Below are 230,686 nucleotides of genomic sequence, written 5' to 3' on the forward strand. Positions count from 1 at the left end.
GCGCGGCCTCGGCGAAGGCACCCCTCGCCTCGGCCAGCGCGTTCACGTCCCCCATCTGCTGGAATCTCGCCCGGAGGACGAGGCCGAGGTTGTTGAGGTACATGGGACGGTAAGGAGCGTCGGCGGGAGCGGTCCGCACGGCATCCCGGGCCGTCCCGACGGCCTCGGCCAGCACGGCCGGATCCGTGGTTTCCTCGAACAGTTCCCGCAGCCCGCGGCCGAGGTTGGAAAGGGTGAGGAAGCGGCGTGGGTGGCCGGGCGGAGCGGCCGCGACGGCCTCCCTGTATGTCTGCACGGCCTCGCCCAGCACGGCGAGCTCCCTCGTCCAGACGAACAGGACCTGCAGGACGATCCCAAGGTTGCTCAGGTAGAGCGCGCGGTTGGGGTGATCTCGTGGAGTCGCGGCCACGGCCCCCCTGGCGGCGTTCACCGCCTCGTCCAGCACCGCGGGATCCCCCGTCCGCTCGAACAGGAACCTCAGGATGATCCCCATGTTGTTCAGGGTGCCGGCGTGGCCGGGCTGGCCGGGCAGCGTCGCCGCCACGGCCTCCCTGGCGGCTCGCACCGCCTCACCCAGCGCCCCGGCGTCACCGGACTGCCTGATCAGCCGATGCAGGGTGGTCGCGAGGATGCCCAGTTGATTCGCTCGCCGAGGGTGACTCGGCGGGGTCGCCGCCACGGCCTGCCTGGCGACCCGCACCGCCTCACCCAGCGCCCCGACGTCACCGACCTCCTCGAACAGGATGCGCAGTCCGATCGCCAGGTTGCTCAGGAATACCGCATGGCGGGGAGCGGTGGGAGCGGTACCCGCGACGGCCTCCCGGGACGCCCGCACGGACTCGTCCAGCACGGCGGGATCCCCGGTCCACATGAACAGGGCCTGCAGGGCCGTCCCGAGGGCGTCCAGGTAGACGACGCGCTCGGGATGGCCCGCCGGGGCCGTGTCGACCGCCTCCCGGATCACCCGCACCGCCTCGGCCAGGATCTCCGCGTCCGCGGCCTGATCGAACGAGACCCGCAGGATGGCCCCCAGATTGCCGAGACACCTGACGCGGTCCGGATGGCCGGGCGACGCCGCCGTGACGGCGTCCCGGCCCACCTTCACCGCCTCGGACAGCGCGGCCGGGTCGCCGGTCGCCGTGAACACGGCCAGCAGGGCGTTGCCGAGGCTGGACGCGCACATGGCGTGGGAGGGGTGGGCTCGCGGGATGACGGCCAGGGCTTCACGGCCCGCCCTAACCGCCTCGGACAGCACCCCGGTGTCGCCGGTTCGCTCGAAGAGGGAACGCAGTGCGCCCCCTAGGTTGGACAGGTTCCGGGCGCGGTTGGGATGGTCTGGCGGAGCGCCCTCCACCGCCTCCCGGGCCGCCCGCACCGCGGCCTCCAGTACCTGTGTGTCTCCCGTTCGATCGAACAGCGTCTTCAGGACGGCCCCGAGGTTGTTCAGGACCGTCGCGCGTTGGGGATGGTCCGCGGGGAGAGCCGCGGCGACCCCCTGGAAGACAAGCACCCCCTCGTCCAGGGTGTCGCGATCTCCGGTTCGCTCGGAGAAGGCCAGAAGCGCGTTCCCCAGGCCGTTCGTGTATCCGGGGCTGTTGGGATCATCGGGCGACGCCGCGGCGACGGCGTCCCGGCTCACCTCGACGGCCTCGGCCAGTATGACGAGGTCCCCGGTCCGATCGGCCAGAGCCCGCAGAGCCGATCCGAGCCTGTACAGGCGCGTGGCGCGAGCCGGGTGGTCCGGCGGGGTGGCCTCCGCCACCTCCCTGCCCACCCGCGCCGCCTCGGTCAGCACCGCGAGGTCGTGGGTCCGCTCGGACAGGCCGTACAGGGCGAGCCCCAGACTGTCCGCGTACATGACCCGGTGGGAATGACCGGCCGGAACGGCTTCCAGAGCGTCTCGTCCAGCGCGTACCGCCTCGGCCAGCGTGTCCACGTTCTCGGTACGCGTGAACAGAACCCGCAGGGTCACCCCGAGATTGTGCAGATGATTCGCGTGGCGGGGGTCGCGGGGGTCACCGATCGCCACCGCCTCCCGGCCCACCCGCACCGCCTCCTCCGGCACCTCCTCGTCGTCGGTCCGCATGGACAGGGCCTGCAGGGCGATCCCGAGGTTGGACAGGCGCACGGCTCTGTCGGGATGGTCGGGCGGGGTGGCCGCGACGGCGTCACGGCCCGCCCGCACCGCCTCCGCCAGCGCTCCGGCGTCACCGGTCCGCTCGAACAGGATTCGCAGGGCGTTGCCGAGGTTGTTCAGGCGGCCGGCGCGGTCGGGGTCGCGAAGGTCGCCGGCCGCCACCGCCTCTCCGCCCACCCGAATCACCTCGGCCAGCGTCTCCACGTCGCCCGTCCGCTCGAACAGGGCGTCCAGCGCGGCTTCCAGCGAGGAGAGGTATCCGACGCGGTACGGGTCGTCAGGTGGAGCGGCCTCCAACGTCCGGCGTAACAGGCCTATCGCGTCGTGCAGCGAGTCGAGGTCCCCGGTGCGTTCGTACCGGCGGAACGCCATGAGAGCTCGCTGATACCACTGGCCGGGCCCTCCGGCGGCGGGAGGCGAAGGGCCGTCGCCTGCCCTCGGGCGAGAACTCATGCCACCTCCCACAGCACGCGTCCCCACACCTGCGAAGCCAGGCCTTTCCGGCTCAGGACGGTGCGTCCTGTGCGGCCTGGGCGGTTTCCCTGGCCCAGCGGTAGTCGGCCTTGCCCGCCGGGGAGCGGACCATCTCGTCGACGAAGGCGAACGTCCTGGGGACCTTATAGCCGGAGATCTTCTGCCGGCAATGGGCGTCGAGCTCCTCCGCCGACGACTCCGTGCCGGGACGGAGCTCGATCACGGCGGCGACCCGGTTGCCCCACAGCTCGTCGGGAATGCCGGTGACCACCGCGTCGAAGACCGCCGGGTGGCCCTTGAGCACCGCCTCGACCTCCTCGGGGAAGACCTTCTCCCCTCCGGTGTTGATGCAGGCCGAACCACGGCCGAAGATCGCGATCGTGCCGTCGTCCTCGACCTTGGCGATGTCACCGGTGAGCAGCCAGCGGACGCCGTCCTTGTCGGTCACGAAGGTGCTGCGGGTCTTGCCGTCGTCCTTGTAGTAGCCGAAGGCGATCCGGCCGCTCCTGGCGACCGTGCCGAGCTCGTCCGTGCCGGGTTTGACCGGCTCCAGGGACTCGTTGAGCACGGCCAGGTCGGCGTGCACGTTGGCCTGGTAGCGCAGACCCGACTCCGGCGAGGAGCCGGGGACGGCCGAGGCGGTGTAGCCGGACTCGGTGGACCCGAAGCTGTCCATGATCATCCGGCCGGGAAGCAGCTCCTCCAGACGGGCGCGCACGGAACCGGTCAGGATGGCGCCGGTGGAGCTGAGCACGAACAGCGAGGACAGGTCGTAGGCACCGGTGGCGATCTCGTCGGCCAGCGGGCGGGCCATCGCGTCCCCGGTGATGTTGATCGTGAGGACCTTCTCCCGCTCGATCGTCCGCAGCACCTCGGCCGCGTCGAACTTGCGGACGTAGGTCATCGTGCCGCCGATGCACCAGCTGATGAAGGTGGCCATCTGGGCCGCGCCGTGCATCAGCGGGGCGGCCGCCATCATGGTGACCGGACCGGCGGCCATGGCGGCCTCTATCACCTCGTCCGGCGTGGCGCGCGGCTCACCGGAGGGATTGCCGCCGCCGAAGGCGAAGAACATGTCCTCGACCCGCCACATCACGCCCTTGGGCATGCCGGTCGTGCCGCCGGTGTAGATGATGTAGAGGTCCTCGCCCGACCGCTCCGGGAATCCGCGCGTCTCCGGCTGCCCCGCCAGCGCCTCCTCGTACGGCACCGCCCCCTCGACCCCGGACCGGCCGCCCACCGCGATCAGGTGCTTCAGCTCGGGAGCCCGCGGGGCCACGGCCGCCACCCGGTCGTCGAACTCCACGTCGAACAGCAGCGCCACGATGTCGGAGTCCTGGTAGAGGTAGAGCAGTTCCGCCTCGACGTAGCGGTAGTTCACGTTGACCGGAACGGCCCGGATCTTGAGGGCGGCCAGCAGGCCCGCGACGTACTCGATGCCGTTGTACAGATGGATGCCGACGTGCTGCCCGGCCCGGACACCCCGGGCCGTCAGGTGGTGCGCGAGCCGGTTGGCGTGCGCGTCCAGCTCGGCGTAGGTCATGCGGCGGTCGCCGCAGATGACGGCGGTGCGGTCCCCGATCGCGTCCGCCAGTCCCTCGAACAGATCTGCGTGGTTGAACTCCATAGAGCCCCTCCTGGGGGGAGATCAGGGTTTGTCGCTGCCGACCATCCACATCGCGAAGAACTGCGCGCCGCCCCCGTAGGCGTGCCCGAGGGCCCGCCGGGCCCCGTCCACCTGGTGATCCCCCGCCATCCCCCTGACCTGGAGTGCCGCCTCGGCGAACCTGATCAGCCCGGACGCGCCGATCGGGTTGCTCGACAGCACCCCGCCCGAGGCGTTCCACGGGATGTCGCCGTCCAGGGCGGTGGCACCGGACTCGGTGAGCTTCCAGCCCTCCCCCTCGGCGGCGAAGCCCAGGTTCTCCAGCCACATCGGCTCATACCAGGAGAAGGGCACGTACACCTCGGCCACGTCGATCTCCCTGCGCGGGTCGGTGATCCCGGCCTGCCGGTACACATCGGCCACGCAGTCCTTGCCGGCCTGCGGGCTCACCGTGTCCCGGTCCGCCCGGGAGATCGGCTCGGAGCGCATCGCCGTACCGAGGACCCAGGCGGGGGTGCTGTCGGTGGTCTTGTTCTCGGCGGACAGGACCATCGCGCACGCGCCGTCCGAGGAGGGGCAGGTGTCCAGATAGCGGATCGGCTCCCAGAGCATCGGGGTCGCCTCGACCATCTTCAGGTCGATCCCGGGGATCTTCAGATGGGCGTAGGGGTTCTTCAGGGCGTTGCGCCGGTCCTTGACCGCCACCAGGTGGCCGATGTGCTCGGGGGCGCCGGAGCGGCGGATGTACTCGCGGATGTGCGGGGCGAAGTAGCCGCCCGCGCCGACCACCAGCGAGGCGCTGAACGGCAGGTGCGTGGAGAGCGCCCAGGTCGCGTTGGACTCCGACTGCTTCTCGAAGGCCACCACGAGCACCCGGTCGTGCACGCCGCCCTGGATCAGCGAGGCGCCGACTAGCGCGGTGGACCCGCCGACCGAACCCGCCGTGTGCACGCGCATCATCGGCTTGCCCGAGGCACCGAGCGCGTCGGCCAGGTAGGACTCGGGCATCATCACGCCCTCGAACAGGTCGGGCGCCTTGCCGATGACAACGGCGTCGATGTCCTTCCAGGTCAGCCCCGCGTCCTCCAGCGCCCGCAGCGCCGCCTCACGGACCAGTCCGGCCATGGAGACATCCAGCCGCTTGGTCGTGTAGTACGTCTGCCCGACACCGATGATCGCGCAACGGTTACCACTCATGGTCGCTCACCGCTCCTCGCTCGCTCCGCGGGCCGCTTGCTTCGCCGCGCGGACCACTCCGCTCACTGCGTCGGGTTCGCCCAGCCCCATGGTCGCTCACCGCTCCTCGCTCGCTCCGCGGGCCGCTTGCTTCGCCGCGCGGACCACTCCGCTCACTGCGTCGGGTTCGCTCCATGCTCAGGCCTCCATGACGGTGACGAGGTTGTGCTGGAGGCAGGGGCCGCTGGAGGCGTGTCCGACGGTACGGCTCGCGCCGCCGTCCAGGATGCGCTGGGCCGCCTCGCCGATCCTGATGAGGCCGGTGGCCATGACCGGGTTCGCCGCGAGGGGTCCGCCGCTCGGATTGACGACCGTGCCCTCGCCGAGCTCCAGCGCCTCGCGCAGGATGAGCTCCTCGTGGCTGAACTGCGCGTGCAGCTCGGCCACGTCGACCTGACCCTTGCCGACCCCCGCCGCTCGTGCGGCGTCGGCGGCGGAGGTCGACCGGGCGAGATCCCTCATGCCCAGATAATGAGGCTCTATCCGATGAGCGATCCCCGTTATCCAGGCCGGGTTCTCACACAGCTCCCTGGCGAGGTCCCCCGCCGCCAGCACCACCGCGGCGGCGCCGTCGGTGCTCGGGGCGATGTCGTACGGCCGCAGCGGATCGACCTCGAAGTCGCCCCCGGCGGGATCGGGCAGGTCGAGGGCGTAGGGGTTGGCCCTGCCGTCGGCACGGCTGCGCCGTACGATCTCGTCCAGCTCGGCGCGTCCCGCCCCGGCGGCCGAGGCCTGCAGCGCGGCGAAGGAGACCTGGTCGAGTCCGAGGGGAGCCAGGTAGTAGGGGTCGAGCTGAAGCGTCATGATCTCCCGCACATCGGTCTGGGACGACTTTCCGAAGCCGTAGACCAGGGCGGAGTCGACGTCGCCGTGCTGGAGTGCGACCCAGGCCTCGTACAGCGCCCAGGCGGCGTCCATCTCGACGTGGCTCTCCGCGATCGGCGGCCAGGCGCCGATCGCGTCGAGCGCGGAGACGAAGGAGAACGGCGCACCCGCCAGGTAGTCGCACGACCCCGAGCAGGTGAAGCCGAATCTGCGCAGCCCCGTCTTGGCCCTGACCTCGTCCAGTACCGGGACGATCAGTTCGGCCTCGCTCTGCCCCTCGTCGGTGGCGCTGTGCCGGGTCTGCGCGAACGCGACGACCGCTATCTCCCGCATCTACAGCTCCGCGTCCGGCTCGCCGGTGGGGGCGAACCACTTGATGTTCGACATGGACGGCGTCCGTTCCTCTTCGGGAACCCATACGGCCCGCACCCGCATGCCCTGCCGTACCTCGTGGGCGGCGATCCCGCCGACCAGGGCGATCATCGGGAGGTCGGAGCCGTCGAGCAGGATGTAGGCCGAGACGAACGGCACCTCGGGGGCGCGCGGGTCGGGCAGGTTGTTGATGGCGAAGGTCGTGATCGTGCCGGTGTCCGGGAGGACGACCTCCTCGGTGATCGCGACGCCGCACTCGGGACAGGTCGTCCGGTAGGGCACGTAGACCTTGTGGCAGGAGCCGCACCGGCCGCCGACGAAGACGCCCTCGGCGACGCCCTCCAGGAAGCGGGCGAGCGCCAGGCCCGGCCTCAAGAGGTACTCGCCGCGGACCGCGGACACGATCCTGGTGACCTCGGGGACGAAGCTCTCGATGTCGGTGATGTGCCCGGTGCGCTCGGCCCGCCAGCGGGGACGGACGCGCAGGCCGGGGCGCATGGCCTTGACGTCGCCCGCGTCGACCGCGTGGACGAGCGCGGTGTCGGCGCCGTCCAGCCTGATCAGAGCCCAGGCGAACGGCCGGTCCAGCGGATGGGCCTTTCTGGGGGCGCGCACCCACGACCAGCTCTCGACCGTCCCGGCGGGACCGACCTCGATGAACTCCCCGGTGACGGCGTCGCCGGTGTCCGGGTCGTACTCCAGCGGCGGCACCAGCGTCCGGCCCTCGGCCGTGCGGACCCCGACGATGCGCCCGTCCCTCAACTCGGTGAGGAAACGCCCGATCACCGGCCCCGTCGTGCGCGTGTAGCCTCCGGGGAACTCCAGAACGTACCGCGCTTCCAGATTTCGCGCCTCCACGGTCATCCGCGGGTCCCCTTCCCCGTGATGTGCCGGCGCTCGCGGCTCTCAGATCGCACGGTCTCGCCCTTCCCAGTACGGATCACGCAGCTTGCGTTTGAGGAGCTTGCCGTTGGGCTCGCGCGGCATCTCCTCGATGAAGTCGATGGACTTGGGCCATTTCATCTTCGACAGGCGGCCCTTGAGCGAGTCGATGAGCTCCGCCGCGAGTTCGGGCGAGGGGGTGACCCCGGGCACGAGCTCGACCACCGCCTTGATCTGCTCTCCCCACTCGTCGTCGGGGATGCCGAACACGGCCACGTCGCTGATCTTCGGGTGGACCGTCAGCTCGTTCTCGATCTCGGCGGGATAGATGTTGGTCCCGCCCGAGATGATCATGTCGGCCTTGCGGTCGCAGAGGAAGAGGAAACCCTCCTCGTCGAGGTAGCCGATGTCTCCGACGGTGAAATGGTCCCGGAGGCGATTGGCCTCGGTCTTCGCCTTGTCGCCCTTGTACTCGAACGCGACGCCCATCATCTTCATGTAGATCGTGCCGGGGGTCCCGGTCGGGACCGGCTCCAGGTTCTCGTCCACGATGAGCAGTTCGCTGATCGGCCAGGCGTTGCCGACGGTGCCGGGGTGCTTCTTCCAGCCCTCCGGGGTGGCGATCGTGCCGCCGCCCTCCGTCGCCGCGTAGTACTCGTAGACGCAGTCGCCCCACCACTCGAACATCGCCCACTTGACCGGGACCGGGCAGGGGGCCGCGGCGTGGATCATCCACCTGAGCGAGGAGAGGTCGTACCTGCTCCTCACGTCCTCCGGGAGCGCGAGCAGACGCTTGAAGTGGGTGGGGACCATGTGCGAATTGGTGACGCGGTACTTCTCGCAGAGCCGGAGCATGTCTTCGGCGTCCCACTTGTCCATGTAGACGAGCGTGTGGCCCATCTGCAGGGCCGTACCGCCGAACTGGGTGACCGCGGTGTGGTAGTTCGGCGAGGTCACCAGATGGACGTTCTCCTTGCCCGGGGTGATGCCGAACAGGCTGGGCAGGAACGTCATCATCTCGGCGGCGTCGTCCGGATCCAGGCCGCTGAGCGCCCGGCGCACCCCCTTGGGCTTGCCGGTGGTGCCGGAGGTGTAGTGCATGGTGGCGCCCGCCGTACGGTCGGCGGGGGCGGTGGCGGGCCGGCCCTCGGTCAGCCGCGAGGCGGGCGGCACCCCGTCCACCTGCCCGAACGCGAAGACACGACCCGAGGAGATGCCCGACTCGGTGACGCCGCGCAGTCCCTCCTCCGCGTAGCGTTCGTCGATGAAGAAGGCCTGGGCCTCGCTGTCGGCGACGATGTAGCCGATCTCGGGTCCGGTGAGATGCCAGTTGATCGGCGTGTAGTACCAGCCGGCCTGCAGCGCGGCCAGGTAGAGGACCAGCCCGTCGGAACCGTTCGGCACGAGTCCGCAGAGGCCGTCGCCCTCCTTGAGCCCCAGCTCCCGCAGGCCGTGTACGAGGCGGTTGGCTCGCGCGAGCAGGTCACCGGCACGATGTTCGGTGCCGTCCGGGTCCACGGCGGCGATCCACTCCGGATCCGCCTGCGCCAGCCTCCAGAAGCCGAGCGTGCCCATCGGAAATCCTCTCCGCCGAAAGGCTCCCTGCCACCAAAGTGAATCACGTTCTAGATATCGCGAAAGACCCAGGCGGTACGGGAGGGATAGAACAAGAATCTGTTCTCGTACGCAGGGGCAGACTAACCCGATGGAGAGGCACCGAGCAATCGCTTGATCCAAACTATGGGCCAGAGCGCGATCGTGGCCCTCCTCACCCGGATTCCGGGGAAACGCTCACCTCGGCCCTCATGCCCAGAAGATCGGCGCCGTAGTCGCGAGGGACCGTGATCATCTCTTCCGCACCCCGGTTCCGGGGCCCGTGGCGTCGGTGCGGGTCACGTCGAGCGGCACCGGGGCCTTTCGCGGAGGGAGAGCCCGGCTCCGCCTGACAGACGAGGCGCCGGCCGGGAACACCGTCGCCGTCCACCGCACGACGAAGGCCCGCATTTCTCATGTGAACGAAGCCCCCCGGGCCCGCTGGCGGCGAGGACCGGGTGGATCTACAATCCCCTAGCAATTGCTTGCTAGATCAATGGAGGTCGTACGTGGAACTTCTGCCGATCAGCACGCCGCACTGCCGCGTCGAGCGCGACGACCACATCGTCGTCGTCACCATGGACCGGCCCGAGGCGAAGAACGCGCTCTCCTCGGACATGCTCGTCGGCCTGGCCGACGCGTGGGCCTACGTCTCGGAGGAGCCCGAGGTCCGCGTCGCCGTGCTGACCGGTGCGAACGGGACCTTCTGCGCGGGCGCCGACCTGAAGGCCATGGGCACCCCGTCGAACGACCCCCGAGTCCGGCAGCGGGTGGCGGAGATCCCCGACTACCACTGGAAGGGCCTGCTCCGTGACTCCGGCGCCCTGCCCACGAAGCCGATCGTCTGCGCGATCGAGGGCTACGCCGTGGCCGGGGGCACCGAGTTGCTCGTCGGCACCGACCTGCGCGTGGTCTCCGAGTCCGCCACCCTCGGCCTGTTCGAGGCCCGCCGCGCGCTGTTCCCGATGGGCGGTTCGGCGATACGGCTCCCGCGCCAGATCCCCTACGCCTTCGCCATGGACATCCTGCTGACCGGCCGGGCCGTCACCGCCCAGGAGGCGCTGAGCATGGGCCTGGTCAACCGCGTCGTCCCCGACGGACAGGCGCTGACGGTGGCCCTGGAGATCGCCGGCCAGATCACCGAGTGCGGCCCGCTCGCCGTGCAGGCCATCCTCCGCGCCTACCGCGAGACCCTGGGCATGCCCGAGGACGAGGCGCTGAAGGTCTCCGACGGCATCGGCTGGCCGGTGATCGGCTCGGAGGACGCCAAGGAGGGCTCCCTCGCCTTCAGAGAGAAGCGCCCAGCCCTCTACCAGGGCAAATGACCACTCCCGAAGCCGCCCCGATCTTTTCGATACGCACATCTTTGGCAACCCAGGCTGCCTTGATGCTGGCAACCTCAGTAGCCTAAACTCGTGATGAAAAAGCGTGACCTTGAACGGCGGATGTCCCGCCTCGCCAAGGAATACGACATAGAGATCACCACTAAGCATGGCGGCAATCACGACAAGTGGTACATCGGTAGCGATGCGATACCGATCCCCCGCCATAGCGAGATCAAGGAGAACACCGCCAAGGGCATCCTGCGCATGTGGGAAGAAATGTTGGCCGAGGCCAAGGAGCAGGAAGGCGAAAACGAGTGAGTACCTACCACGTCACCGCGAGCAGAGACGAAGACTGGTGGGGCTTGGTCGTCGGCGGACCGGGACTGAAGCGCACCTACCACACTCAAGTGAAGCGACTAGACCACGCGGAAGCGATGGCTCGCGATTTGATCGCTCTCATGTTGGAGATCGACGAGTCCGAGGTGGGCGACATCGATGTGATCCTCGCCGATGCCGAATTGGCTGAGGAACTCGCCGCTACCCAGCAGGCTCGAGAAGCGGCCGAACGCCAGCGGGAGGAAGCTGGCAGGCGGACACGGCAGATCGCCCAGCGCATGCGGGCTCGCGGTTACAGCCAGCGCGATATAGGCGTCCTGCTCGGCATATCCCATCAGGCCGTCGGCAAGCTGCTTGACGAGAAGGCCGGACCCATACCGAGTGGCCAGAGGCTCAGGAAGAAGGCCACCCCGTCAACGAGCGGCAAGCCCCGCGTAGACGCTTGATCACAGCTGACCGGTCACCGGAGAACGGGTCGGGCCCGCACCTTTCCAGGTGCGGGCCCGACCGTGTTTCGTGCGCCTGTGTCAGGCAGGAACGATGTTCTCGGCCTGCGGGCCCTTCTGGCCCTGCGTGACGTCGAACGTCACCTTCTGACCTTCCTGCAGCTCGCGGAAGCCCTGGGTGGCGATGTTCGAGTGGTGGGCGAAGACGTCAGCGCCGCCGCCGTCCTGCTCGATGAAGCCGAAGCCCTTTTCCGCGTTGAACCACTTAACGGTTCCAGTAGCCATGTCGATCTCCTTTGATAGGGGGGCAGAACCGGAACCCGCGCTGTACGGATCCCGCGTCGCCGCGTCGAGCCCATCCGGAGATGACCGGCAAACCAAAAAATGCACCTGGGGGTCACATCCCGTCAGGTGCACACAAAGTTTCATGGGTACCACAACTGCAACTGTCTTCACGGTAGCACCTCCTCATCGGCGAGACCGCACTACCACTCCGTTCGGCGACGTCGTGGCTACCAAACGACGCCGTCACCGGAACTCCCCCCGGCCACGTCGCGTGCTTCCGCCGGAGCCCCGGACGTGGGGTCCGGCCGTTCACGAGCGGCCAGGATCGCGTCGATCAGCCCGGGGAAACGCGATTCCAGGTCGTCGCGGCGCAGCATGGTCAGCCTGCGGTTGGCCTCCTCGCGCTGGTGGATGAGGCCGGCGTCGCGCAGAACCCGGAAGTGGTGACTGAGGGTGGAGGGCGCCACCTCGACCGGAAAGGTTCCGCAGGCGCGCTCAAGGTCGGCCCGCAGGGTCTCGACGATCGTCATACGGGTGGGATCGGACAGCGCGTGCAGGATGTCGAGCAGTTCGATCTCGGCGGCCGGCGGGTGGGTCAACGGTGCGCGGCGCTGATGCGAGCGGGGCACGGGCAAACTCCTTTTTCGACAATCATCGTAGAACCATGATACTAGTTTCGTAGTACGTCGAACATCGAAACAAGAAACGGGAGTCGAGCATGCGCGCTTTGGTGATGACCTCGCCGGGAGGCTCGGAGAACTCGCACGTGCGGGAGACGGACGAGCCGCGCCCCGGTCCGGGAGAGGTCTCGATCGACGTCGCCTACGCGGGCCTGAACTTCATGGACGTGATGGCCCGTCGCGGTGACGCCGGTTACGCCACGAGCTGGCCGTACCGGCCCGGCCTCGAGGTCTCCGGTACGGTGCGCGAGGTCGGCGCCGGCGTCGCCGGTCTGGCCGCCGGGGACCGGGTGGCGGCGGTACCGGCCGGCGGGGGGCTGGCCGAGATCGCGCTGGCCCGCGCGGAGCTGGCCGTCCCGGTGCCGGCCGACGTGTCGCTGCGGATCGCCGCCGCGACCCCCCTGGGTCTGACGACCGCGCTGCTGCTGCTGGAAGCCGGCCACCTCGCCCCCGGCGACAGCGTCCTGGTGCACTCCGCGAGTGGCGGGATCGGCGGCGCGCTGGCGCAGCTCGTGCCGTTGCTGGGCGGCGGACGGCTGATCGGGACCGTGGGCCGCCAGGAGAAGGTGGCCGCCGCCGAACGGAGCGGCTACGACGTCGCGGTCGCCCGCGGCGACCGGATGGCCGAGGCGATTCGCGCCGCCAACGACGGGCGCGGCATCGACGTCGTCCTCGACCCGCTCGGCACCACCGCCCTGGAGCTCGATCTTGAGATCGCCGCGCCCGGCGCGCGCGTCGTCATGTTCGGCAACGCCACCGGCGAGCCGCTTGGGCCCCTGCCGTCGGCCGGACGCCTCATCGGCGGCAACATCACCCTTTCCGGCTTCAGCCACCGCGGGCTGCTGGCCGCCTCACCCCAGAAGGTCTCCACGGCCATCCGGCGTGTACTCGGCTTCCTGGCCGCGGGGCAGCTCTCGCTCCCCGTCGTCGAGCTGCCCTCACTGGACGACGTCCCCGCCGCCCACGACCTCCTCGCCGCGGGTCACGGCACCGGCAAGTACGTCGTCCGTACTCCTCGTTGAAACGCCCTAGTCCCGGGTCAGACGGCCCAGGCGCTCGGTGGCCTCGATGTACTCCTCGACCATCCCGAACACCACGTCCCTGGTCGACCTCACCTGGTTCATGGTCCCGATGATCTGCCCGGCGGGGAAGGTCGCCAGCTCGGCGGCGTCGGAGCGGCCGATCCTGCGCAGCGCCGGCGAGATCAGCATGTACTGCAGCGGCATCGGCAGGGTGCCGGGCGAGTCGGGAGCCTCCCAGGCCTCGGTCCACTCGCTCTTCAGCAGGCGCGCGGGCTTTCCCGTCCACGACCGGGAGCGCACGGTGTCGCGGGAGGTGGCCTGCAGGATGCGCTGCTTGACCACCTCGGAGGTGTCGGCCTCCTCGACGGTCAGCCAGATGGACCCGGTCCACACCCCCTCGGCGCCGAGGGCCATACCCGCCGCCATCTGACGCCCGTTGCCGATGCCACCGGCGGCCAGCACCGGCACGTCCACGGCGTCCACGACCTGCGGGAGGAGCACCATCGTGGAGATCTCCCCGGTGTGCCCGCCCGCCTCGGTGCCCTGGGCGACGACGATGTCCACGCCGACCTCGACCTGCTTGGTCGCGTGCCGGGGGGTGGAGGCCAGCGCCGCCACCTTCACGCCCTTGGCGTGCGCCAGCTCGACCACGTCGGCGGGAGGCGGGCCGAGGGCGTTGGCCAGCAGCGCGATCGGGTGCCTGAGCGCCACCTCGACCTGCGGCCGGGCGGTGGTGTCGGTCCAGCCGAGCAGGACCTTGCCCGCGTCCACGCCGGACAGCTCAGGGACGCCGTGCGCGGCCAGCAGGTCGTCGACGAACTTCCGGTGACCGTCGGGGATCATCCCCTGCAGCCGTCCCACCAGATCCTCGGCGGAGTCGACGCCCAGGTCGCCTCCCACGTAGGAGGCGGGCATGACCACGTCGACGCCGTACGGTTTGCCGTCGACGTGGTCATCGATCCACCTGAGCTCCGTTTCGAGCTCGTCCGGGCTGAAGCCGAGCGCGCCGAGCACTCCCATCCCGCCGGCGCGGCTGACCGCGGCGACGACATCCCGGCAGTGACTGAACGCGAAGATCGGAAGGTCGATTCCAAGCATGTCCGTGACACGTGTCCGCATGCGCCCACGGTACGACCCTCGACCAATAAACTGCAACGCGTTCTAGTCTAGAACCTTTCTTCTGTAGGAAAAATCAACAAGAACTTGTTTCAATAAGTGGCCCCAGCACCGACCCGGTCACTTGCCCGGCTCGGGGTCGCGGGGCAGGCCGAGAATGCGCTCGCCGATGATGTTGAGCTGGACCTCCGTGGTGCCCCCGTAGATCGTCATGGCACGGGTGGAGAGCACGGCGCGGTTCCAGTAACCGGCGTCGCCGAGCTTCATGTCGGCGGCGATGACGGCGGAGGTGCCGAGCAACTCGACCGCGCACTCCGCGACGTGCTGGGCGTGCGAGGTGGACAGGAGCTTGCGGACCGAGGCGTCGGCGCCCGGCTCCACTCCGGTCAGCTGCTTCAGCGTCACCCGGAGGCCGAGCGCGCTGATCGAATGCCCCTCACAGACCACGCGGGCCAGCTCCTGGCGCTCCGCCGGGGTGAGCTCGCGGCCGAGCCGTCCGGCCATCGCGACCAGGTCGGAGACCGACGAGCCGGTGCCGCCGGAGCCCGAGGAGAGCGAGACCCGCTCGTTGGACAGGGTGTTCCTGGCGACCTTCCAGCCCTGGCCGACCTCGCCGACGACCAGCTCGTCCGGGACGAACACGTCGTCGAGGAAGACCTCGTTGAACAGGTTCTCGCCGGTCATCTCGGTGAGCGGCCTGACCGTGACGCCCTGGCCCTTCATGTCGACCAGGAAGTAGGTGATGCCCTCGTGCTTGGAACCCTCGGAGGAGTTGCGGGCGATGCAGATGCCCCACTCCGCGAAGTGCGCCACCGAGGTCCAGACCTTCTGGCCGTTGAGCTTCCAGCCGCCCTCGACCTTCTCCGCCTTCATCTGCAGCGCGGCGAGGTCGGAACCGGCCCCGGGCTCGGAGAAGAGCTGGCACCAGATCATCTCGCCACTCAGCGTGGCCGGCAGGAACCGCTCCTGCTGCTCGGGCGTGCCGTACGCGACGATGGACGGCACCACCCAGGCACCGATGATCATCTGAGGCAGCTTGACCTGGGCGGCCCTCAGCTCCTGGATGATGAGCACCTGCTCCAGCGGCTTGGCGTCGCGGCCCCACGGCTTGGCCAGGTGCGGCATGACGTAGCCGCCCTTGGCCAGCGCCCGCTTCTGGTCCTTGCCCTCCAGCTTGGCGATCTCGGCGATCTCCGCCCGGATCCCCTCGCGCAGCGCGGCGGCGTCGTCGGGGAGGTCGATCTCCATTGCCCGGCTCACGCCGTTCAGCGCCAGCTCGGCCACCGACTCGGCCCACTCGCCGGAGGAGCCGAGCAGCGCGCGCAGGGTCAGGGCACGGCGGTAGTAGAGGTGAGCGTCGTGCTCGTAGGTGTAACCGATGCCGCCGAAGATCTGGACGGCGTCCTTGGCGCACAGCACGGCCGCGTCGGGAGCGACCACGCCCGCGATCGCCGCGGCATAGGCCAGCTCGTCGGCCGTGATCTCCTTCGACCCGGATCCGCCCTGCCCCTCCGCGGCGCGGGTCGCGTCCCACACGGTCGCGCGGGCCTGCTCCAGCGCGACGAGCATCCGGGCGGCCTTGTGCTTGACCCCCTGGAACTGCCCGATCGGCCTGCCGAACTGCACGCGCACCTTGGCGTAATCGGACGCGGCGCTCACGCACCACGACGCGACACCCGCGGCCTCCGCTCCGAACAGGATCGCGCCCAGGTTGAGGACGCCGGGACCCTCCAGCCCGTCCAGGATCCGTCCGGCCGGTACGGCCACCGCCTCCAGTTCGACCTTGGCCACGCCACGGGTGAGGTCCAGCGACTTGACGGGCGTCACGGTCGCGGCGGAGGCGTCCACCACGACCCACTCCTCTCCGCGATCGGTGCTCACCGGGAGCACCAGGATGTCGGCGAGAGCGCCGCCCAGGACCGGCTCGGCGACGCCGCCGATGGTCAGGGTGCCGTCCTCGCCCCGGGTGCCCGTGATCGAACCGGCCAGCGCGACCGCGCCGGTCAGCGTGCCGTCGGCGAGCCCGGGAAGAAGCTCCGCGTGAGCCTTGCCGTCCGAGGCGAGGATCGCGGCGCCGGCGAACACGGTGGGGACGTAGGGGCCGGGGGCCACCCGCTCGCCGAGAGCCTCGACGGCGACGGCGGTCTCCAGCAGGCCGTACCCGCTGCCGCCGTACTCCTCCGGGATGTGCAGGCCGAGCAGGCCCTGGTCGGCGAGTCCGGACCAGAAAGCGGGGCGCTCCTCGTTCTCGGCCGCGATGGCGGCACGCACGACCTGGGACGGGATGTTTCGTTCCGCCCAGCCGGTCACCGACTCCCGGAGCGCCTCGTGCTCTTCGCTCAACCCGATCGCCATAACAGCCTCCAGACACGATTTATTGGCAGAATCATATTCTAGAAGATGTTTCCACCACAATGCAGGGCATTTCACCATCACAACGCCCGTATACGCGGACGCCCCCGTCCCGACCAGAGCACCGCCGCACCCCGAACGCCGTCACCATCGGAGCACCGCACCCCGAACCCCGTCACCACCGGAGCGCCGTCACACCCCGAACCCCGTCACCACACCCCATCGCGCCCCCGGCCCCTCGCCTCCCGGGACGCGTCGTCACAACGCGCGGGCGCCCGCCATCAGGGGCGCGATGTCGGCCCAGAGCCGCTTACGCGTGTCGGGCACGGTCACGAAGAGCATGGCGGGCTCGCGACGGCCGATGTCGAGCAGCGCGAGCGCCGCCTGGGAGTTGTGCTTCCTGCCCCCCACCTCGTAGGTCACCCGGTAGCCGAGCACCCACCCCTTGCCGGTGGCCGGCTTCTGCGAGGCGGTCCAGGCGACCTCGCTGCTCGCGGGATGCTGGGTGCGGATCGTCCACCTCACCGCCGTCAGCGCCGCCCTGCGGTATTCGGCGTCGGTTTTCAGATCCGCGACCGGCTTGGCGCCGGGGAACAGGCTGGAGGCGATCATCGTATGGGGCGGCCCGGTCGCGCCCACCCGCTGGCCGGCGGAGAACAAGGGGATGGTCTTGATCGACCAGGGCTTGCCCAGCTTGGAGTAGACGATCGCGGTCTTGGCGTCGGTCACCGTGCCCAGCACCGGACTGGGCGTGCCGGACAGCGGCTTCAGGGCGGTCGCCCTGGGCAGGGCGGGCAGTTCGATCGGAGGCTCGGACGGCGTGGGCGCCGCGGTGGGGCTCTTCGCCCGGGAAACCCCCGCCTGCCCGGCGGGCTCGTCGCCGGAGAACAGGACGAAGACCAGGATGACCGCGGCGGCGGTGAGAAGGGCGGCCCCCATGCTGTAGATCGTCCGGATCGGGGTGTCACCGATCTTCCTCAGCAGTCTTCCGAGGACACCGGGCCTGCCGGAAGCGCCGCGTCCACCGGGCACGGCCGCCCTTCGGGCGTCGCCGTTCCCCCTGGTCGTCCCCGACGTCTCCGTGGCCCCGGCCCTGCCCTGCGGGGACCGTGAACCCGGTGAACCCGGTGAGCCCGAAGGCATGGAACCGGGTGAAAGGAACGATCCAATGGATTTCGGCCGGGGGACCAGAACGGTCTCCTCACCGTCTCCGATGGGAAACCGGCGAGGCACCCGAGGGCCGGCAGGCGAGCCGTCTTCGGTGGGAATGGCGGGAATGGGCGCTGTGGGCGCGTCATAGGACGGGAGGTATCTCTCATAAGAGCGCCCGGAGGCGTTGCCGCCGACATCCGCCATGGGCGCCAGATTATGTCACCTCGCGGGAATGGTGAACCTCATCGCATCACGCTTCGGCCACGAGCTGTGCACCAGCCCAGGCAATGGCGTCCCCCCTTCCACAAGCAGAATGTCGTTCTGTATGGTCGCGCCTATGAGGGGCTTCTATGAGATCGCAACGGCCGATCCCGGACGTGTCGCCGTCATCGCGGATGTCACCGTGAGCTACGGCGAGCTCCACGATCGGGTCAATCAGGTCTCCCACGGCCTCGTGGCCCGCGGCACCCGGCCCGGCGACACCGTGGTGACGGTCCTGCCCAACGGGGCGGACGCGATCACGATGATGCTCGCGACCTACCAGATCGGCGCCTATCACGTCCCGGTGAACTGGCACTACACCGCCGAGGAGATCGGCTACATCATCGCCGACTGCGCCGCGCGGGTGGTGGTCGGCTCCGAACGGTACGCGCAGGCCGTACCGGAGGGGTTCCTGGAGCTCGACGAGCTCGCCCAGGGACAACCCGTCACCCCGCCCGAGGAGCGCAGGGCCGGGTCGATGATGCTCTACACCTCGGGCACCACCGGCAAGCCCAAGGGCGTGCGGCGCAGACTGCTGGAGCTCAGCCCCGAGGATCTCTACCCGATCCTGATGCGCAAGAGCTGGCGCCACTTCGCGCTGCCCTTCGACGGCGTGCACCTGATCCTCTCCCAGCTCTACCACTCCGCCCCGTACGGCCAGGCGATGATGGCGCTGCAGTTCGGCCACACGCTCGTGGTGACCGAGCGGTTCGACGCGGAGGAGACGCTGGCGTTGATCGAGCGGCACCGGATCACCAACGCGTTCATGGTGCCGACCATGTTCCACCGGCTGCTGGCCCTGCCTCCCGCCATCAGGAAAGAGCACGATCTGTCGTCGTTGACGCATCTGTACCACGGTGCCGCGCCCTGCCCGCCGGCCACCAAGCAGGCGATGATCGAGTGGCTCGGCCCCGTGCTGTGGGAGTACTACGGCTCGACCGAGGCGGCCGTGGCGACCATGGTCTCCTCGGCCCAGTGGCTGAAGCGGCCCGGCACCGTCGGCCAGGCGGTCGACGGCATGAAGTTCACGATCATCGACGACGACGGCGCCGAACTCCCTCCCGGCGAACCGGGCATGGTCTACATCAGCGGCGTCAACCGGTTCGAGTATCACCAGGATCCGGCCAAAACCGCCTCCGCGATGCGCGGCCGCCTCTACACCCCGGGTGACATCGGCTATCTGGACGAGGCCGGATACCTGTTCCTCTGCGACCGGCGCACCGACCTGATCATTTCCGGCGGCGTGAACATCTATCCCGCCGAGATCGAGGCGGCCCTCCTCGAACACCCCGCAGTGGCGGACGTGGCCGTGATCGGCGTTCCCGACCCGGAGTGGGGGCACCGGGTCGTCGCCCTGGTCCAGCCCGCACCGGACGCCGAGCCCGGTCCCGGCCTCACCGCCGACCTGCTGGCTCACTGCGTGCCCCGGCTGGCCCGCCTCAAGCATCCCCGCGTGATCGAATATCGCGAGCAGCTCCCGCGCACGCCCACCGGCAAACTTAGCCGGAGCGGTCTGCGCGAGACGTATCTTCCTTCGTGAGCTGGGAAGATACCCCCGCATGGGGGAAAAAACATCACGTATCGCACTGTTCGCCGCCGTCGCCATAGCGCTCACCGGCTGTGGCCAGAGGGCGAATTCACCACCGGCCGACCTCGCCGCCGCCACCCCCACCGCCTCGTCCAGCGTCTCACTCAGCACCCCGCCCACCACTTCGCCCACCGCCTCGCTCAGCACCTCGCCCACCGCCCCGCCCAGCCCCTCGCCCAGTGCTCCCGCCGGGGCCCCGCCGGACGCGACCGCCCTGGAGGCGGCCTACGAACGGGTCATCACCAGGGTTCTGCCTTCCATCGTGCAGATCACCACGGACAACGGCCTCGGGTCGGGCATCGTCTACGACAGGGCGGGCCACATCGTCACCAACGCCCATGTGGTCGGCAACGCGAACCGGTTCCAGGTCACGCTCGCCACCGGCGGCGCTCCACGGACGGCCAAGCTGGTGGAGTCCTTCGGTCTCGGCGATCTGGCCGTGATCAAGGTGGACAAGCCCGAAGGGCTCACACCCGCCGTGTTCGGCGACTCGCGCAAGCTGCGCGTCGGCCAGATCGTCCTGGCCATGGGCAACCCTCTGGGCCTGTCCGGCAGCGTCACCAACGGGATCATCTCCGCGCTGGGCCGTACGGTCAGCGAATCCGACGACGAGGGATCACCCGGCGCGACGATCACCGGCGCCATCCAGACCTCCGCCGCGATCAATCCGGGCAACAGCGGCGGCGCCCTGGTCAACCTCGCGGGCGAGGTCATCGGCATCCCGACCCTGGCCGCCCTCAATCCCGAGCTCGGCGGCGGCCCGGCGCCGGGCATCGGTTTCGCGATCCCGTCCAACGTCGTCACCGACATCGCCGCGCAGATCATTCAGGACGGCAAGGTCACCAACACCCATCGCGCCGCCCTCGGCGTCACGGTGCAGACCGTGATCGGTGTCGACGGCCGGCCCGTGGGCGTCGGCGTCGTGCGGGTGAGCAAGGGAAGCGGTGCGGAAAAGGCCGGCATCAAATCCGGCGACGTGCTCATATCAATCAACAACGTCCGCATCTCGGACACTCAGTCACTGTCGGAGGTCCTCGCCACCCTCAACCCCGGTGACCAGGCCACGGTCCAGATCCTGCGGCCCGACGGCTCCACCTCGACCATCACGATCGTCCTCGGCGAGCTTCCCAGCAGTTGATCCTCCTCTTCCCGCGGGCCCCTGGCGGATCGGTTCCAGGGGCCCGCGGGAAGGGAACGAGACCGGGACGAGACGAATGCGGTCAGCGGGGAGGGAAACGGCCGGTGACGTCCGCGGGAGGGAACGACGCCCGGCCGGGACGAGCGCGGTCAGTAGGGAAGGGAACGGCCGGCGAAGCTCATGAGCATGAAGGGCGCCTTGAACTTGGGATAGGCGACCGTCTTCGCATCGCCGTCCGAGGTGTAGCGCTCGTCGGCGTTGGCCTTCAGCCAGTCGAGCCAGGCCACGGAGCAGAAGCGGGCGCAGTCGCCCTTCTTGTCCATCGACCGGATCCGCGGGATGCCGAGCGGGTCGAACTTCTTGTTGAAGGGCGACATGGCCGGGGTGTATCCGGCGAGGAACACGCCGCCGTAGTTGTAGGAGACGTCCCCCGAAGTGCCCTTGAGCGCCCACTCCTTGGTGTTGGGCTGGTTGCCGTACGGCAGGGCGATCGTGACGGGGACGGCGTTGATCAGGCTGGTGATGAGCCGGTGCCCCTTCGCCACCTCGGCGTTGACCGTCTTCTCCGGCTTCCCGCGCAGGCTCAGGTGGTCGTGCGTGTGGTTGCCGATGTCGTACCCCTTGCCGACGAGCCAGAGCAGCACCTGCGCCCGCTCCTCGGGCGTCGTTTTCCCGAACATGTCGCGCGTCACGTAGAACGTGCCCACCCCGCGGAACCCCGGGTGGCGCTGGGCCACGTCCTGGAGGATCGCGACGGCGGTGTTCGGTTTGGGGGCGCCCGTCCCGTCCAGCTCGAACTGCGAGGGGGACGAATCATCGAAGGTGAGGACGACGGGGTGCTTACCCGCCGGAATGTCCATGCGCCCGGTGACGTACTCGGCCGCCGTGACCGCGACGTAGTCCTCCGCCGCCAGCCGTTCCAGCTCCGTGCGGAACTGCTCGGGAGTGCGGTCGTCCTGGTTGCCCGGCTTGTCCACTATCCGGTGATACATGAGAACGGGGACCTGGCCCAGCTCGTTGGCCTTGACCTTGGCGGCGGCCGCGGTTTTGGTCTTGATGAGGTTCGCCTGAACGGCCGCGGCCGCCGATGCCTTGACCGCGGCGGCGACTTTGGGGTCTTTACCTTGTGAATCGTCGTTCCCCGACGTGCATCCGGACATGGTGGCACTCACCGCGACGACCACAGTACCGACCGTGACCACTTTAAGACGGCCCATCTCATCCTCCAAGCGCACCGGCGATACGCTTCTCATCCCCCTTTGACCTGCGGGCCGACCTCCAGCCGAAGCAAAGCTTCGTACCCCGGCAGGGGTCGGATCACCCATTGCCGGGACATCGAGGCAATCATGTCCTCACCGGTCCCGGTGGCCCTCCGGCCGCCACCCGACGCCGGAGGACACCCCGCGGCCAGGGCGCGACCGTCGGCAACGACCGCCTCGTCGACCGGGCCGGCTCCGGCGGGCGGCGCCGCGGACTCCGGGGTGCGCAAGAGGCATCGATCTCGGTGACAGACCTCTCGTTGGGGCCGTCTTTGCCCGGTGTGGGTCCGCCTTTGCCCGACGGCCGGTGCGCGTCGCACGTCTTCCCAGGTCAACCCGGCCTCTAGGCGTCCACCCCTCTAGGGTCAGGAAATGTTACTAATGACCAATATTTCTGACCAATATTTGACATAAATGTCACTCCACCGTTGACCGCGTCCCGTTTCGCGCCTAACGTCCCGGTCAGCCGAGAGGTTCGTCCTTCCATGACGGCTTCCCTCGACGGCTCGTCCGTCGGCACTCCGGGTCCGCCCGGGGGTAGGGCGAGGGCTGGTGAGGCGAATTCTTTACCGTGAGGAGAAGACATGGCGGGACGTGTGGAAGCCCACGGAGTGCCGGATCGGCGGAAAGCCCGCGGAGTGATCGGGCGGCTGAAGGAGCGTGGACTGCTCGGTGAGGTGGCGGCCGAGTTCGTGGGAACCCTGATCCTGATCCTGTTCGGGGTGGGCGTCGTGGCCCAGGTCGTGGGCGGCGGCATCGGCGACCACGACAGCATCGCCTGGGCCTGGGGCATCGGCGTCACGATGGGTGTCTACGTCGCGGGTCGCATCAGCGGCGCCCATCTCAACCCCGCCGTCACGATCGCCCTCGCCGCGTTCAAAGGGTTCCCGTGGTACAAGGTCGCGCCCTACGCGCTGGCGCAGACCGCCGGGGCGTTCGTGGCCGCGATCATCGTCCGCTTCAACTACGGCGAAGTGCTCGAAAAGGTCGACCCCGGGCTGACCACCAAGACGCAGAGCGTCTTCTCCACACTGCCCGGCAACGGATCCCTGCCCATCGGCACCTGGGGCGCGTTCCGCGACCAGGTGATCGGCACCGCGATCCTGCTCCTGCTCATCCTCGCCGTCTCCGACACGCGCAACTCGGCCCCGCTGGCGAACCTCGCCCCCTTCATCGTCGGCCTCATCGTCGTGGGCATCGGCATGGCCTGGGGAACCAACGCGGGCTACGCCATCAACCCGGCCCGTGACTTCGGGCCGCGGCTCGCCTCGTTCCTCACCGGCTATCAGAACGCCTGGCGAGATCAGTATGGCCAGCTCTACTTCTGGGTACCGATCGTTGCACCGGTGATCGGGGGACTGATCGGCGCGGGCCTCTACCAGACCCTGGTGGCCCGTTTCCTGCCGGAGGAGGAAATACCCGAGGCAGGCCGGGTGGCGCCTCCCACCGACTACAAGCCCACCTGAAAACCAGCGGCCCAAGCCTCTCCCCAAGCCGACCCTCATGAGGAGGCACCATCCATGCCTGACTTCGTCGGAGCAATCGATCAAGGGACGACGAGCACCCGCTTCATGATCTTCGATCACGGTGGCAACGAGATAGCCATCCACCAGCTCGAACACAAGCAGATCCTGCCGCAGGCCGGCTGGGTCGAGCACAATCCGACAGAGATCTGGGAGCGCACGAGGGCTGTCGTCGAGACGGGGCTGAACGGTGCCAACCTGGTCGCCTCGGACCTCGCCGCACTCGGCATCACCAACCAGCGCGAGACGACCGTGGTCTGGAACCGGGTCACCGGCCGGCCGTACTACAACGCCATCGTCTGGCAGGACACCCGCACCGACCGCATCGCCTCGGCGCTCGACCGTGACGGCAGGGGCGACGTCATCCGTCACAAGGCCGGTCTCCCCCCGGCGACGTACTTCTCCGGCGGAAAGATCCAGTGGATCCTGGAGAACGTCGACGGGGTGCGCCAGGCGGCCGAGGCCGGAGAGGCCATCTTCGGGAACACCGACTCGTGGCTGCTGTGGAACCTGACCGGCGGCACGGACGGCGGCGTGCACGTCACCGATCCCACCAACGCCAGCCGTACCATGCTCATGGATCTGGAGACCCTGGAGTGGGACGACGAACTGCTGTCGTTCTTCGGCATCCCCCGGCAGATGCTGCCGTCCATCCAGCCCTCATCCCACCCCGGCCTGTACGGCATGACCCGCAAGATCGGCCCGCTCAAGGGTGAGGTCGCGCTCTCCGGCGACCTCGGCGACCAGCAGGCGGCCACCGTCGGGCAGGTGTGCTTCGAGGTCGGCGAGGCCAAGAACACCTACGGCACCGGTAACTTCCTGCTGCTCAACACCGGCACCGAGCTGGTACGGTCGAAGCACGGCCTGCTCACCACCGTCTGCTACCGCTTCGGCGAGAGCGCTCCGGTGTACGCGCTCGAAGGCTCCATCGCCGTGACCGGCTCGGCCGTTCAGTGGCTCCGCGACCAGCTCGGCATCATCTCCGGGGCCGAGCAGAGCGAGACGCTCGCCCGGCACGCCGAGGACAACGGCGGCGTCTACTTCGTCCCCGCCTTCTCCGGGCTGTTCGCCCCGTACTGGCGGTCCGACGCCCGGGGCGCCATCGTCGGCCTGTCGCGCTTCAACAACAACGCGCACATCGCGCGCGCCACGCTGGAGGCGATCTGCTACCAGAGCCGCGACGTGGTCGAGGCCATGCGCCAGGACTCGGGCGTCAGCCTCGACGTCCTCAGGGTCGACGGCGGCGTCACCGCCAACGAGCTGTGCATGCAGATCCAGGCCGACGTCCTCGGGGTGCCCGTGTCCAAGCCCGTTGTGGCCGAGACGACGGCGCTGGGCGCCGCCTACGCGGCGGGGCTGGCCGTCGGCTTCTGGAAGTCGACCGACGAGCTCAAGCAGAACTGGCTGGAGGGCCGGCGCTGGCAGCCGGAGTGGTCCGACGAGCAGCGGGCCACCGGTTACGCCGGCTGGAAGAAGGCGGTCACCCGGACCCTCGACTGGGTCGACGTGTCCTGATCGGAGTCCGGCGGGGCCCGGTATCGGATCCGTGTGATCCGGTACCGGCCGACCCGGTGCCGGACGTTCACGGATGCGCGGGATGCCGATCCCTGCGCTCATCGTGACGATGAGGCGCCGCCGTCACGCTTCCCGGGAGGTCCGCGACGGAGATCGTCCATGCGGCGGCGGATGACCCGACCCGAAAGATGATCTTCAGGTGGAAGACGGGCAAAAGCCGAAGGGCGGTCGGTGGGCGATGTCGCCCACCGACCGCCCTTCGGCGATCTGTTCCGTACGGTTCGAATACGGAACGGGGGTGGAGGTGGCGGGAATCGAACCCGCGTCCTTCAACTCCAAGACAGGGCTTCTCCGGGTGGAGCCTGTTGTGCTTTTCTCAGCCCCGGCGATCACACAGGCAAGACGCCGACAGGCTCAGCCACTGTTTGATTTCCCGATCTTCCCCGTGGCCGGGTCGATCGGTTGAGCCTCCTAGCGATGCCAGATCCGGGCCGGAGGCGCTCCCGGGCTGGCAGAAGTCACTCGCTGCTTAGGCGGCGAGTGCCAGGTTGCCCTGGCTGACTTCGGAGTGCGTCTTATTGGCACTTGTTGGTCGCGGTCACAGTGTTAACGAGGTTATGTCCGCAGTCCTCGACCCGCTTCACCTGACTTGCAAAGCCAAAGTCGAAACCAGTCACCCCCCTGTTGAATTGTCAACCCGATCCCGAGGGACCGAGCTATCCGAAGATACCCGTTACAACGGTGATAACGCCAACTGAATTCCCGGAGGGCGCGCCGTACGAGGCGGTACGAGCCCTCAAAAGACGAAGCGAGGCGGCAGGAGACGAGGTGAGAGCACAGGAGAGCGGGTGAGACCCGGGAGACGACGGGGACCGCGGGACGCCGGTGAGGGACCGGGCGCGCATGGGAACGCACGAGATCTCAGAGGTGCCGAACCCCGGGGACGCGGCTTGATCGCACGCGTCCCCGGGGTGTGACCGGCAGGGTCGAGCCGGCCCGGACGGCAGGGCCTCCCCCGAGATTGAAGCCCTGACCTCATCACAGCGACTGAGTCCGCAACCCCCCAAGCGGTGCCCAGTCACTGAGAAAGACGCAAAAGAGGCGCCCGATGGTTGCTCAGGGTGAAAAGAATATTTCAGAGAGTCACAGGGTGGGGTGCGGGCCCCGGAAGAACCGCCCCGCGATGGCCGCCCCCGCCGTGGGGTCCGGGCTCGCCGCCAGCACCGCCACCGCCACGTCTCCCTGCCAGCCCACGAACCAGGACAGCGGCTTGCGGTCGCGGGTCGCGACGGCGGTGATTCCGTAGACGGAGCCGCCCGGAGCCGCGGCGGCACGGGCGGAACCCGCGACCACGCCGGAGCGCATGAAGATGCGGAGGGTCTCGACCGTCTTCGCGTCGAGCGGGACCGGGTTCAGCGGCTTGGGCGGCGCGGCCTCGACGGACGGGTCGAGCGTCTTCGGCTCGGTGACCAGGACGGGCGGCCGCCAGGTGCCCGAGGCGACCGCTCCCGCGACCAGCGCCATGGACAGCGGGCTGACCAGGACGTTCTGGCCGGCGATGGCTCTGGCCGTCGCCGCGTCCGTGCTCAGCGGCTTCATCGAGCCGCTGAAGGTCTTCAACGGAAGGGTCCACGGCGCCCCGATGCCGAACTGGGTGGCGCTGGCCTTCAGCTCGGAGCCTCCGATCCTGCGGGCGAGCGAGGCGAGCGCGGTCACGCACCCGCTGGCGAAGTTGGCCTGAAGGCTCGGCGTCTCCCCGACGGGCGGCGCCGCCTGATGGAACCGGGCGCCGCCGACACTGCGATCGGGGGGGCACGCGAGCTTCTGCTTGGGATCCATCTGGGCCTTGATCAGAGCCTCGACGGACATGATCGAGAAGGTGCTTCCGGCGGGGAACTTCCCGTCGAACGCGTCTGTCTCCTGGTTGTACTCCTTGGTGGTGGAGACGGCCAGCACCTCACCGGTCGAGGCCTGGACCGCGACCAGCATGCCGGGGGTTCCGCCGCTCAACGCGGCGTCGGCGGTCTTCTGCTCCGTACGGTCGAGCGTGGTCAGGACCGGCGAGGTGGCGCGATCGGGATTCCACTTCTTGAGCTCGGTCACCTTCGTCGGATCCTTGAGATCCACGGTCACCACGCGGGTCTCGGTCGAGCCGGTCAGGTGCTCCTGGTACGCCTTCTGCAGCCCGGTCCGGCCCACCGTGTCTCCGGCCCGCTGCGGTCCGCCGAGCTGCTGGACGAGCTCCGGGGTGACCGCGGTGACACTGCCGACGATCTGGGTGGGCGAGTCGGGTGCGAGCGACTGCGGCTGCCGGGCGATCTCGACGCCGGGAATGGCCGTGATCTGATCACCGAGCTGGGCGAACTTGGCGCGGCCGAAGGTGACGAGCGGCACCTCGATGTTGGGCCGGGCGGAGCGGATCCGGCTCAGCAGGCGATCCTGCGGGAATCCAGTGATCTTGGAGAGCCGCTCGCAGACCTCCTCCGCGTTCTTCAACGCGGCCGGGACCACACTCGCCACGTACAGGGTGGCCTGCTGCTGGAGCGGGTCACGGTGGCGGTCCAGGATCGGCTGGCGTTCCTGGGGGATGACGTCCACCGCGAAGCGCTGGCCCTCGTGGAGCTGAGGGTGGAGCACGCTGGGCGACCAGCGCACCTTCCAGCTGCCGTCCACCAGGTGGAGCGGGAGTTTGCCGTCGTACTCCCAGAGGGGGTTGTTCTCCCCCAGGTCGACCTCGGCCCTGAAATCGGCCTCCACCTGATCCCCGGTGCCCCGGATCCCGGTGAGGTCGAACCGGAACGAGGCGGCGTCGAGCTGGAGTTTGGCGTCCTCCAGAGCCTTGCGGACCACCTTCTCGTTCCCGTCGGTGCGACTGGCCGCCTCGGCGTAGTCACCCGTCTGCCAGCCGACCAGGAAGTCACGCACCGCCTCGTGGGCCGAAGGCTCCTCCAGACACCCGGACAGCATGGGAGTCATCGCCGCCAGCGCGAGCGCGGCGGCGACGGTACGCCGAGCCTTCCCCGTCACGATTACCTGTTCCTGTGCCTGAACTCGCGGGCCATCTCGCGCTTGGCCTGATTCTCCGCCAGCGTCTGCCGCTTGTCCCAGTCCTTCTTACCCTTGGCGAGGCCGATCTCGATTTTGGCCTTGCCGTCCTTGAAGTAGAGGGCGAGCGGCACCAGCGTGAGACCGCCTTCCTTGGTCTTGGCGACCAGCTTGGCGATCTCCTTACGGTGAAGCAGCAGCTTGCGGGTACGGCGCGCGGCGTGGTTGGTCCACGTCCCCATCGTGTAGGCGGGGATGTGGACGTTGATCAGCCAGGCCTCGCCGTCCTTGATGACGGCATAGCCGTCGAGGAGGGAGGCCCGGCCAAGACGTAGCGACTTGACCTCTGTGCCCTGCAGCACGAGACCAGCCTCGTAGGTGTCCTCGATGTGGTAATCGTGCCAGGCACGCTTGTTCTGGGCGATGACCTTCCGCCCGGTCTCACGTGGCATGCCTGGAGCCTACCGGGGACCGGGGGTGTGAGCCGCGCCCGAAAGCGGAAACGAGACAGGCGCGGAACACGGCACGCGAAACCGGCGGAAGCGCCCTGTGCGCACGGTGAGTACGGCGGGCACGATCACCGGCTCGTCAGACCCGTAGGTAACGACGGAGCGTGACGAACGACGCGAGCACACAGATGAGCACTCCGAAGACCATCGTGAGGCTGATCACCGACGCGACCGTCTCCCACGCCAGCTCGCTGTTGTTGTTGAGGGCGACCTGCACGGCGTCGAAGAGGAACACCTTGCTGACGATCAGCAGCATCGCGGCCACCACACCGCCGATCAGGCCGGAGATGACGCCCTCCATCACGAACGGAAGCTGGATGTAGAGGTTGGAGGCACCGACCAGGCGCATGATGCCGGTCTCACGTCTTCGGTTGTAGGCCGAGAGCCGGACCGTGTTACCGATCTGAAGCGTCGCGGCGAACACCAGGATGATCGCCACCACCAGTGCCGCCCAGCGGAGTTTCTCCAGCAATCCGAAGAACTTCTCCAGAAGCTCCTTCTGATTGATCACATTGGAGACTCCCGGGGCGCCGCTGAGCCGTTCGATCACCGCGCCGTAGGTCTCTGGATCCTTGAGCTTCACGCGGAACGACTCGGGCATGTCATCGACCTGGATCGCCGAGAGCAGCACGGTGTTGTTGGCGTTCTGGGTCCGGAAGTTCTTGTAGGCCTCGGCCGCGTTCTCGAAGGTGACCTGCTGGACCTCCGGCATGGCCTCGATGGTCGCCTTGAGGTCCGCCTGCTCCTGCGCGTTGACGCCGCCGCTGCCCTTGCACTGCGGGAAGGCGTCGTTCTTCTTGCACAGGAAGACCGAGACCTCGACCTTGTCCGTCCAGAAGTCTCTCATGCTGGAGATCTGAGAGTTGATCATCAGGCCAACGCCCAGCAACGCCATGCCGATCGCCACGGTCACGACGACGGCGATCGTCATCGTGAGGTTACGGCGGAGGCCGATCCAGACCTCGGAGAAGATGAAGTTTGCCCGCATGCTCTTCCTGTCGCTTTTGCCGGTCCCTGGTGTCAGTACGCCTGGCCGTACACGCCACGCGACTGGTCTCGGACGATCTTGCCGTCCTCCAGTTCCACTACGCGCTTGCGCATGGAGTCGACGATGGCCGCGTCGTGAGTGGCCATGACAACCGTGGTGCCGGTCCGGTTGATCCGGTCGAGCACCTTCATGATGCCGATACTCGTCGCGGGGTCGATGTTTCCGGTCGGTTCGTCGGCCAGCAGGATCATCGGCCGGTTGACGAACGCCCGGGCCATCGCGACCCGCTGCTGCTCACCACCGGAAAGCTCGTCGGGCATCCGGTGGGCCTTGCCTTCGAGGCCGACGAGCTCGACGACCTCGGGGACCACCTTACGGATGAATCGCCTGGGCTTGCCGATCACCTCCAGAGCGAACGCGACGTTTTCGTACACGTTCTTGTTCGGGAGCAGTCGGAAGTCCTGGAACACGCAACCAATCCGACGGCGCAGGTGCGGGATCTTGAAGTTGGACAGTCGGGCAAGATCCTTACCGGCCACGTGGATCGCACCGGAGTCGGGGCGCTCCTCCTTCAGGACCAGTCGAAGGAAGGTCGACTTCCCGGACCCCGAGGGGCCGACGAGGAATACGAACTCGCCCTTGTCGACATCGACGCTGACGTGGTCCAACGCGGGCCGGTTCTGGTTCACGTAGACCTTGGTGACATTATCAAAATGGATCACAGGCGCATCACGGCATGCCAGTCTAGGGGGTAGGACGGTCTCGGGAGTGGCAGAGGTCCACTTCCGCCTCGCGCCGGCCGGAGGGCGCCGGTCTTTACTCTGGATCGACGTTCCGGTTGGCCGCAGCCCAGTCTAGGGGGAAGACTGGCATGGAACGTCCATAACGGAAACAAAACGATTCGGCGCCCGGTAACAACCGCATAAAGTAGTTCTGACCTCGAAGAGGGAGGACCTCATGAGTTGTGAAGACCTGGTCTGCGCGGGGTGCGCTCATCCCGTCGCCGAAGGCCGCTGTCCCCTCTGCCGCGCCAACCGCGAGCGGATGCACCAGAACGGCATGGGAGGGATGACGCCGGCGCTCATCTCGCTGGCGCTGATCGCGCTCTTCTTCCTCACCCTCGCGCTGAGGCACCTCACGGGCGCCTGATCCTCCACGGGCGACCAAGGACCCTCACGAGCGCTTGGTCCCCCACGGACGGCCGAGAACCCCGAAGAGCGGCCGCGGGCACCCGTGGGGGCGCCTCACGACCGCTCACGGCGGTGTCAGTCCGCCTTCCGGCGGCCTCGCCTACTCGTCGGCGCCCGACTCCTGGCGGCGGGTCCACCGGATCTCCGCCTCGATGAACTCGTCGAGGTCGCCGTCCAGCACCGCGCTCGGGTTGCCCGCCTCGGCGCCCGTCCGCAGGTCCTTCACGATCTGGTAGGGGTGCAGCACGTAGTTGCGGATCTGGGTGCCCCACGAGGTGGTGGACTCACCCCGGATCTCGTTCAGCGCGGCGGCCTCCTCCTGCCGCTTGCGCTCCAGCAGCTTGGACTGCAGGACCGCCATCGCGGTCGCCTTGTTCTGCAGCTGCGATCGCTCGTTCTGGCAGGAGACCACGATGCCGGTGGGCAGGTGGGTCAGGCGGACCGCGGAGTCGGTGGTGTTGACGCCCTGACCGCCGGGCCCCGACGACCGGTAGACGTCGACGCGCAGGTCGTCCTCGTTGATGTCGATGTGGTCGGTCGTCTCGACGACCGGCACCACGTCCACGCCCGCGAAGGAGGTCTGGCGGCGGCCCTGGTTGTCGAACGGGCTGATCCGGACCAGGCGGTGGGTGCCGTGCTCGCCGCGGAGCGTGCCGTACGCGTAGGGGGCCTTGACGGTGAAGGTCGTCGACTTGATGCCGGCCTCCTCCGCGTAGGAGGTCTCGTAGACGTCCGTCGGGTAGCCCTTGCGCTCGGCCCACCGCAGATACATCCGCTGGAGCATCTGGGCCCAGTCGGCGGCGTCCACGCCGCCCGCCTGAGACTGAATCGTGACGACGGCCTCGCGGGCGTCGTACTCGCCCGAGAGCAGGGTGCGGACCTCAAGGGCTCCGACGTCGCTCTTCAGGGAGGCCAGCTCGCGCTCGGCCTCCTCGCGGGTCTCCTCGTCGTCTTCGGCGGCGGCCAGCTCGTAGAGGACGGTCAGGTCCTCCAGCCGCCGCCCCAGGGACTCGACCCTGTTGACCTCGCCCTGCAGGTAGGAGAGCCTGCTGGTGACCTTCTGGGCCCGTTCCTGGTCGTTCCACAGGTCCGGTGCGGCGGACTGATCCTCGAGCTCCTCGATCTGCTTGCGCATCGCGTCGAGGTCGAGCACGTCCTGAATACTGTTCAGCGTGCCTCTAAGCTCGTTTATCTCTTCTGCCGGGTCGATGAGTGCCACGTCTACAAAGGGTACGCGACCACCAAGCCCCATTGTGTACGGCAAGCACCCGTGCCATGGCTAGCATGGGCGCGCGGGGACCATCGGGAGGCGGACGTGCGGGGACATCGGCGAGGAGGCCTGCTCTCGCTCGCCTTGAGCGTCCTGACCGCCCTGACCGTCCTGATCGGCACGGCGGCGTGCGGGGGCGGCGACGCCTCTCCGAAGCCGACCCCCTCGGCCAGCAGCGCCGTGCCCACCGTCGCCCCCCCTCCCGCCGCCGCGCCCCAGGTCACGCTGGCCGACGCCGGCGAGGCACTGGCGGGGATCATCAGCGCCGACGTGGTGCTGGGAGCGGCGACGCCGCATCAGGACGCCGACCGCAAGAACCTCCTGGATCAGACTCGCGACGGGCAGAGGGCCCTCGCCGCGGCCGCCTACGGCGACACGATCCCGCGATACACCTGGGGAAAACCCGACCTGCTGGTCCCGAGGGTCCAGGGAGGCACTCCCTGGTTCGCCGCGATCGTCAGGCGCAAGGACGCGGCCGGCAAGACGCGCCTCGCCGTACTGACCGTGATGAGGCAGGGCCAGGACGACTGGCAGCTCAGCTCCACCTCGCTGCTCGACCCGGGGGTCCGGGCACCGGCGATCACCAAGGACGCCGACGGCTACGTGACCGCGCTGGGCGAGGAGGACCCGACCGTGGAGATCAGCCCGCGGCTCATGGCCCCGCTCCACGCCACCTCCGCCGAGGAGGGCGCCGAGGGCTTCGCCGCCGGGCTGATCGAGGACGGCCCCCACACCACCGGCTACGCCACCGAGATCGTGAAGAAGCGCGCGGCCGAGAAACAGCAGTGCCGGGGGTATGACTCGATCTTCGCCGCGAGCGACTATCCGGTGCACGCACTGCGCACCGCCGACGGCGGCGCGCTGATCCTCTACTCACTGATCAGGACGACGACCCAGACGGTCAAGATCGGACCGTGCGCGGCGGACTTCAAGGTCCCGCCGAACCTCGCGAAGCTGACCTCGGACAGCTTCGTCCTCAAGGAACTGCGCACCGTGGAGACCCAGCAGTACGTGAGCACGGTCCCGGCCAAGAACAGCGGCGGTCCGGCCAGGGTCATCGGCTATCTCGGCGGCGTCACCAAGGTGACCGTGAGCTGAGCCCGCAGGCCGGGCCCGGGTCGGGCCGGGTCCTCCTCCTCGGCCGGAACACCCCGGCCGGCCCGGAACTCCCGACCGGCCCGGAACAGAGCTCCCGATCGGGCCGGGCCCTCCGGTCTGGAGGGCCCGGCCGCCAGAGTCAGATGTCGCTGTGCGGGAGGTTGGTGGTGGCCACCAGCGTGCGGATCGCACGCAGCGCCACCGACAACGTCGCCAGGTCGAAGTGGTCGCTCTCCCAGATCTCCGACAGGGTCTGATTGGCCCTGGCCACCGCCGCCGAGTTCGCCTCGGTCCAGCGCGCCAGCCGCTCCTCGGGCGCGAGCCCCGGCGTGCTGTGCACCAGGACGTCGTGGGTGAGAGAGGCGTGCGAGGCGTAGAGATCGTCACGGAGCGCGGCCCGCGCCATGGAGTTCCAGCGGTTGTCCCTGGGCAGCGCGATGACGCGCTCGCGCAGCCTGGAGAGCTGGAGCCGGTCGGCCAGGTCGAAGTAGACCTCGGCCACCTCGTTCACCGGCCGGCCGGTACGCGAGGCCACCTCCACCAGGTCGAACGTGGAGTACGCGGGGACCATCGCGGCCACTCGCTCGGCCAGGTCCGCGGGGACGCCCCGGGCGACGAAGCTGTCACGCCGGTCCTCGAACGCGGCCAGGTCGGACCCGGTCAGCAGCTTGGGCAGGTGGGGCAGGAGCCCGTTCATGCCCTTGGCGAAGAAGCTCACCGTGGAGGCCAGGTCCAGCGGCGAGCGCCGGTTGCCCAGCAGCCAGCGGCTGCCTCGCTCGGCGAGCTTGCGGGCCTCCAGCTCCATCGCGATCTGGGTGGAGGTGTCCACCTTGTTGTCCAGCTCCTCGATCCGCCGCCAGAAACTCGGCAGGTCGAAGACCTCGCGGGTGACCAGGTAGGCGCGGACGATGTCCGGGGCCGACGCGCCGCTCTCCTCGCCGATGCGGAACATGAAGGTGGTGCCGCTGGAGTTGACCAGGTCGTTCACCACACCGGTCGTGATGATCTCCCGGCGGAGCGGATGGGTGTCCATGTAGGTGCGCAGGCGCTGGCGCAGCGCCGACGGGAAGTAGGACACCAGCCACGACGCCAGATAGGGGTCGTCGGGCAGGTCGGAGGCGAGGATCTCCGCGTCCGTCACCAGCTTGGTGTACGCCAGCAGCACCGAGAACTCCGGCGGGGTCAGCCCGAGCCCGGCCTGACGCCGTTCGGCGAGCGTCTTGTCCGACGGCAGGAACTCCAGCTCCCGGTTGACCAGTCCGGCCCGCTCCAGTTTGCGCAGCTGGCGGGAGTGGATGTGCAGCATCTCCGGCGCCTGCGCGCGGGCCGCGGCCAGCACCACGTTCTGGTCGTAGTTGTCCCGCAGGACCAGATCCGCCACCTCGTCGGTCATGTCGAGGAAGAGCTGGTTGCGCTGCTTGTCGGTGAGCTCTCCGTCGCGGACCGCCCGGTCCAGCAGGATCTTGATGTTGACCTCGTGGTCGGAGGTGTCCACCCCGGCGGAGTTGTCGATGAAGTCGGGGTTGACGAGCCCGCCGTTCAGCGCGAACTCGATCCGGGCGAGCTGGGTGAAGCCCAGGTTGCCGCCCTCGCCGATCACCTTGCAGCGCAGCTCGGAGGCGTCGACCCGCAGGCCGTCGTTCGCCTTGTCGCCGACCTCGGCGTTCGACTCGCTCGACGCCTTGGCGTAGGTGCCGATGCCGCCGTTCCAGAGCAGGTCCACCGGAGCCCGCAGGATGGCGCTGATCAGGTCGTTGGGGGCCAGCGACGTCACCCCGTCGGCGATGCCGAGCGCGACGCGCATCTGCTGGGAGACGGGGATCGCCTTGGCCGTACGGGACCAGACGCCGCCGCCCTTGGAGATGAGCGAGGCGTCGTAGTCGGCCCACGAGCTTCGCGGCAGCGCGAACATCCGGGCGCGCTCGGCGTAACTGCGCGCGGCGTCCGGGTCGGGGTCGATGAAGATGTGCCGGTGGTCGAAGGCGGCGATCAGCCGGATGTGCTGGGAGAGCAGCATGCCGTTGCCGAACACGTCGCCGGACATGTCTCCGACGCCGGCCACGGTGAAGTCGGTGGTCTGCACGTCCACGCCGATCGTGCGGAAGTGGTACTTGACCGACTCCCAGGCGCCCCGCGCCGTGATGCCCATGGCCTTGTGGTCGTAGCCGATCGAGCCGCCCGAGGCGAAGGCGTCGCCGAGCCAGAAGCCGTACTCCTTGGCCACGCCGTTGGCGATGTCGGAGAACGTCGCGGTGCCCTTGTCGGCGGCGACCACGAGGTAGGTGTCGTCCTCGTCGTGCCTGACCACGTCGGCGGGCGAGACCACCTGCCCGTCGACGAGGTTGTCGGTGATGTCCAGCAGTCCGGAGATGAACATCCGGTAGCAGGCGATGCCCTCGACCAGCGTGTCTTCCCGTGAGCCCGACTTAGGCGGATTTTTCACGACAAAGCCACCCTTGGAGCCGGTGGGAACGATGACGGTGTTCTTCACCATCTGCGCCTTCACCAACCCGAGAACCTCGGTGCGGAAGTCCTCCATGCGGTCCGACCAGCGCAGACCGCCTCGGGCGACCTTCCCGAAGCGCAGGTGCACGCCCTCGACCCGCGGGGAGTAGACGAAGACCTCGAACCTCGGCCGGGGCAGCGGCAGCACGCTGATCGACGGCGAGTCGAACTTCAGGCTGATGTACGGCTTACGCCGGCCGTCCACGGTCTGGTAGTAGTTCGTCCGCAGGGTGGCACTGATCATCTCCAGGTAGGCCCGCAGGATCCGGTCCTCGTCCAGGGAGGCCACGTCGTCCAGGGCGCCCAGGATCTCCTCGTGCAGCGCGTCGCACAGCTCGGAGCGGACCTCCTCCGAGCGCCGGGGGTCCAGCCTGACCTCGAACAGCCGCACCAGCAGCCGCGCGAGCCGTACGTTGCCCAGCAGCACCCGCTCGATGTAGGCCTGGCTGAACGTGGTCCCGGCCTGGCGCAGATACTTGGCGTAGACCCGCAGGATCTCGGCCTGCTCCCAGGTCAGCCCCGCCGCCAGGACGAGCCCGTTGAACCCGTCGCTCTCGACCTGCCCGTACCACAGCGCACCGAAGGCGTCCTGGAAGAGCCGCTTGAACTCGTCCCTGTCCACCTCCGACGAGGGGGTGTAACGCAGGCCGAAGTCGTAGATCCAGGCGTCCTTGGTCTCCGGGCGGTTGTCGCGGTCGATCTCGTACGGCCGCTCGTCGACCACCTCGACGCCCATCCGCTGGAGCAGCGGCAGCACGCGGGACAGGGAGATCGGCGCGCCGATCCGGTAGAGCTTGAACCGGCGCTCGCCCTCCGCCGAGTCGTACGGCTCGTAGAGGTTCATCCCGATCTCGTCGGAGGAGCTGGCCAGCGCCTCCAGGCGGCGCAGGTCGGCGACCGCCATCCGGGCGGGGAAGTCGGCCTTGTAGCCCTCCGGGAACGCCGTGGCGTACCGGCGGACGAGCCGGGGCGCCTCCTCCTCCGAGCTCAGCTCGGTGATGGCCGTGGCCAGGTCGTCCTCCCAGGAGCGGGTGGCCGCGGCCAGCTTCGTCTCAAGCTCCTCGACGTTCACCGCGCCGGCGGTCAGCGGCTTGCCCCGCTCGCCGCGCACGACCACGTGCAGCCGGGCGAGGGCCGACTCGCCGATCATCGCGCTGTAGTCGAAGGAGGTCCCGCCGACCGCCTTGAGCAGGACCTCCTGCATCTTGAGGCGGATCTTGGTGGTGTAGCGGTCGCGCGGAAGGTAGATCAGGCACGAGATGTAACGGCCGTAGTCGTCCGGGCGGAGGAAGACCTTGACCTGCTTGCGCTCGCGCAGCAGGAGCACGCCGAGCGCGATCGGCAGCAGCTGTTCCACCGAGGTCTGGAAGAGCTCGTCTCGGGGGAAGGTCTCCAGGATCTCGATGAGGTCCTTGCCGTCGTGGCTCTCGGCGTCCAGCCCCGCCAGTTCGAGGACCTCTGCCAGCTTGCGCCGGAGCACCGGGATACGGGAGATCGACTCGTTGTAGGCCACGTGGGTGAAGAGGCCGAGAAAGCGCCGCTCGCCGACGACCTCGCCCGAGGCGTCGAAGAGCTTCACGCCCACGTAGTCGAGATAGGCCGGGCGATGAACGGTGGCGCGGGTGTTGGCCTTGGTGATGATCAGCATCTGCTGCTTCTCACGGGCCTTGGCACGCAGTTCGGGAGGGAGCGCGGCGAAGCTGTCGGAACCCACCTTGTCGTGGCGGAGGATGCCGAGGCCCGTACCGGCTATCGGGTGCAGCCGGTCGCCCTCCTCGCCCTCCTCCAGGCGGTACTCGCGGTAGCCGAGGAAGGTGAAGTGCCCGTCGGCCAGCCAGCGCATCAGCTCCAGGCTGTCCGCCACCCCCGTGGGGTCGAGCGGCGGCGGGTTGGCCGAGACGTCCTCCGCGGTCCGCAGGGCGAGGGCGCGCATCTTGACGAAGTCCTCGACGGCGTTGCGCACGTCCTCCAGGACCCGCTGGAGGTCGGTCTCCAGCTGCTTGAGCACGGCCGGGTCGTTCTGCCGGTCGATCTCGAAGTGCATCCAGGACTCGGGGAGCACCTGCCCGGTGATGTCCTCCTCGCCGCGGCCCAGCAGCTTGCCCGTCATGTCCCTGCGGACGCGCATCTGCGGGTGGACGACGAGCTGGGTGCCGATCTGGTGGCGGTCGAACTCCATCGTGACCGAGTCGACCAGGAAGGGCATGTCGTCGGTGACCACCTCGACGACCGAGCCCCCCGGGTCCCAGCCGTGCTCCTCCAGGGTCGGCGTGTAGGCCCGCACCAGGGCACGGCCCTGGGGGCGCTTCTCGGCAAGCTGCCGCTGAGCCATCGCCGGGCCGTACACATCAACCGGGTTGCGGCTCAGCAGGTCCTCTGGGGCGACATGCCGGTAGTAGAGCCTGAGAAAGGCGAGTGCCTCCTCATCACTCACGTGGTCGCTGCCCGGTGTGTGCGCGCACATCTCGGCGGCACTCCTCAGCAGCTCGTCCTTCGCCTCGTCGAGCGGCATGTCGCTCTCACTCCTTTGTGAGGGGTTGTTGCACATTTGATAGGAATCCATGGCCAAGCCCATAAATTCCATGGTGAGGAAGGTGGCGTGGGGTGAGCCCCCTCCGAGATGCCGGCGCCTCTATCGAACGAATTACCCGTACTTGTACCCGTTCAGCCGCCCGGTTCTCCACTGCCCAGCCGTCGGAACACGGCAGACCCGCCACACGAGGGTTGTCTCGCCATGCGTGAACGGATGTCTGAATGGTTGCCGCGAGTCGGCATGTGACCCGCGTTCCCTCGCCATTGCCGGCGGAGAACCGGCGATCTCGTGGTCGGAGACGGCGAGTTCTTGCTGGGGGGAGGCGGTAGGACCAGCATCCCACAGGGTGGGGTCGGAAAGGTCGCGGCGCAACCGAACGAGTTCGGTCTCGCCGGTACCGAACCTCCGCCCACCGGGCATGGCCCGCGGCACGACACCTCCAGAGGCAACCTGTCTCGATCCCCATTGACCGAGACATGGCGCCGCTCCTGATACCACCTGAAAAGTGGCAAAACGTCAATGTGGCGTCCGGTCCTCGTTCAGATCGTTGGAGCGGTCCCGCCGCACAGCGTCGAGGAATCCGGGAACCTCACTCAGTTCCCGGAGCTCGAGCTGGCACTCCTCGCACGCCATGAGGTGGCGCTCGAACACCTCGTGATCCTCTTCGTCGAGCACCCCGAGGGCGTATGCGGCCACATCATGATGCGGGGAGGGGAACATCAGCTCGCAACACCTCTCTCCTTCAGGACCTTTCGGAGAGCCCGGATCCCGTAGTAGAGCCGGGACTTGACCGTGCCCGGCGGAATCCCAAGAATTTCCGCCGCTTCGTTAATCGTACGGTCCCGTAGGTAAGTGTGCTCGATGACTTCGCGGTGTTCTGGAGACAGTTCGCGCAACGCATCGGCGACGATCATCGTCTCGATCGTCCGATCCGATCCGTCGGGCACGGGAACGGCGTTCGCGTCGGGCGGCTCGACCTCCTGCGGTCTCGCCCCTCGCTTGCGGCGGCCGTCGATGACGATACGGCGGGCGACGGTGAGGAGCCAGGCCCACAACAGACCAGGCTCCCGATGCAACCTCCCTGCGTTGCGCCAGGCGCGGACGAGCGTCTCCTGGACGACGTCCTCGGCCCATTGCAGATCATTGCCTGTGGCCTTGCGTACATGCCGGAGCAGAGGAGCACCGAACTCCCGGTACAGACCTTCTACCAGGACGACATCGGTGTCCATGCTCTCGAACCGACTGTCGAGTTGACGACGCACGGGCACATCTTTACACCTTCGTTATCAGTCACGTCTGCAACTCTGGCAACTCCAGTTATTTCTAACTATCTCATCACTTCCTATGAACCTCCCTTGGTGACGCCGCGTACCTCCCACCAAGTGCGCCCGCACCGGCGGGTCCTCGGGGAAGGAAAGACCATGGCAGTGCGGCACATCCCATGGCCGGTCGGAACCGTCCTCGCCCTCCCCCTCCTCGCCGCACTCGGCGAGGGTTCCACCGTAGGAGACGCTTACGCGGTTCCCACCACCACTCAGGACACGGAGGAAGGCGCAGGCCGGAGCGTCTGCGGCACGTGGTTCACGGACGGCGGGCCGCGGGCTGGGAAGCCTCCGGCCACGGATGGCCACTAGGCGACCGGGCCGGACCGTGTTCGGCAAACTACGCCGCCGCTTCGGGACCGGAGAGGCGCTGCTGTTCGGAATCTTCATCGCGATCGCCGCCGTGGCGGTCGTGGTGCTGACCCCGCCCGGCGGCTCCTCCTCCACCTCCGCCACCCCTCAGGGCTGGACCCAGACGTCCCACGGGCCGCTGAGCCCAGCCGACCGCGACTTCCTCGCCAAGGTCCGCATGGCCGGTCTCTGGGAGATACCCACCGGCCAGCAGGCCCAGCAAAGAGCGGGGAACAAGCGGGTCAAGGAGGTCGGCATGCACCTGATGACCGACCACCTCAAGCTCGACGAGGAGGTCCGCGACGTCGCGGCCCGGCTGAACGTGGTGCTGCCCAGCCAGCCCAACGCCGACCAGCAGGGCTGGATGGCACAGCTGTCGAGCCTTTCCGGCTCCGAATACGACCGCACTTTCGCCCAACTGCTCAGGCAGGCCCACGGAAAGGTCTTCGGGGTGGTCGCCGGGATACGCGCCGGCACCCGTAACGACCTGATCCGACCCTTCGCCCAGCGGGCGGTGAACGTGGTCATGAAGCACATGGCCTTGCTGGAGAGCACCGGGCTGGTCGACTACTCGCTCCTGCCCGAGCCTCCGGCCCCGTCACCGCCGCCCGCCACGGCTGCTCTCGACACACCTGTGAGGAGAGAAATCTCTTGAAACGCGCGTTCGTCACCATGTCCGCGCTGGCACTGGCCGCCAGCACACTCACCGCCGTCACGATCACGGTGAGTACGGTCCCCGCCTTCGGTGATCACTGCGATCCCGCCGAGCAGGGCCAGAGCCAGGCCCAGAGGCAGCAGAACCAGGACCGGCAGGGCCAGGACCAACAGGAGCAGGGCCGGCCGGATCAACCCGCGCAGGACGCTCCCGCGCAGGACCCCGCCGCGCAGGACCTTCCCCCCGCGGGAGGAGCGGTCAACCAGGCCTCACCCACCCGGGCGCCTTCCCCCGAGACCGGCGAGGCCCCCGAGACCTCTCCCACCCAGGCGCCCGAGGACGAGCCCGCCGACGAGTCGCTCTCCCGCCGCCGGCCCACCCAGACGCCCGGCCGTACGCCCACCCAGGCCCCTCCCTCCGCGTCCCCCACCCCCGCGCCCTCCGAGTCCCCCGCGCCCACGCCCTCCGAGCCCGCGCCCTCCGAGCCCCCCGCGCCCGACGAGGACGAGGAAGCGGCGGAGTGCGCCGACCTCGGCCCGTTCCCCGAGGACTTCATCGACATCAGGCAGGTCCAGCGGAACTTCCAGGAGGTCCGGACCCAGCGCCGGGGTTCCTCGGGCACCTTCACCTCCCGGTGCGGCCGGAACGAGAACCGCCACCACAACTCCGACAACTTCATCGTGGCCCCGGGGGTGAGCAACGGCGCCCACCACGTGCACGACTACGTCGGCAACCTGTCCACCGACGGGTTCTCCACCGACCAGTCCCTGGCCGCGGCGGGAACCACGTGCGCGCTGGGCGACCGTTCGACCTACTTCTGGCCGGTCCTGCGCGACCGTACGAACGACACCAACGCCGACGACGCGGACGGCAACGTCGGCAGCATCATGACCCCCCGCCAGGTGAGCCTGCAGTTCCGGGGGAACCCGGTGTCCAAGGTCACCGCGATGCCCAGGTTCATCCGGATCATCACCGGTGACGCCAAGGCCGCCACGAACGGCGGCGCGAACGCCCTCGCCAAGTGGAGCTGCACGGGATTCGGCAACCGGGTGACCACCAAGTATCCGCTCTGCCCCCGCGGCAGCCGGCTCCTGCGGATCCTGGACTTCCCCAGTTGCTGGGACGGCCAGAACACCGACAGCGCCAACCACCGCACCCACGTGCTCTTCCCCGACGCGAACGGCGCCTGCCCCTCGGGCACCAGGGCGGTCCCGCAGCTCCGGATGACCCTGACCTACACCACTCCGCGTACGGCGTCCTTCGCGCTGGACGCCTTCCCCGAGCAGCTCCACAACCCCGTCACCGACCACGGCGACTTCGCGAACGTGATGTCGAACCAGCTGATGCGGTTCGCGGTGGACTGCATCAACCGGGGACGGCGCTGCTGATCCACCCTCAGGACGGCCGCTCCCCCGTCTCCGCCTCCTTCAACCCGAGTCCCGGCGGAGACGGGGGAGCGGCATTCCCCGGCCCACTGATCCGCTGGCCGGCAGCCCCGCGGCCCTGTGGAAACACGGCCCCCACCCGCAACACGCACACGTCATCGAGCCGATTCATGGAAATTTCCAGAAAGGAGGCGCTGGTGGGTAATCGACGGACTCCACGCCATACCCGATCAGAGGACGGAACGAGCCTTGATCGCAGGCCCGCTCGGATCGCCTTCGGCGCCGTGACCACGATTTCCGTGGTCGCCCTGCTCATGCTGGCGCGCACGCCGGCGGGCATGGACATGGCCGCGGCCGTCCGTGGAGTTCTCTCGTTCTTCGCGGGCGTGGCGGCCCTCGTCGCGCTGACCGTCACCGTGGCGCTCGGCCTGCTCTCCGCGGATCGTGTCGTCCTCCCCGCCCTGGGGAGGATCCGTACCCAGTTCGCCCACCGGGCCGCCGCGCTGGTGGGCATGGGCTTCCTGGCCACCCACGTGCTCATGAAGATCGTGGAGGGCAGGGTCTCCCCGGCCTCCGCCGTGGTCCCGACGGCGACCGCGGGACCGGGCCTCTACGTCGGCTTCGGCGCGATCGCCTCCGACCTGATGATCCTGGTCTTCGCGACCGGGATCGCCCGGGCGAGCTTCGCGGAGAACCGCAGGCCGTGGCTCTGGAGGTTCCTGCACGGCTCCGCCTACCTGGCGTGGCCGGCCGCGATCCTGCACGGGCTCACCGCGGGCCGCCAGCCCGCCGAATGGGTGACCTGGAGTTACGTGGTCTGCCTGACCGCCGTGGGCGCCGCCCTGCTGATCAGGATGATCTCCGCCCTCCAGCCCAGGCAGGTCGTCGTCCGCATCGAGGCGCCGGTGGAACAGCCCGTCGCCGCGGACGTGACCCCGCCCCTCAGCATCGTCGGCCGCGTCCCACGCCGGGAGCGCGAGGAACAGCCCGAGCTTCACCGGATCGGAGGTGTCGGATGATCCCCTATCGAGTCCCCCCTGTGCGGCAACTCGGCCCGGCCCGGCTGACCGCCGGGCTTGAGGACCGCCGCAGGATGGACCTCGCCGCCCACCGGGCCATGCACGGCACGGCGGCGAGCATGAGCGCGGAGGAACTCGCGGCGCTGGCCGACGAGGTCGACCTCCGCGGACGGGGAGGCGCCGCGTTCCCCTTCGCCCGCAAGCTCCGCGCCGTGATGGACAAGCGCTCGGAGAAGGTCGTCCTCGTCAACGCCGCCGAGGGCGAACCGGCGAGCAGCAAGGACACGATGCTGCTCACCCGGACCCCCCACCTGGTGATCGAGGGCGCGTTGCTCGCGGCGGGCGCGATCAACGCCAAGCGGATCGTGATCGCGGCCGTCAAGGGCGGGATGGGCGAGTCCTCGATCGCCGCCGCGGTCGAGGAGCGGGGCGTCGGCGACCGGGTCCGCGTCGTCGGCATCGTCGAACGGTTCATCTCCGGCGAGGGCGGCGCACTGGTCCGTTCGGTGAACGGCCTGGTGGGCGAGCCCCCGGGCCGCAAGGTCAGGGCCGTCGAGAGCGGGGTGAGCGGGCTGCCCACCCTGCTGTCCAACGCCGAGACCTTCGCCCAGCTCGCCGTCCTCGCCACCCTGGGCTCCGAGCGCTACGCCGACGTCGGCACGGCTCGCGAGCCCGGGACGGTCCTGCTCACCGTGGGAGGGTCCGCCAAGGCCCCGGCCGTGGTGGAGGTCGCGACCGGCACGCCGCTGTACGCCGTGCTGGACGCCTGCCAGGCCTCACTCGGCGAGGGCGTGCTGCTCGGCGGGTATCACGGTGGATGGCTCCACCCGGACGCCGCCGTCGTGGCGACCGTCTCCCGGCAGGGCATCACCGACGCGGGCGGGCAGCTCGGGGCCGGCATCATCGTGCCGCTCGGTGCGGAGACCTGCCCGCTGGGTGAGACGGCAAGGGTCGCGAAGTACCTGGCCGAGCAGTCGTCGGGACAGTGCGGGCCGTGCCGGCTCGGGCTCCCGGACGTCGCCCGGTCGATGGCCGAGATCGTGAACGGCTCGGCCGCGGCCCTGGACGAGCTGCGCCACAGGGCCGCGGGGGTCAAGGGAAGGGGTGCGTGCTTCCACCCCGACGGGACGTCCCGGTTCGTGCTGTCGGCGCTGGGCGCCTTCCCCGACGACATCGAGGAGCACATCCTCAACGGCACGTGCGGCCGCCCGGTCCAGGGCATGCTCCCCCTGCCTCCGCAGGAGAACGATCCCGAGGTCCGGCTGACCGTGGACTGGACCCGGTGCCAGGGCCACGGGCTGTGCGCCAAGCTCGCCCCCGACCTCATCCATCTCGACGAGCACGGTTACCCGGTGCTCAGCCGCGAGGCCGTCCCCAACCAGTTCCGCCGGATGGCTCGCAGGACCGTCGAGATGTGCCCCGCCCTGGCCCTGCGAGTCGCCACCGGGTGATCTCCGGCCACGATCGGTCGAGCCGGCCGGTGGGTCTCGACGGGTCGTCTCCACGAAGGGGTGATCTCCGCCCGGAGGCGCCATGGACCGTCGGCCGGGTTCCCGGCACGCGTGAGCCCGAAGGACCTCCACCCCGAAGGCACCGCGGACCGGCGGCCGGGTTCTCGGCGGGTGCGGGCTCGGAGATCCGTTCCCTGACGTGACGCGAATGTGACCAACCGAAGTGGCCTGCCGGCCGTCTCAACGGGCAGCGACACCTGACTCTCGGGGAGAAAAATATGCGGGCCGTTCCGGACAGGCGCACGTTCCTCAGAATCGGAGGCATGACCGCCATGAGCCTGGGTGCCACGGCCTCCCCCGGCGCGCCCGACTGGAACGCGCTGGGACGAGGGCTGGACGGCAAGCTCATCCGTCCTGGCGACGCCGCCTACGACAGCGCCCGCCGGCTGTTCAACCCCGCCTTCGACGGCGTGCGCCCCGCGGGCGTGGCCTACTGCGCCAACCCCTCCGACGTGGCCGAGTGCGTGAACTTCGCCCGCCGGATGAACGTGCCGCTGGCCGTACGCTCCGGCGGGCACTCCTACGCGGGCTGGTCCACCGGGACCGGCCTGGTCGTCGACGTCTCCCGGATGGCCGCGGTGAGCCACGCGTCCGGCCGGGCGACCGTCGGGGCCGGGGCCAAGCTCATCGACGTCTACGACAAGCTGGCTTCCAAAGGGGTCAGCATCCCCGCCGGGACCTGCGCCACGGTCGGGGTGAGCGGGCTGGCGCTGGGCGGCGGGATCGGCGTGGTGTCCAGGAAGTACGGTCTGACCTGTGACGTGCTGGAGTCGGTCCAGCTGGTCACGGCCGACGGCCGGCTGCTGACCTGCGACGCCGATCACAATCCCGATCTGTACTGGGCCTCGCGCGGCGGCGGCGGGGGCAACCTCGGGGTGGCGGTCTCCTTCGGCTTCCGGACCCACCCCACGCGGGAGGTCACCACCTTCTTCCTGCACTGGCCGTGGGCGAAGGCCGCCAAGGCCCTGCGAGCCTGGCAGGCATGGGCGCCCACCGCCCCGGACGCGATGTGGTCCGGCCTGCACCTGAGCCGTGAGAACGGGCTGGACGTGGAGGTCGTCGGGCTCTACCTCGGTGGCAAGGCCGCCTGCGAGCGACTGCTCGACCGGCTGACGGACAAGATCGGCGCGACCTCTTCCTCCTCCGTCCGGCAGACCTCCTACCGCCACGCGATGATGGTCATGGCGGGCTGCGCCACGCTCTCGGTCGCCCAGTGCCACCAGCCCGGATCCCTGCCGGGACAGGCCCGCGGCGGCAAACTGTCCAGGGACGACTCGCGGGCCACGTCGCACATGGCCTACCGCCCGCTGTCCGAGGCCGGCGCCAAGGCCCTCGTCGCCGAGGTCGCCCGGCCCGGCAGCCACACCGTGCTGCTGGACGCCCTGGGCGGCGCCGTCGGACGGGTCCGCCCGGAGGCCACGGCCTTCCCGCACCGGGCCGCCCTCTACAGCGTGCAGTACTACGCCCATCGCGCCGGAGCCGCCACCTGGGCCAGGAAAGCTCACGACGCGATGCGCCCCCACTTCGGCGACCACGCCTACGTGAACTACATCGACCCGGGGCTCAGCGGCTGGCGCACCGCCTACTACGGCGCGAACGCCGCCCGGCTCTCCCAGATCAAGGCCGCCCGCGACCCCGGCCGCCTCTTCCGCCTCCCCCAGGGAATCTGATTCCTGTGTTGCGGCCCCCCATAGGGGTGATCAGTACAGCAGCTGTAGCGAAGTGCCGGTCGAAACAGGGCACCGAACCGTTCGGGGCAGCCCTGCGACTGCGCGATCAAATCGGCGTCGGTGATCTCTGACGGCGCCGGGCCCAGAGTGGGAGCTACCTGGGGGAGCTGACATCGAGACTGGCCCTTCGGCGACTTGGCGTGGACGGGGGTAGTTCGCCGAAGCCCCGATCAGTATTCACGCCACCCGCCCAGTGCTCCTGAGCAACAGGACATCAGTCACCACATGGTTTCCGTTACAGCCTTCGATTAATATAAGGATTCGTTATACCGGCAGTATGAGCTGGGAGATCACGCTGCACACCGAAGTGAACGCCTGGTTTCTCGACATCTGCAAGAACGACCCGATCACTGCGGAGAAGATCGCAGAAGCCCTGGACGAGCTCGCGCTTCAGGGTCCGGAACTCGGCCGCCCGCTGGTCGATCGAATCCACCACTCCCGCGTCCTGCACGACCTCAAAGAGCTACGCCCCCGAGTGCCCGGCGAAGCGGAGATCCGCCTGTTGTTCGTCTTCGATCCCACTCGAGAGGCAATCGTGCTGGTCGCCGGCGACAAGGCCGGAGGATGGAACCGGTGGTACCGCACGGCGATTCCCCTGGCGGAGGAACGTTATGCCGCATACCGCGCCGAGAAGCAGAAGGAGGAACGCTGATGAGCGAGTTCGTGAAGTGGACCAGCACTAAGGCCAAAATCCGCGAGATCGACCCTGACTGGGACTCCCCCGAGCGGGTCGCTGTCCGTGAGGCCAGCCGTGAGCAACTTCGGGCAGAGCTGCGCGGCGCTCAGCTCGCCGAGGCACGCAAGCGCCTGGGCATCACCCAGAAGCTCCTCGCCGAACGCATGGGCGTCACCCAGGCACGCGTGTCTCAGATCGAACACGGCCAGATCGGCGGCCTGGACACCCTACGCTCCTACGTTGTCGCCTTGGGCGGGACACTGGACGTGGTGGCCGACTTCGGAGACCACTCCGTGAAAGTCGCCTGAGCGACTGAGCGATGGCCGGCGGCCATGTTTGTTCGGCGGTTGCCCGTTGCGGCACGCAACGGGCAACCGCACCAGGTCAGACGACCGGGACGAAGTGCGACAGGACCTCGGGGTTGGCCATGGCGTCGAGGTTGGCGGCCTTCTCCGGGGGGACGCCGAGGAGGATCTTGCGGATGGGGACCTCCAGCTTCTTGCCGCTGAGGGTCCGGGGGATGCCGGGAACCTCGATGATCTCGTTCGGCACGTGGCGGGGGGAGAGCGCCTCCCGCAGGTCCCCGCGCAGGCGCGTGATCAGCTCGTCGGTCAGGGCCGAGCCCGGGGCCATGGTGACGTAGAGCAGCAGGCGGCCCTCCTGCCCGAGCTGACCGGTGTCGATCACCAGGCTGTCGGCGATCTCCTCGAAGCGCTCGACCACGCGGTAGAACTCGCTGGTGCCCATCCGGACGCCGCCCCGGTTCAGGGTGGAGTCGGAGCGGCCGTAGATCACGCATCCCCCGTCAGGAAGGAACTTGATCCAGTCGCCGTGCCGCCACACGCCGGGGTAGTCGGCGTAGTAGCTCTCCCGGTAGCGCGAGCCGGCGGGGTCGTTCCAGAACATCACCGGCATCGACGGCATCGGCTGGGTCACCACCAGCTCGCCGACCTCACCGATCACCGGCGTGCCCGAGGGATCGAAGGACTCCACCTTCGCCCCCAGGCAGGCGCAGGGGATCACGCCCGCGCGGACCGGGAGCAGCGGGACGGCGCCGACGAAACCGGTGCACACGTCGGTGCCGCCGGAGAAGGAGCCCAACTGCACGTCCGGCAGCGTCTCGTGCACCCAGGCGAACCCCTCGGGCGGCAGCGGCGAGCCGGTGGAGCCGAGGCCCCGCAGCCTGTCCAGCCCCGAGGGCTTCAGGTCCGCCTTCATGGACGCGATCACGTACGGGGCGCCGGTGCCGAAGTAGGTGACCCCCTCCTCGGCGGCCAGCCGCCACAGCGCGCCGGTCTCCGGGTAGGTGGCCGAACCGTCGTAGAGCAGCACCGTCGAGCCGACGAGCAGACCGCCGATGAGGTAGTTCCACATCATCCAGCCGGTGGTGGTGTACCAGAAGAAGACGTCGTCCTCGCCCAGGTCCTGGTGGAAGGAGAGCGCCTTGAGATGCTCCAGCACGATGCCGCCGTGACCGTGCACGATCGGCTTGGGCAGCCCGGTGGTGCCGGAGGAGTAGACGATCCAGAGCGGATGGTCGAACGGCACCGGCTCGAAGGACAGCGGTCCGCCGGAGGCCCGGAGATCCGCCCAGTCCAGGGTACGGCTGCCGCCTCCGGAGGCCGGACCCTCTCCCCCCGGGTCCTCGCCGGACGTCTTCTCCGTGCCCGGCGCGGAGATCCGTACCCGCGCGACCAGGGTCGGCAGTTTGGCGGCGATCTCCGAGACGACCTGGGCGCGGTCGAACCGCCTGCCGTTGTAGTCGTAGCCGTCCACCGCGATGAGCACCTTCGGCTCGATCTGCGTGAAGCGGTCGATCACGCTCGGCGCGCCGAAGTCCGGGGAGCAGGAGGACCAGACGGCGCCCAGGGAGGCGGTGGCGAGGAAGGCCACCAGCGTCTCGGGGATGTTCGGCGCGTACGCCGCGACCCGGTCACCCTTGCCGACGCCCAGCGCGGCCAGGCCGGCGCGAACCCGCGCGACCTCTCCGGCCAGCTCGCCCAGGGTGAGCGTCCGCCGCCCGCCCGACTCGTCGCGGAACACCACGGCCGGCCGGTCGGGATCGGTGGCGGCCCTGCGCAGCGCGTTGGCCGCGTAGTTCAGCGTCGATCCGGCGAACCACTCGACGTCCGGCATCGTGCCGGAGACGACGGGCCCGTCACCACGCTCACCGACGATCTCGAAGTAGTCCCAGACCGACGTCCAGAACTCGGCCGGGGCATCCACCGACCACCGCCACAGGGACTCGTAGTCACCGGAACGTCCGAGCCACTCCATGTAACGGGTGACCTTGGCGTCCCTCACGACCTCCGGGGTGGGTTCCCAGAGCAGCGCACCTTCCTCAACCATGGCCCCATCCTCTCGGCGGTCAGGCGGAATGTCATCCCCGGGGGTGCACATACCCTCGGGGCGCGCGGTGTGGTTCAGCCACGTAACCGCTCCACGGCGGCCCGCGCGGCGGTGCCGATCACCGCGTCGGCGCGGGGCTGGTTCTGCGCGGTGCCGTACGAGCGGGTGAAGACGGCGACGGCGTAGCGCCCGCCGTCGGGGTACTCCACCACGCCGACCTCGTTCCGGATCGTGGGCAGCGTGCCGGTCTTGCCGCTGACCGCGACGTCGTCGTAGGGGAATCCGGCGGCGAGCCGGTGCGGCCAGACCTGGAGGCCGAGCAGCCTGCGCATCGAGGCGCACGACTCCGGGGAGGCCGCCTCGTCGCGCCAGATCATGCCGAGCAGCCGGGTCATGTCACGCGGGGTGCTCCGGTTCGTGCGTGCCGGGTCGAGCACCCGGAGCCGGGAGATCAGGACGGGGTCGGTGGACATCTCCTCCTCCCCCGCGTCCTCGACCATGCTGGAGAACAGCTCTCGGCAGTCGTGCTCGACCCACGTGCGGTCCAGTCCGAAGGCGGCCAGCATGGTGTTGACCGCCGGCAGGCCGATCCTGTCGAGCACGGCGTCGGCGGCGGTGTTGTCGCTCACCGCGATCATCAGGTAGGTCAGGTCGCGCAGGGACAGCGTCACGTCGTCGGTCATCACCGACACTCCGGTGGACCCGGCAGTGTGGCGATCCGCCATAATCGTGACCCGTTCGGCCGGATCCAGCAGTCTCCGGTCCACCTGCCGGAAGAACTCCACCAGCAGCGCCACCTTGAACACCGAGGCGACGACCACGGACTCGTCGGCGCCGTGGGCGACCTCGGCGCCGGTGTCGAGGTCCACCACATGCAGGAACCCGGTCACCCCGGCCGTGCGGAACAGGCCCTCGATGGCGGTCATGCGAGGAATCCGGAGGCCGGCCTGGCCCGCACCCTCCGTGCCGGCACCGCTTCGTCGTCGGTCATCCCGGCCTTCTCCCTCAGCACTCGTACGGCCACCGTCCCGAAGGCTACGGCAGCGTCCCCGGCCTCCCCCCGCCAGGCGGTCGACACCCGCCAGGCGAGCGGGTTTCCCAGCAACGGCCGCCAGGATAATCCCGGCAGGTCGACCCTGGGCCCGAAGGCGACGGCCGTGCCGGCCAGGACCAGCCCGAGGGTCTGCGCCTCGTGCACCTCGTCCGGGACGAACCCGTGGCGGCGGCACTCGGCGAGGGTCTCCTCGTGCAGTCCCGGTTCGCGGGGGAAGAGGACAAGCTGCTGACCGGCGAGGTCGGCGAGGTGCACCGACGACAGAGCCGCGAGCGGATCGGTCTCGGCCACCACCACGCCGGGGCGCTGGACGAGCACCGGGCCGAAGCTCAGCCCGGGGGCGGTCACCGGGTGGCGTACCACGCCCATGTCCAGGGTGCCGCCGGTGAGCGCGGCGACCTGGTCCGCGCTCCACATCTCGGACGGCGCCGGCCGTACCTCGGGCATGCGTTCCCTGAACCCGGCGATCAGCGCCGCGATCACCGAGGATCCCAGGTCGGGCGGGACTCCGACCCGCAGTACCGTGTTCTCCCCGCGCCCGGCCAGATCGCGCAGCCGGTCCACCCTCGCGACGATCTCGCGGGCCTCGGCCAGCAGCAGCCGCCCCGGTTCGGTGAGCCGGACGTGACGGCTGGAGCGGTCGAACAGCCGCACGCCGAGCTCCTCCTCCAGCCTCCGGATGCGCTGGCTGAGTGGCGGCTGAGCCATGCCGAGCCGGATCGCCGCGTTGCCGAAGTGGAGTTCCTCGGCGACGACGGTGAAGTAGCGCAGGTGCCGCACGAGGTCCATGAGCAGCGACTATACCAATCCGGATATCAACTGTATTTGGATATCAATATTGGACATATAGGTCACCCCTCTGTTCTTCTCGACCGGGAGAGACAAGGGGGACGCATGAAACGCAGACGTCTGGCAGGGGTGGCGGCGCTGATACTGGTTCCGGTCGCCGCGGCCGGCGCGGGGATGTGGGTGCTGCACAGTACGGGGTCGGCCGAGGAGACGGCCCGGGACTTCCTGGCCGCCTGGGGCAGGCAGGACTACCCGGCGATGCGGGCGCTCACGGTCGAGCCGCCGGGCGACTTCGACCGCTGGTACACGCGGTTCCGGACCGACCTGAAGGTGTCGGGGGCCGACTTCGAGGTCACGGGGAGCACGGATTCCAAGGTCGCCTTCCACGCGACGCTGAAGGGGCCGGTGAACTGGTCCTACGACGGCTCGCTGACCCTGGTCGAGCACGACCGGGCCTGGCGGGTGAAGTGGAGCCCCGCGGCCGTTTACCCCCGGCTCAAGCCGGGGCTGAGGATCAAAACCGTGCTGGTCAAGGCCGAGCAGGCGCCGATCCTGGCCGCCGACGGGACCCGGATCGACACCCCGGACGCGCCGGGTTCGGTGCAGCAGCTGGTCGAAGGGCTCAAGGAGCGGTACGGCTCCCGCCTCACCGGTACCTCCTCGGCCCGGGTGGACCTTCTCCAGGGGACTGAGCGGGTCGCCACGCTCGCCACCGCCGGCGCGAAGGCGGGCGAGGAACTGCGGACCACCGTCGACCTGCGAGTCCACCGTGCCGCGGCGAAGGCCCTGGACGCGGTGGACAAGCCCGCCTCCCTGGTCGCGCTCCGGCCCTCGACCGGCGAGATCCTGGCCGTGGTCAACAAACCCGGTGGGTTCAACCGGGCGCTGCTGGGCCAGTATCCGCCGGGTTCCACCTTCAAGGTGGTCACGGCGTCGGCCCTGATCGCCGACGGCATGACCGCCGACGAGAGCGTGCCCTGCCCGGCCGAGCGGAACATCGGCGGCTTCGCCTTCCACAACGCCGGGTTCGAGGACTACGGCACGATCCCGCTGCGCGAGGCGTTCGCGCACTCGTGCAACACCACGTTCGGGCAGCTGAGCGTGGACCGGCTCGGCGGTGAGCGATTGGCCTCCGTGGCCGCCGGCTTCGGGTTCGAGGGACCGGTGGACCCCGGCGTGCCCGCCGTACGGGCGCGGTTCCCCGTCCCGCGGGACGACACCGACCTCGCGTCGGCCTCGATCGGGCAGGGGCGTGTCCTGACGAGCCCGTTGAACATGGCCACCGTCGCCGCGGCGATCGCCGACGGCTCCTGGCGCCCGCCCCGGCTCGTGGACGCGGCCCTGCTGCCTGCGGCCAGGCCGAGGAAGCTGGAACCCGCGGTGGTGCGGGCGTTGCGCACGCTGATGCCCGCGGTGGTGGTGGAGGGCACCGCGAGCGAGGTCTCCTTCCCCTCCGGTACGGCGGGCAAGACCGGAACCGCCGAGTTCGGCTCGGGCAGGCAGCCTCCCTCGCACTCCTGGTTCATCGGCTACCGGGGTGACCTGGCGTTCTCGGTGATCGTGGAAGGCGGAGGCGCCGGCGCCGCGGTGGCCGCGCCCGTCGCCGGCCGCTTCCTCACCGCCCTCGCCGGCCCCTGACCACGGCGGGCGTCCCCGTGCGTCCGGCGTCGAGGAGATCCTCCGCACGAGGGCGGACGTCAGTCCGACCCGCGCGGGAACTCCGAGCACCGGAAGGACTCGATCCGGCTCTCGCCCGCCCATCGGATGGTGACCGTGACCGCGTCGGGGTCGATGTTCGTCCGCGCGGCCAGAGCGCTCGCGGCCGTACAGGTGAGCTGGCCCATCCACAGTGCCGGACGGGGCGAGACCGATGGCGGCACCGTACGGGGCGAGACCGAGGTCTGCGCCGGTGCGGGTGCGGGCGCCGAGACCTCCGACGGCCTGGGCGACGGCCTGGGCGCGGGCAGCGAGATGCGGACCTTCGCCTGGCCCGAGGTGACCTTGATCGGCGTCTCCACGTGGGGCCGAAGCTCACTGCGGAGCCCTCGTGCCCGTTCGGCGGCACTGGGCCCGTTCATCAGCAGGGTGAGCGTCTCCTCCAGCGGGGGCCACGGAACGGGACGGATCGCGGCCTGCAACCGCGCGCCCGACACAAAATAGAGCCGGGTGCTGGGACGGAACCCGGCGGCGGGATCGCCTCCGTCCCTGACGCCCGTCGGGGTGATGCCGCAACCGGCCGCCAGCGACGTGAGCGCCAGCGCGAACACCACCAGCGCCCGGCCCGCGCGAGCGATCGTCATCCGGCCTCCCCGTCCCCGTGCGGTCCGCCGGATTCCGGGTCCCGGGACGGCCCACCGGCCTCCACCTCCCGGGACGCTCCCCCGGCCCGTGCGCGGCGAGGCAGGAAGAGCGTGAACACCGCTCCCGCGCCCTCCCGGTTGGCCACCTCGATCGAGCCGCCGTGCAGGCGCGCGTTCTCGCGGGCGATGGCCAGGCCGAGACCGCTCCCCTCCGACCGCACCCGTGCCGCGTCGGCCTTGGAGAACCGGTCGAAGACGTACGGAAGGATCCGCGGATCCACCCCCTCGCCCTCGTCCTGGACCTCGATGACCACGACCTCCGCCTCCGCCCGCAGCCGTACGGTGACCGGGGGCGCGCCGTGGTCGAGCGCGTTGCCCACGAGATTGGCCATGATCACGTCGAAGCGGCGGGGGTCCAGCAGGATTCGGATGCCCGGGGGGAGGTCCAGGCCGGCACGGCCGGTCCAGCCCCGGGTGCGCAGGCAGGCGCGGATCGCGTCCGCCGCGTCGACCTCGTTCAGCATGAGCGTCGCCGCTCCGGCGTCGAACCGTGAGATCTCCATGAGGTCCTCGACGAGCCTCACCAGCCGGCCCACTTCGAGGTTCATCAGGCGGGCGGCCTTTCCCAGGTCGCTTTCGAGGCGACCGGCCTCCTCCTCGAACATGTCGGCCATCACCAGGATGGACGCCAGCGGAGTGCGCAGTTCGTGGGACACGTCGGCGACGAAGCGGCGGGCCTTGACCTCCATGTCGCGCAACTCGGACACGTTGCTCTCCAGGGCCGCGGCCGTGGCGTTGAAGGTCTTCACCAGCCTGGCCAGCTCGTCGCCGCCGCTCACCTTCAGGCGCGTGTCCAGCTCACCCGTGCCGAGCCTGCGTGCGGCCCGGTCGAGATCGCGCACCGGGCGCAGCACGCCCCCCGCCGCCACGAGGGCGAGGACCACGGCCAGCGCCACGACGGGGATCGCCCCGTTCTGGGCCGCCGTCACCAGCGCGGCCTCGTCTCCCTCCTCCTTGCTGAGGGAGGCCACCAGATAGACCTCCACCCCGGACGGAGCCGCCTGCTCGCCCAGCATCACCGGCGTGCCGACCACGAGGTACGGGGTGCCGGACCTGATGACGCGCTGGTAGAACAGGCGGTTCCGCTCGACGACCGTACGGCGCAGCGCGGGGGTGATCGGGCCGAGGTCGTCCCCCGAGGCGACCAGCCCCGAGTCGCGGTAGGCGGCGGCGCCGGTCGCCTCCAGGAACGAGGGCGCGACGCCGTTGGCGAGCTGTTGCAGGGCCGCGCGGTCCGGAGGATGCTGCATGTTCTCGGTGAGGGTGGCGACGCGCAGCCGGAACTCGTTGACGACCGACCCCTCCGTACGCGTCAGCATGAGGTCGCGCGCCTGGCGATAGATCAGCCCGGCGGCGGTCAGGGCGCTGAGCCCGGCCAGGAGCACGCAGACGATCACCAGCCGGGCCCTCAGCCCGCGCACCCAGATCGGAAGTCGCGGCCTCCATCTTCCGGGCCGCCCCCCGCCGTCGGCGTCGGGGACCGTCCGATCACCGCGCGTCATGTCGCCTCGCACCGCGAACGGTTCACAGGGGCCCGAACCGGTACCCGAACCCGCGCACGGTCTGGATGTACCGAGGTTTGGACGGGACGTCTTCGATCTTCGTCCGCAACCGCTGCACGCACGCGTCCACCAGCCGGGAGTCACCCAGGAAGTCGAGCTCCCAGACCGACTCCAGGAGCTGCTGGCGGCTGAACACCTGGCGGTGGGCCGCCGACAGCTCCAGCAGCAGCCGCAGCTCCATCGGCGGCAGCGTGATCGGGACCCCGGCCTTGGACACGGTGAGCGCGCCGCGGTCGATCGTCAGGTCGCCGTGGACCTCCGGCCCGCTCTCGGCCTCGGCCTCGGCCGCCGGTCCCCCGCGCCGCAGCACCGCGCGGATCCGCGCCTCCAGCACGCGTGGCCGGACCGGCTTGATCACGTAGTCGTCGGCCCCCGCCTCAAGACCGCTGACGACGTCGAGGTCGTCGCCGCGGGCGGTGAGCATGACGATGGGCGTGGGGCCCCCGGCCCGGATCCGGCGGCACACCTCGAATCCATCGATTCCGGGAAGCATCAGGTCGAGCACCACGATGTCCGCGGGGGCGGCGAGCAGTCGCCTCAGCCCGTCCTCACCGGTCCGCGCGACGTCGACCTCGTGCCCGTGCCTGCTGAGCGACAGGCGCAACCCCTCCCGTACGGACGGATCATCCTCGATCAGCATCACTCTGGCCACCATTCGAGTATCCGCTGCGGCCACACCATTTCCTGACGAGCGGGACATTCATTACATGCTCATGACATTCCGGTCATGGCCGGCGGACATTCCCCTGTCAGCGTCGGGGTCGTTCCCGACCGATGACTTCTGTGTCCGGCGCGCATCGCCGAACCGTTCCCGCGATGCCGTCACTGAGGAGAATGTATGCGGTTCATCCGTACCGCCCTGACCGCGACGGCGCTCGGCTTCGCCGTGCTCGCCATGGCCGGACCGGCCATGGCGGACGACACGAAGCCCGCCCCCGCGCAGGCCGTGAGCAAGCCCAGTCCGGTCCCCTCCCCCGCCGGGTCCAGCCGCCCCGCACCGGCGCCGGCTCCCACGGAGGCCGCCCCGGTACCGGCCGTGGACGTGCCCAGGGGCGCGCCGGAGACCGGCGGCGGTCCCGGCGACAGTGTTCTGGTGCCGCTGGGCGGCGTCCTTCTCGGCGCGGGGGCCGGGATGGGCGTTCTGGTGATGCGCCGCCGCGCGGGCGCCCGGGCCTGACATGCCCGGAGTACGACTCGGCAGCCGTCACGCCCTGGGCGTGGCGGCCGCCGCCGCTCTGACCGGCGCGGTGTTCGTGGGCTGCGGGCTCCTGCCTCGGGAGGGCCCGCCGGCCCCGCCGCCCGCGACCGCGCAGGGTGTGGCGGGGGCCGCCCGGACGGACCCTCCCCCGGCGACCCGTTCCGGTCCGGCTCGTTCCGGCGCCGACGACGGCGCCCGCTCCCGTTCCTCTTCCACCCGTTCCGGTTCGGCCGGTCCCGTTCTCGCGCGGTCGGAGCCGCGCCACCTGGACATATCGAAGATCGGCGTCCATGTTCCCCTCGGCCGGCTCGGTCTCAACGCCGACGGCACCGTTCAGGTCCCGCCGGTCGAGCGGCCCGAGGAGGCGGGCTGGTACTCGCGCGGGGTGACCCCCGGAGAGCGCGGGGCAGCGGTGATCCTCGGGCACGTCGACGGCGGGGGACGCAGAGGCGTCTTCTACGATCTCGGGCGCATGCGCGACGGGGACGTCATCTCCGTCGGCCGGGCGGACGGCTCGGCCGCCGTGTTCGTGGTCGAGTCGGTCGAGTCGGTGGCCAAGAGCGACTTCCCCTCCCAGCGCGTGTACGGCCCGCTCGACCACGCCGGCCTGCGCCTGGTGACCTGCGGCGGCACGTTCGACGAGCGGACCGGCCACTACACGGACAACGTCATCGTCTACGCCCGCCTTGTCCGGGAGGCTCCGCCCGGGAACCCGTGATCCCGCCCTCCGCCCCGCGACCTGCCCATCACCCCGGCACGCCGCTCCGGCCGCCTCTGACGCCTCCGCCCCGACGCGGCCGGAGCCGAACGACAACGGAGCGACGCCCTTCCGGGCGTCGCTCCGAATGTCCGAGGACGGTCTCCACCGCCGAGGCCCTCCGGAATATCCGTCGGGCCTCTTCGCTCGTACAGACTTCTCATATATCTCAAAGGCCTATCGCGAAACGGTGATCAAGCCGACCGCATGGGTCACAACGGTCATCTGACGTTGTCCCGGCTGATGAGACCCGCGCCGCCTCGGCTACGGCGATGGTTGCTTCCCGGGCCGTCACCGGCGACGATCACCGATTGCGCGGCGGCCACGGCGACGTGCGGGACGTTCCCCGCCTGCACGGCCGCCTCTGCGGTAACACTCGGAACCACGATGAGAGCGGCGGCCAGCGCCCCTGCTCCTGTCCATGTCCATATCCGTGCGATGAAACGCATGATGCTCTCTCCCTGTAGGACGCACACCCGGCTCCCGGCACCGTGGCGTCGTCGCGCGACGTCACGGACGAGGTCGGAGTGTTTGTCGAGGATCAAGTGGTCGAGCCCGACGGTCAACCGTGCCGCCGATGTCTTCTGCTCGGATCGGAGCCGGGCACGGGTTCCGCGGTCGCCGACTCGAAGGCGTACTCGCTCTCCTGCGACGTGGCCGCTCGTGGGCCTACCGGCGGATGGCTCGACTACGTCAAGCATCGCGTCCAAGGGACCCCGATGTCACCACCGCTAGCGCGAATCCGTGCCCCTGGCAGGCTGGAGGCCCGGCATACCTGCTAGCTGCAACGCCCGTTCCGGCCCCGGCCGGTTCCGGCGCCCTGGCGGCCAGGCGCCGGCGTCCTCGGATCCGGCTGCGGCTGCGGCGCCTCGCACGGCCGCACGCCCTACATGGCCTATACGGCCTTGCGGGCCGAGGAGGTGAGCCCGGCCACGGCGGCGACGACCTCCGACGCGTTGGACAGGTCGGGCAGGACCACGTCGGCGCCCGCCTCGTGGAGTTCGGCCGGAAGGGAACGCCCGGAGGCGACCCCGATCATCGCGGCCCCGGCGATCCTGGCGGCCTGGACGTCTCTGGCCGAGTCTCCGATCATGACGGTGTTGCCGCCGTCGAAGGTCCCGCCGTACTTCTGCCTGGCCCGGCCCTGCGCGACCTGGAGAAGGGTGGCCTTGGGGTAGACCTCCTCGCCGTAGCCGCCGATCTCGAAGTCCACGTGCTTGTCGAGGCCGAAGGCGGTCAGCTTGTGCACGGCGTTGCTCCTGATCGTGCCGGTGAGCACCGACTGGACCACACCGTCGAGTCTCGCCACGGCCTTCAGCGCGTCCCGGGCCCCGGCCATCATGCGCCCGTCCTTGGCCAGCCGCTTGCGGCGGGCGGCGAAGGCCTCGGCCAGCGCGTCCAGGAACCTCGGGAGGTGGTCGTCGTCGGCGACGACCCCGTTGATGGCGAGCATCTCGAAGACGATCTCGGAGTCCGGACGGCCGTTGTGCTGGCTCAGCTTGACCAGGGGGCGGCCGGTGACCTTGTGAAAGGCTTCCGCGTACGCGTCACGGGCGACGATGGACACGTCGACCAGCGTGAGATCGATGTTCCAGAGAACGAGGCGGTTAATCGTGGCCTCCCGGAATGGGTGCGGATGCCCAGATTAGAGCCACGATTGTCCCCATTGTTGTTGTATGCGGGATCGGTACGGAATCGGCGGGCCTCAGGCGTGATCGATCGCGTTCGCGAGGGTGTCGACGACCGGGACGCCGAACGCCTCCAGGTCGACCCGGCTGGTCATGCCGCCGGTGTAGAGCACCGCCCGCGCCCCGACATGCTGCGCGGCGAGCGCGTCGTCCACGCTGTCGCCGATCACGAGGACGTCGGACGGGTCCACGCCGAGCGCCGCGATATGGGCCACCATCGATTCGGCCTTGTGCCCGCCGGAGGGAACGGGCAGCCCGTCGGACGCGCTGCGCAGCCCGTCGATCCGGGTGAAGTGCCGGTCGATGCCGAGCTCGGCGATCTTGACCACCAGGCGATCGTGCATCCACATGGACAGCAGTGACTGCCTGCCGCCCGCTCTTTCCCAGCTCTGCAACGTGGAGAGCGCGTCCGCCGCGAGACCGCACTCCAGCATCAGCCGGTGGTAGTTCTCGTGGAAGCCCAGGTCGAGCCTCTCCCACTCGCCCTCGAAGAGCGAGCGGCCGAGCATGCGCTCGTAGGCCTTCCAGATCGGGCGCGTGTAGACCGCCCGGAAGCCGTCGGCGTCGTAGGAGCCCAGCCCGTAGGGCTCGAACACCGCGTTCGTCGCCCCGACAACTGCGTCAATGTCGTGAAAAAGTGTGCCGTTCCAGTCCCAAATAATGTGTCTCATATTGCCTCCAAGCGTAACCAAGCGCAGAGAATCACCGCAAAGGGGATAAAGCGACCGGCAATGCCGGTCGCGGAGGCTGCCGGGTCTTCCGGCGGGTCTCTCAGCCGACCAGGTCGGGAATCTCCTGCGTGGCGTACCACAGGAGATCGTTCGCCTCGGCGCCGTCCACGACGAAGCGGGCGTCGTCGTCACCGCGGTCGGCCGCGGGCAGCGCGGCGATGGCGGCCTCGGTGTCGGCGACCGCCGACAGGTCGTCCACGTGAACCGCGGCGACCTCCGTCAGCGGCACGGCCGCCGCGAGCCGTACCCGGGCGCGTTCTTCCAGGTCGGCGCCCACGCTCACGTCGCCGTCCGGCACGTCGACCGCGACGACCACCCGGCGCGCGGCCACGTCCAGCCCGTCGGCCCGATCGGCGGCGAGCATCCGCAGGGACGCCCTGGCCGCCTCGGTCAGGGCGACGTACTCCAACTCCTCGGTGTCACCCGAGGCGTACCACTCGGTCAACGCGGGGGTCACCGCGTAGCCGGTCAACGGGGCCGGGCCGAGCTCCCCCACGGTGACCACACGGGCCAGCGCCGGGAGCGTACACGGCAGGTAGACGCGCATCCATGCCCTCGATCTATTCCTTCGACCTCGGCGCCGGTTCGGCGCCGATCACGCATCGAGTGTGCCAGTCCCGGCGACCCGGTCGCGAGCTCAGGGCCGCGAAGCCACGCGAACTCGAGGCCGCGAAGACCACGCGAACCGGCCCGTGTGCGGCCACCGGCGGGGAGCCCCCGGCACGGGTCCCTCAGGACGCCCCCGGCCGGCGGGAACTCCCCCCACCTCTCAAGGGAGCGCCCTCGGCTCAAGGGAGCGCCCTCGGCGCGAGGGGAACCGCGAGGAGGCTCCAGGGAAGGTCAGCGCAGGGGGACGCCGAGGAGCGTCTCCAGCTCGGCGATGGTCGGCTCGGGGTCGCGGTGGTGCACGCCGACGATGCCGAGTCGCCGGGCGGCCACGATGTTGGCCTCGATGTCGTCGACGAACACGCACTCCTGCCCGGCCAGGCCGATCTTGCCGAGCGCGTGCTCGAAGATCCTCGGCTCCGGCTTACGCATGCCGATCTCACCGGAGATGACGATCTCGTCGAAGAAGTCCTCCCAGTCCTCCCGGGGATACTCGTTCGCCCAGGAGTTGGACAGCAGGCAGGTCCGCATCCCGGCGGCGCGTGCCTCGCGGAGCATGGCGTACATCGGCTCGACCCGCCGGAACCCGGCGAACATCCTGTTCAGCAGCCCCTCGGCGACCGGCTGCACGCCGTCCATCGTGATCAGCTGGGCGGCCAGCCTCCGCTCGAAGTCGAATCCGGAGATCTCTCCCCGCTCCAGCGCGTGGATCATGTTCTCGCCGTTGGCGGAGCCCTCGTAGGCGTGCGCGATGAGATCGCGCATCACATCGCGGTAGTGAGCGGCATCGAGCCGCTCGGCGACGATCCATTCCGCGATCGAATCGGACAGACCGGTGGTGAGCACGCCACCCCAGTCGATGAGCACACCCTTGAGCATCTCGTCTCCTCGCCTGAATCCGTTCCCGGCTTCGAATCGGCTCGGCTCCCCACTGGAACCCGTTCCGAGCCCTGGGGCATCTCACCTTCCCGTTCGAGCCCGTTCCGGGCCGTGGGCCGACCATTCCCACTGAAACCCGTTCCAGATTAGGCATAGCCGGTGAACAACCGGAAAAGGGGTGGTGCCAAACTGGCCGTCATGGACTTCGCGCTCAGCCACAAGGCGGAGGAATACCTCGCCAACCTGACCGATTTCATGGTTTCCCACGTTTATCCGGCGGAGCCGGTCTATCACGCCTGGCGGCTCGCCAAGGGCCACGACAACCACGACCTGCCACCGGTCGTGGAGGAACTCAAGGCGGAGGCGCGCTCGCGCGGCCTGTGGAACCTGTTCCTGCCCGCCGAGTCGGACCTGTCGGTGCTCGACTACGCCAGTCTGGCCGAGGTCACCGGCCGCTCCGTCGACCTCGCCCCCGAGGCGCTGAACTGCGCGGCCCCCGACACCGGGAACATGGAGGTCCTGCACATGTTCGGCTCGCCCGAACAGCGGGATCGCTGGCTGAAGCCCCTGCTCGCCGGGGAGATCCGCTCGGCGTTCGCGATGACGGAGCCCGCCGTGGCCTCCAGCGACGCCACCAACATCGCCACCTCCATCACCCGTGACGGCTCCGAATACGTGATCAACGGCCGCAAGTGGTTCATCACCGGCATGGCCGACCCACGCTGCGAGATCCTGATCGTGATGGGCAAGAGCAACCCGGACGCGCCTTCCCACCGCCAGCAGTCGATGATCCTGGTCCCGGTGGACACCCCGGGCGTGGAGGTCGTCCGGCATCTGCCGCTCTTCGGTTACCAGGAGCAGCACGGTCATTCCGAGATCGTCTTCACCGACGTCCGGGTGCCCGCCGCCAACCTGATCGCGGAGGAGGGCGACGGCTTCCGCGTCGCCCAGGCCCGCCTCGGACCCGGCCGGATCCATCACTGCATGCGTGCCATCGGCATGGCCGAACGCGCCCTGGAGCTGATGTGCGCCCGCGCCGCCAACCGGGTGGCCTTCGGCCAGACCCTCGCCCAGCAGGGCGTCGTCCAGCAGCAGATCGCCGAGTCGCGCCTGGCCATCGACCAGGCCCGGCTGCTCACCCTGAAGGCCGCCTGGATGATCGACACCGTGGGCGCCAAGGCCGCCGCCTCCGAGATCTCCGCCATCAAGGTCGTCGCACCCCGGATGGCCTGCGAGGTCATCGACCGGGCGATCCAGGTTCACGGCGGCATGGGGGTCTCCGACGACGTCCCGCTCGCCATGATGTACGCCCAGGCCCGCGCGATGCGCATCTTCGACGGCCCCGACGAGGTCCACATCCGTACGGTGGCCCGCCGCGAGCTCAAGCCCTACCTCTCCTAGCCGTCCGGGGCCCGGCCCGTCAGCACGCGGACGGGCCGGGCCGCCTTCGGGTGTCCGGCCCGTACGGCTGCCGGGGCGGCGGCCGTACGGGACTCAGCGCGCTCGTGTGGCGATGAGCTGGGCGACCTTGCGGTGCTCGGCGGAGCGCAGCACCCGCTCGGCCCTGGCCGGATCGGCGACCGGGGGCTTTCCCAGCAGGCCGCGGGCGGCCTTCAACGTCAGCAGCCGCCGGACGGACTGATCGAGTCGCTCATCGGAGATCTTCCCGGACTTCACCGCGGTCAGCACCGCCTGGTAGGCCTCGGGGTAGTCCGGCGGCATCAGCAGCAGGTCCACCCCAGCCTGGATGGCCCGCACGGCGATTTCCCCGTCGCTGTACTTCTTGCGCACGGCCGCCATGTCCAGCGCGTCGGTCGAGACGACCCCGTCGAACCCGAGCTTTTCACGGAGCAGCCCGGTCAGGATCGGCTTGGACAGCGTGGCCGGGTCACCCGACGGGTCGAGCTTGGGCATGACGACGTGTGCGCTCATGATCGCGTCTACGCCCTTGGCGATGGCCGCGGCGAACGGCGGGGCGTCCAGCTTGTTCCACTGGGAGCGGGAGTGCTGGATCACCGGCAGGCCGGTGTGGCTGTCCACGTTGGTGTCGCCGTGGCCGGGGAAGTGCTTGGCCGTGGCGGCGACCCCGGCGTCGTGGAAGCCGCTGACCGCGGCGCCGACCATCGACGCGACCTTCTGCGGGTTCGCGCCGTACGCCCGGGGGCCGATCACCGGGTTCTTCGGGTTGATGTTCACGTCGGCGACCGGGGCGAAGTCGAGGTTGATGCCGAGGGCGCGCAGTTCGGTGCCCGTCACCTTGGCCGCCTTGCGGGCCAGCGAGAGGTCGCCGGTGGCGCCGATGGTCGAGGCGCCGGGGATGTCGGTGACCAGCGGCGAGAGCCGGGAGACCTGACCGTTCTCCTGGTCGGCGCCGATCAGGAGCGGGAGCTCCGACGACGCCTTCTGCAGCCCGTTGGTCAGCGTGACGATCTGCTTGACGTTCTTGACGTTGTCCGCCCAGGGGAACAGGATCACCCCGCCCGGCCGGTACTTCGCGATCATCTTGGCCGGCGTGCCCACGCCGTACCGCGCCTGGTTCTCCCCCGAGACCGTGTCGGACGCCGGGCCGTACAGCACGGGCATGAAGAGCTGCCCGACCTTCTCCTCCATGCTCAGCCCCGCGAGCGCCTCCTCCACCGCGCCTTTGCCCCCGGGAGGCTTGGACGTCACGGGGGCCGCGGAACTCTCGGGGTCCGCGGAACTCTCGGGCGCCGCCGAACCGTCGCCTTCGGGGACGTCACCCACCTCGCCACCCGGCTCTCCGCCCGCGGCCGGGACGGGGGCCCGGGCCGCCGTCCCCTGTCCGGCGCAACCGGCCATCACCGCCACCGCCGCCACGATCACTGCAAGACCAGTCGTACGCATGCACCGAGCCATGCCCCACACGCTATCCGCGCGGCGGACCCGATGCCCCGGTCTTCACCGTGACGTTCGGCTCACATCAACCGGATCGGGCAGACGGGACACTCGGCTCAGAGCGCCAGACCCGCCAGACCGGGCAGGTGGGAACGGGCCGCGGCGCGCGCCTCCTGCGGGGAGACCGCGGCCCGCGCGGCCTGCGCGGCGAGCAGACACTGATCCAGGGCGTGGCGCGACAGCGCGGCCCGTACGGCGGGCAGCGCGGGAGCGGCCATCGACAGCGAGGTGACGCCGAGCCCGACCAGCACGCAGGCGAGGGCCGGGTCGCCCGCGGCCTCGCCGCACACCCCGCAGGGCTTGCCGCGCCCGGCGGCCCCCGCCGCGGCCAGCGCGATCAGGTCGAGCAGGGCCGGCTGCCAGGCGTCCTGCAGCATGGTCAGCGCTCCCAGCCGGCGGTCGGCGGCGAAGGTGTACTGGGCCAGGTCGTTGGTGCCGATGGAGAAGAAGTCCGCTTCGGCGGCCAGGTCGGAGGCGCGCAGGGCGGCCGACGGGATCTCGATCATCACGCCCGCCGACGGCAGCCCCGCGTCACCGCAGGCGGCCACGAACCAGGCGGCCTCCTCGGCGGTGGCCACCATCGGCGCCATCACCTGGAGCTTGGCCGACGACCGCGCCGCGGCCCTGGCCAGGGCACCGAGCTGCTCATTCATGATTTCAGGATTTGTCCTGAAAAGTCGTGATCCGCGTTCGCCCAGGGCGGGGTTCGCCTCCTCCCCCCGCGGCGGCAGGAAGGCGAGTGGCTTGTCCGCTCCCGCGTCGAGGGTCCGCACGACCACCCGGCCGCCGGGGAAGGCGTTCAGCACCTCCAGGTAGGCGCTCTCCTGCTCCTGTCCCGAGGGTGCCGTGGCCCGGTCGAGGAAGAGGAACTCGGTCCGGTAGAGCCCGATCCCCTCCGCGCCGTGTTCGAGCGCGGCGGCCACGTCGCGCGGCCCGCCGATGTTGGCCAGCAGCGGCACCGCGTGCCCGTCGGAGGTCGTCCCCGGGCCGGTGGCGGCGGCCAGCACGGCCTTCCTCGCCGCGGCGGCGTTCGTCGTCTCGGCCACCTCGTCATCGGACGGCGCGAGCCGTACGAGACCTGAGGACCCGTCCACCAGCACCGGCGCGCCCTGCTCGATCGAGAGGGCCCCCGGGCAGGCCACGACGGCCGGCACGCCCATCGCACGAGCGAGGATCGCGGTATGGCTGGTCGGCCCGCCCTGCTCGGTGACGAAGGCCGCCACCACGTCCGCCGACAGCGTCGCGGTGTCGGCGGGCGCCAGGTCGCGGGCGACGAGAACGTACGGCCGCTCGGCGTGGTCGGGCACGCCCGGCATCCGCAGGCCTTCGAGCACCGCGACGGCACGGTCCCTGACGTCGTCCAGGTCGGCGACGCGCGCGCCGAGGTACCCCCCGGCCCCGGCGAGCATCTCCCGATATCCACCGAACGCCTCGTAGACCGCGCGGGCGGCGGTGACGCCCGCGTCGTCGATCAGCACGGCCACCTCGACGGCCAGGCCTGGGTCGCGCGCCATCATGGCCTGGGCGTTCAGGATCTCCCGAGCCTCGCCGCCCGCCCGGATCCCCCGTTCCTCCAGGTCGGCGGCGACCTGCTCCAGCGCCCGCGTCGCCCTGTCCCGTTCCGCCCCGGCGTCCCCGCCGTGGCGGGCGCCGGGCGCGGGCACGGGATCGGCGTGGACGGCGAGGACGTAAGCGGGGCCGAACCCGATCCCCGGGCTCACGCCTACCCCCGTAAGCGTGTTCACGGCGCGGACGCTATGTCGGCGAGTTGATCCAAGAGGTCGTCGGCCCCCTCACCCTCGGCCCTGATCACCACGCTGTCGCCCTCCCTGACGTCGAGCGCCAGGACCGCGAGAATGCTCTTGGCGTTCACCGGCTGACCGCTGCCCTTCGCGATGGTGACGTCCAGCGCCGCCTTGGCCGCGGCCTGCACGAATGTCGCGGCGGGACGGGCGTGCAGACCGACCTCGGCCTTGACGATGACTTGGCGCTCGGCCACGTGCTCCTCCTGCGAAGATCTGCCGGGCGGTCTAGACCGCCGGGCTCATTGGGTGTTCGGCAGGGGCCACTCGACCCCTGTCAGGTCCGCGACCACGAGATCGGCCTCGGTCAGTTCGGTGCCCGCGTGTGTTGTCGCCACGCCCACGCACGCCATACCTGCCGCCTTGGCCGCCGTGATACCGGCGATTGAGTCCTCAAAAACTACACAATGTGCCGGCTCAATCAGGAAACGGGCCGCGGCCAGCAGGAAGCCCTCCGGGTCCGGCTTCCCCACGACCACGTCCTCGGCGGACACGATCGTCCTGATCAGATCCCGGATCCCGACCTGGGTGAGCCGTTCCTCCGCCCAGTCCCGGGAGGCGGAGGTGACGACCGCGATCGGCGAGCCGTACGCGGAGACCTTGCGGACCAGATCCGCGGCGCCCGGCACCGGCACGACGTCGGGCAGGCCGGGACGGTCATGGAAGGAGAAGACCTCGGCGATCAGATCGGCGACCCGCTTTCCGGGGAAGAGGTGCGCCCTCTCGGTCAGGACGTCCCGCCCGCGCCGTCCCATGAAACCGCGCAGCACGATGTCGTCGTGCTCGACCCCGTGACTGTCGAGCAGCATCGCCCACATCGCCAGACTCCGCCGCTCACTGTTGATGAGCGTTCCGTCGAGATCGAAGAGCGCCGCCTTCATGGTCGCACCAGCTTCCAGTCCTCGCCGCTCTCGGCGGTACGTCCGGTTTCACCGTGTCTCGGAGCCCTCACCGGGCCACGGCGCCGGGTCCGGCGCCCACCCACCGTACCCACCTCGGAAGTCCCGCCGAGCAGGAGGGCCGTCCTTTGGCCCGGTCCCTTCCCGCCTCCCCGCCGCCTCGAAACGCCCGCCCCGAAAGGCCTTCCGGTTCACGCCCACTCGAAGAGTTCGTCCCCCGCCTTCACCACGCCCTCGGCCACCCCGACCACCGTTCCCGCGACCGCGTCCAGCGCCACGACCGGGCAGACCGGCGAACGCCCGCCCGCCTCGATCACGGCGGGATCCCAGGCCACCACGGGCTGGCCCGCGCGCACCCGGTCCCCCTCGGCCGCGAGCAGTTCGAAGCCCTCGCCCTTGAGCTGCACCGTGTCGATACCCAGATGGACGAGGACCCCCCGGCCGTCATCGCCGACGACGACGAACGCGTGCGGATGCAGCTTGACGATCGTGCCCGTGATGGGGGAGATCGCCCGGCCCGGCCCCCTGTCCGGTTCGATCGCCATCCCGGGCCCGACCAGACCTTCCGAGAACACCGGGTCGGGCACCGACCTGAGCTCCATGGCCGCCCCCGCCACCGGAGCCAGAACTGTGGTCATCGCACCCCCTTGGCATGTCCCCGCCCCCCCGGCCGTCCCCGTCCCCGGCCGTCCCCGCCCGTGCGGGCGGGGCGCCCGTCCCGCTCAGCGGATGCCGATGATGTCCTCGATGTCGCTGGCGATCGTGTCCGCCTCGGGGCCGACCACCACCTGGACGACGTTGCCCGCGGCCATCACACCGTGCGCCCCGGCCGCCTTGAGGGCCGTCTGATCGACCTTGGAGGCGTCGCGAACCTCGGTGCGGAGCCGGGTGATGCACGGTTCGATCTCGATGATGTTCTTCGCACCACCGAGTCCAGCGATGAGCGCGTCAGCGTCAGCCGCCATGTCGGCCTCCAGTCGTAATCGGTCATGGTCGCAGGGCCACGACCAGGCTAAACGACGCCGTGCGATCAGTCGGTCTGCGTCACCTTGTTGAGACCTCGGGGCGCGTCGGGGTCGATGCCCAGCCTGCGCGCGAGGGCCTCGGTCAGCAGTTGCCCCGGGACGATGAGGCCCAGCGGGGCGACCCACTCGGGGAGGTCCGGACCGTTCAGCGCGGCGGTGGAGACCCCGGAGAGAGCCGGGCCGCCGCCGATGGTGAAGGCGGAGGCGCCCGCGCCGGTGACCCGCTCGGCGAGCGCCACGGTGCCGGCCAGGGTCGGGCCCTCACCGGCCGCGACCAGGATGGCCGGGGTGTCCTCGTCGACCACGGCGATCGGGCCGTGCAGCAGGTCGGCGTACGACAGGCCCATGGCGTGCAGGTAACACGCCTCCTTGAGCTTGAGCGCGACTTCGAGCGCGGTGGAGAAGGCCAGGCCACGACCGGAGACCACGACGCCCGGCTTGTCCGCCAGTCCCTCGACGATCGCGTCCAGGTCGCCGGGGTTCGCGATCAGCTTCTCGACGGCGTCCGGCACGCGCTGCAGGTCGTCGGCGTCGACGTCCGCGCCCAGGCCGAGGCCGAGCACGGCCAGGGCGGCGAGCTGGGTCGTGTAGGTCTTGGTGGCCGGAACGGCCTTCTCCTCCCCCGCGAGCGTGCACAGGGCGAGGTCCGCGACCTGGGCCAGAGGACTCTGCTCCCCGCCGTTCGTGATCGCCACGGTCCTGGCTCCGCAGTCCTTGGCCCAGGCGAGGGTCTCGACGATCTCCTCGGTCTTGCCCGACTGGGAGAGCGCGACGGCCAGCACTCCGTCGAGGTCCAGCCTGCGCCGGTACGTCGTGGCGATGGACGGGGCGGCGAGTGTGGACAGGCGGCCTGTGTGGGCCTCGGCCAGGTAACGGCCGTAGACTGCGGCGTTGTCGGAGGTGCCACGGGCGATGAACAACAACTGGCGAGTCTGTCCCGCGAGCCGCTCCACCTCCCCGACCCTGGGAAGAAGGGCGTCCAGCGTGGCTCGCAACGCAGCAGGCTGCTCGGCGATCTCGCTGCGCATCTTGGTCGTCATCTGGGCTCATCCTTTGGTTGGAACAGACGAGACCGGGCCGTTATCGATCTGTCGTCGGTCCGTACATTGACACTCTTTTCCGGCCTGTGGTCTAGTCCGGACTAGACCAGTACGAACCATAACTCATCAGTACATCTCAGATCGAGAGGAGAGGATCCCGTGGCTCAGATCGACCCGGACAGTCCGGTGCCGAAGTATTTCCAGCTTCGGGAGATCCTGCTCGACCTCATCGAGAGCAACGAGCTGACGATCGGCGCGGCGATCCCGTCCGAGCGCGAACTCTGCCAGCGCTTCGGCCTCTCCCGCATGACGGTACGGCAGGCGGTCGACCACCTGGTCTCCGAGGGAAGGCTGCAACGCGTCGCGGGCAAGGGCACCTTCGTGGCCCGCCCCAAGATAGAGATGGCCCTGCGGCTGACCTCCTTCAGCGACGAGATGCGCGCCCGGGGCATGGAGCCCGGCTCCCGCGACCTGGACCGCCGGGTGGTCAGGGCCAGCGCGCACCTCGCCAGGGAACTCGGGATCCAGCCCGGAGACGAGGTGCACTTCATCGAACGGCTGCGGACCGCGGCCGACGAGCCCATGTGCATCGAACGGGCCCACATCCCCGTGTCCCTCGCGCCCGACCTCGACACCCACGATCTGACGGGCCGTTCCCTCTACGCCCTGCTGGAGACCCGCTACGGCCTGGTCCTCGACGCGGGCGAGCTCACCATCGACGGCGGCGTCGCCGATCCCGGCGACGCCGACCTGCTGAAGCTGGCCCGCGGCGGAGCCGTGCTGCTGCTCCAGCGACGTTCCTTCGCCGGAGGCGTCTGCGCGGAACTCGGGGTCTCCACCTACCGCGCCGACCGCTACCAGCTCCGTACGATTCTGGAGATACCGGCCCGCCGCACCTGACCTCGCCCCACCCCTCTCCTCCTTCGAAGGCACCGGACCTCCTTCGAAAGCACCGGACCCTCCCCGCCCACCGAAGGCACCTGACCTCCTCCCTCCCCCACCCACTGGAGGAAAGTCCGATGAGTCCCCTCTCAGCGGACGCGGGTCTTCCCGCCGCGTCCCCGTCCGGATCCGCCCTGATGGGCGTGCTCCAGCGTCTGGGACGCTCCCTCATGCTGCCGATCGCGGTCCTGCCCGCCGCGGGCCTGCTGCTCCGGCTCGGCCAGGACGATCTCGTGGGCCGGACCGACAACGCCCTGCTCGACAATGTGGCCCACGTTCTCGGCACGGCGGGAGGCACGCTCTTCGACAACCTTCCCATCCTGTTCGCGATCGGGGTGGCCATCGGGTTCGCCCGCAAGGCCGACGGCTCCACGGCGCTCGCCGCGCTCGCCGGCTACCTGGTCTTCCACGCCGTCAGCATGACCATGTTCTTCAACCTGTTCGACGACAGACTGAAGAAGTCGATCACCACGGAGGTGTTCGACAGGGCCCACCCGGGTGTCCCCGACGTGGTGCTCAACCTCGGGGCGCAGAATCCGACGCGGGTGCTCGGCGGCATCGTCATGGGTCTCGTCTCCGCGATGCTCTGGCAGCGGTTCTACCGCACCAAACTGCCGACCTGGCTGGCCTTCTTCAGCGGCCGCCGCCTCGTGCCGATCCTCACCGCCTTCGCCGGGCTGGTCCTCGGCGTGTTCTTCGGCTTCGTCTGGCCGATCCTCGGTGGCTGGCTCCGCGCCTTCGGCACCTGGCTCGCCGAGAACAGCGTCGCCGGCGCCGGAATCTACGGCATGGTCAACCGCGCGCTGCTCCCGCTGGGCCTGCACCACATCGTCAACAACGTGATCTGGACCCAGGTGCCCGAGTGCGTGGTCGACGGCAAGCAGCTCGCCGGCGACCTGGTCTGCTTCAACCACGGCGCCGTGGGCTACGGCGGTTTCGAGGCGGGCCTGTACCCGGTCCTCATGTTCGGCCTGCCCGCCGCGGCGATCGCCATCTGGCGGGCCGCGCCTCCGCACCGCCGTACCGCGGTCGGCTCGATCATGATCTCCGCCGCGCTCACCGCCTTCCTCACCGGGATCACCGAGCCGATCGAGTTCGCCTTCATCTTCGTCGCCCCGGTCCTGTTCGTGGTCCACATCGTCCTGACCGGCGTCTCTCTCGCGATCGCCTCCGCCCTGGGCGCCAAGCTCGCCTTCAGCTTCTCCTCGGGGCTGATCGACCTCGTCCTGTACGGCACCGCCCCCAACGCCCGGGGCGTTCCGATCATCATCGTGATGGGCCTGATCTACGCGGTGATCTACTACGCCGGGTTCAGCTTCCTGATCCGGAAGCTGAACATCATGACCCCCGGCCGGGAGCCCGAGCCCGACGCCGAGTCCGGCGAGCCCGCCCCCACGACACCCGTCAAGCCCCCGGCCTGAGCCACCCGCCGTCGCCCTCGTGACGGCCGTGACCCGAATGTCTCGTACGGTTCGCACCCGCCCGCCGCCCCGCCGCCCCGTGTCCTTGTGCGGCCGTCACGCCGGGTGATAGACACCATCCACCCCCCGCGTCTGGCGGCTACGTGGGGGTCCCGAGATGAGCACGACAGCGGCAGGACGCGGCCCGTCCGCGTGGTCGCGGGTCTTCGGGGTGCTCCAGCGCGTCGGGCGCTCCCTGATGATGCCGATCGCGGTGCTGCCCGCCGCCGGGCTCCTGCTCAGACTGGGCCAGGAGGACCTGCTCGGCCGGACGGGCGACCCCTTCCTCGACCAGGTGGCGAGCGTCTTCGCCGCCGCGGGCGGCGCCCTGTTCGACAACCTGCCGCTGCTGTTCGCGATCGGCGTCGCGATCGGGTTCGCCCGCAGGTCCGACGGCTCCACCGCGCTCGCCGCGCTGGTCGGCTACCTGGTCTTCGACCGGGTGGCCAGGACCCTGTTCTTCACCGCCCCGGCCGGATCGGCGGTCTACCGGAAGGTCGCGCTGACCGTCGTCGGCCCCGGCGGGCACCCCGTTCCCCACCTCGACCTCGGCACGCAGAACCCCACGGGGGTCCTGGGGGGCATCGTCATCGGCCTCGTCGCCGCCCTGCTATGGGAGCGCTACCACCGGATCAGGCTTCCCTCCTGGCTCGCCTTCTTCGGCGGCCGCAGGTTCGTCCCGATCGTCACCGCCGTCGTCGCGCTGCTCCTCGGCGTGGTCCTCGGGCTGGTCTGGCGGCCGATCGGAGACTGGCTGGTCACGGTGGGCGACTGGCTCTCCCTCCACGGCACCGTGGGCGCCGGCGTCTACGGCATGGCCAACCGCCTGCTCATCCCGATCGGCCTGCACCACTTTTTGAACACCATCGTCTGGTTCACCCTCCCGGGGTGCAGGGCCGGTGCCGACGGTGCCATCAGGGACGCCGCGGGCGACCTGAACTGCTACTTCGCGGGCCAGGACGGCGCCGGCGTCTTCATGACCGGCTTCTTCCCCGTGATGATGTTCGGCCTGCTCGGCGCCGCCGTCGCGATATGGCGGGCCGCCCCGCCGCACAGGCGCGCGGCCGTCGGCGGCCTCATGCTCTCGGCCGGTCTCACCTCCTTCGTCACCGGCATCACCGAGCCGATCGAGTTCGCCTTCATCTTCGTGGCGCCCGTGCTGCTGGCGGTGCACGCCCTGCTCACCGGGCTGTCGATGGCGCTGATGGCGGAGTTGGGGGCCCGGCTGGGGTTCACCTTCTCCGGGGGTGCCGTCGACCTGCTGCTCAACGCGGGCAAGTCCAACACCCACGGACTCGGTCTGATCATCGGCTTCGGGCTGGTCTACCTCGTCGTCTACTACCTGGTGTTCGCGATCCTGATCAGGAAGCTGAACCTGGCCACCCCCGGCCGCGAGCCCGAGGAGACCGACGCCCCCGCACCGCCCACCGGCCCGCGGGAGCGAGCCGGGCAGGCGGGGAAAGCCGGGCAGGCGGGGAAACCGTCCGGGGCCCGGCCGGAGAACGACCCGGACTCCGGGCCGCCCGGCTCCTGAGCGACGTTTCGGCCGTCCGCCGGAGATCACATCTCAGACCGGAACCCGTTTCCCTCCGGACGCGAACCGCTCCAACCCGAGGTCACCTTCTCCACCCAACCGGGCGAAACGACCGGGAATCCGAGGAAGTTGGCGGGCGACGTATCTGGACAGGGGACCGGAAACTCCTAGAAGTGTCAATTTCGCCGACCACAACAGGAGTTGCCATGCCATCCTCTCCACGGCCGGTACCGCTCCCCCGGATCGCGCCGTTCCCCTCCGCCGAGCCGCCCTACGACGACGAGCGACCGGCCAGAGACATTCCGGCCGCCCCGCCCTATATCCAGGGGACCCTCGCGCTCGCCCTCGAACCCGAGCCGAGCGAGCCGCAGGGCCGGCGGCCGTTGATCTGGGGGCCGCCGGGCTCCGTCCCCGACGAGCGGCGGCTACGGGCCCTCGCGCAGGCCGTCGCCGAAGTTCTGTCCGGCAGGCGCCCGCCTTCGAGCGTCTCCTGCCATCTGACCACCCGAGCCCACGCCGAGCTGGTCCGGAGCGGGAAGATCATCAACTCCGTACGACCGCTGCGGGCCGGCAGGCTCCACATCTCCCAGCCCGAGGACGGAGTGGTGGAGATGTGCGTCCTGGTGCACTCCGACGACCGCTCGCGGGTGCTGGCGCTGAGGTTGGAGCGCCGGGGGGTGCAGTGGCTGTGCACCGACGTCGAGACGACACCCGACCGCACACCGCACCGGGCCTGACCCGGCCGCGCGCCGTACCGGGTCTGACCCGACCGTGCGCCACCCCGGGCCTGATCCGGCCACGTGCCGCACCGGGATCGCACCGCGCCGGCCCTCGGGCCGAGTCGCCCCGGCCAGGTGCCGTACCGGACAGGCCGCCGGATGCAAGGCCCCGGGAAAGGCCGAAAGGCCCGCACGTCGTGCGGGCCCTTCGGTCGGTGATCAGACCTCGACGTGCTTGGGGTCGCCGTGGCAGCGCTTGTACTTCTTGCCCGAGCCGCAGGGGCACGGGGCGTTGCGCTCGACGTTGCCGTACGCGTCGCGCTCGGCCTTGGTGCTCACCCGGGTGTGCTCCACCTCGCCGCTCTCACCGGGCGCGGTGTACTGCAGCTCGGAGGGACGCTCCGGGCCGCGCAGACCGCGAGCGATGATCGAACGGGCCTCCCTGATCGACGCGTCCTCATTGGCGTGATCGTGGTCGTGGTCGTGATCGTGGTCGTGCTCCTCGACGATCGGGTTGCTCTGCACCTCGACCTCGAGGTTGAACAGATAGCCGACCGACTCCTCCTTGATGCCCTCAAGCATCTGGGAGAACATGTCGAAGCCCTCACGCTGGTATTCGATCAGCGGGTCGCGCTGCGCCATCGCCCGCAGGCCGATGCCCTCCTGGAGATAGTCCATCTCGTAGAGGTGCTCGCGCCACTTGCGGTCCAGGACCGACAGGATGACCCTGCGCTCCAGCTCGCGCATGGCCTCCGCGCCGAGCTCCTCCTCGCGATGGTCGTAGGCGGCCATCGCGTCGGCCTTCACCCGCTCGGAGAGCAGCTCGGCGGTGAGCTCCTCACGGCTGCCGGCCTCCTCGACGAGCCCGTCGGCGGTGAGGGTGATCGGGTAGAGGAGGCCGAGTGCCTTCCACAGCTTGTCGAGGTCCCACTCCTCGGCGAAGCCCTCGGCGGTGGCGCCCGCGACGTACTCGTCGATCACGTCGTTGATGAAGCCGCGGATCTGCTCGTGCAGGTCCGCGCCCTCCAGCACCCGGCGACGCTCGGCGTAGATCACCTTGCGCTGGCGGTTCATGACCTCGTCGTACTTCAGAACGTTCTTGCGGATCTCGAAGTTCTGCTGCTCGACCTGGTGCTGGGCGGAGGCGATGGCCTTGGAGACGATGCCCGACTCGATCGGGACGTCGTCCGGGATGTTCAGGCGCGTCATGATCATCTCGACCCTGGCCGAGTTGAACAGGCGCATGAGGTCGTCTTCGAGCGAGAGGTAGAAACGCGACTCGCCCGGGTCACCCTGACGGCCGGACCGGCCGCGGAGCTGGTTGTCGATGCGCCGCGACTCGTGCCGCTCGGTGCCCAGGACGTAGAGGCCGCCGAGCTCGGTGACCTCGTCGTGCTCGGCCTGCACCGCGTCCCGGGCCTTCTCCAGCGCCTCGCCCCACGCCTTGTCGTACTCGTCCGGGGTCTCGACCGGGTCAAGGCCCCGGCTGCGCAGCTCCAGGTCGGCACGGAAGTCGGAGTTGCCGCCGAGCATGATGTCGGTGCCTCGACCGGCCATGTTGGTGGCCACGGTGACCGCGTGCTTGCGGCCCGCCTCGGCGATGATCGCCGCCTCACGCGCGTGGTTCTTGGCGTTGAGGACCTCGTGCTTGATGCCCCGGCGCTTGAGCTCCTTGGACAGGCGCTCGGACTTCGCCACGCTCGTGGTGCCGATCAGGACCGGCTGACCCCTGTCGTAGCGCTCCTTGATGTCCTCGGCGACCGCCTGGAACTTGGCGTCCTCGCTCTTGTAGACCACGTCGGCCTGGTCCTTGCGGATCATCGGCATGTTGGTCGGGATCGGGACGACGCCCAGCTTGTAGGTCTGGTGGAACTCGTTGGCCTCGGTGGCCGCCGTACCGGTCATGCCGGAGAGCGTCTCGTAGAGGCGGAAGTAGTTCTGGAGCGTGATCGTGGCGAGGGTCTGGTTCTCGTCCTTGATCTTGACGGTTTCCTTCGCCTCGATGGCCTGGTGCATGCCCTCGTTGTAGCGGCGCCCGTGCAGGACTCGACCGGTGAACTCGTCGACGATCAGGACCTCGCCCTCGACGACGATGTAGTCCTTGTCCTTCTTGTAGAGCTCCTTGGCCTTCAACGCGTTGTTGAGGTAGCCGACCAGGTGCGTGTGCTCGGGCTTGTAGAGGTTGTCGATGCCGAGCCAGTCTTCGACCTTCTCCACACCCGACTCGAAGATGCCGACGGTGCGCTTCTTCTCGTCGACGACGTAGTCGCCGGTGTTCTCCTCGCCGTCCTTGCCCTCGGTGCCCCTGCGGAGCCGGGGAACGATCTTGGCGAACTCGGAGTACCACTTGCCGGACTGCTCGCCGGGGCCGGAGATGATCAGCGGCGTCCTGGCCTCGTCGATGAGGATCGAGTCGACCTCGTCGACGACGGCGAAGTGGTGGCCGCGCTGGACGCACTCCTCCAGCGACCAGGCCATGTTGTCGCGCAGGTAGTCGAAGCCGAACTCGTTGTTCGTGCCGTAGGTGATGTCCGCGTTGTACTGCTTGCGGCGCTCGTCGGGCGGCATGTTCGCCAGGATCACGCCGACTTCGAGACCGAGGAAGCGGTGGATGCGGCCCATCTCGTCGCCGTCACGCTTGGCCAGGTAGTCGTTGGTCGTGATGACGTGGACGCCGTTGCCGGCGAGGGCGTTGAGGTAGGTGGGCAACGTACAGGTGAGGGTCTTGCCCTCACCGGTGCGCATCTCGGAGATGTTGCCCATGTGCAGGTTGGCCCCACCCATGATCTGCACGTCGTAGGGGCGCTTGCTCAGCACGCGCCGGGAGGCCTCGCGAACGGTGGCGAAGGCTTCGGGAAGCAGGTCGTCGAGAGACTCGCCATCGGCGTACCGCTGCTTGTATTCGGCGGTGAGCGCGCGGAGTTCGGCGTCGGTCAGGCTCGTGAAGTCGTCTTCAATGGAGTTGACCTGGTCGGCGATCCGCTTGAGCTTACGCAGAAGCTTGCCTTCGCCTGCGCGAAGAATCTTATCGAGAAAGGCTGGCACTTTAGGTAAAGCTCCTCGCAGGTCTTCCACGGCCGGACGGGCCCGGTTGAGGACGAGACATGGTTCTCCGCTGCCATCGTAGGCGGTTCCGCCACCAGACACAGCCACCCTGAAAGACGCTCATGCCGTCCATAGAGTTCCTTGCCCTCTTCTTTGAGAGAGTACGGGCAGATTCATAGGGTATGTCTGCCTTATCACACCCGCGATGAAATCGACACGCGGGCGCGTCGCGGTGCCGAGGAGGAGACGCCGTCGTGGCGGACGACACGCGTGACGACACACACCGGAACGGTCATGGAGGCAGCGCCTCGTCCTGGTTGGCGGTGACCGTGATCCTCCTGGGCTTCACCATCGGAGGGGTCGCCCTCTGCCTGGGCCCCAACTGGTTCCTGCTCTGGATGGGCGTGATCGTCTCCGCCCTGGGCGGAATCCTCCTCGTGGCCTTCCGGGTCTTCCACGACGTCGTCCTCGAAGCCCCCCGGGCGCCGCATGGCTCCCGGGAAAAAGGCATACTCCGCTAACCCTCATCCGGACAGCCGGAACCCGCTCCGGCACACCGGCATAGCGCTTTCGTCGGTGTGCCGCGTTAGCCTCGGCGTCATGCAGATGTTCTGTTTCCCCCTGAGGCTGCCATGACGCTCGCCCTCTCCGCCGACGAGGCCCGCCGCATCGTCCTGCGCGCCCAGGGGTTCCTGGGCGCCGAGGCCCGCCGAGGCGGCTCGCCCGGGATCCTGCGCCGCCTGGGCGCCGTCCAGCTCGACACGATCTCCGTCCTGGCCCGCTCCCACGAGCTCGTCGCGTACGCCCGCCTCGGCGCCGTCGGCAGGGAGAAAGTCGAGCGAACATACTGGGACGACCCGGCCAACGCCTTCGAATACTGGTGTCACGCCGCCTGCATCCTGCCGATCGACGACTGGCCCCTGTACGCCTTCAGACGCAGGAGTTTCCGCGCCAGGAAATATCGCTGGCACGAACTGCCCGACAGCGTCGACAAGGTGCTGAACCAGGTCCGCGAGAGCGGCCCCATCACCACCGCCGACCTCGGCGGCGCCAAGAAGGGCGGCCTCTGGTGGGACTGGTCCGACGCGAAGATCGCCATCGAGTGGCTGCTGGACACCGGCGACGTCGTCTGCACCCGCCGCGTCGGCTGGCGCCGTGTCTACGATCTGGCCGAGCGCGCGGTCCCCGGGCACCTCCTGGCCGAAGAACTCTCCGACGCCGAGTGCGTCGTCCGCCTCGCCCGGATCGCCGGACGTGCCCTCGGCGTGGCCACCCGCGCCGACCTCGTCGACTTCCTCCGGCTGAGGGCCCCCCACGCTCTCCTGCTCGACCGGTGCCTGCTGGAGGGCGCGGCCGGGCTCGTCCCCGTCCAGGTCGCCGGGTGGCCCGACCGCGGGGCCACCGCCTGGGCCGACCCCTCCGCGCTGGAAACCGAGCCCCGGGGCCGTCATCGCACGACCCTGCTCTCCCCGTTCGACTCCCTGGTCTGGGACCGCGCCCGCACCGCCCGCGTGTTCGGGTTCAACCACCGCCTTGAGGCGTACGTCCCCAAGGCGAAACGCGTCCACGGCTACTTCACCATGCCGGTCCTGGCCGGAGGCCGGCTGATCGGCAGGGTCGATCCGGCTCGCGAGGGCTCCACCCTGGTCGCCCGCCAGGTCAGCCTTGAGGCCGGCGTCAACCGGCGCAAGGGTGCCGAGTCACTGGCCGACGCCCTCTGGGAGGCCGCCGGGTGGGTCGGCTGTGACGCCGTCCGCGTCGAGCGGGTGGACCCCGACCTGTCGGTGCCGCTGCACGACGCTCTGGCCCGCTGATCCCGGGCCCCGGGTGCGGTGGCCGGGAGGGCCACCGCACCGGGCCGGTCAGGTGATCTCGAGCATTCGCTCGCGGACCGCGTAGACGACCGCTTCCATCCGGGAGTGGAGCTGAAGCTTGTCCAGGATGTTGCGGACGTGGTTCTTCACGGTGTTCTCGGAGATGAACAACTGCTTGGCGATCTCGCGGTTGTTCATTCCCTTGGCAACCAGGCGGAGCACCTCCATCTCCCGCTCGGTCAAGCGGGGGACGGGAAGTTGCGGAGGCCTCTCGGCCTCCTTGCGACTCATGTTCGCGAACTCGGTGATGAGTTTGGCGGCCATCGCCGGGTTGATCAGCGACTGTCCTTCGTGAACACCGCGCACCGCCTGGGGGACCTCGTCGAGCTGAACGTTCTTCAGCAGGTAGCCGGTGGCACCCGCCTTGATCGCCTCGAAGAGGTCTTCCTCCTCGTCGCTCACCGTCAGCATTATGATCCGCGTGCTCGGCACCGAGGCCTTGATCTCGCGTGTGGCCTCGATACCGCTCCTGCGGGGCATCCGGACGTCCATGAGCATGACATCGGGGGTGAGGCGGTCGGCGAGCTCGACCGCTTCCTGACCGTCGCTCGCCTCGCCGACCACCTCGATGTCCGCCTCCGCCGCCAGCGCCATTTCCAGACTGCGGCGGATCAACGCATGATCGTCAACGATCAGTACGCGAATGGGGTCACCGCGTCCGGTGGAGCCGGTTGCATCGTCGGGTTCCGTCACGCCTCCTCCTCGGGGGGCCAGAGCCGGTGGACCGCCATGATTACACGGGTTTCATGGTCCGCGGGTTGGTCGGAGAGGATCTACGAACGTTTCCGTCAAGGTTCGACGAGTCGCAATACGCCGTAGTTATAGCCTTGTCGTAGATATACGACACTTGGCTGTCCGCTCTCCTTGTCACGGAACAAGTAGAAGTCGTGCCCGACGAGTTCCATCTCAAGGAGCGCCTGATCGATCGTGATCGGATCGGCTTCGTGGAACTTCTCCCTGATCATCAACGGCCCGTCGCCGTCCATCTGGATCGGGATGATCGTCTTGTCGACCGGGAGGTCCGTGTCGACCTCCGAATCCGCCTGGGACGCGGTGCGGGGCAGAGGGGCAGAGGCCTCGAAGGACTCCGCCAGCGCGGTGGCCGTCAGTTCGGCGACCGACGGGGGGCAGTGGTTGCCGTGATGGACCTTCCGCCGGTCGGCGAGGCGGCGGAGCCGGCCCTCCAGCTTTCCGAGCGCTATGTCAAGGGCCGCGAAACGATCGTCGGCCGAGGCTTCCGCCCGCACGGCGGGCCCTCGTGAGTGGATGGTGAGTTCGACCCGTTCGCGCTGGTCGACGATGCGCGGATTGCTTTCCTTGGATACCTCCACGTCAACGCGAATGAGCTTATGGTCCAAACGCTCGATCCTGGCCAGCTTGGTGTTCACGTGGTCTCGGAATCGGTCACTCACTCCGGTGTGCCGACCCTTGACGATGATCTCCATGCACAGCCCCCCTTCGAATCTCGACGGTGGTACTAACGACACCCGCTCGGCCGACCTGGTCTTCGTCCCCACATCCGCCTGCTGAGGGTTTCGCAGCTCTTTGCCACTACATGCCCTTCTCTTCTGGCAAGGAACATCTGGCTCCCTGGGAAGGCAGGACTTACCTCTAAGCCGCACCGTGATCGAGCGACAAAAAGTCGTCTTACGTGGACCGTTTGGCCTGCGGCTGGCATCGGCTAGCCAGGCCGGCTCCCTTACGGGAGTCGGTCCGGCGCAACCACGGACCCGAGCGGGTGCCATGGCTCAGACGCTATCCGTATCCAGGCCGAATGTCAGCCTGGAGGGCGGCCAAAGGATCACTTTGTGTAATTCTTCGCGGAGCCGCCGGGAGCCGAAGGTAGATACTTCGCCAGCCTCGCGCCCATACCCGAGGGTCTCTCGCGTCCGCTGAACAGCCGCGAGTCCGTGATCGAGACAGGAAGTTGTGTCTCCGCGGTGAGGTCGGTCACGTACGTGACGGTCACTCTCCGTCACGATCTCTTATTTGATCTCTCCGGCGTGTCGCGGCGACGGTGGCGGCGAGGGCGACCGGCACCCCCGCCTCGCGGAGCGCCCTGGCGGCCTCGGCGAGCGTCGCGCCGGTGGTGACGATGTCGTCGACCAGCACGATCGGCCCTGAGACGCTTCTGTGATCCAATACAGGCCCGTTACGACCGGACGCCACCGTGAACGCCCAGGACAGGTTCGCGGCCCTCTGGGGCGAGCTCAGCCCCGCCTGGTCGGCGACCCGGCGGCGTTGGACGAGCGGCCTCTCCACGGTCGCCGGCCAACCGGCCGCGCGAAGACATCCGGCCGCCAGGTCCGCGAGCCGGGTCACCGGATCGTGCCCTCGGCGGCGCAGGGCCGAGCGGGCGCTGGGCACCGGCACGAGCGTGACCGGCCGCTCGCCCGCCGCGGCGGCGACCGCCAGGGCCAGCGCCCCGGCCAGCGGACGGACGAGAGCCGTACGGCCGCGCTCCTTGTAGGCGATGATCGCCCGGCGCGTGGCCCCCACGTACTCGGCCGCCGACCAGCACTCGGGGAGGCCGGGCGGGGAGGGCACGGGCGTCCGGCGCGCGGGCTCTCCGTGCAGCTCCGCCGTACAGCGGGGGCAGACGAGGGCGCCGGGTGCGTCGCATCCGGCGCAGCGAGGCGGCAGGACCAGGTCGAGCAGAGCGGTCGGCACGCGTCCCAAGCTGTCAGACCCCACCGACAGAAAGCCCGGTCCAGGAGCGTGCCGGCGGCGCGGGAGAGACGTCCGGCCCGTCGGAGGTCCCGGAGGGGAGACTCAGCCCAGGGGGTAGGCCGGGTCGGTCGGGCCGTTCTCCACGAAGTCCGACTTTCCGGCCTCGTCCTTGACCAGGGCCTCCCATTTGGCGGAGGTCCAGTTCCAGTAGAGGATCTGCGACTTGCCGTTGTCCTCCTTCGCGCCGGCCAGCAGCGTGCCGTCCAGTGCGGTGATGCTCCCGATCCGGGGGTCGGAGGGCAGTTGCTTGGCCGCCGAGACGACCGAGGCCTCCAGCAGCACGGACTTGTCGGTGAGCATGTAGAGGCTCTTGCCGTCCTTCCAGGCGATGTCCTCGATCGTCTGGTTGCCCTGTATCTGGTTGCCCAGCACCACGGGCTGGAGGTTGTCGATGCGCGTCGCGCTCCCCTGGCCGATGACCGTGCCGATCAGGACCCGCTCCTCCGTCCCGTCCCTCACGACCACCGCGACGTGCACGCCGTCCCGCGCGACCTTGAGCAACTCGACGTAGAGCGTGTCCAGATCGGGGGCCGTGACCCGGTACTGCTGCCTGTTGTCGCTGTCGTGCCGGATCACCCTGGAGGTGTGGTCGTTGGGCCGGTCCACCGTCCACAGGGTGTTGTAACGGTCCCAGGACGGCGGCGTGAGGGACACGCCCGTGGTCCACTCCTTCCACTCGCCGCCCGGGGCGATCGGCGCGACGGAGATGCTCTTGCCGTCCTTCGAGAGCGCCGCCACCTGCCTCAACGCCTGACCGCTGATCGCGGGACGCGTGCGGGTTTCGTCCTTCTCCCCCGCCCTGCCCGGCACCGCCTGCCCGATCTTCTCCTTGGGCAGCAGCAGCCGCAGGCCGCCGTCGACCAGGTAGTACGGGGCGGCGTCGCGAGGGGTCATCCAGGGATCGAAGACCGACTGCTCCTGCGCGTCGATCCGGAGCGGGGCGTCGGAGTAGTAGGACTCGCCGTTCACCTCGACCTCGAAGCCCCACCCGCCCTTGGTGAGCCCGGAGAGCGTCCCGGCGAGCTGGGCGGCCATCGGGTCGACGAGATCGGGGGCCACCCGCTTGTTCAGGTTGATGATGACGCGGTTGTTCTCGGTGGTGACGTCGATGAGCCTGGTGCCCGGCTCGAAGGCGGTCTTCACCGCGCCCCGGAGCAGGCTGCTCGGCCCCTTGAGCAGTCGCTCGACCGCCGTCTTGGCGAAGTTCGAGGCGGGGTCGATCGGCACCCGGACCTGGTCGATCACCAGGCCCTTCCACTGGGAGTCCAGGAAGTACAGGTCCACGGAGAGGTAGCCGTGGTCGACGTCGGACTCCGACAGCAGCAGCTCTTTGGGCGCCTCGCTGATCCGCCACCCGTTCGGCTGCTTGACGAGGCTGAAGGGTTCGCTCAGGGTGCCGCCACTCGGCTGGTACCGGCCGTCCTGATCGATGTACGCCGTGATGGAGCCCTTGAACGTGACCCTGGTCTTGCCTTCCCGGGCGGGCGGGATCTTCTCGTACTCGCCCGTCCCGTAGACCATCACACGGTCCTGCGGATTCCACTGCTTGGCGAAGTCGTCGGTGAGGTACTGACGCGCGACCTCACGTCCGAGGTCGTCCGGGCTCGCCATCGCGGCCCGGAAGCCGGTGACGATGTCCTCCGGCGACCAGCCGTCCTTCGGCGGCGTGGCGATGACCCGCGAGTACGGGTCACCCAGCGGATTGCCCTTGCGCACGTCTTCGAAGGTGATGGGCTTGTTTCCCGTGGGGATGACCGAGCAGGCCGTTCCGGCCCAGGCCAGCACGACGATCAGGCTCACCGTTCCCACTCCGCGCCCGAACCTAGTCCACATCGCGTCCCCCGTCGGCCAGCGCCGGCAACAGCATCGGCGTCATGTGCCCCCGCCAGGTCCGCCGCATCTCCACCTCCGGCGGGACCAGCGGCAGCGGCGACCCCCTCAGCGCGGTCCCGGACACCCGGGGCAGCGAGAGCCGGAACTGCGACCCCTCCCCCGGCACTCCCCACGCCTGCAGCCAGCCGCCGTGCAGGATCGCGTCCTCGCGGGAGATCGCCAGCCCCAGCCCGGTGCCGCCGATGGTCCGCGCGCGGGACGGGTCGGCTCGCCAGAACCGGTCGAAGACCATGTTCTCCTCTCCCGGTTTCAGCCCCACCCCGTGATCGCGTACGGCCACCGCCACCGCGTCCCTGTCGGCGCCGACCGAGACGACGACCTCGCGGCCCTCGCCGTGCTCTATCGCGTTGAACAGCAGGTTGCGCAGGATGCGCTCGACCCGGCGGCTGTCCATCTCCGCCATGCAGGGCTCGCTCGGCAGGCGCAGGTCGAAGCGGGTGGAGTGACGCTCGGCCAGCGCCTCGGAGTCGGCGACCGCGCGGAGCACCACGTCCCTGACGTCCACGGAGTCGACGTCCAGGTCGGCCGCGCCCGCGTCGTAGCGGCTGATCTCCAGCAGGTCGGCGAGCATCGACTCGAAGCGGTTCAGCTGGTTCTGCATCAGCTCGGCGGACCTGGCCGCCATCGGGTCGAAGTCCTCGCGGGCGTCGTAGAGGAGGTCGGCCGCCATCCGCACGGTCGTCAAGGGGGTGCGCAGCTCGTGCGACACGTCCGAGACGAACTGCCGCTGGACCTGGGAGAGCTCCTCAAGCTGGTGGATCTTCAACGCCAGGTTGGCGGCCATCTCGTTGAAGGAGGTGGCCAGCCGCGCCAGGTCGTCCTCGCCCCGGACCTTCAGCCGCTCGTCCAGGCGCCCGGCGGCCAGCCGCTCGGCGGCCTGCCGGGTCAGCCGTACCGGTGTGACCACCTGGCGGGTGACCAGCGAGGCGATCGCGGCCAGCAGCAGCACCAGGCCGGCGCCGACGGCGGTGAGCTTCTGCTGGACGGAGGAGAGGGTCTGCTCCTCCTTGTCCAGCGGGACGAGGTGGTAGATCTCGTAGGAGTCGTCGAGTCCGGTCTCCCCGGTGTCGAGGCGGGTTCCGATGATCATGCCCTGCACCGGTTCGGACTGCCCCTTGTAGTAGAGGCGGTCGTACCAGATGCTGTCCTCCCCGGCCGGTTTCTTGAACAGCTCCTCGCGCTGCTTCTCCGGGATGCTGATCGGATCGATCTCCGGAGTGGCCTGGAACTCCCCCGGCCGGTTCTCGTTACGGATGATCACCGAGTACCGGCTGGCGGATCCCGCGCGCTGCGCGAGCGCGCGGGTGGCCTGGCCGAGCGGGCTGTCCCCGCCCGTCTGGAGCGCCTCACCGGAGTCGTCGGGCTGGTCGGCCGCGTCGGCGTCGGGCCGGGTCAGATATCCCAGCACCGTGTTCCTGTCGGACTGCGCCTCGCTCTTCGCCGACAGCTCCCTGGTCTCCAGAGTGGTCGAGATGATCTGCTGCATGAGGAAGACGCCGAGCACGGCCACCACCGCGATGGAGATGACCATCGTGCTGGTGACCACGCGGAGTTGCAGGGAGCGCCGCCAGATCCGGCGCGCGCCTCCCGCCATGCGGCGAGCCCGCCGACGGACACCCCGCGCCACCTGGCGCAGGGTGCGACGTCGGCGTTTCTTCGACGGGGAGGGCATGTCGGATCCGCAACGAGCCGCGCGGGCCTAGGCCGGACCGGCCTTGTAGCCCACTCCGCGGACCGTCACGACGATCTCGGGGTGCTCGGGGTCTTTCTCGATCTTGGCGCGAAGCCGCTGGACGTGCACGTTGACCAGGCGGGTGTCGGCCGCGTGGCGGTAACCCCACACCTGCTCCAGCAGGACCTCACGGGTGAAGACCTGCCGCGGCTTGCGGGCGAGGGCGACCAGCAGGTCGAACTCGAGCGGGGTGAGGTTTATGGTCTCCTCCTCCCGCTTGACCGAGTGCCCGGCGACGTCGATGGTGATGTCGCCGATCTGCAGGATCTCCGGAGTCGGCTCGTCGGTGCGGCGCAGCCGCGCGCGGACGCGGGCCACGAGCTCCTTGGGCTTGAACGGCTTGACGATGTAGTCGTCGGCCCCGGACTCCAGTCCGAGCACCACATCGATCGTGTCGCTCTTGGCGGTCAGCATGACGATCGGCACACCGGACTCGGCCCGGATGCGACGGCACACGTCGATGCCGTCGGCGCCGGGCAGCATCAGATCGAGCAGGACCAAATCCGGCCGGGTGTCACGGAAGGCGTCGAGCGCCTTGTCCCCGTCGGAGACGAAGGAAGGCTCGAAACCCTCCCCGCGCAGCACGATACCGAGCATCTCGGCGAGAGCGGCGTCGTCGTCGACGACCAGCACGCGTCCTTTCATGGCCCCTCATTCGGTTTACGCAGTTTGGGAGTTCTTGGGATAAACCGCTCGGTTGTCGAAGATTACCCTTGTCCGACTACTGGATGACACCGCCCGACGACTGGACATCCAAATGGCGAATTTTAGGTGCATGCAACGTAAAGCGTGTTGTGGTGCCCCCGTGCGGCCATCTCCGGTCTCGGCGACTGCGGACGCCAAGCGAAGGTGGTCGCAACCCCAGTCTGCGGTAAACGATGGTCTCTCGGCCATCCCTTGAGGATCTCCCATCGATCTCCAGGGGGGTGAAATCTCTACGTGATCTCCCGATCACCACGATCGGCGTGCCCACATGTCAGGATTGGGATATGTCAGATGGTCACGGATCGACTCCCGGTACGCCTTCCGGCTGGGCGCCCAACCAACCTCCGCCGTACAGCGACACCCCGGGATCGCCGTGGACCGCGCCCGGTTCGGGCCCCGACGCGCCGCCGCCCGGCGGCCCGCGGGATCCGGGGCAGGCGCCCGATCGGCAGGACCCGTCCCACCGGCTCGACCCCTACGACCCGCGGCCACCGTACGGCGACCACCGGCCGCCGCCCGCGACGCGGCCGGGGATCGTCCCGTTGCGCCCGCTCGGTCTGGGCGACATCCTCGACGGCGCGATCCAGCTGATCCGCTCCGACCCGAAGACCGTCCTGGGCCTGTCCGCGATCGCCGCCGCGCTGGGTGCGATCCCCGTGGCGATCGGCCAGGCCCTCGTGCTGGGATCGCTCGTCCCGGTCCTGAGAGACCCGTCGGCCGAGACCCCGGATCCGGGCTTCCTCTCCCAGTACGGCACCAGCCTGTTCTCCTACACGGTGCAGTTCGTCGCGGTGGTCCTGCTGAGCGGCCTGCTGACCGGGATCCTGGGCCGCGCGTTCTTCGGCGGCAGGATGACGGCGGGCGACGCCCGGCGACTGGTCCGGAGCCGGGCGCCCGCCCTGGCGGGGCTGGCGGCCGTCGGCGTCCTGCTCCTGCTGGCCCCGCTGTTCCTGCTCGCCGGGCTGCTCGTCACGCTGGACGCGACCGGGGCGGTGGGAGCGCTCCTGAACATGCTGGCGGTCCTGGGCTTCCTCGCCTACGCCTGCCTCGTCATCACCCGCCTGGCGTTCGCGGCGCCCGTGGCGGTCATGGAGCGGCGCGGCGTCGCCGACTCCCTGCGCCGGTCCTGGTACCTGGTCACCGGCGGCTTCTGGCGGACGTTCGGCGTCCTGCTGCTCACGCTGGCCATCACGGTCCTGATCTCCAACGTGCTCGCCTTCCCCTTCACCCTGGCCGGGGTCTTCATCGGCTTCTTCACCGAGATCTCCACCGCCTCACAGATCGCCGTGGCGGTTCTGATCGCCGTGGGCGGCATCGTCGGCACGATGATCACCTATCCGTTCCAGGCCGCGGTCAACGGCCTGCTCTACGCCGACCGGCGGATGCGCGCCGAGGCGTTCGACCTGGTGCTGCTGACCGAGGCGATCGAGCAGCGGCATCAGGGCCGGGCGCGCGCGTCGGCCGGTGAGGCGTGGGACCCGTCCACCGCGCCCGGCGACCCCGCCCGGTCGGAGCACTTCGGTCAGGGATCTCCGTGGTCCCGCTCCTGACCTTCCTCATCGGCCTCGACATCGATCGCGGCACGGCCCGGCGCGAGGCGATCCAGGAACTGCTCAAGTCCGAGTACGCCAAGGAGTCGCTGGTCGACCGCGTCACGCGTTCGGTGGACCAGTTCATCGGCGACCTGCTGGACCGGGAGTCCGTGGGCGTGGTCGGCAGCGTGGCCGCGCGAGCCGCCCTCGTCGCGATCGTGATCGCGATCATCGTCGCGGTGATCGTGATCGCGCGCAGGACCGCCCGGGGCGGCACCGCTCGCCAGGAGGGGATCTTCGGAGAACGGCGCCGCACCGCCTCCGAGCACCGCGAGGCCGCCGAACGGCTGGCCGCCGAAGGCCGCTGGGCCGAGGCGATCCGCGAGCGGCTCCGTGCCGTCGCCCGCGACCTGGAGGACCGCGTCATCGTCGACTCCACACCCGGCCGCACCGCCGGCGAACTCGCCGCCGAGGCGGGACGCGCCCTGCCGGACCTCGCCTCCGACCTCACCACCGCGGCCCGGGTGTTCGACGACGTGACCTACGGCGAGCTGCCGGGCACCGCCGACGACTACGCGATGCTGCGCGACCTCGACGAACGCCTGCGCACCGCCCGGCCGACGCTGGAGAAGGCGGGCCCGTCGTGAGCCTCGCCGCACCCCCGCGAGAGGGGTCGACCTCCACCTCGCCGACCGCGAGAAGCCTCTGGCGCGGCGGCCGGGGCATCCTGCTGATCGCGCTCCTCGTGGTCGCCGCCGCCGCCGTCGGCGTGCTGCTCAACGGCTCGTCGCAGGGCGGCAGGCCGCTGGACCCCGCCGACACCTCGCTGTCGGGCGCCCAGGGTCTGGCCCAGCTGCTGCGGGCGCGAGGCGTGCGGGTCGTACGGGTCACCTCCGTCGCCGAGGCCCGCACCGCCGGTCTGGAGGCCGCCGGCACGGGTGCCACGCTGCTGCTCGGCGACCCCTCCTTCTCCAGGTCCGAGGCCCGGCAGCTCGCCGCTCTGCCCGCCGATCGGCTCCTGGTCGGGGTGCGGTTCCCGCTGGACGTGCTCGCACCGGGTGTGGCGGTGCGGGAGGACGCGCGGGCGCGTTCCCGCGAGCCCGGATGCGCGCTCCCCGCCGCGGCCCGGGCGGGCAGCGCCTACATGGGCGGCGTGGCCCTCACCGCGCCCTCGGGGGCGATCGGCTGCTACCCCGCGAACGGGGCGCCCACCCTGGTCCGCGCGCAAGACGGGGACCGCACCGTCACGGTCACGGGCGACGGCCAGTTCATGACCAACCTGCGGCTGGCCGAGGACGGCAACGCCGCGCTGGCGATGAACCTGGCCGGAGCCCGCCCGATGTTGATCTGGCTGGTGCGCCCCGAGGCCGCCCCCGAGGCCGCGGGCGGGGCGAGTCTCTACGATCTGATCCCCGACGGGGTCAAATGGGCCGTGGCGCAGGTGTCCCTCGCGGTGCTGCTGCTGGCGCTCTGGCGAGGCCGCAGGCTCGGCCCGGTGGTGGCCGAACGGCTGCCGGTCGTGGTCAGGGCGGCCGAGACGGTCGAGGGCCGTGCCAGGCTCTACCGTGCGAGGCGAGCCCGCGACCGGGCCGCCGCCGCCCTTCGCGGAGGTTTCACCGACCGGGTCACCCCCCGGCTCGGGCTGCCCTCGGCGGCCGGGCCCGACGCGACGGTGCAGGCGATCACCGAAAGGACCGGACAGGAGGCCGTGCGCGTGAGCACGGCCCTGTACGGCCCGCCGCCGGCCGACGAGACCGGGCTGGTCGCCTTGGCCGCATTTCTGGACATGTTGGAAAGGCAGGTTGGAGAGTCGTGAGCGAGCGAGCCAATATACGCGGCAGCCTGCGCACAAGGCCGACGAAGGAGGCCCTTGTGCGCGAGCGTAGCGAGCGAGCCGGAACGCACGGCCCCCGCGGAACCACCGTGGTCCCGAGGCAGGAAAAGGAGAACTCGTGACCACACCACGGGAGAACGGCGAGCTCGCGGAGACGACCTCCGCCGGCAGGACCGAGGCCGGCGCGAACGGCGCGAGAGACGCGCTGGGAGCGCTGCGCGCCGAGGTCTCCAAGGCGGTCGTCGGCCAGGAGGCCGTGGTCACCGGGCTGGTGATCGCCCTGCTCTGCCGGGGCCACGTGCTGCTCGAAGGCGTGCCCGGCGTCGCCAAGACCCTGCTCGTCAAGACCCTGGCCGCCGCGCTCTCCCTGGACTTCAAGCGGGTGCAGTTCACGCCCGACCTGATGCCGGGCGACATCACCGGCTCACTCATCTACGACGCCAAGACGGCGGAGTTCGAGTTCCGCAGGGGACCGGTCTTCACCAACCTGCTGCTCGCCGACGAGATCAACCGCACTCCTCCCAAGACGCAGGCCGCGCTGCTGGAGGCCATGGAGGAACGGCAGGTCAGCGTGGACGGCGCGCCGCACGGCCTGCCCGACCCGTTCATCGTGGCCGCCACCCAGAACCCGATCGAATACGAGGGCACCTACCAGCTTCCCGAGGCTCAGCTCGACCGGTTCCTGCTCAAGCTGACCGTGTCGCTGCCGCCCCGCGATCAGGAGATCATGGTGCTCGAACGGCACGCGCTGGGATTCGACCCGCGCGACCTGTCCCACATCAAGCCCGTGGCCACCGTCGACGACCTCGCGGCGGGCCGGGCGGCGGTCAGCCAGGTGCACGTCGGCCCCGAGGTGCTCGGCTACATCGTGGACATCGCCAGGGCCACCCGCCATTCGCCCTCGCTCCAGCTCGGCGTCTCGCCGCGTGGCGCCACCGCGCTGCTGGCCGGGGCCCGCGCCTGGGCGTGGCTGTCCGGCCGTGCCTACGTGACCCCCGACGACGTCAAGGCCCTGGCCCGGCCGTCGATGAGGCACCGGATCCAGCTCCGCCCCGAGGCCGAGCTGGAGGGCGCGACCGCCGACGGCCTCATCGACGCCATCCTCGCCTCCGTCCCCGTCCCCCGCTGATCCATGGCACTGACAGGACGGGCCGCGCTGCTGGCCCTGCTGGGCACCCTCGTCGTGCTGTTCGCGTCCCGGCCGGGGCCGGCCATGGCCGGGGTGGTGCTGCTGATCGCGGCGCTGATCACGGTCGACCTGCTGCTGGCCGGGAGCGTGCGGGCGCTGCGGTTCACCCGCTCGGGCGACCGGCTGGTACGGCTCGGCGAATCGGCCGCGGTCGAGCTGATCGTGGAGAATCCCGGATCCCGCCGGACCCGGGGCGTGCTCAGGGACGCCTGGCCGCCCTCCGCCGGGGCCGCGCCGCGGCGTCTGCCGCTGGACGTGCCCCCGGGCGAGCGCCGCCGCCTCGTCACGACGTTGACCCCCACCCGCAGGGGCGACCGCGAGGCGGTCACGGTCACGGTCCGCGCGCTGGGCCCGATGGGCATCGCGGCCCGCCAGGGCTCGCACAGGGTGCCGTGGTCGGTCCGGGTGCTGCCGCCCTTCCTCAGCCGCAAGCACCTGCCCGCCAAGCTGTCCAAACTCAGGGAGCTCGAAGGACAGCATCCCTCGATGGTCCGGGGGCAGGGCACCGAGTTCGACTCGCTGCGCGAGTACGTGGTCGGCGACGACGTCCGCTCGATCGACTGGCGTGCCACCGCCCGCCGCAACGACGTCGTGGTCCGTACCTGGCGGCCCGAGCGCGACCGGCGGGTGCTGATCGTCCTGGACACCGGCCGCACCTCGGCCGGCCGGGTGGGCACCGCCCCGATCCCCCTCGCCGGAGAGACGCCCCGGACCGCCGGAGCGCGCGGCGGGGCGGCGGCAGCGGGCGGCTGGCCCCGCCTCGACTGGTCGATGGACGCGGCGCTGCTGCTGGCCGCGCTGGCCTCCCGCGCCGGCGACCGGGTCGACTTCCTGGCCTACGACCGCGCGGTGCGCGCCTGGCTCCCCGGCGCCGGCCGTACGGAACTGCTGTCGTCGCTGGTCAACAGCATGGCCCCGATCGAGGCCGAGCTGATCGAGGCGGACTCGGCCGGCATGGTCGCGGCCGTCATGACCCGCGCCAGGCGGCGCTGCCTGGTCGTCGTGCTGACCGATCTCAACTCGGCGTCGCTGGAGGAGGGGCTGCTGCCGGTGCTTCCTCAGCTGTCCTCACGGCACCTGGTGCTCCTGGCCGCCGTCTCCGACCCGCAGGTGGCCGCGATGGCGGCCGGGCGCGGCACCTCCGAGCTGGTCTACAACGCCGCGGCGGCCGAGCACCAGAACTCGGACCGGCGCAGGATCACCGCCCGGCTGCTCCGCCACGGCGTGGAGGTCGTGGACGCCCCTCCGGAGCGGATCGCTCCCGCCCTGGCCGACGCCTACCTGGCTCTGAAGGCCGCGGGCCGCCTCTGACCTGAGGAAACCGCCGGATACGGGCCGAGGGCGTGTCCGGCGGCTTCCGGGCCGGGGACCGCCCTAACCGGCGGTCGGTGCGAGGTCGGGGGCCCGCTCCAGGTCCCCGGTCTCCTGCGCGGCCACGGCCCGGCGGCCGAAGAAGATCACATAGGCGAGGAAGGCGGCCTCGGCGACCACTCCGATGCCGACGCGGGCCCAGGTGGGCAGGCTGGAGGGGGTGACCAGGCCCTCGATCAGCCCGGAGACGAACAGCACGACGACCAGGCCGAGGGCCACGCTCATCACGGCCCTGCCCTGCTCGGCGAGGACCTCGCCGCGTTTGCGCGGGCCGGGGTCGACGACCGTCCAGCCGAGGCGCATGCCGACCGCCGCGGCGAGGAACACCGCGGTCAGCTCCAGCAGGCCGTGTGGGGTGATCAGGCCGAAGAAGATGTCGAGCTTGCCGTGTGCGGCCATCAGCCCGGCGGAGACCGCGACGTTGAGCGCGTTCTGCCACAGGAGGTACGGGATCGGCAGGCCGAGCAGGATCGCCATAATGATCATCTGCATCGCGACCCAGGCGTTGTTGGTCCAGACCTGACCGGCGAACGAGGCCGCCGGATGCTCCGAGTAGTAGTCGGCGAAGTCATGGTTGACGAGCTGGTCGATCTCCGCCGGGGTGGCGATCGACGCCTGGACGCCGGGATTTCCCGCCACCCAGGCGGCGACGACGGTGGAGACCAGGAGGAACGCGACCGTGGTGCCGAGCCACCACCAGCGAGCCCGGTAGGCGACCACGGGAAAGGAGACCGTGAAGAAGCGGATGAACTCCCGCCAGGCCGGGGTGTGCGCTCCCGTCACCGCCGAGCGGGCGCGGGCGACCAGCGCCGACAGGCGGCCCACCAGGATCGGATCGGCGGACGCCGAGCGCACCAGGGACAGATGCGTGGCGACCCGCTGGTAGAGGTCCACCAGCTCGTCGACCTCGGCGCCGTCCAGCGACCTGCGTCGCCGGATCAGGTCCTCAAGGCGGTCCCAGACCGGGCGATGCGCGCTGACAAAAGCGTCGATGTCCACGTGGAAAGCGTATCCACATCTTCGATTCCATCCGATTGATCAGGCGGGCGGTGCCCGGCCTTCCCGCTCGGCATGCCGGCGCGGGGTCTCACTCGGCGGGAACGCCGCGGCGAGGGATCAGAAGGCGACCCCGCACCGCAGGAGCACGTTGGCGTACGGCCGCGCCTCACCGGTGCGCACGATCAGCCGGCTGGAGCGGGACAGCCGCTTGAGTTCCTCGTGCGGGACGTAGGTCAGGCCGGGCAGGCGGGCGCCGAGCAAGGCGTCGAGCTCCGGATTGGCCGTCCGGGCTTCCTCCGCCGCGGTGGCGCCCTCCACGACGAGTTCGGCGAGGAGCCCGTCCAGCACGTCGGCGAACGAAGGAATGCCCGGCAGGAAGGCGAGGTCGACGACCTCGATCCCCCGCGGCAGCGGCATCCCGCTGTCGCAGACAAGCAGCTCGTCGGTGTGTCCGAGGCGGGCGAGCCCGCCGGCGAGGGCCGCGTTGAGGATCCCCGAGCGTTTCAAAGCACCTTCAACTCCTCCAGGTACGGATACGAACCCTGCGCGCCGGGCTTGCGCACGGACGCGGCGCCCACCCGGACCGCGAACTCGGTGGCGGTGACCAGGTCGTCGCCTCTGGACAGGCGCCAGGTCAGCGCTCCGGTGAACGCGTCACCGGCGCCCGTGGTGTCGACGGGGGCCACCCGGGGACTCGGCACCGCGGTGACCGCACCCGGCTCGGCGACGACGGCGCCGTCCGCCCCCAGCGTGACGACCACCGAACGGGGGCCGAGCGCGAGCAGCGCCCGCGCCTGCCGGTCGGGGGCGCCGCGCTCCCCGAGCAGGAACTCGGCCTCGTGCTCGTTGACGACGAGCGGGTCGCACCTCGCCAGAAGTTCGCCGGGCACCGGGGCCGGGGGCGAGAGGTTGAAGACCACCCTGGCCGCCGCCCGCGCCGCGGCCAGCACCGTGGCCAGAGGGGTCTCCAGTTGCAGGGAGACGATCCGCGCGCGGTCCAGCAGTCCGGCCGCCGCGGCGACGTCGTCCTCGCTCAACCGCCCGTTGGCCGCCGGCGAGACGATGATGCTGTTGTCCCCGTCCGGCCCCACGGTGATCAGGGCGACGCCGCTCGGCCCCGGGGTCTCCAGGAGATGGCCGAGGTCCACGCCGTCGCCGGACAGCGCCCGGCGCAGAAACTCGCCGTTGGCGTCGGAGCCGACCCTGCCGAGCAGGGCCACCCGGGCGCCGAGCCGGGCCGCGGCGACGGCCTGGTTCGCGCCTTTCCCCCCGGGGTGGACGGCCAGGTCGCCGCCGAACACGGTTTCGCCGGGCGCGGGACGCCGGTCGACCCGAACGATCAGGTCGGCGTTGACCGAACCTACGACGACCACGTCGTACGGCGACGCCGGGTCGTCCGGGCGGTCACCGGAGGCGCCGCTCGGCGGGAGCCGTCCGTCCGGACGGCTCCCGAGGGCGTCCCCCGGCGGAACCGGCCGGATGTGGTCGCCGTGAGCGGTCATCACGAGGTCGCGAACTCGGCGACGTTGTCCTTGGTGACGACCTTCACCGGCACCGCCACCGTGGCCTCGACCTTCTCGCCGTTGGCCGCCTTGATCGCGCCCTGAACCGCCTGCTGGCCGAGCAGGGCCGGCTGCTGGGCGACGCTGGCGTTCAGGGTGCCGTCCTGGATGGCCTTGAGCCCGTCCGGGGTGCCGTCGAAGCTGACGACCTTGACGTCCTTGCCCGCCTTGGCGCCCAGTGCCTTGAGGGCGCCCAGGGCCATCTCGTCGTTCTCGGCGAAGACCCCGCTGACATCGGGGTTGGACTGGAGCAGGTTGGTCATGACGTCCAGGCCCTTGGTCCGGTCGAAGTCGGCCGGCTGCTGGGCGACCACCTTGATGTTCGGGTAGGCCTTGATGCCCTCGGTGAAGCCCTGGCCGCGGTCGCGGGAGGCGGAGGTGCCGGCGACGCCCTGGAGGACGACGACCTGGCCCTTCTCCCCAAGCTGCTTGGCCAGTTCCTGCGCGGCCAGCTTGCCGCCCTCGACGTTGTCGGACGCCACGGTCTGGGCCACGGTGGCGCCGTTGACCGCGCGGTCGACGGCGATCACCGGGATTTTGGAACGTTCCGCCGCGGTCACCGCCGCTCCGGCGGCGTCGGAGTCGACCGGGTTGATGATGACCGCCTTCATACTCTGGCTGGCGAAGTTCTGGATCTGGTTCACCTGCTGCGAGGCGTCGTTCTGGGCGTCGGTGACGGTCAGCGTGACCCCCTGCTTCTTGGCCTCGTCCTCCGCGCCCTTGCGCAGTTGGACGAAGTAGGGGTTGTTCAGGGTGGAGACCGACATTCCGATCTTGATGGACCCCTCCGACGCCCCCGATCCCCCGGAGGACGCCCCGGAGCCGCAGGCCGTCAGGCCGAGGGCGAGCGCGGCGCCGGCCGCGACGAGAGTGATGGTGCGCTTCATGATGTTTCCTCTGCGGTTCTAGTTGGTTGTCCGGCGGCGCAGGGTGTCGAGCAGGACCGCGAGCGCGATCACCACTCCGATCACGACCTGCTGCCAGAAGGCGGAGACGGAGAGCAGGTTGAGGCCGTTGCGCAGCACCGCGAGGATGAGCGCGCCGACGAAGGTGCCGAAGGCCCGGCCCTTGCCGCCGGACAGGCTCGCCCCGCCGATGACGACGGCCGCGATGGCGTCCAGTTCGTAGCCGGTGGCCGCCTGGGGCTGGGCCGAGGCCAGCCGGCTGGCCAGGACGACACCGGCGACCGCGGCGAAGGCTCCGGACAGGGCGTAGGTGATGAGCTTCTGCCGGTTGACCTTGATGCCGGAGAGCCGGGCGGCCTCCTCGTTGCCGCCGATGGCGTATATCGCGCGCCCGGTGTAGGTCCGGTTGAGGATCACTGCCGTGATCACGCCCATGACCACCATGACGATGACCGGAACCGGCAGGTAGTCGCCGATGGTGTCGCCCAGGTGAGTGACGGCATCCGGGAGCTGGATGGGGCTGCCCTGCGAGATGACCAGGGCCAGGCCGCGGGCGATGCCGAGCATGGCGAGGGTGGCGATGAACGGCGGGAGCTTGCCGTACGCGATCAGCGAGGCGTTGACCAGCCCGCACGCGAGGCCGACGGCGAGGGCGATCAGGATGGCCAGCGGCCACGGCAGTCCCGCGCTGGTCGTCGTCCAGGCCAGCACGATCGCCGACAGTGCGGCGACGGAGCCGACCGACAGGTCGATGCCGCCGGTGATGATGACGAAGGTGACGCCGAAGGCGAGGACCGCGGTGACCGCGGCCTGCACGCCCACGTTGAGCAGGTTGGTCACCGTCAGGAAATCGCCCGACAGCAGCGACATCGCGACCGCGAGCACGACCAGCGCGACCAGCGCGCCGTTCCCCGCCAGCCAGGCGGTCGCCGGAGACTGCCGCTTCAGCACGTTAGTGGACACGAGCATCCTCCACCTCGGTGACGGCCAGGGCCATGACCGAGTCCTGTGTAGCGTCACGGGCGGCGAGCTCTCCGACGAGCCTGCCGCGGGCCATCACAAGGACGCGGTCGCTCATGCCAAGGATCTCGGGGAGATCGCTGGAGATCATTAGCACCGCGTGCCCGGAGGCTGTGAGCGAATTGATCAACTGATAGATCTCAACTTTGGCCCCCACGTCGATGCCGCGCGTGGGCTCGTCGAGGATGAGCACGCTCGCGTCGGCGAGCAGCCACTTTCCGATGACGATCTTCTGCTGATTGCCCCCGGAGAGGGTGCGGACCTCCTGTCCGAGGCCGCTCATCCTCACGCCGAGCTGCGCGGCCACCTCGGCGGCGGCCTTGCGCTGCCCGGCCCTGTCGACGAACCCGCCGCGGGTGGCCCGCCTCAACGTGACCAGGCCGAGGTTCTCGACCACGTCGGCGCCGAGGACCAGCCCCTGGCCCTTGCGGTCCTCCGGGACCAGGCCGAGGCCCGCCTCCATGGCGGCGTGCACGTCACCGCGGGCCAGTGAGCGGCCGTTCACCAGGACCTCTCCGGAGTCGTAGGAGTCCGCACCGAAGATCGCCCGCGCGACCTCGGTACGGCCCGCGCCCACCAGCCCGGCGAGTCCCACGACCTCTCCGGCCCGCACCTCGAAGGACACGCCGGTGAACTCGCCCTTCCTGCCGAGCCCCCGGACCTGCAGGAGCGGGACGCCCACGGCCGTCGGCTCCCGGGGATACCGCTGGTCGATCGGACGGCCGACCATGAGCCTGACCAGCTCGTCCTCGGGAGTGCTCGCCGGCACCTCGCTCACCGAACGGCCGTCCCGCAGCACGGTGACCCGATCACCGATCTGCGGGATCTCCTCCAGATGGTGGGTGATGAACACGATCGCCACACCCTGGTCGCGCAGCTGGCGGATTATGGCGAACAGCCGCTCGACCTCGCTCGTCGTGAGCACGGCGGTCGGCTCGTCCATGATGAGCACCCGGGCGTTCAGGCCGAGCGCCTTGGCGATCTCGACCATCTGCATGCGGGCGATGCCCAGGCGCGCCACCGGGGTGCGTGGGTCGACGTCGATGCCGACCCGGTCCAGCAGCTCCCGTGCCTGCTCGTGCATCCGTTTGGTGTCGACCAGGCCGAACCGGCGGGGCGGGCGGCCCAGGGCGAGGTTCTCGCCGACGCTGAGCTGGGGGACCAGGTTGAACTCCTGGTAGATGGTGGCGATGCCGAGACGCTGGGCGTCGCCCGCGTCGCGGATCTCGGTGGGGGCTCCGTCGACGAGGATCCTCCCCCCGTCGGGGCGGTAGGCCCCGGAGAGCATCTTGATCAACGTGCTCTTGCCCGCGCCGTTCTCCCCGAGCAGGACGTGGACCTCGCCCGGCCTGAGGTCGAAATCGACCCCGTCCAGCGCCACCACGCCCGGGAACTCCTTCCGCAGGCCTTCGACCCGGAGGATCTCGTCCTTCACGAGGCGCCCCTTTCCTCGCCGCACGATTGGCGCACCACCAGTACGGCGGGCAGGACCGCCGACTCCGCGGGCCGCCCGGCGAGCCTGTCGAGGATGACCTGCACGGCGCGCAGGCCGAGCTCCGCGGCGGGCTGGCTGATCGCGGTTATCGGAGGGTCGATGTGCGGGAACCAGGGCACGTCGTCGAAGGACGCCAGTGCCACGTCGTCGGGAATACGCAGGCCGCGCGCCCTTATCTCGTTCAGCGCGCCCAGGGCCATCAGGTTGTCGCCCACGAAGATCGCCTCGGGCGGCTCGGGCAGGTCGAGGAGCCTGGCGGTGAGCGTGCGCCCGCTGCCCGACTGGAAGTCACCCGCCTCGATGTACTCCGGGCGGATCTCCAGGCCGTGCTCGGCCGTCGCCACGAGAAAGGCGTCCGTCCGCTCCCTGCCCGTGGACAACCTGGCGGGGCCGGAGATGAAGGCGATCCGCCGGTGCCCGAGCTTCCGCAGGTGACCGACGAGCTCCTTGATCGCGTCGGTCCCGTCGACCCGGACCGACGGGACGTCCACGCCCGGGAGCGTACGGTCCAGGAAGACCAGCGGACCGCCGGCCCGCGCGACCTCCTCCACCAGCGGCGTGACCTCGGCGGTGGGACAGATCAGCAGACCGTCCACCCGCTGCTCCAGGAGGGTGCGGACGTAGTGGTCCTGCTCCTCGGCCCGCTCGTCGGCGTTCCCGATGATCACGGTGTAGCCGGCCTTGCGCGCCGCGTCCTCGACCGCCCTGGCCAGCTCGGCGAAGAAGGGGTTGAGGATGTCGCCGATGATCAGGCCGAGGGTTTTGGTCGCCTCGGTGCGCAGCGAGCGCGCCACCGCGTTCGGGACGTAGCTGAGCTCCGCCATCGCGGCGTAGACCCGGCCTCGGGTCTCCTCCGTGACCGACGGGCTGTCGTTGAGGACCCGGGAGACCGTGGCGACGGATACGCCCGCGTACGCGGCCACATCCTTGATACGTGCCATTAGCCCTCCATGTAATCGATTTCATGAGGGTATGTAATCGATTACATGGATGTAAACACCACATGAAGTGATCCACGTCACACATATGTCATGCTCGATCACCGATGAGATGATCTGTGAAGGCGTTCGTCTCGGGGCTCTCGCCAGGGGGTGGGGAGACGCCGGGACCGTAGATCCACCGGGCCGGATCGGACCGCGCCCGAGGGGCGCGGCCGTGGAAGACGACCTCCCACAATCAGGGTGCGTGTCGCCGGGCGGCCCCACCGGCCGGGAAAGACCAAGAATGATGGATCGAACGGGGAACCCGTACAGGCACACAGGTAGGGTGCTAAATGTGTCCGATGTCGTAACCGGCGAAGCCGTGGTCGTCGAAGTCCGGGTCGCCCAGCTACCCAGCAGGACCGCGGCGCTGCTGATCGACATAGTGGTCCAGCTCGCGACGCTGTTCGGCGCGTCCTTCATGGTCGGCGCCGTGGCCTTCTACGCCGATCCGGCGCTGACCGCGATGATCTACATCGTGCTCACGGTGTTCGTGATCGTCGGCTACCCGGTGGCCTTCGAGACGCTCTCGCGCGGCCGTACCCTGGGCAAACTCGCTCTCGGACTCCGCGTCGTCAGCGACGACGGCAGCCCCGAGCGATTCCGGCAGGCCCTGTTCCGCGGGTTGGCGGGGGTCCTGGAGTTCTGGATGCTCGGCGGCGCCCCCGCGCTGATCAGTTCGCTGTTCTCGGAGAAGGGCAAGCGGCTCGGCGATGTCTTCGCGGGCACCATGGTGATCTCCGAGCGCGTGCCCCGGCAGTACGGCCCGCCGCTGGACATGCCGCCGCCGCTCGCCGCGTGGGCGGCGACGCTGGAGCTGTCACGGCTGCCCGAGGCGGTCGCGGCCACCGCGAGGCAGTACCTCATGCGCTGGCACGACCTGACTCCCGTCGTCCAGCACGAGATGGGCGTGCGCATCGCCACCGGGATGTCGGCCTTCGTGTCCCCGCCCCCGCCGCCCGGCGTGCCGCCCTTCGCCTACCTGACCGCCGTACTGGCCGAGCGCCGCCGCCGGGACCACGTACGGCTGGCGCAGCAGGCCGGCGCGCGGCGGCCTCCGCAGCAGTGGCCGGCGCAGCAGCAGCCGTACCCGGGCCCCCATGCGACCTCCCAGCCACTCCGGTTCCCGCCACCGCACCCGCAGTCACCGCAGTTCCAGCCGCCGCACCCGCAACCACCGCAGTTCCAGCCGCCGCACCCGCAACCACCGCAGTTCCAGCCGCCGCAGTTCCAGTCCCCGCAGCGGCCTTCCTCGCCGCCGCCCGCCGCGCGGCCCGTTCCCGGTCCCGCGGCTCCGGCGTCCGGGCCGCAGCCGTCCGATCCGGCGCCCGAACCCGCCTCCGGGGGCTTCGCCCCTCCCGCCTGAACTCGGGCGCACGCCGTACGGACGCGAAAAGGGGCGGCGGGACGACCCCGTCACCCCTTCACGGGTGATCCTCCGGCCGATCAGTGGCCGTGCCCCCGCTCCCGGTAGGAGGCCTGGGTCTGCACGTTCAGCCGGTCCGGCCGGACACCCCTGGCCGGATCCGTACGTTTGTCATTGATCTTGATGACGTCGAGCCCGTTGTGGAAGTCGCTGCCGTAGACGTGGCCGTTGTAGTAGTAGGCCGACCAGAAGCCGCCCACACCGCCCTTGGGCTCCGGGCCCCGCTCGAAGAAGCCGATCTCCTGCGGGCGGGCGGAGTCCGTGAAGTCCACGACGGAGACACCGCCCTGATACCAGGCCTGGACCATGATGTCCCTGCCCTTGACCGGGATCAGGGAGCCGTTGTGCGCGACGCAGTTCTCCGCGTCGGCCTGGTGGCGGGGAATCTTGAAATAGCTCCTGAACGCGAACCTGCCGCGCTTGAGGTCGTAGACGGCGTCGGCCCCGCGGTTCGGGCCGATGGCCTCGTTGCAGGTGGCCGCGCTGCCGCCGCCGAGCTCGTCGGTGAAGATGACCTTGGTGCCCTCGTTGTTGAACGTCGCCGAGTGCCAGAACGCGAAGTTCGGGTCCGTGACCCGCGCGGTGACCACGGGCTTCTCCCGGTCGGAGATGTCGAAGAGCACGCCGTCACCCATGCAGGCGCCGGCCGCGATGTCCTTCTCCGCGTAGACGGTGATGTCATGGCAGCCGCTGGTCGGCAGCAGCAGGCCCGGCTGGCTCTCGTTGCCGCCGTCGGGGAAGACGACCGGGGTGCCGACGATCGCCGCCCCTTCCGGGTTCCTCAGCGGCACCTTGATGACCGAGATCTTGTCGTGCGGCGGCCGGCAGTCGGGGAAGCTCGCCGAGGGGTTGTAGGAGGAGACGTACAGGTAGACGTCGCGCCGGTCCCTGCCCTTACCGGGGACCAGGGTCAGGGTGTGCGAGCCGCAGTCGGTCTCGACCGCCTTGACGTATCTCGGGTTCCTCTTGTCGCTGACGTCGAAGATCCGGACGCCCTCCCACGACTCCTTGAGCGACGCGACCTGCCCGACGCTGCTGCAGGAGTCGTCGCTACGGGAGTTGTCGACCGCGGTGAACAGAAGGTCGCCGTAGACCGCCACGTCCATCTGATAGCCGGGACAGACGACGCTGCTGACGACCTCGGCCCGCTTCGGGTCCTCGATGTCATAGATCGAGAAACCGCCGTAGTTGCCGACGTAGGCGTAGTCACCCTGGAAGGCGATATCGGTGTTGATCGTGGTCTCCAGCCCGGCGGGCTTGGGGACGTTGGTCACGTGCGAGACGTTCGCGCTGGTGACGATCTCACCGGGCGGCGGGATGTCCGTGGCCTGGACGGACACCGTGGAGATCAGCGTTGTGACGGCGGCCGCCACCACGACCAGTGTCCGGCCGATCCTTCGGGAAGCGGGCACTCGGGCACCTCCTGGGACAGAACGCATATCCAAATATGCGGATCGTCCGTCCTGGCGACCGAATGAACTAGATGCAACACAGCGTAAGGAAGTACATATTCTGATGGTTTTACTCAGAGGTCAGAAAAGTTTACCGTTTATGGTTTCGGGGGCGGCGGGAACCTGAGTCCCCGCCGCCCCCGAAGAGACTGCTAGTGGTGGCCGCCGTGACCGCCGCCGTGACCACCGTGACCGTGATCGTCACGGTCGTCGTGGTCGCGACCGTTTTCACGGTACGAGGCCTGGGTCTGCGTGTTGAGGCTGTCGAACTTGACCTTCTTCGCGTCGTCGGTGCGTCGATCGTTGATCTTCAGCACGTCGAGGCCGAGGTTGAAGTCACTGCCGTAGATGTAGCCGTTGTAGTAGTAGGCCGACCAGAAGCCACCGCTCAGCGGAGAGGCGGCGTCGGGACCGCGCTCGAAGAACGCGATCTCCTTGGCCTTGGAGGAGTCGGTGAAGTCCACGACCGAGATGCCGCCCTGGTACCAGGCCTGGACCATGATGTCCTTGCCCTTGACCGGGATCAGCGAGCCGTTGTGCGCGACACAGTTCTCCGTGTCGTCCTGGTGACGCGGGATCTTGAAGTAGCCCTTGAAGGTGAGCTTGCCGCGCTTGATGTCGTAGTAGCCGTTGGCGCCACGGTTCGGGCCGATGGCCTCGTTGCAGGTGGCCGCGCCACCGCCGCCGAGCTCGTCGGTGAAGATGACCTTGGTGCCCTCGTTGTTGAACGTCGCCGAGTGCCAGAACGCGAAGTTCTCGTCGTCGCGGACCGTCGCGGTGACCTTCGGGTTGATCGGGTCGGAGATGTCCATCAGGACGCCTTCACCCATGCAGGCGCCGGCCGCGATGTCCTTCTCCGGGTAAGCGGTGATGTCGTGGCAACCGGTCGTCGCGGACGTGCGGAGGGGGTACTGCACGGTCGACGGGTCACCGGGGTTGCCGCCGTCGGGGAAGAGGACCGGGGTGTTGACGACCGCGGCCTCAGCCGGGTTCTGCGTCGGCACCTTGATGACCGAGATCTTGTCGTGCGGCGGCTGGCAGTCGGGGAGGCTCGCCGAGGGGCTGTACGAGGAGGCGTACAGGTAGACGTTGCGCCGGTCCCTGCCCTTGCCGGGGACGAGGGTTATGGTGTGCGCACCGCAGTTGGTCTCGACGCCCTTGATGTACTTCGGATTCTTCTTGTCACTGATGTCGAAGATCCGGACGCCCTCCCACGACTCCTTGATCGCCCCGCTCTGCCCGACACTGCTGCAGGAGTCGTCGTTGCGCGAGGAGTCGACGGCACCGAAGAGCAGGTTGCCGGAGACGATCACGTCCATCTGGGAGCCCGGGCAGATCACCGAGCTGACGAGCGAGGTCTTCTCCGGCTTCTTGATGTCGTAGATCGAGAAGCCGTTGTAGTTGCCGACGTAGGCGTAGTCGCCCTGGAAGGCCATGTCAGTGTGGATGTTCGTCAGCGCCGCGGGCCTGGGCACGTTGGTGACGTGCTCGATGTTCGAGCTCTTGACGATCTGACCAGGCGCCGGGATGTCGGCGGCCTGCGCGGGAACACTGGACAGAGTCATCGCGGTCATCGCGACGGCGACTCCGGCCACAACCAGGAATCGGCCGGTCAGGCCCTTCCTGAAGGGGGTGAACACTCGTGAACCTCCTTGGCACATGCGCATAAGGTGCGCATAAATGCCTAAATAGTTCATCCTGTCCAACCGTGGCGCAAGCCATCACTATGTCAGCACTTACTTCCGATTTGCGGTCTTTACTCTTCCACCTGAAAAAGGTTACGGTCTTTCGTCTCAGCAGTTCCAAGAAGGAGGTCGGGTGCGCGTCGCGCTCATCGCCGTGTTCGCCGTCACCTTGTCTCTCAGCGCGTGCAGCGCCGATGAGAAGCCATCCGTCGCGATGCCCACGGCCCCCATCATCGCCCCCGGCCGGCCGGGCGAGCCCGCCAGGACGCTCAGCCCCAGCGAGGCCGCCGTGGCCGTGCCCGTGGAGACCCCCAACGCGGTGGACGTGATCTTCATGCAGAACATGATCAGCCACCATCGGCAGGCCCTCGACATGGCAGCACTGGCGCCCACCAGGGCCGACTCCGACAAGCTGAAGGGCCTGGCCTCGCGCATCAAGGACGTCCAGGGCCCGGAGATCCAGTTCATGACCTCCTGGCTGCAGCAGCAGGGTCAGAAGGTGCCGGACCACCACGCCGCTCACACGGACATGCCGGGCATGGCCACACCCGAGCAGATCGAGGCTCTCAAGGCCGCCTCGGGCAAGGACTTCGACCGGCTCTTCCTCCAGCTGATGATCGCCCACCACGAGGGCGCGCTGAAGATGGCCGAGCAGGCCCTGGTCGGTGGCTCGCACCAGAAGATCGAGGAGGTGGCCAACGACATCACGGCCACCCAGAACGCCGAGATCCGCAGGATGCTGGAGATGTCGGCGGCGATGTCAGGATGACGGGTTCGGACGGCTCCCGGTCACGGGCCGCCTGACGAGACGCCCCCCGGAACGCGAGGGGCGGGTTCAAGCCCGGCGAACGCCCCGGAGCGCGAGGTCAGGAACCGATCCTCCACGAGTGGAGGTACTCCCTCTGCTCCGAGGTCAGCTCGTCCACCTCGATGCCCGCGGCGGCCAGCTTGAGCCGCGCCACCTCCACGTCGATCTCCTCCGGCACGTCGTAGACGCCCGGCGCCAGCCGGGTCCGCTCGCGGGCCAGCCACGCGATGGCGAGGGCCTGGGCGGAGAAGGACATGTCCATGACGGCGGCCGGATGCCCCTCGGCCGCGGTCAGGTTCACCAGCCGGCCCTCGGCGAGCAGCAGGAGCCTGCGCCCGTCGGCGAGGACGTATTCGTCGGTGTTGGGGCGCACCCCCCGGTGCACGGCCTGCGACAGCTCGTCCAGGGCCCGGACGTCGATCTCGACGTCGAAGTGGCCGGCGTTGGCCAGGATCGCGCCGTCCTTCATCGCCTCCAGGTGCTCGCCTCTGATGACGTCCCGGTTGCCGGTGACCGTGACGAACACGTCTCCGGTGCGGGCGGCGCTCGCCATCGATCGCACGTCGTAGCCCTGCAGGGAGGCGTCCAGCGCCTTGACCGGGTCGATCTCGGTGACCACCACCCGGGCCCCCAGCCCTCTGGCCCGCTCGGCCACGCCCCGCCCGCAGAAGCCGAACCCGGCGACCACCACGGTCTTACCCGCGAGCAGGGTGTTGGTGGCGCGCATGATGCCGTCGAGGGTCGACTGGCCGGTGCCGTAGCGGTTGTCGAACATCCGCTTGGTCCGGGTGTCGTTGACCGCGACCACGGGGAACCTCAGAGCCTGCTCGGCGGCCATCTGCCGGAGCCGGATGATCCCGGTCGTGGTCTCCTCGCAGCCCCCGGAGACGGTCTCCAGCAGCTCGGTGCGCTCGGTGTGCAGAATGTTGACCAGGTCGCAGCCGTCGTCGAGGACGATGTCAGGGACGATGTCGAGCGCCTGATGGATGTGGCGGTAGTAGGTCTCCACGGTCACCCCGGCGAGCGCGTGCACGGTGACCCCGTAGTCGCGGAGCGCCTCGGCGACGTCGTCCTGGGTGGACAGGGGGTTCGACGCGGCCAGCGCGACCTCGGCTCCGCCCGCCTTCAGCGCGCCCATGAGCACGGCGGTCTCGGCGGTCACGTGCAGGCACGCGGCGATCCTCAGTCCTTCGAGGGGCTGCTCGGCCGCGAACCGCTCCCCGACGGCGGTGAGCACCGGCATCGCCCGTGCCGCCCATCCGATCCGCCGCTCTCCCGCGGTCCCCAGCGCGCTGTCCACGTCTCTCCCCACATTGCCCGAAGGCCCCCGCAGTTCTGCGGGGGCCTCGTGGAACGGTCGATCAGTAGCGGTAGTGGTCCGGCTTGTAGGGGCCCTCGACGGCCACGCCGATGTACTCGGCCTGGGACTTGGTGAGCGTGGTGAGCTTCACACCCAGGGCGTCCAGGTGGAGACGGGCGACCTTCTCGTCCAGGTGCTTGGGCAGCACGTAGACGCCGACCGGGTAGGCGTCGGTCTTGGTGAACAGCTCGATCTGGGCGATCACCTGGTTGGTGAAGGAGTTGGACATGACGAACGAGGGGTGGCCGGTGGCGCAGCCCAGGTTCATCAGGCGGCCCTCGGCGAGCACGATGATCTGGCGGCCGTCGGGGAAGCGCCAGGTGTGGACCTGCGGCTTGACCTCGGTCTTCTCGATGCCCGGGATCTTCGCCAGCCCGGCCATGTCGATCTCGTTGTCGAAGTGGCCGATGTTGGACACGATGGCGTTGTGCTTCATCCGGGACATGTGGTCGGCCGTGATGATGTTGAAGTTGCCGGTCGTGGTGACGAAGATGTCGACGATGTCGACGACCTCGTCCAGCGTGGTGACCTGGAAGCCGTCCATGGCGGCCTGGAGCGCGCAGATCGGGTCGATCTCGGTGACGATGACGCGGGCGCCCTGGCCCTTGAGCGCCTCGGCGCAGCCCTTGCCGACGTCGCCGTAGCCGGCCACGAGGGCGACCTTTCCGCCGATCAGCACGTCGGTGGCGCGGTTGAGACCGTCGATGACCGAGTGGCGGCAGCCGTACTTGTTGTCGAACTTCGACTTGGTCACCGAGTCGTTGACGTTGATCGCCGGGAAGAGCAGCGAGCCGCTCTTGAACATCTCGTAGAGACGGTGGACACCGGTGGTGGTCTCCTCGGTGACGCCCTTGACGCGCGAGGCGACCTTGGTCCACCTGTTCTCGTCGGACACCGTACGGCGGAGCAGATCGAGAACGATCTTCCACTCCTCCGGGTCGTCCTCGGCAGCGCTGGGAACGGCGCCGGCCTTCTCGTACTCGGTGCCCTTGTGGACGAGCATGGTGGCGTCGCCGCCGTCGTCGAGGATCATGTTGGGGCCCTCACCGCCGGGCCATGCGAGGGCCTGGTCGGTGCACCACCAGTACTCCTCCAGGGTCTCGCCCTTCCAGGCGAAGACCGGAACACCCTGCGGGTTCTCGGGGGTGCCGTTCGGGCCGACGACGGCGGCGGCGGCCGCGTGGTCCTGGGTGGAGAAGATGTTGCAGCTGACCCAGCGGACCTCGGCGCCGAGCGCGACCAGGGTCTCGATGAGCACCGCGGTCTGGATGGTCATGTGCAGCGAGCCCATGATCTTCGCGCCGGCCAGCGGCTGCGCCTCGGCGTACTCGGCGCGGATGCTCATCAGGCCCGGCATCTCGTGCTCGGCGAGCTGGATCTCCTTGCGCCCGAAGGCCGCAAGGGAAAGGTCGGCGACCTTGAAGTCCATGTGTTACCCCTCTGATTGATGGTCGCGCTCGCCTAGCACCCTCGCCGATCGCGCTGTCCTTGCGATCCTGCTTCGCTCTCGGGCCGGGCTCACCGTTCCATCGGAAACGTCGACGTTGCGAGTTTAGGCCGCCGATGCCACTCCTCGCACCCCCTAAAGAGGTAACCTGACAAAAGAATGTAAGGTTTCACGGAAAGGGTTCGCGATGCGCATCACCGAGGCCGCGCAACGGCTGGGCATGTCCCCTCGGATGCTCCGCTACCGCGAGGCGCTCGGCCTGCTCCCGCCGGTCAGAGACCGGGGCGCGCACCGCCGGTTCGGCCCCGAGGAGCTCTCGGCCGTGGCCCAGGGCGTGGAGCTGGAGAAGCGGTTCGACATCTCCCCCGCCGAACTGGCGTTCGCGCTGCGGATGCTGAGCGAGCCCGCGGTGGCGCAGGCCGTACGGGATCTGGGACTGCGGATCGGCCGGGTCCAGGCCCCGCGGCGGGCCCTGGACTTCGAAAAGGAGAAGGCGCTGCGACTCCTTCAGCGTCGTCCGTAGGAGTGACGACACCGGATCACCGGGACAGGACAATTCTCCCCATGGACGTCACCGCCAGGCTGACCCGCGCCGAGGAGCGGGTAGCCGCCTTCGACCTCAAACGCGTCATCGAATCACCGCTCACCACCATCGGCATCGCCGCCGCACTCGCGATCTCCGCACTCATGGAGATCGCGGACCGCATGAGTGCCCTCGCCCTGCTGGCGGCCCTGCTGGCCACCGCGCCGCAGGCACTCCGCCGCTCCCAGCCGTGGCTGGCCGTCGTCCTGACCCTTATGGGGGCCCTCGGGCTGCTGGCGGCCGGGGTGAACTGGCTCCCCGTCGCGGTCGGCCTCTCGGGCGTGCTCTCCTTCTACACGATCCTGTGCCGGCTCAGCCGTGGAGCCGCGTGGATCCTGACGGCGTGCGTCGGTGCGCCGCTCCTCCTCATCTGGCTCGCCGCCACTCTCAGGTCGTACTGGTACTCCCCCGTCAACGGCACCACCATGGTCGCCATACTGGGCACGGTCGTGGCGACGGCGCTCCTGGCGGACGTACGGCGCAGCCGTACCGAGATCAAGAAGGTCCGTGCCGACAACCTGGAGACCCTCAGGGAGCAGGCCGCGATGGCCGAGCGGGCGAAAATCGCGCGGGAGATGCACGACATCGTGGCCCACTCGGTATCGATGATCGCCGTCCAGGCCGAGACCGCCCCCTACACCCTCGAAGGGCTCGACGACCGGACCAAGCAGGAGTTCGCCGAGATCGCGGCCGGCGCGCGCACGACGCTCACCGAGATGCGCCGCCTGCTCGGCGTCCTCCGCGCCGATGTCACCACCGCACCGGAGACCGCGCCACAACCGGGGCTGGCGCTGCTTCCCGAACTCCTCGAACGGCACGAGGGCGTCGTCGACCTGGATGTGGTCGGCGAGGCCGAACCGGTGCCGCAGGCCGTGGACGTCTCGGCCTACCGGATCGTCCAGGAGGCGCTGACCAACGCCCGCGTCCACGCTCCCGGCGCCCGCGTCTCGATCGAGCTCACCTACCGCCCGGCGATGCTGGTGCTGCGCATCGCCGACGACGGCCCCGGCCCCGCCGGAAGCCCCTCGAACGGACACGGCCTGGTCGGCATGCGCGAGCGCGCCCTGGCCCTGGGCGGCTGGTTCAAGGCCGGCGCCGGTCCCGCCGGAGGGTTTCTCATCCAGGCGGGCCTCCCCCTGGAATGACCTCCCCCGACCTCCACCCGTCCCCCTCGGGCGACCGCGGTGATCCCCCCGGCACCGCGCCGGCGGACGACCGGATCAGTGTGCTGATCGCCGACGATCAGCCGATCGTGCTCCGGGGGTTCTCGGCGGTGCTCAGGGCCCAGCCCGACCTCACCGTCGTGGGTACCGCCCCCGACGGGGCGCGGGCCGTACGGCTGGCACGTGAGACCCACCCGGACGTCGCCCTGCTGGACATCCGGATGCCGGAGATGAACGGGATCGAGGCCGCCCGCCGGATCCTGGAGACCGAGAGCACCAAGGTCATCATGATCACCACGTTCGACCTGGACGACTACGTGTACGACGCGCTCACCGCGGGGGCGAGCGGCTTCCTGCTCAAGGACGTGCGGGCGAACGACCTGGCCGAGGCGGTCAGGACGGTGGCGCGCGGCGACGCGCTGCTCGCCCCGAAGATCACCCGGCGGCTGATCGCCGAGTTCTCCCGGCAGCGGCGGCCGCTTCCGGACGGCAGTCCGCTGACACCGCGTGAGGCCCAGGTTCTGCGCCTCATCGCCCAGGGCCTGTCCAACGCCGAGATCGCGGCCGGCCTCGTGGTCACCGAACACACCGTAAAGACCCACGTGGCCCGGCTGCTCGCCAAACTCGGCCTGCGCGACCGCACCCAGGCCGTCATCCACGCCTACGAGTCGGGCCTGGTCGTCCCGCGCCGCTGAGCCCCCGCCGGGGTCAGGAGACGCCGTTGACCTTGGCTCTGTCCAGGTCGGGCTCAAGGTAGATGACGCGGGCCATCGGCACCGCCTCACGGATGCGCCGCTCGGCCTCGTTGATGCCCCGGGCCACCTCGCCGGCCGTGTCGTCGTGCTTCACCGCGATCTTGGCGGCGACCAGGATCTCCTCCGGACCGAGGTGGAGCGTGCGCATGTGGATGACCCGCCCGACCTCGGGCGTGCTCTCCAGCGCGCCGAGGATCTGCCTCTCGATCTCCATGCCGGCGCCCTCGCCGATCAGCAGCGACTTGGTCTCGATCGCCAGGATGACCGCGATGATCGCGAGCAGGACACCGATCCCGATGGTGCCGACACCGTCCCAGATCCCGTCGCCGGTGATCACCGCCATCGTCACGCCGAACAGGGCGAGGATCAGGCCGACCAGCGCGCCCAGGTCCTCCAGCACGATGACGGGCAGCTCGGGCGACTTGGAGCGGCGGATGAACTGCACCCAGGACTGGTCGCCCCGGACCAGGTTGGACTCCTTGATCGCGGTCCGGAACGAGAAGCTCTCCGCGATGATCGCGAAGATCAGCACTCCGAAGGCGACGACCGGCGTCTTGACCGGATGCGGGTCACTGATCTTGTGCCAGCCCTCGTAGAGGGAGAACAGCGAACCGATCGTGAACAGCACGACCGCCACGACGAAGGCGTAGAAATAGCGCTCCCGGCCATAACCGAACGGATGCTCCGGGGTCCGTTGCCGCGCCGCCCGCTTCCCTCCGACCAGCAGCAACACCTGGTTGCCCGAGTCGGCGAGGGAGTGGATCGACTCGGCGAGCATCGACGAGGAGGTCGTGATCAGGAAGGCCACGAACTTGGCCACGGCGATTGCCACGTTGGCGGCCAACGCCGCGATGATCGCCTTAGTACCGCCGCCCGCGCTCACGGGAACCTCCACTTATATGCCCCGAAAAGATCGAGACAGGATCTTATTGGGAAATTCTCGACTTGAGTTCTCTGATCGCCGACACAGGGGTCGGGTCGATCCCGTACCCCAGGGCGAGGTATGTACTCGCGTAGTCGCCCAGTTCGATCAACGTCGCGAGCCGCTCCAGCGGGTGCGTCCCCTCGGCGAGGATCTGGGTGACGGGCACGTCCCGGTCCTGCGCCGCCCGCACCGAGATCTCACGCCGCCTCGCGACCTGCGGATGCTCCTCCACGTCGCGCAGCACGAACAGCCGTATCGACCGCCCGCCCTCGTCGGAGAAGATGTCCCGCGTGGCCAGCGGACCGTCGAAGACGGCCATCTGGTTGTGGTTGACCTCGGGGATCTCCCCCCAGAGGGCGGGATACTTGCCGTTCTCGTTGAGCTGGCAGGACCACCGGTAGGCCGCGACGGCGGCCAGCGGGGAGGACCCCCAGATCATCGGCACCGTCTCGGCGATCTCCATGGCCAGAGACTTGCCGGGGTTGATGAACGACTCGCTCACCGGGCGGCAGCGGTGGGCGATGTCCTCCAGGCGCTCGGCCACACTCTCGAACACCTCCTCGCCGGCCGTGAGCAGGCCGAGCTCGGCGGCGGCGACGATCAACGGGATCGTCAGCGCCCACACGGCGGCACGGGGCTGCGAGCCGCACACGACGGGAACGAACGGCGCGCCCGCCTGGCGGGCGATCGCCTGCAGCGGCGAGTCGGGCGCGCCCAGGACGAGCAGCCTGCACCCCCGGCGGACGGCCTCGGTCGCCGTCGCCAGCGTCTCCTCGGTCCTGCCCGAGCACGACACCGCGATCACCAGATCGGTCACGCCGACCCAGCCGGGCAGCCGGTGGGACCGTACGGTCACGATCGGCAGAGGGGCTCCGGGACCGCACACCACGTTGAGGATGTCACCGGCGATGCCCGACCCGCCCATGCCCGCGACCACGAGGGCCCGGGGCCGGCCGTCTTTGGACAGAACCGACAGATCCGTCTCCAGCGCGGCCCGGCGGGAGGTGCGGACCTGTGCCGCCGAGGCGGCCACCGCCCGTAACATGCCCGCCGGGTCGCCCTCGGTCAGCTGCTTCTGATCGTCGAGCCGATCCGGCTCCCAGTTCACGACTTTCGTGCCTCGTCCACCAGGAGCACCGGGATGTCGTCCCTCACCGGGTACACCAGACCGCAGGAGGCGGAGGTGCAGGACAGCTCGTCCACCTCGGGCTCGGCGCGCAGCGGGGATTTGCAGTTGGGGCAGGCCAGGATCTCCAGCAGCCAGTCGTCGATCTTCACTCGTTCAGCTCCTCACGACAGCGAGGACTTCGTCCCTGATCGCTGCCATCTGAATCTCGTCGGCCGCCTCGGCGTTCAGCCGGAGCAACGGCTCGGTGTTGGACGGACGAAGGTTGAACCACCATCCGGGGCCGGAGACGGTCAGACCGTCCAGCTCGTCGAAGGTGACATCGTCGCGGGTGGCGAACGTCTGACGAACCCGCGCGGTCGCTTTCACCTGATCGGCGACCGTGCTGTTGATTTCCCCGGAGGCCGCGTAGCGAGTGTAGTCGGCGAGGACCTCCGACAGTGACCGATCCTGCTCGCCCAGCGCGGCCAGCACGTGCATCGCGGCCAGCATGCCGGAGTCGGCGAACCAGAAGTCCTTGAAGTAGTAGTGAGCGGAGTGCTCACCGCCGAAGACCGCGCCGGCCCTGGCCATCTCGGCCTTGATGAACGAGTGCCCCACCCGGGTGCGGACCGGCTCGCCGCCGTGCTCGGTGACGATCTCCGGGACGCCCCGCGAGGTGATCAGGTTGTGGATGATCGTCGCGCCGGGGTGCTTGGCGAGCTCACGCGCCGCGACCAGCGCGGTGATCGTGGACGGGGAGACCGACTCGCCGCGCTCGTCGACGACCCAGCAGCGGTCGGCGTCGCCGTCGAAGGCCAGGCCGATGTCGGCGCCGGCGTCGAGCACGGCCTTCTGCAGGTCGCACAGGTTCTCCGGCGCGATCGGGTTGGCCTCGTGGTTGGGGAAGTCGCCGTCCAGCTCGAAGTAGAGGGCGGTCAGCTCGACGGGCAGCCCCTCGAACACCACGGGGACGGTGTGACCGCCCATCCCGTTGCCGGCGTCGACCACGACCCGGAGGGGCCGGATGCCCGACAGGTCCACCAGCGAGCGCAGGTGGCCGGCGTAGCCCCGCAGCAGGTCGCGCCTGGACACGGTCCCGGCGTCGGTGCCGGCGCCGGCACCCGACCTCAGGATCTCGGCGGCCCGGTCGCGGATCTCGGCGAGCCCGGTGTCGCTCCCGATCGGCACGGCGCCCGCCCGGCACATCTTCATGCCGTTGTACCGGGCCGGATTGTGGCTGGCGGTGAACATCACACCGGGCAGGGCCAGGGTGCCGCTCGCGTAGTAGAGCAGATCGGTGGAGCCCAGACCCGCGTGGACGACGTCGGCTCCCCGCGAGGTCGCTCCGCGGATGAAGGCCGCGGCCAGGGGTTCGGAGGAGACGCGCATGTCGTGTGCCACGACGACGGCCTCCGCGCCGGTCACCTCCACGAAGGCCGCGCCGACCGCCTCCGCCGTCTCCTCGTCGAACTCGTCCGGCACGACGCCGCGAACGTCGTACGCCTTGAAGATCTTGGCGAGGTCGCCCACTCCAGCTCCACCCTTAACGTCGTGTCTGCTGGCCCCAGCCTAGTAGGGTCAACGGTCGCGCTGAGGCTGAGCCGAACGGAGCACTCTCAGATGGCCTCGACGCCCGACCTCGACGCCCTGGCCGACCGGTTCGGTGCCGTCGGTCGGAGCGGGCCTGGCGGCCTCGCGGACCGCGTTGGCGAGAGCCTCGAGGTCGTCCGTGCTCGGCGGCGCCCCGTCTGTGGGCAGACGGACCACCTCCCAGCCGCGGGGCGCGGTCAGCCGCTCGGCGTGCTCGGCACACAGGTCGTAACAGTGCGGCTCGGCGTACGTCGCCAAGGGCCCGAGAACGGCGGTCGAATCGGCGTAGACGTACGTGAGCGTGAAAACGGCAGGCTGACTGCACGCGGTGCGGGAACAGCGGCGGACGGGGCTCACGGTGGGACCGTATCCGGTAAGCGTCCGAGGCGCCACTATCTGAGCGCTCTTAACGAGCGTGTCGCCACAATTCGGACACGTGTCCCGGCTTCCACCCGCCTGTACGGCTTACGCCCCCTGATTGACTTTCCCCGGCCGCGGCATCTTCCCGCGTTCGCTCCGGGCACGTCTAAGCTTGGCCCGTGAGTTCGGCACCCGGTAGACCCCGCCCGCCCCGCAGACGCGACCGACACGGCCGTGGCCTGCGCGGTCCGCTCGCGCCCTCTCACGTGCCGATCGCCAAGGCCCGCAGCGAACGCTTCGACGACCTCGTCCTGGACGCCGTGGATCGGCTCAAACCCCGCTGGGCCAAGCAACTGGCGTCGGTGGAGTTCGCGGTCGAGGAGGTGCCGCCGCTCGACGACCTGGGCGACGGCCCCGAGCTTCTCACCGGCGAGCCGATCCCGTTCGGCCGGTCCGAGCCCGCCGCGGGAAGCCGCCCGGCCGTCGTGATCATATATCGGCGTCCGCTGGAGGGCCGCGCCCGTGACCGCGACCACCTCGGCGCGATGGTTCACGACGCGGTGGTCGAGCAGATCGCCGAGCTCCTGGGGCTGTCCCCCGACTCGATCGATCCCGGCTTCGACGACCGCGACTGAGCGCCCCGGCCCTCCCCGCACCGCGGGGCACCGTCCACGGCCGGCGACCTCCCCGTGCCTCAGGGCAGCACGGTCGCCACCGACTCGGTGATCGGGGGGACCAGCGCCCACAGCCGGGCGGGGGCCAGCGGTTGCGCGGTCAGCGCGAGGCCGCCCTTCACCGACTCGTCCATCACCCGTCCGCCGTACACCGGCCCCGAGCCCGGCAGCGGCAGCACGACCACCGAGAAGGGGTCGCCCATCTTGGGCAGCTTGACCTCCCTGGTCCGTGACCCCGTGATGTTCACCTCGAACGGCGGGGGCGCCTCGCCCTTGCTCGGGACCACCTGCACGCTCACCTTACCCGCCGCGTCCGGCGCGGTCAGCAGCAGCCGGGAGCTCCTCTTACCGCCGGTGCGGTTGTCGGCGACCATGCTGCCCAGGTCGATCGGGGTCGCCCCGGCGGTGAAGGCGACGTCGCTCCTCTCACCGGTCCCTGTGGCGATCACCCCGGCCACGATCGGAGTGTCCGAGGTGAGCACGAGCGCGGAGGGCTGACCGCCGATCCCGGTGGACAGGTCGAGGGTGGCGACGGAGCCCGCCGGCACCTCGATCAGCTCGCGGCCCTTGAGCGCGTAGGTGCCGTCGGGGGTGAGCGCCTTGACCTCGACCAGGGTGTCGGTCTCGGTGACGGAGGCGACGAGCAGCTCGCGCTTGCCCCCGCCGCCGGGGATGCCCGGCACCACGACGCGGGTGGCGGGGGCCGCGGAGACGGGCAGCCAGTCGACGCCCCGCCCGCCGTTCATGATCGCCCGAGCCGCGGCGGTGACCCTGCCGGAACCGGTGCGCACCTCGACGGCCATCACCAGCGGTGAGGAGGCCAGGTCCTTGACCTTGATCGTACGGCTCTGGCCGGGCTTGAGCGCGAACGCGCCGCCGGAGTCGGCGACCACCGGGCCCTCACCGGAGTAGACCATGATCTCCACGATCGCCGGGGAGAGGTCGGCGTTGGTGAGGTAGAGCGTGACGTCGGCCGCGGACGGTCCTGGCCCGACCAGCCAGGTGCTCGCCACCGGCTCGGTGCACCGCACCCCGGCCAGCCCCCGGTGCGCGCCCTCCGTCTCCTCGCGGGTCTGCGCCGTCTCCAGGCCCGCGGCCATGCCGCCGGTGGCCGTCACGACGAGGGGCGGTGACTTCGCGGGGACCTTCTCGTTCCAGAGGTTGCCGGGGGTGTCCAGGGTGGCGAGGGTCTTGCCGCCCGCGGCGAGCGTCGCGGCGCCCCGATCCTGGCCGCCCGGCGGGGTGACCACGCCGACGACGGCCTCGCCGGGATCGGGACAGACGGTCGTCACGGAGGCGACGGGCACCTTCGACGCACCGGGCACGGGAGCGGCGACGGCCTTCGGCCGGGTCGCGAAGGCCACCCCGTACAGGGCGGCCAGGGCCACCAGGACCAGGACCAGGAGGCCGAACCTGTTCTCGATCAGGGATTTCACCGGGTGGCCAGCTCTCTCACGGGCTCGGGCTTGTCCTGGGGGGCGTGCTCGTCGGCCTCGGGCCGTGAGCCGGGCGCCGCCAGGACCAGGACGACCAGCACCGTCAACGCCTGGGCCCAGAGCCAGCGGCCGTGCCAGGGGTCGCCGGGCGGGGCGGGGGGTACGGCGGCGGGCTGGATCAGCCGCCACATCCCGATCGTGCGGGACAGGCTCATCCGGGCCAGGGCGGGCTGGGAGTCCAGCGCCCGGCTGATCTCCGGCTCCACCGGGGCGGCCACCACGACGAACTGCACGCCGTGGGCCGACAGCACCCGGGCGTCGTCGCCGCCCCTTCCCGACACCAGCCCGGCCGCCGCGATCCGGACCTGCTCCCGGGGGCCCTCGGGCACGGGGATGTCGGCCTCTCCGATCAGTGGGGTCCGGCCGCGCAGCACGGTGAAGGTCAGGGCGCCCCGCCTGGCGCGAAGGAGCAGGGTCCGCTCGCCGGCGGCCGAGCTGACCGCGGCCAGCGCGGGAACCACCTCGCGCACGGTCCCGCTGATCGGCCCCTCCACGCCCTTGGTGATCCACATGCCCGCCGCGAGCAGCGGCGTGGAGAACGCGATGAGCACGACGACCAGCGCGGCGACCTTGCGTGTCCCGCCCGCCGCGCGGAACTCGACGATCCGGTGGGCGGTGAGCGCGGCCACCATGAGCATGCCCGTGGCGGCGAAGGCCAGCGGCACTCCGGGCCAGGCGGGCGCCTGGGCGTCGCCGTTCAGCGAGGTGACCGGGGTCCTGCTGACCAGGATCGCCACCAGCACGCCGAAGAGCGCGACGCCCCAGCCGACCGCGATGATCATCCGGTTGCGGCGCATCAGCAGCGCGGCCAGGCAGGCGGCGATGAGGCCGCCGGTCACCCACAGCGGCGGCATTCCGGGACCGCCGGGGCTGAGCAGCAGCAGCGACTCCGCGGGCAGCCGGGGGTCGACCAGCGCGGGCTGGTGCAGCCCGGCCTCCAGCAGGAGCCGTCCGGGGTTCCCTGCCATCTGGGCCAGCCAGGGAAACAGCAGCGCCGCAGGGACCCCGAACGCGATGACCATGGAGACGACGACGCCCCTGCGCGGGAAGGCCAGCGTGGCCAGCGCGCCGAGAATCGCGGTGAGGGGGTAGACCAGCGGGGCGAAAGCCGTGCCGACGGCCAGGAGGAGGCCGAGGCCCCAGGCGGCGCGGCGGGCGCGGCGCCTCTCGCCCGTCAGCACGACGGTGGCCAGCGCCGCGTAGACGGGCAGCAGCACGAAGACCACGGCGGTGCCGAGCCGTCCGGCGGAGATCGTTCCGGTGGCCACGGGCAGGAGCGCGTAGGAGGAGGCCAACCAGACGCGGGTCCACCGTCCGGAGATCATCGACCGGGTCGCCGCGTAGGCGGAGAACCCGGCCAGCGGCACGCAGCCGAGCAGCAGCAGGGAGACCGCGAGCCAGGTCTTGCCGAACAGCACCGTGGACAGCGCGGCCAGCACCGCGACGTACGGCGGAGCCCACCCGCCGCTGCCCAGTCCCGTCTGGTGGTACCCCTCGGTGTAGAGGTCCCACAGGTCGGAGGCCCCGCCGGCCACCGGGACGAGCGCGCCGCCTCCCATCCTGGCGCCGCCGAGCAGGGCACGCTCCGCGATCAGCGTGACCACGGTCAGCGCCAGGAAGAGCAGGACGCCCGGATTGCTGAAGGTCCGCTGCATCACCCCGGCGTCGGAGAGCAGCTCCTCTCCGTCCTCCTCCTGCCGCGTGGAGGCCACGAGGTGGTGCCGGCCCGCGGACTCCACGAAGCCGGACCCGGCCAGGTAACTCTGGGCCCGGTTCGCGAGCCGCTGGTAGCCCGCGCCCGGCGGGGTCAGCAGCCTGCTGATCGCCGCGTAGCTCTGTTTGCGGCCCTTGGCCCGGGCACGCCGGGCTTTGATCATCCGGATGGGATGGCCGAACACCGAGCCGAACGCGGCGAACTCGTCCATCGCGTTGGCGGGCTGTTTGGCCACCAGGAACAGCACCGTGCGGAAGATCGAGCCGAACAGGTTGCGGATCAGCGCCCACAGCAGCGGCCGGAACGGCAGGTTCGTCATGACCACGAAGAGGGCGTTGCGGCGGTCCAGCCGCCGGGGGTGGTCGCCGCTGGCGGTGATGCGACGGCGACGGCGGGCGGCGGCCTCGGCGTGCCAGGCGATCGCCGCGGGGACGTTCTGCACGCGGTGCCCGGCGGCCCTGACCCGCCAGCACAGGTCGAGGTCGTCACGGAACAGCGGCAGGGCCGGATCGAGCCCGCCCACCTCGTCCCAGACGTCCCTGCGGATCAGCATCCCCGCGCTGGAGACCGAGAGCACGTCCTTGACGCCGTCGTCGTACTGTCCCTGGTCGAACTCCCGGGCCTCCAGGCCGGTGTCCCTGCGGCCCGTGCGGTCGACGGTGACGCCGACCTCCAGCAGGAGTCGCCGGTCCATCCAGTCGCGGAGCTTCGGGCCGAGCACCCCGGCCTTGGGATCCTGGTCGGCGGCCCGGAGCAGGGTCTGCAGGGCCCGGGCGTCCGGCGCGCAGTCGTCGTGCAGCAGCCAGATCCACTCCCGCCCCCCGCCGGGTCCCAGACGGTCGAGCACCTCGGCGACGGCCTGCCCGAAGCCGGTCGAGCGGGGCAGGGTGAGGACGGCGTTCGGGCCGAGCGAACCGGTCAGCAGTGCGGCGCTGCCGTCCCTGCTGCCGTTGTCCACCCCGACGACTCGATCCACCGGCCGGGTCTGCTTGAGCAGTGCGTCAAGGGTCTCCCCCAGCCAGCGGGCACCGTCGTGGGACACGACGATCGCGGTGACGGTGTGATGGGGGCGTGGGGGATCGGTGATGGACATATGTCCTGCGGTTCAGAGGGGGGCGCTGATCGGCGACAACGATACGGCACCCTATGTCCGCCTACGTCTTATACATGGTCACGCGCGAAAAAAGGGGTCACGTGGCTGGCCGGCCACATGACCCCTGGAGATATTCGTCAAGCGCCCACGCTGGGCGCCACACACTGCCTGTCAGACTGCCTCACGCTTGATCCGGCGGCGTTCCCGCTCGGAGAGCCCACCCCATATGCCAAACCGCTCGTCATGCTCAAGTGCGTACTCAAGACACTCCGCACGCACCTCACAGGAGCGGCATACCTTCTTGGCCTCCCGAGTGGAGCCTCCCTTCTCCGGGAAGAACGCCTCGGGGTCGGTCTGCGCACACAAGGCGCGTTCCTGCCAGCCAAGCTGCTCTTCAGCGATGCTGTCCTGTGCGATGACCAGGTCGGTCACTGCACACCTCCCTGCCGCACGCCCGCAAATGGAGCCCCCCATATGAACGCCTCCCTCTTACCCACCCAGAGGAAAGGCGTAACAACACGTGTGTAATTACACGCGCGCGCCCCGTGTGGCGTCAAGCGGCATGCCGGTATCCGGGGAAAGACCTGCTCTCCCCGGTGCTGGGTCGTGTGCCCGCCACGACCGTGATCGCCCCATGCGATCGTGACGATCGCCTGGCCCTTCAGTGCTCTCGACGGTCGGAACCGTACCAGGACATGTTCTGATCCTGACCGGGGCCCACCCTCTCTCTATCGGGGGTTTCCTCTTCCGTGACCTGACCCGATCGCTCCGGTTTGTAGATAGCCGTGGGGTCTATGGGCTGGGAGTCCCAGGATCTGGATGCGGGGCCGGGCGCGTTGAGCGGGTCGGCCTGGTAGGCATTCGGGTCGAACCGCAATGTCGTCTCGGCCGTGGAGTCCCACTGGTGACCGCTCTGCTGCTGGTACGGCTGCGCGGGAGGCGGGGTCTGCGGGTGGCCGAACGGGTCGTCGTAGCCTCCGCCGGCGGCCGGGGCGGCCTGCTCGGAGTAGTCCGGGACCCGTAGCTGCGGTTCGGTGCCCTGCGCCTGCTGCTGGTAGCTCTCCGCCTGCTGGTAGGCCTGGGCGATCTGCTGGGAGCGGAGGTCCACCGGGTCGGGGGCCGGGGCCGGATAGGACGGGTTCTGGTCGGCCGGCCGGCCGAACTCCGCGCTGGAGTACCCGCCGAACGGCTGGCCGTAGTTCTCCGGCGGCTGCGGGAAGGACGACTGCGCCTGGCTCTCGAAGGGCCGGTTCGGGTGGCTTTCCGCCGGCGCGTAGGACGGGGGCGCCTGCGGTTCGGGCTGCTGACCGTAGGCCGGGACCGGGGAGTCAGGCTGCTGAGCGTAGCTCTGCGAGTCCTGCTGGCCGTAGGCCGGACGCTGGGGGTCCGGCTGCTGGCCGTAGGTCTGGGAGTCCTGCTGGCCGTAGACCGGGCGCTGGGGATCGGGCTGCCCGTAGCCCGGGAGCTGGGCGTCGGAATGCTGTCCGTAACTCGGAAGCTGCGGCTCCGTGTAGGCCGGGGCCGACGACTGCTCCAGGGGAGCGGAGTAGTTCATCGAGTCGTAGGACGGCGTGGACGGGGCCGGCGGCTGGACGTCCGCCGCGACGTACGGACTCGGGGTGTAGGTCTCGGCCTGCTGCGGAGCGGGGGAGGCGGGCGGAGCCTGCGGAGCGGGCTGCTGCGGAGCCTGGGCGTACGGGCCGGGCTGGGCGCCGTACTGCTGGCCCTCCGCCGGAGGCTGCGCGTAGGCGGCCTGGGAGTATCCGTCGTTCGCCGGCGGGGTGTAAGCGCCGGGCTGAGGGTACTGCTGGCTCTCCGCCGGAGGCTGCGTGTAGGCGCCGGGCTGGGCGCCGTACTGCTGGTTCTCGGGGGACGGCTGCGCGTAGGCGCCGGGCTGGGCGCCGTACTGGCCCTCGGCCGGAGGCTGCGCGTAGGCGCCGGGCTGAGGGTACTGCTGACTCTCCGCCGGAGGCTGCGCGTAGGCGGCCTGGGAGTATCCGTCGTTCGCCGGCGGGGTGTATGCGCCGGGCTGAGGCTGGCCGTATCCCTCCGCGGGCTGGCCGTACCCCTCGGAGGCGTTGGCGGCGCTGGGCCCGGGCGGAAGCGCCGGCGGGCTGTACGGGACGGGGGGCGCCGGAGCCGGGGCGGGCGGAGTCTCCTGCGAGTAGGCGTGCCCGCCCTGCGGGGCCTGGTCCTGCGGCTGGAAACCCTGCTGGGGCGCTTGGCCCTGGGGGTGAACATGACCGTGCCCGCCCTGTGGGGCGGGCACGTGAGCGGGGACGGGCCCCTGCGGAGACTGCCCCGCGGCAGGGGCGTACCCATGGGCGGGAGGCTGGTCCGTGAGGGGCGCGTATCCCTGGGGGGCCTGCCCCTGGGAGGGCTGCCCCGCGGCAGGCCCGTACCCCTGGGCGGGAGCCTGACCCTGGGCGTAGGGGTACTGCTCCTGGGGCCGGTCGAAGCCCGCCCCGGCGCGGATGCCGCCCGCCTGCGAACGAGCCGCGGCCGCCTTCGGCAGGAGGTAGAACAGGCCGATCACGGTCAGCCCGAGCGTGGGAAGGGTGACGAGCAGAAACTCGATCTTCTGCTGGAGATCCGTCGCACCGCTGAAGACTCCACCGAACAGGCCGACCAGGCCGAACAGCGCGGAGAGCCCGAGGGCGCCCACGGCCACGTGGACCATGAGGCTGAACCGCGCGATCACCGGACCCAGGTTCCCGGCCAGCAGCACACCGCCGACGAGCAGCGCCGTCACCACCGGTGAGGCGAGGTCGCCCACGGATCCCAGCGCGCGCAGAGCGAATGGCAGGTCGCCGAACAGCAGCCGTTCGATGCCGACGAGGACGCCCAGAGACGCGACGGCGACCATGAGCCATGCGGCCGCTTCTCGAAGCCGGCCTTCCTCGACATTGATCACAACTACCCCCATAGGGTCTTTAGGTAAACCCGGGCCAGTTTTGCACATGGCCGACTTTGGTGTCGGTGGTCTCAAGAAGCCCACCAATCTCACAAGTACTACATTTAACCCTAATACCCCATATTTCGGACATTGGGCTTGGCGGTCCTGCCAGCACGGACGGTCCTCATAACGATCATGAAAAGACTGCTCCCGCCCCCCTTGGCGGACCCTTCGAACGGCCCGGCCCACCAAATGGAAGACTGGACGGCATGCGCATTGTGTCCCTCGCCGGCGGAATCGGAGGAGCTCGTTTCCTCCGCGGCCTCCTCACCGCGGCTCCCAGCTCGGAGATCACCGTAATCGGTAACACCGGTGACGACATCAGCCTCTACGGCCTGCGTGTCTGCCCCGACCTGGACACCGTGATGTACACCCTGGGTGGCGGCATCAACGAGGAACAGGGCTGGGGAAGACAGAAGGAGTCGCACGTCGTCAAGGAGGAACTGGCGGCCTACGGCGTCGAACCGCAGTGGTTCGGCCTGGGCGACCGCGACTTCGCCACCCACATCGTGCGCACCCAGATGCTCGACGCCGGATATCCGCTCTCGGCGGTCACCGAGGCGCTGTGCGCGCGCTGGGAGCCGGGGGTGCGGCTGATCCCGATGAGCGACGACCGGACCGAGACCCACGTGGTCATCTCCGACGAGCAGGGCCGGCGGGCCGTCCACTTCCAGGAGTGGTGGGTACGGCTGCGCGCCTCGGTCCCGGCCGAGCAGATCATCCTGGTCGGCGCGGACGAGGCCAAGCCCGCCCCCGGGGTGCTCCAGGCCATCGCCGACGCCGACCTGGTGATCCTGCCCCCGTCCAACCCCGTCGTCAGCATCGGGACGATCCTGCAGATCAAGGGCATTCGCGAGGCGCTCGACGCCAAGACGGTCGTCGGGGTCTCCCCCATCATCGGCGGCGCCCCCGTCCGGGGCATGGCCGACGCCTGCCTCACCGCGATCGGCGTGGAGACCACCGCCCAGGCGGTTCTGGACCTGTACGGCTCGCCGCTGATCGACGGCTGGCTCGTCGCGGAGGAGGACGCCGGGGTCGGCCTCGACGGCGTCAGCGTCGAGGCCCGTCCCCTGATCATGCACGACGTCGAGTCCGCCGCGGCCATCGCCCGGGCCGCCCTCGACCTGGCCACACGGATCGCGGCCCGGCGGGGCGCCGCGACGCAGGACGGGGACGCACGGTGAGCAGGATCAGGCGCGGGCAGGACGGCCCGTCCGACATGAGAGTGGAGATCTTCCCGATCTCCGGGATTCCCGAGGTCAGGGAGGGTGACGACGTCGGCGAACTGATCGTCGCGGCGATGCCGGGCCTGCGCGACGGCGACATCCTGGTGGTCACCTCCAAGATCTCCAGCAAGGCCGAGGGCCGGACCCGCAGGGGCGTCGACCGCACCGAGGCGATCGCCGCCGAGACCGAGCGGGTGGTCGCCCGCCGGGGCGAGACGGTGATCGCGCAGACCGCGCACGGGTTCGTCATGGCCGCGGCCGGGGTGGACGCCTCCAACACCGAGCCCGGCACCGTCGTGCTGCTGCCCGTCGACCCCGACGCCTCCGCCGTGGCCGTCCGGGCCCGCATCCGGGAACGGCTCGGCGTGTCGGTCGGCGTGATCATCTCCGACACGTTCGGCCGCACCTGGCGCAACGGCCAGACCGACATGGCCGTCGGCATCGCGGGGGTGACCCCCGCGCTCGACTACCGGGGCCTGTCCGACGACCACGGCAACGCGCTGGAGGTCACCCTGACCGCCGTCGCCGACGAGTTCGCCGCTGCGGGAGACCTGGTCAAGGGCAAGCTCGCGCAGACCCCGGTGGCCGTGATCAGGGGCATGACGGAGTACACCACCGAGGAGGACGGGCCGGGTGTCCGCGAACTGGTCCGCCCGTCCGAGGACGACATGTTCCGGTACGGCTCACGCGACGTGGTCTTCGCCCGCAGGACCATCCGCGAGTTCTCCGGCGAGCCGGTGGACGGCGCCTCGGTCCGCCGGGCGGTGGACGCCGCGATAGCCGCGCCCGCCCCGCACCACACGACCCCGTGGCGGTTCGTCCTGCTGGAGTCGCCCGGGATTCGCGAGAAGCTGCTCGACGCCATGCGCGAGGCGTGGATCGCCGACCTGCGCGGCGACGGTTTCTCCGAGGAGTCGATCGCCAAGCGGGTCAAGCGCGGCGAGGTGCTGCGCGCGGCGCCGTACATCGCGGTGCCCTGCCTGGTCATGGAGGGCTCGCACACCTACCGCGATGACCGGCGCAACGCGAGCGAGCGGGAGATGTTCGTGGTCGCGGCCGGCGCCGGGGTGCAGAACTTCCTGGTCCAGCTCGCGATGGAGGGCCTGGGCTCGGCCTGGGTGTCGTCCACCATGTTCTGCCGCGACGTGGTCCGCGAGGTCCTCGACCTGCCCCTCGGCTGGGATCCGATGGGCGCCGTGGCGATCGGCCACCCGGCCGCCCCGCCCCGCGACCGCCCGCCTCGGAGGGCGGCCGACTTCATCGTCGTCCGCTGAGAGCCGTCCCGCGGCCGGGGTCTCATCCGAACCGGATCGCGTTCGCGACCACCGCGAACAGGATCAGCGCCCCCAGACCGATCATGATCATGCTCCGGACCGCCGCCCACGCCGCCGATCTCGCGCCCGGGATCTTCGCCGCCGCGTCCGCCGCCGCCTTGACCGCCTTTCCCCATCCCGCCCACGTGTCCATCGTCCGCTGGAAGCGCCGCCCGACAGCAAAAAGGATCACCGCGATCACCACGAGAACCACGATCCGGCCGTCCGAGCCGTCCATCGACACGCTCCTACCTAGGGGGAAGCAGGATTTCGTGACTAAGAGTATGTCATTGACTACTCAAATGAACGGAGAATGCCTCTCCTCGCCTCGTTGAGGACATCGGGCTCGTGGTCGCCGCCGGACCGTTCGCTGTACTCGCCGCATTCGGCTGTATTCGACGGTGGCCGGTCCGGCGCACACGTCGCCTGCCGTGAAACGACGAACGGCCCGGCGGAATTCATAGACGTGCGGTGACACGGCATGGGCGGCGGCTCTCCGAGCCGCCGCCCATGGGCCGGTTGTCGATATCGCCGCTCAGTTGTTGACGCCGGCGCCGCTGCCGCCCTGCCCGCCGCTGGCGGGGCTGGTGTCGTCGGTGATGCCGATGCCGCTGCCCGTGCTCGTTCCCGCTCCCGTGCCACCGCTACCACCACCGCCGTGACCGTGGCCGTGGCCGGCGCCGCGGCGTTGACGGCACCTGTCGGGGTTCTTGTGCTTGCTGCAGGGCTTCTGGAGGGCGGTGAGGGTGGAGGTCGTGGAGGTGGTCCGGGCCACGGTGTCGGCGCTGGCGAACGAGGCCGGCATCGTCACGGGTGCGATGAGAGCGGACGCCACCATCGTTCCGGCGGCGAGAGCGTTCCTGACTTTGATCATGATGGATCACTCCATGTCAAACCAGTTCACGCCTGGGCGATACCCGGGCTGACGGGACGCCGAATCGGTGTCGAAAACAATGGACGGAACAGAAACGACGGAGACGACACCGACGCGGCGCAGAACCTGAATCCCACGGTATTGGAGGGAACTCCATTGACCACCCAGAAAGGCCCAAAGCCTTGGGCACACCGGATGACGCCCCGATAACCAACGGGAATCAAAGGAGAGAGTCCGGCCGCATTCGACCGCGCCATTCCACCGAAAGCCCGCACCTCAAGGGCCTGCCATCGGGAACGGACCACAATGCCCTGGTAGATCATCACCACGCGGAAGGCTTTATCTCCCGACGACCGCGGCCCTTTCCCTGTGGGACCGAGGACGGTGAGTCCGGTTGCGGAGCCTGGGACCACTCCCACGCCGCGCAACCGGACCCCCATTAGATTTTCATTGAACTCCAACGGGCCTGAAGTTCACCGTGAACGAATCCCGCTACAACCGCTCAAGCGGCAGGAGGGGGCGTACGCTGCGGCAGACGCCGTCGCTCGCCGCCGCCGCGGCCACCCGGCCCGCGTCCGGCACCCCGTAGGAGGTGGTCCGCTGCCGGACCCGCCGCCCGGTCGGGGCCACCATGGCCTCAAGCTCGGTGATCGTCTTGAAGGAGCCGTTCTCCGACCCCGCCATCCGGCTGATCGTCTCCTCCATCAGCGTGCCGCCGAGGTCGTTGACCCCGCCCTGGAGCACCTCGCGGCACAACCCGTCCTGGAGCTTCACCCAGGAACACTGGATGTTCTTGATCGCGCCGTGCAGGAGGATCCGGGCCAGCGCGTGCACGGCCCGGTTCTCCCGAGCGGTCGGTCCCGGCCGGGCGATCCCCGCCAGGTAGATGGGCGAGCTGTGGTGAACGAACGGCAGCAGCACGAACTCGGAGAATCCGCCGGTCTCCTCCTGGATGCGGCGGATCAACCTGATGTGCTGGACCCAGTGCGCGTGGTTGTCCACGTGGCCGTACATCATCGTGGACGTCGTCGGGATGCCGACCCTGTGGGCGGTGGAGATGACCTCGATCCACTCCCTGGTGGGGAGCTTGCCCTTGGTGAGCACCCAGCGGACGTCGTCGTCGAGGATCTCGGCCGCGGTGCCGGGGAGCGAGTCGACACCCGCCTCTCTGGCCGCGGTCAGCCAGTCCTCGATGGACAGGTTGGTACGGCTCGCGCCGTTGATGACCTCCATGGGAGAGAAGGCGTGAACGTGCATCTCCGGCACCCGGGCCTTGACCGCCCTGGCGATGTCGAAGTAGGCGCTGCCCGGCAGGTCCGGATGGATGCCGCCCTGCATGCACACCTCGGTGGCTCCGGCCTCCCATCCCTCCCAGGCCCGGTCGGCGACCTGCTCCAATGACAGGGTGTAGGCGTCGGCGTCGGTACGGCGCTGCGCGAAGGCGCAGAAGCGGCAGCCGGTGTAGCAGACGTTGGTGAAGTTGATGTTCCGGTTCACCACGTAGGTGACGTCGTCGCCGACCGCCTCCCTGCGGAGGCCGTCGGCGATCCGGCACAGCTCGTCCAGGGCCGCGTCGTCCGCCCCGGTGCCGTCGGGGTCACCGGCGACGTCGAGCAGGACGAGCGCCTGCGCGTCGGTGAGCCGGGCAGGGTCGGTCTCGGCCTGCCGCAGCGCCTGCCGTACATCGCCCCTGACCGCCGAGGAGGCGGCGGGGAGACGTTCCTTGAGCGCCTCCCAGTCGCCGTAGACGTTGTCGAAGTCGTCGCGACGGTCGTTGGTCCGGCCCTCGGTGTCGACGGCCGTGTGCAGGTCGGTGCGCCCCAGGGAGACGAAGCCGCCGTCCGGCTCCTGCCAGGGACGGCCGGCGAGGACCGCGTCCTCGCGGGCGAGGCCGGTCTCGGGGTCGGCGAGGGCGGCCACGTGGGCGTTGAGCCTGGGGTCGAGCCAGGGCTCCCCGGCGAGGACGAACTCCGGGTAGATCGTCAGCCGCTCGCGCAGGGTGAACCCGGTGGCGGCCGTACGGGCGGCGAGGTCCTCGATCTGGGGCCACGGGCGCTCGGGGTTGACGTGGTCGGGCGTCAGCGGGGAGACCCCGCCCCAGTCGTCGATGCCCGCCCTGATCATCAGGGCGTACTCGGAGTCGACCAGGTTCGGCGGCGCCTGCACCCGCATCTTGGGACCCAGCACCAGCCGGGTCACCGCGATCGTGGCGGCCAGCTCCTGCAGGTCGGCGTCCGGCATGCCGCGCATCGCGGTGTCCGGCTTTGCGCGGAAGTTCTGGACGATGACCTCCTGGAGCCCGCCGTACTCGCGCGCCACCTTGCGCAGCGCGAACACCGACTCGGCGCGGTCCTCGATCGTCTCGCCGATGCCGATGAGGATCCCGCTGGTGAACGGCACGTTCGTCCGCCCCGCGTCCTCCAGCACGCGCAGCCGCACCGCGGGATCCTTGTCCGGCGAGCCGTGGTGCGCCTGCCCCTTCTCCTCGAACAGCCGCCGTGAGGTCGTCTCCAGCATCATCCCCATGGACGGCGCCACCGGCTTGAGGCGCTGCAGGTCCTTCCAGGTCATGACGCCGGGGTTCAGGTGCGGCAGCAACCCGGTCTCCTCCAGCACCCGGATGGCCATCGCGCGGACGTAGGACAGCGTGTCGTCGTAACCGTGCGCGTCCAGCCACTCGCGGGCCTGGTGCCAGCGGTCCTCGGGCCGGTCGCCCAGGGTGAACAGCGCCTCCTTGCACCCCATCGCCGCACCCTGCCGGGCGATCTCAAGCACCTCGTCGGGGCTGAGGAACATGCTCTCCAGCTTGTGCGGGGCGGTGGCGAACGTGCAGTAGCCGCAGCGGTCCCGGCAGAGCCGGGTCAGCGGGATGAAGACCTTGCGGCTGTAGGTGATGATCCCTTGTCGCCCCACGGCCTCCAGTCCCGCGTCCCTGACCCGGCCTGCGTGCCCGAGCAGGGTCTCAAGGTGTTCGTTCCTGGCGTGAAGCAGAACGGTGGCTTCGGTCACATCGAGAGCTTTGCCGTCGCGGGCCCTGGCCAGGGCCCGGCGCATCGCGTTGTCGGTGGGGTTCACGCTCATGACCGCACAGTACGACGCGGCGCCCCTCGGTGAGGCGGCGGGTCCGGGGATAGGGCCGGAATAGCCCATCGGACGATTCAGTTTCACTAAACGATATACCCAAGCAAGTCTCGATAGACGTAAATGCTTGCAGATGCATACAGTAAAGACATCGCAGGAACACGTCCCTCAGGAGTCGAAAATGATCTGGTTTCTCCTCACCCTCGTCGCCGTCGCCGTCCTTGCTCCGCTCGTCGGAGCCGACACCCGCGACGGGCGCGACTGGCAGTCCTCAGCCCGTTGACGGCCGAAGACGGCGAGCTCAGAACGACCGGTAGTCTCGGGCGGCCATCCGCGGCCCCCGGGCGGGAGGCCGCTCACCGCCCAACCTCAGCAACAGGCTGACCCGGTGCCTGTGCCCCCGATAGGGAGCCAGCAGCCGCAACATCTCCGCGTCGTCGGCCCGGCGGCCGCTCAGCGACCAGCCCACCAGCGACGGCAGGTGGAAGTCACCCACCGACACCGCGTCCGCGTCACCGTGCGACCTCTGCCGCACCTCCGCCGACGTCCACACCCCGATCCCGGGCAGCGCCCGCAACAGCCGATCCGCCTCGGCGCTGCCCCCCGCCGCCTCCAGCTTCGCGGCGTGCCACGCGGCGTTCACGATCGTGCGCGCCCGTACGGCCTCCGCCCCCGCCCGGTGCCAGTCCCACGAGGGGATGGCCCGCCACACCTCGGGCTCAGGGAAGACCCGCATCCCCTCGGGCGCGGGCCCCGGCGCGGGCTCGCCGTACCGGCCGAGCAGCAGGCGCCACGCCCGCCACGCCTCGGCGCTCACGACCTTCTGTTCGAGCACGGCGGGCACGAGGGCCTCCAGCACCCGTGACGTCCGTCCGATCCTGAGCCCCTCGTAGCGCTTGGCCGCCCTCCTGACCACCTCGTGCTCGGGGGCGAACCCCGAGAGATCGTCATCGACGCCGAGCAGCGCGGGGAGCGTCTCCAGCAGCCACTCCGCTCCCGGCCCCCAGGCGGTGGCGGCGACATGCCCGTCCCGGGCGGACACCCGCAGCGTGCCCGGGCCGCCGGGCGTGCGCGAGGTCCGCCAGATACTCCCGTCGGGCGTCCTTCGCCAGGTGGGATCGCCGTTCCCGTGGCGGTGCCGCCCCAGCGTCAGCCCCAGATCGAGCGGCTGCTCCGACCGCCACCCCCGCTCCCTCACGACGCTCCGTACGGGATCTAAAGGTCGCTGGAGAAGCGAACCGCGCACTCGGGAAGCACGATGCCGGGCCAGACGCGGCTGCCGGCCAGCAACTCGTTGCCCGGTCCGACGACGGCCCCGTCGCCGACGACCACCTCGCGCAGAACCGCTCCGCAGTCGACCCGGGCGCCGATGCCGACCACCGAGTCGACCACGACCGCACCCGAGTGGATCACGCAGTCGTCGCCGAGCACGCTGCCGGAGACCTGGGCTCCGGACTCCACCGTCGCGCGGGCGCCGATCACCGAACCGCCGCCGACCTTGGCCTCGGCCGAGACCATGGCACCGGGCAGGGCGAGGAAGTCGCCGGTGGGACCGGGTAAGGCCGGCGAGACGAGGCGGCCGAGGACGAGGTCGCGGGAACCCTGGACGAAGGCGGCGGGGGTGCCGACGTCGAGCCAGTAGGACGCGTCGGCGTAACCGAGCACCAGGGCGCCGTCCTCGATCAGGCTGGGGAAGGTCTCCCGCTCGACCGAGACGACCTCGCCCGCCGGGATCGTGTCGATCACCGAGCGGGTGAAGACGTAGCATCCGGCGTTGATCCGGTTCGTGACCGGGTTCGGGGTCTTCTCCAGGAAGGCGGTCACCCGGCCCTCGTCGTCGGTCGGCACGCAGCCGAAGCGCGAGGGGTCTTCCACCTCGGTCAGGTGCAGGGTGACCGCGGCCCCCCCGGCGACGTGCATGTCGACCTGGTCGCGGATGTCGTGGCCGGACAGGATGTCGCCGTTGAGCACCAGCACCGGCGCGTCCGGGTCCGAGCTCAGCGCCTCGGCGGCGTTACGGATGGCGCCGCCGGTGCCGAGCGGGGTCTCCTCGGTCATGTATTCCAGGGAGAGCCCGAACGCCGCACCGTCTCCGAAGGCCTCGGAGAACATCTCCGCCCGGTAGGAGGTGGCGAACACGATGCGCCGCACCCCGAACGACCTGGCCCGCGCGAGCTGGTGGGCGAGAAAGGGAACCCCCGCCGTGGGGAGTAGCGGTTTGGGGGTGCCAAGCGTCAGCGGACGCAGGCGCGTCCCCTGTCCTCCGACGAGGAGAATCGCCTCGAGCTCCGGCAAAGGGGTCTCCATCATTCCGCGAGGCTAGCTCACTACTCGGCAGCGCGTTGGTAGGAGAGCAGATGGGCCTCCGCCGACGCCTCCCAGGTGAACTCCCTGGCCCGGACCATTCCCGCCGTGGACAGAACCTGCCTGCGCTCCGGCGAGGACAGCAGCGCCCGCAACGCGCCGGCGATGCTCACGTCGTCGGGCTCGGTGTAGGCGACCGCGTCGCCTCCCACCTCGGGCAGCGAGGTGCGGTGCGTGGTGAGCACCGGCGCGCCGCAGGCCATCGCCTCCAGGACCGGAAGCCCGAAGCCCTCACCCCTTGAGGGGAAGGCCGCCACGAGCGCGCCGCCGAGGAATCCCGACAGGTCGGCGAAGGCGAGGAATCCGGGGCGGAGCACCCGCACGGTCGACGGAACCTCGCTCACCGCGGCGTCCACGCCGGCGTCACGAATGCTCCCGGCCAGCACCAGCGCGGGCGGGTCGGCAAGGTCCTGAACCGCGCGCACGAAGCCGCGGATCAGGTTTGGCACGTTCTTACGGGGCTCCAGCGGGCCGAGGAAGGCGACATAGGGGGTGCCGTGCAGGCCGAGCCGGTCGGAGGCGTGCTTGACCTCGCTCTCGGACGGCCGGTGGAACAGCACCGGATCCACCCCGTGGTAGGCGACGTCGATCCGGGTGGGGTCGGCGGCGAGCACCCGGATCAGCTCGTCGCGGGTCGCCTTGGAGGGCACGATCACCCTGGACGCGTGCCGCACGGCCGTGCGGGTCGCCGAGCGGAAGAACGACGCCTTGACCGCGCTGTGCTGCGTGGGCTCGGTGAACCAGGTGAGGTCGTGCACGGTCGCCACGGTCGGCAGGCCCGACCGCAGCGGGATCGAGTAATACGGGGCGTGGATCACCTGCGCGCCGGCCTGCCGGGCGAGGAGCGGAAGGCCGGTCTGCTCCCAGGCCAGCCGGGCGGCCCGATTGGTGATCCCGTGAGGTCCCGGCACGATCCGGGCGGAGGGCGCGAGCCCGGCGTATCGTTCGGCGTCGGCACGCTGGCAGACGACCACAAGATCGGTGCCCATCCTGTCCAGGGCGGCGACGAGTCCATCGACGTACCTGATCAGCGCGCCGCGATCGGCCGGAACCGCAGCCGCGTCAACGAGCACTCGAGGCGTCAAGAAGGATCGCTCCCCTCAGAATCCACTCGGGACAGCCGTCCCCTTCTTCCATCAACTCTATTGCCAGAGTCTCTGAAAACGTGGGGGAAATCACACGGCTTTTCCCTGAACGGAATCACTCTGGGAGTCGACGGAACGCCGGGCGGCCAGACCCGCGAGGCCCGCGCAGATGAGATCGCCGAGAATGATCACAATCCTGGAGCAGAGTGCCGCCGCGATCGCCGACCCCCGGTCCAGCACCGGCGCCAGGACCACCACCATCGCCGCCTCGCGCACTCCCGCCCCCGCGGGGACCACGAACGTCATGATCCCCAGGCACCAGGACAGCGCGAACGCGCCGATGGAGAACACGATCATCGACACCCCCGAAAGCCCGAGCTCCTGGATGATCGCCGCCAGGTGCAGGCCGTACGCGGTCCAGCCGAGCAGCGCCCAGCCCAGCGCGGTGAGCATGCCCCTGCGGGTGAGCGGGCGCTCCAGCGGCTCGCGCCTCAGCTTCCGCAGCCCGAACCCGACGACCGCGTTGATCACCCGCGGCTCGAACACCACCGCGAGCACCGGGATCAGCAGGAACACCCAGGCGTACGGTGCGACGGACCCCGGCATGGCGGCCAGCAGCGTCACCGCCGAGATCAGCAGGCCGCTGGCGAGCTGCACCGGCAGCGTCAGGAAGAAGGCGGCGGCACTGCGGGACCTGGGCACGCCCAGCTCACGCCCCATCTCCATCTGGGCGATCACCGGCCAGAGCGAGCCGGGGATGTACTTGCCCAGCTGCCCGACGAAGAAGACCTTCGCCCCCGCGCGGAACGGCAGCGGCGAGCCGAGATCGGCCAGCAGCGCCCGCCACGTCATCATCCCGCCGCACAGCGCCGCGATCACCGCGACCAGCGACAGCACGAGCGACTGCCACGACAGCCGGGCGAACCCCGTCTGGATCTCGTCCCACTGCCCCACCACCACCCACGCGCCGAACCCGAGCGCGACGAGCAGGAAGGCGATGCGGACCAGGCGTTTCACGAGCGGCTCACAGGACGCGAACCGGGTCGGGCGGCTGCGGCAGGGACGCCCCCGCCGGGACGCGTCCGCTCTTGGTCGCCACCCACAGGTAGGTCGGCACCACCGGAAGCAGCGCGCGCAGGACGGGCCGCGGCATCCGGGACAGCACGCCCCCGGCCACGCGGCCGATCACGCCGGGGAACAGCTCGGACCCGGCGAACGCCGCCGGGGTGGCGAGCACCGGGAAGGTGTAGTCCCATACGCGCAGCCCCCGCACCATCTTGCGCAGGCCGCGGCGCGTCCGGTAGCGCTCGTAATAACTGTCGGCCCTGCCGGACAGCCGGACGTAGCGGTCGGCCAGCGCGGGCGGCAGGTAGGACAGGAACGGCAGCTTGTAGTGCGGCTCCATCACCCCGAGCCGGTTGCCCAGTCCCAGGTAGAGGAGGCCGTCGTCGGTGAGCACCCGGCGCATCTCGGCCATGATCGCGTCCGGGTCGACCACGTGCTCGTAGATGTGGTTGAAGACCAGCACGTCGACGGACCCGTCGGGGAAGGGCAGGGCGGTGCCGTCGGCGCACACGAACTCGACCCGCTCGCCGAACCGCTGGGCCGCCTTGCGCAGGCCCGGCACGTCGATGTCGACGCCGAACGTCCGGCTCGCGCCCGCCGCGGCGAGTTCGTCGGCGATGAAACCCGCCGAGCACCCGATGTCGGCGACCGTCAGCCCGGCGAGCACGTCCTTGTCCCGGCCGAGGAAGTGGCCGAGCACCGCCACGATCTTCGCGGCCTTGCGGCGGCGTTTCTCCTCGTCGAGCATCGCCGCCTGGAACTCGGAGTATTCAAGCTGCGCCACTCGTTCGGTGCTCATCGGTCGCTCACCGCTCCTCGGTCGCCCGCTGCTTCCCGCGCCGCCACGGCGTCGCCCGCCACATATCGACGCATCATGATGTCGCTCGCCGCGCCTTCGTGCACTGTGACGCCTGTTGATGCACCTTGTTGCACTGCGACGCCCAAGAATACCGGTGACCCGGGACCCCACCGCCGGGTAACGCGCGCACGGCCCCCCGTCAGCGTGAGACCAGCGCCTCGACATAGGAGGCCCAGTAGGGCTCGGGGTCGACGGCCTTGACCCCGGCGCGGAGCCGCTCGGGCTCGCCGGGACGGTAGAACCCGGCCAGCGCCGCACGCAGCGCCTCCACCGAGCCGGGCTCGACCAGCAGCCCGTCCACCCCGTCGGTGACGTGGTCGCCGAGCGTGCCGACCCGGGTGGCGATCACCGGCACCCCGTGCTCGTGGCCGACCCACACCTGCTGGCTGGCCGTCCCGCTCCGGTAGGGCAGGACCAGCGCGTCCACGTCCGCGAACAGCCCCGGCACGTCCGCCGCGGCCACGTAGCCTGGCCGCAGCTCCACCCGGTCGGTCAGGCCGAGCTCGGCGACCAGCGCCTTCGTCTCGTCCAGACCGCCCCAGAACTCCCCCGCCACCCGAAGCGACACGCCCTCGGGCAGCGCGCGGATCAGCAGGTCCAGCCCCTTGTACGGCCGGACGAGGCCGAAGAACAGCAGCCGGTCGTGCACGCCGGGCTCACCGGTCCGGCCCGGAAGCCGCGCCCTCCCCTCCGAGGAGCCGGGCTCACCGGCCCGGCTCGGGAGGTGTGGCGCCATCTCGGCCATCCGTACGGGGGCGGGCGTCAGCTCGCGGGCCAGCGCGGCCTGCCGCTCGGAGTGGACGAGCACCGTGTCGACCCGGCGCAGCAGCGCCTTCATCAGCGGCGCGTCGTACGGCTTGGACTCGTGCGGCAGGACGTTGTGGCAGAGCGCCACCACCCTGGTCCGGCGGCGCAGGCCGTACAGGATGCCCAGGTAGGGCGGGACCTGCACCGGGCTGAGCACCGCGAAGATCACCAGGTCGGCGGTTCTGAGCCGCCGGCCGCAGCGGACCCAGCCGTCCGGGCGACGCCAGTCGAGATCGCGCCGGACGTGGGGGAACGGCTCGCCGTCGGGGGTGTCGACGGTCTGCTGCCCGGGATAGAGGAAGGAGGGGTACTGTGCCCGCCACGACTCGATCACCACGTCGTGCCCGGCGGCCCGCAGGCGGTGCGCCAGCTCGGTGGTGTGCGCGGCGCCGCCGCCCTTGTAGGGGTAGGTCGGTCCGACGACCGCGATCCGCATCTACTCGCTCCTGGACCGCACGATGAGGTCGGCCAGCAGCGCCAGCGAACCGATGAGCAGACCGGACAGGAAGATCACGATGGTGTTGCTGGTCAGGTAGAACCCGTAGCGGAAGATGTCGACGACACCCTTGACCAGGCCGATGCCGACCAGCCAGAGGGCGGGCGGCATGAGGACCTTGAGCGGGTTGAAGTACATGACCATCCGCAGCACCTGCAGGATGTAGCGGTAGGCGTCGGAGACGAAGCTGAACTTCGACGTGCCCGCCCGCTTGCTGTAGCCGATCGGCAGGTAGTAGACGTCGTGCTGGTTCGACAGGAACGACAGCGTGATCGTCGTGACGCAGGAGAACCCGGGCGGCAGCAGCCGCAGGTACGGCTTGGCGACCGACTTGCGGAACGCCCGCAGCCCGCTGTTGAGGTCGGGGATCTTCTGCCCCGCCAGCCGCTCGGCCACCTTGCGGATGAACCACTTCGCCGGAACCCGGAGAAACTTGTGCGAGCCCTCCTCGCTCGTCCGCGCGCCCACGACCTGGTCGATCGCCGAGTCCTTCTCCAGGATCTGGATGAGCTCGGGGATGCGCTCGTTCGGGTACGTCATGTCGGCGTCGGTCCACACGACGATCTCGCCGCGCGCCTCCTGCGTGCCGATCCTGCGCACCGTTCCCGACCCGCCGTTGCGGTGGAACGCCCGGACCCGCATGTTGGGGAACCGGGGCTCGGCCTCCCGCAGCTTCGCCAGGGTCTGGTCGGTGGAGAAGTCGTCGACGGCCACGAGCTCGTAGGTGTATCCGCTGTGGTCCATGGCCTCGCAGATGCGCTCGACCTCGGCGATGACGTGGTCCTGCTCGTTGTAACACGGCAGGACGATGGTCACGTACGGTGTTGCGTCCACAGCTGATCCACTCTCGGGCGTCTCGGGCATGCTCACGTCGGGCGAGGATACTCTGCCCAGCCGAAAGGCGAGCGCACTTCACCTCCCCGGGCAGGTCCGGTACCTACCGGCTGTCGGCCACCGTCCTGGCGTGGCCGACCCCCGGCATCACCTTGACCGTGTCGATCAGCACCTGGGCGTCACCCGGATCGGCGAGCTTGACGTAGTAGGACTCGGGAAAACCCTGAGGGCCCGACACCTTGCTCATCCAGAAGAATCCGAACACCTTCGCGGCATGCTCGGAATCCTCGAAATAGACCTTCTCGACCCCCTCCACGGTTCCCAGCCTGGCCTCGATCCTCTCCCTGTCCAACGGCGTGGCGCCGTCGCGCCCGTCACAGGTGCCGGACGCCTCCGCCGGCCCGCACAGCGTGATCTCGACGTCGGCCTTGCCCTCCCAGAAGGAACCCCCGAAGGTGAAGACGTTGGAGACGCCGGCCATCTTCTCGAAGGTGGATCTGATCGGCACGATGTCGGCCCGCCGATGGAGCCTGCCCCTGAACGACTCCGGCATGTCGTCGACCTGGAGGGCCGAGAGCAGAGCCTTGTTGTCCGCGTTCTGCTCCCGGAAGTTCGCCCACGCCGCATTTTGCGATTCGCAGCTCACCTCCGCCACCTGGGGCATCGCCCGCAGCCTCGCCTCAAGGGCTCGTCGCTGTTTCGATGTGATCGCCCGCTTGTGGCACTGCTTCCAAACGTTGTCTTTCCCGCAGAGAAAGATGGTGAACACTCCGTCCTGGGGCCAGGGACCGGCCGGGGGCGGAGAAACCTGGATGAGGCGCTGCTGGACGTACCGCCCTTCGGTCCCGGCCGTCGCGGCCCCGGTCGCTCCCAGTGCCACCGCGACGGCCATCACACCGGCCGGCAGCGCGCGACGAATCCCGACCCGTGTCCGACTCCGGGACCGCCGCCCCGAGTCCCCGGAGGACAGATCTTCTGCTTCGGAAACCTCGAGGTTCACGTGCATGGACCGACTATGTCGATCTTGTCGGCCTTCGGTCAATCCATTACCGAATGATGCCGACGTCCAGGAGTTCGCCGAGGTTCTCGTCCGCGCGGGACGCCCACAGGGGATCCCCACTCGTCGCGTAACCCACGGAAGGCGTGGCCGTTCCCGGCCGGCGAAGTGAGATGACCACGGCAACGGGCTCGCCGCACCCGGTGACGGCCGGCGTCTCGCCCGCGTTGACCCGCGCGAGAACCCGTCCGGTTCCATGGGTGAGACCACCCGCACCCACCGTACGGTCGCTGAACAACGGCTCACTCATGGGGCAATCGTGACCCCCGGGTGGCCACATCGGCGGGGAATTCACCACTTTCCTCACGCTCAGGTGTTCAGAGAACGATCATCCAGACGTTGACGGCCAGGGACCAGGTGCCGTCGGGCGGGTCGACGAGGGAGCGTTCGTCCTGACGGGTACGGAGGCCCATGATCTGGACCGGCGTGCCGTAGGCGGAGAGCTGCCGGGCCTCGGCGGCGAGCAGGACCGGGACCCGGCCGGCGGCGCGGACGCGGTCGGCCACATAGGTGACGGTGGGCCGGACGGAGACGCCGGCGTCCCTGAGGAGGGCGACCCTGGCGGTGGGAACGCCGCAGGTGCCCCGGACGACCTGGGTGAGCCGGTCGCCCGTGACCCGCTCCACGATCAGCACCGAGGCCCGCGCGGGGAGGGCCGCGCACATCCCCTCGACCGCCGCGCGCTCGCCGCGCTCGATCTGGTTGAACGCCGTCCCGGCGGAGGTGAGCGCCGTGGGGATGAGGAGCAGCGCCACGCCGAAGGCGGCGACGTTCTTCTGGACGGTCGGGCCGTACCCCGACCTGCGTGCCTTGTCCCGCGCCCAGCGCAGGCCCCAGACGGCGAGCAGGATCAGGCCGGGGATGACGATCGGGACGAGCCGCCGGGAGGCCCACGGCTGGTCGGGGGTGATGGCCGGGCGGTAGAGCGTGGTGAACGTGGTCCAGCCGATGACGGCCAGCGGCAGCAGCCAGGCGAACTCGCCTCCCCTGACCAGCCTGCGGGTGAGCACGGCCGCCGCCAGCGTGGCCAGAACCACCGTGGGGATCCCGACGTACCAGATCACCCAGTGGAGCGACTCCTCGTAGTACAGCCGGGAACCGTCCATCGGCAGCCCGTTCGCCTGCTGGGTCCTCTCGATGAACTCGAAGTTCACCCGGTCGTCGCCCGTGGTGGGCCACCGGGTGACGGTCTGCAGCCACGGCCGGACGGCGAAGGCCACCATGATCAGCACGACCAGGCCGCCGGCGATCTCGGGCAGCCGCCGGATCCCCGCGGCCCACCGGACGACGACGGCGAGTCGCGGTGCGAGGAGCGCGGCGATCAGGGTGAGGGCCAAGACCGCGCCGCAGATCGCCAGCAGCGGGTTGAGTGAACCCGACAGGTAGTCCAGGTACGGCCGGGAGAGCAGGTAGGCGGCGGCGAATCCTCCGGCGACCCCCGCCGCCAGCCCGCAGAGCAGGGGAACGCCGAGACGTCCCTCGTCCCTGGCGCCGACCCGGCGCAGGGCGATCAGCAGTCCGGCGTAGACGACCGCGGGGAGCACGTCGCGTAGCCCGTCGATCCTGACGAGGACGGCCAGCCCGAACACCAGACCCGCCAGGACCGCGCCGATCACGGCGCCGCCGGACCCCGCCGGGCGGATCCCGCCCGGCTCCGCCCCGGAGGCAACGGCGAGATCCCCGCCGGAGGGGGCGGCGGGCTCCGCGCCGGAGGGGACGGCCTGCGGGTGGCCGGCGCCCGCGAGGCCGGGACGGAGCCTGGCCTCGGCGTCGAACAACAGGGCCAGACCGCCGAAGAGCATGATCAGGGAGGGGATCTCGCTGAAGGTGGTGCGCGAGGTGTAGAGGATCGGCAGGCTGACCGCGAAGACCAGGGCGGCCGGCGGGGCCCAGCGCGCGCCGACGAGGCGGGCGACGACCCCCGCGACGACGAGCACGGCCAGCGCTCCCATCAGCGGCGGCACCAGGAAGAGCCCCGAGAGGCCGCCCAGCCAGGCGCCGACCGCGTCGATCATCGGCGATCCCGGCATGAACTGCGGCACGATCGCGCCGCCGAAGTCGTACAGGCCCATGCTGTCGAAGTGCAGTGCCGGGTTCGCGCCGCCGAAGGCCGCCTCCTGGAAGGGGATCGGCAGCGAGCCGTGACCGGCCAGCCAGAGGGCGTACTGCGCGTAGGTGGAGGGATCGCGGCGGATGATCAGTTGTTCGCTGTGGAACAGGCCGTTGAAGACGCCCGAGGCCAGGGCCACGGCGATCACCGCCGTCGTCTGCCAGGCGGTCGCCTCGACGGTCTTCGGCAGGCGGCGCAGGCCGTACCGGCACAGGAGCGCGGCGACCAGCAGGCCCAGGGGGATCGCGGCGGCCGGCCGGAACCAGCCGAGCAGCAGCAGCGGCAGCCCCGCCAGCAGCCAGCCCGCCAGCGCGAGTGCGGGCACGACCGAGACCACGGCGAGCACCGTGCCCGCCGAGGGCCTGCGCGTGTGATCCAACCAACCGGTTCTCATGGCTCGCCACGAGCGTAGTGGCAGGCCGGGACGACACCGGCGCGAGCGTCCGGCGACGCGGCGGCGCGGTGAAAGCCTGTAGCGTACGCCCAGCATTCGAAGGGGGCGGAGATTGGTCGGGTGGGTGCGGCGGCACCGTTTTTTCCTGGGTGTGCTGGGCCTCGGAGCCGTCCTGCGGGTGATCACCATGCTCGGATACCGGCCCGCGCTCTGGTTTCCCGACTCCTACACCTACGTCGTCACCGCGCTGAAGCCTCGCCCCGACCTGGTCCGCCCGGCCGGATACCCGATGTTCCTGCGCCTGTTCGAACCGTTTCACAGCTTCGCCCTCGTCACGCTGGTCCAGCACCTGCTGGGGCTGATGGTCGGCGTGCTGGTCTACCTCACCGCCCGGCGGCTGCGCGCCCCCGGCTGGGCCGCGGTGGGCGCGTCCGTTCCCTCCCTGCTGGACGCCTACCAGATCGAGTTGGAACACCTGCTGGTCTCCGACACCCTGTTCGCCGTTCTGATCATGTCGGCGGTCTGCCTGGGCGTGCGGCGGACCGTCGGGTGGCGTACGGCGTGCGGGATCGGGCTGCTGCTCGCGGCGGCGACCCTGACCAGGACCGTCGGGCTGCCGCTGGTCGTGATCTTCGCCGCCTGGCTGATCTACCGGGAGCGGGGGCGGGTGGTCACGCCAAGACTGCTGCTGCCGGCCGGGGTGATGCTGATCGCGGCGACGCTGCCGATCCTGGGGTACGGGGCCTGGTTCTACGCGACCTACCAGCGGGTCGGCATCGTGGGCGCCAACGGCGTCTTCCTCTACGCCAAGACGATGACCTTCGCCGACTGCGCGGTGATGAAGCCCTCGCCGGACCTGGCCGTGCTCTGCGACCCCCGGCCGCCGCGCGAGCGGCCTCCCATGCAGGAGTACGTCTGGGGTCCGGACTCGCCACTGGTCAAGCTGCCCGGCATCACCTTCGCCAAGGAGACCGACGCGCTGGCCGGGCGGTTCGCCTCGCTGGCCATCCAGAGCCAGCCGCTCGACTATCTGGGGTCGGTCGTCTCGGAGCTGGCCCGCTCGTTCACCTGGGGCCGCCCGGTCTACCCGGACCGGGAGGTCTACGACTACTACGAGTTCCCGGACAGGCCGCCGGCCCCACCGGGCCGCTATCCGGCCACGGAGGGCGCCGAGTCCGCCCGGCGCTACGAGCAGGGCTCGATCACCGCTCAGGTCGTCGAACCCTACGCGGGCTGGATGCGTACCTACCAGGACGTGGCCCGGCTCCCCGGAACGGCGGTACTGGTGATCCTGCTCATCCCTCCGGTGGCGGCGGCCGTCCGGCGGTTCCGCCCGGAGTCCACGGCGTGGGTGCTGCCGTGGACGACGGCGACGGTGCTGCTGGTGATGCCTCCGGCGGTCGCGCAGTTCGACTACCGCTACGTTCTGCCCGTCGTACCCGCAGCGTGCCTGGCTGCGGCATTGGTTGCGGGTAAACCTAATTTCCGTAATATTCCAAGAAATGTCCGTATTTGAGTATGCTGGCCGCCAGATCAGCACGGCGGTGGTCAGGGGATGGTCTTGAGCAAATTCATGTCATCGCAGCTCCCGGTGCGCGCATCGTGACCTACTCTTTGGGCGCGATGAACGAGCTGGAACAGCACCGGACGGTGCCGCGAAGCGAGGAGATCGCATGAGCGACCACCGGCATGCCGGGGGGAAGGACCGCGGGGCCGAATCGGGCCGCCGGGCGTCCCGTAGGGCGGGCGATGACGGAGGGCGGCCTCCCGAAGACCTCTCTCCGGACGGCGGGCCGCCCCGGAGCCGCAAGAGCGGGCGGCTGGGCGTGGGCGGCTGGGTCAGCATCGCGGTGACCGGCGTCATGGTGCTCGGCACCCTCGGCGGCTACACGCTCTACCGGAACACCTTCGCCAATATCAACACGCTCGACCCCACCGCCAATCTCGGCGCGAACCGCCCGGTGAACGAGACCGGGTCGCTCAACGTGCTACTGGTCGGCTCCGACACCCGCGAGGGCGACAACCTCCAGTACGGCCAGAAGATGCTCAACGCGGGCAAGCGGACCGACACGATCATCCTCATGCACATCTCGCCGAACCGCGACAAGGCGACGCTCATCAGCTTCCCCCGCGACTCCATGGTGGAGATGCCCGCGTGCAAGAGCGAGAACGGCACCCCGGTCGCCGCGAGACACGAGATGATCAACGCCGCCTACAACGAGGGCGGCATCACCTGCACCATCACCACGCTTGAGGCCCTCACCCAGATCCGCGTCGACCACTTCGTCGAGGTCGACTTCACCGGCTTCAAGAACATCGTGGACGCCCTCGGCGGCGTCCGGATCTGCCTCAAGGAGCCGGTCGACAGCAAGAAGGCCAAGCTCACCCTCGCCGCCGGCTGGCACAATCTCAAGGGCGAGGAGGCCCTGGGATACGTGCGGCTGCGCGACTACGGCGACGGCAGCGACATCCAGCGGATCAAGCGCCAGCAGGTCTTCCTCAGCAAGGTGGTCGACAAGGCGACCAGCAGCGCGCTGCTCACCGACCCCGCGAAACTCATCTCCTTCATCGGCGCCGCCTCGAAGTCGGTCCGGATGGACAAGGCACTGGCCGACGACCCCCAGACCCTGATCCGGATCGCGCAGAGCGCCAAGGCGCTGACGGCGAGCGGCGTCAAGTTCATCACCGTCCCGTGGGGCACGGACCCCAAGGACAAGAACCGGGTCGTCTGGAGTCAGCCCGCCGCGGACGAGCTGTTCGAGGCGATCCGCAGCGACAACGAGGTGCTCCCCACCGCCGCCCCCACCGGGCCCGCCAAGCCGACCGTCAAGAACGAGCAGGTCCGGGTCCAGGTCCTCAACGGCACCGACACCCTGAACAGGGCCAAGGAGGTCGCCGACAAGCTGACCGACCAGGGCTTCGTGGTGACCGAGGTCGGCAACGCCCGCCCGGCGACCGGCAACGTGCCCACCACCACGCTGCGGTACGCCAAGAACGATACCGCCGAGGGCCCCGCCTACGGGGACACGCTGGCCGCCAGGCTCTCCAGCGACAAGCGCACCCCCGTCGCCGGCAAGGTGAAGCCGGTCAGCACGGACAAGTACGTGTCGGCCAGCCCGGTCGCCAAGCCTCCCACCGGCCCGATCATCCAGCTGGTCATCGGCGCCGACTGGCCGGGCGTCCGGGTTCCCACCAAGATTCCCGACTCTCTCAAGGACCAGGTCGTCGACAACAAGACCGACCCCTGCCAGTAACGAGCGGCCGAGCGGCGAAGGACAGGTCGTCAGGCGGCGAGACCCGCCTGACGACCGGCGGCCACGGCCCGCGTCACGGCGTCTGTCACGGCGTCCGCCCCGTCACCTGTCACATCGTCCCCACGGTGTCCGTCAGGGTGTCCGTCACGGCCCGCGGCGCGGCGTGTGTCCTCCTCACCGGCCGGTGACCGGTGCCGTGACGCGGGCAGAATCCGGACAGTCACGATTCGCCGAGAACCCCGTGAAACTCGCCGTACTCGTGCGACAGGGGGCTCAACATCGGTTTAGGGTGGTCAGGTCGGCGAGGCGAGCCTCCTCTCACCCGCATCCCCGGCCGCCTTCTCGCTAGCGCGCCCGACTCCTTCCCCGGTCTCCGACAGATGGCTGAGCGTTTCCCCCGTGAGTGACATCCGCCCCTCTTTCCCGACGCCGGCCCCTCAGGACGACGGCGCCGACGCCGGCAGGCCAACCAGCGGGCAGGGCCGGGCCTCCGCCCCGCGGCCGACGCCGGATCCCGCGCGCCGGCCGCCGGCCCCCCAGCCCTCCTGGCCCGAGCCGCCCTCCATGCCGTACGCCTCCGGCCGGCGGGAGCGCGGGCCCGTGCCCGAGGAAGAGGAGGCGGGCGAGGTCACCGCGTGGGGCTATCCCGCCTACCAGGACTCGCCGCCGGACCAGCCGCACGACCTCCGGAATCCGCTCGCCGCCTCCGCTCCCCTGGAGCCCCTGCCATGGCGAGAGCCCTCAGCCTCACCCGAGCCCCGGAACACCCGCGAATCGGCGTGGGCTCCTGAGGAGACCTCACCGAACCGGCGGGAGCCCTCGTGGGCTCGCGAGGAGAGCAGGCCGGAGGGGGGCCCGCTCTCGCCCCACGGCTCCTCCCAGACACCGCCGTGGCGGCCGGACCGGACGCCGCCCCTCCCTCAGCCCCGGGAGGCCCCGACCGGCCCCCAGTTCCAGGGGTCCTCGACGGCGCGGCCCTTCTCCTACTGGGAGAGCACCGGCCAAAGGACCTCCGAGCCCTCGTTCTGGCACCGGTCCACCGACCCGGAGCGCGAGGCGGAGCAGGAGTGGCGGGCCGAGCAGGAGCGGGAGCCGTTCAAGGAGGAGGAGGAGCCCCCCGCTCCCCCGGCCAAGAAGAAGCGCGACCCGTATCTCGACAACGTGAAGTTCGTGCTGATCGCCCTCGTCGCGACCGGGCACTCGCTGGTGCCCACCCTGAGCGCGCACTCGGCGAAGTCGGCGTACATCTTCATCTACATGTTCCACATGCCGGCGTTCGTGCTGATCAGCGGCTATCTCGGACGTAATTTCTGGAACTCCAACGCCAAGATCAACAAACTGGTCGACACTCTGATCATCCCCTACGTGGTCGTCGAGATCGGCTACGCGCTGCTCCGCTACGGGCTGGGCCAGAAGTGGACCCTCACGATCATCGACCCGGCCTGGCTGAACTGGTATCTGCTGGCCCTGGTGCTCTGGCGGATCTCCACACCCATCTGGACCCGCATGCGGCAACCGCTGCTGGTCGCGGTGGTCATCTACATGATGGCGGGCTTCTCCGAGATCGGCGGCGACTTCAGCATCGACCGCTTCTTCGGCCTGCTCCCGTTCTACGTGCTCGGACTGCTGCTCAAGCCCGAGCACTTCGACCTGCTCAAGCCGACCTGGGTCAGGATCGTGGGCGGACTCACCCTCGTCGGGGCGGCGGGAGTGGCGATCTTCATCGCCCCCCACGTCAAGCTCGCCCCGGTCTACTACCGCTACAGCTTCAAGGGCATGGACATGTCCTGGTGGATGGGTCTCGGCGTGCGAGGCGCCGTGCTGATCGCGGGGATGATCATGACGTTCGCCCTGCTCGCGGTCATTCCCCGGAGAGAGACCTGGTTCTCCGACCTCGGCACCCGGACGCTCTACGCCTACCTGCTCCACGGCGTCGTCGTGCTCATCGCCAAGGACCAGCACTGGCTGAGCTTCCCCTGGCTGCACGGCCCGCTGGGGGTGATGGCGATCGCGTCGAGCGCCCTGGCCCTGGTCATCGTCCTGTGCCTGCCGGAGACCCGCACACTCTTCAAGTGGATGCTCGAACCCCGCCTGGTCTGGCTCTACCGCCGGCCGTCGGCGCAGGCCGTTCCCACGCCGCCGGCCGAGCCCCCAACCAGGGAGAGTTCAACCTCAGTTACCCGGTAATTAACGCAACACATCCGGTGATGACGGAAGGGACGCTCAGCATCGGTGTATGCGGGTATGTGTCGGCACAATCGTCCATCACCCCGAAGACGCCCGGATCATGCATCGGCAGATCCGGGCGCTCCTCGAGGCGGGACACGAGATCACCTATGTAGCGCCCTTCACCGACTGCAATGTCACGCCTGATCCCCGGCTCCGGCCGGTCGACGTTCCCCGTGCGGTCGGCCGCCGCCGCAGGCGCGCGCTGAAGGCCGCCCGCAAGGCCCTCAAGCGCGGGGTGGAGGGTGCCGACCTGCTGATCGTCCATGACATCGAGCTGCTGTTCCGGCTCCCCAGGCGCCGCCCCGTCACCGTGTGGGACGTGCATGAGGACACGGCCGCCGCGCTGGAGGCGAAGCCGTACCTCCCCGAGCACCTGCGCCGGATCCTGCCGTCGCTGGTCCGCCGGGTCGAGGCCCGCGCGGAACGCCGGCTGCACCTGATCCTGGCCGAGGAGGACTATCAGGAGCGGTTCGCCAAGCCCCATCCGGTCGTGCTCAACACCACCTACGTGCCCCCGCGGCTTCCCGCGCCGCCCGGCGGCCAGAACCGGGTGGTCTACGTGGGCCACCTCTCCCGGGCCAGGGGCGCGGTGGAGCTGATCGAGCTGGCCAGGCGGCTGGTCCCGCACGGCATCAGGCTGGACCTGATCGGCGCCGCCGATGCCGAGATCCGGCCGCTGCTGCGGGACGCGCAGCGGGAGGGCCTGCTCGACTGGTACGGCTACGTGCCCAACCAGCACGCGCTGCGGATGGCCGAGAAGGCGATCGCCGGGCTGTCGCTCCTGCACGACGTGCCCAACTACCGGCAGTCGATGCCGACGAAGGTCGTCGAATACATGGCCCGGGGGCTCCCCGTGATCACCACGCCTCTCCCCGCCGCCGCCTCGATGATCGACCGGGCCCGGTGCGGGACCGTCGTGCCCTTCGGGGACGTGGACGCGGTGCTGCGCGCCGTACTGGCGCTGCGGGACGATCCCGAGGCGGCCTCGGCGATGGGGGCCCGCGGCTACGCGGAGGCGTTGTCCCGCTACAACTGGCCGGACCACTCCGGCGCGTTCGTCGGACGGCTGGAGGAGTGGGCGACGGCGAGCGCCGCCCCCGTGCGCGCCCACCGTCGCGCCCTGGTGGTCTGAGGCCTCCCCGGCCGCCGGAGTCCGCGAGGGATTGGTCACACCGTTCGCCGGTCCCGATCCCGGCCGGCGGTGATCGAACATCCGCGCGACACCCGTGGAACGGCGGGGTCACGGGTTGACGAGGGCACCGGAGAACAGGGAGAGGACATGAGGGAACGCCGGGCGAAACGACAAGCGGTCCGTGACCCCCGTGACGTGGCGACCAGAGATTGATGTACTGGGAGACATGGCACGCCATCTGATTCAGGGGCGCGAGATCGCCATGCCGGTACGCGTCAGGGATGCCACGGTCGGCATCGCGTCCTATCTGGTCCGGGCGAACGCCGCACGGGCCGTGATCGCCTATTCGAGGCTGGACGCCGTCGAGGTGCTGCCCGGCAAGGCCCTGTGCGCGCTGGTGTTCGCCGACTACACCGACGGCGACCTGGGCGCCTACCGCGAGTTCGGCATCGCCTTCCTGATCCGGCCCCCCGGCGCCGATCCCGCGCCGCGCAGGAGCCTGCGCGCGAGCCTGTGGGAGCTGCACAGACTCGGAGCCGGGACGTTCGTCCACTGGCTCCCGGTCGACCAGGGCTTCACCATGGAGGCGGGCCGTACGATCTGGGGCTTCCCCAAGGAGCTCGCCGACATCGATCTGCGCCTGTCGTCCCCCTACAAACGGTGCATCGTCCGCAAGGACGGCAGGCTGGTGCTGGACCTGCTGATCAAACCCGGCACCCCGGTGCCCGGCAGCGGCATGGTGACCGCCCTCGACGCCTACAGCCACCAGGACGGCGTCACCCGCCGCATTCCCTGGTCGATATCCCCCCGCGGGGTTCGCCTCCGTCCCGGAGGCGCCCTGATCCGCCTGGGCAACCACTCCGTCGCCAAGGAGCTGAGCGAGCTCGGCCTGCCCAAACGCGCCCTGATGACCAGTACGGTCTCCCACCTCGCCATGACCCTCGGCGAGGCCAAGGAGCCCTGACCTGCGGGACGCTAGACGTCGAGCTCCAGCAGCGGCAGCTCGTCTCTCATGGGCAGGCCCTGCCAGTCGCTGGGCCCGGAGGCCGCGAACGCCGCCAGCAGGCCGCCCCGGCGCAGTCTGTCGGCCGGGTGCAGGTGTTCCAGCAGCGCGCTGAGATAGCCCGCGACGAAGGCGTCCCCGGAGCCGTTGGGATCGACCACGGGTGTGGAGAGGCTGGTGGCGTCGTGGCGGACGCCGTCCACCCGGGCGCTCGCCCCCCGGGCGCCTCGCATCACGATGACCTCCCGGTCGCCGGTGAGCGCCGGCTTGACCAGGTCCAGCTCGCTCTGCCGGACGAACAGCACGTCCGCCGAGCAGGCCAGCACGCTGAGGACCTCCTCTGCCTCCCGGAGATCGGGCCAGAGCTGGTCGTGGTAGTCGACCGCCACCGAGACGACGACCTGGGCGGTCCGCGCGGCCCGGACCGCGGCGTGCATGGCGTCGCGCGCGTTCAATGCGGCGGTGATCCCGCTGACGTGCAGGACGCGAGAGGCCGCGATCCGGTCCACGGGAACGTTCCCCTGCGCCAGCCGGGCCCCGGTGCGGTAGTAGGTGACCCTGGCCGCCTGGCCCAGCCTCGACTCCTTCAGGAGGATCCCGGTGGGCGATCCCTCGTCCACCCGCGCGTCCGAGATGTCCACGCCCTCACCGCGCAGCACGGTGAGGATCCGCGCGCCGAGCTCGTCACCGCCGACCTTGCCCAGCCATCCCACCGCGTGCCCCAGCCTGGCCAGCCCGACCGCGACGGTGAACTCGGCCCCGGCCACGTCCAGCCTGGCCTCGTGCTCGTGACGGACCCGGCCGCTGGTGACGACGCCGAAGGCCTCGCCGAGGGTGTAGACGTCCACGTCGGAACCTTTCGGGGCGCCGGGTGACGCCGATGAGCAATCGTTCAGGCTCCGGCCCCGGGCGCCCCCACTCCCAAAGGACCAGAAACCCGAACTCTAGCGACAACTCACCAGCAAGAACCAACCGGCCACTCGGGTTCCGGACGGGCCGGACCGCACGGGGTCAGACGATCGGCGGGCGGCCGAGGCGGAGCATGCGCCAGGCGGTGTTCCAGCCCATCGGACGGCGCTCTCCCGCGGGCTCGCGCAGGCCTTCGGTGAAGCCCTTGAACCAGGCGCGCAGGGCGGCGCCCGAGCGCTCCCTCAGGAGGGTGAGGGCCATCCAGTTGAGGAGGTAGAGCACGGCCAGGGGCCAGGGAAGGTTGCGGCGGGCCAGCCAGACGCGGTTGCGCGCGTTGAGACGGTAGAAGTCGGCGTGGCGGGTCGGGGGGACCTGCGGGTGGTACATGACGGTCTGGGCGTCGTATTCGATGCGGTAGCCCTCACCGAGCAACCTCCAGGCCAGGTCGGTCTCCTCGTGGGCGTAGAAGAACCGCTCGGGGAGCCCGCCGACCTGGAGGAAGGCCGAGCGGCGGATGGCGCAGGCGCCGCCCAGGAAGGTGGTGACCGGGGAGGATCTCTCGGGGTCGCCGGCGCGCAGGCGAGGGACGTGGCGGCGCTGGCCGATGCCGCCCTCGGGGTCCATCACCCGGAACGAGACGACCGCGAGATCGTGTTCTTTGGAGAAGCGCTCACGCAGATGGGAGACGAGGTTCGTCTCGCCGTACCAGCCGTCGTCGTCGAGGAAGAGCACCACGTCGCCCGAGCACTCCTCGACGCCGCGGTTGCGGCCGGCGGGGATGCCCGCGTTGTGGTTCAGCCGCACGGTCTTGACCGAGGCCGACGAGCCCGAGGGCACGCCGACCGACAGCTCCGGGACGTCCGCGCCGTTGCCGACGATGACCACCTCGACGTCGCCGTCGACCTGGTTCAGCGCGGACTCGACGGCCCGATCCAGCTCAGGGATTCGGTTGCCCATGGTGAGGATGACGCACGAGATCTTCAACGGGTCATCGCCCTGACGCGTCGAGAGCACGTACGGAGCATACTTTCATGATCACCGAGTCTGCTGGGGCGGCCAGTTCTGGTCGAACTAGCAGTTACTGATTTACCGGAGAACAAGCGTATCGGAATCGCCAACAAACACCCACCAAACAGCAAGGTGTTCGCATTTACGACGCACCGGCACGCGGCCCGGTTCCTCATGAAAGCCGCCTGGACATCAGGATGCTGATCAAATGCAGGATCATCTGCAGCACGGCGACCACCACGCAGGCCACCACGAGCACCCGGGTCGCGGCCAGACCTCCGCTGAGCGCGTCCCAGATCGCGGCGATCACGACGAGGATGGACAGCTCCACCGCCTGGACCACCCGGTGGAACTTCAGCGCCGCGGCCGCCTTTCGGGCCATGCCCAGACCGCGTGACTGGAAGTGCTCGGCCGACGCCTCGGTGGCGGCGACCAGCCCCGACCTGGCGCGGGCCACGTCGACCAGGTCGGTCTCCGCCTTGATCAGGATGGCGCCGAGCGCGGCGGCGAACCCGATCACGGTGTACCAGTCGGGCAGGATCTCCGACGCCCGGAAGCCCAGCCCGATGAGCAGGGCGGCCTCGGCGAAGTAGTGGCCGACCCGGTCGAGGTAGACACCGGTGATGGAGGTCCGCCGGGTCCAGCGCGCCAGCTCACCGTCGGAGCAGTCGAGCAGCAGGTAGATCTGGATCAGCACGGCCGCGCCGACGGCCGCCCAGAGGCCGGGGAGCGCGAGGACCGCGCCGGCCAGCACCCCGCACAGGATCATCAGCCAGGTGGTCTGGTTGGGCGTGATCGGCGTCTTGGCGAGAAACCAGGTGACGTAGATCGACAACTTGCGCATGTAGAGCGCGCCGGCCCAGTGCTCGCCGCTGTTGCGATCCATGGTGGAGTGCGGCTGAGCCACCGCACGGAGCTCAGCGACCGATGGCCCGGACATAGTCCCCCACCCGATCGCGAATCTCCGGCTCCGACAGGCGCAGGTGCTCAAGGATGGTGTATCGCCCGGGACGGGTGGAGGGCGCGAGCATGACCGCCTCGGTGAACTGGTCGTCGGTCAGCCCCACGTCGTGGGGGGTGACCGGTAGCTCGTGCCCGCGTAAGCAGTCAACGACCTGGGTGAGCCTCCGGGAGTCCTCGCGGAGGAAGAAACAGAAGGCCGCTCCTATCCCGGCGAGTTCGCCGTGATTGGAGGTGCCGGGAAAAAGCTGATCCACGGCATGCAGGATCTCATGATCTCCGCCACTCGAGGGACGGGACGACCCGGCGACCACCATCGACATCCCCGAGAGGATGAGCGACTCGGCCAGCACGGTGAGAAAGGCGTCGGACTCGATCGAGTCGTTCCTGCCGATCAGCGCCTCCGCCGCGGTGCGGGCCATCGCGCAGGCCAGGCCGTCGATCGGCTCCCCGCGCTCGGTGTTGCCGAGCTGCCAGTCGTCGATCGCCGACAGGTTGCTCACCACGTCGCCGACGCCGGAGCGGACCAGCGACGACGGCGCGTCGTGGACGAAATCGAGGTCCACCATGATGGCCAGCGGCATGGGCACGCCGAAGGTGCCCTTGCCGTTCTCATGCGTCAGCGACGCCACCGGGGAGCAGATCCCGTCGTGCGACAGGTTGGTGGCCACCGCCACCATCGGGATCCCGGCGAGCGACGCGGCGTATTTGGTCGCGTCGATGGTCTTGCCGCCGCCGATGCCGACGACCGCCTCGTAGGCGCCCTTACGCAGGTCGGCGCCGAGCGATACGGCCGCGTCCACCGAACCGTCGGCCACCCGGAAGACCTTGGCCTCGCCGAGCGAGGGAGCGATCACCGAGGCGATCCGGTCTCCCTGGCCCGCGCCCACGGCCACGGCCACGCGCCCGGAGGTCGCCACCCGGCTGTCGGCGAGCAGCGAGCCGAGCTGAGCGATCGCGCCGCGCCGCACCTCCACGGTCAGGGGGGCGGGCAGCATCCTGGCTAGTATCGGCACGCGATCTCCCGCGCCTTCGCGAGGTCGTCGTGGTTGTCGACCTCGACCCACGGGACATCACCGATCGGGGCGACGGCGATCTTCTCGCCGCGGGCGACCAGCTCCTGGTAGCCGTCCTCGTAGTAGAGCTGCGGGTCGCGCTCGAACGTGGCCTGGAGGGCGTCCGCGAGACGCTCGCCGATGCCGGAGCGGATCAGCGTGGCGCCGATGTACTCACCGGCCGCGTCGGCCGGGTCCATCAACTTGGTGATCAGCTTGAGGTGACGGTCTCCGTCGAGGGTGACCTTCATCTCCTCCTCGGCGAGCTTCTTGACGTCGTCCACCGCGAGCAGGATGTCGCTCGTCGCCGGGGCGGAGAGCAGCGTCTCCTCCACCGAGACGGGGTGGACCGTGTCGCCGTTGACCAGGAGCACGCCCTGGTCGAAGTATTCGCGCGCGCACCAAAGGGAGTAGGCGTTGTTCCACTCCTCGGCCTTGTCGTTGTGCACGAGGGTGAGCTTCACACCGTGCCGCCGCTCCAACTCGGCCTTACGCTCGTGTACGGCCTGCGCCTGGTAGCCGACGATGACCACGACATCACGAAGATCCGCCGCCGCGAGGTTCCTCAGCGAGATATCCATGATCGTGGTGTCGCCGTCGACCGGCACGAGTGCCTTCGGCAGCGTGTCGGTGTACGGCCGCAGGCGTCGTCCGGCCCCGGCGGCCAGCACCATTCCCAGCAACGTGCGCTCCTCATCCAAGTGAGCCCCCGGCGGGTACTCCTGGCCCCAAAGGTTAGTTGCCTTTAGGCCCTGATCGTGTAATCGAGGGTTTGCCGGACGTTCTCAATCGTGTGCCTCCAGATCCGCCGCGTCCACCCCGAAACGCGGAGCCGCCAGCCAGCAGGTGACGCTCTCCCAGGAGAAGAGACACCACAGATAGAGCGCGAGCAGGGCGAACATCAGTGTGACCTGCCCGGCGAGGCCGCCCAGCGCGATCAGCAGCATCCTGCCGTCCCAGCCGAACCCGAACGTGGCCAGCCAGGGCGGCGGATAGACCCGCTGCCTCACCCGGTAGACGATGTCGTAGTGGTGGAAGGCCATCGCGCCGAGCAGGAGGAAGATCAATCCCGGCGGCACCTCGTGCGCGAAGCCCACCGAGGCCACGAATCCGTACTCGGTGAGGCGCAGGATCGGCGGAACCAGCCAGTCGAGCCGGCCGTCGTGCGGGTGGGAGCTTCCGGGCCCCGCGAGCAGCAGTGCCACCGCGGGGGCGAACACGGCCAGTCCGTCGGTGCCGGCCACGCCGACCATCAGCATCACCCCGGTCACGAACATCCCGACCAGCACGGGTGGCAGCGGCGGGAGCTGACCGGCCACCAGCGCGCCCATCGCCCGGGACAGCACCCCGTCGTCCCGGTAGGCGACCACGGTGCTGCGCGGCACCGGCGTCATGTGCACGGAAATCATGATCGAACCTGTCTCCTCAATCGCCTCGCGGGACGCTCACCGTGCTTCGCCTTCCGCCCCTCTCCCCACGGAGCCCGCCGCCCCTCTCGCCACAGGGCCCGCCGTTCCATCCATCGCGAAGCCCGCCGTCCCTCTCGCCGCAGGGCCCGCCGTTCCGTCCGTCGCGAAGCCCGCCGTCGCCGCGCGCCACGGAGCCCGTCGTTTCCGATCATCCGCTGAGCGACCTGCCCACCCTGCCGGCAAGCGTGTAGAGCACGGCGACCCCGCCCCAGGCCAGCAGCGCGACGAAGGTCACCCACGCGTTGAAGAACGCGGCGGTCACCGCGATCAGGGCCATCCGCTCCCCGATGGGCAGCACAATGATCTTCTTGAGCCAGCGGGTGAAGGAGACGCGCTCCAGCCGTCGCGAGAGCCCCACGACCCCTCCGCCCAAGCTCGTCCCGGCCGTGCGTCTCCCGGTCGCGGTCCCGGCGTGTCCGGCGCTCTCCGCGCCCCCGGCTCCCCGCTCCCGCGGCGACGACATCGGCGCCGTCCGCCTGGCCGTGTCCGCCGAGGCGGACAGCGAGCCGGCCGTCCTGGCCCAGGCCGTCCCCACCCGGTTCGCGTCGGCGCGGGATCCCGCGTAAGAGAAGTCGATCATGTGACGGAGTGCCTGCAGGATCAGCGCGGACACCGCCAGCATCCAGATGCCGTCCGGGCCGCCGCTGCCGTGGCCGTCCAGTCCCGCGGCGTAGCCGACGGCGAGGCCCACGTAGACGGCGTACTCCTTGACCCGGTCGAAGGTGGCGTCGAGCCACGCGCCGAGCGGGGAGAACGCGCGGGTGTAGCGGGCGAGCTGCCCGTCCACGCAGTCGAGCACGAACGACAGGTAGAGCAGGATCGCCCCGGCGACCTGAGCGGGGCGCGTGCCCACCGAGAACCAGACCGCGGCGAGCACGGCCAGGCCGACGGAGATCCCGGTGACCGCGTTGGGCGTCAGCCCCAACCGGACGGCCGGCCTGATCAGGTGTCTGGACCAGGAGCTCACGCAGTACGTGGTGAAGAAGCCGTCGTTGCCCTTGACCGCGGCGTCCAGCCGGGCGTCCGTCTCGTCGACCTCGCCCAGCCGCAGCACGGCCGAGTCGGCGCCCGCCTGCCCGGCCGTCCGCTCGCAGTGCAGCCGCCCGAGTCCGGCCGCGCGCACGGGGACGCCCGAGCGGATCAGCCCGACCAGGAGCAGGTCGTCGGCCTCGGCGCCGTCCATCGGACCGAACCCGCCGGCCTCGGCCAGGTCGGCCAGCGCTCCGGCGGTCTCGGCGAGATGCCCGAGATCGGCCACGCCGACCTGGAGCACGCCCCTGAAGGTGCCGTTGGGCTCGTCGACGTCGTGGAAGGAGGTGCCCGCGGCCACCACCCGGCCGCCCTCGATCCTGACCGGCGGGCGCAGCGGCCCGGCGTCCTCGCCGCCGGTGGCCACCAGCGCGCCGGTGTCGCGTGCGGGATGCCCCAGGAGCGCGGCCAGCGCCTCGGTGTGGGCCACCAGGTCGCCCGCGATCAAAGCCATCGGGCCGGTGGACGCGATGGCCGCCTTGGCGATCCTGCGCAGGTCGTCGGCGAGCCCTCGCGACCCCTCGGACCCGATCATGCGGGTGCCGTCGGGCACATGGTCGTCGCCGGATCGGGTGATCACATGTATGTCTCGGACGGGAAGCCTGGCGAGCTGGCCCTTCAGCCTGTCGAGCAACGTGCCGTCGGCGCAGCGCAGACCTGCCGCCACGGTGGTGGCGAACACGACGGCCGATGTCCGGGAGGTGTCGGATGACGCGGGAGTGTGGCGATCGTGCAAACTGGGCTCCTTCGTATCCGACGGGATCACCGTACGAATCGGGGAGTGCGCACTCAGCGTAGCGAGATCTTGACTGGATAGCACGGGAGCGCGCCCGACGATCGGGTACCCACCCATTACGCTCGCCGTACCCGGACCTTCGAAGGAAGCTGACCTTGGCCGCTCTTGAACCACGTCGTCGAACCGTCGGTGTCGTCCTGGCCGGCGGTGTCGGCCAGCGTGTCGGCCTGAACACCCCCAAGCAGCTCATCAAGATCGCCGGAAAGACGATCATCGAGCACACGCTCGCCGTGTTCGACGGCGCCCCGGAGATCGACGAGATCATCGTGCTGATGACGCCCGGTTTCACCGAGGAGGTGGAGCGGATCGTCGCCCGCAACGGCTTCGGGAAGGTCAGCAGGATCCTGGAGGGCGGCGCGAGCCGCCCGGACACCACCTGGCGGGCGCTGAAGGCGCTGGGGGCGCAGGAGTGCGACGTGCTCCTGCACGACGCCGTACGCCCGCTTCTGGAGCCCCGGATCATCACCGAGTGCGTGGAGGCCCTGAAGGTCTACTCGGCCGTCGACGTGGCGATCCCGAGCTCCGACACGGTCGTGGTGGCCGCCCCCGGACCGCGCGGGGAGATCGTCCGGGACATCCCCGAGCGGTCCGGGCTGCGGCGGGGCCAGACCCCGCAGTGCTTCCGGCTCTCGGTGATCCGCGAAGCCTACGAGCGGGCCTTCGCCGATCCGGACTTCGACAGGCGGCCGCCCACCGACGACTGCGGCGTGGTGCTTCGCTACCTGCCCGACGTGCCGATCTACATCGTGCCGGGCAGCGAGCACAACATGAAGGTCACCCACCCGGTGGACGTGTTCATCGCCGACAAGCTCTTCCAGCTCGCCGCGGGCACCGCCCCCACGCACTCCCGCCAGGCGCTCCGGGAGGCGATGGAGGGCAGGACGATGGTGGTCTTCGGCGGCAGCTACGGCATCGGCGCCGACGTGGTGGACCTGGCCGGGCGCCACGGCGCCCAGGTGTTCTCCTTCTCCCGGTCCCTGAACGGAGTGCGCGTCGAGGACGCCCAGGCGGTGAGCGACGCGCTCGCCGGCGCGGCCAAGGAGACCGGGCGGATCGACTACGTGGTCAACACCGCGGGCGTGCTGCACATGGGCAAGCTCGGCAAGGCCGACGACCTCACGATCGCCGAGACCGTGGGCGTGAACTACCTCGGTCCCGTCAACATCGCCAGGGCGGCCATCCCCCACCTCCGCGAGACCCGGGGGCACCTCCTGCTCTACACGTCCTCCTCCTACACGCGGGGCCGGGCCGACTACAGCCTCTACTCCTCGACGAAGGCCGCCGTGGTCAACCTGACCCAGGCCCTCGCCGACGAGTGGGCCGAGTACGGCGTGCGGGTCAACTGCGTCAACCCGGAACGGACCAGCACCCCGATGCGATCTCGCGCCTTCGGGGAGGAACCGGCGCACACCCTGCTCTCACCGCGCGCCGTCGCCCAGACCTCACTGGACGTGCTCGTCTCCAACCTGACCGGACAGGTGATCGACGTTCGCCTCGACGCGACCTGACCCTTCAGCCGATCGACGCCCACCTCGCCGTAACCCGACAGTTCAACCGATCGACATCCACCTCGGTTCAACCCGACACAGCGCGCCTACCAGGGCAAACACCGGCACACGGGATAGCGTCGGAAGATGATGCGCGACCTTCGTACCCGGTTGGTCGGCGCCGCCGTGCTCGGCTCCTACCCGCTGCTCGTCGTCGCCGCCCTGTGGCCCCGGCCCTGGCTGTTCCTGGTGTTCTGCGTGGTGTCCTACGCGGCGGAGATCGCCGCCAGGCGCGGGGCCCGGCAACTGATCGACCTGCTGAGCCAGGTGCACCTGGGCGTCACGCTGCGGTTCGTGATCCGCGAGATGACCGCTGTCCTCCTCGTCGCCCGCACGGTGGGGCCCGAGTCACCCTGGTTCATCGCCCTGGCCGCGGGGCTGTTCCTCATGCACGGCATGCGGGCCGCGCAGACCTGGCTGGCGATCTCCTACAACCGCACGCTCAGCCGGCTGCCCGCGCTGACCCGCAACCTCGACGCGGTGAGGATCCCCGCGCCGCCGAGGGACATCCTCGTCAACTACCACGGGATGCGGTTCCTCTACCTCGACGTGCTGCCGGTCGGCGGAGCCGCCCTGGGCGCGGTGCTCGGCACCGGCCACCAGGGCGCGGCCGGGGCCGCGATCGCGCTGGTCCTCGAACTCGCGGGCGCGCTCGCCCTCCTGCCCCACCTGCGCAGGGTCCGGCCGCTCAGGGACGCCTCCGGCGTGCTGAAGGCGGTCGACGAGCGCCTCTCGGCCTACCGGCCCGAGGTGGTCCTCTACTTCTCCGGGCCGAACGACTCGGCCTACCAGGCCACCATGTGGCTGCGCCCGCTGGAGGGCATCGACAGGCGGGCGGTCGTGGTGCTGCGGGAGCGAGACATGCTCCGGATGCTGGGGGAGACCTCGCTGCCGGTGGTCTGCATCCCCTCGGCGGCCGACCTCATGGGCTTCGGGGCGCTCGGCACCGCGCGGGTGTGCCTGTATCCGGCGAACGTCGGCAAGAACATCCACATGCTCAGGATCCGGGGATTGCGCGGGGTCTTCGTCGGTCACGGCGACAGCGACAAGGAGGCGTCGTTCAACCCGTTCACCAAGGTCTACGACGAGGTCTGGGTGGCGGGCCAGGCGGGCCGGGACCGGTACGTCCGCGCCCAGGTGGGGGTGCGTGACGAGAACGTGTACGAGGTGGGACGGCCGCAGCTCAGCGGCGTCCGCACCGACGGGCCCGGCCTGCCCTACCGCACCGTCCTCTACGCCCCCACCTGGGAGGGATGGACCGACGACCTGTTCCACACCTCGATCATCACCATGGGCCCGGGGATCGTCCGCCTGCTGCTCGCCCACTCCCCCGAACTCCGGGTGATCTACAAGCCGCACCCGCTGACCGGCTATCGCAACCCGGCCGCCCGCCGCGCGCACCAGAGGATCCACGCGCTGCTGGAGGGGCGGGAGCTGTCCCGGTCGATGGCCCGGCACCCCGCGGGCACGGCCCGGCCGGCGGCCAGGCGTCCCGGCGGATCGGTCCGGCCGGCGGCCGGGGACCCCGCCGGCACGGCCCGCTCGCGGCGGATCGGGCACCAGACCGTCAACGGCCCGAAGCCGTCCCTCTACGACTGCTTCAATCAGGCCGACCTGCTGATCACCGACATCTCCAGCGTGGTGGCGGACTTCATCGCCAGCGGCAAGCCGTACATGGTGACCAACGTGTCGGGAATGCCGGAACGGCTCTTCCGCGAGCGGTATCCGAGCTCGGAGGCCGGTTACCTCCTGAACGAGGACCTGGCCGAGCTGCCCGTCGTGCTCCAGGCTCTGGAGCACGACGCCGAGGACCTCCTGGCGGGCACCAGGCGCAAGCTGAAGACCTACCTGCTCGGCCCGGACCTGGACGCCATGACCCGCTTCAACGACGCCGTGAACGGCGCCTACGACCGCGCCCCGGCCCGGGGCGGCGGAATCCGGTGACCCGGGCCCACCGGTCTCCGGGCGCGGGTCAGCCGGCCGCCTTCGCGGGCTTGCCGAGCTTTTTCGGGCTCGTCAGGAAGCCCCATCCCCATGACAGGTGCATGGTGACGTACACCAGCGGCAGCCGTACGAGCGCGGCGGTGGGCAGGCCGCTGCCGGTCACCGCCGAGCCGGCCAGGATCGCCGCCAGGTAGCCGCCGGGGATCAGCAGGCCGGGCCAGAAGAACGGGGAGACGAGCAGACCGGCGAGCATGGCCAGCACGGCGACGGGAGGCGCGAGGTAGCGCAGGTTGATCGTGCCCTCGTGGGTGCGGGCGACGACCCTCCGCCAGCGGCCGTAGTGGAAGTACTGCTTGGCGAGGGCCTTGATGCTGGGCCTCGGCCGGTAGGAGACGCGCATCCGGGGCTGGAACCAGACCAGGCCCCCCGTCTCGCGGATGCGGTGGTTCATCTCCCAGTCCTGGGCTCGCTGGAAGTGCTCGTCGTAGCCGCCGACCCGCTCCAGCGCCTCGCGGCGGAACACGCCGAGATAGACCGTGTCGGCCGGACCGGCGGTGCCTCCCGTGTGGAACCGGGCGCCGCCGACACCGATCTTGGAGGTCATGGCACGGGCCACGGCCTGCTCGAACGGCGTGACGCCCTCGGCGGCCATGACACCGCCGACGTTGTCGGCGCCGGTCTCCTCAAGGGTCTCGACCGCGATCCGGAGGTAGTCCTCGGGGAGCATGGCGTGGCCGTCCACCCTGGCGATGATCCCGTTGCGGGACGCGCCGATGGCGGCGTTGAGGGCGTTGGGGGTGCGTCCGGTCGGGTTGGGGACCACGACCACGCGGGGATCCTCGGCGGCGATCGCGTCGGCGACCTCCTGGGTGCGGTCACGGGAGGGTCCGATCGCGAGCACGACCTCGATCGGGCCTGAGTAACGCTGCGACAGGACCTGCCGCACCGCCTCCCGTAGATGGCGCTCCTCGTTCAGCACCGGGATGACGATGGAGATGGGGGGCCAGACACGTGTCTCGGGAGACGACGCCGGCGCGGGCGAGTCGGGGAACTGCTTCATGGCGTCGCTCACGCTACTGTACGAACGGGTACCTCATCGACCGCTGGAGCCTAGGGGGCCACGCATGCGCGACCCGGAGGAGGACTCGGGTGTGCAGGTGGGCGGCGACGCCTACGGTACGGTCCGGGTGAATCCCAGGCGTGAGCGCAGATCCGTCAGGGGAGCGCGTTCCCGGCGACGCGGCCTGTTCCTCGCGGGTGCGCTCTCGTGCGCGGTCCTGGGCGGTTCCGGGGTGTCGTGGTCGCTGACCAACTACGTGACGACCACGATCAAGTCGGTCGACGCGGGTGTGGCGGGATCGCAGTCCACGGGCGCCATGAACATCCTGGTCGTCGGCGTGGACAAACGCGACGACCTCTCCCGCCGCCAGCAGAACGAGCTCAAACTGGGCCGCGAGGTCGGCCAGCGGACCGACACCATGATGGTGCTCCACCTGTCGGAGGACCACACCAAGGTCACCGTGGTCAGCCTCCCCCGCGACACCTGGACGACGATCCCCGGTCAGGGCTCGCACAAGCTCAACGCCGCCTACCAGTTCGGCGGGCCGAAGCTCACCGTGCAAACCGTGCAGGACGTCACCGGGCTGACCATCCACCACTACGTCGAGGTCAACGTGCTCGGCTTCATCGGCGTGGTCGACTCGCTCGGCGGCGTCTCGGTCTGCACCCCGGTGGCGATCAACGACCCCAAGACCGCGCTCATGCTCCAGCCCGGCACCTACTCCCTCGACGGCGTCAGGGCCCTCGCCTACGCCCGCACCCGGGCCACCGCGCGTTCCGACCTGGACCGCATCGATCGCCAGCAGCAGGTCATCTCGGCCCTGCTGAACCAGGCTCTGAGCGGCGGCACGCTGGCCAACCCGGTCAAGCTCGCCTCCTTCGTCAACACCACCCTGGGCACGCTCCAGGTGGACGACATGCTCCGCAAGGACCTGCTCGGCCTCGCCGACCAGCTCAAGAACGTCTCCACCGACGACGTGGCCTTCGCCACGATCCCGCTCGCCGACGTCGACTACAAGACGCCGACCGGCGAGTCCGCCGTGCTCTGGGACAAGGACGGGGCCAAGGAGCTGTTCCGCCGGATCGCCGCCGACGAGACGCTCGTCAAGCCCGCCGCGTCCACCCCGACGCCCACCCCGACTCCGGCGGCGTCTCCGTCGGCCGCCCCGCTGACCGTGCCGCCCGCCCGAATCGCCGTCAGGGTGCTCAACGGCACCACGATCACCGGCCTGGGCGCGCAGACGAGGGCCGGCCTGCAGAGGGTCGGGTTCCTCGTCCCCGAGATCGCGGGCAACACCCCGGTCAAGGACTTCAAGGAGACGGTCGTCCGGTACGGCCCCGGCCGGGAAGACTCGGCACGGACCGTGGCCGCCGCGCTGCCCGGGGCGGACCTGCGCCTGCTGGACACCCTCGGCGACCGGATCGAGGTGGTCGTCGGCCAGAAGCATCCGGAGCCCAGGAAGGTCACCGTGGAGGAGACCGCCGCCCCGGCTCCGAGCGCCTCCCCCACGGCCTCCCCCACCGCCAAGACCGCGACCCAGAACATCTGCAAAAAATGAGCCGGGCGCATAACAGGCCTTCGTCAGGGCAGGTAGCCCGGCACGGAGGTGACGCTCATGATCTCGACATTCGATGTGCGGACGTGGTGTGACGGTTCCAACGCCATCGTGCAGGCGACGGGGGAGCTCGACATGGCGGTCGCCCCGCGGCTCCGTGCGGGAATCGACCGCGCCTTCGAGAGTCCCGGCCGCCCGACCCTGGTGATGGATCTGACCGAGGTGCCGTTCTGTGACTCGGTGGGCCTGGGCATCCTGGTGGGCGCGCTCACCCGGGTCAAGGAGACGGGTGGCCGTCTCATCCTGGTGGTGCGCCCCGGCATGATCACCCATTTGCTGACGATCACCAATCTCGACCGGCACTTCGAGACGTGCGGCAGCCTGAGCGAGGCTCTCGACGCCGTCGCCTGAGTCTCCTCGCGGATCCCGGCCTCCTCAGGCACAGGCGCCCGGGGAGCGCGGGTCTTCCGCGTCGGTCCCGAAGCGCTCCAGCGCGCGGGCGAGCCGGGCGAGGTCCATCCCGTCGAGGTGATCGACCATGTGCCGCCGCACGCTGGCCAGGTGGGTCGGCCATGCCCGCTCCAGGCGAGCCAGGCCCGCGTCGGTGAGCACCGCGTTCAACCCTCGGGCGTCTTCCTCGCACTTGACCCGTTCGACCAGGCCATCGGTCTCCAGCCGGGTGACGACGCGGGTCATCCCGCTCAGCGACAGGTCACATGCCGCCGCGAGCTCGCTCATCCGCATCCGGCGGTGGGGAGCCTCCGAAAGGTGCATCATCGCCGAGTACTCGCTGAGCGGGAGGCGTTGCTCACGCATCAGGTCGGCGTCCATCACGCGAGGCATGACCAGTATCACCCGGCCCAGCGCTCTTATGACGGCTTCCTCGTCGCGGTTCAGGGGCCGGGGTGACGACGTCGGGGAGGGCATGGGACCATGATACTTGTTTGACAAAGCAAATGTCCTTCTGATTGATTGCTGCGGCAAGCAAATTCCCCGGCATGATCTGATAACTCGGCAACAGGAGATAGACCAGCGATGACCAAGATCGGCATCATTCTCGGCAGCACGCGTCCCGGGCGCAACGGCGAAGCCGTGGCCAAGTGGGTCTACGAGATCGCCTCGAAGCGCGACGACGCGGAGTTCGAGCTCGTCGACCTGCTCGACTACAAACTCCCGCACCTCGACGAGGCGATGCCGCCGTCGCTGGGCCAGTACACCCAGCCGCACACCCTGGAGTGGGCGGCCAAGATCGCGTCCTTCGACGGCTTCGTGATGGTGACGCCCGAGTACAACCACTCCACGTCCGGTGCGCTGAAGAACGCCATCGACTTCCTGTTCGCCGAGTGGAACAACAAGGCCGTCGGATTCGTCGGCTACGGCTCGGCCGGCGGCGCCCGCGCCGTGGAGCACCTGCGTCTCATCGCGGGCGAGCTGATGATGGCCGACGTGCGCGCCCAGGTGACGCTGTCGCTGGCCACCGACTTCGAGAACTACCACCTCTTCAAGCCCGCCGACTTCCACACCCAGTCGCTGGGCGCCACCCTCGACCAGGTCGTGGCGTGGAGCAAGGCGCTCGCGCCGCTGCGCGCCAGCTGACGGTCACGTCCGGCGACGGGCGGGCGGTTCCCTCCGCCGCGAAACCGCCTCGCGGGTCATCGGCGGCTTCGTCTCCGCAGGAGCGGTAAACCCGCCCGATCCCGCGGGCAAGGCTCGCCACGCCCGGCACGGACCTCGTCGATCCGCACCCGCATGCCACCGGTCACGGACGGCATGCGGGTGTTCGGCCGAGCGGGCTACCCCGCCAGAGCCGCGCTGATCCGTGCGGCGGCGGCGGCGAGCGGGGCCGCCAGTTCGGCCAGCCGGCGCTTCGGCCAGCGCACACTCGGCACGGCGATCGCGGCGGCGGCCACCGCCCGCCCGGCGCCGTCGCGGACGCAGACGCCCACCGCGCGCACGCCCCGCTCGCTCTCCTCGCTGTTGACGGCGTATCCACGGCGGCGGACGCCGTCCAGCTCACGACGGAGCGCGGCGAGGTCACCGATGGCCGAGACCTCGGTCGACACGCCCCGGGGATACAGCGCGCGCAGTTCCTCCTCCGGCAACTCGGCCAGAAGCGCCTTGCCGCCGGAGGTCGCGTGCGCGGGCAGCAGCATCCCGATCCGGCTGCTCACATGCAGCGCCTGCGGCCCCTCGACACCGTCCACGAACCGGACGCCGTTTCCCTGCAGCACCATCAGATGGACGGTCTCCTCGATCAGCCGGCCGAGCTCCCGCAGGTGCGGATGGGCCACCGTGACCAGATCGGGCCGGGTCGCCTCCGTCTCCCGGAGCGCCGGGCCGGGCCGGTAGATCCGGCGCGCGTCCTGGATCGCGAAGCCGTGGAAGACCAGCATCGCCAGCACCCGATGAGCGGTGGACCTGGCCACCCCCAGGTGATCGGCGACGTCGGCCACCCTGACCTCGCCCCTCTCCCACAGGAACTTGATCGTCACCAGCGCGTTCTCCACCGCCTTGAGCGGATACATGGGCTGATTCTGCATCTTGGAATCCTAGCAACCTAAAGTTCCGCACAGCGATTGGCGTGTGTACGGTCAAGGCTCCGGCATGGGCAGTGTCCGGGCCGGTTCGACCTGATGGGAGACCCCTTGACGACCGTTGACCACGATCAGACGGCGCTGGACGAGCTCTACCGCGACTTCTCCGCCGCCAATCTCATCCCCCTGTGGACCACCCGGGCCGACCTGATGCCCCTCAGCCCGCAACCCGCCGCCGTCCCCTACGTGTGGCGCTGGTCGGAGCTGTACCCGCTCGCGCGGCGTTCAGGTGATCTCGTACCGGTGGGGCGCGGCGGCGAGCGCCGGGCCATCGCCCTGTCCAACCCGGGGCTTCCCGGCACGCCGTACGCGACCCCCACGCTCTGGGCCGCCATCCAGTATCTCGGCCCGCGTGAGACCGCTCCCTCGCACCATCACACCCAGACCGCGTTCCGGTTCGTCATCGACGGCGAGGGGGTCTGGACCAACGTCGAGGGAGACCCGGTGGCGATGCGCCGGGGCGACCTGCTGCTCACCCCGAGCTGGGCGTTCCACGAGCACCAGAACACCTCCGACCAGCCGATGGCCTGGATCGACGGGCTGGACATCCCCCTCGTCCAGCAGCTCGACGCCGGATTCTTCGAGTTCGGGCCCGACAAGCCGGGCACCACCGAGACCCCGGACCGGTCTCGCAACGAGCGGCTCTGGGGACATCCCGGGCTCCGTCCGATCGGGGTGGCCGACCAGCCCAGCTCCCCCCTGATGGCGTACCGCTGGGCGCACACCGACGCGGCGCTGACCGCGCAGCTCGAACTGGCCGACGAGGGGCACCCGACGACGCTCGAACCCGGTCACGCCGGGGTGCGCTACAGCAACCCGACCACCGGCGGGGACGCCCTGGTGACCATGCGCACCGAGTTCCACCGGCTGCGGGCGGGCGTCCGCACCGCACCGCGGCGGATCGTCGGCTCGGCCGTCTGGCAGGTGTTCGACGGCGAGGCGGCCGTCACCCTGGGCGACAACCGGTTCACGGTGAAAAAAGGCGACCTGTTCGCCGTGCCGTCCTGGTGCGAGTTCTCCCTTGAGGCCTCGACCCAGGTGGACCTCTTCCGATTCAGCGACGAACCGGTGTACGACGCGCTCGGTTTCACCAGGCTGGCGCAGCAGGCGGTCGAGGGGCGGGAGGCCCGATGAGGCTCGCCACCATCCGTGTCGGAGACACGACGCGCGCGGTGCGTCTCGACGCCGACGCCGCGGTCGAGCTCGGTGCGGCCGATCTGGTCGAGGTGCTCCGGCGTCCCGACTGGCGCACCTCGGCGCGCGAGGCGGACGGCCCCTCGCACTCGCTCGGCACTCTGGACTACGCCCCGCTCGTCCTGGCGCCGGAGAAGATCTTCTGCGTCGGGCTCAACTACCGCAACCACATCCTGGAGATGGGCCGTACGCTCCCCGAGCATCCGACGCTCTTCGCGAAGTTCAGCCGTGCGCTGGTCGGCGCGTACGACGACGTCGTGCTCCCGGCGGCCTCCGGGGAGATGGACTGGGAGGCCGAGCTCGCCGTGGTGATCGGGGCCCCGGTCAGGAACGCGGACCCCGCCGAGGCGAGGGCCGCGATCGGCGGCTACACGGTGCTCAACGACGTGACCGCCCGCGACTGGCAGTACCGCACCCTGCAGTGGCTGCAGGGCAAGACGTTCGAGGCGACCACCCCGATCGGGCCGTGGCTGGTCACCGACGACGAGGCGCCGGCCGAAAGCGCCGAGCTGTCCTGCGAGGTCGACGGCGAGACGGTGCAGCGGGCCGACATCGGCGACCTCGTCTTCGGGCCGGCGGAACTGGTCTCCTACATCTCGCGGATCGTCACCCTGATGCCCGGCGACGTGATCGCCACGGGGACGCCGGGCGGGGTCGGGCACGCCCGCAAACCCCCGCGCTACCTGGCCGACGGCTCGGTGCTCACCACGCGGATCGCCGGGATCGGAGAGTGCCGCAACATCTGCCGGCAGGAGGTGCGATGACGGCCGTGGCCCCTCTGGTCGCGTGGGCCCGCGAGGGCACCGAGCTCTTCGAGCGGACCGTGGCGGGGATCGATGACGCGGACCTGAACGCGGCCTCGGCCCTGCCGGGCTGGCGGCGCGGCCATGTCGCCGCGCACGTGGCGAGCAACGCGGACGCTCTGGTCAACCTGCTGAGCTGGGCCCGCACCGGGGTGCCGTCACCGATGTACGCCTCGCCCGAACAGCGCGCGGACGACATCGAGAAGGGCGCGGGGCTTCCGGCCGAAGAGCTGCGCGAGAAGCTGTCCGCCGCGAACGCCCGGTTCGGCCGGGCGCTCGCGGCGATGCCCGAGGACGCCTGGGACGCGCAGGTGCGGACCGCTCGCGGCCGTACCGTCCCCGCCTCCCAGGTGCCCTGGATGCGGGTCCGGGAGGTATGGGTGCACACGGTCGACCTCCTCGCGGGCCCCGGCTTCGCCGATTTCCCCGCGCCTCTTCTCCGCGCGCTGACCGACGACGCCGTGCCCGGCTTCTCCGGCCGCCCGGACCTCCCCCACGTGGCTCTCCGCGCGACCGACGCCGAGGGACACTGGGAGATCGGCGCGTCCGGCGGCGCCCCCGTGGCGGTCTCCGGGAACCTGGCGGACCTCACCGCCTACCTGCTCGGACGGCCCGTCCCCGGCCGGCTCGAAAGCGCCGCCGAGAGCCCGCCGTCGTTGCCGAGCTGGCTCTAGCCGCGGCCCCCGGCCGGTTCGGGACCGCCGCCTTCGAGCCGGTCCGGGGCCGCGGCCCCGGACCGGCTCGAAGAGCATCACGGGGGAGACCGCGCCCGGCGCCCTGACGATGACGCCGAACAGGCGGGCCGCACCGGCCTCGCGACTGCGCGTCGCCGTGCCGGCCGAACCGATGACGTACGGTGGAGATGAGTCCGACAGGTGTTCTGGACGGCGAAAAACATCGCGGACACGTCTGCGCTCCACGAACACCTGGCACGATACGCGCGGCGCTCGGCTGAGCGCCGTCCGGCCGGTATCGGCCCGTCCCGCCGTCCGGCGGCGGAGCCCGTACAGGAGCCGAGGAGTCCTCATGCCGCGACATCCCATCGATTTGGTGACCTCCTCGAACGAGGAGGAGGTCCTGATCGTCGGCGCGGGCGTCGCCGGTCTGGTGCTCGCACTCGAACTGCACGACGCGGGAATCGGCTGCCGCGTCTACGAGGCCGTGCCCGAGATCGGCGCCGCAGGGGTGGGCATCAACCTGCTGCCGCACGCCTCACGGAACCTCCACCGGCTCGGCCTCGGCGACGAGCTGGGCAGGGTCGGCGTCCTCACCGAGGAGTCGGTGTTCTTCAACCGGTTCGGCCAGCTCATCTACCGCGAGCCCTCGGGCCGGCACGCCGGCTACGAGCATCCCCAGTACTCCATCCACCGCGGCGACCTGCACGACGTCCTGCTGGGCGCGGTGCGGGAACGGCTCGGGGAGGATTCGGTGCTGCTGGGCCACCGGTGCGTCCGCGTCGATCAGGACGAGGACACGGCGACCGCCCGCTTCCGCTCCGGCGACGACGCCGGGCTGCCGGCCGTCCGCGCCCGGATGGTGATCGCCTGCGACGGGATCCACTCGGCGATCCGCAAGCAGTTCCATCCGGGCGAGGGCGGCCCCCGCCACTCCGGCATCAACATGTGGCGGGGTGTGACCCGAGGCCGGCCGTTCCTCTCCGGAGCGAGCATGGTGCGGGCCGGCTGGATCGACCAGGGCAAGCTCGTCGCCTACCCCATCAGGAACCTCGCCGACGGCACCCAGCTCCTCAACTGGGTGGCCGAGATCAGGACGCCCGCCGGCGAACAGCGGGACTGGACCCTGCGGGGCCGTCTGGAGGACTTCGTCGGGGCGTTCGAGGACTGGCGTTTCGACTGGCTGGACGTGCCCGCGATGATGCGCGCCTCCCAGACCGTCCTTGAGTATCCGATGGTCGACCAGGACCCGCTGGAGCGGTGGACCTTCGGCCGGGTGACCCTCCTGGGCGACGCTGCCCACCCGATGGTGCCGCGCGGCTCCAACGGCGCGGGTCAGGCGATCCTCGACGCGCGGGCGCTCAGCCGCCACCTGACGAACTCGCCGGACACGGTGACGGCGCTTCGCGCGTACGAGGCGGAACGGCGGCCGGCGACGACCCGGGTCGTGCTGGCCAACCGGAGCACGCCGCCCGACCTCATCCTTCACGAGGTGTGGCAGCGGACCGGCGACCGGCCGTTCACGTCGATCGAGGATGTGATCGGGACCGAGGAACTCGCGCGGATCTCACAGCGGTACAAGGAGGTGGCCTGCTACTCGGTCGAAGCTCTGGCGTCCGGCGGCTGACCGGCGGGGTGAACCTCGCCGGGCCTGCCGGAAGGTCGCCGCCGTGACGGGGCCGGGTCAGGCCGGGGACATCACCTCGTACAGGTTGCGGAAGGCGTCGGCGAAGAACAGGCCGCGGGGGCAGAGGGGGTGGTCGATCCGGCCGTTGTCGGGGTGGGCGGGGTCGTTGCCGTAGGGCACGCCCGCCGCGCGCAGCCGGGCCAGGATCCGGTCGAAGGTCGCCGGATCCACGTCGAACACCAGGTGGTGTCCTTGGGGTTCGTCCACGGCCATGAAGTCGAGGGTCAGTTGCTCGTTCACGCGCACGGGGGCGAAGTGACCTGTCCGGCCGGCGGGCGGCAACCGTTCCAGACCCATGATCGAGGCGAGGAACCGGGCGGCCTCACGGTGGTCGGTGGCGGGGACGATGGTGTGGTTCAGGGTGATGGTCATCGCGGAAGCCCGGGGTCGTTGAGGGCGCCGTGCAGGAGGACGTCGACGATTTCCTGTGGGGTCAGCTCCGGGGCCTCATCGTCTGCGAGTCGGCGACGCTGGGTGAAGAGCATGCTCAGGAAGATCGAGGAGAGCTTTTCCGGATCCAGGCGCAGGGTGGCCCGGTCGGGTTCGATCAGTTCGGCCACGCCGTCGCGCAGCTCGCTCATCAAGGCCCCCCGGCCGCTCGACGCCGGCCGCTCCTCGGTGGTCTGGCGACGGTGGCCGAAGGCGTGCAGTGTTCCGATCACGGTGCCCATGCGTTCCAGGTGGGCTCGCATGGCCTCGGCCGCCTCGGCCAGTCGCACCGCGAGCGGCTCGTCGAGGGAGATGGAGGCCAGTTCGTTCAGCACGTGGCCGGGGCTCATCGCCTCGGCCAGGCACGCGGTGAGCACCTCTTCCTTGTCGGCGAAGGCCCGGAAGATGGTGGCCTCGCCGATGCCCGCGGCCCGTGCGATCTGACTCGTGGTGATCGCGGCGCCGTACTCGGCGACCAGCGGCAGGGCCGCCGCGACGATCATCGCTCTGCGCTGTTCGGGGCTCATTCCCGGCGCTCGCCGCCGGGTGGGGGAATCTGTCATGACGCCACAGTACGGAGTGAGCGCTCACTCCGTCAATAAGGAGTGAGCGCTCACTCCGCACTGATCCCGGTGAATTTGAGAACTCCGCGAAGCGATCAGACACGACCGGTACGGCCGGACCCGCAGAAGCCCGTACCGGTTCCGGCCCCTTCACCAGAAATTTCATGAAAACGCGGTCGGCCGTGTCGATCCGCGCCCCTTGGAGTCGATACCTCATTAGGTTCGACGTGACAGATCGACTACACGGAAGAGGCGATGTGCCATGGACATGAAGCTTGAGCTGGTGCCGGTTCCCGTCACGGATGTGGACCGCGCGAAGGCCTTCTACACCGAACAGCTCGGCTTCAACGCCGACCTCGACCAGAGCTTCGGCGAGACGTTCCGCGTGGTGCAGCTGACACCTCCCGGATCGGCCTGCTCCATCTGCATCGGTGTCGGGATCGTCGACACGGCGCCGGGCTCGGTTCAGGGCCTGCACCTGGTCGTCTCGGACATCCACGCCGCGCGGAAGGAACTCGCCGAGCGGGGGGTGGAGATCGGCGAGGTCGAGGACATGACCGCCCCGGGGAAGCCGACGGTCTCGTACGCGGCCTTCAAGGACCCCGACGGCAACGGCTGGACCCTGCAGCAACTCCCCTACTGATCAGCCGGCGGGGCGTGACCATCCTGGTCCGCGGTCTGCGGAGTTCTCCCGGAACGGAGGCGTGGAGACGCCCGCGACGCGGTTCGGATCCGTCCGGCCGCCCGCGGGCCCTACGAGATCCGCCCCTGGCGTTCGTCAGACGGCTGGTCACACGCGCATCGTGGCCGGACTTTAGTACGCCCCCAGCGCCTGAACAAGGTCGGCGGCCAGAAGGGATGCCGACAGTGCAACGGTCTCAGGTTCACCGATTCCTTCCTCAGCGCGTCCGGCCATGCTCGGGCCGAGCGCGTCCGGCCCGACCGCGAATAACTTGGCCAAATACTCGATGGCTTGGTTCGTTGTCTCACCACTGACTGGATCGCAACGCAGGACCTCCAACGCGGAAACCAATTCGACGGTGTCAACGCCGATCAGGATGCGGTATGTGTCGTGAGCGTCCTTGTCGTTCAATCGCCCTGGCGAATCAGCGGCACGTTCGGCGATCTTGTGGAGCTTGGCGACCAGCAATGCCGCCGGCCCTGCGACTCTGACCCGGTACGTACGCGGGTCGGTCAGCTCAAGGGCGGCAACCTCCATGACCGTATTGTCGACAACGGCGGCTTCGAGACCACGGGCACGGCGGGCAACCCGGCGGTCATGCGGTGGGATACGAGCTCGACGTGCGCCTTTCGAACCGGGTCCTGCCAGAACCTCGGGCACCATCAGATCGACGGGGATTCCCTCGGGATTGAGCCATCCGCCCGGCTGCCCCTTGACCAGGTCAGGGTAGAAGCCCGCGCGGCTCATGGCTTCCTCCAGGAGCGGGTCGTCGTCGAGCTTTCTGGGATCGAGCGCGAGGTCACTATCTTTGGTCGCCTCAGCGAGCGCGACAGGAGACCCCGCCGTGCGCAAGTAAATGGCCTGTGCACCGATCACGATCACCGCGTCTCGATGAGCGTCCAGCGCACCTAGGGCATCGAGAAGAGCTGAACGGGATCTGACGAGGATGTCGCCTTTATCGCCGCCATGTGGATTCATTCAAGTTCATCCATTCAATGAGTTCTTCGGCTTCGGATGGACTGCGCCCGGGACCGGTCATCAAGTCGACGGCGACCTGGGTCGGTGCCGCAATCGTGAGATCGGAGACAGTGGTGAGCGTGCGGGTAAAGACGACGTCGCTATCAGGCTTGGCCAACATCACGTTCGCCCCGGCATCGGCAGAGCGAAGGCCCCATAACCGCACGGCTTGATCAACATCTGTTGTGTAGATCATTGCGGAGCGGGCCGGCGCATATGCAGCCCATTCGGCAGCAGCCAAGGTCCCCGTCACGGCGTACTGAACAGGGCTACCCGCCGCACGCTTCACAAGATCGGCCAGACCTCTCGGCGCTATCCATCGCGTGACGTGGTTGTCTCGTACGAACCCGTAGTCACCACTCCAGCGCCGCAACAACGCAACCCAGTCAGGCACGACCGTTGCGCCCGAGTCGTCTCGTATCGCCAGTTCTTCGCCCTGCAGGAATTCAATCACCCGATAGGTCGACCCCGTGGAAACGCCAGCAACATCGACCAGTTCGCGAATCGCCCATGATCTGTCGTAGTCCAGCAGCGCACGCACGACCTTCGCGGCCGGAGTGCCCTTCAACGTCCCCCGCGGTCTACCGGGACCGCGCCACGGATCACGATCGGCCCCTCGATCCGCGATGTACAGTCCGGGACTGGACACGTTCAGAAGCACGTTTCCCGTCGCGTCGGCGTAGGACAAGCCCGCATCGGAGAGCCGTTTGCGCACCGGCGGCGACAGGTATCTGGCGACGACCACGCCGCGGACACCGGGAACATGCTGCACGAAGCGCTCTAGTTGATCCCGCATCGCGGCAACGTCGCGCCCCTCCACCAGTTGTTTGACCGCCAGCGCCAAGGTGACCGAGGTTCCATCCGGCGCCGTCACAGCTAAAAGCGCATCGGAGCGATGATCAGGAATCATCTCGCCTTCTCGCAGTCGTGTCGTCCATCCCGCGGGCAGTCGATCAGCCAGAACGGCCATCACCGCCTGTAGAACATCTGCCTCACTCCGAGGTCGCAGCGGTGCCTCCATGCCCTCCACCTTTCGTACGTTCAGGAAATATCCTATCTCCGCAAGCGGCGGAAAGCTGCTATTTCCCGAACGTCCGCCTACGATCGATGTACGGTGCACTCACGGAAAGTTTTGCTTCCGCGCAGCTCTGAAGCCGACCAACCACCTAATGCGCCAAGCGCTCGGCCGTCGGAGGAGTGGATGATCTGGAGTGCGCGGATCCAGATCACAGGCGTGGAGTTCAGATCGAAAAGACGAGTCGCTGCATGAGACTGACCGCACGACAGAGCCCCGATCACTCCCTGTGCCTCAGCGAATGCAACCTCTTCGGGTCTCACGGTAGCCGCAGACACGAGCCGGTCGCCTTGAATTGAGGCTTCTTCCTACACGGCAGCTCTTTGAAAACAGTCCGTGAAACCGGATTTCCCGTCTTTGCCGTACTCACCTGGAGCCGGTTCACGACTTCCACGCTGGCAGCCTCAGCCGCAATGCCTCTGCTGCTCGCAGGACTCATGCTCGCCAAGGACCATATCGATCAAGGAACTGGCGGAATGTCTCAGCCGCGCGGCGATCCTGGAGTTCGCTCTCCATACCCAAGATCGCATGTGATGCCGGGCTCCCAAGACCAAACCTGGAAGACAACGGACGTCGGTTGTTCCGAGGCTGTTCCGATCGCGCGAAACCTATGCGGAACGATGATCACTTAAGGATAAGCGTGAGACAACGAACCCCGCCCACGATCGAATCGAGGCGGGGTTCCGACTGCTCGACGGCTACTTGAGGAGCTGCCTGGCCATGACCATGCGCTGGATCTGGTTGGTGCCCTCGTAGATCTGGGTGATCTTGGCGTCGCGCATCATGCGCTCGACCGGGTAGTCGCTGGTGTAGCCGTATCCGCCGAGGAGCTGGACGGCGTCGGTGGTGATCTCCATGGCGGCGTCGGAGGCGGCGCACTTGGCGGCGCTGGAGAAGAACGTGAGGTCCTTCTGCGGCTCGCCGTGCATGGCCAGCTCCGACTTGGCGGCGGCGGCGTAGGTGAGCTGGCGGGCCGCCTCCAGCTTCATCGCCATGTCGGCGAGCATGAACTGGACGCCCTGGAACTCGGCGATCGCCTTGCCGAACTGCTTGCGCTCCTTGACGTAGCCCACCGCGTAGTCCAGTGCGCCCTGGGCGATGCCGAGTGCCTGGGCGGCGATGGTGATGCGGGTGTGGTCCAGGGTGGCCAGGGCGGTCTTGAAGCCGGTGCCGGGGTCGCCGATCATCCGGGAGGCCGGGATCCGTACGTCCTCCAGGATGACCTGGCGGGTCGGGGAGCCCTTGATGCCGAGCTTCCTCTCCTTGGCGCCGAAGCTGACCCCCTCGTCGTCCTTCTCCACGACGAACGCGGAGATGCCCTTGGCCCCGATGCCGGGCTCGGTCACGGCCATCACCGTGTAGTACTCCGACACCCCGGCATTGGTGATCCACATCTTGGCGCCGTTGAGCACGTAGTGGTCGCCGTCGGCCACGGCGCGGGTCTTCATGCCTGCGGCGTCGCTGCCCGCCTCCGCCTCGGACAGGGCGTAGGAGAACATCGCCTCACCCCGCGCGACGGGGGCGAGATAGCGCTGCTTGACCTCCTCGGAGGCCGACAGCAGCAGCGGGACCGTTCCGAGCTTGTTGACCGCGGGAATAAGAGAGGAGGAAGCACAGGCACGCGCCACCTCCTCGATGACGATGACGGTTGCGAGAGCATCCGCCCCCGTTCCGCCATACTCCTCGGGAACATGTACGGCGTGCAGGTCGGCCGCGACGAGCGCCTTGTAGACATCCCAGGGGAACTCCCCTGTCTCGTCCGCCTCGGCGGCACGAGGAGCGATCTTCGCGTCGGCGAGGTCGCGGACGGTCTCCCTGAGCATCTGGTGCTCTTCGGGCAGCGAATAGAGAGGGAAGCTCATGGGAAAATAGTAGGACGTCCAAGGAAGTATGGACCGCTCCATCCAATGTGATATGTGTTGCTCCTGTTTGCCCAGGTGGAACAGGGCAAGTGTCAGATGCCGGTACTCTGTCGGCAAAGAATTGGGCAGAAACCGAAGGGAGCACCTGTGGCCTACCGCCTGACGATGGTGGGAACCGGATACCTCGGTGCGACGACATCGGCGTGCATGGCCGAGCTGGGCTTCGAAGTCCTCAGCCTCGACGTGGACGCGGAGAAGGTCCGTCGACTCCAGGCCGGGGATCTGCCCATATACGAACCTGGTCTCGAAGAGATCCTCAGGCGCAACCTCGCCAACGGGCGACTGCGCTTCACCACCTCCTACGAGGAGGCGGCGGCCTTCGGTGACGTGCACTTCCTGTGCCTGGGCACCCCGCAGAAGCCGGGCGAGTACGCGGCGGACGTCTCCTATCTGGAGTCCGCCATCGAGTCGCTGGCGCCTCACCTGAACCGCGAATGCCTGATCGTCGGCAAGTCCACGGTCCCCGTCGGCACCGCCCAGCACCTGGCCGACAAGCTGGCCAGGCTGGCGCCGATCGGCTCGGGAGCCGAGCTGGCCTGGAACCCCGAGTTCCTCCGCGAGGGCTTCGCCGTGAAGGACACCCTGCACCCCGACCGGATCGTGCTGGGCGTGGCCTCCGACAGGGCCGAGAAGATCATGCGTGAGGTCTACGCCTCGATGATCGAGGCGGGCACCCCGATGGTTATCACGGACTACCCGACCGCCGAGCTGGTCAAGGTGGCCGCCAACGCGTTCCTCGCCACCAAGATCTCTTTCATCAACGCGATGGCCGAGGTCTGCGAGGCCGCCCACGCCGACGTCAAGCAGCTGTCCCTGGCGCTCTCGTTCGACGACCGCATCGGCGGCAGGTATCTCAACCCCGGTCTGGGCTTCGGCGGAGGCTGCCTGCCCAAGGACATCCGCGCCTTCATGGCCCGTGCCGGAGAGCTCGGCGCCGACCAGGCGCTGACCTTCCTGCGCGAGGTCGACGCGATCAACATGCGCCGCCGGGCCCGCATGGTCGACCTGGCCCGCGAGCTGGCTGGCGGTTCCTTCCAGGGCTGCACCCTCGCCGTGCTCGGCGCCGCGTTCAAGCCCAACTCCGACGACATCCGCGACTCCCCCGCCCTCGACGTCGCCGTCAAGATCGGTCAGCAGGGTGGCCAGGTCACCATCTACGACCCCGTCGCCCAGGAGAACGCCCGCCGGGCCCACCCCGAGCTCTCCTACGGCTCCTCCGCCCTGGAGGCGGCCCGGGACGCCCATGTCGTGCTGCTGCTGACCGAATGGCAGGAGTTCATCGACCTCGACCCCGAGCAGCTCGGCACCGTCGTCGCCGCTCGCAAGATCGTCGACGGCCGCAACGCCCTCGACGCCGAAACCTGGCGGGCCGCCGGCTGGCACTACCGCGCCCTCGGGCGCCCGTGACCCCTGAGCACCGCAGGGGCCTGGGTCTCGGCTTCCTCGGTCTCCGAACGCTCCGAGGTCAGTTGTCGAACTCTCCGAGTTTCACGCCGCCGACGAACGCGTCCCACTCCGATCGGGTGAAGAACAGCTTCGGGCCGTCGGGATTCTTGGAGTCGCGCAACACATAGAGGGAGCCGAGGTCCGCCTTGTGCCCGGTGCCGGGTGCGTCCACCACGGCCACCTCGACGCATTCGCCGCCGTTGCCGCTGCTGAGGGACGCCTTGTGCCAGACGGCCTTGCTCAGGTCTGCTTCCATGTCGCCATCACCTTCCCGATGAGGTCGGCGGTCGCCCGACCGGGCAGGGCCTCCGAGCGGATCGCCTCGTAACGTTCACACGCCTCCGCCGGAGGCCGAGGACGGTCCTTGACGTGCCCTCCGGCGACGAACTCCACAAGCACAGTATCCGGGCCGCCTTCGACGCCCGCAATGACGAAAGCACCGGGCGGACCGGTGGAACGCCCGTCTCCCCGAGGTGACGAAGGCCACAGACGAGCGCTGACGGGCACGGACGGGCCGCGGATGGGCACGGGCGGGCACGGGCGGGCACGGGCGGGCCGCGGATGGGCACGGGCGGGTACGGGCGGGCCGCGGTCGGCCGTACCCGGCTCGCGGAGGCCGTATTCGGGCCCGGCCGAGCCGGGCTCAGCTGTCCGGGTTGGGAATCCGGACGAACAGCGCCGTACCGCCCTCCACGGGACTCGTGATCTCAAGCCTGCCGCCGAGCGCCTCGACACGGTCCCTGAGACCGATCAGCCCCGATCCCTCCGCGGGGTTCGCTCCCCCGACCCCGTCGTCGCAGATCGACAGCCGGAGGTTCCCCTCCCCCACGTCGAGATCGACGGAGACCACGGACGCGTGTGCGTGCTTGGCCGCGTTCGTCAACGCCTCCGACACGACGTAGTAGGCGGCCACCTCGATGCGCTCCGCCAGGCGCCGGTCGGCGACCACGTTGAGCTCGACCGGGACGACGGAGCGGCGCGCGAGCGTCTTGAGGGCGGGCCCGAGGCCACCCCTGGAGAGGACCGCCGGATGAATGCCCCGCGAGATCTCCTGGAGATCCTCGGCGGCCCCGGCCAGCCCCTGGGCCGTATGGGAGAGCTGTTGCCTGAGCTTCTCCAGTCCGGGCGGCGCGGCGGCCTCCGCCGCGCGCAGTTCGAGTCCGAGCGTCACCAGGCGCTGTTGCGTTCCGTCATGCAGATCGCGCTCGATGCGGCGGCGGGTCTCGTCGGCGGCCGCGACGACACGGGCGCGGGAGGCGGTCAGTTCGGCCCTGCCCTCGGCATTGGCGACCGCCGTCGCGACGAGCTCGGTGAAGTCCGTCATGCGCTCCTCGCTGTCCTCGGGCTGCGGCCCGGGATCGATCGAAAAAACGATCAGCGCGCCCCACAGACGTCCCTCGACCACGATGGGGCAGCCGACCGCGGAGTTGACCCCCCGCTCGCGCACCCACGTGGCGATCTCGCCGCCACCGTCGTAGTGGTCGATCCGCGCAGGCTTCCCCGACCGCAGCACCAGTTCCGCGACGCTCCCGTCGTCGACCGGCCAGCGCGAGCCGTTGGGCGGCAGCCGTTCGGGAGCGCCGGGATCGGCCCAATGGCCGACCACGGTCATCGTTCCGTCGGACTCGTAGCGGATCATCCCGCTGTACTGCGTTTTCAGGAGGTGGCCCATCTCGGCGGTGACCGCGTTGAAGACCTCGGGCGGCTCCACCCCGCGCGCGACGAGCGTCGCGACGCGCCGCAGCGCGGCCTGCTCCTCCGCGATTCTGCGGAACTCGTCACGACTCGCCTCCAGCGAGACCCCCATGGTGTTGAACGCGACTTCGAGCTCACCGATCTCGCCGGCGCTGGTCTCGGGCATCCGCGCGCCGAGGTCGCCGGCGGCGAGCCGGCTCGCCACGACGGACGCTCTCCGGACCGGTCCGACGATCGCCCGCGTCAGGTACGCCGCGAAGGCGACGGTGAGGAGAATCGACCCCGCGAGCCCGGCCGACGCCCCGGCGATCGCCTGCTGAGAACGGGCTTTGGCGACATCCTCACGCTGCCTGAGGATGGAGCGCGCCACCTTCTCATAGCGGTCGAACTGGGCCCTCAGCGTGTCGACGCGTCGCATCCCCTCTTCGTTCGCCTCCAGGCTCCACGCGTAGGGGTCGTTCCGCCGTGCCGCGTTGACCAGCGGAATCGAATAGTCCCGGATGAGGGACTCTCCCCCCTGGATGATCTGCTGAGCCAGGACCCTCTCCTCAGGGCTGAGGGAGAATCGCGCGAACTCCCGTGCCTGTCCGGGAAAGGCGGTCCGGGCGTCTTCCCATGGCTTGAGGAAGTTCTCCTGCCGGGTGATGAGGAAGCCTCGCTGGCCCGTCTCGAGGTCGACGATCAGATTTTCGACGATGCCTGCCTCGACGAGCGCCGTCCGGGTATATCTCCTTTCGTCAACGGCCTCGTTCAGGTCGATGATCGCCCACAACAGCATCGCGAAGGCAACGCCGGTCAGCAGCGCGAGCAGACCGCTCGCGCCGACCATACGGCGCGTCAGTCCAGCTCTCCCGTTCGTCCTCGGTCGGATCCTGCTTGACGTCCATGCCCTCATGATTCGTCCCGCCGGCTAACCACCTAGAGAAAATCGGACAATAATGGCTAAAACACCCAATGATATCAGTCTACGGTGATGGAGAGCGGTGGACGACAGCCGGACGCGGATAGCGGTGGCGGACGACGACGTCCTGCTCCGCGAGGGAATCGCGAGCCTGCTTGAGCGGTCGGGGTTCGAGATCGCCGGCCAGGCCGGAGACGCGTCGCAGCTCCTCTCCCTCGTCCGGGAGAGTGAGCCCGATCTTGTCGTCGTCGACATCCGGATGCCCCCCGCCCACGAGACCGAGGGGGTCGAGGCGGCCCGGGTGATCCGCGAGGAGTTCCCCGAGATCGGAATCCTCCTGCTGTCGGCGCACATCGAAGTCGAGCAGGCGATGGAGTTGCTCGCCACCGGACAGCGGATCGGTTACCTGCTCAAGAGCCGGGTGACCGACGTGGCCGACTTCATCGAGACGATCAAGCGCATCGTCCAGGGCGGCTCCGTCATCGACCCCGGCCTCGTGCACGAGCTCATCGGGGCCCGCCGCAGGAACGACCCGCTGGAGCTTCTCACCGAGCGCGAGCACGAAGTACTCGCGCTGATGGCGGAGGGGCGTTCGAACGCCGGTATCGCCCACCAGCTCTGGATCGCCGAGGGCACCGTCGAGAAACACGTGCGCAGCATCCTCTCCAGGATGCGGCTGCCGGAGACCGAAGACGATCACCGGCGTGTCCTCGCGGTCCTCACCTTCCTCGGATCACGCTAGCGGGACGCCCTTCGAGCCTGAATCGCCGTCCCCGTCGCGGGTAAGCCCGGTCAGCGCTGTGCGGAGGGGCCGTCGGCCGGCAGGCTCCCGGCGCCCGCGGCCCCGAGGATCTCACTGATCGCTCTTCCCGAGAGACACGACTTCGGCAGGAACGCGACCGCGGGGCTGGCCGCGATCATGTCCACGAAATCCTTCTCGGCGTACGCCGAGATCAGGATCACGCGCGATCGCTCCTCGCATCCCGCTCTCGCCAGTTGCCGCGCGAGATCGAACCCGCTCTCCTCCCCGAGGCCGATGTCGACGAGCGTGACGTCCGGCCGCAACTCGCCGGCCCGCCGAAGGGCGTCGGCGCATGTCGACGCGACGCCGACGACCACGATCCCCTCTCGTTCGAGCAGGCCGCGAGCGACCTCGAGAAAGCGATCGTTGTCGTCGACGATAAGACAACGTAGGGCCACGGCCTCAGGATCGCAGTAAAAAGCCGGTCATGCATTGCAGCTAGCAGGGATGCCGGAGGTTCCGCTGGCATGGACCCGAAATGGAGGCTGCCCGCGAAGACAACGGACGCCGGAAACCGGATCGTTGAAGTCAGAAGCAGCTGACAGATCCGCCTGAGAGATCCGTCGCCCCTCGGAACCGGGCGCGGGCCGGTGAGAACAACCGGGAGATCACCGCGACGGGTCTCAGTGGCCGGAGGCGAACATGTTCAAGAACCGATTCCGCGGACGTTCCGCAAATACGTACGGCTGCGCGGCCTCCTCGAACTGGGAGATCCGCGCGGCGGACGGTGCCCGTCCCACCTCACGCGGGCCTCGGCACCCGTCACCCGAGGCCGGCGGTACGGCCCGGCCCGAAAACGCGGGCCGACCCGACACCGCGTGGGAGGAGCCTCACCCGGTCAGTCGGGAGCGGGGCACGACCGAGTGTCCGCACGAGTCGCCGTGCCCGTCCTCGGACGCCCCCGATCACGACGCCGCCCGGCTCGTGGCCTCTCATCCGGAACAGGGGTGGGGGCTGCTCTGCAACGGGGTGGTGGTCTTCGACGACACCGGCGAACTCCTGCCCGACGGCCGCAGTGTTCCCGCCCATCGCGGCGACCCTGGACGGGCCGCATGAGACCGCTCGTCGCTCTCGTCGCTCCGCGGATGAGCGCCCAGGTGCCTTTGCCCATCGCGACCACGCTCAGGGACGGCTACGCGCACGCCTGCTGCCGGTTCAGAACCACCGTCCACCACCTCGGCGGACTCGCCGTTCGCAACTTCCGGGAATTCGCCGGCTCCGCCGAGAACCCCGGCGTCCGAAAGGTCTCATGGTCGCTCTCCCCCGTCTCCTCCTCGGTCCCCGACGCACGGCACCTGGTCCGCGGCCAGCTGGCCGCCTGGGGAGCCGACAGGCAGAGCGAGATCGTCGAGTTGCTCACCAGCGAGCTGGTCACCAACACGCTGCGCCACGCGTGGGGGCCGATCCTGCTCGTGCTCTCCTTCCAGGACGGAACGCTGCGCTGCGAGGTCGAGGACGCGAACCCCGCCCTGCCCGGTTTGCGCAACGCCCGCGACGACGAAGAGGGAGGCCGCGGGCTGCTCCTGCTCGACCTGCTGTCCCAGCGCTGGGGGAGCGACCACACGCCCACGGGGAAGACCACCTGGTTCGAGCTGCCCGTACACGCGTCGCCCGACGCCCCACGACGGCCCGGGACACGGATGACGGACCCTCCGGAAGCCTTCCCGGACCACCCGGAAGCCCCTACCCGCTGAACGACCCGCCGTCGACGGCCTGGCCCGTACGGACAGACGACAGGAGTCTCACAGAATGCGCCGGATCCAGACCCGCAAGTCCCCGAGGCGTCCCGTCAGGGTCACGCTGGACCTGCGAACCCCGTCGGGGAAGCCGCTGCCGTACTGAACGTCCCCGGCCGGACGACCGCCCGGGGACGGGTCAGCCGTGTGAGCCGGCCGCCCAGATGGCGAGCCGCAGATCGCGGGCCCTGGTGAAGTGCTTCGCGGCGAGATCCTCGGCGAGGTCCGGGTCCTGCGCGTCGACGGCATCGACGATCGCCCGGTGCTCGGCGTTCGCCTCGCGCCACCGCCCCGGCTGCGACAGGGTCGTCGCCGGGTAACGAGCGAGGTGGAGATCAAGACGCGTGAGCAGGTCGATCAACGACTCGTTGTGCGTGGCTCGCCACAGAGCCCGGTGCAGGTCGCGGTTGGCCTCCACCAGCTCGATCTCGTCTCCGGTGTCGAGGCGCTCCAGGCGGTCGGCGACGCGCCGCATGGTGATGACGTCGATCGGGGAACGGCGGATCGCGGCCGTTCTCGCGGCCATGGCCTCGAGCACGATCCTGGTCTCGTAGATGTCGAGGATCTCCTCGGGGCTCCGTTCGCGAACCACCAGGCCGCGGTCGGTGCGCAGTACGAGCCCGTCCTGCTCCAGCCGCGTGAGCGCCTCCCGGATGGGGGTGCGGCTCACCTGGCACCACTGCGCCAGGGGGGTCTCGACGAGCTGCTGGCCGGGGACCAGCTCACCGGTGAGGATCGCCTGCTTCAGCCGCTCGTACGGCGAGGGCCGGCGGTCGTCGACCGGTGCAGCCGAGGGAGGAACTCGAACGGCCATTTATGTCCCTTTGGAGGCATCGGCGCACGCGCCCATACGCGTACACAGGAGTACACAGGTCATGCCAGGCTAGACGCACTCTTGGAAGAACCTGCTCGTCCAGAGGTTGGATTCGTTCCTCCCAGAGGGGAAAGGTTAGCCGGAAATCACGGGAAAGGTGATCAGCTCCGCCATCCCCGCGACGTGAGACGCCGCTCGACGACGTCGTCCGGTGTTCCGCCCACCGGAACCCCCCGGAGATCCTCGACCGTCCGGTACGGTCGCCGCCCGAGCCTCGCCCCGCCCCGCCCGGGGCCGCGCGCCGCCGATTCTCCTGATCTTCTCCGAAGCCCTACTGCCGGCCGGAGCTGTGGAAGCGGGCGCGGTAGGAGGACGGCGGCACCCCCAGATGGCGGTGGAAGATACGGCGCAGCGACTCCTCGCTGCCCAGTCCGGTACGGCCCGCCGCGGCGGTGACCGTCTCCCCGGCCTCCAGGAGGGCTCGCGCGGCCTCGAACCGCACCGACTCCACGTAGGCGGCCGGAGTGCTGCCGATCTGGCTGCGGAAGAGCCGCGTCAGGTGGCGGACGCTGAAGCCGCCCCGGACCGCCAGGGCGGGGAGCGAGTGGTCGGCCGCCGGATCGGCGACCACGGCGTCGAGGAGTTCGCGCAGCCCGTCGTGACGGGGTTTCGGCGTGCGGGCCGCCACCGAGAACTGGGACTGGCCGCCGGGACGCTGCAGGAAGACGACCATGTCCTTGGCCACTTCCCGGGCGAGGCCGGCTCCGCCGTCCTCCTCGACCATCGCGAGGGCCAGGTCGATTCCGGCGCTGACGCCGGCGGAGGTGAGCATCCGGCCGTCACGGACGTAGATCGCGTCCGGTTCGACCTCGACGCGCGGGTAGCGCCTGGCGAACACGGTCGTGTGCCGCCAGTGGGTGGTCGCGCGCCGGCCGTCGAGCAGTCCCACCTCGGCGAGCGCGAACGCGCCGGTGCACACCGAGGCGATCCTGCTCGCGCCGGCGGTCAGCGCGGCCACCCCGTCGAGTGACCCCGGAGGAAAGGCTCCGCCGGGCAGGTCTTCGCTGCCGGGGACGATCACGGTGTGGGCGCCGGCGATCTCGGACACCGCGGCGCTCACCCCGATCCTCAGTCCGGTCGAGGTCAGGACGTCGCACCCGTCCGGCGAGCACAGGGTCACCGGGATTCCGGCGGTGGCGAACACCTCCAGGGGGCCGGTGACGTCGAGCAGTCGCACGCGGTCGTAGGCAAGCATCACGATGCTCATACTTTTCATCCTAATGACCGAATCTATGGGGTATCCGTCCAGATAGACATGGCCCGCCATACCGGCACTTGGAGAGCATCGAAGGGACACCACACGTTCACGAACCTCCCGCAAGAAGGAGTCGGAAGATGTCCACTCGTATAGCGGATATTGAAATTCCCGACAGCTCCCTGGTGAAGGCCGCCACCGACCTGGTCGGCGAAGCGGCCCCGCCGCTCCTGTTCGACCACTCCCGGCGAGTGTTCCTGTTCGGTTCGCTGGCCGGCATCCGGCGGGGACTCGACTACGACCCCGAGCTGCTGTACGTCGGCGCGATGTTCCACGACCTCGGCCTGACCGAGACCTACCGGACCGCCGACCAGCGCTTCGAGATCGACGGCGCGGACGAGGCGCGCCGCTTCCTCAAGGAGCACGGCGTGCCGGATGACAGTGCCCGCATCGTGTGGGAGGCGATCGCTCTGCACACCACGCCCGAGGTCCCGTACCACATGGCTCCGGAGATCGCCCTGGTCACCACCGGGGTCGAGGCGGACGTCCTGGGCATCGGCCTGGGCGAGATCCCGGAAGAGGCCCTTGCGGAGATCGTCGCGGCCCATCCCCGCCCCGACTTCAAGCGCCGTATCCTGGCCGCCTTCACCGAGGGCAACGACTACCGGCCCCGGACGACCTTCGGCAACGTGAACGCGGACGTCCTGGAGCGGTTCGCCCCCGGCTTCGTCCGCCCGAACTTCGTCGAGATCATCGAAAACTCCGCCTGGCCCGAATGACGGCATCCGCCCGGCTTGATCACGGTGCGCCCGCCGTCCGGCGTCAGCGAGACGATCCGGAGCTCACACCGGCCTCGGCGGGCCGGTGATCATCACCGGCCCCCAGGCTTCCGAACACCGCCAGCACGGCCATCGTGAGTCCAAGAACGACGCGTAGCGCGTTTCTCATGGCAAATCTCCTAAAAGGTGAAGATCATGTCCTCTTCCCTCATAGGGCTTACCTATCCGCTACGTTTTCCGTCGGGACTCACGCGCCTGAAAGGCCGGGCCGCCGCGGGCCGGGCCTCAGCCGCCGAGTTCGGCGGCCTCGGCGCGGAGCCTAGCGCCCTTGGCGTGGGCCTGCTCCTTGAGGGCGACCTGGAACTCCTCCATCTTCGCCCGCAGATCCGCCTCGGCGGAGGCGAGGATCCTCACCGCCAGCAGGCCCGCGTTGCGGGCGCCGCCGATGGCGACGGTGGCCACCGGAACCCCGGCGGGCATCTGGACGATCGAGAGCAGCGAGTCCATGCCGTCGAGGTATTTCAGCGGGACCGGGACACCGATCACCGGCAGCGGGGTCACCGAGGCGAGCATGCCGGGCAGGTGGGCCGCTCCCCCCGCCCCAGCGATGATCACCTTCAGGCCGCGCCCGGCGGCCTGCGCGCCGTACGCGATCATCTCCTCGGGCATGCGGTGCGCGGAGACCACGTCGGCCTCGAATCCCACCCCGAACTCGGCCAGCGCCTCGGCGGCGAGCTTCATCACGGGCCAGTCGGAGTCGCTGCCCATGACGATGCCGACGGTGTTCATATGATCTCCTCGCTCCGCGGCTCTCGGGCCGCGTTCGCCATGATGGTGTGCCCGGCCGCGACGGCGCCCATCGGCCCGCTCGCTCCTGACGATGTGCCGGGGGCCGGCCCGCCTACGTGTATCTTCCCTCGGAAAGGTAGACGGCGGCGTGCTGAGCCCGCGCCCGGACCTCGTCCAGGTCGGTGCCGAAGGCGGTGACGTGGCCGATCTTGCGGCCCGGCCGCACGTCCTTGCCGTAGAAGTGGATCTTGATCCCCGGGTCGTGGGCCATCACGTGCTCGTAACGGGAGAAGATGTCGGGGTCGTCCCCGCCCAGGAGGTTGGCCATCACCACCACGGGGGCCGACAGCGAGGGCGAGCCGAGCGGAAGGTCGAGGACGGCGCGCAGGTGCTGCTCGAACTGGGAGGTGCGGGCTCCGTCGATGGTCCAGTGGCCGCTGTTGTGCGGGCGCATGGCCAGCTCGTTGACCAGCAGGCCGGAGGCGGTGGCGAACATCTCCACGGCCAGCAGCCCGGTGACGTCCAGCTCCTTGGCGATCTTCAGGGCGATCCGCTGGGCCACCGCGGCCTGCTCGGCGTCGAGCCCGGGCGCGGGGGCGAGCACCTCGACGCAGATGCCGTCGCGCTGGACGGTCTCCACGACCGGGTAGCTGACGCCCTGCCCGTGCGGTGATCGGGCGACCAGCACGGCCAGCTCCCGCTCGAACGGCACGAACGCCTCGGCCATCAGCGGCACCCCGCCGGCCAGGACGTCGGCCGCGTCCGCCGCGGACTCGCAGACCCAGACGCCTCGCCCGTCGTAGCCGCCGCGTACCGCCTTGAGCACGACCGGCCAGCCGTTCGCCCCGGCGAACTCCTCAAGGTCGGCGGCCGTCTCGACGCGCCTCCAGGGCGGGCACGGAACGCCGATCGCGGTCAGCCGCTCGCGCATCACGGCCTTGTCCTGGGCGTGCACGAGCGCGTCGGCGCCGGGCCGTACGGCGAAGCCGTCACCGGCCAGCGCCCGGATGTGCTCGGTGGGCACGTGCTCGTGGTCGAAGGTGAGCACGTCGCATCCCTTGGCGAAGTCGCGCAGGTCCTCCAGGGCCCGGTAGTCGCCCAGCCGGACGTCGGCGATCACCCGCGCGGCGCTCTCGTCCGGAGAGTTCGCCAGGACCCGCAGCTCGATCCCCAGGGCGATCGCCGCCTGCTGGGTCATCCGGGCCAGCTGGCCCGCTCCGATCATGCCGACGACGGGTCCAACGGGACTGGCCAAAGAAGGGCTGCTCACGACGGTCAAGTTTACCGGCCCTCGTACGGCGTCAGTCCGGAGCACGGGTGTCCTGCGGCTGCAGGGCCGCCGGACGGGAACGGGGTCAGTCGGCCGTGAGGGCGGCGAGCCCCCGGCGCAGGGCGATCGTGGACATCTTGGTACCACCGGTGATCTCGGTGGCGACGAGCACGACCTCGGTGCCGGTCAGCGCGGCGGGCTTGGCCTTGCCGGTGAAACCGCGCAGATCACCCCTGCCGTAGATCGGATGAGACAGCGAGGAGCGGCCCGGACGGGCCTTCTGCCGGTATTCGATCTCCAGGGCGTGGATGACCAGGGCTCCCCCGTCGGGCAGCAGCAGTGCCCGCTGCGGGCCGACGACGAGTCGGACGTCGGCGGTGAGGCGGTCGGGCCGCACCTTCTCCGGCCGCCGGAAAAGGTCGTCGGACAGCTCACGGACGGCGTCCCCCTTGGGGAAGGACACCCCGCTCACCCCGGCGGGATCGGTCAGGTAGGCCAGGTAGCGCTGCGGGGCCAGGCGGGCCTTGACCCCGGTGCTGGGATCGTCGGTGGGCACGGCGCCCTCGATCGGCTCGCGCGACTCGCCTCGCACCGGGATGGGGCCCGCGCCGACCCGCCAGTTGTCGCCCTCGTTGACGAACAGGAAATAGGCCGGGTCGGGCTTGCGGGCCAGGGCGACGAACCAGCGATCCTGATCGGCCGCGTCGGGCAGGAAGAACTCCGGCTTGGTGTATCTCTTCCGTGCGGGAGCTGGGCGGCCGTTCCGGGTTGCCTTGCAGGCACGACCGCCCAGCGTACTCTCCGCCCAGGTGGTCAGCCTCTCGACCGCCGCGCAGTCCCGCTTCTGCCAGGCGTCGTCAAGCTGCTTCAGCACCGCGAAGGCGTCCATCGCCTCGGCGAGCTCCACACGGGCGGGTGTCTTCGGCGACGGCTCGGTCTCGGGGATCGTGACCTGACCATCGGTTTGCGCACCGCAACCGGCCATCAAGGAGAGAACGAAGATCAAAGCGAACAGTCGGCGGTGCAAGGGTTGGTCCCGTGGTTCGTGGCCGTCGCGTGCGGCGATCCGTCTGGACCGATCGCAGAAGGCGAGCCTCCCAGGAGGTTCCCTGCGATCCGTGGGGCCAGCGTAACGTCATAGACCCTGACTTATCCGTCACTGTGTGACATTCATCTAAATGTTCTTGTATGACCGTTATGCCCTGCGGCTGGCCGACCTCGTGCCGAGTGACCCGTACACCGGATAGCCTGGCTGGAAAGCATTCAGGTCCTCCCGCCGGGGGATCGGCGGCCGACCTGGAAAGGACCGTGCAGAAGACGTGGAGTTCCTTCGACACGCCTACGATCGGCTCGCCGGCCTGACGCGCGAACTGGCGAAGTTCGGAACCATCGGGGCGATCGCCTTCGTGGTCGATACAGGCAGTACCAACCTGTTCCGCTTCGGCATCGGCTGGGGTCCGCTGACCTCGAAGGTCCTGGCCACGGTCATCGCCGCCACCCTCGCCTACCTCGGCAACCGCTACTGGACGTTCCGCGACCGGGAGCAGAACGGGCTCGCCCGCGAATACTTCCTGTTCTTCCTGCTCAATGGCGTGGGCCTGCTGATCTCGCTCCTGGTGATCGGATTCGTCACCTACACCCTGAACCTCCACGACGCCCTGAGCTACAACATCGCGCTGCTGGCGGGCACCGCCCTCGCGACGCTGTTCAGATTCTGGTCCTACAAGAAGTGGGTCTTCCTCGCCGCCACCGAGGAGCCGCCGAAAGAGCTTCCCAACGAGGCCGGACGGGTCCTGTGACCCTGCCTGCCCGGCCGGATCGCGCCGGGCGGCCCCGGCTGACCCGCGGGGACGAGACGACCCCGTGAGGTGAGGCCGGGCAGGTCCGCCGACCGCACGGGTGGAGCCAGACGAACCCGCCGGCCTTCGACGCGAGGCCGACTCGGGCGCTCTCGCCGCCCTCCCCGCTTTCGCGAGGCGAGACTCAAGCGCCCTCGCCACCCTCGTGAGGCGGGACTCAGGCGCTTTCGCGGGATGAGAGGGCCACACGGGACGGGGTCAGGCAGGTCCACTGACCACCCTGGTCCTGCCGTGGTCGCCGACCTGGCGCAGGAAGAACGCGAACGCCGCCGGGCGGTGCCGTACGAGCTCCAACCGGCCGCCGTCGGCGGCGGCCAGCGCCCGTGCGAGGGGCAGACCCAGTCCGGTGCCGCCGCCTCCGCTCACGTTTCGCTCGAAGACCCGGGGAGCCAGGTCATCGGTGATGCCCTTGCCCTGGTCCGCCACTTCGATCACTACCGACTTGTCCTTGTCGCTGGTGGTCACCGTCACCGTGCCGTCGCCGTGCTCCAGCGAGTTCTCCAGAAGGGTCGAGATCACCTGGCTGATGCCACCGCTGGTTCCCAGCGCCTGGAGCTCACGGGTACCGGACAGCTTCAGTTTCCGCCCGGCCCTGCGGAACGCCGGGCCCCACTCGATGAGCTGCTGGTCCAGCAGCGCGTCGAGTTCGATCACATCGGCCTGCGCGTGCCGCTGCCGCCGGGCGGCGGCCAGCAGTTCGTCGATCACCGCGGTGAGCCGCTCGGCCTGCACGATGGCGGCCTCGCCCTCCTCCTTGACGATTCCCGGCTCGTCCGCCGCCGCCACGATCTCCTCCAACCGCATGGTGAGGCCGGTCAGCGGAGTGCGGAGCTGGTGCGAGGCGTCGGTCGCGAACTCCCGCTCCCTTGCCAGCAGGTCGGAGATGCGGGTCGCACTGCGATCGAGCACCTCGGCCACCCGGTCAAGCTCCTGGATGCCGTAACGGTGCTTGCTCGGTCTGGCGTCGCCGGAACCAAGCCGCTCAGCGATCATCGCCAGGTCGCTGAGCGGAAGCGTCAGACGGCGTGACTGCACGATGGCCAACCCGACCGCGACCGCGAGGGCGGCCGCGGCGAGCCCGAGGATGAGCAGAAGCCACGCCCGCACCTCATGCTCCACCTCCGTCTTGTCGCGGCTGACCGCGACGTACACGCCGTTCTCCGACTGGGCGTCCTCGGTCATCTTCTGACTTTCGACGGGCTCGGTGCCCACCGTCGTCACCTGAGGCGGCGTCCCCTTCGCATAAATCTGGATATATCGATCGGAATACTTACGTCTCAGCTGTTCAGGGTCGACGGGTTGGTCCTGAATACGGGCATACTCCACCTCCCCCAGCAGGCTTTTGGCCTGGGAGGAAAGTTCCTGGGTCGCCTCCTCCTCGATCAGCCGGTTGACCGCCACGCCAAGAGGGATGCCAAGCAGCAACACCCCGATGACCGCGACGAGGAGGGTGGAAGCAAGCAGGCGGCGGCGCATCCCTACTCGCGTTCGAACCGGAAGCCGACTCCTCGAACCGTCGTGATGTAACGGGGCTTGGCGGCGTCGTCACCCAGCTTGCGGCGTAGCCATGAGATATGCATGTCCAGTGTCTTGGTGGAGCCCCACCAGTTGGTGTCCCACACCTCGCGCATGATCTGCTCGCGTGTGACCACCTTGCCGGCGTCGCGAACCAGGACGCGCAGCAGGTCGAACTCCTTGGTCGTCAGATGAAGTTCCTTCTCTCCCATCCACGCGCGACGAGAGTCGGCGTCGATGCGTACACCCTGCACAACGGGCGTCTCGGACGTGCCGCGCCGCAGGAGAGCCCGGACTCTGGCCAGGAGCTCCGCGAGGCGGAACGGTTTGGTGACATAGTCATCTGCTCCGGCGTCGAGGCCCACAACGGTGTCCACCTCGTCAACACGGGCAGTGAGAATGAGCACGGGCGTGCCGTGCCCTTCGGCGCGAATGCGTCTGGCCACTTCCAGGCCGTCCATTTCAGGCAGGCCAAGGTCAAGAACTATAAGGTCGATGCCACCCGACAGTGCCCGCTCAAGGGCTTGCGGGCCGTCGGGGCTGACCTCAACTTGATAGCCCTCGCGGCGCAGAGCACGCGCCAGTGGCTCGGAGATCGAGGTGTCATCCTCGGCGAGTAGTACACAGGTCATGTTGCGATCGTAGGACCTTAGAGGATCGTTTCCCGGGTACAGCGCGCGGTTTGACTCGTCGTTGACCTATCCATTGACCTGGGCAAACACTGATAAATCCCGGATAGTCATCCCGCAAGGGTTGAGGGCCGCGCAGTACCGCTCCCGCCTCGGAAGTCCCTGGAAAGCACAGGCCCGCCAAATATTTCGCTGACAAACCAGAACACGCCCAGCCAGATGAGGATCCGGAGGGCGCGTTCGGGGCAAAACAGGAACGATCTGGCGGTTAGCTCATGAAGCGGACGGCGGCTCGGCATAGCGAGCCAGATAGAGCTGCTCACCGAGGCTGCCGATGAGCCCCAGCTCGGTCTCCAGATAGTCGATGTGGCGCTCCTCGTCTTCGAGGATCTCCTCGAAGAGGCGAGCCGAGGTGTGGTCGCCCTTCTCCCGCATCAGAATGATCGCGGGCCGCAGGCGCGTGACGACTTCGAGCTCAACGTCCAAGTCCGCGCGGAGCTGCTCCCTGACCGTCTGGCCAATGTGGAGGATTCCCAGCTTCTGATAGTTAGGCAGACCTTCGAGAAAAAGGATGCGATCGGTGAGCTTCTCCGCGTGGCGCATCTCGTCAATGGACTCTTCGCGGGTGTACTTCGCAAGCCTGGTATATCCCCAGTTCTCCTGCATCTTGGCGTGCAGGAAATACTGGTTGATCGCGGTCAGCTCGGCCGTGAGTTGCTCGTTGAGCAATTCGATGATCTTTTTGTCGCCCTGCATGACGGGCTCCTCGTGCTATCCGATCGGGACCAAATTTTCAGACCGTTTCAGGATCGCACAGATCTTACGCACACAAGAAGCGCAGTCACCACCGGCGCCCGTGGCATCCCGAATCTGCTTGGCGCTCTTCGCACCTGCGGCGATGCAGTCGTGCACCTCGTTCTCGGTCACCGCGCGGCAGACGCATGCATACATGACGGGGAAGCGCCTTTCGGGGGAGCTCGTGAAGGTTAGGCACACCTAATTTAGCTCATTCGGTAAGGCTTGCCTATGTGTGCTGGAACACACCGCTTCGATTCGCTCGGACCGCCGCGCTTCCCCGCCGGGGCTCAGTGCCCTCTGGCCAGCCACTCCTCCAGATGACCGGCCTCCTCCGCGATCACGGTGGAGTCGCCGTGTCCCGTGTGCACGGCCGTCTCTCCCGGCAGGGTCAGCAACCGCTCCCGGATCGATTCGATGATCGTCTCAAAGGAGGAGTAGGACCTGCCGGTCGCGCCGGGACCGCCCTTGAACAGCGTGTCTCCGGCGAAAACGGCGCCGACCCCCTGGGCGTACAGGCAGACCGCGCCCGGAGCGTGGCCGGGCGTGTGCAGCACGGTCAGATCGACCCCGCCCGCCGAGAGCACCTCGCCGTCCTTCAGCGAGACGTACGGCCGGCCGGGATAGACCATCTCCCACAGGACCTGGTCGGCCGGATGAAGCATGATCGGCGCGTCCACCCGCTCGGCGAGGTCGGCCGCCGCGTTGATGTGGTCGTTGTGCGCGTGGGTGCAGACGATCGCCTTGACCACCCGGTCACCGACCCGATCGGCGATGGCGCCGGCGTCGTGCGCCGCGTCGATGACGATGACCTCACGCGCGGAGCCGACGAGCCAGACGTTGTTCTCGACGTCCCAGGTCCCGCCGTCCAGCGAGAACGTCCCCGAGGTGACGACCTTGTCGATCACAGGACCACCACCGAACGGAGGACCTCGCCGTTGTGCATCCTGTCGAAGGCCGCTTCGATGTCTCCGAGACCGATCGTCTCGGAGACGAAACGGTCCAGGTCCAGCCGCCCCTGGAGGTAGAGGTCGATGAGCATGGGGAAGTCACGGCTGGGCAGGCAGTCGCCGTACCAGGAGGACTTCAGCGCGCCGCCGTGTCCGAAGACGTCCAGCAGCGGCAGCTCCAGCGTCATCTCCGGAGTGGGCACTCCGACCAGGACCACGGTTCCGGCCAGGTCACGGGCGTAGAAGGCCTGCTTGTAGGTCTCCGGGCGGCCGACCGCCTCGATCACCACGTCCGCGCCGTTGCCGCCGGTGAGTTCCTTGATCGCCTCCACCGCGTCGGAGGTACGGGAGTTGACCGTGTGGGTGGCGCCGAACTCCTTCGCCCAGGCGAGCTTCCGGTCGTCCACGTCCACCGCGATGATCTTCGAGGCGCCCGCCAGCAGGGAGCCGTGGATGGCCGCGTCGCCGACGCCGCCGCACCCGATGACGGCCACGCTGTCGCCACGGGTCACGCCGCCGGTGTTGATGGCCGCGCCGATGCCCGCCATCACGCCGCAGCCGAGCAGGCCCGCCACCGTCGGAGGCGCCGCCGGGTTCACCTTGGTGCACTGACCGGCCGCGACCAGGGTCTTCTCCGCGAAGGCACCGATGCCCAGGGCCGGGGAGAGCGGCGTGCCGTCCTCCAGGGTCATCTTCTGGGTCGCGTTGTGGGTGTTGAAGCAGTACCAGGGACGCCCGCGCCGGCAGGCGCGGCAGTCGCCGCAGACCGCCCTCCAGTTCAGGATCACGTAGTCGCCGGGAGCCACCTCGGTGACGCCCTCGCCGACCGCCTCGACCACTCCCGCGGCCTCGTGGCCGAGCAGGAAGGGGAAGTCGTCGTTGATCCCGCCCTCACGGTAGTGCAGGTCCGTGTGGCAGACGCCGCAGGCCTGAACATTCACCACCGCCTCGCCGGGACCGGGATCCGGCACGTGGATCGTCTCCAGGGAGACGGGCTTGCCCTTGCCGCGTGCGATCACGCCTTGCACGGTGTACGGCATCTCCTGCACCTCATCTAACTTTGAGCTTGGTTACCGGTCGAACAGTTTCAGATCATGCCCCATCTTCGGAATGCCCTGCTTGCACGGGCACACCTCATTAGATTGTGGGGGTTTGCCCCTTAGGTGCACGCGCTGCCTCGGGGCACGAACCCGTCTCAGTGTTCGTCGGCCCGGCGGAGCACATAGGGCTGCACCAGCCCGAGCCCGCGGGCCGGCCGCCTGCGGAGGCGACCCAACTCGATGTCCGGAACGTCGGCGAGGCAACCGGCCAGCTCACTGTCGACGATGATCGTGCCGGGCCGGGCGATGGCCGTCAGCCGGGCCGCCAGGTTGACCGTGGTCCCGAAGACGTCACCCATGATCGGCAGCACCGGGCCGTAGGCCAGCCCGATCCGCACCTCCGGCCCGTCCTTCCTGCTCGCGGCGACGAGATCCAGTGCGATCAGAGCGGCCGCCCGCGAGTCGGAGGCGGTGAACAGCACCTCGTCGCCGAGCGTCTTGACCAGCCGTCCCCCGTGCTTGGCGACCACGTCCGCGGCCCGTGACTCGAACCCCTCGACCAGCTCGGCCAGTCCGCGCTCGTCCAGCTCGCGGGAGACCCTGGTGAAGGAGACCAGGTCGGCGAAGCCCACCGCCAGGGTGAGCCTGGTGGGCACGACCTCCTGGGTGATGTCGGTGTTGGCCAGCAGGCGGATCCCGGCGGCGGCCAGCTGAGCCCGCCACACATGGACCAGCACCTGCTCGAAGTCGGGGAGCAGCCGCCGCGAGGTTTCCATGATCGCCGTCAGGTCCGCGTCGCTGGGCGTCCGGCCGGGGTCGAGCATGGCGCCGATCATGATCTCGGCCTGCCACTGCGCGAGCCTCGCCGTCGTCTGGCCGAGCGCCCTCGTCATCCGGATGATCGTCTGGTCGTTCAGCAGCCCGCCGTCCATCATCGCCCGGACCCGCTTGAGCGCGGCCACATCGGCGTCGGTGAAGGCCACCGCGTCATCGGGCAGGGTGGCGAACCCGAGGGCACGCCAGATTCGCTCGGCGAGATCCTGCGAGACCTCGGCGAGGCGGGCCACCTGGAGGCGGGTGTAAAGAGGCGGGGTGCCGACGAAGAGACGTTCGATCTGCTCCGCCGTCGGGCGTCCCGTCAGTACCTCTTCGCCCATCTTCTCCTTCTCCCCCGGCCCTGGAGGTCAGGCCGCATCGATTATCGTCCACCTCGCCCCGAGGGCTCCCCACGGTCCGAGGGCTCTCCGTCCGTCGCGTCGTCGAGTGCGCGGAACAACTCGGCCCGCACGTCCTGGATCTCGGGGATGTCCCGCAGGACGATCTGGCCCTGCTCGCTCGCCGACTCGACGGTGAGCGTGCCGCAGCCGAGCAGTCGCTCCATCAGCGTCTGGTCGGCGCTGACCGAGTTGACCTTGGTCATCGGGATGTCGTCGATGGACTTGTTCAGTACGCCCGTGCTGATCGTGAACCGGTGCGAGGTGAGCATGTACGAGGTGTTCTTCCATCGCAGGTACGGCACGAACGACCACACGGTCAGCAGTCCCACCGCGATCACGAGCACCGCGATGTGCGCGTAGAAGTCGTATTCGAAGGCGGGCATGAAGAAGATTACGGCACTGGACGCGATGACGATGATGACCAGCGCGAGCAGGGGCGCGACGAGGCGCTTCCAGTGGGGGTGGAACGACCGGATTCGTCGTTCCCCCTCTGTCATGTGGCGATCAGGGAGACTCATGGGGCAAAGCGTGGCACGCCTGCGTGTCCCCCGTCACGACTGCCGCCATCTCATGAGCAACCGTTGCATCGAGTTCTCCCTGGGATGCTCCGGCTTTCCGGGCGGGGCCGTTGACGAGGGCTTCCGCGTCACAGCGAGCTCTCCCCCGGGTGCCCCGGCTCCCGGGCCGTGGCCCGCCGGCGAGGGCTCCCGCGGCACGGATCCGTGAGGACGAGAGCTCTCGCGTCACGGATTGTGAGGACGAACGTGCACCACGTCGCCCGCGCTCAGCGTGTGCTCCTCCCCCTTCGACCGGACCAGCAGGTGGCCGGAGTGGTCGACGCCGGTGGCCAGCCCGGTGAGCACCCGCTCCCCCGGCAGTTCCACCCGGACCTCCCGGCCGACCGTCGCGCTGATCGCGAGATAGGCGGCCCGCAGGCCACACGCGTCGGCGTCGCCGTGCGCCTCCGACCACTCGCGGTAGTGCGCCTCGATCTCCCGTAGCACCGCGCGGATGAGCGGGTCGCGGTCGGCGCAGACGGCGTTCTCGATGACCAGCGAGGTGGCGGTCTCCACCGGCAGCTCCTCCGGGCGGAGGCTCACGTTGAGCCCCACACCCACGATCACCGCGCTGTCCACCCGCTCGGCGAGCACCCCGGCGAGTTTGCGCTCCCCGATGAGCAGGTCGTTCGGCCACTTCAGCCGGACGTCCACCTCGGCGACCTTGCGCACCGCCGACGCGACGGCCAGGCCGACGAGCAGGGGCAACCAGCCCTGCTTGAGCGGGGGCGGGTCCGGGCGCAGGAGCACGGAGAAGGTCAGGCCCGAGCGCGGCGGGGCGCTCCAGACCCGGCCGAGCCTGCCCCGGCCGGCGAACTGGGCCTCGGCGATGACGACGGCTCCCTGCCGGGCGCCGTCGCGGACGGCCTGCGCGAGGTCCGCGTTCGTCGAGCCGGTCCGGCCGACGACGGTGATGCCCGACCAGAGGCTGCCTGGACGGACCAGGGCTCGGGTGAGGGCCGCCTGCGACAACGGCGGGCGGTCAAGATCAGTGAAGGGCGAGTCGAGCACTTAGCCATCTTGCCTCCCCTAACGACCCCCTGTTACCGAATTAAGGCAATGACCAGGGAATACTGTGACCGGAGATGGAGATCACAGACAGAGCTGTATTTTTCGGACTTTGGCGAAGCGAAAAGACAGACCTATTCGGGTGGTCGGCCGATCGGGAAGATGGACACATGAGCGAACGCCTTGACCCACGTGACCGGGCCGGCCGGCAACCCGTCGAACTGGTCGAGCAGACCGAGCCCGCCGGGCGAGCCGAACGTGCCGGACCGTTCGAGCCGAACGAGCCCGCCGGGCCGTTCGACCAGGGCGAGCCGGACGAACTGGACGAGATGGACGAGATGGACGAGCCATTCGAACGGGACGAGATGGCCGAGTTGCTCAAGCTGGTCGAGCGGATCGAGCCCGTCGAGCGGGCCGGTGTCACGAGGCCGGGGGCCACCACCCGCACCCGGGTCAAGGAGGTGACCCCCGGAGCGGTCAGGGACCGCCGTGACGACCTGGCGACCGAGGAGCCGCTGGAGATCCGGATCCAGGCGGGCGAGTCCCGGCGGACGGTCGCGATCACCATGCGAACCCCCGGCCACGACTTCGAACTGGCGGCCGGTTTCCTGTACGGCGAGGGCATGGTCACGCCCGGCGGCATCGACAGGATCGGCTACTGCACCGACGAGGACGTCACCCCCGAGGCGCGCTACAACATCGTGACCGTGCGGCTGCACGGGGAACTGCCCGAGCTGCCCGGCCTCGACAGGCACTTCATGACGTCGAGCGCCTGCGGCATCTGTGGCACGGCCAGCCTCGACGCCCTGCACGACCGCTGCTCCCCGCTACCTCTCCAGGCCGGTCTGCGCGTCGCCCCCGAGACCCTGTACGGCCTGCCGCGACGGCTCAGGGAGAGCCAGGGGGTGTTCGGCAAGACGGGTGGCCTGCACGCGGCGGGGCTGTTCACCCCGGACGGCGAGCTCGTGACCCTCCGCGAGGACGTGGGGCGGCACAACGCGGTGGACAAGCTGGTCGGCTGGGCCCTGATGGGCGAAGGACTGCCGCTGGGCGGGCACATCCTGATGGTCAGCGGGCGGAGCAGCTACGAGATCATGCAGAAGGCCCTCACCGCGGGCCTGCCGATCGTCTGCTCGGTCTCCGCCCCCTCCTCCCTGGCCGTGGATCTGGCCAGGGAATTCGGGATGACACTGGTCGGCTTCCTGCGCGAGGAGCGCTTCAACATCTACGCGGGGGCACACCGCATCGAGGCGTGATTCCAAAACCGGCACCACAAAACGCCCATGACAGCTCTCAACCGGAATGCAAAGGTACGCCATAATTCAGCAAAATTATCATTATGGACATATCCATTCTTAGCGAATAACTTTCAACGACATTCGAAAACTCGCCCCCGATATCGAACGCAATGGTTAATGTGATGGCCATGCCTTCGAAAGAACACGAAGCGTTGATTCATCTTTTCCGTAACCGGCCGTCTCTCGCTCCCGAGCTGCTGGAAAGCGCGCTGGGCGTCAGCGTGCCCGCCTACGGCGAGGCCCGGCTGGAATCAGGAGAGCTCACCGACTGCACTCCCACCGAGTACCGTGCGGACGCGGTGGTGCTGCTCACCCTGGCCGCCGACCCGGTGCTGGCGGTGGTGGTGGAGGTTCAGCGCGGCCGCGATGCGGACAAACGATGGAGCTGGCCGGTCTATCTGACCACGCTCCGGGCCCGGACGCGTTGCCCGGCCGTACTACTGGTGATCTGCGCCGATACCCGGACCGCCACCTGGTGCCGGACTCCAATCCACCTGGGGCATCCTGGCTGGACACTCGCTCCGCTGGTCGTCGGCCCCGAGGCCGTACCGCTGGTGACCGACGCCAAGCAAGCAGCCGATGCTCCCGAACTGGCGGTTCTGTCGGCGATGGCACACGGCGGCGCCCCGGAGGGGATCGACGTGCTTCAAGCGCTGTTCGGTGCACTCGCCGTCATCGACGATGACCAAGCGCGACTGTACTCTGATTTTGTGCTCATGGCCCTCCCCGCTGCGGCCCGGCAATCCCTGGAGGAACTGATGAAAACCGGCACCTACGAATACCAGAGCGACTTCGCCAGGAAATACGTTGCCGAAGGCCGCACCGAGGGCCTCGCCGAGGGAGAGGCCAAGGGGGAGGCCAAGGCTCTCCTGGCGGTCCTCTCGGCCCGGGGAATCGAGATATCCGACGGCGCCAGGGAGCGCATCTCGAATTGCACCGATATCGAGCAAATCGAGACATGGATTCGCCTCGCGGCTACGGCGAATTCGACCGACGTGCTGTTCGACTGAGCTCCGGGAAGCATCTCGTCCCCGGAGCGGATCGCCATGTGAGCCGCCCGCTCGGCTCCGGAAGGAGGGAGCACCTCCGCCACGCCCCGGAGCGCGGTCTCAGTCGTCAAGCCGCTTCGTCATGAAGACCACGTCTCGCGGGCCGGACCGGCGGCGTTCGGTGATCTGGTAGCCGAGGCGTTCGTACAGCGCGATGTTCGGCCCCATCAGGGCGTTGGTGTACAGCCGCAGCGCCCCCAGACCCGCCGTACGGGCCTGGGTCTCGGCGAAGGCCAGCAGCGCCCTGCCCAGTCCCCGACCGTGACGGCCGGGAACCACCGCGACGTTGTCCACCAGCAGCACGCCGTCCTCGGGGACCAGCACGATGAGCCCGGCGACCCCCTCCTCCGGCTCCTCCAGCAGATGGACGCGACCGGCAGCGATCCGCGCGGCGTAGTCGTCGTCCATCGGCTTGGGCCTGATGCCGATCAGCTCCGCCCACGGCCGGTAGGCCGCCTCGACGATCCTCTCCACGGCGGGCAGGTCCCCGGGGACGGCGAGACGGATCACCCGGTGTTCCGCGGCCGTCCGGTCGTCCCGCGTCATCCGGCCGTCCCGCGTCTGGTCATCCCACGTCATCCGGTGTTCTGCAGGCCGGCGGCGACGCCGTTGACCGACAGGAGCAGCAGCGTGGACAGGCGCTCGCGCTCGTCCTCGGACAGGTTGTCGTCGGCGCGCAGGGTGGACAGCGCTCGGAGCTGGAGATGGGAGAGCGCGTCCACGTAGGGGTCGCGGAGCTGGACCGCGCGGGACAGGACCCTGCGGTCCTCCAGCAGGCGGGTGTGGCCGGTGACCTCCAGGACCAGGCGGCGGGTCAGGTCGTACTCCGCCAGGACCTGCTCGACGAAGTCGTCCCTGGCGCCGAGCGCGAGGTAGCGGGCGGCGATGTCCCGGTCGGTCTTGGCCAGCGACATCTCCACGTTGTCCAGCAGCGAGGCGAACAGCGGCCACTCGCGGTAGGCGGCGCGCAGCTCGTCCAGGCCGGACTCGGAGATCACGGCGTCCAGGCCGCTGCCCAGGCCGTACCAGCCGGGCAGGTTGACCCGGGTCTGGGCCCAGGCGAACACCCACGGGATGGCCCTCAGGTCGTCCAGGGACCGGGGGGCGCCGAGGCCACGCCGGGCGGGGCGGGAGCCGAGGCGCAGCGATCCGATCTCCTCCAGCGGGCTGACCAGGGAGAACCACTCGGGGAAGCCGGGCGCCTCGGTCAGCAGCCGGTAGGCCTTCTCCGAGGCGGAGGCGACCTGCTGGGCCACACCTCTGAACCGTCCCGCGGCCTCGGCCGTGCGGGTTCCGATGGACGGGGTGGAGGTGAGCAGCACCGCCGAGGTGACCTGCTCCATGTGGCGGCGGGCGATCGCGTCGTGGCCGTAGCGGGCGAAGATGACCTCACCCTGCTCGGTGACCTTGAATCTGCCGCCCACCGAACCCGGAGCCTGGGCGAGCACGGCCCGGTTGGCCGGGCCGCCGCCCCGGCCCAGGGCGCCGCCCCGGCCGTGGAACAGCGTGAGCGGCACTCCGTTCTCGTCCGACCACGCGGTGAGCGCCTCCTGGACCTCGTACAGCTTCAGGGTCGCGGCGGCCGGGCCGAGCTCCTTGGCGGAGTCGGAGTAGCCGAGCATGACCTCCAGGCGCCGGTCGACGGCCAGCCGGGCCTGGACGCCCGGGATCTTCAGCATCCCCGACAGCACGGCGGGGGCCGCCGCGAGGTCGGCGCCCGACTCGAACAGCGGCACCACGTCCAGCCGCGGCGCCCGGTCGCCGAGCGCGTGCTCGGCCAGCGCGTAGACGGCGGCGATGTCGTCGGCGGAACGGGTGAAGGAGACGACGTAGCGGGAGCAGGCGGTCACGCCGAACCGCTCCTGGATCCAGGCGATCGTCCGGATCGTGGCCAGGACCTCCTCGGTCCGCTCGGAGGTCCGGCCGGCCTCCAGCTCGGCCAGCACCTCGGCGTGGACCTGCGAGTGCTGGCGGACCTCCAGCTCCGCCAGGTGGAAGCCGAACGTCTCCACCTGCCAGATCAGATGCTGCAGCTCGCCGTACGCCTGCCGGTCGGCCCCGGCCGCGACCAGGGAGTCCTGGGCGAGCCGCAGGTCGTCCAGGAGCTGCTCGGGCGAGCGGTAGGCCAGGTCGAGACCTCGCTGCCGGGTGGCCCCGATGCGGGCGGCGACGAACATCAGCCACTGCCGGTGGGGCTCCTGCGGGGAGCGGGTGGCCATCTCCGAGACCATGTCCGGGTGGTCGTTCTCGGCGGCGGCCAGCGCGGCTCTCAGCTTCGGCGAGGCCGGGGTGTAGGAGGCGGTCAGGGTGAGGGACCGGCCGATCCTGAGCGCGGCGTTCTCCAGGGCGATCAGCACGTGCTCGGCCTGGATGAGCACGGCATCCCTGGTCACCTTGGCGGTGACGTTGGGGTTGCCGTCGCGGTCGCCGCCGATCCAGCTCCCGTAGCGGATGAAGGCACGGGCCCTGGGCCTGCGGGTGCCGTCGCCGCCGCCGAGCGCGGCGTCCAGCGAGCGGTAGACCAGCGGCACCACGCGAAAGAGCGTCTCGTCGAAGGCCGCCATGGCGGTGCGGACCTCGTCCAGCGGGTCGAGCTTGGTGGACCTGAGCTGGGAGGTCCGCCAGAGCAGGTCGATCTCCTCCACCAGCCGCCGCCGGGTCTCGGCCTGCTCGGCGGCGCCCCGGTCGGAGCTGTTGTACGTGGTGAGCTGGCCGCTGATCCGCTGGATCGCGGTGACCACCGCGCGCCTGCGGGCCTCGGTCGGATGCGCGGTCAGCACGGGGTGCAGGCGCAGCCCCTCGACCAGCTCGGCGACCCTCTCGCCGCCGAGCTCCTGCACGGCCTGCGCGATGGACTCCGGCAGCGGTTCCTCGCCGGTGTCCCTGACCCGGAGCGTGCGGATCCTGAAATGCTCCTCGGCCAGGTTCGCCAGGTGGAAGTAGCAGGTGAAGGCCCGGGCGATCTGCACCGCCCTGTCGATCGGCCACTCGGCCACCATCGCGGTGATCTCGTCGACCGAGACCTTCCTGCGACGGGCCCCGATGACGGCCTTGCGCAGTCGTTCTACATCGGCGAGCAGGTCATCGCCGCCGTACTCGGCGATGACCTGCCCCAAAAGCTCTCCGAGCAGCCGCACATCCGCGCGCAACTCGTCGGGCATCTCGGTAACGGCGGAGGAACGCTCCTGGCGGGACACGGTGGCGGCCATGCCCGTCAGAGTACCTAGTCCGTTTTCTCCAGCGGAGACCGGTCTCACCCATTGGACTAGACCATTCACTTCGAATGCGCGATGGCCCCAAGAATCTCCGGATACCGCCTGAACGCCAGGTTTCCGGCGATCCGTCGACCGCCCCAGGAGACCAGCAGACCGTACGGCACCGCCAGCACGCTGACCCAGGGGAGACCGAGCAGTACGGGCAGCGCGATCGGCAACGCCACCAGAGCGCCGCCGAACAACGCGCCGAACGACGCCAGGAAGGCGATGCCGCCCTGCCCCGGTGCCGCGCCGGTGAAGGCGTTGAGCCGCTCGGGCACGGTGTACGGCAGGAGCACGCTGGTCAGCGCGCCCGTGCCGAGCCCGACGCCGAGGATGCCCCAGGCTGAGAGGGCCGCGGGAACGGCCCACAGGAGGTTGCCGGCCAGGAAGGAGGCGACCACGGACAGCAGGGCGAGCAGCGGGACCGCGATCGCCGCGACGGCCAGGTGCCGCCCGGCGAGATCGGTCCGCCAGTCCCGGTCGGTGCCGTAGACCACGGAGTTCATCCACAGCGAGCGGCCGTCGATGCCGAACGCGTTGGCCGACTGCAGGCCGATCAGCACCCCGCCGATGCACGCCGGGGCGATCGCCAGAGCGATGCTTCCGGTTCCGGTCTGATCGCGGCTCAGGGAGAAGGCCATGATGCCGGTGACCGCGATGGCGGCGAACCAGCCGACCCGGCCCCGGGGGTCGCGGCGGGCGTACTTGAGTTCCTTGACGGCGACCGCGGCGAGCGGGCCGTCGGGAAGCACCCGGGCCAGCAGTCCCTTGGAGTTTCTGACCGAGGCACCCTCGGTGGAAGCGTCCGCCGAGACCAGGGCCCTGCGGAGCGCCATGATCCAGAGCCGGCCGATCACCACGACCAGGGCGGCGAGGAAGAGCAGTTCGGCGACCGCCACGATGCCGCCGTCGGCGATGGCGTGCGCGGCCATGCCCGACGGGGTCCAGCGCAGCACCGAGGCGCCGCCGTGCAGCAGGGCCATCGGGTCACCCGACACGCCGCCGTTGAGCAGCAGGTTGGGAAGCTGGGCCGCCAGGACGAAGAAGACCACCGAGACGGCGAGCACGTCCCTGCCCCTGCGGGTGCGCAGGATTCCGGACAGCGACGTGGTGACCAGCCGGGAGGTGACGATGCAGAGCGCGAACAGCAGCAGCACCGCGACGACGCCCAGCAGCACGCCACCGATGCCGGTGGCCAGGCCGGCGACGGCCCCGATCATGATGATCAGCGTGGCGATCGGCCAGACGCCGGTGACCGCGGTGGCGAACATGCCCACCGCGAGCCGGCCGGTCCGCAGCGGGAACAGCGACAGCCGCGACGGGTCGAGCGTTTCGTCCAGGCCGAACGCCAGCAGCGGGGTGATCGCCCAGCCGACCAGGAAAACGGTGAACAGTATGATCCCGACGTCGGTGGCGACGCCTTCCGGCGCCAGGCGGAGCGACGCCATCAGGAAGAATCCGAAGCCCGCCAGGACGATCGCCACGACGAGGGTGAAGACGAACCCGAGCACGCGCGAGGGGCTGTTCCGCAGGTTCCCGGCGATGAGGCGGAGTTTGAGCCTGACGAACACCGAGGGGCCGACCTTGGCGATCACGCCTCCACCGCCGTCCGGTCCCGCCTCGCCCATGACCCCGTCGCGTCCCGCCGGGTTCCCGCCGCCGTCCCGATCCGCCTCGCCCGTGGGGCCTTCCTGTCCCACGCCGCCCTGTCCCACGCCGCCCTGTCCCACGCCGCTCATTTCGAGGTCGCGCCCAGCCATGACAGGCCCTCCTCTCCGCCGGTGTCGCCCCGCGCCCCGACCAGGCCGAGGAACGCCTCGTTGAGGCTCCGGCCCGCCCGGACCGTCTCCAGCGGGCCCTGGGCGACGATCTGGCCCCGGTTCATCACCGAGACCCAGTCGCACAGGCGCTCGACGAGTTCCATGACGTGGCTGGAGAAGACGACGGTCGATCCGGAGGAGGTGTAGCGCTGGAGAACCTCGACCAGCGTGTTGGCGCTGACCGGGTCGACTCCCTCGAACGGCTCGTCCAGGAAGAGCACCTTGGGGTTGTGCAGCAGCGCGGCGGCCAGGCCGATCTTCTTGCGCATGCCGGTGGAGTAGTCGACGACGAGCTTGTCGGCCGCCTCCGTCAGATCCATGATCTTCAGCAGTCCCTCGGCCCGCTGCTCCACCTCCGCCCTGGGGATGCCCCGGAGCTGACCGTTGTAGGACAGCAACTCCCTGCCGGACAGCCGTTCGAACAGGCGCAGGCCCTCGGGGAGCACTCCGATACGGCTCTTGATCATGACCTGGTCGCGCCAGACATCGACGCCGTCGATGTGGATGAGGCCCCCGTCGGGACGGAGGAGGCCGGTGACCATGCTGAGGGTGGTGGTCTTGCCCGCGCCGTTCGGACCGACCAGCCCGGCGAAACTCCCCTGCGGCACGATCAGGTCGACACCCCCGACGGCCGTCTGCTGCCCGAATCTCTTGAACAGTCCCCGCGTGCGTACGGCTTCGACGATGTCCGCCATGGCATCTACTCTCCAAGGTCGCCCATAAAGATGAGATTGTCCCCTCCGGCCGAACGAATGACCTCCCTTGATAGTTCTCCTGTCAGCAGACGGTTACTCTGCTGGAATGAACGACCCGATGAGCGCCGAGCCCGTGGCCGCCGGAACCGACATTCGCACGACGGCCGGCAAGCTCGCCGATTTGGAGCGCCGCCTGGACGAGGCCGCCCACGCCGGTTCGGCGCGTGCCGTCGAAAAACAGCACGCCCGGGGCAAGATGACCGCCAGGGAGCGCGTTCTGGAGTTCCTGGACGACGGCAGCTTCGTGGAGTTCGACGAGCTGGCCAGGCACCGCTCCACGAGCTTCGGCCTGGAGCACGAGCGGCCGTACGGCGACGGCGTGGTGACCGGCTACGGCACGGTGGACGACCGCCCGGTGGCGATCTTCGCCCAGGACTTCACCGTGTTCGGCGGATCGCTCGGCGAGGTCTTCGGGGAGAAGATCGTCAAGGTCATGGACCACGCGCTGAAGACCGGCTGCCCGATGGTCGGCATCAACGACTCCGGCGGGGCCCGCATCCAGGAGGGCGTCGTCTCCCTGGGCCTGTACGCCGAGATCTTCAAGCGGAACGTGCACGCCTCGGGAGTGATCCCGCAGATCTCTCTGATCATGGGCCCGTGCGCGGGCGGCGCCGTCTACTCCCCGGCGCTCACCGACTTCGTCCTGATGGTGTCGGAGAAGTCGCACATGTTCATCACCGGCCCGGACGTCATCAAGACGGTCACGGGCGAGGAGGTGACATTCGAGGAACTCGGCGGCGCGCACACGCACAACTCCAGATCCGGCGTCGCCCACTACGAGGCCTCGGACGAGGCCGACTGCCTGGAGTTCGCGAGGGCGCTGCTGTCCTATCTGCCGTCCAACAACATGGACGGGACTCCGGTCTTCGACGCCTATCCGGTCATGGAAACCACCGACGAGGACCGCGAACTCGACACGCTGATCCCCGATTCCGCGAACCAGCCCTACGACATGCACACGGTCATCGAGCATGTCCTGGACGACGGCGAATTCCTGGAGGTGCACGCGCAATTCGCGCCCAACATCCTCGTGGGTTTCGGCCGGGTCGAAGGGTCTTCCGTGGGGATCGTCGCCAACCAGCCGATGAGTTTCGCGGGCACGCTGGACATCTCGGCGTCGGAGAAAGCCGCGAGATTCGTCCGAACGTGTGACGCCTTTAACATTCCGGTTCTGACATTTGTCGATGTGCCCGGATTCCTTCCGGGCACCGACCAGGAATGGAACGGGATCATCCGCCGCGGCGCCAAGCTCCTCTACGCCTATGCGGAGGCGACGGTGCCGCTGGTCACGGTTATCACCCGTAAGGCGTACGGCGGCGCCTACGACGTCATGGGCTCCAAACACCTGGGCGCGGACGTCAATCTCGCCTGGCCGACCGCGCAGATCGCGGTCATGGGCGCGCAGGGGGCGGTCAACATCCTTTACCGGCGCGAACTCGCCTCGGCCGACGATCCGGACGCCCAGCGGGCCCGATTCGTCACCGAGTACGAGGACACGCTCGCCAACCCGTATCTTGCCGCCGAACGCGGGTATGTAGACGCGGTGATCCGCCCTTCCGACACCCGACTCCAGATCGTCAAGGCATTGCGCGCGCTGCGCAACAAGCGCGCGACTCTGCCGCCGAAGAAGCATGGGAACATCCCGCTATGAGACATTTGAAGATCATCCGAGGAGATGCGACCGAAGAGGAGATCGCCGCACTGGTGATCGCACTCGCATCACGGGCGACCCCGGCGCCGAAAGCCGTACAGAAATCGGAATCCTGGCGCAATACAGCACATCGCATGCGAAAGCCTCTTCCGACTGGACAAGGCGCATGGAGATCAAGCGGCCTGCCGAGATAGATCTCAGAACGGGGTGTCAACTTACGCGAGAGTTGGGACCATCTAAGAAATGGGCGCATATAGTCAGCCGATCAGCTAGTTCCGAGGCCTGGAGGACGACATGACCATCCTGGACCTCACGTCCCATCCCATTGCCGCGAAGTACGCCGTCTTGGTAGACGTCGGGTATCTCTATGCGGCGGCGGGCGAAGTGCTTCTGGGCGCCAAGGAGCGCAAGGAGTATCGGGTCGCGGCCGATGAGCTGATTCAGGCCTTGCAGAAACACGCCGAAGCGCGCATTCACGGTGAACTGCTGCGAATTTATTGGTACGACGCCGCCCGCGACAGGGTGCCGACCGTGGACCAGCGGGTCATCGCCCAGCTTCCCTGGGTCAAGGTGCGCCTGGGCAACCTCAACGCCCGGGGCCAGCAGAAGGGCGTGGACGCGCAGATCAGGAGCGACCTGGAGGCCCTGGCCAGGCACCACGCGGTGAGCGACACGATCCTGCTCGCCGGTGACGAGGACATGGTCCCGGCCGTCGAGGCCGCCCAGGCGTACGGCGTGCGGATCCACCTGTGGGGCGTCGAGCCGCCCTACGGCACCAACCAGGCCGAGCGCCTCGTCTGGGAGTCCGACACCGTCGAGATCATCAGTGCCGACTTCCTCCGCTCCTTCTTCAGCCGCGCGCCCGCGCCCGTCCCGGTTCCGACCACCCCGATCGCGCCCTCGCCCGCCCAGGTCTTCGCCGGTCGCACCCCCGCCGTCGCCGCCAAGCCCAAGGCCCCCGCGGGCCAGGTCACCAAGCTCGGCCCGAGCCGCCCGCGCGTCGAGGAGGTCGGCGAGCACGTGGCCCAGAAGTGGATCCTCACCCGCGGCCGCGACAACATCCGCGACCTGCTCCCCGGCCCGATCCTTCCCACGGTCATCGACACCGAGCTCCTCATCGAGGCGGAGAAGGAGCTCGGTCACTCCCTGCGGCCGTATCCCGAGGCCCGGGTCTGGCTTCGCGACGGTTTCTGGGCCCGCGTCTACCGCGAGTTCGAGATCGGGGTCGGCGTCTCCTCCAAGTGACGGCCCGGAGACGCCGGCTTCCCGTGACGACCCGTAGCCGGTGCCGGTTCCAGGCGTCCTCTCGGAGCCGGCGCCCCTGCCGGACGGCTGGCCGCGAGCCCGCGCCTCCGTGCGACGGCCACGTCCGATTCCCGCCGGTCACCGGGTCTGCGCTGCGGATAGCGTTGCCGACGTGTCTGTGAGAGAGCTCGACTTCAACTCCTGTTATCGCGCGGTGGCCGCGAGGGATGCCCGGTTCGACGGGCGGTTCTACACGGCGGTCACCTCCACGCACATCTACTGCCGGCCGATCTGCCCCGCGCGCACCCCCTCATCCCGCAACGTCCGGTTCTACCGTCACGCGGCCTCCGCGGAGGCGGCCGGATTCCGGCCCTGCAAGCGGTGCCGTCCCGAGCTCAGCCCCGGCGATCCCGGCTGGGACCACCGGGGCGACCTGATCGGCCGGGCCCTCCGGCTGATCGACGAGGGCGTGGCCGACGACGGCGGGGTCGCGAGCCTGGCCAGGCGGCTGCACATCACCGAGCGGCACCTGCACCGGCTGTTCACCGACGAGCTCGGCGTGGGGCCGCTGGCCGTGGCCAGGACCAAGCGCCTGCTGCTGGCCAAGCAGTTGCTGACCGAGACCGGGCTGTCGATCACGGATGTGGCGTTCGCGTCGGGGTTCGGGAGCGTGCGGCAGTTCAACGCGACCATGAAGGAGACCTACGGTTTCCCTCCCGGCGAGCTGCGGGCCACGTCGGGCAGGAACGTCACCGACAACGCGCTGACGCTCCGGTTGCACCGGCGTGAGCCGTACGACGCCGAGCCCCTGATGCGGTTTTTGAGGGGACGGGCCATCCCGGGGCTGGAGCGCGTCGACGAGACCTCCTACAGCCGTGCCGTCCCCGGCGGCACGATCACCCTCACCCCGGTGCCCGGTCACGTCCAGCTGGAGGTGAGCCTCGCCGACACCAGCCATCTGGCCCGCGTCGTCGCCCGCTGCCGGCGCCTGCTCGACCTCGACGCCGACCCCGACGCCATCGCCGGCGCCCTGGGGGAGACCTCCCTGGCCCCGCTCGTCGCCGCCCGGCCCGGTCTGCGGGTCCCCGGTGCCTGGGACGGCTTCGAGGTGGCCGTACGCGCCGTGGTCGGCCAGCAGATCTCGGTCGCCGGGGCCCGCACCATCCTCGGCCGCATCACGAACCGGGCCGGTCGCCCCACCGGAGGGGAGGGGCTGAGCCGTCTGTTTCCCACCGCCGCGGAGCTCCTGGAGGCCGATCTCGGCGAGCTGGGGCTGACCGGGCGGCGGGTGGCCACGCTGAAGGCGCTCGCCGCGAAGGTGGCGGGCGAGGAGATCGACCTGGACGGGGCGCAGCAGCCGGGAGAGGTCTCGGCCAGGTTGCTCGAAATCCCCGGGATCGGGCCGTGGACGGCCGGATACATCACGCTGCGGGCCCTGCGCGACCCGGACGCTTGGCCCGACGGGGATCTCGGGCTGCGGCGGGCCATGGCCTGCCTGGGCATACCCGACGACCACGTCGAACGCTGGCGGCCCTGGCGGGCCTACGCCGCGCTGCACCTCTGGAGCTCCGAATGATCAGGGCGCAGGTCCTCCCCACCCCGACCGGCCCGCTGGCACTGCTCTCCCACGAGGACGTCGTCGTCGCGGCGGGTTTCACCGCCGATCCGCACGAGATGTTCGTACGGCTCTCGCCCCGCCTCCAGGAGGAGGGCCTGACCCGGGTGGACGACCTCGGCCGGGCGGCACGGGCCGTACGGGACTATCTGGACGGCGACCTCACCGCCCTCGACTCCGTCGAGCTGGAGCAGCCCGGCACGCCCAAGCGGCGGCGGTTGCTCAGGGCCCTGCGTGAGGTGCCGCCGGGCGTCACGATCGGTTACGCCGAGCTCGCCGAGCGAGCCGGACTGCCGAGGACGGCGGCCAGGGCTGCCGGGTCGGCGTGCGCGCAGAACCTGATCGCGCCGTTCGTCCCCTGCCACCGGATCCTGCCGTCCACCGGCGGGCTGGGCGGTTACTACTACGGGACGCCGGTCAAGCGGTGGCTGCTGACCCACGAGAAGACCCACTCCCCGGCCGGCGGCACCCGGTAACCGTCCTCCCGGACGGCCGGCTTCACCTCGGCGACCCCATACATCGGATGTGTCACGACAAGCCGAGAGCCTGAAGCTCGCAGGCGTCCGACAAGAACTGCCTGTTTACCGCCCATTATTGGGACATTATGGGGGATTTTGTTGATTCATTGACTCGTTGTTCACTATTGACGTTTGAAGACATCCAATGTTAACTGCGCCTGACAGTCTGAAAACGGAACTGTGCGGCGTCTCGATCCAGGGGCTGCCGCCGCTTCCGCATCGGGTCTGCGCCGCGCGGAGAGGTCCGCGGAAGCGTGCCTGACGCCGGTCGCCGATTGCCGGCCCGGGTGTGGTTCGCGGGCCTCTTCGCAACCCCCACGCCGTCTCATCGACGCTCTCGCCCAGCAGTGCACGACCGTACGACCACCCCCCACATGCATGAACCCCTCGCCGTCGCGGCCGAGCGATGACCAGGACGCCCGCTCCGCGCGGCCACGGCCGCGGCGCGGCGAGGGGTGACCGGCCGCAGGAGAGGAAACCCATGTTGAAGAGGCTGTTACGTTCCCTGCCTCCGTTAGTTCTCGCCGCCGGCCTGGTGGCCGCCGGCGGGGCGACCCCGTCCCTGGCCTCCACGACCGACGCGGCCTTCGACCAGGCGGCCGGGGCACTCAACGTGGACTATCCGGCATACATGTCCAAGCACGACATCGTCTACAACCGTCCCAACACCAACCCGATCCAGGGCCTGACCGTCGGCAACGGCCGCACCGGGGCCATGGCCTGGAACCAGAACGGCCTGTCGATGCAGGTGTCGGGGGTGGACCTGTCGCCGCAGTCGACCTACGCGGCCGGCCTGGTCAACCTCAGCACCACCCCGGCCATGGACACCGGGTACACCAACTTCCAGCAACGGCTGTCGCTGTACGACGGAACGCTGACCACCAAGTACGACTCCAACCGGACCGTGACCGTGATGGGGTCGCCGAACTCCGAGGTCATGGGCATCCACGTCGAGGACGGCCGCTCGGGCGTGTCCAACGTGGCGTTCGACCTCAGCATGTGGGACCCGGCCACCGTCCAGAACATCGCGGACGTGCCCGACCTGAACACCTGGCGGACGATCTCCACCTTCTCCGACGCCAATGTGGCCGGCTTCAGCAGAGGCCAGACCGACGCGGGAGGCTTCGGCTACAGCCTGGCCGCCACCGTCGAGGGCGCGAACTTCACCACCCAGGTCGTGGACGGCAGGAAGGTTCGGCTGAACATCACGCCCACCTCCAGCTACACGATCTGGTTCACCGCCGCCAGCCGGATCAACGCCCCCAACCGTGACTCGGTCGCGCAGGCCCGCAGCCAGCTCGCCTCGGTCAAGAGCACCGGCTACACCAACACGTTCAACAACTACCGCAACTGGTGGCACGCGTTCTGGGCCAAGTCGTTCGTCCAGTACTCCAACGCCTCCGGCGAGGCGGACTACCTGGAGAACGTCTACTACCTCAGCACCTACATGATCGCCGCAGGCGGCTACGGCAACTACCCGATGCACTTCATCAACGGGGTCTTCCGCGCCACCCAGGACAACTCCAAGTGGAGCAACGCCTACTGGTACTGGAACCAGCGGGACGTCTACAACTCCTTCCTGGCCTCCAACCACGCCGACCTGATGAACACCTTCAACAGGCTCTACAGCCGCAACTACACCGCGCTGAAGTCGTACACGCAGACGCGGTACGGGGTGGACGCCCTGTGGGTGCCGGAGACCATGGGCTGGGACGGCAACGCGCGCGGCACGATCAACAGCGACTACACCAAGAACATCCTGACGACGGGCTACCAGGCCGCCTACAACATGTACCTGCAGTACCGCTACACCAACGACACGAACTACCTGCGGGACGTGGCGTACCCGTACATGCGGGAGACCGCGAAGCTCTACAAGGGCCTGCTGTCCTTCGACGGCCCGACCGGCAAGTACTACATGGCGAACTCCAACTCCCATGAGACGTACTGGAACGTCCGCAACGCGATCACCGACCTGGCCGCGGTGCGCAGCATCTTCCCGCTGACGATCCAGGTCAGCCAGCAGCTCGGCCTCGACAGCGGCCTGCGCGCCGACTGGCAGAACATCCTCACCAACCTCACCGCCTACCCGACGGCCAACAACGCCTACCTGCCCCACCAGCCGCCGATCTCGCAGACCAGGAACAACGAGAACGTCGCCTCCGAGCTGATCTGGCCCTACAACATCACCGGCATCGGCTACCCCGACTACCAGACGGCGGTCAACACCTGGAACGCGCGCCCCTTCCCCTACGGCAACGTCTGGTCCAACGACGCGGTCCAGGCGGCGCGCCTCGGCCTCGGTGACCAGGCCTACCAGGGCATGCGCACCATGCTGCAGAAGTACCAGAACCACCCCAACGGCATGACCACCAACACCAACGGCGTCTTCGAGTATCTCGGCGTGCACCTGTCGGCCATGAACGAGTCGCTCATGCAGAGCTACAACGACAAGATCCGGGTGTTCCCCGCGGTGCCGGCCGACTCCTCCTTCGTCGGGAAGTTCACCCTCCTGGCCAAGGACGGCTTCCAGGTCAGCTCCGAGCGAGAGGCCGGCGAGATCAAGTACGTCGGGCTCAAGAGCCTGTACGGCAAGCAGGCCACGGTGGTCAACCCCTGGGGCACCCAGCAGGTCAGGGTGCGCCGGACCTCCGACAACGCCGTCCTGGCGACCAGCGGCGCCGCCGAGATCTCCTTCGCCACCGCGGCGAACACCGTGTACGTCCTGGAGCGGACCGCCAAGCCGCTGAGCGGCTACAGCTCGACCCGGCTGACCGGCACCGCCAACCAGGGCGTCAAGACCCTGCGCAACACCAGCTCCACCCTGGGCCTCGGGCAGACCGGGAACGCGATGGTGAACGACACCGAGCTCACCTACGACGCCAACTGGCACGCCACGAGCAGCAGGGGCTACGGCGACTACAACGACGACACCCACCACAGCAACACGGTGGGCTCGGTCGCCCAGTACACCTTCACCGGGACCGGCATCGAGTACCTCTCGGAGCGCAACGGCGACATGGGCAACGTGGACGTCTACATCGACAACGTCTTCCAGTCCAACGTGAACCTGAACGTCTCCGGTGCCCGGCAGGCCCAGCAGGTCGTCTTCAGCAAGTCGGGGCTGGCCGGTGGGCAGCACACGATCAGGATCGTCAACAAGTCCACCGCGGTCGGCATGGTCGACGCCCTGCGGATCCTCACGCAGACGCCCACCGCCTCGACCGTCAGCCTGCGTTCCAAGGCCAACAACCTCTACGTCAGCGCCGCCGCCGGCTCGCCGCTGATCGCCAACAAGACCTCCATCGGGACGGGCGAGCAGTTCGAGCGCGTCGACCTGGGCAACGGCAACGTGGCACTACGGGCGAAGATCAACAATCAGTACGTGAGCGCCGCCGGAGCCGGCGCCCAGCCGCTGATCGCCAACGCCGCCGCCGCCGGTTCCTGGGAGGCCTTCCAGCTGATCAACAATCCGGACGGCACCGTCAGCCTCAGGGCCCGGATCAACAACCGGCTCGTGTGCGCCGACGGCGGCGGCGCACAGCCGCTGATCGCCAACCGCGACGCCGTCGGTCCCTGGGAGCAGTTCGACCTCATCACCAACTGAGACCCTCGCGACCCGGGCCCGGCGGGACACTCCCCGCCGGGCCCGGCTCATGTCAGGAGAGGGGCGCTCACCGCGTTCCTCTCCTGACGGTGCTCTGCACCTCGCCCACGGGGACGTCGCGGGTGGCGCTCGCCTCAATGGGGTCGTAGGCGAAGGGCACCACGTCGTCCTGAACCGCGACCTCCCAGGCGGAGGTCACCGTGAGCTCGTAGACGTCGCGGGGCAGGTCGACCGAGGCACGGAGGTACCTGACACCACAGCCGAGGTCGTCCTCCGTCGCACCCTTGAAGTACGGCGTGCCGGTCTGGCCGCAGTCCTCCGTGACCACCACGGCGCGGTTCTTGTCGTCCGTCCCCGGGTCGATCTCGATGTTCTTCTGTGTGGCGACCACGGTCGCGCTCATGATTCCCGGGAGCGTCGCGGTCACGGACCTGGTGGTCTCGCCGCCGTTGTCCAGCCAGACCCAGGTGCCCAGGTTGACGTAGCTCTTGGCGTCGGGGTTGAGCTGGACCTTCGGCTCGGGCACGGTCAGCGCCGCCCGGGCGAGGTCGGCGAGATCCTGGAGGGTGATCCCGGCGGGCGGGGTCGTGCCGGGCGGAACCCAGACGAAGGGGTCCAGCGCGCTCCAGCAGGACATCCCATCGGGATCGGCTCCGTTGTAGGCGGGCCCCCACCAGCGGCCGTCCTCGCCGACCTTGTCCTGGAACTGCTTGAGGAACTCCTGGAACTTCTCCTCGGTGGCGCCCGGGGTGAAACGGAACCACCAGGCGCGCACCTCCTGCTGGTTCTCCAGCATGTCGGGGGCGTTCGGCCCGGGTTCGTACCAGCACGGGCGCTTGATCCGGTAGCCGTCACTCGTGCCGCTGGTTCCGGTCCCGGTGATGATGATCTGGGAGTTCTCCAGACGGACCCCCACCGTGCGGCCGCTCTGGAAGCCTTCGCCGGTCGGGGCCCCCGGATCTCCCGAGGCAAACAGGAGCAATCCCGCAACGATCACATTTTCGATCATCGAAGACAACCCTTCGCACGGTCATTGGGAAGTTCGGCGTGGCGGAACAGCTTGATCCGCCGGACTCCGTCGTCGCCCCGCCCGATTCCGACGGATTGGAAGAAGGGCTTCCGGGTCCAGTCGGGCTGCACGGGGACCGCTTTGCCCGTCGACGAGTACACGAGACGCATCTCCGACTGGTCCACGCACGCGTCGAGCTGCGCTCCCGGACCGGTGACCGAGCTGACGTTCAGCGCGTACAGCCGGACGGTCCCGCGTACCGACCGGCGCTCGTCCAGGAACTCCTGCACCCACGAGACCGCGTCCCGGCTCGCGCCGTCCGTGACCGTGTCGAGGTAGGCGGTGTCCCGGCCCTTGCTCGCGACCGCCTTGAACACCCCGGCGAAGTAGTCACGGAGGACCTCGATCAGCTCGGTGGTGTCCTGGCCGGGTGCGGCGGGCCACTCGACCACCACCCGCACCCCGGGCGCGACCTGGACCGTCTCCACCTTCGGCGTGGGCACGGCCTGCTGCGAGGACGCCCGGGAGCCGGCGTCGGCGGGAAGATCGATCGGGGTGAACGGCTGGGCGGCCGACGGGGAACAACCCGTCAGCACGATCAGGGCCAGCGCGGTCACAACACGCACATCGATCACGCTAGAAGCGCCCGCCGGGCGAAACCATCGATATGCGCCAATCGGCATGGCTGCGCGCACACCCTTCATCCGACTGCTCGCCCCCGCGTCGCGCATCCGGTGATTCGTCATGATTTCGCGTGCCTTTCCCTTCCGATCCTCCGGCGCGGCTCTCACCTCGGGCTCCGGGCCCGTCCGCCCGGTCATGCCGTCGGCGCCGAGCGCATCCGCCACGAGGGCAGGAGCTCGTCGATGAGGGCCTCGGTCTCCGGCGCCATCCCGCCGCCGTAGGGGTGGGAGGCGGCCCGCCGGTGCAGGGCGTCGGCCACTGCTCCCAGCCGTCCGGGATCGGAGGTCAGGTGGGTGGCCCGCAACAGGTCGCGCCAGAGACCCTCGTCGTCGGCGGCCAGCAGCAGTCCGGCCCGCACCGCCGCCACGGCCTCGTCGGCCTCGCCGTGGGCCAGTCGCACCTCGCAGAGCCGATGCGCGGCGTCCGCGACGCCCGCGGTCACGTTGTACTCCAGGTCGTCGGCGGCCAGCCAGGTGTAGCGACCACGCGGGCGGCCGTTCAGCAGCGGACCCCGTACCAGGTTCAGGGCCTCCTCCAGGAGCCGGGCGCGGCCGGTGGGGTCGGTGTGCGACCTGCGGACGAAGTCGCGGAAGAGCATCCAGTCGGTCCGCACGTCGGGCCCCAGGCGGAGCCGCCCGGACTCGTCGGCGTAGAGGTTGGGCCGTCCCTCGCCGTCGGTGCCCAGCCACGCGACGACCCTGGCGATCGTGGCGTCCCTGACCACGGACTGCACGCCCCGCGGCCAGAGGATGCCGCCGAGCACGACGGGATGGACCCCACCGGGATGGGTCGCCAGGTAGACGACCATCTCGACGGCGAGCACGGCCCGTCCCTCCTCCAGGGGCGGCGGCCCGGTGATCTCGATCGAACCCAGGATCCGCACCTCGACCGAGGGCGTCCGGGTGACCTGCTCCGGCTCGTCGGGCAGGGGCTCGCCCTCGAATCGCCCGGCCGTCAGGAACAGGTCGATCAGCGCCCGGTACTGGCGGCGGGGCAGCAGCTGGGCGTCCACCTCGAAACCGAGCACGTCCACGGCGGCCCGGTCGTTCTCGGTGATCGTCCAGTTCCAGGTGGCGTGCGGGACGTCGCCCGCGATCACATATCCGGCGGCCGTACGGGTGCCCTTCCTGCCGAGCATCGCCAGGCGGCGGCCCTCCTCGGCGCTCGGGGCGATCGCGGACAGCAGGTAGTGCGGCGGCCAGGCCGGGTCGGCGGCGCGTCCGTGGATCCGGCCGGTCAGCACCTCTCCGCCGTGGCCGCGATCACCGGCCTTGGCCTCCAGTTCGGGCAGGACCTCGGCCAGGCTTCCCACGCATCTGATCCTCTCGGGAGCGATCACGGCCAGCTCCTCGCCGAAGCCGACGAGCGTGATGCGCATCCGGTCCGACCAGCGGTTGGTGGCCAGCTCCACCGCGAGCGCGGCGAGGGCGGCGGTGGCCTGGGGGCCCTTGACGCTGATCAGTCCGTGGGCGGCCTCCAGGTCGACGAGCACCCTGCCCTCGCCGTTGGAGCCGAGCGAGACCAGACCCGGATACGGCGCGGGCGCGTCGGCGAGAGCCTGCTCGTCGAGCATCCGGCCCTCGTGCGCGGGGAGCCGCCACACCTGGCCGCCGTCGTGGGCGGCCCAGGGCGCGGGAGCGTCGGGGTCGGGCGGGTGGATCCACAGGTCTAGGGTCTGCGCGGACAGGTGGGCGGCGTAGATCGTGGGCGGGATCCGGTCCTGGGCCGCGAGGGACCTGCCGAGAAGCCGGAGCCCGATGTCCAGCATCCGGCTGCCGGGGGCGTCCGCGCCGAGCCGGAGCGCGACCTCGGCCTGGGCGGCGTCGTCTCTCGGCCGGGTGATCCGGTGCCCGAACGCCCGATGCCAGAGCTGCTCCCTGCGCCTGCGCCCGAGTGCCGCCAGCAGCCCCGCCGCCGCCAGCGAGGCGCCCGCCAGGTAGTCGAGCATCCCCAGCCCGGCGTCCTGCCCCGTGTTCTGGCTCGTGTTCTGCCCGGTGTTCTGGTTCGCGTTCTGGCTCGTGTTCTGCCCCGTGTGGCCGGGCTCGGCCGTCGCTCCCGGGTCCCGGCGCTCGGCGGGACCGCTCTGCCCGCCTTCGGACCTTCCCTCGGGGATGACGGAGGTGTCCGGGGAGACGGAGACCTCGGACGGGGACTCCACCGGGAGGGCCGAGCGGCCGGGATCGACGTTCTGGGTGCGGCCGTCCAGTTTGGCGGGTTTGGTGCGGTGGTCCTTGAGGGTGTCGTCCCGGGGCTGGGACGCCGGGACGACGTGAATGTTCCTGGCGTCGTCCGGCATGTCCAGCACCCACCCGGGCCTGATCAGGTCGGCCATGTGGAGGCGGCTGCCGTCGGGCTGTTCCTTGTGCTGGTTGAGCTTATAGATCTCCGGATAGCGCCGACCGTCGCCGAGACACTTCTCCGCGATCTCCCACAGGCTCTCGTGGTGCCGTCCATGCGGCGGCTGCACCACGTAGACCTTCTTGGCCTTCTCCACCGACACCAGCGGCGCCCGCTCCTCGGCGGCCGGTGAGGACATGGCGTACAGGGCGGTCGCGACGGTGGCGGGCCGGGCGGGCGGGCCGGTCAGCTTCGCGATCGGGACGACCACCGCCGACACCGTGAACAGCAGCAGGACGGCCGAGACCAGCCGGTTGGCGAGCAACTGGGTGCCGCCGGACAGTGGCACCCTGGCCGGCATGCCGACCCGGCGCAGCCCGGCGTAGATCTCGACGATCACGCAGACGACCAGCTGAGCCCACGCGAGCCAGACCAGCAGCACGAGGATCGCGGTGATCGTGCTCGTGCCCACCTGGCTGGTCAGCAGGTCGAGGTTGAGCAACTCAGGAGGAAGCGGCGGCCCGGCCAGCCGGAGCAGGGCGTAAGGGACTCCGGCGATGAGTGCGACCAGGACGACCAGCGCGCCGAGTCCGGCCAGCAGGTCGCCCGGGGTGCGCTTGGGCTTGATACGTACGGGCTGTCGCGTGGGCATTCCTCTCCCTCCTCGTCCAGATTCGTGGCCGGTCATCCGGCGGGCCCGCGGTTCACGGCAATTGGTCTTCCCCGGTGTCCGGACCGGCGGTGGCCGTGGCCTCCATCTCCGAACCGGGGAAACCGAAGGCGGCGAGGAAGAACGCCTTCCAGCTGACGGAGACGCTCACCGTGACCTCGGCCTGGCCCGGTTCGACCGTGCACTCGGGGGGCTGAATGTCCTCGCCGTCGTGGGCGGAGACGATCTCCTCGGCCTTTTCGCAGACCGTGGCGCCCTCCAGTAGCCGAGCCTGGCCGGTCTCACGGAGATACTCGACGTCGACCTGGTCGGCGGCGGCCCTGGCGGCCTGCTCGGCGACGTCGGCGGCCCGCAGCCGGGCGTTGATGGCGGCCCCGCCGTCCACGAGAAGCCCCGCCAGCAGGAAGACCACCACGGAGAAGAGCACCGTGAAGATCGACATCGATCCTCGGTCGCCGCGGCGGCTCCCATCGGCGGCTCCTCGAACGGACGCGCCACAAGCACGCGGCGGCGACGCCCCCGCCCTGGCACGCCCGGATCCACCGGAAGCACGCGGCGGCGACTCCTTCGCGTCAACGCGCTCCCCCGGACGCCCGGGTCCACCGGAAGCGCGCGGCGGTGCTCCGCCTTCTCCAGCGAGATTCAATCCTCGACCCTCCGGTACAGCTCAAGCGGGACCACCGAGTCGCCCGTCATCTCCTTGGCCGCGCCGAAGCCGAGGAACGCGAGGTCCAGCGAACAGGTCACCTCGACCCGGACCCGTCCGCCCTCCGTCCAGTCCGAACCGGTCAGGCTGACCTCCGGCTCGCACTCGCCCGACAGCGCGGCCTCGGCCGCCTCACCGGCCGCGGTCTCGGCGTCGGACTGGGTGCGCTCCACCGAAGCGGCCCTGGCGGCGTCCCTGGCCGCTCCGTTGACCTCGCCCTGAGCCTCCACCACCCTTCCCGCGCCGACCAGGAACAGCAGGAACAGCAGGAAGACCGGGGCGAGCAGCACCGTCTCGGCGCTCAGCGACCCGCGTTCGCCGTCACGCCGCCGCCCGGACCGGCCGGCGGCGCCTTCCCGATCGCGTTCCCGCTCGGGGCCGTGATCGCATCCATGGGCGCGGCCGGAGCGGAGCTGGGAGATCACGGACATCCCTCACCGTCGCCGTTGTCCTCGTCGGGGCGGAAGCACTCGATGGGTCCTCCGAAGCGGGCGGTGACGGTGAACGTCGTGGAGGGCAGCAGCGGGATGACCTGGACCGCCGTGGCGGTGATCTCGACGCCTCGCTGGTCGCCCTCCTGCCAGGTCTCGACCGTGGCGCCGTCGAGGAGCTTCGGACCGATGGCCTTGAGCAGCTCGTCGGCCCGCTCCTTCGCGCCGGTCTCCCAGTCGTCCGTGTCGATCCGGGCCAGCCGCGCCCCTTCCCTGGCCGCGGCGTCGGCCACCTGGCGCCCGTGGAACCACAGGGCCGACTGCACGATGAGCAGGATGACGACCAGCACCACCGGCATGATGATCGCCAGCTCGACGACGGTGGCGCCCCGCTCCCGGTCGCTACCCCTGGTCACCGACTTCACCGCCACCACCACCGCCGCCACCGCCGCCGCCGCCGCCGAACTGTTCCTCGATCTCGCCCTGCTTCTCCTCCACCAGGGTCCTGATGAGCGCGGCGAGACCGAGCGCCACCCCGGCGATGATGGCGGTGATGATGACCCACTCGACGGCGGAGGCTCCCCTGGTGGGGGCGTTGCGGGCCTTGTCGATCCGCACGTTCAGGAAGGCGACCGTATAAACGATCCACGGATGGTTCAGCATGGTCAGGACCCCAACATCTTCATAGCGGCCGGGAAACTCAGAAAGATCACGAAGCCTGCGCAGAGCAGAAGCTGGGCGACGAGCATCGACTGGGACCGCTCGCCCGCCTTCCCCTCCACCTCGGCGAGCTCGCGCCGCCGCATGGTCGCGGCGCGGGCGGTCAGGGACGAGCGGACCTTGGCACCGTCGTCGGCGACCAGCCCGAGTGCGGCGGACAGGTCGCGCAGCTCGTCGACGTTGATCTCGTCACCGAGCTGGCCGAGGGCCTGCCAGGGGGTGATGCCGACGATCCTGGCGTTGCCGAGCGCCTCGCGGATCCGGGACATCGCCCAGTTGGTCCCCTCGTCGTCGGGCCCGGGACTGCCCACGGAGACCGCCATCATCAGCGCCTCGGGCACGCCGCGCCCACCCGCGAGGTTCATCGCCACCAGGTCCAGGAAGGAGCCGACGACGTGCCGGAAGTCGCGGCGCATCCGGGCGGCGTCCCGTTTGATCTGCAGGTCGGGCAGGACGAAGAAGAGCCCGGCGACGATGAGCGCGGCCCACAGCGGGATGGTGAGCGAGACGCCCCACTCCATCAGCACCAGCCAGCCGAGCAGCAGCGGGAACGCCAGCAGCCCGGAGACGGCCAGCAGCACCTTGGTCGCCAGGAAGCCCTCGAACGACTTGCCCAGCAGCGCCAGATCCGCCTTCGCCGAGCGGACCTCCCAGCCCCTGGCGGCGTAGAAGCGGGCCAGCCGTACGCCCAGATTCCGCCGGAACGCGCTGACCTCCTCGTCGGGCAGGATGAGCCGCGCGGCCGAGGCGTTCGTCCCCTCCCTGGCCGCGTCCAGCGCCAGCAGCCGCGTGACCAGGCCGGGGCGGGCCGGGAACAGAGCACGTATCAGCAGGAACAGGCCCAGTCCGAGCACCGCTCCCGCGAGCAGTTCCTCAGTCATCGCGCACCTCACCTCCGGAGGGCAGGCCCAGCAGGCGGGCGGGCTTGTCGAAACGGGCCAGCCGGCGCATCCAGGCGAACCCGGCGCCGAAGAACCCGGCGACGACCACGAGTACGGCCTGGCCGAGGGTGTTGTCGTACTCCTCGACGTAGGAGGGGTTGAACACGACCAGCAGGGCGGCGAAGGCGACGGCCGTACCGACCACGATCTGGGCGCTGCGCCGGGTGGAGCGACGCTCCGCCTCGACCCGGCGGCGCATGTCGAGCTCCTCGCGGGCCGATACGGCCAGCGCGCCGAGCACGTCGCGCAGACCGGGGCCGCGCAACTTGGAGTTGAGGATCAGAGCGGCCACGACCAGGTCGGCCGAGGGGTCGTCGAGCTCGTCGGCGAACAACCGGAGCGCGTCGGGCAGCGCCATCCGGGTGCGCAGGCGGTCGACCAGCGCCAGCAGGTGCGGGCGGAGCGTGGGGGCGGCGGCCCGGATGGAGGACGGGATCGCCTGTTCCAGACCCGCCGCTCCGGCGATGGTGTCGCGGAGCGACTCGGTCCAGGCGGCCAGCCCCTCCAGCTGACGCATCGCCGTGCGTTCGGAGGCCGCGCCACCGGAGAGGCCCTTCCATCCGATCGCGAGAAGCACGGCTCCCACCGCCATGACCGGCCATCCGGTCACCACGAGCACGACCAGCCCGGCGATGGCGCCCACGGCGGAGCGGGTGGACAGCGCCCGGACGAACTCGCGCCTGCCGGCCTTCCGGTTCGGGGTGGCCTGTTTGGGGCGCATGCCGTACAGGGCGAGGACGAGCAGGAACAGGCCGGCGCCCACCACGGCCCCGGAGAGCAGCACCAGCGGGTCGAACAGTCCCGGCGGGATGGGGATCATGCCCAGCCTCCCGGGTCGTAGCCGTGACGGGCGAGCTCCTCCATACAGGACAGGGGGGCGTGCGGGACGAGCTGTCCGTCACGCGACAGGGCGAACACCTCCGAGGAGAGCACCCTGCCGTCCACCCCGGCCACCTCGCGCACGCTCGACACGAAGCGGCGCAGCGTGCCGCCCGCCGCGTACTCGTTGCGCTTCTCCAGGAAGACCACGAAGTCGATCGCGCCCGCGATGAGCATGTGGGTGGCCTCGATCGGCAGGCGTTCGTTGGCCTGAAGCGCGTAGGTGGCGATGCGGTTGAAGACCTCCATCGAGGAGTTGGCGTGGATGGTCGACAGCGAGCCGTCGTTGCCCTGGGTCATCGCGTTGAGCATGGTGACGATCTCGTCGCCGAGGACCTCGCCGACGATCACCCGGGACGGGTTCATGCGCAGGGACCGGCGGACCAGCTCCGCCATGCTGATCTCGCCCTGGCCCTCGGAGTTGGGGAGCCTCTGCTCGAAGGCCACCACGTTGGGATGGAGCTCGGAGAACTGGTCGAGGCCGAGCTCCAGGGCGCGCTCCACGGTGATGAGTCGTTCGGAGGGCGGGATCTCGTTGGCCAGGGCTCGCAGCAGGGTCGTCTTTCCCGCGTTGGTCGAGCCGGAGATCATGATGTTCTTCCTGGCCGCCACGGCGGCGGCGAGGAAGCGGCCCAGCTCCGGGGTGAGGGTGCCGTTTCCCACGAGGTCGCTGAGGAACACCTTGCCCAGCCGGGAACGGCGGATGGAGACGGACGGCCGGACCGTCACGTCCATCACCGCCGAGAGCCGGGAGCCGTCGGGAAGGCGCAGGTCGAGCTGGGGGTTGGCGGTGTCGAACGGCCTGCTGGACAGACCGCTGTAGGCGGCGAGGATCTGGATCAGCTCGACAAGCTCCTCGTCGGACTCGGCCACCGGATCGCGCATGATCTCCTGGCCGTCGGCGTAGCCGACGAAGACCCGGTCGCAGCCGTTGATGTCGATGTTCTCGACCTCGGGGTCGTCCAGCAGCGGTTGGAGGCGGCCGACGCCGAACAGCGCGGCGTGGATGCCGGCGGCGAGCGCCTCCTCCTCCTCCGCCGTGGGAGGGGTCCTGCCGATGCCGATCTCACCGCGGGCGAACTCCTCGAGCACCTGCGCGATCAGCGCGCGGGCGAACTGGCGCTCGTCCTCGCCGGTCATCGGCACCAGGCCGTTGGCCTGGTCCAGGCGACGCTGATGGGCCAGCCGGTCGCCGACCTCCTGCCTGAAACGCTTCACCAGCGTGTGGTCGATGGTCACGGCCTCGCCTCGCTCGGCGGCTCGACCCGCGAGTTCGCGGGGCGGCCCCCGGCACGGAGGATCGCCGGCCCACCCCCGGCACTCGGGGTCGGCAGGCCACCTCTGGCGCTCGGGGTCGGCAGACCGCCTGCGGTACGCGGGGTCGGCAGAGCGGCCACGGCGCGTGAGTTCGCCGGACCGGCTCCGGCGCGACGGCTCATTGGACCGGCTCCGGGGCGCGGACCTGCGCCGTGAGACGACCGGCGAGCTCGCGGGCGGTGCGGATCAGCAGCGAGCGGTCCAGGCGTCCGCCCCACTGGCCGCGCAGCAACTCCGCGCCCTTGGGGTCGTGGGCGAGCCCGCTCACGAAGGCGACGCTCCTGCCGGTGGCGGCGACGATGCGGCGGACCTCGTCGATCGTCGTGCGGTACTGGCGGGGGTCGGCGATCACCACCACGCCGACCTGGGGATCGCGCGGCATCACCTGGAGGCGCTCGCGCAGATGCGCGACGTGGTCCAGGCTCGCCCTGGTGAACAGCACCACCAGCGCGGCCTCGGCTGTCAGTTCGGCCAGCTGCGGGTGCCCGCCGAGCCGGCCGCAGTCGGCCAGCACGTCCGCCTGGGGCAGTGCGGCCAGCGCCCGGCCGAGCGGGCTCCAGAGCCAGGTCAGCCCAGCCGCCTGCTCTCCGTGGGTCAGCCCCGCCAGGACGTCCAGGCCACCGATGATCTTCTGGGTGTGCTCGTAGACCTGGTCGGGGTGCAGGCCGCGGCGGGCCGTGGCGCCCAGGGTGAGCAGGCCCCTGCTGGGGTTGAGCACGCCGCCGTCGGCGGCGGGGAGGCGATAGGCGAGGTCCCCTCCCGCCGGATCGCACTCGGCGAGCAGCACCGGGCGCGGCCAGACCGCGCCGAGTGCCGTGGCCGCCGTGGTCACGCCCGGCGCGCCCTTGTCGGCGGCCAGCACGATAAGCGCCACGTCAGCGCGCTCCGGGTAGCTCGGCCAGCGCGATCTCACCACTGGAGGCGTAGGCGACGACGGTCGGCGAGATCGAGCTGTCCACGATCACCGTGACGCGACCGGTCGATCCGCTGCTGCCCGGTGTCCCGACCTGGTCGACCAGGGCGCTCTCGGCCAGCACCCTGCTCTGCGCGGTCGAGGTGCCGCCCCGGCTGGGCACGTAGACGATCTGGACCCGGTCGCCCCTCTCCAGGGTGCCCGGCGACTGGCCGGGTTTGAGCGACAGGCCGACCTGCGCCTTCCCCGGGCCCAGCTCCCTGCTGGAGGAGACCACCATCTCCCTGGTGAGCAGGGTTCCGGGGATGAGGGTGACCCGGGCGAAATTCTCGGCGACGCGGGCGCGGTCGGCCCAGGCGACGTAACCGATGCCGGTGTCGGCGATCTGGACCTCCCTCATCACCGCCTCGGTGAAGGGCTGGCCCGCGCCGACCTGCCGGGTGATTCCGATCGCGGAGACACGGTCTCCACTGCGCAGGACCAGCAGGGTGGTGGCGAGGGCGCCGCCCAGAATGAGCAGAACGGCTAGGGCGGCGAGCGCGGGTTTGCGCTCGCGCGGGGGCACGGGAAGTTTGCGCGACGCAGGCCCTGAAAGGGTGCCCGCCGACATTTGCCTGTCGGCGTTCACCGGGACACGGCCCGTTGGCTTCTCACTGGTCCTCATGGGTAGGGGGACTCCCAGAGTGATCATAAATATGGGGACTACTGGTCGAATTTACGCCATTATGCGCACCATGCCGACGAGCTGCCGGACAAAAGCCAGTACCCATGCTCGTTTGATAGGAACACGTCTGTCAACGTCGCTTCAGAAGAACATGACGTTTTGGCTAGATGACAGGATACTTATCTGGGTGATAAGGACTGTTATTAACTCTCACAACAGTCGTCACACCATTTACACGCGTCATTTCGGATCGGGCTTCGACCTCGCTCCCTTCTCCCCCGCCAGGCGCGCACTTCCCATACGATTTCAATGCGCCTCTCATCGCCCCGAACTCGCTCAAACGCGCCGCCTCGAAGGCATGACCACGTCGTTCAGGTGCCGAGCGCCGGATACGGGACGTATCAGACCCCCCACCGCGACAGTCGAGCGCCCGCGACGCGGGGTCGCCGGACGCGTCGCCGCCGCACCGGCGACGGGAAGGGTCCTCGGTAGCCCGCGTCGCGCGGCGACCGGACGGGCCACGGCGACCTCCGAGGTGACCTCCGAGGTCAGCGCGTACGCCGGGCTCCCGGAGGAGAGGACCGGCGAGCTCCGGGCCAGGATCCGCACCCGGAGGAGGCCCACCTCTCGGGGGAGTTTTCCACAGCCTCGTACGGCGAAGCCCCCGCTGGTCAGAAGCATTGAAATCATCAAATGCCCATCTAGACCGGCATAATCGCCCAACACCGCCCGACAGTTGTCCACAGGCTGGGACGTTTTCCACATAGCAGGCGGTGACTCATCGCATTGCCGCAAACAACCTCTCCAGAGCCGCCCGCACTATGTACCTTGGATCGGGGGCCTGACCCGAGGAGCGGCGATGCGGATCATGCTCACCGTGCTCAGCGAGCACACCGACCGCGATGTCGTGGTCGAAGGCGACGAAACGACCACGGTGGCGCGGCTCGCGGAGGCACTCGCCGGGCAGGCGGGTGAGCGGCCGACCAACGTGGTCCGCCTGACCCGCAGCAAGGCCCCCTACGGGCTGGGCCGCGACTCCCCCGCCGCCGAACCCCCCACCCTCTGGCTGGGCGGCCGGCCCCTGCCCCCCACCGCGCCCGCGCTGGGCCTGCTCCGTGACGGCGACCTCGTCACCCTCGAACGCGCCCTCGCCGGGGTCACCCTCACCGAGGAACCCGGCGGCATCGTGGAGATCCGGGTGATCGGCGGTCCCGCCGCCGGTTCCGTGCACCGCCTCAGCCTCGGCGTCCACACCATCGGCTCGGACCCGGCCTGTGCGGTGTCCGTCCCCGACCCCCTGCTGTCCGGCGAGGCGGCCGTGGTGCGGCTCACCCCCGACGCCATCACCGTGGAGCCCGCCGAGGGAGGCGGGCAGTACGCGCAGCGCGCCCCCCGCCTGGACCGCGACCCGCTGGAACGCGCCGAGCCGTGGCCCGAGCACGCCCTGCTGACCTGCGGCGCGACCGTGCTGACCCTCAAGACCGTCGAACCGCCCGACGCCCACCTGGACGCCCAGTCCGACGGCGGGCTCGCCTACAACCGGCCGCCCAGGTTCCGGCCGCCGGGAGGCGGGCGGCGCTTCGAGGTCCCGGCCGAGCCCAAACGCGCCGAGACCATGCGGCTGCAACTGCTGACGGCGTTCCTGCCCGCCGGGCTGGGGGTGGCCATGGCCTGGGCCTTCCAGATCTGGTACTTCCTGCTGTTCGCGCTGATGACCCCGATGATCGTGATCGGCCAGTGGTGGAGCGACAGGCGGCACGGCCGCAAGCAGTACCGCCAGCAGATCAAGCGGTACAGGGAGCGGCTGAAGGCCTTCGAGGCCACCGTGGAGCAGGCCCGCGCCGACGACGAGACCGCCCGCCGTACCGCGGCGCCCGACCCCGCCGAGGTGCTGCTCACCGCGACCGGCCCGCGGCGGCGGCTGTGGGAGCGGCGCGACCACGACCCCGACGCGCTGCGGCTGCGGGTCGGCCTCGCCGACCTCCCCGCCGACCTGGAGTTCGTCCCCGAACGCGCCGCCCCGATCGAGACCCCGATGCCCGACCCTCCCACCTGCCACGCGGTGCCGGTGGCCCTGGCCATGCGCCGCCTGGGCGTCGCCGGCCTGACCGGCCCCCGGGAGACGACGGCCGGGCTGGCCCGCTGGCTGGTCGGTCAGGCCGCCACCCTGCACAGCCCGCGTGACCTGGCGATCGTCGTGCTCTCCGCGCACGGCGACGGCGAAGAACGCTGGAGCTGGGTCCGCTGGCTTCCGCACTGCGCCCCGCGCGGCGGCGAAGACTGCGTGGTCCTGGTCGGCGCCGACCCCGAGGCCGCGGCCCGCAGGGTGAGCGAGCTGGCCACGCTGATAGAGGAGCGTCTCGACGAGAACGACGGCTCGGTGAGCTCGGCGATGAGGCCGGCCCGGATCCCGTCCGGCTGGAGCGACCTCGGCGGCGCGGAGCAACCGCTGGCCGCCCCCGTCTACGACGAGCGCCCGTACGACGTGCTGGTCGTCCTGGACGGCGCCCAGGTCCTGCGCGCGCTGCCCGGCATGCCGCAGGTGCTCCGCCAGGGCCCCCGTGCGGGCGTCTACACCCTGGCCGTCGACGGCGACCAGCGGCTGCTGCCCGAGGAGTGCGCCACCGTGGCCGCGGTGACCGCGGACGGCACGGTCCGGCTGCGCGGCGGCGGCCTGGACGACCTCGGCGAGATCCTGGCCGACCAGGTGTCGGCCTCCTGGTGCGACCGGCTCGCCCGCTCCCTGGCCCCGATCCGCGACGTCAGCAGGGACGACTCGAACCTGGCCCTGCCCGGGTCCGCACGGCTGCTGGACCTGCTGGAGCTGCCCGCGATCTCGGGGACGGCCCTCGCCGGACGCTGGGGCCGCGGCACCGAGGCCGTGGTGGGAGTCGGCCCCGAAGGGGCGTTCTCCGTCGACCTGCGCCGGGACGGACCGCACGCGCTCATCGCGGGCACCACCGGCGCGGGCAAGTCCGAACTGCTGCAGACCCTGATCTGCTCGCTGGCGGTGACCAACCGGCCCGACGAGATGACGTTCGTGCTGATCGACTACAAGGGCGGGGCCGCGTTCAAGGAGTGCGTACGGCTCCCGCACACGGTCGGCATGGTCAGCGACCTCGACGGCCATCTGACCCAGCGGGCCCTGGCCTCCCTGGCCGCCGAGATCCGCCGCAGGGAGCGCCTGCTGCTGTCCGCCGGCGCGAAGGACATCGAGGACTACCACGAGCTCCGCGACGCCCGGACGGCCCGCGCCTCCCGCGACCTGCTCGTCGCCGGCGGCGGGCCCTCGGTCAGGTCCCTGCGCGGACGTTCGGAGCCACCGCCCGCGCTGCCCCGGCTGGTGCTGGTCATCGACGAGTTCGCGGCCATGGTCAGCGAGCTGCCCGACTTCATGACCGGGCTGGTCGACATCGCCAGACGCGGCCGGTCGCTCGGCATCCACCTCATCCTCGCCACCCAGAGACCCGGCGGCGTGGTGACCGCCGACATCCAGGCCAACACCTCGCTGCGGATCGCGCTACGGGTCACCGAGGCCTCCGAGTCCGCCGACGTCATCGACCGTCCCGACGCCGCGCACATCTCCAAATCCACGCCCGGCAGGTGCTACGTGAAATCCGGCGCGGGCGGGGCGACGGCCGTGCAGACCGCCAGGATCGGCGGGCGGAGCCCCGGCGCCTCCAGCGAGGTCAGGGTCCGCGTGACGGAGCTCGGCTGGCGGGCTCTGGGCCATCCGCTGTCCGCGCCCGACCCGGCCCTCGACGGATCCCCTGTCACCGACCTGTCCATCCTCACCGACGCCCTGGTCGACGCCGCCCGCATCGCGGGGATCCCCGAGCAGCCGAGTCCCTGGCTGCCGCCGCTCGCCGACCTCGTCGTCACCCCCGCGTTCCCGGACCTGTCCGGCGACGCGCTGCCGTACCGCGCGGGGGTCGAGGAGGTGCCGCCGCTCGCGTTCGGAATCACCGACCTGCCGTGGGCGCAGGACCGCCGGGCGCTGGAGCTGGACCTCGCCCACGGGGGGCACCTGCTCCTCGCGGGCGCCTCGCGGAGCGGGCGGTCCACCGCCCTGCGCACGCTGGCGGGGGCGATCGCCGCCGGCGCCTCCCCCGACGACGTGCACGTGCACGCGATCGACTGCGGTTCGGGGGCCCTGCTGCCGCTGATGGCGATGCCGCACTGCGGGGCGGTGGTGACCCGCGACCAGCTCGACCGGGTGGAGCGGCTGCTGACGCGGCTCCGCGCCGAGATCGGGCGGCGGCAGCAGCTCCTCGCCGAGGCCGGATACGCGTCGCTGGCCGAGCTGCGCGCCGTCCAGGGAGGGCCGCGGCTGCCGTGGCTGGTCCTGATGCTCGACCGGTGGGAGGGATTCGTCGCCGCGTTCGAGGGCTACGACTACGGGCGGCTGATCGAGTCGCTCATGCAGCTGCTCAGGGAGGGCCCGGCGGTCGGGCTGCGGGCCGTGGTGACCGGCGACCGGTCCGCGCTGATCGGGCAGATCTCCACGGTCTTCGACGACCGGCTGATCCTCCGGCTGGCCGATCCAGCCGACTACGGCCTGGCCGGGCTGCCCGTCAAGGACCTGCCCGCCTCGCTCGCCCCCGGCCGCGCGCTGTCCATCGGCGAGCACGGCATCACCGAGAACCAGATCGCCCTGCTCTGCGACGACCCCTCGGGACCAGCCCAGGTCGCCGCGCTCCAGGCGCTGGCCCGGGCGGCCCGCGAGATCACCGCGGAGCCCCCGATGCGGGTGGACGCGCTGCCCATGCGCATCACCGTGGCCCAGACGCTGGATCTGGCGCCCTCCTTCAAGCCGCCGTCCCCGCTGTGGGCGCTGCTCGGCGCCGGAGGCGACTCACTGACCCCGCTCGGCGTCGACCTGCTCGCCCACGGCCCCGGCGCGGTCATCGCGGGCCCGCCCAGGTCCGGCCGGTCCTCGGCCCTGCTGACCGCCACCCAGTCCCTGCTCTCCCGCGGCATCCCCACGGTCCTCGTCACCCCCCGCCGCAGCCCGCTGTGCACGCTGGTGGACGCGCCGGGCGTGCTGGCCGTGCTCGACGCGAACGGCGACCTGAACGAGGCCGTCGCCGGGCAGGAACGCTACGTCGTGATCGTCGACGACGCCGAGCTGATCGTCGCCGATTCGTCCCTCGGCATGGCCCTGGAGCAGGTGCTGCGCACCGGCAGGGACGGCGAGCACGGCCTCATCGTCGGCGGCAGCACCGGCGATCTCGCCACCGCCTACCGCGGCTTCGTCGCCGAGGCCCGCAAGGCCCGCACGGGCCTGCTCCTGTCGATCCAGAGTCCCGCCGACGGCGACCTGTTCACCGTCCGGCTGCCTCGCGGCGCGGTCGGCGGCCCGCCCGGCCGCGGCCTGCTGGTCACCCTGGGCTCGGTGGTCCCCATCCAGACCGCCATCACCTGACGGGGCACTCGCCCACGAACGCCCGGCCCGGTCCGTGGGCCGACCGATCCCCGGCCCGATCCGTAGGCCGACCGACGCCAGGCCCGGTCCGTGAGCCGACCGACGCCCGACCCCTGGAAACCGGCGAACGCCCCGGCCCTCAAGGGCCGGGGCGTTCTGGCGGATCAGCCGGTTCGTGCGCCTAACGCGTGGCGGACTCGATGTTTCCTCGGTAGGTGTTGATGACCCGGGAAGCCTCGGCGAGCTCCTCGGACATACGCTGGAAAGCCGCGCGGTAGTTCTGCCAGGCCTCGCTGAAACGCTGGGCGCCCGGGCCGGTCCAGGCGGTGCCGACCTTTGCGGCCTCCCGATCGAGGGCGGCCATTGTGGCCCTCACCTGGTCCGCCTGCTGGGTGAACTGGGTGGCCATCTGCTGCATTTCCGCGGGATTGCCGCCGAGCAAGTTCTGGCTCATGCCCGTCTCCTTCGGGATCGGTGTCGAGGGGTCACCAAACGAAATCACGATAGGGGAGTGGATCACAATGATTTCGACGTTATACCGAGCGGATATGGACCTTCTCGCACACGCGGACGGGCTGGTTCGCCTCTTTATCTTGAATTTTCGCGATGCGGGGAGTTATTAATCCGGCCCCTCCGGTCCCGTCGTGGACGCCGGACCGCTCCGGGGCCTTTCAGCCGGTGGCGCGGGCCCTGACGGGCGAAGACCCGGGAGAACTTCCGAGGACCCAGAGGGACTTCGCGATCAGAAGACGCTTACACTCCGTTGAAGGCCCGCCAGCCCCCTGTTCGCACGTATATGAAGGGAACGACGTCGGTGCAGAAGGTCATGATCGCCAACCGTGGCGAGATCGCCGTGCGGATCGCGCGCGCATGCAAGGACGCGGGGCTGGCCAGCGTCGCCGTCTACGCCGACCAGGACCTCGACGCGCTTCACGTCAGGGTCGCCGACGAGGCGCACGCGCTCGGCGGCCAGACCCCGGCCGAGACCTACCTCGACATCGGCAAGCTGTTGCGGGTCGCCGCCGACACCGGGGCCGACGCCGTCCACCCCGGCTACGGCTTCCTGGCCGAGAACGCGGACTTCGCCCGGGCGGTGATCGACGCCGGCCTGACCTGGATCGGCCCGCCGCCCTCCGCGATCACCGCGCTCGGCGACAAGGTGCAGGCCAGGCACATCGCGCAGAAGGTCGGCGCCCCGCTGGTCGCCGGCACCAAGGACCCCGTCTCCGGGGCCGAGGAGGTCGTCGCGTTCGCCAGGGAGAACGGGCTGCCGATCGCGATCAAGGCGGCGTACGGCGGCGGCGGGCGCGGCCTGAAGGTGGCCCGCACGCTGGAGGAGATCCCCGGCCTCTACGACAGCGCGGTCCGCGAGGCCGTCACCGCGTTCGGCCGGGGTGAGTGCTTCGTCGAGCGTTACCTGGACCGGCCCCGGCACGTGGAGACCCAGTGCCTGGCCGACTCCCACGGCAACGTGGTCGTCGTCAGCACCCGTGACTGCTCGCTCCAGCGCCGCCACCAGAAGCTGGTCGAGGAGGCTCCGGCGCCGTTCCTGTCCGCCGAGCAGCTCGACCTTCTCTCCACGAGTTCCAAGGCGATCCTGCGCGAGGCCGGTTACGTCGGCGCGGGCACGTGCGAGTTCCTCGTGGGCCAGGACGGCACGATCTCCTTCCTGGAGGTCAACACCCGCCTGCAGGTCGAGCACCCGGTGACCGAGGAGGTCGCCGGAGTCGACCTGGTGCGGGAGATGTTCCGGATCGCCGACGGCGAGGAACTGGGGTACGACGACCCCGAGGCGCGCGGCCACTCGATCGAGTTCCGGATCAACGCCGAGGACGCCGGCCGCGGTTTCCTGCCCGCCCCGGGCACCATCACCGCCATGCGCACCCCGTCCGGGCCGGGGGTCCGTCTGGACTCCGGCTACGAGGCCGGCATGACCGTGCCGGGCGCCTTCGACTCGCTGGTCGCCAAGCTGATCGTCACCGGCGCCACCCGGCGCGAGGCCCTGCAGCGCGCCGCCCGCGCGCTGGCCGAGTTCGACATCGACGGCATGCCCACCGTGCTGCCCTTCCACCGGGCGGTGGTGGCCGACCCGGCGTTCGCAAGCGAGCCGTTCTCCGTGCACACCCGGTGGATCGAGACGGAGTTCGACAACACGATCCCGCCGTATGACGGGGAGATCGGCGACGCGCGGGAACCCGGCGAGCGCGAGCGGGTGACGGTCGAGGTGGGCGGCAAGCGGCTGGAGGTCGTGCTGCCCGCCGGATTCGCCACCGCCGGACCGGCCCGCACCGGTGCGCGGCCGCCCAGGCGCGGCGGCGGCGCGGCCGGCAAGAAGGCCGCCTCCGGCGACAGCCTGATCAGCCCGATGCAGGGCACCATCGTCAAGGTCGTGGCCACCGACGGCGACACCGTCGCCGTCGGCGACACCGTCGTGGTGCTGGAGGCGATGAAGATGGAACAACCCCTCACCGCCCACAAGGCCGGCACCGTCACCGGCCTGGCGGCCACCACGGGCCAGACCGTCACCGCGGGCGCGACGATCTGCGACATCAAGGACGCCTGACCGATCAAGGACATCTGATCGCGGCCCGAACGCTCCAGCGCGATCACGGGAACGGCGGCACGCCGTCCCGTGGTCCTTCTCGACGGGATTCCCCCACGTCGGCCCGAAGATCGACGGGTGTTCCCGCCGACACGGGGAACCGATGTTGACGCTATGTATAGAGTGGGTATACCAGCAGTACAGAAGTCTGACGACGATCTCGATGCCACAGGCGGCCTTGAAGGGGATACGGTCAAGTCGTAGGGAACTCTGACGTCCACTCATTCGTCTATTCAGGACGAAGGAGGCTTTCTGCCGTGACCATCACAAAAACCGCGCCGGGTCGATTCGGTGCTGCGATCATCGCACTGCTCACCGGGCTCCTCGCCATCTTCATGATCGCGCCCGCGGCCAGCGCCGCGGCGCCCGACCCCGGTGCGATCGCGTCGGGGCTGAAGGACGGCGATCACTTCTTCGTCGACCCCGCGGCCGGCCTGCCGGCGAACGCCGTCGACGCCATGCGCAGCGCCGTCGAGCAGACCTCCTCGGTCTACCTCGGAATGCTGCCCCAAGGCTCGATCAGCAGCCAGTCGCAGGCCAGGACGCTGCTGACCGCGGTCCGCAAGAACGTGGGCGGCAAGTCCACCATCCTGCTGATGAGCGGCACGTCACCGTTCGGCGTCTCCAACATCAGGGGCATCGACGTCGACGAGCTCCTCGGCCGTGCCAAGACGAGCACCAGCCCGACGGACAATGTGATCAACTTCGTCAAGCTGGCGGATGAGGCGGACACCACCGGTGGCTCCAGCTCCCGCTCCAGCTCGTCCTCCAGCGGCTCCAGCACGGGCGTGCTGATCGGCATCCTGGTGCTCGCCCTGGCCGGCGGCGCGGGCATCCTCTTCTACTCCCGCAAGAAGAAGAAGGACCGCGAGGTGCGCGAGGCCGCCGAGCTGGCCGCGGTCAAGCAGACCGTGGACGAAGACGTCACCAAGTTCGGTGAGGAGATCACCGACCTCGACACCGACGTCAAGCTGCTCGGCGACAGCGCCGACCACCAGCAGGACTGGCAGCGTGCGCTCGACTCCTACGAGCGGGCCAAGACGGAGCTCACGGCGGTCAAGCGCCCTGACGATCTCCGTGGTGTGACGACCGCGCTGGAGGAGGGCCGCTACGCCCTCGCGTGCGTGAAGGCGCGCGTCAACCACCTGCCGCTCCCCGAGCGGCGGTCCCCGTGCTTCTTCAACCCGCAGCACGGCCCCTCGGTCCGTGACGTGCGCTGGGCCCCGCCCGGTGGCGCGCTGCGCGACGTGCCCGCCTGCGCGGCCGACGCGGAGGCCATCGACCGCGGCTACGAGCCCCAGACGCGTGAGGTCATGGTCAACGGCCAGCGCCGCCCCTACTACGACGCGGGCCCGGGCTACCAGCCCTACGCCCAGGGCTACTACGGCGGCTTCGGCGACGTCATGACCGGCATGCTCGTCGGCACGATGATCGGCAGCATGATGAGCGGCGGCTTCGGATACGGCGGCTACGGCGGCGCGGAGAGCGGGGGTGACTTCGGCGGGGGCGGCGACTTCGGTGGCGGCGGCGGCTGGGGTGACTTCGGCGGAGGCGGCGACTTCGGCGGAGGCGACTTCGGCGGAGGCGACTTCGGCGGAGGCGACTGGTAGTCGGCGGCAGCCGACGCCCATCGCTTGAGAAGCCGGTGACCACCGCCGCATGACGGCCGGCGGTCACCGCG

At 69.8% G+C, this 230,686-nt stretch carries 198 protein-coding genes, 1 other RNA gene and 1 pseudogene (1 of these 200 cut by a window edge); 72 read left to right on the forward strand and 128 right to left on the reverse strand.

Translation table 11 applies throughout. The features are described 5' to 3' along the window. From J2853_RS27220 to J2853_RS27245, 6 genes are all read right to left on the reverse strand, one after another. Positions 1 to 2,590 carry the 5' portion of a CHAT domain-containing tetratricopeptide repeat protein gene (locus J2853_RS27220; protein WP_307562787.1) on the reverse strand. Its footprint begins 1,736 nt before the window's first position, so only the first 2,590 of its 4,326 coding nucleotides appear in the window; it begins with the start codon at positions 2,588 to 2,590; its stop codon lies beyond the left edge, outside the window. Between the two features lie 52 nt (positions 2,591 to 2,642). Continuing rightward, entirely contained in the window at positions 2,643 to 4,238 is a 1,596-nt protein-coding gene (locus J2853_RS27225; RefSeq protein ID WP_307562789.1) for an acyl-CoA synthetase, read from the reverse strand. Between the two features lie 21 nt (positions 4,239 to 4,259). Then, positions 4,260 to 5,414: a thiolase family protein gene (locus tag J2853_RS27230; RefSeq protein ID WP_307562791.1), complete on the reverse strand. Its 1,155-nt coding sequence runs from the start codon at positions 5,412 to 5,414 to the stop codon at positions 4,260 to 4,262. Positions 5,415 to 5,591: 177 nt separating this feature from the next. Beyond that, positions 5,592 to 6,611: a thiolase family protein gene (locus tag J2853_RS27235; RefSeq protein ID WP_307562793.1), complete on the reverse strand. Its 1,020-nt coding sequence runs from the start codon at positions 6,609 to 6,611 to the stop codon at positions 5,592 to 5,594. Then, positions 6,612 to 7,514 (reverse strand): Zn-ribbon domain-containing OB-fold protein, encoded by a 903-nt coding sequence (locus J2853_RS27240; RefSeq protein WP_307562795.1) that lies wholly within the window; start codon positions 7,512 to 7,514, stop codon positions 6,612 to 6,614. Between the two features lie 42 nt (positions 7,515 to 7,556). Further along, complete coding sequence (locus J2853_RS27245; protein ID WP_307562797.1) at positions 7,557 to 9,107, reverse strand: acyl-CoA synthetase; 1,551 nt, start codon at positions 9,105 to 9,107, stop codon at positions 7,557 to 7,559. A 527-nt stretch (positions 9,108 to 9,634) separates the two neighbouring features. On the opposite strand from J2853_RS27245, the gene J2853_RS27250 reads away from it, so the two are divergent. From J2853_RS27250 to J2853_RS27260, 3 genes are all read left to right on the forward strand, one after another. After that, positions 9,635 to 10,450 (forward strand): crotonase/enoyl-CoA hydratase family protein, encoded by an 816-nt coding sequence (locus J2853_RS27250; RefSeq protein ID WP_307562799.1) that lies wholly within the window; start codon positions 9,635 to 9,637, stop codon positions 10,448 to 10,450. A gap of 90 nt (positions 10,451 to 10,540) precedes the next feature. Next, positions 10,541 to 10,768 (forward strand): hypothetical protein, encoded by a 228-nt coding sequence (locus J2853_RS27255; protein ID WP_307562801.1) that lies wholly within the window; start codon positions 10,541 to 10,543, stop codon positions 10,766 to 10,768. After that, positions 10,765 to 11,232, forward strand: coding sequence for a hypothetical protein (locus J2853_RS27260; protein ID WP_307562803.1), 468 nt, complete (start codon positions 10,765 to 10,767; stop codon positions 11,230 to 11,232). Before J2853_RS27255 ends, J2853_RS27260 begins: the two co-directional genes overlap by 4 nt. A gap of 81 nt (positions 11,233 to 11,313) precedes the next feature. Here J2853_RS27260 and J2853_RS27265 read toward each other — a convergent pair whose 3' ends face one another. After that, a complete protein-coding gene (locus J2853_RS27265; protein WP_089212737.1) occupies positions 11,314 to 11,517 on the reverse strand; it encodes a cold-shock protein in 204 nt (67 codons plus the stop codon). 227 nt (positions 11,518 to 11,744) lie between these two features. Next, positions 11,745 to 12,146, reverse strand: a complete 402-nt coding sequence (locus J2853_RS27270; RefSeq protein ID WP_307562807.1) for an ArsR/SmtB family transcription factor — start codon at positions 12,144 to 12,146, stop codon at positions 11,745 to 11,747. Between the two features lie 89 nt (positions 12,147 to 12,235). On the opposite strand from J2853_RS27270, the gene J2853_RS27275 reads away from it, so the two are divergent. Next, on the forward strand, positions 12,236 to 13,219 hold the full coding sequence (locus J2853_RS27275; RefSeq protein WP_307562809.1) for a quinone oxidoreductase family protein: 984 nt from the start codon (positions 12,236 to 12,238) through the stop codon (positions 13,217 to 13,219). A gap of 6 nt (positions 13,220 to 13,225) precedes the next feature. Here the strand turns inward: J2853_RS27275 and J2853_RS27280 are convergent, their stop codons facing one another. From J2853_RS27280 to J2853_RS27290, 3 genes are all read right to left on the reverse strand, one after another. Then, the gene (locus J2853_RS27280; RefSeq protein ID WP_307562811.1) at positions 13,226 to 14,338 is read right to left on the reverse strand and encodes an NAD(P)H-dependent flavin oxidoreductase; all 1,113 of its coding nucleotides are present in this window, start codon (positions 14,336 to 14,338) and stop codon (positions 13,226 to 13,228) included. Positions 14,339 to 14,455: 117 nt separating this feature from the next. After that, positions 14,456 to 16,690, reverse strand: coding sequence for an acyl-CoA dehydrogenase family protein (locus J2853_RS27285; RefSeq protein ID WP_307562813.1), 2,235 nt, complete (start codon positions 16,688 to 16,690; stop codon positions 14,456 to 14,458). 255 nt (positions 16,691 to 16,945) lie between these two features. Further along, positions 16,946 to 17,626 (reverse strand): hypothetical protein, encoded by a 681-nt coding sequence (locus tag J2853_RS27290; RefSeq protein ID WP_307562816.1) that lies wholly within the window; start codon positions 17,624 to 17,626, stop codon positions 16,946 to 16,948. 550 nt (positions 17,627 to 18,176) lie between these two features. On the opposite strand from J2853_RS27290, the gene J2853_RS27295 reads away from it, so the two are divergent. Beyond that, a complete protein-coding gene (locus J2853_RS27295) occupies positions 18,177 to 19,640 on the forward strand; it encodes an AMP-binding protein (protein WP_307562818.1) in 1,464 nt (487 codons plus the stop codon). Positions 19,641 to 19,659: 19 nt separating this feature from the next. Beyond that, positions 19,660 to 20,826 carry a S1C family serine protease gene (locus J2853_RS27300; RefSeq protein WP_307562821.1) on the forward strand — a complete coding sequence of 389 codons (1,167 nt, stop codon included), beginning with the start codon at positions 19,660 to 19,662 and terminating at the stop codon, positions 20,824 to 20,826. Positions 20,827 to 20,975: 149 nt separating this feature from the next. Here J2853_RS27300 and J2853_RS27305 read toward each other — a convergent pair whose 3' ends face one another. Then, positions 20,976 to 22,043 carry a polysaccharide deacetylase family protein gene (locus J2853_RS27305; RefSeq protein WP_307562823.1) on the reverse strand — a complete coding sequence of 356 codons (1,068 nt, stop codon included), beginning with the start codon at positions 22,041 to 22,043 and terminating at the stop codon, positions 20,976 to 20,978. Positions 22,044 to 22,669: 626 nt separating this feature from the next. On the opposite strand from J2853_RS27305, the gene J2853_RS27310 reads away from it, so the two are divergent. Then, the gene (locus tag J2853_RS27310) at positions 22,670 to 23,551 is read left to right on the forward strand and encodes an MIP/aquaporin family protein (protein WP_307562825.1); all 882 of its coding nucleotides are present in this window, start codon (positions 22,670 to 22,672) and stop codon (positions 23,549 to 23,551) included. Positions 23,552 to 23,605: 54 nt separating this feature from the next. Continuing rightward, on the forward strand, positions 23,606 to 25,123 hold the full coding sequence (gene glpK / locus J2853_RS27315) for a glycerol kinase GlpK (protein ID WP_307562827.1): 1,518 nt from the start codon (positions 23,606 to 23,608) through the stop codon (positions 25,121 to 25,123). A 296-nt stretch (positions 25,124 to 25,419) separates the two neighbouring features. On the opposite strand, the gene ssrA is transcribed toward glpK, so the two are convergent. The 5 genes from ssrA to ftsE form a co-directional block, all read right to left on the reverse strand. Continuing rightward, positions 25,420 to 25,804, reverse strand: a transfer-messenger RNA (tmRNA) gene (gene ssrA / locus J2853_RS27320). A 462-nt stretch (positions 25,805 to 26,266) separates the two neighbouring features. Next, positions 26,267 to 28,150, reverse strand: a complete 1,884-nt coding sequence (locus J2853_RS27325) for a penicillin-binding transpeptidase domain-containing protein (protein ID WP_307562828.1) — start codon at positions 28,148 to 28,150, stop codon at positions 26,267 to 26,269. Between the two features lie 2 nt (positions 28,151 to 28,152). After that, a complete protein-coding gene (gene smpB, locus J2853_RS27330; protein WP_307562830.1) occupies positions 28,153 to 28,620 on the reverse strand; it encodes an SsrA-binding protein SmpB in 468 nt (155 codons plus the stop codon). A 136-nt stretch (positions 28,621 to 28,756) separates the two neighbouring features. After that, the gene (gene ftsX, locus J2853_RS27335) at positions 28,757 to 29,665 is read right to left on the reverse strand and encodes a permease-like cell division protein FtsX (protein ID WP_307562833.1); all 909 of its coding nucleotides are present in this window, start codon (positions 29,663 to 29,665) and stop codon (positions 28,757 to 28,759) included. A 32-nt stretch (positions 29,666 to 29,697) separates the two neighbouring features. Continuing rightward, the gene (gene ftsE, locus J2853_RS27340) at positions 29,698 to 30,387 is read right to left on the reverse strand and encodes a cell division ATP-binding protein FtsE (RefSeq protein WP_307562835.1); all 690 of its coding nucleotides are present in this window, start codon (positions 30,385 to 30,387) and stop codon (positions 29,698 to 29,700) included. A 235-nt stretch (positions 30,388 to 30,622) separates the two neighbouring features. Between ftsE and J2853_RS27345 the strand changes: the two genes are divergently transcribed. After that, positions 30,623 to 30,814, forward strand: a complete 192-nt coding sequence (locus J2853_RS27345; RefSeq protein WP_307562837.1) for a hypothetical protein — start codon at positions 30,623 to 30,625, stop codon at positions 30,812 to 30,814. A gap of 141 nt (positions 30,815 to 30,955) precedes the next feature. Here J2853_RS27345 and prfB read toward each other — a convergent pair whose 3' ends face one another. Beyond that, a complete protein-coding gene (gene prfB, locus J2853_RS27350; protein ID WP_307562840.1) occupies positions 30,956 to 32,074 on the reverse strand; it encodes a peptide chain release factor 2 in 1,119 nt (372 codons plus the stop codon). Positions 32,075 to 32,170: 96 nt separating this feature from the next. Between prfB and J2853_RS27355 the strand changes: the two genes are divergently transcribed. Continuing rightward, positions 32,171 to 33,223 (forward strand): DUF8094 domain-containing protein, encoded by a 1,053-nt coding sequence (locus J2853_RS27355; RefSeq protein WP_307562842.1) that lies wholly within the window; start codon positions 32,171 to 32,173, stop codon positions 33,221 to 33,223. 139 nt (positions 33,224 to 33,362) lie between these two features. Here J2853_RS27355 and J2853_RS27360 read toward each other — a convergent pair whose 3' ends face one another. The 3 genes from J2853_RS27360 to J2853_RS27370 all read right to left on the reverse strand — a co-directional run bounded on the left by J2853_RS27360 (position 33,363) and on the right by J2853_RS27370 (position 39,490). Continuing rightward, positions 33,363 to 38,240, reverse strand: coding sequence for an NAD-glutamate dehydrogenase (locus tag J2853_RS27360; RefSeq protein WP_307562844.1), 4,878 nt, complete (start codon positions 38,238 to 38,240; stop codon positions 33,363 to 33,365). A 537-nt stretch (positions 38,241 to 38,777) separates the two neighbouring features. Next, entirely contained in the window at positions 38,778 to 38,957 is a 180-nt protein-coding gene (locus J2853_RS27365) for a zf-HC2 domain-containing protein (protein WP_307562846.1), read from the reverse strand. 23 nt (positions 38,958 to 38,980) lie between these two features. Continuing rightward, positions 38,981 to 39,490 carry a sigma-70 family RNA polymerase sigma factor gene (locus J2853_RS27370; RefSeq protein ID WP_307562848.1) on the reverse strand — a complete coding sequence of 170 codons (510 nt, stop codon included), beginning with the start codon at positions 39,488 to 39,490 and terminating at the stop codon, positions 38,981 to 38,983. Positions 39,491 to 39,884: 394 nt separating this feature from the next. Between J2853_RS27370 and J2853_RS27375 the strand changes: the two genes are divergently transcribed. From J2853_RS27375 to J2853_RS27405, 7 genes are all read left to right on the forward strand, one after another. After that, positions 39,885 to 40,589, forward strand: a complete 705-nt coding sequence (locus J2853_RS27375; RefSeq protein ID WP_307562849.1) for a DUF4142 domain-containing protein — start codon at positions 39,885 to 39,887, stop codon at positions 40,587 to 40,589. Further along, entirely contained in the window at positions 40,586 to 41,977 is a 1,392-nt protein-coding gene (locus J2853_RS27380; RefSeq protein ID WP_307562851.1) for a DUF1996 domain-containing protein, read from the forward strand. The genes J2853_RS27375 and J2853_RS27380 overlap by 4 nt, the downstream gene beginning before the upstream one ends. Before the next feature lie 281 nt (positions 41,978 to 42,258). After that, positions 42,259 to 42,993 (forward strand): ferric reductase-like transmembrane domain-containing protein, encoded by a 735-nt coding sequence (locus J2853_RS27385; RefSeq protein WP_307562853.1) that lies wholly within the window; start codon positions 42,259 to 42,261, stop codon positions 42,991 to 42,993. Further along, entirely contained in the window at positions 42,990 to 44,444 is a 1,455-nt protein-coding gene (locus J2853_RS27390) for an NADH-quinone oxidoreductase subunit NuoF family protein (RefSeq protein WP_307562855.1), read from the forward strand. Before J2853_RS27385 ends, J2853_RS27390 begins: the two co-directional genes overlap by 4 nt. A 323-nt stretch (positions 44,445 to 44,767) precedes the next feature. Next, positions 44,768 to 46,174: an FAD-binding oxidoreductase gene (locus tag J2853_RS27395; protein WP_307562857.1), complete on the forward strand. Its 1,407-nt coding sequence runs from the start codon at positions 44,768 to 44,770 to the stop codon at positions 46,172 to 46,174. Positions 46,175 to 46,511: 337 nt separating this feature from the next. After that, positions 46,512 to 46,886 carry a type II toxin-antitoxin system RelE/ParE family toxin gene (locus J2853_RS27400; protein WP_307562859.1) on the forward strand — a complete coding sequence of 125 codons (375 nt, stop codon included), beginning with the start codon at positions 46,512 to 46,514 and terminating at the stop codon, positions 46,884 to 46,886. Next, complete coding sequence (locus J2853_RS27405; RefSeq protein ID WP_307562861.1) at positions 46,886 to 47,218, forward strand: helix-turn-helix domain-containing protein; 333 nt, start codon at positions 46,886 to 46,888, stop codon at positions 47,216 to 47,218. The genes J2853_RS27400 and J2853_RS27405 overlap by 1 nt, the downstream gene beginning before the upstream one ends. 76 nt (positions 47,219 to 47,294) lie before the next feature. Here the strand turns inward: J2853_RS27405 and J2853_RS27410 are convergent, their stop codons facing one another. From J2853_RS27410 to J2853_RS27420, 3 genes are all read right to left on the reverse strand, one after another. Beyond that, positions 47,295 to 49,259: an acetoacetate--CoA ligase gene (locus tag J2853_RS27410; RefSeq protein ID WP_307562863.1), complete on the reverse strand. Its 1,965-nt coding sequence runs from the start codon at positions 49,257 to 49,259 to the stop codon at positions 47,295 to 47,297. A 74-nt stretch (positions 49,260 to 49,333) separates the two neighbouring features. Beyond that, a complete protein-coding gene (locus J2853_RS27415) occupies positions 49,334 to 50,185 on the reverse strand; it encodes a serine hydrolase (RefSeq protein WP_307562865.1) in 852 nt (283 codons plus the stop codon). Further along, positions 50,182 to 51,102, reverse strand: a complete 921-nt coding sequence (locus J2853_RS27420) for a LysR family transcriptional regulator (RefSeq protein ID WP_307562868.1) — start codon at positions 51,100 to 51,102, stop codon at positions 50,182 to 50,184. The genes J2853_RS27415 and J2853_RS27420 overlap by 4 nt, the downstream gene beginning before the upstream one ends. A 105-nt stretch (positions 51,103 to 51,207) precedes the next feature. Here J2853_RS27420 and J2853_RS27425 point away from each other — a divergent pair, with 105 nt between their 5' ends. Next, positions 51,208 to 52,740 carry a penicillin-binding transpeptidase domain-containing protein gene (locus J2853_RS27425; RefSeq protein WP_307562870.1) on the forward strand — a complete coding sequence of 511 codons (1,533 nt, stop codon included), beginning with the start codon at positions 51,208 to 51,210 and terminating at the stop codon, positions 52,738 to 52,740. 59 nt (positions 52,741 to 52,799) lie between these two features. Here the strand turns inward: J2853_RS27425 and J2853_RS27430 are convergent, their stop codons facing one another. From J2853_RS27430 to J2853_RS27440, 3 genes are read right to left on the reverse strand one after another with little or no spacing between them, the layout of a single operon-like run. Continuing rightward, entirely contained in the window at positions 52,800 to 53,402 is a 603-nt protein-coding gene (locus tag J2853_RS27430) for a hypothetical protein (protein ID WP_307562872.1), read from the reverse strand. Continuing rightward, positions 53,399 to 54,964, reverse strand: a complete 1,566-nt coding sequence (locus tag J2853_RS27435) for an ATP-binding protein (RefSeq protein WP_307562875.1) — start codon at positions 54,962 to 54,964, stop codon at positions 53,399 to 53,401. The genes J2853_RS27430 and J2853_RS27435 overlap by 4 nt, the downstream gene beginning before the upstream one ends. Before the next feature lie 22 nt (positions 54,965 to 54,986). Next, positions 54,987 to 55,676 (reverse strand): response regulator, encoded by a 690-nt coding sequence (locus J2853_RS27440; protein ID WP_307568836.1) that lies wholly within the window; start codon positions 55,674 to 55,676, stop codon positions 54,987 to 54,989. Positions 55,677 to 55,862: 186 nt separating this feature from the next. On the opposite strand from J2853_RS27440, the gene J2853_RS27445 reads away from it, so the two are divergent. Together J2853_RS27445 and J2853_RS27450 are read left to right on the forward strand one after the other, a co-directional pair. Beyond that, a complete protein-coding gene (locus tag J2853_RS27445) occupies positions 55,863 to 56,201 on the forward strand; it encodes a hypothetical protein (protein ID WP_307562876.1) in 339 nt (112 codons plus the stop codon). 1 nt (position 56,202) lies between these two features. Next, positions 56,203 to 56,940 (forward strand): class F sortase, encoded by a 738-nt coding sequence (locus J2853_RS27450; protein ID WP_307562878.1) that lies wholly within the window; start codon positions 56,203 to 56,205, stop codon positions 56,938 to 56,940. Positions 56,941 to 57,200: 260 nt separating this feature from the next. Here the strand turns inward: J2853_RS27450 and J2853_RS27455 are convergent, their stop codons facing one another. The 5 genes from J2853_RS27455 to J2853_RS27475 all read right to left on the reverse strand — a co-directional run bounded on the left by J2853_RS27455 (position 57,201) and on the right by J2853_RS27475 (position 60,883). Further along, positions 57,201 to 57,428: a hypothetical protein gene (locus J2853_RS27455; RefSeq protein WP_307562880.1), complete on the reverse strand. Its 228-nt coding sequence runs from the start codon at positions 57,426 to 57,428 to the stop codon at positions 57,201 to 57,203. A 446-nt stretch (positions 57,429 to 57,874) separates the two neighbouring features. Continuing rightward, on the reverse strand, positions 57,875 to 58,591 hold the full coding sequence (locus tag J2853_RS27460; RefSeq protein WP_307568838.1) for an HAD family hydrolase: 717 nt from the start codon (positions 58,589 to 58,591) through the stop codon (positions 57,875 to 57,877). A 93-nt stretch (positions 58,592 to 58,684) separates the two neighbouring features. After that, complete coding sequence (locus J2853_RS27465; protein ID WP_307562882.1) at positions 58,685 to 59,338, reverse strand: HAD family hydrolase; 654 nt, start codon at positions 59,336 to 59,338, stop codon at positions 58,685 to 58,687. 100 nt (positions 59,339 to 59,438) lie between these two features. After that, positions 59,439 to 59,945: a DUF6912 family protein gene (locus J2853_RS27470; protein WP_307562884.1), complete on the reverse strand. Its 507-nt coding sequence runs from the start codon at positions 59,943 to 59,945 to the stop codon at positions 59,439 to 59,441. Between the two features lie 293 nt (positions 59,946 to 60,238). Beyond that, the gene (locus tag J2853_RS27475) at positions 60,239 to 60,883 is read right to left on the reverse strand and encodes an HAD family hydrolase (protein ID WP_307562885.1); all 645 of its coding nucleotides are present in this window, start codon (positions 60,881 to 60,883) and stop codon (positions 60,239 to 60,241) included. Between the two features lie 198 nt (positions 60,884 to 61,081). On the opposite strand from J2853_RS27475, the gene J2853_RS27480 reads away from it, so the two are divergent. Then, entirely contained in the window at positions 61,082 to 62,284 is a 1,203-nt protein-coding gene (locus J2853_RS27480; RefSeq protein ID WP_307568840.1) for an acyl-CoA dehydrogenase family protein, read from the forward strand. A 93-nt stretch (positions 62,285 to 62,377) separates the two neighbouring features. On the opposite strand, the gene J2853_RS27485 is transcribed toward J2853_RS27480, so the two are convergent. From J2853_RS27485 to J2853_RS27515, 7 genes are all read right to left on the reverse strand, one after another. Further along, positions 62,378 to 63,748 carry a glycoside hydrolase family 3 protein gene (locus J2853_RS27485; RefSeq protein WP_307562887.1) on the reverse strand — a complete coding sequence of 457 codons (1,371 nt, stop codon included), beginning with the start codon at positions 63,746 to 63,748 and terminating at the stop codon, positions 62,378 to 62,380. 107 nt (positions 63,749 to 63,855) lie between these two features. Then, on the reverse strand, positions 63,856 to 65,544 hold the full coding sequence (gene ptsP / locus J2853_RS27490; protein WP_307562889.1) for a phosphoenolpyruvate--protein phosphotransferase: 1,689 nt from the start codon (positions 65,542 to 65,544) through the stop codon (positions 63,856 to 63,858). Next, positions 65,541 to 65,798, reverse strand: a complete 258-nt coding sequence (locus J2853_RS27495; protein WP_307562891.1) for an HPr family phosphocarrier protein — start codon at positions 65,796 to 65,798, stop codon at positions 65,541 to 65,543. The genes ptsP and J2853_RS27495 overlap by 4 nt, the downstream gene beginning before the upstream one ends. A gap of 45 nt (positions 65,799 to 65,843) precedes the next feature. Next, a complete protein-coding gene (locus J2853_RS27500; RefSeq protein WP_307562893.1) occupies positions 65,844 to 66,482 on the reverse strand; it encodes an HAD family hydrolase in 639 nt (212 codons plus the stop codon). Between the two features lie 209 nt (positions 66,483 to 66,691). Then, complete coding sequence (locus J2853_RS27505) at positions 66,692 to 67,138, reverse strand: PTS sugar transporter subunit IIA (RefSeq protein WP_307562895.1); 447 nt, start codon at positions 67,136 to 67,138, stop codon at positions 66,692 to 66,694. An 84-nt stretch (positions 67,139 to 67,222) separates the two neighbouring features. Beyond that, positions 67,223 to 67,465: a PTS sugar transporter subunit IIB gene (locus J2853_RS27510; RefSeq protein ID WP_307562896.1), complete on the reverse strand. Its 243-nt coding sequence runs from the start codon at positions 67,463 to 67,465 to the stop codon at positions 67,223 to 67,225. Between the two features lie 65 nt (positions 67,466 to 67,530). Next, positions 67,531 to 68,565: an SIS domain-containing protein gene (locus tag J2853_RS27515; protein WP_307562898.1), complete on the reverse strand. Its 1,035-nt coding sequence runs from the start codon at positions 68,563 to 68,565 to the stop codon at positions 67,531 to 67,533. Positions 68,566 to 68,724: 159 nt separating this feature from the next. Between J2853_RS27515 and J2853_RS27520 the strand changes: the two genes are divergently transcribed. From J2853_RS27520 to J2853_RS27535, 4 genes are all read left to right on the forward strand, one after another. Further along, positions 68,725 to 69,465 carry a GntR family transcriptional regulator gene (locus J2853_RS27520; RefSeq protein WP_307562900.1) on the forward strand — a complete coding sequence of 247 codons (741 nt, stop codon included), beginning with the start codon at positions 68,725 to 68,727 and terminating at the stop codon, positions 69,463 to 69,465. Between the two features lie 119 nt (positions 69,466 to 69,584). Beyond that, a complete protein-coding gene (locus tag J2853_RS27525) occupies positions 69,585 to 70,928 on the forward strand; it encodes a PTS transporter subunit EIIC (protein ID WP_307562902.1) in 1,344 nt (447 codons plus the stop codon). Between the two features lie 157 nt (positions 70,929 to 71,085). Continuing rightward, positions 71,086 to 72,501, forward strand: coding sequence for a PTS transporter subunit EIIC (locus tag J2853_RS27530; protein WP_307562904.1), 1,416 nt, complete (start codon positions 71,086 to 71,088; stop codon positions 72,499 to 72,501). A 206-nt stretch (positions 72,502 to 72,707) separates the two neighbouring features. Continuing rightward, positions 72,708 to 73,238 (forward strand): Rv3235 family protein, encoded by a 531-nt coding sequence (locus tag J2853_RS27535; protein ID WP_307562905.1) that lies wholly within the window; start codon positions 72,708 to 72,710, stop codon positions 73,236 to 73,238. 201 nt (positions 73,239 to 73,439) lie between these two features. Here the strand turns inward: J2853_RS27535 and secA are convergent, their stop codons facing one another. Continuing rightward, positions 73,440 to 76,265 carry a preprotein translocase subunit SecA gene (secA, locus tag J2853_RS27540; RefSeq protein WP_307562907.1) on the reverse strand — a complete coding sequence of 942 codons (2,826 nt, stop codon included), beginning with the start codon at positions 76,263 to 76,265 and terminating at the stop codon, positions 73,440 to 73,442. A gap of 254 nt (positions 76,266 to 76,519) precedes the next feature. Here secA and J2853_RS27545 point away from each other — a divergent pair, with 254 nt between their 5' ends. After that, the gene (locus J2853_RS27545) at positions 76,520 to 76,786 is read left to right on the forward strand and encodes an HGxxPAAW family protein (RefSeq protein ID WP_307562909.1); all 267 of its coding nucleotides are present in this window, start codon (positions 76,520 to 76,522) and stop codon (positions 76,784 to 76,786) included. Between the two features lie 111 nt (positions 76,787 to 76,897). Beyond that, on the forward strand, positions 76,898 to 78,079 hold the full coding sequence (locus tag J2853_RS27550; RefSeq protein WP_307562911.1) for a winged helix-turn-helix domain-containing protein: 1,182 nt from the start codon (positions 76,898 to 76,900) through the stop codon (positions 78,077 to 78,079). A gap of 48 nt (positions 78,080 to 78,127) precedes the next feature. Here J2853_RS27550 and J2853_RS27555 read toward each other — a convergent pair whose 3' ends face one another. From J2853_RS27555 to mtrA, 6 genes are all read right to left on the reverse strand, one after another. After that, positions 78,128 to 78,832: a response regulator gene (locus tag J2853_RS27555; RefSeq protein ID WP_307562913.1), complete on the reverse strand. Its 705-nt coding sequence runs from the start codon at positions 78,830 to 78,832 to the stop codon at positions 78,128 to 78,130. A gap of 95 nt (positions 78,833 to 78,927) precedes the next feature. Then, positions 78,928 to 79,584 carry a ribosome hibernation-promoting factor, HPF/YfiA family gene (gene hpf, locus J2853_RS27560; protein WP_307562915.1) on the reverse strand — a complete coding sequence of 219 codons (657 nt, stop codon included), beginning with the start codon at positions 79,582 to 79,584 and terminating at the stop codon, positions 78,928 to 78,930. A gap of 520 nt (positions 79,585 to 80,104) precedes the next feature. Next, positions 80,105 to 80,809, reverse strand: a complete 705-nt coding sequence (locus tag J2853_RS27565) for a ComF family protein (RefSeq protein WP_307562917.1) — start codon at positions 80,807 to 80,809, stop codon at positions 80,105 to 80,107. Positions 80,810 to 80,911: 102 nt separating this feature from the next. After that, a complete protein-coding gene (locus J2853_RS27570; protein WP_307562919.1) occupies positions 80,912 to 82,669 on the reverse strand; it encodes an LpqB family beta-propeller domain-containing protein in 1,758 nt (585 codons plus the stop codon). Between the two features lie 22 nt (positions 82,670 to 82,691). Next, complete coding sequence (mtrB, locus tag J2853_RS27575) at positions 82,692 to 84,434, reverse strand: MtrAB system histidine kinase MtrB (protein ID WP_307562921.1); 1,743 nt, start codon at positions 84,432 to 84,434, stop codon at positions 82,692 to 82,694. Positions 84,435 to 84,461: 27 nt separating this feature from the next. Further along, the gene (gene mtrA, locus J2853_RS27580) at positions 84,462 to 85,139 is read right to left on the reverse strand and encodes an MtrAB system response regulator MtrA (RefSeq protein WP_030907316.1); all 678 of its coding nucleotides are present in this window, start codon (positions 85,137 to 85,139) and stop codon (positions 84,462 to 84,464) included. Between the two features lie 344 nt (positions 85,140 to 85,483). On the opposite strand from mtrA, the gene J2853_RS27585 reads away from it, so the two are divergent. The 5 genes from J2853_RS27585 (at position 85,484) to J2853_RS27605 (ending at position 91,065) form a co-directional block, all read left to right on the forward strand. Continuing rightward, positions 85,484 to 86,749, forward strand: coding sequence for a glycerophosphoryl diester phosphodiesterase membrane domain-containing protein (locus J2853_RS27585; protein ID WP_307562926.1), 1,266 nt, complete (start codon positions 85,484 to 85,486; stop codon positions 86,747 to 86,749). After that, the gene (locus tag J2853_RS27590; RefSeq protein ID WP_307562928.1) at positions 86,734 to 87,378 is read left to right on the forward strand and encodes a DUF4129 domain-containing protein; all 645 of its coding nucleotides are present in this window, start codon (positions 86,734 to 86,736) and stop codon (positions 87,376 to 87,378) included. Before J2853_RS27585 ends, J2853_RS27590 begins: the two co-directional genes overlap by 16 nt. Beyond that, positions 87,375 to 88,547, forward strand: coding sequence for a DUF4350 domain-containing protein (locus J2853_RS27595; RefSeq protein ID WP_307562930.1), 1,173 nt, complete (start codon positions 87,375 to 87,377; stop codon positions 88,545 to 88,547). The genes J2853_RS27590 and J2853_RS27595 overlap by 4 nt, the downstream gene beginning before the upstream one ends. Before the next feature lie 223 nt (positions 88,548 to 88,770). Then, positions 88,771 to 89,694, forward strand: coding sequence for an AAA family ATPase (locus tag J2853_RS27600; RefSeq protein ID WP_307568842.1), 924 nt, complete (start codon positions 88,771 to 88,773; stop codon positions 89,692 to 89,694). A 3-nt stretch (positions 89,695 to 89,697) separates the two neighbouring features. Next, a complete protein-coding gene (locus tag J2853_RS27605) occupies positions 89,698 to 91,065 on the forward strand; it encodes a DUF58 domain-containing protein (RefSeq protein WP_307562933.1) in 1,368 nt (455 codons plus the stop codon). A gap of 63 nt (positions 91,066 to 91,128) precedes the next feature. Here the strand turns inward: J2853_RS27605 and J2853_RS27610 are convergent, their stop codons facing one another. From J2853_RS27610 to J2853_RS27640, 7 genes are all read right to left on the reverse strand, one after another. Then, positions 91,129 to 92,124, reverse strand: a complete 996-nt coding sequence (locus J2853_RS27610; protein WP_307562935.1) for a stage II sporulation protein M — start codon at positions 92,122 to 92,124, stop codon at positions 91,129 to 91,131. Between the two features lie 117 nt (positions 92,125 to 92,241). Further along, on the reverse strand, positions 92,242 to 92,631 hold the full coding sequence (rbsD, locus tag J2853_RS27615; protein WP_307562937.1) for a D-ribose pyranase: 390 nt from the start codon (positions 92,629 to 92,631) through the stop codon (positions 92,242 to 92,244). Continuing rightward, complete coding sequence (locus J2853_RS27620; RefSeq protein WP_307562938.1) at positions 92,628 to 93,626, reverse strand: ribokinase; 999 nt, start codon at positions 93,624 to 93,626, stop codon at positions 92,628 to 92,630. The genes rbsD and J2853_RS27620 overlap by 4 nt, the downstream gene beginning before the upstream one ends. Continuing rightward, positions 93,626 to 94,573, reverse strand: coding sequence for a substrate-binding domain-containing protein (locus J2853_RS27625; protein ID WP_307562940.1), 948 nt, complete (start codon positions 94,571 to 94,573; stop codon positions 93,626 to 93,628). Before J2853_RS27625 ends, J2853_RS27620 begins: the two co-directional genes overlap by 1 nt. An 18-nt stretch (positions 94,574 to 94,591) precedes the next feature. Continuing rightward, on the reverse strand, positions 94,592 to 95,560 hold the full coding sequence (locus tag J2853_RS27630; protein WP_307562942.1) for an ABC transporter permease: 969 nt from the start codon (positions 95,558 to 95,560) through the stop codon (positions 94,592 to 94,594). Beyond that, the gene (locus J2853_RS27635; RefSeq protein ID WP_307562943.1) at positions 95,544 to 97,046 is read right to left on the reverse strand and encodes a sugar ABC transporter ATP-binding protein; all 1,503 of its coding nucleotides are present in this window, start codon (positions 97,044 to 97,046) and stop codon (positions 95,544 to 95,546) included. Before J2853_RS27635 ends, J2853_RS27630 begins: the two co-directional genes overlap by 17 nt. Then, on the reverse strand, positions 97,043 to 98,047 hold the full coding sequence (locus tag J2853_RS27640) for a LacI family DNA-binding transcriptional regulator (protein WP_307562945.1): 1,005 nt from the start codon (positions 98,045 to 98,047) through the stop codon (positions 97,043 to 97,045). Before J2853_RS27640 ends, J2853_RS27635 begins: the two co-directional genes overlap by 4 nt. 334 nt (positions 98,048 to 98,381) lie before the next feature. On the opposite strand from J2853_RS27640, the gene J2853_RS27645 reads away from it, so the two are divergent. Next, entirely contained in the window at positions 98,382 to 99,452 is a 1,071-nt protein-coding gene (locus J2853_RS27645) for an RDD family protein (RefSeq protein WP_307562947.1), read from the forward strand. Positions 99,453 to 99,532: 80 nt separating this feature from the next. Here J2853_RS27645 and J2853_RS27650 read toward each other — a convergent pair whose 3' ends face one another. Continuing rightward, on the reverse strand, positions 99,533 to 100,951 hold the full coding sequence (locus J2853_RS27650) for an LVIVD repeat-containing protein (protein WP_370879346.1): 1,419 nt from the start codon (positions 100,949 to 100,951) through the stop codon (positions 99,533 to 99,535). A 164-nt stretch (positions 100,952 to 101,115) separates the two neighbouring features. Then, the gene (locus J2853_RS27655) at positions 101,116 to 102,603 is read right to left on the reverse strand and encodes an LVIVD repeat-containing protein (RefSeq protein WP_307562950.1); all 1,488 of its coding nucleotides are present in this window, start codon (positions 102,601 to 102,603) and stop codon (positions 101,116 to 101,118) included. A 178-nt stretch (positions 102,604 to 102,781) separates the two neighbouring features. On the opposite strand from J2853_RS27655, the gene J2853_RS27660 reads away from it, so the two are divergent. Next, the gene (locus tag J2853_RS27660; RefSeq protein WP_307562952.1) at positions 102,782 to 103,417 is read left to right on the forward strand and encodes a DUF305 domain-containing protein; all 636 of its coding nucleotides are present in this window, start codon (positions 102,782 to 102,784) and stop codon (positions 103,415 to 103,417) included. A 97-nt stretch (positions 103,418 to 103,514) separates the two neighbouring features. On the opposite strand, the gene J2853_RS27665 is transcribed toward J2853_RS27660, so the two are convergent. Together J2853_RS27665 and ahcY are read right to left on the reverse strand one after the other, a co-directional pair. After that, positions 103,515 to 104,756 (reverse strand): adenosylhomocysteinase, encoded by a 1,242-nt coding sequence (locus tag J2853_RS27665; RefSeq protein ID WP_307562954.1) that lies wholly within the window; start codon positions 104,754 to 104,756, stop codon positions 103,515 to 103,517. Between the two features lie 61 nt (positions 104,757 to 104,817). Continuing rightward, positions 104,818 to 106,245, reverse strand: a complete 1,428-nt coding sequence (ahcY, locus tag J2853_RS27670; RefSeq protein ID WP_307562955.1) for an adenosylhomocysteinase — start codon at positions 106,243 to 106,245, stop codon at positions 104,818 to 104,820. A gap of 205 nt (positions 106,246 to 106,450) precedes the next feature. On the opposite strand from ahcY, the gene J2853_RS27675 reads away from it, so the two are divergent. From J2853_RS27675 to J2853_RS27685, 3 genes are read left to right on the forward strand one after another with little or no spacing between them, the layout of a single operon-like run. Continuing rightward, on the forward strand, positions 106,451 to 106,786 hold the full coding sequence (locus J2853_RS27675) for a MerR family DNA-binding transcriptional regulator (RefSeq protein WP_307562958.1): 336 nt from the start codon (positions 106,451 to 106,453) through the stop codon (positions 106,784 to 106,786). Between the two features lie 41 nt (positions 106,787 to 106,827). Then, a complete protein-coding gene (locus tag J2853_RS27680; protein WP_307562960.1) occupies positions 106,828 to 107,991 on the forward strand; it encodes a sensor histidine kinase in 1,164 nt (387 codons plus the stop codon). After that, positions 107,988 to 108,704: a response regulator gene (locus J2853_RS27685; protein ID WP_307562962.1), complete on the forward strand. Its 717-nt coding sequence runs from the start codon at positions 107,988 to 107,990 to the stop codon at positions 108,702 to 108,704. The genes J2853_RS27680 and J2853_RS27685 overlap by 4 nt, the downstream gene beginning before the upstream one ends. Positions 108,705 to 108,717: 13 nt before the next feature. On the opposite strand, the gene J2853_RS27690 is transcribed toward J2853_RS27685, so the two are convergent. From J2853_RS27690 to J2853_RS27710, 5 genes are read right to left on the reverse strand one after another with little or no spacing between them, the layout of a single operon-like run. Continuing rightward, positions 108,718 to 109,647, reverse strand: coding sequence for a cation diffusion facilitator family transporter (locus J2853_RS27690; protein WP_307562964.1), 930 nt, complete (start codon positions 109,645 to 109,647; stop codon positions 108,718 to 108,720). A 43-nt stretch (positions 109,648 to 109,690) separates the two neighbouring features. Further along, on the reverse strand, positions 109,691 to 110,797 hold the full coding sequence (locus tag J2853_RS27695; RefSeq protein WP_307562966.1) for an SIS domain-containing protein: 1,107 nt from the start codon (positions 110,795 to 110,797) through the stop codon (positions 109,691 to 109,693). Then, a complete protein-coding gene (locus tag J2853_RS27700) occupies positions 110,794 to 110,967 on the reverse strand; it encodes a Trm112 family protein (protein ID WP_012888128.1) in 174 nt (57 codons plus the stop codon). Before J2853_RS27700 ends, J2853_RS27695 begins: the two co-directional genes overlap by 4 nt. A 4-nt stretch (positions 110,968 to 110,971) precedes the next feature. Further along, on the reverse strand, positions 110,972 to 112,327 hold the full coding sequence (locus J2853_RS27705; protein WP_307562968.1) for a phosphomannomutase/phosphoglucomutase: 1,356 nt from the start codon (positions 112,325 to 112,327) through the stop codon (positions 110,972 to 110,974). Between the two features lie 48 nt (positions 112,328 to 112,375). Next, entirely contained in the window at positions 112,376 to 112,744 is a 369-nt protein-coding gene (locus tag J2853_RS27710) for a DUF3499 domain-containing protein (protein ID WP_089212826.1), read from the reverse strand. A gap of 182 nt (positions 112,745 to 112,926) precedes the next feature. Between J2853_RS27710 and J2853_RS27715 the strand changes: the two genes are divergently transcribed. Continuing rightward, the gene (locus J2853_RS27715) at positions 112,927 to 113,382 is read left to right on the forward strand and encodes a metallopeptidase family protein (protein WP_307562971.1); all 456 of its coding nucleotides are present in this window, start codon (positions 112,927 to 112,929) and stop codon (positions 113,380 to 113,382) included. A 59-nt stretch (positions 113,383 to 113,441) separates the two neighbouring features. Here J2853_RS27715 and J2853_RS27720 read toward each other — a convergent pair whose 3' ends face one another. The 4 genes from J2853_RS27720 to J2853_RS27735 all read right to left on the reverse strand — a co-directional run bounded on the left by J2853_RS27720 (position 113,442) and on the right by J2853_RS27735 (position 120,638). Next, on the reverse strand, positions 113,442 to 114,857 hold the full coding sequence (locus tag J2853_RS27720) for a DUF5719 family protein (RefSeq protein ID WP_307562973.1): 1,416 nt from the start codon (positions 114,855 to 114,857) through the stop codon (positions 113,442 to 113,444). Next, positions 114,854 to 117,724 carry a glycosyltransferase family 2 protein gene (locus tag J2853_RS27725; RefSeq protein ID WP_307562975.1) on the reverse strand — a complete coding sequence of 957 codons (2,871 nt, stop codon included), beginning with the start codon at positions 117,722 to 117,724 and terminating at the stop codon, positions 114,854 to 114,856. Before J2853_RS27725 ends, J2853_RS27720 begins: the two co-directional genes overlap by 4 nt. Before the next feature lie 171 nt (positions 117,725 to 117,895). Further along, entirely contained in the window at positions 117,896 to 118,156 is a 261-nt protein-coding gene (locus J2853_RS27730; RefSeq protein ID WP_179282507.1) for a WhiB family transcriptional regulator, read from the reverse strand. A 229-nt stretch (positions 118,157 to 118,385) separates the two neighbouring features. Then, entirely contained in the window at positions 118,386 to 120,638 is a 2,253-nt protein-coding gene (locus tag J2853_RS27735; protein ID WP_307562980.1) for a DUF5336 domain-containing protein, read from the reverse strand. 251 nt (positions 120,639 to 120,889) lie between these two features. Between J2853_RS27735 and cofD the strand changes: the two genes are divergently transcribed. Continuing rightward, positions 120,890 to 121,864 carry a 2-phospho-L-lactate transferase gene (gene cofD, locus J2853_RS27740; RefSeq protein WP_307562981.1) on the forward strand — a complete coding sequence of 325 codons (975 nt, stop codon included), beginning with the start codon at positions 120,890 to 120,892 and terminating at the stop codon, positions 121,862 to 121,864. 35 nt (positions 121,865 to 121,899) lie between these two features. Further along, complete coding sequence (locus tag J2853_RS27745) at positions 121,900 to 123,180, forward strand: coenzyme F420-0:L-glutamate ligase (RefSeq protein WP_307568843.1); 1,281 nt, start codon at positions 121,900 to 121,902, stop codon at positions 123,178 to 123,180. A 22-nt stretch (positions 123,181 to 123,202) separates the two neighbouring features. On the opposite strand, the gene J2853_RS27750 is transcribed toward J2853_RS27745, so the two are convergent. The 13 genes from J2853_RS27750 to J2853_RS27810 form a co-directional block, all read right to left on the reverse strand. Beyond that, positions 123,203 to 123,457 carry a hypothetical protein gene (locus J2853_RS27750; protein ID WP_307562983.1) on the reverse strand — a complete coding sequence of 85 codons (255 nt, stop codon included), beginning with the start codon at positions 123,455 to 123,457 and terminating at the stop codon, positions 123,203 to 123,205. A gap of 297 nt (positions 123,458 to 123,754) precedes the next feature. After that, on the reverse strand, positions 123,755 to 124,093 hold the full coding sequence (locus J2853_RS27755; RefSeq protein ID WP_307562985.1) for a hypothetical protein: 339 nt from the start codon (positions 124,091 to 124,093) through the stop codon (positions 123,755 to 123,757). A gap of 492 nt (positions 124,094 to 124,585) precedes the next feature. Further along, the gene (locus J2853_RS27760) at positions 124,586 to 127,174 is read right to left on the reverse strand and encodes a bifunctional FO biosynthesis protein CofGH (protein WP_307562987.1); all 2,589 of its coding nucleotides are present in this window, start codon (positions 127,172 to 127,174) and stop codon (positions 124,586 to 124,588) included. 301 nt (positions 127,175 to 127,475) lie between these two features. Continuing rightward, complete coding sequence (locus J2853_RS27765) at positions 127,476 to 128,372, reverse strand: DNA-3-methyladenine glycosylase family protein (RefSeq protein ID WP_307562989.1); 897 nt, start codon at positions 128,370 to 128,372, stop codon at positions 127,476 to 127,478. 17 nt (positions 128,373 to 128,389) lie between these two features. After that, positions 128,390 to 129,484 carry a mannose-1-phosphate guanylyltransferase gene (manB, locus tag J2853_RS27770; protein WP_307562990.1) on the reverse strand — a complete coding sequence of 365 codons (1,095 nt, stop codon included), beginning with the start codon at positions 129,482 to 129,484 and terminating at the stop codon, positions 128,390 to 128,392. 17 nt (positions 129,485 to 129,501) lie between these two features. After that, positions 129,502 to 130,623 (reverse strand): glycosyltransferase family 4 protein, encoded by a 1,122-nt coding sequence (locus J2853_RS27775; protein ID WP_307562992.1) that lies wholly within the window; start codon positions 130,621 to 130,623, stop codon positions 129,502 to 129,504. Between the two features lie 90 nt (positions 130,624 to 130,713). Next, entirely contained in the window at positions 130,714 to 131,640 is a 927-nt protein-coding gene (locus J2853_RS27780; protein ID WP_307562994.1) for a lysylphosphatidylglycerol synthase transmembrane domain-containing protein, read from the reverse strand. Between the two features lie 7 nt (positions 131,641 to 131,647). After that, positions 131,648 to 132,487, reverse strand: a complete 840-nt coding sequence (locus J2853_RS27785) for a class I SAM-dependent methyltransferase (protein WP_307562996.1) — start codon at positions 132,485 to 132,487, stop codon at positions 131,648 to 131,650. A gap of 199 nt (positions 132,488 to 132,686) precedes the next feature. After that, positions 132,687 to 133,790, reverse strand: a complete 1,104-nt coding sequence (locus J2853_RS27790; protein WP_307562998.1) for a glycosyltransferase family 4 protein — start codon at positions 133,788 to 133,790, stop codon at positions 132,687 to 132,689. Then, positions 133,791 to 134,714 carry a glycosyltransferase family 2 protein gene (locus J2853_RS27795; protein WP_307568845.1) on the reverse strand — a complete coding sequence of 308 codons (924 nt, stop codon included), beginning with the start codon at positions 134,712 to 134,714 and terminating at the stop codon, positions 133,791 to 133,793. 73 nt (positions 134,715 to 134,787) lie between these two features. Next, positions 134,788 to 135,690 carry a permease-like cell division protein FtsX gene (locus J2853_RS27800; RefSeq protein ID WP_307563000.1) on the reverse strand — a complete coding sequence of 301 codons (903 nt, stop codon included), beginning with the start codon at positions 135,688 to 135,690 and terminating at the stop codon, positions 134,788 to 134,790. 40 nt (positions 135,691 to 135,730) lie between these two features. Continuing rightward, positions 135,731 to 135,991, reverse strand: coding sequence for a type II toxin-antitoxin system prevent-host-death family antitoxin (locus J2853_RS27805; protein WP_307563002.1), 261 nt, complete (start codon positions 135,989 to 135,991; stop codon positions 135,731 to 135,733). 67 nt (positions 135,992 to 136,058) lie between these two features. Next, the gene (locus J2853_RS27810) at positions 136,059 to 138,230 is read right to left on the reverse strand and encodes a hypothetical protein (RefSeq protein WP_307563004.1); all 2,172 of its coding nucleotides are present in this window, start codon (positions 138,228 to 138,230) and stop codon (positions 136,059 to 136,061) included. Positions 138,231 to 138,396: 166 nt separating this feature from the next. Here J2853_RS27810 and J2853_RS27815 point away from each other — a divergent pair, with 166 nt between their 5' ends. The 5 genes from J2853_RS27815 (at position 138,397) to J2853_RS27835 (ending at position 145,824) form a co-directional block, all read left to right on the forward strand. Beyond that, positions 138,397 to 139,761: a glycosyltransferase family protein gene (locus tag J2853_RS27815; RefSeq protein WP_307563006.1), complete on the forward strand. Its 1,365-nt coding sequence runs from the start codon at positions 138,397 to 138,399 to the stop codon at positions 139,759 to 139,761. A gap of 157 nt (positions 139,762 to 139,918) precedes the next feature. Then, positions 139,919 to 141,499: an LCP family protein gene (locus J2853_RS27820; RefSeq protein WP_307563008.1), complete on the forward strand. Its 1,581-nt coding sequence runs from the start codon at positions 139,919 to 139,921 to the stop codon at positions 141,497 to 141,499. Between the two features lie 399 nt (positions 141,500 to 141,898). Further along, entirely contained in the window at positions 141,899 to 143,686 is a 1,788-nt protein-coding gene (locus J2853_RS27825) for an acyltransferase family protein (protein ID WP_307563010.1), read from the forward strand. Between the two features lie 49 nt (positions 143,687 to 143,735). Next, positions 143,736 to 144,860: a glycosyltransferase gene (locus J2853_RS27830; protein WP_307563013.1), complete on the forward strand. Its 1,125-nt coding sequence runs from the start codon at positions 143,736 to 143,738 to the stop codon at positions 144,858 to 144,860. A gap of 226 nt (positions 144,861 to 145,086) precedes the next feature. Continuing rightward, positions 145,087 to 145,824 carry an acetoacetate decarboxylase family protein gene (locus tag J2853_RS27835; protein WP_307563015.1) on the forward strand — a complete coding sequence of 246 codons (738 nt, stop codon included), beginning with the start codon at positions 145,087 to 145,089 and terminating at the stop codon, positions 145,822 to 145,824. Positions 145,825 to 145,835: 11 nt separating this feature from the next. On the opposite strand, the gene J2853_RS27840 is transcribed toward J2853_RS27835, so the two are convergent. The 7 genes from J2853_RS27840 to J2853_RS27870 form a co-directional block, all read right to left on the reverse strand. After that, entirely contained in the window at positions 145,836 to 146,711 is an 876-nt protein-coding gene (locus J2853_RS27840) for a sugar kinase (RefSeq protein ID WP_307563018.1), read from the reverse strand. 163 nt (positions 146,712 to 146,874) lie between these two features. Beyond that, positions 146,875 to 147,756, reverse strand: coding sequence for a glycosyltransferase family 2 protein (locus J2853_RS27845; protein WP_307568847.1), 882 nt, complete (start codon positions 147,754 to 147,756; stop codon positions 146,875 to 146,877). Positions 147,757 to 147,952: 196 nt separating this feature from the next. Beyond that, a complete protein-coding gene (locus tag J2853_RS27850) occupies positions 147,953 to 148,720 on the reverse strand; it encodes a CDP-alcohol phosphatidyltransferase family protein (protein ID WP_307563020.1) in 768 nt (255 codons plus the stop codon). Continuing rightward, entirely contained in the window at positions 148,698 to 149,738 is a 1,041-nt protein-coding gene (locus J2853_RS27855) for an iron-containing alcohol dehydrogenase family protein (RefSeq protein WP_307563022.1), read from the reverse strand. The genes J2853_RS27850 and J2853_RS27855 overlap by 23 nt, the downstream gene beginning before the upstream one ends. A 5-nt stretch (positions 149,739 to 149,743) precedes the next feature. After that, positions 149,744 to 150,478, reverse strand: coding sequence for a phosphocholine cytidylyltransferase family protein (locus J2853_RS27860; RefSeq protein ID WP_307568849.1), 735 nt, complete (start codon positions 150,476 to 150,478; stop codon positions 149,744 to 149,746). 102 nt (positions 150,479 to 150,580) lie between these two features. Further along, positions 150,581 to 151,204 carry a DUF5941 domain-containing protein gene (locus tag J2853_RS27865; protein ID WP_307563025.1) on the reverse strand — a complete coding sequence of 208 codons (624 nt, stop codon included), beginning with the start codon at positions 151,202 to 151,204 and terminating at the stop codon, positions 150,581 to 150,583. Positions 151,205 to 151,412: 208 nt separating this feature from the next. Then, the gene (locus J2853_RS27870) at positions 151,413 to 153,029 is read right to left on the reverse strand and encodes a CDP-alcohol phosphatidyltransferase family protein (protein WP_307563027.1); all 1,617 of its coding nucleotides are present in this window, start codon (positions 153,027 to 153,029) and stop codon (positions 151,413 to 151,415) included. Between the two features lie 155 nt (positions 153,030 to 153,184). On the opposite strand from J2853_RS27870, the gene J2853_RS27875 reads away from it, so the two are divergent. Next, complete coding sequence (locus J2853_RS27875; RefSeq protein WP_307563029.1) at positions 153,185 to 154,597, forward strand: bifunctional cytidylyltransferase/SDR family oxidoreductase; 1,413 nt, start codon at positions 153,185 to 153,187, stop codon at positions 154,595 to 154,597. Positions 154,598 to 154,723: 126 nt separating this feature from the next. Further along, entirely contained in the window at positions 154,724 to 156,580 is a 1,857-nt protein-coding gene (locus J2853_RS27880) for a CDP-glycerol glycerophosphotransferase family protein (protein ID WP_307563031.1), read from the forward strand. Positions 156,581 to 156,608: 28 nt separating this feature from the next. Here J2853_RS27880 and J2853_RS27885 read toward each other — a convergent pair whose 3' ends face one another. Further along, positions 156,609 to 157,640: a glycosyltransferase family 2 protein gene (locus J2853_RS27885; RefSeq protein WP_307568851.1), complete on the reverse strand. Its 1,032-nt coding sequence runs from the start codon at positions 157,638 to 157,640 to the stop codon at positions 156,609 to 156,611. A 64-nt stretch (positions 157,641 to 157,704) separates the two neighbouring features. Here J2853_RS27885 and J2853_RS27890 point away from each other — a divergent pair, with 64 nt between their 5' ends. Together J2853_RS27890 and J2853_RS27895 are read left to right on the forward strand one after the other, a co-directional pair. Next, positions 157,705 to 159,198, forward strand: coding sequence for an LCP family protein (locus J2853_RS27890; RefSeq protein WP_307563033.1), 1,494 nt, complete (start codon positions 157,705 to 157,707; stop codon positions 159,196 to 159,198). Positions 159,199 to 159,255: 57 nt separating this feature from the next. Beyond that, complete coding sequence (locus J2853_RS27895; protein WP_307563035.1) at positions 159,256 to 159,606, forward strand: STAS domain-containing protein; 351 nt, start codon at positions 159,256 to 159,258, stop codon at positions 159,604 to 159,606. Between the two features lie 24 nt (positions 159,607 to 159,630). Here J2853_RS27895 and J2853_RS27900 read toward each other — a convergent pair whose 3' ends face one another. Continuing rightward, complete coding sequence (locus J2853_RS27900; RefSeq protein ID WP_307563037.1) at positions 159,631 to 160,122, reverse strand: MarR family winged helix-turn-helix transcriptional regulator; 492 nt, start codon at positions 160,120 to 160,122, stop codon at positions 159,631 to 159,633. Between the two features lie 108 nt (positions 160,123 to 160,230). Between J2853_RS27900 and J2853_RS27905 the strand changes: the two genes are divergently transcribed. Then, positions 160,231 to 160,791, forward strand: a complete 561-nt coding sequence (locus J2853_RS27905) for an NADPH-dependent FMN reductase (protein WP_307563039.1) — start codon at positions 160,231 to 160,233, stop codon at positions 160,789 to 160,791. 197 nt (positions 160,792 to 160,988) lie between these two features. Here J2853_RS27905 and J2853_RS27910 read toward each other — a convergent pair whose 3' ends face one another. Next, positions 160,989 to 161,735, reverse strand: a complete 747-nt coding sequence (locus J2853_RS27910; RefSeq protein WP_307563040.1) for an IclR family transcriptional regulator — start codon at positions 161,733 to 161,735, stop codon at positions 160,989 to 160,991. A gap of 105 nt (positions 161,736 to 161,840) precedes the next feature. Between J2853_RS27910 and J2853_RS27915 the strand changes: the two genes are divergently transcribed. The 4 genes from J2853_RS27915 to J2853_RS27930 all read left to right on the forward strand — a co-directional run bounded on the left by J2853_RS27915 (position 161,841) and on the right by J2853_RS27930 (position 166,087). Beyond that, positions 161,841 to 162,923 (forward strand): cupin domain-containing protein, encoded by a 1,083-nt coding sequence (locus tag J2853_RS27915; protein WP_307563042.1) that lies wholly within the window; start codon positions 161,841 to 161,843, stop codon positions 162,921 to 162,923. Further along, the gene (locus J2853_RS27920; protein ID WP_307563044.1) at positions 162,920 to 163,747 is read left to right on the forward strand and encodes a fumarylacetoacetate hydrolase family protein; all 828 of its coding nucleotides are present in this window, start codon (positions 162,920 to 162,922) and stop codon (positions 163,745 to 163,747) included. Before J2853_RS27915 ends, J2853_RS27920 begins: the two co-directional genes overlap by 4 nt. Next, positions 163,744 to 164,460 (forward strand): maleylpyruvate isomerase family mycothiol-dependent enzyme, encoded by a 717-nt coding sequence (locus J2853_RS27925; protein ID WP_307563046.1) that lies wholly within the window; start codon positions 163,744 to 163,746, stop codon positions 164,458 to 164,460. The genes J2853_RS27920 and J2853_RS27925 overlap by 4 nt, the downstream gene beginning before the upstream one ends. 352 nt (positions 164,461 to 164,812) lie before the next feature. After that, complete coding sequence (locus J2853_RS27930) at positions 164,813 to 166,087, forward strand: flavin-dependent oxidoreductase (protein ID WP_307563048.1); 1,275 nt, start codon at positions 164,813 to 164,815, stop codon at positions 166,085 to 166,087. A gap of 57 nt (positions 166,088 to 166,144) precedes the next feature. On the opposite strand, the gene J2853_RS27935 is transcribed toward J2853_RS27930, so the two are convergent. Together J2853_RS27935 and J2853_RS27940 are read right to left on the reverse strand one after the other, a co-directional pair. Next, positions 166,145 to 166,519, reverse strand: coding sequence for a VOC family protein (locus tag J2853_RS27935; RefSeq protein ID WP_307563050.1), 375 nt, complete (start codon positions 166,517 to 166,519; stop codon positions 166,145 to 166,147). Continuing rightward, entirely contained in the window at positions 166,516 to 167,139 is a 624-nt protein-coding gene (locus tag J2853_RS27940) for a TetR/AcrR family transcriptional regulator (RefSeq protein ID WP_307563051.1), read from the reverse strand. The genes J2853_RS27935 and J2853_RS27940 overlap by 4 nt, the downstream gene beginning before the upstream one ends. A 262-nt stretch (positions 167,140 to 167,401) precedes the next feature. Between J2853_RS27940 and J2853_RS27945 the strand changes: the two genes are divergently transcribed. Further along, positions 167,402 to 167,782 carry a glyoxalase superfamily protein gene (locus J2853_RS27945; RefSeq protein WP_307563053.1) on the forward strand — a complete coding sequence of 127 codons (381 nt, stop codon included), beginning with the start codon at positions 167,402 to 167,404 and terminating at the stop codon, positions 167,780 to 167,782. Between the two features lie 171 nt (positions 167,783 to 167,953). Here the strand turns inward: J2853_RS27945 and J2853_RS27950 are convergent, their stop codons facing one another. From J2853_RS27950 to J2853_RS27960, 3 genes are all read right to left on the reverse strand, one after another. Beyond that, positions 167,954 to 168,799, reverse strand: a complete 846-nt coding sequence (locus tag J2853_RS27950) for a hypothetical protein (protein WP_307563055.1) — start codon at positions 168,797 to 168,799, stop codon at positions 167,954 to 167,956. Continuing rightward, complete coding sequence (locus J2853_RS27955) at positions 168,777 to 169,859, reverse strand: hypothetical protein (RefSeq protein ID WP_307563057.1); 1,083 nt, start codon at positions 169,857 to 169,859, stop codon at positions 168,777 to 168,779. Before J2853_RS27955 ends, J2853_RS27950 begins: the two co-directional genes overlap by 23 nt. Positions 169,860 to 170,611: 752 nt before the next feature. Beyond that, positions 170,612 to 171,775, reverse strand: a complete 1,164-nt coding sequence (locus J2853_RS27960) for an acyl-CoA dehydrogenase family protein (RefSeq protein ID WP_307563058.1) — start codon at positions 171,773 to 171,775, stop codon at positions 170,612 to 170,614. 165 nt (positions 171,776 to 171,940) lie between these two features. On the opposite strand from J2853_RS27960, the gene J2853_RS27965 reads away from it, so the two are divergent. Further along, on the forward strand, positions 171,941 to 173,242 hold the full coding sequence (locus J2853_RS27965; protein ID WP_307568853.1) for a UDP-glucose dehydrogenase family protein: 1,302 nt from the start codon (positions 171,941 to 171,943) through the stop codon (positions 173,240 to 173,242). A gap of 58 nt (positions 173,243 to 173,300) precedes the next feature. Here J2853_RS27965 and J2853_RS27970 read toward each other — a convergent pair whose 3' ends face one another. Continuing rightward, positions 173,301 to 173,537, reverse strand: coding sequence for a DUF397 domain-containing protein (locus tag J2853_RS27970; protein ID WP_307563060.1), 237 nt, complete (start codon positions 173,535 to 173,537; stop codon positions 173,301 to 173,303). A gap of 387 nt (positions 173,538 to 173,924) precedes the next feature. Next, the gene (locus J2853_RS27975) at positions 173,925 to 175,805 is read right to left on the reverse strand and encodes a CHASE3 domain-containing protein (RefSeq protein ID WP_307563062.1); all 1,881 of its coding nucleotides are present in this window, start codon (positions 175,803 to 175,805) and stop codon (positions 173,925 to 173,927) included. A gap of 154 nt (positions 175,806 to 175,959) precedes the next feature. On the opposite strand from J2853_RS27975, the gene J2853_RS27980 reads away from it, so the two are divergent. Further along, entirely contained in the window at positions 175,960 to 176,619 is a 660-nt protein-coding gene (locus J2853_RS27980) for a response regulator (protein WP_307563064.1), read from the forward strand. A gap of 50 nt (positions 176,620 to 176,669) precedes the next feature. Here the strand turns inward: J2853_RS27980 and J2853_RS27985 are convergent, their stop codons facing one another. Further along, entirely contained in the window at positions 176,670 to 177,077 is a 408-nt protein-coding gene (locus J2853_RS27985) for a response regulator (protein ID WP_307563066.1), read from the reverse strand. A 466-nt stretch (positions 177,078 to 177,543) separates the two neighbouring features. On the opposite strand from J2853_RS27985, the pseudogene J2853_RS27990 reads away from it, so the two are divergent. Then, positions 177,544 to 177,735 (forward strand): annotated as a pseudogene (locus tag J2853_RS27990) (DUF5999 family protein); the annotation flags it as partial. 41 nt (positions 177,736 to 177,776) lie between these two features. Next, the gene (locus J2853_RS27995; RefSeq protein ID WP_307563067.1) at positions 177,777 to 178,373 is read left to right on the forward strand and encodes an ATP-binding protein; all 597 of its coding nucleotides are present in this window, start codon (positions 177,777 to 177,779) and stop codon (positions 178,371 to 178,373) included. A gap of 181 nt (positions 178,374 to 178,554) precedes the next feature. On the opposite strand, the gene J2853_RS28000 is transcribed toward J2853_RS27995, so the two are convergent. Beyond that, on the reverse strand, positions 178,555 to 179,229 hold the full coding sequence (locus J2853_RS28000; protein WP_307563069.1) for a GntR family transcriptional regulator: 675 nt from the start codon (positions 179,227 to 179,229) through the stop codon (positions 178,555 to 178,557). Positions 179,230 to 179,560: 331 nt separating this feature from the next. After that, positions 179,561 to 180,496, reverse strand: coding sequence for a GlxA family transcriptional regulator (locus J2853_RS28005; protein ID WP_307563071.1), 936 nt, complete (start codon positions 180,494 to 180,496; stop codon positions 179,561 to 179,563). A 128-nt stretch (positions 180,497 to 180,624) separates the two neighbouring features. On the opposite strand from J2853_RS28005, the gene J2853_RS28010 reads away from it, so the two are divergent. Further along, positions 180,625 to 181,263 (forward strand): HD domain-containing protein, encoded by a 639-nt coding sequence (locus J2853_RS28010; protein ID WP_307563073.1) that lies wholly within the window; start codon positions 180,625 to 180,627, stop codon positions 181,261 to 181,263. 285 nt (positions 181,264 to 181,548) lie between these two features. Here J2853_RS28010 and purE read toward each other — a convergent pair whose 3' ends face one another. From purE to J2853_RS28025, 3 genes are all read right to left on the reverse strand, one after another. Then, complete coding sequence (purE, locus tag J2853_RS28015; RefSeq protein WP_307563075.1) at positions 181,549 to 182,052, reverse strand: 5-(carboxyamino)imidazole ribonucleotide mutase; 504 nt, start codon at positions 182,050 to 182,052, stop codon at positions 181,549 to 181,551. Positions 182,053 to 182,164: 112 nt separating this feature from the next. After that, positions 182,165 to 183,277, reverse strand: a complete 1,113-nt coding sequence (locus tag J2853_RS28020; RefSeq protein ID WP_370879537.1) for a 5-(carboxyamino)imidazole ribonucleotide synthase — start codon at positions 183,275 to 183,277, stop codon at positions 182,165 to 182,167. Between the two features lie 130 nt (positions 183,278 to 183,407). Next, complete coding sequence (locus J2853_RS28025; RefSeq protein WP_307563079.1) at positions 183,408 to 184,229, reverse strand: hypothetical protein; 822 nt, start codon at positions 184,227 to 184,229, stop codon at positions 183,408 to 183,410. 412 nt (positions 184,230 to 184,641) lie between these two features. Here J2853_RS28025 and J2853_RS28030 point away from each other — a divergent pair, with 412 nt between their 5' ends. Next, entirely contained in the window at positions 184,642 to 185,121 is a 480-nt protein-coding gene (locus J2853_RS28030; protein ID WP_307563081.1) for a GtrA family protein, read from the forward strand. A gap of 258 nt (positions 185,122 to 185,379) precedes the next feature. Here the strand turns inward: J2853_RS28030 and J2853_RS28035 are convergent, their stop codons facing one another. The 9 genes from J2853_RS28035 to J2853_RS28075 all read right to left on the reverse strand — a co-directional run bounded on the left by J2853_RS28035 (position 185,380) and on the right by J2853_RS28075 (position 192,895). After that, entirely contained in the window at positions 185,380 to 186,657 is a 1,278-nt protein-coding gene (locus tag J2853_RS28035; RefSeq protein WP_307563083.1) for an ATP-binding protein, read from the reverse strand. A 2-nt stretch (positions 186,658 to 186,659) separates the two neighbouring features. After that, positions 186,660 to 187,328 carry a response regulator transcription factor gene (locus J2853_RS28040; RefSeq protein WP_043620820.1) on the reverse strand — a complete coding sequence of 223 codons (669 nt, stop codon included), beginning with the start codon at positions 187,326 to 187,328 and terminating at the stop codon, positions 186,660 to 186,662. A gap of 270 nt (positions 187,329 to 187,598) precedes the next feature. Then, on the reverse strand, positions 187,599 to 188,081 hold the full coding sequence (bfr, locus tag J2853_RS28045; protein ID WP_307563094.1) for a bacterioferritin: 483 nt from the start codon (positions 188,079 to 188,081) through the stop codon (positions 187,599 to 187,601). A 15-nt stretch (positions 188,082 to 188,096) separates the two neighbouring features. Next, complete coding sequence (locus J2853_RS28050; RefSeq protein WP_307563096.1) at positions 188,097 to 188,276, reverse strand: (2Fe-2S)-binding protein; 180 nt, start codon at positions 188,274 to 188,276, stop codon at positions 188,097 to 188,099. 134 nt (positions 188,277 to 188,410) lie between these two features. Beyond that, entirely contained in the window at positions 188,411 to 189,028 is a 618-nt protein-coding gene (locus J2853_RS28055; RefSeq protein ID WP_307563097.1) for an MBL fold metallo-hydrolase, read from the reverse strand. Beyond that, positions 189,025 to 190,110, reverse strand: coding sequence for an S-(hydroxymethyl)mycothiol dehydrogenase (locus J2853_RS28060; RefSeq protein ID WP_307563098.1), 1,086 nt, complete (start codon positions 190,108 to 190,110; stop codon positions 189,025 to 189,027). The genes J2853_RS28055 and J2853_RS28060 overlap by 4 nt, the downstream gene beginning before the upstream one ends. 155 nt (positions 190,111 to 190,265) lie before the next feature. Next, positions 190,266 to 191,267 carry an adenylate/guanylate cyclase domain-containing protein gene (locus J2853_RS28065; protein ID WP_307563100.1) on the reverse strand — a complete coding sequence of 334 codons (1,002 nt, stop codon included), beginning with the start codon at positions 191,265 to 191,267 and terminating at the stop codon, positions 190,266 to 190,268. A 41-nt stretch (positions 191,268 to 191,308) separates the two neighbouring features. Next, the gene (locus J2853_RS28070; protein WP_307563102.1) at positions 191,309 to 191,845 is read right to left on the reverse strand and encodes a PH domain-containing protein; all 537 of its coding nucleotides are present in this window, start codon (positions 191,843 to 191,845) and stop codon (positions 191,309 to 191,311) included. 225 nt (positions 191,846 to 192,070) lie between these two features. After that, on the reverse strand, positions 192,071 to 192,895 hold the full coding sequence (locus J2853_RS28075; protein ID WP_307563104.1) for a biotin--[acetyl-CoA-carboxylase] ligase: 825 nt from the start codon (positions 192,893 to 192,895) through the stop codon (positions 192,071 to 192,073). A 167-nt stretch (positions 192,896 to 193,062) separates the two neighbouring features. Between J2853_RS28075 and fdhD the strand changes: the two genes are divergently transcribed. Further along, positions 193,063 to 194,148, forward strand: a complete 1,086-nt coding sequence (gene fdhD, locus J2853_RS28080) for a formate dehydrogenase accessory sulfurtransferase FdhD (RefSeq protein ID WP_307563105.1) — start codon at positions 193,063 to 193,065, stop codon at positions 194,146 to 194,148. Positions 194,149 to 194,318: 170 nt separating this feature from the next. Continuing rightward, positions 194,319 to 195,200 carry a hypothetical protein gene (locus J2853_RS28085; protein ID WP_307563107.1) on the forward strand — a complete coding sequence of 294 codons (882 nt, stop codon included), beginning with the start codon at positions 194,319 to 194,321 and terminating at the stop codon, positions 195,198 to 195,200. A 99-nt stretch (positions 195,201 to 195,299) separates the two neighbouring features. Here the strand turns inward: J2853_RS28085 and J2853_RS28090 are convergent, their stop codons facing one another. From J2853_RS28090 to J2853_RS28105, 4 genes are all read right to left on the reverse strand, one after another. Continuing rightward, entirely contained in the window at positions 195,300 to 195,818 is a 519-nt protein-coding gene (locus J2853_RS28090; protein WP_307563109.1) for a GNAT family N-acetyltransferase, read from the reverse strand. Further along, positions 195,815 to 198,448 carry a phosphoenolpyruvate carboxylase gene (locus J2853_RS28095; RefSeq protein ID WP_307563110.1) on the reverse strand — a complete coding sequence of 878 codons (2,634 nt, stop codon included), beginning with the start codon at positions 198,446 to 198,448 and terminating at the stop codon, positions 195,815 to 195,817. The genes J2853_RS28090 and J2853_RS28095 overlap by 4 nt, the downstream gene beginning before the upstream one ends. Before the next feature lie 65 nt (positions 198,449 to 198,513). Then, positions 198,514 to 200,256, reverse strand: a complete 1,743-nt coding sequence (locus J2853_RS28100) for a hypothetical protein (protein ID WP_307563112.1) — start codon at positions 200,254 to 200,256, stop codon at positions 198,514 to 198,516. Then, positions 200,232 to 201,011 (reverse strand): ABC transporter ATP-binding protein, encoded by a 780-nt coding sequence (locus J2853_RS28105; RefSeq protein WP_307563114.1) that lies wholly within the window; start codon positions 201,009 to 201,011, stop codon positions 200,232 to 200,234. Before J2853_RS28105 ends, J2853_RS28100 begins: the two co-directional genes overlap by 25 nt. Positions 201,012 to 201,117: 106 nt before the next feature. On the opposite strand from J2853_RS28105, the gene J2853_RS28110 reads away from it, so the two are divergent. From J2853_RS28110 to J2853_RS28135, 6 genes are all read left to right on the forward strand, one after another. Beyond that, positions 201,118 to 202,722: an acyl-CoA carboxylase subunit beta gene (locus J2853_RS28110; protein ID WP_307563117.1), complete on the forward strand. Its 1,605-nt coding sequence runs from the start codon at positions 201,118 to 201,120 to the stop codon at positions 202,720 to 202,722. After that, entirely contained in the window at positions 202,719 to 202,916 is a 198-nt protein-coding gene (locus J2853_RS28115) for an acyl-CoA carboxylase subunit epsilon (protein ID WP_307563119.1), read from the forward strand. Before J2853_RS28110 ends, J2853_RS28115 begins: the two co-directional genes overlap by 4 nt. 100 nt (positions 202,917 to 203,016) lie before the next feature. Beyond that, positions 203,017 to 203,967, forward strand: a complete 951-nt coding sequence (locus J2853_RS28120; protein WP_307563121.1) for an NYN domain-containing protein — start codon at positions 203,017 to 203,019, stop codon at positions 203,965 to 203,967. 172 nt (positions 203,968 to 204,139) lie between these two features. Further along, positions 204,140 to 205,543, forward strand: coding sequence for a DNA-3-methyladenine glycosylase 2 (locus J2853_RS28125; protein WP_307563122.1), 1,404 nt, complete (start codon positions 204,140 to 204,142; stop codon positions 205,541 to 205,543). Further along, positions 205,540 to 206,058: a methylated-DNA--[protein]-cysteine S-methyltransferase gene (locus J2853_RS28130; protein WP_307563124.1), complete on the forward strand. Its 519-nt coding sequence runs from the start codon at positions 205,540 to 205,542 to the stop codon at positions 206,056 to 206,058. The genes J2853_RS28125 and J2853_RS28130 overlap by 4 nt, the downstream gene beginning before the upstream one ends. 523 nt (positions 206,059 to 206,581) lie before the next feature. Further along, positions 206,582 to 209,707 (forward strand): glycosyl hydrolase family 95 catalytic domain-containing protein, encoded by a 3,126-nt coding sequence (locus tag J2853_RS28135; RefSeq protein WP_307563126.1) that lies wholly within the window; start codon positions 206,582 to 206,584, stop codon positions 209,705 to 209,707. Between the two features lie 67 nt (positions 209,708 to 209,774). On the opposite strand, the gene J2853_RS28140 is transcribed toward J2853_RS28135, so the two are convergent. The 12 genes from J2853_RS28140 to J2853_RS28195 all read right to left on the reverse strand — a co-directional run bounded on the left by J2853_RS28140 (position 209,775) and on the right by J2853_RS28195 (position 220,879). Then, a complete protein-coding gene (locus J2853_RS28140; RefSeq protein WP_307563127.1) occupies positions 209,775 to 210,716 on the reverse strand; it encodes a hypothetical protein in 942 nt (313 codons plus the stop codon). Then, entirely contained in the window at positions 210,713 to 211,342 is a 630-nt protein-coding gene (locus J2853_RS28145) for a hypothetical protein (protein WP_307563129.1), read from the reverse strand. The genes J2853_RS28140 and J2853_RS28145 overlap by 4 nt, the downstream gene beginning before the upstream one ends. A gap of 191 nt (positions 211,343 to 211,533) precedes the next feature. Beyond that, positions 211,534 to 214,389, reverse strand: a complete 2,856-nt coding sequence (locus tag J2853_RS28150) for a BTAD domain-containing putative transcriptional regulator (protein WP_307563131.1) — start codon at positions 214,387 to 214,389, stop codon at positions 211,534 to 211,536. 52 nt (positions 214,390 to 214,441) lie between these two features. Beyond that, complete coding sequence (locus J2853_RS28155) at positions 214,442 to 214,849, reverse strand: pilus assembly protein TadG-related protein (RefSeq protein ID WP_307563133.1); 408 nt, start codon at positions 214,847 to 214,849, stop codon at positions 214,442 to 214,444. A 200-nt stretch (positions 214,850 to 215,049) separates the two neighbouring features. Next, the gene (locus tag J2853_RS28160; protein ID WP_307563135.1) at positions 215,050 to 215,544 is read right to left on the reverse strand and encodes a TadE/TadG family type IV pilus assembly protein; all 495 of its coding nucleotides are present in this window, start codon (positions 215,542 to 215,544) and stop codon (positions 215,050 to 215,052) included. Continuing rightward, entirely contained in the window at positions 215,535 to 215,960 is a 426-nt protein-coding gene (locus tag J2853_RS28165) for a TadE family protein (protein WP_307563137.1), read from the reverse strand. Before J2853_RS28165 ends, J2853_RS28160 begins: the two co-directional genes overlap by 10 nt. Then, positions 215,947 to 216,207: a hypothetical protein gene (locus J2853_RS28170; protein WP_307563138.1), complete on the reverse strand. Its 261-nt coding sequence runs from the start codon at positions 216,205 to 216,207 to the stop codon at positions 215,947 to 215,949. The genes J2853_RS28165 and J2853_RS28170 overlap by 14 nt, the downstream gene beginning before the upstream one ends. A 2-nt stretch (positions 216,208 to 216,209) precedes the next feature. Beyond that, entirely contained in the window at positions 216,210 to 217,145 is a 936-nt protein-coding gene (locus J2853_RS28175; RefSeq protein ID WP_307563139.1) for a type II secretion system F family protein, read from the reverse strand. After that, complete coding sequence (locus J2853_RS28180) at positions 217,138 to 218,025, reverse strand: type II secretion system F family protein (RefSeq protein ID WP_307563141.1); 888 nt, start codon at positions 218,023 to 218,025, stop codon at positions 217,138 to 217,140. Before J2853_RS28180 ends, J2853_RS28175 begins: the two co-directional genes overlap by 8 nt. Further along, entirely contained in the window at positions 218,022 to 219,323 is a 1,302-nt protein-coding gene (locus tag J2853_RS28185) for a TadA family conjugal transfer-associated ATPase (RefSeq protein ID WP_307563143.1), read from the reverse strand. The genes J2853_RS28180 and J2853_RS28185 overlap by 4 nt, the downstream gene beginning before the upstream one ends. 196 nt (positions 219,324 to 219,519) lie before the next feature. After that, the gene (locus tag J2853_RS28190) at positions 219,520 to 220,275 is read right to left on the reverse strand and encodes a hypothetical protein (protein WP_307563145.1); all 756 of its coding nucleotides are present in this window, start codon (positions 220,273 to 220,275) and stop codon (positions 219,520 to 219,522) included. A 1-nt stretch (position 220,276) separates the two neighbouring features. Next, positions 220,277 to 220,879 (reverse strand): CpaB family protein, encoded by a 603-nt coding sequence (locus J2853_RS28195; protein ID WP_307563147.1) that lies wholly within the window; start codon positions 220,877 to 220,879, stop codon positions 220,277 to 220,279. 958 nt (positions 220,880 to 221,837) lie between these two features. Here J2853_RS28195 and J2853_RS28200 point away from each other — a divergent pair. Next, positions 221,838 to 226,403, forward strand: coding sequence for a type VII secretion EssC family protein (locus J2853_RS28200; RefSeq protein WP_307563149.1), 4,566 nt, complete (start codon positions 221,838 to 221,840; stop codon positions 226,401 to 226,403). Positions 226,404 to 226,584: 181 nt separating this feature from the next. Here J2853_RS28200 and J2853_RS28205 read toward each other — a convergent pair whose 3' ends face one another. After that, the gene (locus J2853_RS28205) at positions 226,585 to 226,857 is read right to left on the reverse strand and encodes a WXG100 family type VII secretion target (RefSeq protein WP_089209855.1); all 273 of its coding nucleotides are present in this window, start codon (positions 226,855 to 226,857) and stop codon (positions 226,585 to 226,587) included. A gap of 360 nt (positions 226,858 to 227,217) precedes the next feature. Between J2853_RS28205 and J2853_RS28210 the strand changes: the two genes are divergently transcribed. Together J2853_RS28210 and J2853_RS28215 are read left to right on the forward strand one after the other, a co-directional pair. Continuing rightward, positions 227,218 to 228,966, forward strand: a complete 1,749-nt coding sequence (locus tag J2853_RS28210; RefSeq protein ID WP_307563152.1) for an acetyl/propionyl/methylcrotonyl-CoA carboxylase subunit alpha — start codon at positions 227,218 to 227,220, stop codon at positions 228,964 to 228,966. 296 nt (positions 228,967 to 229,262) lie between these two features. Continuing rightward, positions 229,263 to 230,615, forward strand: a complete 1,353-nt coding sequence (locus J2853_RS28215; protein WP_307563154.1) for a hypothetical protein — start codon at positions 229,263 to 229,265, stop codon at positions 230,613 to 230,615. The last annotated feature ends 71 nt before the right edge of the window (positions 230,616 to 230,686 follow it).

It is taken from the genome of Streptosporangium lutulentum (assembly GCF_030811455.1).
Taxonomy (GTDB): domain Bacteria; phylum Actinomycetota; class Actinomycetes; order Streptosporangiales; family Streptosporangiaceae; genus Streptosporangium; species Streptosporangium lutulentum.

Coding starts and splice junctions, on each gene's coding strand:
- J2853_RS27550 (WP_307562911.1), top strand. CDS start 76,898: ATGACGCTCGCCCTCTCCGCCGACGAGGCCCGCCGCATCGTCCTGCGC.
- J2853_RS27865 (WP_307563025.1), bottom strand. CDS start 151,204: ATGATTTCCGTGCACATGACGCCGGTGCCGCGCAGCACCGTGGTCGCC.
- J2853_RS27305 (WP_307562823.1), bottom strand. CDS start 22,043: ATGGGCCGTCTTAAAGTGGTCACGGTCGGTACTGTGGTCGTCGCGGTG.
- J2853_RS27855 (WP_307563022.1), bottom strand. CDS start 149,738: ATGCTGCCCGCCCCCCTGACCGTGGAGGTGCGGCGCGGCGCGATCGCT.
- J2853_RS27310 (WP_307562825.1), top strand. CDS start 22,670: ATGGCGGGACGTGTGGAAGCCCACGGAGTGCCGGATCGGCGGAAAGCC.
- J2853_RS27375 (WP_307562849.1), top strand. CDS start 39,885: ATGGCCACTAGGCGACCGGGCCGGACCGTGTTCGGCAAACTACGCCGC.
- J2853_RS28090 (WP_307563109.1), bottom strand. CDS start 195,818: ATGACGTGGGATGACCAGACGCGGGACGGCCGGATGACGCGGGACGAC.
- J2853_RS27945 (WP_307563053.1), top strand. CDS start 167,402: ATGGACATGAAGCTTGAGCTGGTGCCGGTTCCCGTCACGGATGTGGAC.
- J2853_RS27280 (WP_307562811.1), bottom strand. CDS start 14,338: ATGCGGACACGTGTCACGGACATGCTTGGAATCGACCTTCCGATCTTC.
- J2853_RS27800 (WP_307563000.1), bottom strand. CDS start 135,690: ATGCACGTGAACCTCGAGGTTTCCGAAGCAGAAGATCTGTCCTCCGGG.
- J2853_RS27885 (WP_307568851.1), bottom strand. CDS start 157,640: ATGAAGCAGTTCCCCGACTCGCCCGCGCCGGCGTCGTCTCCCGAGACA.
- J2853_RS27245 (WP_307562797.1), bottom strand. CDS start 9,107: ATGGGCACGCTCGGCTTCTGGAGGCTGGCGCAGGCGGATCCGGAGTGG.
- J2853_RS27940 (WP_307563051.1), bottom strand. CDS start 167,139: ATGACAGATTCCCCCACCCGGCGGCGAGCGCCGGGAATGAGCCCCGAA.
- J2853_RS27805 (WP_307563002.1), bottom strand. CDS start 135,991: ATGAGTGAGCCGTTGTTCAGCGACCGTACGGTGGGTGCGGGTGGTCTC.
- J2853_RS28010 (WP_307563073.1), top strand. CDS start 180,625: ATGTCCACTCGTATAGCGGATATTGAAATTCCCGACAGCTCCCTGGTG.
- J2853_RS28150 (WP_307563131.1), bottom strand. CDS start 214,389: ATGCCCACGCGACAGCCCGTACGTATCAAGCCCAAGCGCACCCCGGGC.
- J2853_RS27975 (WP_307563062.1), bottom strand. CDS start 175,805: ATGGTCGGCGCGAGCGGTCTGCTCGCGCTGCTGACCGGCGTTGCCTTC.
- J2853_RS27850 (WP_307563020.1), bottom strand. CDS start 148,720: ATGTCCGGGCCATCGGTCGCTGAGCTCCGTGCGGTGGCTCAGCCGCAC.
- J2853_RS27410 (WP_307562863.1), bottom strand. CDS start 49,259: ATGGTTGAGGAAGGTGCGCTGCTCTGGGAACCCACCCCGGAGGTCGTG.
- J2853_RS27745 (WP_307568843.1), top strand. CDS start 121,900: ATGAGAGTGGAGATCTTCCCGATCTCCGGGATTCCCGAGGTCAGGGAG.
- J2853_RS28095 (WP_307563110.1), bottom strand. CDS start 198,448: ATGGCCGCCACCGTGTCCCGCCAGGAGCGTTCCTCCGCCGTTACCGAG.
- J2853_RS27930 (WP_307563048.1), top strand. CDS start 164,813: ATGCCGCGACATCCCATCGATTTGGTGACCTCCTCGAACGAGGAGGAG.
- J2853_RS27925 (WP_307563046.1), top strand. CDS start 163,744: ATGACGGCCGTGGCCCCTCTGGTCGCGTGGGCCCGCGAGGGCACCGAG.
- J2853_RS28170 (WP_307563138.1), bottom strand. CDS start 216,207: ATGCTGAACCATCCGTGGATCGTTTATACGGTCGCCTTCCTGAACGTG.
- J2853_RS27295 (WP_307562818.1), top strand. CDS start 18,177: ATGAGGGGCTTCTATGAGATCGCAACGGCCGATCCCGGACGTGTCGCC.
- J2853_RS27430 (WP_307562872.1), bottom strand. CDS start 53,402: ATGACGATCGCTCGCGCGGGCCGGGCGCTGGTGGTGTTCGCGCTGGCG.
- J2853_RS28200 (WP_307563149.1), top strand. CDS start 221,838: ATGCGGATCATGCTCACCGTGCTCAGCGAGCACACCGACCGCGATGTC.
- J2853_RS28020 (WP_370879537.1), bottom strand. CDS start 183,277: ATGATCGGAGCGGGCCAGCTGGCCCGGATGACCCAGCAGGCGGCGATC.
- J2853_RS27960 (WP_307563058.1), bottom strand. CDS start 171,775: ATGAGCTTCCCTCTCTATTCGCTGCCCGAAGAGCACCAGATGCTCAGG.
- J2853_RS27395 (WP_307562857.1), top strand. CDS start 44,768: ATGACCGCCATGAGCCTGGGTGCCACGGCCTCCCCCGGCGCGCCCGAC.
- fdhD (WP_307563105.1), top strand. CDS start 193,063: ATGAGCGAACGCCTTGACCCACGTGACCGGGCCGGCCGGCAACCCGTC.
- J2853_RS27910 (WP_307563040.1), bottom strand. CDS start 161,735: ATGCAGAATCAGCCCATGTATCCGCTCAAGGCGGTGGAGAACGCGCTG.
- J2853_RS27510 (WP_307562896.1), bottom strand. CDS start 67,465: ATGGCGGCTGACGCTGACGCGCTCATCGCTGGACTCGGTGGTGCGAAG.
- ftsX (WP_307562833.1), bottom strand. CDS start 29,665: ATGCGGGCAAACTTCATCTTCTCCGAGGTCTGGATCGGCCTCCGCCGT.
- J2853_RS27240 (WP_307562795.1), bottom strand. CDS start 7,514: ATGACCGTGGAGGCGCGAAATCTGGAAGCGCGGTACGTTCTGGAGTTC.
- smpB (WP_307562830.1), bottom strand. CDS start 28,620: ATGCCACGTGAGACCGGGCGGAAGGTCATCGCCCAGAACAAGCGTGCC.
- J2853_RS28130 (WP_307563124.1), top strand. CDS start 205,540: ATGATCAGGGCGCAGGTCCTCCCCACCCCGACCGGCCCGCTGGCACTG.
- J2853_RS28000 (WP_307563069.1), bottom strand. CDS start 179,229: ATGGCCGTTCGAGTTCCTCCCTCGGCTGCACCGGTCGACGACCGCCGG.
- J2853_RS27535 (WP_307562905.1), top strand. CDS start 72,708: ATGCCATCCTCTCCACGGCCGGTACCGCTCCCCCGGATCGCGCCGTTC.
- J2853_RS28205 (WP_089209855.1), bottom strand. CDS start 226,857: ATGAGCCAGAACTTGCTCGGCGGCAATCCCGCGGAAATGCAGCAGATG.
- J2853_RS27675 (WP_307562958.1), top strand. CDS start 106,451: ATGCGCATCACCGAGGCCGCGCAACGGCTGGGCATGTCCCCTCGGATG.
- J2853_RS27225 (WP_307562789.1), bottom strand. CDS start 4,238: ATGGAGTTCAACCACGCAGATCTGTTCGAGGGACTGGCGGACGCGATC.
- J2853_RS27725 (WP_307562975.1), bottom strand. CDS start 117,724: ATGTCCATCACCGATCCCCCACGCCCCCATCACACCGTCACCGCGATC.
- J2853_RS27530 (WP_307562904.1), top strand. CDS start 71,086: ATGAGCACGACAGCGGCAGGACGCGGCCCGTCCGCGTGGTCGCGGGTC.
- J2853_RS27750 (WP_307562983.1), bottom strand. CDS start 123,457: ATGGACGGCTCGGACGGCCGGATCGTGGTTCTCGTGGTGATCGCGGTG.
- J2853_RS27785 (WP_307562996.1), bottom strand. CDS start 132,487: ATGAGCACCGAACGAGTGGCGCAGCTTGAATACTCCGAGTTCCAGGCG.
- hpf (WP_307562915.1), bottom strand. CDS start 79,584: ATGGAGATCATCGTCAAGGGTCGGCACACCGGAGTGAGTGACCGATTC.
- J2853_RS27790 (WP_307562998.1), bottom strand. CDS start 133,790: ATGCGGATCGCGGTCGTCGGACCGACCTACCCCTACAAGGGCGGCGGC.
- J2853_RS27835 (WP_307563015.1), top strand. CDS start 145,087: ATGGCACGCCATCTGATTCAGGGGCGCGAGATCGCCATGCCGGTACGC.
- J2853_RS27620 (WP_307562938.1), bottom strand. CDS start 93,626: ATGACCGCTCACGGCGACCACATCCGGCCGGTTCCGCCGGGGGACGCC.
- J2853_RS27755 (WP_307562985.1), bottom strand. CDS start 124,093: ATGATCAAAGTCAGGAACGCTCTCGCCGCCGGAACGATGGTGGCGTCC.
- J2853_RS28140 (WP_307563127.1), bottom strand. CDS start 210,716: ATGATCGAAAATGTGATCGTTGCGGGATTGCTCCTGTTTGCCTCGGGA.
- J2853_RS27265 (WP_089212737.1), bottom strand. CDS start 11,517: ATGGCTACTGGAACCGTTAAGTGGTTCAACGCGGAAAAGGGCTTCGGC.
- J2853_RS27640 (WP_307562945.1), bottom strand. CDS start 98,047: ATGGCACGTATCAAGGATGTGGCCGCGTACGCGGGCGTATCCGTCGCC.
- J2853_RS28180 (WP_307563141.1), bottom strand. CDS start 218,025: ATGATCCCCATCCCGCCGGGACTGTTCGACCCGCTGGTGCTGCTCTCC.
- J2853_RS27585 (WP_307562926.1), top strand. CDS start 85,484: ATGTCAGATGGTCACGGATCGACTCCCGGTACGCCTTCCGGCTGGGCG.
- J2853_RS27685 (WP_307562962.1), top strand. CDS start 107,988: ATGACCTCCCCCGACCTCCACCCGTCCCCCTCGGGCGACCGCGGTGAT.
- J2853_RS27475 (WP_307562885.1), bottom strand. CDS start 60,883: ATGCTCAAGGGTGTGCTCATCGACTGGGGTGGCGTGCTCACCACCGGT.
- manB (WP_307562990.1), bottom strand. CDS start 129,484: ATGATGGAGACCCCTTTGCCGGAGCTCGAGGCGATTCTCCTCGTCGGA.
- J2853_RS27820 (WP_307563008.1), top strand. CDS start 139,919: ATGAGCGACCACCGGCATGCCGGGGGGAAGGACCGCGGGGCCGAATCG.
- mtrA (WP_030907316.1), bottom strand. CDS start 85,139: ATGAAAGGACGCGTGCTGGTCGTCGACGACGACGCCGCTCTCGCCGAG.
- J2853_RS27965 (WP_307568853.1), top strand. CDS start 171,941: ATGGTGGGAACCGGATACCTCGGTGCGACGACATCGGCGTGCATGGCC.
- J2853_RS27455 (WP_307562880.1), bottom strand. CDS start 57,428: ATGCGTTTCATCGCACGGATATGGACATGGACAGGAGCAGGGGCGCTG.
- J2853_RS27400 (WP_307562859.1), top strand. CDS start 46,512: ATGAGCTGGGAGATCACGCTGCACACCGAAGTGAACGCCTGGTTTCTC.
- J2853_RS28035 (WP_307563083.1), bottom strand. CDS start 186,657: ATGCGCCGCCGCCTGCTTGCTTCCACCCTCCTCGTCGCGGTCATCGGG.
- J2853_RS27300 (WP_307562821.1), top strand. CDS start 19,660: ATGGGGGAAAAAACATCACGTATCGCACTGTTCGCCGCCGTCGCCATA.
- J2853_RS27880 (WP_307563031.1), top strand. CDS start 154,724: ATGATGCGCGACCTTCGTACCCGGTTGGTCGGCGCCGCCGTGCTCGGC.
- J2853_RS27625 (WP_307562940.1), bottom strand. CDS start 94,573: ATGAAGCGCACCATCACTCTCGTCGCGGCCGGCGCCGCGCTCGCCCTC.
- J2853_RS27425 (WP_307562870.1), top strand. CDS start 51,208: ATGAAACGCAGACGTCTGGCAGGGGTGGCGGCGCTGATACTGGTTCCG.
- J2853_RS28050 (WP_307563096.1), bottom strand. CDS start 188,276: ATGTATGCATGCGTCTGCCGCGCGGTGACCGAGAACGAGGTGCACGAC.
- J2853_RS27445 (WP_307562876.1), top strand. CDS start 55,863: ATGCGGTTCATCCGTACCGCCCTGACCGCGACGGCGCTCGGCTTCGCC.
- J2853_RS27450 (WP_307562878.1), top strand. CDS start 56,203: ATGCCCGGAGTACGACTCGGCAGCCGTCACGCCCTGGGCGTGGCGGCC.
- J2853_RS27970 (WP_307563060.1), bottom strand. CDS start 173,537: ATGGAAGCAGACCTGAGCAAGGCCGTCTGGCACAAGGCGTCCCTCAGC.
- J2853_RS27415 (WP_307562865.1), bottom strand. CDS start 50,185: ATGACCGCCATCGAGGGCCTGTTCCGCACGGCCGGGGTGACCGGGTTC.
- J2853_RS27290 (WP_307562816.1), bottom strand. CDS start 17,626: ATGGGGGCCGCCCTTCTCACCGCCGCCGCGGTCATCCTGGTCTTCGTC.
- J2853_RS27470 (WP_307562884.1), bottom strand. CDS start 59,945: ATGCGCGTCTACCTGCCGTGTACGCTCCCGGCGCTGGCCCGTGTGGTC.
- J2853_RS27920 (WP_307563044.1), top strand. CDS start 162,920: ATGAGGCTCGCCACCATCCGTGTCGGAGACACGACGCGCGCGGTGCGT.
- J2853_RS27435 (WP_307562875.1), bottom strand. CDS start 54,964: ATGACGCGCGGTGATCGGACGGTCCCCGACGCCGACGGCGGGGGGCGG.
- J2853_RS27275 (WP_307562809.1), top strand. CDS start 12,236: ATGCGCGCTTTGGTGATGACCTCGCCGGGAGGCTCGGAGAACTCGCAC.
- J2853_RS27605 (WP_307562933.1), top strand. CDS start 89,698: ATGGCACTGACAGGACGGGCCGCGCTGCTGGCCCTGCTGGGCACCCTC.
- J2853_RS28070 (WP_307563102.1), bottom strand. CDS start 191,845: ATGAGTCTCCCTGATCGCCACATGACAGAGGGGGAACGACGAATCCGG.
- J2853_RS28175 (WP_307563139.1), bottom strand. CDS start 217,145: ATGACTGAGGAACTGCTCGCGGGAGCGGTGCTCGGACTGGGCCTGTTC.
- J2853_RS28105 (WP_307563114.1), bottom strand. CDS start 201,011: ATGGCGGACATCGTCGAAGCCGTACGCACGCGGGGACTGTTCAAGAGA.
- J2853_RS27420 (WP_307562868.1), bottom strand. CDS start 51,102: ATGGACCTCGTGCGGCACCTGCGCTACTTCACCGTCGTCGCCGAGGAA.
- J2853_RS28005 (WP_307563071.1), bottom strand. CDS start 180,496: ATGAGCATCGTGATGCTTGCCTACGACCGCGTGCGACTGCTCGACGTC.
- purE (WP_307563075.1), bottom strand. CDS start 182,052: ATGAACACCGTCGGCATCGTCATGGGCAGCGACTCCGACTGGCCCGTG.
- ahcY (WP_307562955.1), bottom strand. CDS start 106,245: ATGGACTTCAAGGTCGCCGACCTTTCCCTTGCGGCCTTCGGGCGCAAG.
- J2853_RS27500 (WP_307562893.1), bottom strand. CDS start 66,482: ATGAAGGCGGCGCTCTTCGATCTCGACGGAACGCTCATCAACAGTGAG.
- J2853_RS27515 (WP_307562898.1), bottom strand. CDS start 68,565: ATGACGACCAAGATGCGCAGCGAGATCGCCGAGCAGCCTGCTGCGTTG.
- J2853_RS27480 (WP_307568840.1), top strand. CDS start 61,082: ATGGACTTCGCGCTCAGCCACAAGGCGGAGGAATACCTCGCCAACCTG.
- J2853_RS28120 (WP_307563121.1), top strand. CDS start 203,017: ATGACCATCCTGGACCTCACGTCCCATCCCATTGCCGCGAAGTACGCC.
- J2853_RS28040 (WP_043620820.1), bottom strand. CDS start 187,328: ATGACCTGTGTACTACTCGCCGAGGATGACACCTCGATCTCCGAGCCA.
- J2853_RS27830 (WP_307563013.1), top strand. CDS start 143,736: ATGCGGGTATGTGTCGGCACAATCGTCCATCACCCCGAAGACGCCCGG.
- J2853_RS27895 (WP_307563035.1), top strand. CDS start 159,256: ATGATCTCGACATTCGATGTGCGGACGTGGTGTGACGGTTCCAACGCC.
- J2853_RS28160 (WP_307563135.1), bottom strand. CDS start 215,544: ATGTCCGTGATCTCCCAGCTCCGCTCCGGCCGCGCCCATGGATGCGAT.
- bfr (WP_307563094.1), bottom strand. CDS start 188,081: ATGCAGGGCGACAAAAAGATCATCGAATTGCTCAACGAGCAACTCACG.
- J2853_RS27955 (WP_307563057.1), bottom strand. CDS start 169,859: ATGGAGGCACCGCTGCGACCTCGGAGTGAGGCAGATGTTCTACAGGCG.
- J2853_RS28115 (WP_307563119.1), top strand. CDS start 202,719: ATGAGACATTTGAAGATCATCCGAGGAGATGCGACCGAAGAGGAGATC.
- J2853_RS27405 (WP_307562861.1), top strand. CDS start 46,886: ATGAGCGAGTTCGTGAAGTGGACCAGCACTAAGGCCAAAATCCGCGAG.
- J2853_RS27900 (WP_307563037.1), bottom strand. CDS start 160,122: ATGCCCTCCCCGACGTCGTCACCCCGGCCCCTGAACCGCGACGAGGAA.
- J2853_RS27235 (WP_307562793.1), bottom strand. CDS start 6,611: ATGCGGGAGATAGCGGTCGTCGCGTTCGCGCAGACCCGGCACAGCGCC.
- J2853_RS27905 (WP_307563039.1), top strand. CDS start 160,231: ATGACCAAGATCGGCATCATTCTCGGCAGCACGCGTCCCGGGCGCAAC.
- J2853_RS28085 (WP_307563107.1), top strand. CDS start 194,319: ATGCCTTCGAAAGAACACGAAGCGTTGATTCATCTTTTCCGTAACCGG.
- J2853_RS27345 (WP_307562837.1), top strand. CDS start 30,623: ATGAGTTGTGAAGACCTGGTCTGCGCGGGGTGCGCTCATCCCGTCGCC.
- cofD (WP_307562981.1), top strand. CDS start 120,890: ATGCGCATTGTGTCCCTCGCCGGCGGAATCGGAGGAGCTCGTTTCCTC.
- J2853_RS28060 (WP_307563098.1), bottom strand. CDS start 190,110: ATGCCGTACACCGTGCAAGGCGTGATCGCACGCGGCAAGGGCAAGCCC.
- J2853_RS27360 (WP_307562844.1), bottom strand. CDS start 38,240: ATGCCGCTCGACGAGGCGAAGGACGAGCTGCTGAGGAGTGCCGCCGAG.
- J2853_RS27285 (WP_307562813.1), bottom strand. CDS start 16,690: ATGGCGATCGGGTTGAGCGAAGAGCACGAGGCGCTCCGGGAGTCGGTG.
- J2853_RS27390 (WP_307562855.1), top strand. CDS start 42,990: ATGATCCCCTATCGAGTCCCCCCTGTGCGGCAACTCGGCCCGGCCCGG.
- J2853_RS27465 (WP_307562882.1), bottom strand. CDS start 59,338: ATGAGACACATTATTTGGGACTGGAACGGCACACTTTTTCACGACATT.
- J2853_RS28100 (WP_307563112.1), bottom strand. CDS start 200,256: ATGGCTGGGCGCGACCTCGAAATGAGCGGCGTGGGACAGGGCGGCGTG.
- J2853_RS27370 (WP_307562848.1), bottom strand. CDS start 39,490: ATGGACACCGATGTCGTCCTGGTAGAAGGTCTGTACCGGGAGTTCGGT.
- J2853_RS28065 (WP_307563100.1), bottom strand. CDS start 191,267: ATGGGCGAAGAGGTACTGACGGGACGCCCGACGGCGGAGCAGATCGAA.
- J2853_RS27935 (WP_307563050.1), bottom strand. CDS start 166,519: ATGACCATCACCCTGAACCACACCATCGTCCCCGCCACCGACCACCGT.
- glpK (WP_307562827.1), top strand. CDS start 23,606: ATGCCTGACTTCGTCGGAGCAATCGATCAAGGGACGACGAGCACCCGC.
- J2853_RS28135 (WP_307563126.1), top strand. CDS start 206,582: ATGTTGAAGAGGCTGTTACGTTCCCTGCCTCCGTTAGTTCTCGCCGCC.
- mtrB (WP_307562921.1), bottom strand. CDS start 84,434: ATGCCCTCCCCGTCGAAGAAACGCCGACGTCGCACCCTGCGCCAGGTG.
- J2853_RS27680 (WP_307562960.1), top strand. CDS start 106,828: ATGGACGTCACCGCCAGGCTGACCCGCGCCGAGGAGCGGGTAGCCGCC.
- J2853_RS27630 (WP_307562942.1), bottom strand. CDS start 95,560: ATGCTCGTGTCCACTAACGTGCTGAAGCGGCAGTCTCCGGCGACCGCC.
- J2853_RS27505 (WP_307562895.1), bottom strand. CDS start 67,138: ATGACCACAGTTCTGGCTCCGGTGGCGGGGGCGGCCATGGAGCTCAGG.
- J2853_RS28155 (WP_307563133.1), bottom strand. CDS start 214,849: ATGTCGATCTTCACGGTGCTCTTCTCCGTGGTGGTCTTCCTGCTGGCG.
- J2853_RS27485 (WP_307562887.1), bottom strand. CDS start 63,748: ATGCGTACGACTGGTCTTGCAGTGATCGTGGCGGCGGTGGCGGTGATG.
- J2853_RS27760 (WP_307562987.1), bottom strand. CDS start 127,174: ATGAGCGTGAACCCCACCGACAACGCGATGCGCCGGGCCCTGGCCAGG.
- J2853_RS27650 (WP_370879346.1), bottom strand. CDS start 100,951: ATGCGTTCTGTCCCAGGAGGTGCCCGAGTGCCCGCTTCCCGAAGGATC.
- J2853_RS27525 (WP_307562902.1), top strand. CDS start 69,585: ATGAGTCCCCTCTCAGCGGACGCGGGTCTTCCCGCCGCGTCCCCGTCC.
- J2853_RS27890 (WP_307563033.1), top strand. CDS start 157,705: ATGCGCGACCCGGAGGAGGACTCGGGTGTGCAGGTGGGCGGCGACGCC.
- J2853_RS28110 (WP_307563117.1), top strand. CDS start 201,118: ATGAACGACCCGATGAGCGCCGAGCCCGTGGCCGCCGGAACCGACATT.
- J2853_RS27795 (WP_307568845.1), bottom strand. CDS start 134,714: ATGCCCGAGACGCCCGAGAGTGGATCAGCTGTGGACGCAACACCGTAC.
- J2853_RS27950 (WP_307563055.1), bottom strand. CDS start 168,799: ATGAATCCACATGGCGGCGATAAAGGCGACATCCTCGTCAGATCCCGT.
- J2853_RS27230 (WP_307562791.1), bottom strand. CDS start 5,414: ATGAGTGGTAACCGTTGCGCGATCATCGGTGTCGGGCAGACGTACTAC.